A 230,686-nucleotide genomic window follows, 5' to 3' on the forward strand; every position below is an offset into this window, starting at 1 on the left:
AACCCCTCTTATTCTGCTGGAGCCGTTCGGCAGTCATGAGCTTAGCAATCTGGAATTGTGGGAGTCGCTTGGGTTCGGAATACGCTACGAGAAATGGCGGGAGATGGATTTTTCCGTAGATGTTCTTAAGGAGATGCATCAAGCGATCAAGAACAGACCCGGAGAACGGACGAATTATGTGGATCATTATTGTTCGAGAGTCGCGTTAATGAAGAGGTAAGATTTCAATGGCAGAAGGGGTTATGCGATGAGTGTTAACAAATTGAGTGTCGCCCGGGATACGACAAGCTATCCGAGATGGATCGTCTTGCAGCTGCTCGAGGAGTGCAATTTGCGATGCAAGATGTGCTATGAGTGGGGACTCGAAGGGCCCTACAAAAGCAAAAAAACATTAGCGCAGCTGGACCCCGATCTGATCAAAAAGATCATCGCCGAGTGCAGCCCCGGCAAGCCGTATTACGATTTTTTCGGCGGCGAGCCGCTGATGTACCCTTGGCTGAGTGATATTCTCGCCATGATCAATCATTATGGAAGCGTAGCGGACTTCCCCACGAACGGCACATTGCTCGAGCAGCATGCCGAGATGCTTGCCGAGAATGCGCCCAATAAAATTTGGGTGTCGCTCGACGGCCCTGAGACAATCAACGACAGGCAGAGGGGCAGAGGCGTATTCAAGAAAGTAATCAAGGGAATCGAGAAGCTCTATGAGCTCCGGCAAAGCAAAGGCAAGCAATTTCCGAAGCTGGGTGTATCCTTTATCATTACGCCCCTGAACTATATGTACGTCGAGGAATTTTTCTTCAAGCATATCGACTTGTCGATGCTGGACCATATCAGCATGGAAGTGCAGCTCTATGCCACGGAAGAGCAGTATGACCAATATGTGGAGGTTCTTAGCGGGGAATTCGGCGTGCATGAAGCTCCTTATGCCAAGGGGATGGTGTGGCGGGACATCGGTTCGTTTAGCCAGATCGATATTCCGGAATTAACGAGACAGCTCAACAAGGTTAAGGCATATTGCTTGAGAAACAGCATCCATGTGATCACCTATCCGAAGACGATAGATGAGGTGAATTTGCGCAACTATTTCTCGGGGCAATTCCATCAGATGGCGGATAAACGAAATCAGTGCTCCCTTCCATGGGTGTATGCGGAGATTACGGCAAGGGGCGATGTTTCGCCCTGCCATGCGTTCTATGATTTGACCTTCGGCAATGTGAATGAAGAGAATTTGCTGGACATCTGGCGCAGTGACAAGTACAAAGAGTATCGCACGTATATGAAAAAAAATATGCTTCCGATTTGTACGGCTTGTTCAAGGTATTATATCTACTGATTCATGTGAATAACCTATTACGTTTAAGAAGGGTGTGTTGATATGAATCCGAAATCTGAGATTAAACATTCCGCAAAGGATTTGCAAATATTGAAACGTACCATCAGGAACACGATGGAAACCAAGCGGAATATGGAGAAAATAGCGGGTTACGCGACACCGTTGCCGGAGTCGGTCGGGATTAAACTGACGAACCAATGCAACTTGCGCTGCAAGCATTGCTATCAATGGAACGATACCGGCTACCATCACTTCATGACACTGGAGCAGCAGCGGGAACAGCTCGACTACGGACTGCTGGAGAAGCTGATCCTTGAGACGGAACCCGCCAAGTCGAGACTCTATATCTGGGGCGGCGAGCCGCTTGTATACAGCCATTTCGACCGTTTGGCCGATTTGCTTGAAGCCCATCCCCGGGAGACGACGATCTGCACGAATGCGTTGCTGATTGAGCGCAAGCTGGACGCCCTGCAGAGAATCTCCGACAACCTGGAGCTGCTCATCGCGCTTGATGGATTCGAAGAAGAGAATGATGCGCTTCGCGGCAAAGGGGTATTCAGCAGGGCGATAGATGCGATCCGGATGCTGGTCGAGCTGCGCAAGGAGAACAAATTCAGAGGCAAAATTTCGATCCATACTGTCGTTAACGATGGTATGACCGGCAAGCTGTATGATCTGCTGGACTTTCTGGAGGGCGTCGGCGTAGATCTGGTCATCGTCTGCTTCCCGTGGTACATCTCGGACGAATGCTCGCAGGGGATGGACGATTACTTCGACCAGAAGTTCGACTTCCTTCCGGCGAGCGGGCACAGGGGCGAACGAAGCTGGCACGCCTTTAACTACAAGCTCGATCCGGAACGTATCCCTGCTCTTATGAATGAGTTGGACCGGGTGAATCAACGGGTCTGGAAAATGCGCTTGCGCTACCAGCCGAATCTGGATCATGACCAGATCGAGGATTTCGTGCTCGGCAAAGAGGTGGAGGGCAAAGGGACGATGAACAAGAAGTGCCTGGCGCTCTCGAACCGGATGGACATTACGCCCGATGGAACCATTATCGCGTGCAAATTCTTCAAGGAGTTCGAGATCGGCAAATTACATGAAGCTTCTGTACAGGAATTATGGCATAGCATGAACTATAGAAGAATAAGGGAAATGATGGACGAACGACTGACACCGGCATGTTCCAAGTGCAGTGTGTTGCATTTGCACGGTGTATAACGATTCTAAATTCACATAAATGAGGTGCGCAAGTGAGTATCATCCAGATGGAGGGTTTATCCAAAAGCTTCAAGTATTACGAAAAAGAGCTGGGGCTCAAAAAATCGCTCAAAAATCTAGTGAAGCGCAAATCCCTGATCAAAGAAGCGGTTAGCGATATATCGCTTGTGATCGAGCAAGGCGAGATGGTCGGATTCTTGGGCCCGAACGGCTCCGGCAAAACGACTACGCTTAAGATGCTGTCCGGCATCTTGTATCCGACAAGCGGGCAAGCGACGGTATTAGGCTATGTCCCTTGGGAACGAAAGAAAGAATTCAAGATGCAGTTCTCGATCGTGATGGGGCAGAAATCGCAGTTGTGGTGGGATCTGCCGGCGAATGAATCGTTGTACCTGAACAAATGCATCTATGAGGTCGAGGATAAGCCCTACAACCTTGTCCTGGATGAGCTTACGGAGATGCTGGACGTTAAAGACCTGCTCAACATTCAGGTGCGGAGGCTTTCGCTGGGGGAACGGATGAAGATGGAGCTTATTGCGTCGCTTATCCACCGGCCCAAGGTGATATTCCTGGATGAGCCTACAATCGGACTCGATCTGATTTCGCAGAAGCGCATTCGGGAGTTCCTGAAGTATTATAACCAGCAGACGAAGGCGACGGTCATTCTGACAAGCCACTACATGGCGGATATTGAGGATCTGTGCAAACGGACGATCATCATCAATCAAGGGAAGATCGTATACGACGGCGATCTCCGGCGTGTGAACGAGCTGTTCCATGCCAAGAAGATCATCAAGCTGCAATTTACGGACGAAGTACCGAGGCAAGCACTAAGCGACTATGGCGCTATTACGCAACATGACGGCCTGAATGCCGTCATGGAGATCGATAAGCATGATCTTCAGCGGCTCTCTAAGATGATGCTGGACCGGTTCCCGATCCTTGATTTCACAGTTGAAGATATACCTGTCGAGCGGGGCATCGAAAGCTTATATCAGAAAGATGGGGGCAGACATGAAAGCCTTGCAAAAGTATAAAAGGACGTATATCCTTGCGCTTCAGAATGCGATGGAATACCGGACCGATTTCCTGATGAGTATTATCAGCGGCGGCTTTATCATACTTGTCCAATGCTTCCTCTGGACAGCCGTGTTCCGCAGTTCGCCGCAAGAGATTATTAACGGCTATACGTATTCGCAGATCATCATATATTCCGTGTTGTCCGGCGTCGTCTCCAAGCTGGTATCTGCCGGCTTCGAAGGGGAGATCGCGAATGATATCAAGACGGGTGGGCTAAGCAAATTTATCGCTCAGCCCATTCATTATTTCAGCTATCGGATATGCAACTTCTTCGGCGGGAAAACGGTTCAGACCGGGGTCGTCCTTGTCTTATTCGTCATCCTGATGACCGTGTTTATTCAGATTTGGGAGTTTCAGCTTAGAGCGGGGCAGATCGTGATGTTCCTGGTCAGTATTCTGTTCGGACTGCTCATCAACTTTCTGCTTTTTTACTCGATTAGTGCGCTTGCGTTCATCATTACTGAGGTTTGGGGCGTTTTTATTGCGTTCAACCAAGGCGTCTATCTGCTCAGCGGAGCCATCTTTCCGCTTAATATTTTCGGAGATACGTTTGCCAGAATCTCCAGCTATTTACCGTTTCAATATGTCGTATACTTCCCGGTTAAGATCATCAATGGGAGCTTGGCGGTTCATGAGATCGTTATCGGGCTCCTCTTACAGGCGGTTTGGGTCATTGTGCTTATGATCATTGCCAAGTTGTCTTGGGATTCCGGGATGAAGAAATATGTAGCCGTTGGAGGTTAGATCTGTGAGTATCCGCTTGAGTGAGATTCGAAAGCATGTACGTATGTTTTTTATTTTTGCAAAGAACAGCCTGGTCGGTTACATGGAATACAAAGCGAATTTCTACTCCGGTTTGATCATGGAGACCGTATTTCTGTTCACCAAGCTGATCTATATCATCTTCGTTTACCAGCTGGGGATCGAAATTAATGGAATTTCTCCTGACCAGATGATGATCTTCACCGGGACCTATACGATTATGATCGCCATCTATACAGGATTGTTTATGGATAACTTTTATAGATTCGCGGGCCATATCCGCAACGGGACGCTGGACTTGTATATGACGAAGCCGCTATCGCTGCAGTTCATGATTTCATTCCGGAACGTGAACTTCGCGTTTCCGATTCCGAACCTGATCGCCGGGATTACGATGATCGTAATAGCCTGGCAGCGGCTTGGCATCGAACCAAGCTTCATCCACTTGGCCGGATATATCGGCGTGATCTTGAGCAGCACGATCGTGACCTACTCGGTGCTTCTGCTTCCGCAGATTCTCGCCTTCTGGACGGTGAAGTCCGGTGCGATCTTCGACATACTGGATAAATGCTGGGATTTGAATAATATGCCGATGTACATATACCCCAAATGGCTGCGGAGAATAGGGCTGTATGTCGTGCCTATCCTGTTTATCACCAACATGCCGTCGGTTTATTTGATCGACCGCTTGGACTTGTTCCTTGGGATATGGATTTTTGTAGCTCCAGTTCTATCGCTTCTAGTGGTCAGGCTGTTCTGGAAGCTGGCCGTCAGACACTATGAGAGCGCCAGCAGTTAGAGAAATGCCAAAAGAACAAATTGGAGAGAAGGTGAAGCGGGTGAGCAGGATGGAGCGCAAGAGCTTTTCGCCGCAGACAGACACTACCAAGAAGCAGCTGCACAACGGGATCGAAATCTATCAGAACAACGAAGGCGAGACTGAGTTCCTTTACAACGAGATTTTCCGTAAGGAAATGTATTTCAAGCATGGGATTATGCTCCCGGATCATGGCACGGTCATGGATGTCGGGGCTAATATCGGCATGTTCACCCTGTATGTCAGCAGCAAGAGCAACTGCAGGGTATATGCCTTCGAGCCGCTGCCGCCGACGTTTGAGCTCTTGAAGATGAATACGGGCTCACTGCCTCGCGTAACAACGGTTAACGCCGGGCTGTCCAATGAGATCAAGGAAGCGGAGTTTGCCTATTTCCCTACGATGTCCACGGATTCAGTCCAGATCAAATACCGGGAGAACCACGATCAGGATCTCCGGTACGGGTTAATCAACCATTACAGAGATGACTTCGCCGACCCGGGAATGCTAAACCGGTTTGTCGATCATCTGATGTCGCCGAGGCTTCTGAATGAACAAATCTATCGGTGCAAGCTAACTACAATCTCTGAAATGATCCGCCATTACGCTCTGAACCAAATTGATCTGCTCAAAATCGACGTGGAAAAAAGTGAATTTGAGGTACTGGAAGGCATCCTTCCGGAGGATTGGGGCAAAATCAGGCAAATTGTAATGGAGGTACACGGACTGGACGGAGAACAGATCAGCAGGCTTAAGAACATCTTCCGGACCAACGGCTTCAAGGTCTCGATCGATTACTACGAAGACTTGAATATCCCAAATTACTATAATGTGTACGCGTTGAATCAAATGCAGGTAATATAGCCGTAATATTTCCAATAATTTTAGTATAGGAGAAATATTTTATGGATGAAATTGTTTCCCTGGACACCTTTCACCCCTTCGACGGCATGACCAAAATGTTTCCTCATCATAATTTTCCATACTTTAGTTGCGACTACAATTTGTTATTAACGCTTGCCAATTATTTCGAAAAAGATGAGCTGCCGATTTTGAATAATGTCATTAGTATTTATAGATTTAATGAACAAAAAATACAAACAAGAGGATATTTCAAGTTAGAGGTGTTGGATCTTGAGGAGGGAGATCAGATCCTTAAGGAAATGGGCATCTCTACTCGCAGAAAATCTCCGGCATTAGATACGTTACAAGATGAAATCATAAACTCTATTTCTAATGGTCATCCGATTTCCATTTTTATTGATTTATTTTATCAACGCGGGAGAGACTTCTACTATAACAAAAAACATGGACTGCATCCTGTTTTTATCTATGGCTTCAATCTTACGAACGGGGAAATATACACGGTTGATGATATTACAGAATACAGACAATATTCTCTGCCATTTTCAGAATTTAAATTATCATGCCTGACATCGGAACACGTAAAGATGCCAGACTACTTTTGGGAATATGCACTAGTGTCCCCCGCGGATCATGAGATCTTGAACTATAAGAAGTCAGCACACACAAACATCCATAAATATGTGGAGAATATGTTCAGGTATCAACATGAAATCACGAATGGTCTGAATAATATACTGTTGTTGGCAGAACATTTCGAGCTCATTCTAACCAATGAAACGATTATAGAAACACTAAGCAGTACTATTTATAGAAAATGTTCTGAGAAATACAGGTTAAATACCCTCTATAAATACAACCTTGATCATATCAGTGCAAAGGATACGCTTGACCTGTTATTGGACCAAATTATTAATGACTGGAAGGCAGTAAGGTTCTATTCGAATAAAGCCATCGTGTCCCAAACGTTCACTGGGGAAGTCATAGATAAGTGCATGGGTTTATTTACAAAAATATATAATAATGAAGTGCATTTTCATCATCAATTTTATTTAATGTTAGAGGCTGCAAGATTGAAAAGCTGAACCAACAATGTGAGTCAGTTAACCGGGTAGAGTATCAGATAGACCGCATACCTTTGCGAGAGGGGCGGTCTTTTTGCTTTTGCCCTATATTCCATTCCCACACCATATTCTCCTTTTTTCTGGCAGCCTCAGCTGAGAAGTGTGTCTATTTTCGTAATATATTAAAATCATTCGTGCATTTCCCGTATTTAGACTTTCCCTTCCAGTTGCTAATATGAAAGCTGTTACAGCCTAATCATCCGCTTTCGTGAATGCGTTTACAAACATTGTCTGCCATTAGGTTCAGAGGGAGGTGCGGGATTGACTGTCAAGCCAGACTTGGCGTAACCAAGGGTAAGAATCTCCATAAGAAAAGGAGTCAAACTTAGATGAACAGTAGAAAATATGTAGTCAGCATCTCCCGCCTTCTCGTACTCATCATGTTGTTCTCCATCTTCACGTATACTCCCGTCCCGGCTGCTGCGGCTGGAGAGGAACCGTCCGTTGAACTGAGCGACCTCATTGCGCAAGCCGAAGCTCTAAAAACCGGCAATGCGGAGTTCCCGCTCCAAGTCAGCCAGTCTGTCTATGGTTCCGTCTACGGTTCTGATGTGAACCGGGCTTTGCCCTGGGTGCATGTAGACGAACTCCAAGCTCTTAATGATGCGCTTGAGCTTGCGCGTAATGCGAACACTCCGGCGGGCGAAGCTATTGCAACGCTGAAAGAAGCCATAATGAATTTCACTGCAAATATCAAATCAGACGGCTCTGATCCCTATTTCCGGCTTGATCCGGGTCCGGGTAAGGTTCCTGTAAAAGTTACCGCGCCTACGAATGCCTGGAAGGCAAGAACTCCGCTGGATAACCGTGTCCCGGCCGACTTTGCCGGTGGGACATTCAAGACGATCGCATATCCTTTTGCAGATGCCCAAGGGAAAGCGGAAGTGCTTCAGATTAATTACGCCCATAACGGCAAAAGCACCTTCGGCGGCATCAGTCTGGAATCCCCGTTGTCCCCTGCCGTCAATGTCACAGCGGGATCAACGATTGAATTCGATGTCTACTATCCGAAGAGTGCGCAAGGCAAATTCATGAGATGGAGAGTCAGAAATGCCAGCGATAACCTCGACAGCTACCTCAGGGAATACCAGTACAACAACTTGAATCCTGACTGGGTGGGCAGCTACAACGGCGAATCCTGGTTGAAGGCGCATCACAGTATTACCGCCTCAACGGGCAATTCCTCGAATTTCATTCTTGAGCTTCATGGGGAGAATGCCCGTCCTGAAGAAACCGGTATGCTGCTAGTCTCTAACATTGAGATTACCGCACCTGATCCGAAGGGTGTTGCGCTTCCGAGCGTAGTCAATAAGGAACACCAGAGTGTCGTAGCGCCTCTAAAGAGTCTTTACAATAAGCAGAATGGCCTGTTCATGGTCGGCGCGATCGGCACCGGACCCGTAAACGGAACCAGAGCCAATCACTATGAGATCTTCGTTGACGGCAACAATCTGAAGGCCGATGGCACGCATCCCCGTGGTCCGGAATGGCTGAAGAATGTGAACGGCGAGGCCATGAACGGCGCAACCACTGCCCCTGGACTAGCAGAATACAGCTTCCCGACTAACTCTTATCAGGCGATTAGGGATTCTGGAACTCCCGGACAGTACAAGTCGCACGGCCATGTTCTGGCATGGTACAACCAGGCTCCGGGATGGATGACACAGATTATTCCTGCGAACCTGTCCTCCGGGTATACCGGGGGGGCCGATTTCTACGGACTTGGCAATGGTGTCACAACCACGGTTAAGGTAGACAAAGAAATGGCGAGAAGAGTGCAGTTCAACCATACGATGTATGTGATGCGGCACTTCCTGACCACAGATACGAAGTACGGCTCCAGCGAATCCCGTGGCGTCATTCCCTTCAATTCCTGGGATGTACTCAACGAAGAGGTACACGAGAGCCGCCACAGCGAGCTTATCCTTGAGGATCCGAACAGCTGGAGAACGAGCCTGAAGCATACCAACTGGCTTGTTGCCATGTCAGATGATGAGATTGGCGGCGACATCACCGATCATTACGTATACCTGCTGTTCAAAAACGCGCACATCGCGGCCCCCAACGCCAAGATGGCGGAAGCTTACAAAGCCAATTACGCTAACCTTCCAGAGTACATGAAGCTGGATGGACACGATACTAAAGGCAGCATTGACAGTTACATCGTTGACAATCCTCCGAAGCTGACCTACAACGATTACGGGGTTGCCACCCGCAGTAAAGCTAGAACCGTATACAACATGGTTCTCGAATTAAATACCGCATGGCGCTCTGATCCGCTGTATGACGGAAGACCCCTGATCGAAGATATCGGGATTCAGGGACATGACGCGGTGGGTAAGACCCTTGCCAGTGACAACCAATATGCGATGGCCCTTTATGCCTCACTCGTTGACCGTGGTCTGTTGTCGGGTATTACCTACTCAGAGCTTGACCTTAAGGTGCCGACCGATGCTCCAGGAGGAGGCGCAACCGCTCCAGCAGTGCTTAATGTCAGACAGTCGGACGCCCTTGGTTATCAGTACGCACTGCTCTACAAAATGTTTAACAAGTTCGCCCCGTATATTGATCACATCATCAGCTGGGGCGTAACCGGTTCCGGATGGCAGGGAAGCTATGTCCTGTTTGACGGTCAGAGTAATGCAAATGCCGGTTACTATGGTGCTATGAAGCCGGACCGGTTCATTCTGGGACATTCGTATCTGGATGATTACTTTGCAGGCGAATATCAGACTATTCAGAATAATAAAATCGACCTTGGCGATCTTGGAGTCTATACGCCTAATAGCGTGAATGCAGACCTCAGCAGCCTGACACTAAGTGCGGGAACACTCGAGCCTGTATTCAACGCAGCAACCACAGAATACGAGGTGTCCCTGAAGGATGCCGGCAGCATTACTGTGACAGCAGCAGCGGCAGACAGCAGGTCAACCCTTAAAGTGAACGATAAGGCGGTTACCAGCGGTACAGCTTCCGAAGCTATAGCGTTGACACCTGGCATCAAAACAGATATAAAGATTGAGGTCACAGGGGCAGACGGCAGGGTCAAGACGTATACCCTGAAAGTCACCAACAGCAAGACGGAGACTCCGTCCACTCCGGAACCAGGAACACCAACGCCAACGCCAACACCTGAACCAGCAACACCTGCGCCTGCAACGTCTGCACCTGGTGGAACCTATTCAACGTCTGCACCTGTTGCATCTGCAACGCCTGCCCCTTCCGCTCCAGTGGTACAGGGTCAGACAATAACCATGCAGGCGACAGCGAACAATGGAACCGCAATGGTTAAGGTAGCAGATCTGGCACAAGCCAAGGAATTCATTGGGAAAAATGTGACGCTGGACATCCCTGCCGTGCAAGGAGTGAAATCATACTCGGTAGGCTTGCCTGCTGCAGCACTGACCGGCGGAACCAAGGATAACAAACTGACCATTTCGACCGAATTCGGTCAGGTCGTTATTTCCGCTAATATGCTGACAGGCACACCTGAAAGCAGTGGCAAGGAAGTATCACTGGAGATTGGAAAAGGCGACAAGTCGGGGCTCCCGGCGGAAGTAAAGGCGGCTCTAGGCGATAGACCGATCATTCAGCTTAGCCTTAAGACGGACGGAAAAGAAACGGCCTGGAGCAATCCTGGTGCACCTGTAACCGTATCCGTGCCTTACCAGCCAACTGCGGATGAATTGAAGAATCCTGAAATGATCGTTATCCGGTACATTGACGGCAACGGAAAGGTTATGACCGTACCGAGCGGACGTTATGATTCCAAGACCGGTAAGGTAACCTTCACAACTACTCATCTCGGCGATTTCGCAGTAGCTTATGTATCCAAGACATTCACAGATCTCGGAAAGGCAGCATGGGCGAAGAACGCGGTCGAAGTCCTTGCATCCAAGGATATTCTCAAGACTGAGGGCGGTGAATTCCATCCGTCAACCGAGATCACCAGAGCAGATTTCCTGTACTCCCTCGTCAGGGCACTTGGCTTGACTGCGAAGGTCAATGGAAACTTCAGCGATGTACAGGAGAATGCTTACTACTATAATGAGATTGGAATGGCCAAAGCGCTTGGGATTACGAATGGCCTGGACAACGGCAGCTTCGGCAGCGCTCTTAAGATCACCAGACAAGACATGATGGTGTTGACCGAGAGAGCCCTGAAGCTGGAGAAGAAGCTGAATAGCCAGGGGACGGCTGCGGATCTGGAGAAATTCTCCGACAAGTCCAAGGTGGCTTCCTATGCGGTGAACAGCGTAGCCGCCATGGTCAAGGAAGGACTTATCCAAGGCAGCGGTAACAAGATCAATCCGGCTGGCAACACCACTAGAGCAGAAGCTGCTGTATTCCTCTACAGGTTGTATAATAAGTAAGAGATTCGCTACGTGAAAAGGTGTTAAAATTTGTTAACCACTGTTAACATGCGTTAACACCTGTGGTATAGTATAAGCAGAACGGGCGTACAATGCTAAGAGAGCCGTGCTCCAACACGACTCTCTAGAGCAATAGCCGCTTTTAAGGGCGGTAGGCCTCAGGCAAATAGGATACGACAAATAGACCGCATACCTTTGCAGGGGGGCGGTCTATTTGTGTGTATTGGACAGCAGCGCTACGATAAGCAAACCAAAGGTTAGCATCAGCATGATTGCTTCAAACACTGTCACAAGGCATCCCTCCCTTCTGAGAGAGGTAGCCGACCGGCCCTTTTAAGCCTATTCTATTGCTCAATCAGTATAACATATCAAACGTTCTGTAATTACCTTATTTTGGAGATATTTTGACGTAAATACGTATTTACAATGTGTAAAGAGCAGCCCCCATTACGGGAGCTGCTCTTATTTACGCTTGTCCTTTCAGATAGCCATCAGAACGCAGGATTACAGCTTCTCGATCAGCTCAGTATAATAGCCGTTGCCATTCCGCTTATCCAGCTTCTCCGCTGTGGCGAGAGCCAGTTGCGTGAAGTACTTCGCAAGCGAAGCGACGTCTTCGGACTGGCGCTCACACGGGTGCCCGGCTGGAAGCTTGACCTGGAAGCGGATGGATTCTTCCGCCAGACGGCGGAACATTTTGGCGGAGTAGGCATTGAAGATCATCTGATCGGCCGGGTTCTCATGATCGAGTGAGGAGGCGATATATTCTTCGAAGACCTCCAGCGCTTTGATTGGATCGGTCAGGGTCAGGTAACCAATATGCTCTCCCTGATGATGCAGGAAGTCGCGGTTTCCTTTGACCAGCTTATAGCCTTTCTTCTGAAGCTTATCCGCTTCCGCTTGGCGGCCCAGCCGCAGGAGAGGGAACAGCACCTTCGTAATGGTCACATGCGGGACCTCACCGCAGGTCATCCGGCCCTTGAGAATCGGCTCGGCTGCCTTTACGGTTGCTTCGTCGTCTCCCTGCTTCGACAGGAACTCTACCAGCCCATGCTGCTCACAAGCCTCACAATCGCTCATCTCGTCCCGGTCCATGGTCTGGACAATCGCCCATTCGGCCTGTGAAGCGTCCAGCTCCCCGAAATCTTCGAGAATATTCGCCCGGTAATAGTGATAGGTACGGCTGCTGTAGCCTTCGGCTTCGTAGCGGGTCTTCATATCCTCCAGCAGGTTCTCAATCTGAGTGCGGCTAATATCTGCAAAAGCAGTAATGCGGTCCAGCACCCACTTGTACGACCACATCAGACTGTAATCATCGAACCGGCCGGGGTTCTTGTCATACTGTCCCAGCTGCCACGAGAAGGCGACCAGCGCCTTCATCGGATACCCGTGGAAGCTGCCCAGCTCTACGATTTCGCTGCGGGCCTCATAGCCCTGGTCGATATCTCCTGCGGCGTCGGCCACCCGTACCGCCTGCTCCAGCAATTCCAGCTTGGCCTTGCCTCCCGGCAGGCCATAGGCTTCTTCCATCAAATCGTCGAAATCCATCTCGGTAAGGTTCATCTATTTCTCTCCTCCTGTGGCCTGATTGGCGGTCAATCCCCAATCAATAAATTGAATAATGCCCTGGTTCAGGAGCGCCATCTCCTGGCGGTTCATCGGATAATGTCCCATTAATAGCGCATTGCAGTACAGCATCTCGACAATGGAGGGCAGCGTGGCTTGATTCCCCTGATGGAATACCTTCTCAATGACAGGGTTATTCAGGTTGAAGTAGAGTGTGGCGTATGCCGTCTCCTTAAGCGAAGCGCCCAGGCTGCCCAGCACGGAGGCCAGGGCATCGGTGCTCACTTCTTTGGTCGCTTCCATTACACGCCACTGGGCGGACTCCTCAGACAGCGTGTAGAGCACCGGAATCTCCTCAGGCTTGAAGCGGCGCAGCTGCACCTGGCAGCGGAATTTCTGCAGGACACTGTCTGCGAGTCTTACAGATTCATAGTAGTCCAGACGCTCTTGAGGGGTAATGTCTGTAAAGGATAACGATACCTCCTCCGGTAGCAGCCGTTCCGTCTGCACATCCGGGTCAATGAGCGGAAGCTGGGACAGCAGCTCGGCATCATAGATATACCCGCCGTTCACCACCAGCATGGATTGGGCCGAAGCCACGTGGGTAATCTGGCGGTATTCGTCCAGCGTGGCCGTGAAGTACAGAGGAGGCTGCTGCTTCAGCTCGCCAAGCGTCTTTCTGCCATATGTGCTCTCAAACGGCAACCACTCGTGAATGATAGAATAGAAAGATGAATCTTCCACTGCCAGAGCCTTCATAGATAAGGCATGCAGTGAAATGATCGATTGCAGGCGGTCCGGGTCATACTCGGCCATCCGCATTAATTCCTGACGAATGGCATTCCCGAGCTCTTCCCGCACCTGCTCCAGCTGGGCATTCTCGTAGAAATGCTCCCGGGAAGCAGTGGGCTGCAGCTCATCGGTCCAGATCATACATTTCACGAAGAACGCCCAGTCCGGCAGGATATTGCTGGCAGCTTCGGAGACCAGCATGTGCTTCAGGTATACCCGGTGATTGCGTTTGGCGTTCAGATTCACCGCATGCGGCAGAATGAAGGCGATGCCTCCCGTCCGGCCCGAGGCGGTGTGCAGGGGAATGAAATCGCGGAACGTCTCCCCCAGCACCTGCTTGCCGAAGGCCAGCACCTCGTCACGATGCTTCCGGGCCAGCTGCGGATCTTTGATCCACGGCGGAGTCAGCGGGTTAATCAGACGGGTGTTGCGGTCCGACACCAGTTGGATAGGATAAGGCAGCAGAGCGCCGTAATGGAACAGCCCTTCCTGCAGATTGCTTTCCTCGAAGTAAGCTTCAGAGCCTTCCTTACAACGCAAAAAAACCTTGGTGCCCGGAGCATGTTGCCCTTCGAGCTTGCGGATCGTATAAGTGCCGTCAGGCTTCCCGCGCCATTCCAGTGCAGGGCCGCCCTTGGCCGATTGGGTAACCATGACGATATCGTCACTCACCATGAAGCAGGACAACAGCCCGATGCCAAACCGGCCGATAAAAGAGGTATTGGTGGAGAGGAAGTCCCCGCCCCGCTTGGAGGATTGTCCGATCATGGCCAGGAACTCATGAATCTCAGCCTCGTCTAACCCGATTCCGTTATCTTCGACCAATAAAGTCGCCCCGGTGGAAGTCCCGCTGACCTCGATATGAATCTTGCCCTCGTATCCTTCCGGCGAATAAGCCTGCCGTGCAGTAATTGCATCTATGCCGTTCTGGAGCAGCTCCCTTAAGAATACCTTGGGGCTGCTATACAAATGGTTAGACAAAATGTTGATCATACCGCTTAAATTCACCTGAAAGCGGTACGTATCCGGGTTTTGGTTCTCCATCTTAATTCTCCTGTTCTGTAATCAATTGATATGTAGACAAACACAATTCTAGGTATTACCCAGAATCTTTATGATAAGAAACATATATTCCCAAACACTGGTATTAAAGCCGTCTCCAGCCTTCATTCGATTTCTTCGGAACATTAATTATTAGATATAAGAACCCCATATTGTTTGAAAAAGTTGATGATTGCAGAGGCGTCCATTCGCGCATCAGGCAGATCTTCCGGATAATAAATGCCTGGAGCCAGTGGTTCATCTTCGGATGCCTGCAGTAGCTTTTCTGCCTGGACAGCAGCACCCAAGGCGGTAAGATGAGTCTGACCAAGCGGATCAGAAATCGCGATTCTCCGTTCAACCCAGTGCCCCTCATGATCACGGCCCTTTAGATGAATAAGGATGTGATGTGCGCTGCCAGTGCCCGGATTGTAGAGCAGACTTCGTCTAAGCGAACGGAATCGCTCCCCGCTGGTCAGCTTCCATATTCCGCTTTTGACCAGTCCGACAAGCGCGTATGTGGATGCTTTACTATCGAAGGAGATGCGGAAGCTGGCTGAGTCAACTTGGTCAGCTTTTGGCAAGGTCACATGATCCGGGGTGTCAAGCCGATAACATTTTGCTGTATATCCGTCTGGAAATTGGACTTTGACAGGGTCGGTCATCGGGAATACAAGACGCAGCCCCTCCGGTTCCGTAATATGGAATGGTATGGTCATACGATCCATGTACGCCGCAGAATCGGGTCCTGCCTTGTCATTCAACGAGTATAACGCATGAAGATTGATGGAGACGTTCTGAAGAGAGGCCGAATGCAGCATGGCGAACAGTGAAGCAGTTCCCGCCATCCATCCCGAGGACAGCACGACAGGAGCAGACAGCTCTATGTTCTCCAATTTGCTGACCGATTGTTGGAATATCTCTGTCCAGCGAGTAAGGTCGATGAATGGGATTTTTCTTCTAACTGCAGACAGAAGCAGCCGATCCTGCAGATCGTTGACGGAGTTAATGATCAGCGATACATTGTCGTCTGTATTAAGCAGCGGATCATCCGCATTATTATCAATTACGACTGTCTGGACTCGTTCGGACTCGAAAGGTGCCGCTTTCTCAGGTGACCTTCCTCCCAGCGCAATATCCAGATCGGGGTGCCGATCAAGTAATATTTGCGCAATCTGTCTGCCTACGGCGCCGTATCCCCCTACAATAAGTACTTTTTTCCTGTTCATATTATCAGCCTCCGGTTAAATGTTTAAATGTTTAATTTATTCGACATAATGTTTTAAAAAATTGGAATGACATGTGCTAGTCAGGTTAAGGGCACTAGTACTGACATTCCTCTTCGACAAAATGGACAAGCTGTTTCATAAGTGCTATCGCTTCGTTAAATTCAAGTCTGTAGAACATCTCCGTGCCCTTCTTCTGAACCGTAAGCAGCCCTGCTTGCCGTAATATTTTGAGGTGATGAGAGACGGTAGGCCGTGACATCGGAATATGCTCTGCAATTTGTGTCACATTCATACTCTCTTTGTCGATCAGCAGCGCAACGATTTGCTGGCGAATCGGGTCTCCCAAGCCTTGAAAATAGGGGCTTAAATTCTCGAAAATATGAATTGCTTTCTGATTACCATTTAATTCGTTCATAGCTCTCTCCGTTCTAATGCTTAATCGTTTAAACGTATTGTAATGTATCTGGCAAAAGAACGCAAGAAGACGCTCGGGCATTTGCTTCCCACAGCGTCATTCTCGTGTCATGCAGGGAAATTAATACACCTGCACGCCCGCACCAAGCACGGATTTGTTCAGCACAGAATTGCCGGTCAAAAATATCTTTTGCAGATTAGGCAGCTTGCTCAAGGTTTCTATATCGGAAATCGCATTGTTCTCCAGATGAAGCGCCTCGATGGCCTGCCACTTGCTCATGAACGCAAGAGAAGCCAGGTTGTTGTCCTGCAGGGTGAAGGAACGCAGAGCAGTCAGGCCCGCGAAGTAAGGCATCACCTGGTCAACCTCATTAACGGAGTCGTTGTTCATGGAGAAGTAAGGCCGGTCCAAGGTCAGATGCTCAAGCACGCTGTTTGCCGCGCCTGCCTGTTGTCTGAAATCTAGTCTGCATTCCGAGCACACCAGCGTGTTCACCTGCTTCAGGCGGAACAAGGCGTCGCTCTCTGAATAGAGCGACGAATCGTAGATACTTAGTGTCTTCAGCCGGGGCAAGCTGTCCAGCGCACGAAGCTGGATGATGTCGTCGCTCCCCCAGAGGGACAGCTGCGCAAGCTCCGGGAATTTCTTCAGCTCAGCCATATTAAGCTCCCCGCTTCCGCCCCGGAGTGTCAGGTCCGTTACCGCAGGGGCCTTCAGCCCGGAGAGGAAGGATGTTGGGATCTCCGCCCGCTTGACGCCCGGTAAGGCCAGTGCCTCTGGCTTCTCGTAGTAACCGGACAATGTGATTTCCCGCAGAGAAGACAGGTAGTTCACGGCCGCTACTGAGCCGAGCTTGCTTAAGGAAGCCAGGCGCAGGGTGGTAATGGAGGCCTTGCCGGCCAGAGGCTTCAGGCTGGTGAAATTCAGATTCTCGATATCCAGCGTTTGCAGAGCAGGCATGTTCTGCAAGAAGTCGATGGATTTTACATTGGTTAAATATGAAAGCTTAAGCTCCTGAAGCTGGGTTAAGGCATACAGCGGCTGCAAGTCTGTCGCCTCACTATAATGAATCGCCAGAGAGGACAGCCCGGTCATAGACGATAACCACCCCAGGTCATTGACGAAGGTAAGGGACAGGGACTTCAGCGGCAGCTTATTGAGCAGATGCAAATCCGTCACGGACTCATCCACATAAGTAATGGACAAAGAGCTTAGGTTAGGGAATTCGAGCAGTGTGGCCACTTCCTGATTACTGCGCAGTTGAGTGGACAGCTCCGTGATTTTGGACTTGTCACCGAAATAACCGGAGAATCTGCTGAAGGATTCGTTGAAGGCGCCGCCATAACTTTTTAATCCGGGTATATGGGCAAGACTGGTATGCTCCGTCTGGTCAATTTCGTAGGTTCCATTCAGGTCCAGGGCCATCAGTCCCTTAAAGGCTTCGAAGTCCCGCTGATCAATTCGCTGGTCATTCAGCCGCTTGTCCTGGGTAATATAAGTGATCTTCTCGGCCCGCTCATTGCTGAAGGGATCGGTGAGACTGTAAGTGAATTTCCACTGGTTATTCTCCGAACGCTCCACGGTTAAATAGCGCAGACGGGCGATCTCCTCCTCTGTCGGCAAGGCATTTCCTTTACCCAGGATCTCCCGCAGGAAGGAGAGCAGGACCTCGCTTTCGGGCATCGTCCGTACAGACAGATTAGCCTTGGTTGCCTGCTGCGGGGAACTGAGGCCGTAATAAAGATAAGTACCGATGGCCCCTCCCAGCACCAGCAACATAATTAGCACCAGCCTGACGGGAAAGGAGACGGAGACGGGCGGTTTCGGCGCTGCCTTGGGAGGGGGTGTCCCGTGATAATGGTTAATGGTCTGATCCACATAGTAGACATTATTTTGCTTGAGCAGAAGCTCAGTCTGGCAATAAGGGCACTTGAGGATGGTGCCTTCCTTGTATTCAATTCTTCCGCTGCAATTGGGACAGTTCAACGGGATAAATGCCACGGGCTGCCGCCTCCTTCATGATGTGATGATGAAATTGCGCCGGTATCACTTGAATTAACTTATCGGAATTTACGTGAGTTTCGCTGATTTGTTCCATTATTCTCTGGAGTGAAGCTCATAACTTGATTCTATATGAACAAATGCTCAGAACACAACAGTTGTCAAAAAGGAGAATCAAGCCGTTAAGATTAGGTTGACACCTGGGACGGTTTATATATCATATGATATATATCATTAGTTATGTATTTAATGCTCTATTTCAGGAGGAAGCCCGTGGCACCCAAAAAAAAGTTCAGCAAAGAACAAATCATCAATGCGGCGTTCGAGATTGCGAGGACCGAAGGAGTGGATGCCGTGACCATCCGTAAGGTGGCCGAGAAGCTGGGAGGCTCTATCGCCCCCATCTATGTCAATTTCAAAGAGGCTGGCGAGCTGGTGGAGGAGGTATACCAGAGAACGCTTACGGTGAGCAGACAGATTCTGCTGGAGCAGAACTCCGGGCATCCGTTCCATGATATCGGGGCGGCCAGCATCCGTTTTGCCAGAGAGTATCCGGTGCTGTTCCGGGATCTGGTGATGAAGAAGAACGGTCAGGCGAAGTACAATGAGGCAGAGACGCAGGGATTCATTCAGATGATGCGAACGGACCCGGATCTGAATGGATTAACCGATGATGAACTGGGGATGATTTTGCTCAAGATGAAGATGTTCCAGGTCGGGATGAGTGTAATGGTTGCGAACGAATTGCTGCCGGACCATTATACGGAGGAGCAGATGATTCAGCTATTGAACAGCGCGGCAGAGGATGTCATCAGCACGGCGAAGCGCAGAACGGAGCAATCCTGAACCCGGAGGGGATGATCATATGACAGCAGGCAGAACAAGGCTTAGTCTTCTATTGTTCATCGTTATTGTGCTGGCGTGCGGCTGGATTGGGGTATGGGTGGATACGAAGCTGCCGGATCAGCCGGAAGGGAATTCACCGGGAATGGGCTTATGGCTGATTTTGCCGGTGATCGCCATGCTAGTACTACGGCTGGTGAACCGCGATTGGAAGGATATGGGCGTAAGGTTCAATTTGAGAGAAAATAAGAAGTGGTACGTTGCAGCCATTGCAGTCTATCCGTTAATTATGTTTATTGTGGTGGGGCTTGCTCTGCTGTTCAATAGCGCCAGCGCTTCAGAGGCCGAACTACATACGATTCTATCCCTCGTTGGGGTATCGCTCGCCGGCAGCTTCATTAAGAACATCTTCGAGGAATTCGCTTGGCGCGGCTATCTGACTCCGAAGCTGATTGAGCTGAAGCTGAATGACTGGATAATCTATCTCGTGTCCGGTCTGGTCTGGGCGCTGTGGCATACGGCTTATTATCTGGTTTTTCTGCCGGATACTTATTTCGGGACAACCACGAGGTGGGGCTATGTCCTCATCGGCTGTGTGCTTATGGTTGCCTGGTCCATCATGTACGTTGAGCTCTATCGTCTTACGCAATCGGTGTGGCCGTGTGTACTCATGCATGCTGTGGAGGATGGGGTGCCTACCTTGCTGGTATCGGTTGCCGGGATCATTACATTCACGCCGGTAGGCGAGCTGTGGTTCAGCCCGACCACCGGCGTGCTGACGACGGTTCTGTTCATCGGATTCGGATTATGGCTCAGAGCTAGACGATTGAAGCGTGTATGAGGATAGGATCTGGGCGAGAGATGGGCAGATTATTTTGTCTCATGCCCGATCATATCGCGCAGAACATCATAGGCAATAGGTAAAGTAGTAAAGCCGTCACTATCCAGAAAGTGTCCGCCGTGCTCCACCTCGTAGAAATCGGCATGAATGACTTGTGCCAATTCCTTGCTGAGCGCGACTGGAACAATGGCATCATCCCTGGAGGCAATCACTGCACGTTTGGGGGCCAGTGCTGCGGCCTCGCTGTAGTCGGTCTGATCCTGCGTGAACTCATCAAGCATTGGCAGGCCGGGCAGCGGCTTCGTGAAGCCGGATACCAGAACCAGCCCGCCGAGTGGTTCCTGCAGCTTCGCCTTAAGAAGATATTTGAGAAGCGAGACGCAGCCCAAGCTGTGAGCAACGAAATAGGTGTCCCGTTTCAGCACCTTGGCCTTACTGGACAGATGCTCCAGCCATTCCTGCAGGTTAGGCGATAAGGGTGCCGGCATTTCCAGAATATCCGCCGTGATCCCGTCTGCCGCGAGCTGCTCCTGTAACCAGCCAAACCAATGATTCGCCGGGGTGGCCCCGTAACCATGAACAATATACACATGCTTGCTGCTTGTTGGATCAGCCATATCGTAAGCTCCTTCCATTAAGTAAAAATAAATATTCCCAGATGCGTATATTATAGATTCTTCCATCTGGCAGGCACAACCCCTAAAAGACCGCCTTCCCACTTACGGGAGGACGGTCTATTTAGCTTCATGTACTTACTAGCAGGTTACTCGTCTGTACCTTTCCCCGCGAATCTGACAAATACGAATAATCCAATCAGGACCACAACGATCCCCGACCAGAAGAACCAGAACGGAACGCCGAACCGGTCGGCCACTGGACCCGCAAGTGCAAGCCCGACCGGAGAAGACAAGAGTCCGATACTTGTCACGAAGGAGAGTACGCGCCCTAACAGCTCAGGCTCATAAGACTTCTGGATCATCGCCATATATGGGCCGTTGAACAAGGGCGCTGCTGCGCCCATCAGGAAGGATAGGATGGTAAAAGCAAGGAACGCCTCGCGCCCGACTACCCCGCTCAGGACACAGGTGAGCCCGATCACAACCAGACTCAGACTCATGTAGGTGGTGTCCTTCCATCTGGACGCAAGCGCCGACAGCAGCGCACCGCCAAGGATCATTCCGATCCCGAATACGGCCTCAATCAGGCTGGCGCTGTAACCGCCGCGTCCGAAATGGGACAGCGTCATCAAGGGGAACAGCATCGCCAGCGGCATGAATACCACGCTGAAGACCGCCATGGCCACCGTTACCGTGACAATGGGCTTGTGCGACAGGAAGGCCCGCCAGCCGAGCATAAACTCCTTACGGAACGAGGGTGTCTCTACGATCTCCGGCTTCGGCTGATGAATATGAACGAACAGAAGCATAAGGTTAGCGATTAAGGCACCTGCCACATCTAAAAGTAACACTGTTCCTAGTGAAGTAGCCGAGTATACCGCTATTCCAAGCGCAGGTCCAAGGACGCTGGAAGCGGAGAAGATGAGCTGGTTCCAGCCTGCCACCCGGGTGAGCTGATCTTCCGGCGCAATCAGAGGAATCGCAGCCTGGAACGAAGGCGCATGGAAGGACGAGGCTGCCGAACGAATGAGCAGGATGGCATACACAATCCATAAGCTGGGCTCCCCCCATAGATAATAAGCACCCAGAATCAGACTGGTTAGTGCAATGGCGCTGTCCGAGATGATCATGGTGAGCTTACGGTTCCACCGGTCCAGCCAGACACCAATGAACGGACCTAAGAGCGCTTGCGGCAGGAACCCGGCCAGACCGGCAAGCATTAGCACGGCGGCTGACTCCGTCGTCGCGGTCAGATGCCAGATGATGGAGAATTGAACCATCGCAGAAGTTAGTATTGAGAAGATTTGCCCGCTGAAGATGAAAGCGAACGTCTTTTTCCATTGCGAATTCATAAGTTTCCAGCCTCCCTAATAAAGACAGACCCAAATCCGTAAGTGGACTTGGGTCTGCAACAATTACATGACGGGACAGTGCGAAACCGGGCATAGTGAAATAAGCCGTAGCGGATCGCAATCGATGTCCTTATCGTAAATAGCAGCAGCTCAAAAAAGCCCACACTTGGTGAGAAATCAGCTTTTGTTGGGCGTGCTTACCATATACGTGGAATCATCGACTGCCATCCTCCTCAAATTTTATAGCCGAAGCTTACCATTGAAGCTCTCCAGTTGTCAATAATACCGGGAGCATTCCGCATCTTCAGCCCCGTGTGCTATATTGGGAATAATGAAGCGGATACAGGGGGCTGGAGGATGTTCTTTTTCATAGTAATGCTTGTATGTTTCGGTGTGTTCACAGCGCTTGCCTATATATTCAATGCGAAGCATAAGCTCGTGATGCCGCTGATCAGCGCGGTGGCGGTCAGTATGCTGGTGCAAGTGCTGGAGCAATTCTACATGAGCAGCATTATTGTCGTGGCGTTCATTCTCTATTTCATCATAAGCAGCATCAGGACCTTCAAGCATGAACAGTTTCAGTTGATGGTGGCTATCTTGTTCAGTACGTCCATTGTAACCCTGATCATAACCTCAACCTACTTCAAGCAGCCCGTGGTTCCCTCCGAAGCGGAGATGGTCAGGGTGATGTTCATCTATTACCCGCTGCTGATTCTATTTATCTCCTGCTATACCTACATGCTGCTTAGCGTGTTCAATTTCAAGCTGCTGCAGTCCGGGAACCCGCTCGGGTATGTGATGGGTAAGATGCGCGGCTTCAGGCGTATGATCCGTCTGCTCTGGACCGCTTCACGCAAAGGGCTGAATCATCTGCTCCAGCAGGATCACGCGAAGCTGCCGCAGGTGATTGCTGCCATTCTGGATAACATGGGCGGAGTCTTCGTGAAGTTCGGGCAGGTGCTGTCGACCAAGAAGGATCTGCTGCCTGCGCAATATATTGAGGCGTTCTCCAGCCTGCATGACCAGGTTAAGCCGCTCAGCCAGAAGGAGCTGAAGGAGATCATTGACAGCCGGATCGGTGATCTGGAGGAGACGTATGAAGACTTCGGGATGGAGCCTATTGCAGCCGCTTCGATCGGTCAGGTGCATCTGGCACGGCTGAAGTCCACGGGAGAGAAGGTCGTTGTCAAAATCCTGCGGCCGGATGTGAAGCAGAAGATGAGCGTGGACCTGGATCTGTTAATTCAATTCGTGACCCGGCTATCCGAACGCTCCTCCAAAATCCGGAAACTTGGCTTAATTCAGCTCGCCGAAGGCTTCAAAACGAATCTGATCGAAGAGACGGACTTCGACATCGAAGCACTGAATACCAACCTGCTGCGCCAAGCGTTCCAGGAACACGATATTCCGATCCAAGTGCCGAAGATCTACGCCGAGTATTCAACCAAGCAGATTCTGACCATGGAATATATTGAAGGACAGCGGTTCACGCAGAAGGTGACCAGCGACGTATCGGAAATGATCATGCACGCCTTCCTGCAGCAGATTCTGATGATCGGCATCTTCCACGCCGACCCGCATCCCGGCAATCTGATGCTGACCCGGGCCGGGAAGGTCGCGCTAATTGACTTCGGTTCCGTGGGCTATCTGACGGAGGAGGAGCGGGCCGGGATGTTGAACTTCCTGATGGGCTACAGCCGGAAGGATACGAAGCAGATGGCCCAGGGCCTGGCCGGGGTCTGTGAAGAAGGAGAGCTGCTGGATGTGCGGATGATTGAGCGGCGCCTCAGCAGACTTTTGTCCGAAGCCTCGTTCTCGCCTGATCCTACCAGTGTCATGATGAGACGGCTGATGTCGATGATTACCGAGCTGGGGATGTCCTTGAAGCCGACGGTGGCCGGGGCCTTCCGGGCGATTATTACCCTGGACGGGACCTTGTCCTCTGTGGATGAGTCGTATTCCTTATCCGCAGCGAGCCAGTCGTTCGCTGTCCAGATGGATCAGGGAGAGATCGTCAAGGAACAGTTCAACAAGGTGAAAGGACGGCTGGAGGACTATATCCCCAAGCTGCTGGAGCTGCCGCTGCTGAAGGAGAACCGGATCACGCTTGCGCGTGAGGACAATCATAGTCTGACGGATTTCATCGGGACGCTGACGGTCGGGATTTTCACCGTGATCTGTATGGTGGTCATGCTGACAAGCTTCTGGGTGCAGGGGGAGATCATGCGGTTCGTCCTGGCTCCCTTATCGATGTCAGGCTTCGGCACGGGGATGATTATCCTGATGATGTCTGTGATTAAGCAGTTGAAACCCAGAGGCTAGAGGAGGGCAGAAGAGATTATGGCAGGTGTATTCTCGAACAAGAAGAAGATACGCGGCTGGAAGCGCAGAGTGAAGCAGATTGACCAGTGGAAAAAAGGGTGCATGCATCTCGACCTGGAGGAGCTGCAAGCTACCCGGCGGGATTATGTGAAGCTGTGGATCGACCCCTTCTACAGGTTGAACAGGCGCAATCCGCCGGTGTGGTATTCCCGCCTGCTGCTGGAGGCGATGATTGAGGTGTACCATGCCTGGTCCCGGCAGATGGCCGGGTTCAATGAACCCTACTATTTGAGAATCTGGTTCTATCATCCGAACTTCATCCAGTCGCAGCTTGTGGTCGCCTTCCGGGAGGGGCTGCATTTCTACGATAATACCTTCGAAGCAGGAGGCGAGAGCCAGGTGTTCCCCTGGGAGCTATACGGAACAGTGCCCGGTCTAGAGGACTTCATCTGGGAGCCTGCCGCTGAACCGGAGCCCTATTGTCTGCCCGGACAGCCGGGGTCCCAAGCCGCACAGGTATGGTTAGGCAGGATTCAATAGCGATGAAGACACCAACGGCCTCAGAGACTCCTCTGGGGCTTATTGGCTGTAGAGGGGGGAAGCTCCTGGGCTCGGCAGCTACCAATCCCCCGGAGTTATGATATAATTTAGCTTTATTATGGCCGGATAAGGGATTATCCTGGCGCACATAGAGAGGTACTTCATATGATAAATAATTTCTGGCGTGAATTACCACGCCCTTTCTTTATACTGGCTCCGATGGAGGATGTGACGGATGTGGTGTTTCGTCATGTGGTGAGTGCGGCGGGCCGGCCGGATGTGTTTTTTACGGAGTTTGCGAATTCTGAGAGCTATTGCCACCCGGAGGGGCACCATGCTGTGCGCGGGCGTCTGACGTTCACAGAGGATGAACAACCGATGGTGGCCCATATCTGGGGAGATAAACCGGAATACTTCCGCAAGATGAGCATCGGTATGGCCGAAGAAGGCTTCAAAGGCATCGATCTGAACATGGGTTGTCCTGTAGCAAATGTAGCCGAGAACGGGAAGGGCAGCGGCCTGATCTGCCGTCCCGGACTCGCAGCGGAGATCATCCAGGCGGCGAAGGCCGGAGGACTGCCCGTCAGCGTCAAGACCCGGCTCGGATTCACTAATGTGGACGAATGGGGGGACTGGCTGACCCATATTTTGCAGCAGGACATTGTGAATCTGTCCATCCATCTGCGTACGCGGGAGGAGATGAGCAAGGTCCCGGCTCACTGGGAGCTGATCCCGGAGATCAAGAAGCTGCGCGATGAGATCGCGCCGGACACCCTGCTGACGATTAACGGGGACATTGCAGACCGGGAGACTGGCCTTAAGCTGGCCGCAGAGTATGGGGTGGACGGGATTATGATCGGGCGCGGGATTTTTCATAATCCGTATGCGTTCGAGCAGGAGCCAAGGGAGCACAGCAGCCAGGAGCTCTTGGATCTGCTGCGGCTGCATCTGGATCTCTATGATCAATACTCAGGACAGGCACCACGTTCGTTCAGCCCGTTGCAGCGATTCTTCAAAATCTACGTCCGCGGCTTCCGCGGCGCCAGTGAACTCAGAAATCATCTGATGAACACCAAGTCTACCCGTGAGGTGCGTGCGCTGCTGGATGAATTCGCAAGCAAAGAGCAGGACGGGGCGGAGGAGCTTAACGAATAAGGAGGATAATATGAGACGTTTCATTATTTTTGGCGCGAGTAAAGGCTTGGGAGAGGCCTTCGTCAAGGCGCTGCCGGTGCCGGGCGATCAGGTCTGGGTGGTCTCCAGAACATACCCGGACAGCATGAAGCTGGAGGATGGGGTGCAGCGGATCTGGATTGAGGCTGACTTGGCGAAGCCGGATGCTGCGGGGCGAATTGCAGAATCATTGAACGGCGTTACCCTGGACGTATTCATCTATAATGTTGGCGTATGGGAGAGCAAGGGCTTCAGCGCTGACTATGATTTTGAACAGGATGACCCGGCTGAGATTTCCAGTATCATTAACATTAATGTGACTGCGGCGATTACGTGCATCCAGAAGCTTTTGCCGAATCTGAAGCAGTCTGCGCATGCCAACATTATCTTGATCGGTTCCACGGCAGGCCTGGATCATAATGATTACACCCAGGTCTCGTTCGCCGCTTCCAAGTTCGGTCTGCGCGGGATCGCCAATGCGGTCAGGGAGCATGTGAAGCCTTATGGGATCGGTGTGACTATCATCAATCCCGGGGAGATCGCTACCCAGATTCCGCTGGAGGCCGGGGTCGAGCCTGTCTTGTCCGCCTATAACGGCGCGCAGATCCCGCTTCAGGATATCGTGTCCCTGGTGCAATGCGTCATGAACCTGTCCAAGGCTTCCTGTGTGAAGGAAATCAATATTCCGGCGATGCTGGACTCGAATGCGTAGGGATGAATTCTTAATTTGGAGGAGAGTCTTATGAAATTAAAATTTATAATACCGCTTCTCGTCTTCATCATGGTCTCAGTAGGCTGTATTTCAGTCTCCAGTGTGAGTGCAGCGACACCAACCACGTATGGCTCTGTTATTTTAGACGGGAAGCCACTTGGCTTCGATGCTAAGCCCATCATCATAAATGGAAACACGATGGTACCGTTTCGTAAAATATTTGAAGCCTTAAATATGAATGTTAAGTGGGATTCCAAAACTGGAAATGTTACGGCCCAAACCACAGGGATAACGATTAAAATGACAGTGGATAGTCTTAAGGCCAATGTCAATGGAAAAGAATTCACTTTAACTCAAACGCCATTTAATACGCCTGAAGGAACAGTTTATGTGAATCTCCGTTTTATTAGTCAAGCTGTAGGGGCAACTATAAGCTGGGATAATGTAAAGAAAATTGCAATAATAGATACTAAATAAACTTCCTGTAATCGTACTGAAAGAATATAATCTTGTGTGATAGTAAATAGGCCGTTTCCTTTACCGGGGCGGTCTATTTAGGTTCCTGAATTCCGTTAACTTATATTACATTGTTAGATATCCCCAGTTCGTAATACTTCCGCCATGTACCTTGTGCTCCAATTAAGCGAATATAGAGGCAGAAGTTCGGGTCATCCCGATCCACAGGAGGTTAAAAGATATGGTTTATCAGAATATAGACGGCGTGCGGGTGTGGGGGAAGCCGGACGATGGCGCGCTGGTGCAGGCCCGTATGTGTGCGGAAACCGGGAATGTGGTGCAGACCCTGCTCATGGCGGATCATCATAAAGGCTACAGCCAGCCGATCGGCGGCGTAGTCGTATACGATGGGCAAATCTCCCCGTCCGGTGTGGGTTACGATATTGGCTGCGGGAATAAGGCGGTACGGACCGGCTTGAAGATAGAGGAGCTGCGGCCGAGGCTCTCAGGAATCATGGACGAGATTGCCCGCAGAATCTCCTTCGGTGTCGGCCGGGTCAATAATGAACGGGTCGATCATGAGCTGTTCGACGATCCCGACTGGGCGGTGTTCAAGGCGGTTGGTAACGGAGTGCACGATAAGCTTAAGACTCTGGCGCAGAATCAGCTGGGTACCGTCGGCAGCGGCAACCACTTCGTAGACATATTAGAAGAAGACGCAACCGGCCGGGTGTGGATTGCCAATCATTTCGGCAGCAGAGGGTTCGGGCATAAGACAGCGAGCGGATTCCTTAACCTGGCCGCAGGCAGAGACTTCCTGGCGAATGCCCCCGGGGAAAAGATGGATCAGCCGCCCGTACTGCTCGACCTGAACAGTGAGCTAGGCGATATGTACTACAGAGCGATGAAGCTGGCCGGTCGCTATGCTTATGCAGGAAGAGACTACGTTATCCAGCAGGTGCTGGCTATTCTGGGAACGGAAGCGGACCTGGAGGTGCACAATCATCATAACTATGCTTGGAAAGAGACACATAACGGCAAGGAAGTCATCGTTGTCCGCAAAGGGGCTACTCCATCCGCACCCGGCCAGATGGGCTTCATCGGCGGCAGCATGGGAGACATCTCCGTAATCGTCCGGGGGAAGGACAGTGAGGAGAACCGGGAGGCTTATTACAGCACCGTTCATGGAGCGGGCCGAATCATGAGCCGGACCCAGGCTGCGGGCCGGATGAACTATAAAACCCGTACCCGCAGCGGCGGTCAAATTACGACAGCGCAAATGCTGGAGGCGGTCCGGCAGTTCGGCGTAGCGCTGCGCGGCGCGGGCACGGACGAGAGTCCTTTTGTCTACCGGAAGCTGCAAGAAGTGCTGGACGCACACGCCGGGACCATTGAGGTTATGCACGTGCTGAAGCCGGTGGGCGTATGTATGGCGGGTGCGGATGAGTTCGATCCGTATAAGGATTGAGGGGGGACTCATCCATCACGAGTTCTCCACAGGAGGGCAACAAGGACGGGAAGTATGGTAACATGGAGATATGTGCCGGATTATGGGAGACTAGATAGAGGCCAATTCTAATCTCAGAGGTGTATGAACATGATAGAAAGAAATGACCCTTGTCCTTGCGGCAGCGGCAAAAAGTACAAGCGGTGCTGTATGCTTAAGCAGGCGGAAGAATTATCGTTGCAGGCGAAGGGGCGCCGTTTTTTTGACCGGAAATATAAGTTGACTACCGATCTGTATGACTTTGTCGCTCAGAAGCAGGCCGGAGAATGGAATTTCGAGCATCAGAAGTGTCAACGCTTCGATCCTGTGTTAGGATCATTAAGGAATGGCGCCGGTAACATGTGGGCGTACTTCTTCCAAGTCTATGAGAATGGGTTAAGCGGTATTGAGTGGTTCCTGGAGGAGAAGGGCCGGCGGTATTCCGGGGAAGAACGGAGGATGCTGGACAACTGGACAGCCATGAGACCTTCCTGCTATCAGATGGTGGACCATTATGAGCAGGGCACGGTTATTGAAGATATTTGGACCAAGGAAAGATTCAAGATGCCTTATAATGAAACGATGATAAAGATGCCACCCTGGACAGTAGCAATCGCTATGCTTGAGCCGTTCGTGGAGGATTGGTGTATACATGGAGTGACGATGTGGGGACACCCTGATATAGCGCGGGAGATCATAGCACGAGTTGGGGCGTTGCAGGAGGAACAAGCTGCGGCTTCCGGGCAGGAGAGCTCACCTGCGGACATCTTGACCAGCCACTACCCCGAACTGCTCGAATTGTGCCAACGGATCAATGAGAAGTCACGCAGCCGGTATCCGGATCACGAAGCTGCTCAGGAGACTACGCCTCAGAGCAAGCTGCCTATGCTAATGGAATGGATACGTGAGGAACAAGCGCAGGACCCCGGAGAAAGCGCCGAAACTCTTATTCGGGCGAGAGAATATCAACAATACCGGAGAAACCCGGAATCCTCAGCGTTGAATCTTCTGCGCATAGAACTCGGATTACCCGAAGCGCCGTTTGCGGATTATTAAAATATTGGGGAAGAGGCCGGCAGGCCTTTTCCCATTTTCATGGAGGTGAAGACATGTCCTGGAGCAAACTCAAGCAACAACTGGAGGGCTTCCTCAGCCCATCCTTAGAGGGACGGGTAGAGTACCGGGCGCCCGCTTACCGCTATTCGCCGGATAAATCAGGCACCTGTTATATTACGGTGGACAAGAAGAACATTCTCAGCATGACCGACAAGTCCAGCCCCATCCGCTGGTATTCGTCCGAGCTGGAGGTCAAGAATGACCCGGAGCTGCATATACCCGTCACCAATGAAGATATTGAAGCGGTCAGACAAACGGCCAAGGGGCCGATCCCCGAGGATCGCCTGATCGTCATGGCCCGAAGCCGCTTAACCACCGAACACGCCAAGGCATTAATGTTGGCCCAGGCTGGCCTGACGAAATCGAATTTCATTGTGGCGGCGAATAAGTTCCTGGTTACGCCTATTGAGGAGAGCCTGGAGAGCAGTGATATGGTACTGAATATTCTGGCTCTAATGGACCGGAGAGTCGGGCGGAAGCGGATCGAGGGGATGGCCGGGAAGATGCAGCGGAAGCATCCGGCGGTGGAGTATTTCTATGATCTGCGTCGCGGGGCATTATGACTGTTACACATACAAGAATCAGCTGTAAAAGCTCCACTGGCTCCGCTGCCGTTGGAGCTATTTGCCATGCTCAGCGCTTGCCCGCAACCAGCATATAGCCGGCCCCCCGGACGGTAATGATCCGCTCGGGATGAACGGGATCGTCCTCGATTTTTTTGCGCAGATTACTGATGTGGACAGCGACCGTCCGCGTATCCTCCAGACTCTTCATCCCCCAGATGAGGTGAAACAGCGTATCGACCGTGACCACTTGATTCACGTTCTGTGCCATGTAGGAGAGCAGGCTGAATTCTTTTTTGGACAGAAAAATCGTTCTGCTGCCCATATGGACAGACTGTGCATAGAAATCCAGCGTTAGTCCCGGCAGCTCCAGCAGCTGTTCCCTTCTGCCCGTGGACACTCTGCGAAGGTGAGCCTTGATCTTGGCCATGAGGACGCCCGGACTGAACGGCTTGGTCACATAATCATCCCCACCATACGATAAGGCGCTGATCTTCACCTCATCCTCCTCTTGACTGCTTAGGAACACAATCGGGGCATTCGTGTAATTGCGTGCGTTCTTGCACCAGTCAATGCCGTTCTCATTCGCCAGCAGCACATCCAGCACAATCAGGTCCGGGTTAAATGACGCAAGCAGCATCATAGCATCGGCTCCGCTGTGGCAAGATGAGGACTCGAAGCCTTCCCGCTGGCAGTATAGCTGAACAATCTCACAGATATGGGGATCGTCGTCGACGATCATAATTCGGTATATGTCCATTCTATTGTCACTCTCCTGCTTCCTGAATCAATGGCAATATGACCTGGAAAATCGACCCGGTCTTCCCGTCACTCTCCGCCCTCACACTCCCGCCATGCGCTTGTACAATTTCCCTGCATATCGCCAGCCCCAGCCCGCTGCCATCTACGCCCATGTCCAGCCCCGGCCGGTCCACCCGGTAATTACGGTCGAAAATCTGCTCCAGCTGCTCTGGAGGAATACCCATGCCGGAGTCCTGCACGCTGATGACCGCACAACGCTTATCGTTCATCTCATCCACAGCTAAGGCAAGACGCACCAACCCGCCGGCAGGAGTGAACTTCATCGCATTCGACACCAGATTGAACAGCGCCTGCTCTAATCGTTGTGTATCGATCCGGGCAACGGGCAGGTTAGCGCTTGAAGCTGCTGTATCCCCGATGTCCAGATCGAAATCCAGCCCCGCATCCCGCACCACCAGCTCATATTGTTCATAGAAGCCGCGCAGGAACTGAGTCACCTGAACAGGCTCCATCCGGTATTCCACCTGCCCTGTCTCCAGATGGGACAAGAAACTCAGCTCCCCGATCATCCGGTTGATCCTTATCGTGTTATCGCGGATATACTGCAAATACTGTTCATTGCGCTCCGGCTTCACCCTATCCATCACTGCCTCGACATAACCCAGCATACTGGACAGCGGCATGCGCAGATCATGCGTAATGTAGGCCAGCAGCTTCTTCCGGCCTTCCTCGGAGTGCAGTAACCGCTCATACGACAGGCGGAGATCCTCGTGGGCTGCGGATAAGGCATGGGTGCGCTCCAGCACGAGCTGCTCCAGATTGGCATTCATCCCGGTGAGCTTGAGATTGGCTTCCTGCAGCTCCCGGGCAATCCGTTCTTCATTCGTTGCTGCCCTTGTGAATCTGGAGGAGAGCAGCAGCATCTGGGCGACCGTGAAGATAAGCAGTCCGAATGGCGAGCTGTTCTCAATGGGCGACCATTCGTTGTAATACAGGAAATCGTTGGTCACCGTAGCCAGAGCCACCACCGACACCAGCAGGAAGCTCAGCGCTCCCTCCATCCGCCGCAAGGCCGCATGAGCCAGCCCCACCATCAGATACACCATATGGAGCACCACGACCACACCGATCAGCAGCAGCATCCGGGAATAGACGAGGGCAGGGGTCACCACAACCACCAGACAGAGTGCGCCGGTGACGATCCGGCTGCCATAGCGGAACCAACGCGACACGTAATCCGGGAAAATGCATTCAAAATACATCGTGATCATCCACCCGCCAAGGCATAGGATCAGATACTCGAGCTTGAACTGCAATTCCCACGGAAAATGAGGCAGCCACTGGGTTAACATAAGCTCACCGTTCAGCAGGGAGCGGATAGAGAACATCACAGTGAACAGACCGAAGTATAGCGGTGCCCGGTCTTTACGCCGCAGCATGAACAGCAGCAGATGATACACGCCGATCACCAGCAGGCTGGCCGTGATGAACATATCCGCAGCAATCCTCAGATGAGTCCGGACCGTTAACACATTACTGCCGCCCAGCTCAATATTCTTAGTGATGCCGCCCCGCTTATGATGGAAGTTCGCGACCTGCATCACCAGCTCCACCGTGTCGCCTTCAGGCTGGAAGAACACCAGCTTCGTCGCCAGATGCGGCGTCATGCCCTCCTTGTCCTGATCCACCACACCGACCTCAGCCAGCAGCTCTCCATTCACCCACAATTTATACGCATTAAAAATAGTAGGCAGCCGCAGAGCCAGCCGCTCCTTACGATCCTGCTCGCTAAGCTGGATCACTAGCCGGAAGGTGGCATAGCCTTCGCTCTTCAGCGCTTGACCGTCCAGCGGGTAGCCCAGCCAGGAGCCGGGGATGTTGATATACCGGTCCCGGTCTGATTCCCCGCCTGCCATCCGGCTTCGTATATCCTCGGGCGAGAGCAGCTTGTGCCAATAGAAGGCCCATTCTCCCTGTAACTTCAGCGGATTCATACGGATAGAGGTATGCGTTAGATCCAGAAGGCCTTCCTTGCTTCGGGGCTTGGGAGCATCCGGCGTTGTAGACAAGAGAGCATAGCTTGCGATCAGCCCGATAACCACAACCACAGCGATATGTAACCAGATTTTACGAGAACCGGACCTTAGTATACCCCTCATCATGAAGCCGACCCCAATCTACAAGATTCGTCATTCTTAAGCTCATTGCCTTAATGATAGCATCATTGCCGAAAATTGTGTGAAATTGCACGATGTAAAGTTCTCTTCTCTTTCATGAACAGGCTAAATTGCTGTGTAGAATGCCAAGCATGGAAGCGGATATGTCGAAAATTGTAAGCTACTACGGTTGATTCGAAAAATACAAAAATGCTGGAATGAATTAGAAAATCGGTAATAAAATATAGTACCCTGATAGTGGCCCCGTAAAGTAACTGAGTAAGCATCGAAGCCATAGCACTTTGTGGGGTTATTCTATGGGAAACGATCTAAGGAGGCTTGGCTATTGTATAAGAAAGTTTCAGTCAGAGCTGTATCCCTAATGGCCGTGATGGTAATGCTGTTGTCCGTGTTCTTCACCGCCTTACCGAATGCAAATGCAGCCGCGAGAGGAGCGTGGTCGCCGAACACGGCCTATGCGGTGAATGACACCGTAACCTATGGCGGAGGTACATATACCTGTCTTCAGGCGCATACGTCCCTGACCGGCTGGGAGCCGCCGAATGTTCCTGCACTATGGAAAAGCGGCAGCACCACCACACCAACGCCCACGCCCACAACGCCACCAGCTACGAACGGAGCCATCTTCTATGCAGACAGGGACTATGGCGGCAAGGCCGTCACCCTGGGAACAGGCAATTATGTGCTGTCCCAGCTGAACAATGCGGGCATTCCGAATGACTGGATGTCCTCGCTCAAGGTGCCCAGCGGCTGGACGGTGGAGGTGTATGCGGACGATAATTTTGGCGGCACGAAGTGGACCTATACATCAAGCTCCTCCTGGGTCGGCGACAGTGTGAATGACAAGATGTCTTCGGTCAAAATCTACACCGGTTCACCGCCCGCAACCGGCGTCACCCGCCCCTCCGAGGTGCCCAGCCAGATCTGGACGTATGCCATGAATGTGGACAATAAATTCGGAAAAGGCGGGGATTTCGCACTACTACTGAGCGCAGTCATCAAGAAGGAGAGTAGCTTCGGAGCAGGTCTGCCGGGCAGCCCATCCGCCGGTGACGGATTGATGCAGGTTGAACCGAATACACGTGCCGCGTATGCCTCCCAATTCAGCGCCAAATTCGGCCGCACGTATAATCACAGCAGCGAACAGGATCAGGTAGCCTTAGGCGGACTGATTCTTGATGAGAAGATCGCAAGATTCGGCAACATCTACAACGGACTCTTACACTACAACGGGGGCGACAACTGGTATCCAGGCGCCACCGATTCCTACGGCCGCCCGATCCTGGCGGATCAATATGCCAATGCTGTATACGGGACGTATAAGGGGTATGGAGGGAAGAACTAAGGGAGTACCTCTCTTTTATAAAAAAGGAAAAAGACGCTCGGGGCTCCCGCAGCGTCTTTGTTATTGTAAGGAAATTGTGATTTTTTTCTGTTGTAACACTTTTAAAGAAATCCTGCAAAAATTGCAGCAATACTGCTCAATAGAAGGGGGCTTTGCTGAAATCCTGCACGAAATGCAACAAAGTCAGCGATAACCTGCTCTCTGCACCGGAATTTATGCAAAACATGCAACAATGTACCCGCAGCTAGTGATAGCTATAGAAAAATCCTGCAAAATGTGCAACAATGCTTTTGCCCTTAGAAAGGAAATAAGACGCCCGAGGGATTCACCAGCTTATGATATACTTGGGGGTGAATGTCAGAACGATATCAAGATGAACGAGGACTTCCAATATGCCCAAAAAAGATAATCTTTTAGCCATCCTATGGATGCTGAATACCGGCGCCAAGCTGACAGCGGGGCAGATCGCCGAACGGCTGGAGCTTAATATCCGCACCGTGTACCGCTATATCGATGCCCTCTGTGCCAGCGGGGTGCCGATTATCGCAGACTCCGGCCATAATGGCGGCTACCGCCTGCTGAACCATTTCATTAAAGCCCCGCTGTTGTTCGACCTGGAGGAGAAAAAAGCGCTGCTTCATGCCGCTGAGTTCGCCAAGGAAGCCGGATACCCGGGGAGTGAGGCTTTAGACCATGCTGCCTCGAAGTTGAGGCTGTATAACAACCCGGAGCAGGAGCGCACGCTCAGCCATCAGTTAGCGGGATTTGAGGTGGCCGGGCGCAAGGCACCGCCTGCGGTTCAATCTGTGCTCGCGGAATTAGAGCAAGCCATAGCAAGGGAATACCCGGTAGAGACCGACTACCGCACCGGGCGGGAGGAACAGGCCAAGCGCAGAACAATTGACCCCTATGGCGTCGTGTACTGGAACAACAAATGGTACACCGTAGGCTTTTGCCATCTGAAGCAGGAGATCCGCAGCTTCCGGGCTGACCGGATGCTCACTATCCAGCCGGCACCGGGACACTTCAAGCGCCCCGAAGCCTTCTCGGCCCGTGACTTCTTCCTGCAGAAGATGCTGCCTGATCTGCCAGGCAAGGGGACGTTAACCACCGTAGTCATCGCGGGCCGGGCGGAGGCCCTGGACGACCTCTGTCTTCATTGGTATTTCGCCCATCATCTGCAGAAGCGAACCCCCGGCCAAGCTATTTTCATGCTCGAAGAATGGGCTATACAGCATTTTGTTCCGCACTTCCTTTTATCATATGGAAAGTCCATTCAAATCACCGGGCCGCAGAGCCTCAAAGACAGGGCTGCTGCGGTTGCAGCGGACTTGGCGGAGTATTACCGGGGGTGACGGTGTAAACAAGGAGGGTGACCTTTATGCGTAACCGGAAGGTTTTTTTAACACTGAGAATTCTATTAGCAGCCATTCCTATCTTCCTGTTGATCCAAAATTATGGTACCACCATTCGGATCTGGCTCAATCCTGTAACCACAACGTTAGGGCAGCTGGTTACTGCCTTACCTGACAAGGAGATTACTACACTGATATTCCTGCCCGGAAATGATGCGGAGAGCGAATTCAAGATTAAGGGTGATGATCATCTTAGCGGCCTGCTGAACCGGCTCTCCAGCCTGCAAGTGAAGGAAAAAATAAAAAGTGACCCAAAAGGAACTGATCCGTTCGACTCGATATGGTTAGACGTTCAGGGAAGCCTAAGAGTAATTCTGGATGTCTCCGAAGACAGGGATGAGCTGCTTTTGCTGAAAATTAGCAAGGATAACACAACGACCCGCTGGTATTCCGTCCTGAACCAAGAGGAGATGGAGCAGATCATGAGCTTAATTATGGCAAAAAGAACAGATTGAAGATTACAATTTCTTACATACGCTGATAAGGAGCGGGGAGGAGGGGGTGAACGGTGTTCGATCCCAGTCCGCATACTGGTGCTCGATACGAAATCCGTAACGGGTCAGTAACTCTGTCAGCGCAGCGTGTGTTGTAAACCGGCAGTCGATCCGCGACTCCGTCCGCTTATAGCCCCAATCGCGAAAGGTTACCCAGTGCATGATAGAACGTTCCGCATCGTAGGTCTGTGTGCCCGATACCTTGACTACGTTGCCGTCTGAATCGATGAATTGCCCCCAAGCCGTCTCCCCTTCATCAGACAGGTCAGTTCCTGCGGGATTGCGCGTCTCGAAGATCAGTCGTCCTCCGGGCTCCAGATGATGGTAGACGGTACGGAGCAAGGCAGCCTGATCCTCATCACTCACAAAAGCCTGAAACGCATTCCCCGTTAAATAAATCATGGCAAACCGCTTATCGGAGCGGAAGGTTCGCGCATCGGCTTCGATGAACTCTACGGGCAAGTTCCCGGCCTTCATCCGCGCATAAGCCAGCATAGAGGAAGCAATATCAACGCCAGTCATTGCTATTCCCGCTTGAGCCAGCGGCAGAGTCGTCAATCCGGTTCCGCAAGCCAGCTCCAAAACCTCTCCGGTAGACGCCTTGGCCCACTCCAGATAGAACTGATATTTTCGTGTCTCCCCGCTGAACTCCAGATCATAGTTGACCGGATCACGGTACTCTTCCAGATTGTTGTGCGCAGTCATTGCCATCTCCTCCTTGCCAACACAATATAAATGCATAAAGGTAAGATAGCATAGCTGTTCATAGGCGGGAATGGAACTGTTGATTATAGCTGTTTTTTATTGATAGGATGGAAAGGAAATATGTTCAGCTTACATAGCTTCACTGACAGCAGTTGTCAGTGAAGCTATTTTATTATAGAGATAGTCATAGAGAGAGGAGCTACACATGAAACATACCGTATATCTATATGTGTTCGACACCATGGCCGATTGGGAGATTGGATACTTAACGGCCGAACTGAATTCGGGAAGGTACTATAAGGAGGGGGTGGCCCCGTCTGCAATAGTTACTGTTGCCAATGAGAAGACGCTTGTCACTACAATGGGCGGACTGACAATCATGCCTGACATCACGGTGGATGAGTGCAGCATAGCAAGCGCAGATGCCTTGATTCTGCCCGGCGGAAATACATGGACCGAAGCCATCCACAAGCCTATCCTAGGGCTCGCTGAGCGATGTATACAGGAGGGTATATTAGTTGCAGCCATCTGCGGAGCCACCATGGGACTGGCCCAGGCCGGCCTGCTGAATTCACGCCCGCATACAAGCAATGACCTGGAGTATCTCCGGATGGTCTGTCCTGCGTATACCGGCGGGGACTTTTACCAGATGCAGTCTGCTGTAACGGATGGCAAGCTGATCACCGCCTCCGGCATCGCTCCGTTGGAATTCACTGTGCATGTCTTGAAAGCCATGGATGTAATGGCCCCAGACAAATTGAAGGCCTGGTATAGTCTCTACAAGACCCAGGAAGCGAAGTATTTCTATGAGTTGATGAACTAAAGGAGGCATAACTTAATGACAAGCAAAGAGCATATGGGAGTATCGGGCCAATATACGGATAAGGGGAGACCCAACGGATTCACAACCATTACCCCATTCATAGCAGTAAATCATCCTTCTGAGGCGATAGAGTTCTATACAGCTGTTTTCGGTGCGAAGGTCAACTATATTACGGAATATCCCGGTGCTAACGGGGAGGCTATTATTGCTCATGCGGAACTGGATTTCGGCAATGGCCGCTTACAGCTGGGGGCAGCGAATCCGGCATATCATCTGGTCCTGCCGCCAGAGGGTGACAATGCATGTTATTCTCTGGGAATCTACGTAATGAATGTCGATCAGGTCGTAGACAATGCGGCAGCAAGAGGAGCAACGGTTAGAGAGCCGGTGGCAAGCTTCGTTTCAGGCGATAGATTCGGAAGCATCCTGGACCCCTTCGGCGTCAGATGGTCAGTGATGACCCGGATTGAGGACTTGTCCGACGAAGAGAGCAGCCGGAGGGTAGCGGAGTGGGCGGAAGCAGGGCTTAAGGGTGGGAAGGAGTAAGGGAATAGCTTGAAACGGGAAGCGAATAGGAAGTTTGGAATGCCCTCTCTTGATGGAGAGGGTTTTTCTGTTGCCACCTGGAATAAGACTGAAGCAACGGTTGTCTGAAGGAAGGATGGATTTGATTATATTCGTTTTTTATTGATAGGATGGAAATGAAGTTTATTTGGGGGGACTATCGAATTCCTGCGATCCAGGTCTCGGTAGTGTCGTTATATGAAGGGAAGGAGCTGCCTTTCCGATGTGTACTGGAGAAGGTTAATCACCTAAGTAAGGTGCTGTTGCAATATGTGGATGTAGTGAAAGGCGAAGAAATCCATGAGATCGTGTCAGAGGCAGCAAAGGACAATAGTGTGGAGTCAGACAACAACTTATATAAGCTTATGGTGTATTCCAAGAGAATCATAGGTTGAAATGCTGAAGAGGAAGGAGTTGAACAGAATGGACACCCATAACTGTAACCTGAATATCTGGGCACATCTGCCGGATGAGATATGGACGAAGGTTGCTGATATATATGAGTCTATGCTAGGTTGGATGGGCTATACAGACGGAATTCCCTATTGGTTCGGGCAGGAAGCGGATGAGAGTTTCATAACGGCCTCCGTTGAACCTAGCGGGTTATTGTTCTATGCCCAGATGGAGCAGAGCCAGTGGGATGCATGGATTGGAAGGTTCAAGGCTTACGGTGGGGGAGCCGGAGGATGGCGATTTTAATTATTAAAAGTAAAATTATTCAAAAATGTGTTACATTTAGTCGACTAATGCGTCGTATAGTAATAGACAGCATGAGCCATTTCGACGAATAACGCTATTACTGATAACCGAAGGGAGGATGCGCATCACTGTATTGAAGGGCAAAACTTATGAAGAGAGGATGAGTTTGTTGAAAAAGAACTTCCGCTATTTTCTAGGCCTCATGCTCGTATTATTAATGATTCCAATGAGTGTCGCTGCTTCTAGTGCTGATCGAAATGCTGACTTGACCCATACTGTACCGAAAGCTATTATACAAGCGATGGAATTGCAGGAGCCGGCCCTTCGAGCCTATCAGAATCTCTGGGACAGTTTCGATAAAGATGAACTAGGTACACCGGTGTATCCCGAACATTATGCAGGGGAATATGTCAGCGGCGATAAACTGGTGATTATGTTAGTAGATCCTTCCGAAGAGCTGAAAGAAGAGTATATGAAGCGTGCACAGGATAGTGATCATGTTATATTTGAAAGCGCTTCATACTCTCTGGATTATTTGAATAGTCTAGATCAAGTCGTGAAACAGCTGGAGGAGCAGAATTATAGCATCGGAAGCTACGGTGTGGACCGGAAGGCTAATGTGTTCTTTGTCTCAGTGATTGAAGAAGACTACAATAAGCTTATGAGTGAGCAGCCCCAGACTCTCCAAAAGACAACAGAGAGCTTGCCTGTCCGTATCGAGCCAGGAACGTCTAATACGAGTACCGCCCAATTATGGGGAGGAGACCGGATTACCAATGAAGATAATGGCGCTGGATTAAGTGTCGGCATAGGCGGCAGTTATGGGGGCAGCAATGCCATTCTGACGGCTGGACACAGCAATGAGAAGGTAGGCTTCTTATCTACAAGATATCCTTATATTCAGTATTCGGGAACACGGACAGGACAGGTTAGCTATCAGCGTGCGAACCGAACAAACGGTGCAACTGGTGTAGATTCGCTGGGCGATTTTGCGATGGTGAAGTTAACCGGGAGTGATACGGCGACGAACAAAGTGTATGGAAGTGTGTCCATAACCGGGACCTATTCATCGGTTCCTGTGGGAACCACGATCTATAAATACGGTGCAACAACCGGATATTCTTGGGGGACTGTGACACAAGCGAGCATAAACGTTATCTACTCCGATGGCCTGTTTAATACCTATTATGTGAATGGCCTGTATCAGTCTCTGATGCAGAACTCATCCGGTACCGATGCCGTTGCCGGGGGAGACAGCGGAGGACCGGTATATATGAAGGATGGAAGTGCGAACAAGCTGCATGGCATTGTAACAGCCAGAAGCAATCCTACGAGCGGGCCTGCTAAGATCATGTATTCCACCCCGATTTATTATGCGGAGCATGCCGGCTTCACCGTCAAGACTAACTAGTTATACAGTACCCATAAGGAGGATAATGACATGTCTGTTCCCTCAGTCTCTAAGCCATTCCTGTGGTGGTGCACCGTGTTGACGGTCATTATCCTCTTGTGTGTTATTGTCTACCGGACAGGGGCCGCATGGTATCACAATCACCAGTTACGCAAAGACTTCTCAGCTGCGGTACCAGCCAGTCCCTATCAGCAAGGCACTCCGCTGGAGCAGATGGATCTGGGCGCGTATAGCTCTTATTTTCCCGGCATATCTGGAGAGCCTGAATATTCATTAACACACCGTATAGAAGCGCCTGTGTCTCTGAAGTATTATACTGAGATTCCAACTGACGAAACAGCTGTCGCCTTGGAAATCCCCAAAGGGACGATGATTGAGGCAATTCCGGAGGATACACAGGGGTCTTCATTCTATGAGTTAGGGTACGGGTATACCAGCTATCCTACGTATGGGAAGGGGTGGCGGTATGTCCGGCCGTTCAAGACGGCAGAGGCGGCAAGTCCTGGACTGGGCGAGGAGTATTACTATATTAAAATAGACCACTTAGAGGCTGTATTGGACGCGGCGATTCGGGCAAATAAGCCTTTTCGCGCGGCGGTACGTCAGCAGCATTGGGCCCTGAACCAGGGGACACATACCTTCGCACGGCTTATTGACGAGGCACTATATCAGAATGGAGCCTACCTGTCACCGGATCTGTTCTACAGGATCTTGGACCGCTGGAATCTCATGCTGCTGGGGGCAACGGCGATAGTTACGGTGGTGCTGCTAAGAACGGGGGCAGGGTTCCCGCGGGCTCGTAGATAGCAGTGCCTATAGGGGGATGATATGAGGAGGGGTTACCAATTTCGCTTCGCGTTCTGCATACCCGTGAACCCGATGATGATACAACATTCCTGAAGGATCTATACGATAGCCACTATCCATTAATGAGGAAGAAAGCTTATACCATCCTTAAGGATCAGGAGGTCATTGAGGATGTCATTCAAGAAGCTTTCATCCGGCTGATTCCCAAGACCGCCTTGTTACGCACCTTGAACGGCTGCAAAGTTACCACTTATGTCGTCAACACCATTAAGCATTATTGTTATGACCATATCCGAAGGCGCGCCCGCCGTTCCAGGAAGGTCTACACCGGCTTGAACAACGATGTAGCGGAGCAAATCCCTGATCCCGCAGCCGCGACAGAAGAGAACTACATCCAGGCTGAAGCAGTAGGAGCGCTAGAGAGAGCCATGCTGCAACTGTCTGAACGCGACCGCAATCTGCTCTACTTCAAATACAAGCTGGAACTGCGCGACCCGCAGATCGGGGAGCTCCTGAACCTCCCGCCCCAGCACGTGCGCCAATATATCTCCAGAGCCAGAGGGCGGGTGCTGCGGGTTCTAAGGGAGGAGGGGGTTGGCTACCAAATTCGTTAGCTGCAAGATAGCCCCTTCGGGCAGCATAGACTTGGAATCTCATGAGGTCATGGTTCCGGTTACGTCTGCTGAAGGGGCTTTTTGTTGTTATTGTGAATGACATTACTGCCAGCCGCTTATTTCAGCGCCCCTTCGGTCAAGCCGGCCACAATGTAGCGGTGGAAGAAGAGGTAGACAATAATCATCGGGAGCGTAATCATCGCCAGTGCGGAGAACAGCAGCTTATAGTCGGTCATATAGCGGCTGGAGAAGGCCAGCAGACCTACCGGAATCGTCTTCAGGGAGTCGTCCTGGATGTACAGCATGGCCAGCAGCAGCTCATTCCAGGCATTCAGCGCAGAGAAGATCCCCACGGTGGCCATATTCGGAACCAAGAGCGGAAGAATGATTCTGCCGTACATCCGCCAGTCGCCGCAGCCGTCAATCCGGGCAGCCTCCAGCAGCTCCTTCGGGATCGAGTCCAAATACGCCTTAAGCAGGAAGATGGCCAGCGGAAGTCCGGTACCGATATAAGGGAGAATTAACCCCATATAAGAATCCTTCAGATTCAGTTGCTCAAAAATATAGCTCTGCGCAATGAAAAAGGATTGCAGCGGCATGAACAGTCCGAAGACGAACAGCAGCATCAGCAGGCTGCTGCCGTGGAAGCGCAGCTTGCTGAAGGCGAAGGCTGCGAGACTGGCGAAGAGCAGAATGCCCGCAACGGTGACCGAGGTGACAATTACACTGTTGCTGGCGTAGGTGCTCATATTGCCGACTGTCCAGGCTTTGGACCAGTTCTGCAGATTAATCTGTTCCGGCAGCGCGAACGGAGAGGAGAAGATCTCCCGGTTCTCCCGGAAGGAAGAGAGAATAAGCCAGAGGATCGGGTAGGCATAGAAGCAGGAAATGACGATCATGAACAGATAATACAGGATATGCGGGAACGGTCTGCGGCGGGCGGCTTCCCCGCTGTTATAGGATTTTTTCTTGATATCCAGGGCTGTGGTCGTCAAGGGATACACCTCACTTTCTCATAATGTCAGAGTCTGCATGCTCCGGGTTCCCCGCTAATACTCCAGGACACCGTCGTCCTTCTTCTTCATTTTGCCGGCCACCAGCCCGATCACCGCGATTACAATCGTCATAATGACGGCCAGCGCGGAGCCGTAGCCGATGCTCATATGGGTGAAGACGACCTTGACCAGATAGGTGGTTACGATCTCGGTTGAATTGTACGGTCCGCCGTTAGTCATTACATAGAACAGATCGAAGGACTGGAAGCCGGTGAGCACACACAGCATGATGCCTGTCTCCACCAGATTGCGGATCATGGGGATTTTGATCTTGAAGAAGATCTGTGCTTCCCCTGCGCCGTCCAGATAGGCCGATTCGTAGACTTCTTTGGAGATGCGCTGGATTCCGGAATAGAAGATGGTCATATAAAAGCCTGCATACACCCAGCCGGAGACGATACAGATGGCATAAAGCGCGGTATCGGGGTTGCCCAGCCAGATACGGGTCCAGTTCTCCAGGCCGATTTTCTCCAGCAGGATATTAATGAGGCCGAAATCGGAATTATAGACGAACTTCCACAGGTAGGAGACGACAATCATCGGCAGCATGACGGGTACGAAGAAGGCGAGCCGGAAGAGTCCGCTGCCCTTGCGGCCCATCGTGATTAAGCCTGCGAGTCCGAGTCCGGCAATGACCTCAACCAGGACCGTAGCAACAATATAGATAAGCGTGTGTCCGTAGGAGTTAATGTAGATCTGGTCCTGAAAAGCGCGGATATAATTGTCGAAGCCGGTGAAATGCATCGTGCCGATCCCGTTCCAGTCGTAGAAGCTGAAGACGAAGGTCATCAGCACGGGGACCAGAACAACGAAGCCAAACAGCAGGAGGGCGGGAGAGATGAACAGGTAGGGAGAGAGCTTATTGCTTCGGCCGGACATGGGGCCACCTCCAATTCTTGATGTACAAGGTAGTACATAATTTCCGTTCTCGGGATGAAGCCGCCTTGCGGGCGGCTTCACCGTTATTTTTTCAGAGGGGCGATGGTGGTCTCCAGCTCAGCCAGAGCAGCTTCAGGGGACTCAGCGCCTCCGATCACCTTAGAGGTGGCCATATTAAGCGCGTTGGCGACCTCAATGGAATAGCCGGTATCGGGCGGCGACACAAGCACCGGGGCATTCTCCATCAGATCGTTCAACTCCAGCGAGAGCGGAAGCATGGTCTCCTTGTCGATCCCGTCCTTGGTAATCGGCACAGCCCCGGCGTCTGAGAGCTTCTTCGAGGATTCGGGGGAGCTGTAGAGCTTCATGAATTCAATGGCTTCGTCGATCAGCTTGGAGTTCTTATTGACCACCATTCCGTTCAACACGCCGATTACGCTCTCCTGATTGCCCTTGCCGTCCGGCATGGCCGGTGTATTGAAGTAGCCTAGCTCAAGGTCGGGCGTTTCTTCCACAGCGGTCGCAGCCAGCCAGCTGCCGATCGGATGCATGGCACCGCTGCCGTTCAGGAACAGCATATCCGCTTCACTGTCGCTTGCGGCACTAATGTTCTCATTAATATAGCCCTTATCCCAGAGCTCCTTCACGTAACCATAGGCTTTGACGAAATCAGGGGAATTGAACGGTTGCTTGAGCTGCATGGCCTCACTGTAGGCATCCTCGCCCGCAACACGTGAGAGGATATGGGCGACCCAGTTGCCTGCTGTCCACAGATCGGAGTTGCCGATGACGAGCGGGGTGATGCCTGCCTGCTTAATAGTCTCGCATACCTTCAGGAATTCCTCCCAGGTGGCTGGCGGCTGAAGGCCCAGATCGTTGAACATCTTTTTATTGTAAAAGATTACGTTCGTCACATCGCCCGCAGTAGGAATCATATACGTCTTGCCGTCGATCACCATCCCATTGAAGGTACCTTCGGCGAACATATCCTTCAGTCCTGAGCTCTCAAGCTGTCCGGTAATATCTGCGGCATAACCATCCGTGACTCGGGTCTGCAGACGCTGTCCGGCCCATTCGAAGTACAGGTCAGGAGCGTTCTTGCCGCTTAGCAGATTGGGCAATCCGATCGTCTGATACGTGTCATCGTCCTGATAGTTGAATTCCACCTTAATCCCCTGATGCTGTGCCTCGAACTCCTTGCCGATCGTCTCCCAGACCTTGATCAAGCCTTCGCCGGGCGAGCCCATAGCAATCCGGAGGGTATCCTGTTTAGCACCGGACCCGCCGTTATTGGCTGAGCTGTCATTAGAGGCTGCAGAAGAGCAGCCCGTCAAGGCGGTAACCAGCATCGTTGAGACCAGTGCAATATTCCTTTTGTTCATTCGTTCATCGCTCCTTCGATTTGTATGGGCCAATAAGCTGATGCGACTACGCGATTCCCTCTTCACCCTGCTCTCCCTTTCGTCTTCACACTCCCGTATGTAATATTACTTAACTCAATAGAGTGAGGTATTCCCGATTTGGTCTAAGATTTGTGCGGAATAAGTAATTTGTAGTAACAATATAGTTTTCATTATTAAGTATAGCCAAGGACCTGTCAATTGTTTTTTTTAGGCGAAAAGACAGAGAAAATTCATATTTAACAGAAAGTGAACAGGGTAGAACTCTTCCTGCGTAAAAATTTGTAAGCGTAAACAATGTTGATATTACAAGGAAATATACGATGTTATGGGAGGATGTGGAAAATGGAGGGCGGATGTAGAACCCGTGTAATAAATGTGTTGACAATTTGTTATGATTAAAAATAGAATGTGTGTAAATGTTACTACAACAACAACGGAAACCTTACATGGGGGTGACATTGGTTAGGGCTATTCTGGAGCTGGCTTTATCGCGTTAACGATTACACTTTGAGGAGGAATGCATATGAAGTTCAGATGGAAGCAGATGCTCGGAGTATTTACCATCGTATCGTCCGTGGCATTGACAGGTGTGTCCACGGTATCGGCAGAGACCACCGAGAAGATTCCTGCATGGGCCGCTGAGGAAATCGCCTCGTGGAAGGAGATGGGGCTGCTGAAGGGGAATCCGGATGGCCTCGTGCTGCCGAATGAGGGAATCCGCAAAACAGAATTCGCCGCCTTGATTAACCGGATTTTTAATTTCACTGAGGAGAGCGGCCAGAGCTTCAGCGATGTTCCTAAGACGGCCTGGTACGCCTCTGACATCAGCAAGGCGGTCGCAGCCGGTGCTCTTATCGGCGATGGCGGAGGGAAGATCCAGCCGCTGGAGATCCTGACCCGTGAGCAGGCGGCGCTGATGCTCAGCAGAGTATTCCATGTTGCCGCATCAGGGAATTCATATGCCCCGTTCACAGATGATGCCCTTATTGCCGGCTGGTCCAAGGAAGCGGTCTATGCGATGAAGGAGGCCGGTTATGTAGCGGGCACACCGCAAGGCGCGTTCCAGCCCAAGAAGGCATTGACGCGGGCCGAGGCGGTGAAGATGATCAACAATGCCATGGGAACCCTGATTGCAGACGGGGCAGAGCATTCCGGCATCTCCGGCAGCAATCTGATCGTTAACACAGCGGGAGGTACGTTATCCGGTCTGAAGCTCTCAGGGAATGTATATATTACACCCGGCGTTGGCGAAGGGAATCTGAGCCTCAATAACGCAGCGGTTGGAGGCGTCGTCTACATCAACGGCGGCGGTGTGAACAGCATTACGCTGACAGACAGTCAAGTGGGCAGCATTGTTATCAGCAAGCCTGCTTCTCCGGTAAGAGTGATCCTCAAGGGGAAGTCCACTGCCGGGAAGATAGATGTAACCTCGGGCGCCAGAATTGTTAATGAATCCGGCCAGCCGATAAGTACCATGAACTTGCTTACGCGGGCTTCCGATGCTGTCTCCGTGTCAGGGGATGTCAATGAATTAAATGTAGCTGCACCGGCGGGCTTCACGCTGGAGAGCGGCCAGATTGGAAGCTTCAACGTCTCCCTTAAGGCAGGCGGTTCAGCGATTAAGCTTAACAAAGGCAGTGTTGTAACGAAAATGACCTTGAACGGTGCCGCAGTGATCACCGGTGAAGGGACAATCGCCGAAGCGGTGGTCAATGGAGAAGGGGTGTCTTTCCCGGTCAAGCCGGACAAGCTGACAGTCAATGCTGCCAAGGTAACGATAGGCGGGCAAGATTACGACGCTTCAGTTCATCTCATCCATCCTGCGGCCGGCAACCCGGGAGGATCGGGTTCAAGCGGCGGCACAGGAACTCCGGCTCCAACTCCAGCGCCAACCTCATCTCCGAATCCAACCCCTAGCCCGGGTACGGGGAATCCGACGCCTACACCGACACCTACACCGACGCCGACACCTACACCGACGCCGACACCTACACCAACACCAACGCCGACGCCGACGCCGACACCTACACCAACGCCAACACCGACGCCAACACCGACACCAAAACCAACGCCGACACCAGAGCCTAAGGCTGCCGAGCTGTACACCTATGCGGAAGCATTAAGCTCGTTCAGCTCCACAGGAGCAGAAGGGCTGGCCAAGCAATACCTGACCTTCCTTCAGGACCCTTCCTACAATCCTCCGATCGCTAACAAGGATGTCGTCATGCCGGACCTTGTGAATGCCGTGACTTTTGTTAACTATGAATTTAATATCAAGCCTTCCATATTCGCTTCGATGCGGGGGATTAATACCTCTGTCTTAGACAAGACCCGGACTTATTTATGGATCGGAACAGACAGCGGAGTCACCAAAATTAATCGCGCCACGAATGAAATGACCAGTTATAACGCTCAAGGCAAGCAATTGTACGATGATAAGGTGCTGCTGCTTTTGCCGGATGAGAATACGGGGGTACTGGTGATCACACGAACCGGCGTATCGCATATCTACCAATAAGGAAAGGGGAGCTTACCATGGACAAGATGAAAAGAACTGGCATGAAGATCACGGGTGGATTGCTTGCCTTAACGTTGTTCGTATTGCCGGCGGCGCCCGTGCTTGCGGAGAAGCTGTCTGGCTCGGCGTACTCTCCGGTTCAGCTGGAGGCTGTGCAGACCAAAGAAATGACCTATTACAAAGCCGGATCGGCTTCTATCCCGGGCAACATTGAATGGGTCACCGATGCTTCAGCACTTAAATTCCTGCCGCTCTCGGTCATCGGCGATGTTACCAGTGTGGTTCTGGACGGGGGAGTCTACTGGATTGGAACGGAGACCGGCTTACAGCGGGTGGACTTCAGCGCAAGCGACACCAAGGATATTGTGCAGTATATGGCTGGACCGAGGTATCTGTATGGCGGAGACGATCATGTGACGGGACTGGCCAGTGACGGGCAGAACGGCATTTGGGTCCGTACGGCGAGCGGGGTCACGCATATTGCGATGCCGGAGAAGACGCTGCATGACAAATCTTTTATCTACGAGGATCTAGTGCAGTCGATCCTGGACCGGCGCGGCATGGTGCATGGCGCAGGCTTCACCTTCACAGAGACGGACAGCACGCTGGATGCGGTCAATTACAACTCTGCGACCGGCGTATTCACATCCACGCCTACCACCAGCGATAATGACGGTCTATGGACAGCGATGTATGCAATGGGCGAAATCTTCCGCTATAAAGCATTGCAGGAGCAGTACGGAACAAGCCCGGCTTCCGGGGAGCAGGCAGAGATTGCAGCGGCCAGAGCCGCAGCGCTTAGAGCGACCAAGGCCGTACTGCTGCTCGATTATGTCTCCGGCCGCGGCAACGGCTTCCCGGCACGCTCCTATATGCTGACCAGCGAAGCCAGTGCGGCTACAGTGGATAATTCAGTCTATGGCTACCAGTCCCAGAACGGCTTCTGGTTCCAGAACTTCGTTGGGCCGGACATGGTCAACCCGAATGGAATCATTCCAAGCATGCAGCGTGACGACGGAGTGGAGCCGATCGGCTATTCCATGGTCAGGGTAACCAAAGACGCAGAGAACAAAAAAGGCTCCACCCTGTTCCCGAGCGGAGGCACGGATGTGCTGAACTACAATGGACTTGGGCTTAGCCAAGCCGCCATTGACGAGTTGAACCTTACGCGTCCTGAAGGCCAGAAGCTGGGGATTGATATCAAGACACGGGTTGGAACGTCCGTAACCGGCGCAGTGTATCAGGTGCTGCCAGTCATTACGGCCGCCACGAACAATAATGACGCCAAGGAAGACAAAACAACAGGCCTTCATAATAAGCCGCTGTTCCAGCTGACAGCTCCCGTATATGAGCAGATCCCGTCATTCTTCAATGATCTGTTCCCGGAGAGCGCCATTGTGGACGGCCATATCGACATGAACCAGATTGTGTATAAGGCAGATACTTCGGCAGATGAGGTGGATGGCCATTATGCCATGTTTTATACCGCCTACAAATATCTGATCGGGGACAGCACCGATCCTGAGCTGCTTGAGCTGAAAGCCCTCATTGAAGAAACCACGCACCGCATGACCGAGCTGATCCTGAAGGACGACCATTATTACATTGAGGATGCTACCGGCAAATCGACACAGTGGTCGAGATGGTTCGCCAAATACTTCAACGACAGCGTTGGGACCATGGAGCAGCAGGAACAGTGGAAGTCCAAGATCGGCGTCGACGAGAATGGGGACGATGCGCTGTCCTATGGGTACGAGGACGGCCCGCTCAACGCACTCCAGGTTATGGCTGCGCTGAAATCGGCAAGCTATATTGTCGCAGCGAGCTATCCGGCTGATTCAGCCAAGTATGAGCTGGCGTATGAGCAGGCTTTTGAAGGCAGCTACAGCAAGGAAGAGCCATACATCAACGGCAAGGGCTACATGGCGATGGCGCAGGAATATATTGAGCGCAGGCTCGTCCGCCAGGCGACCAATGCTTACAGCGAGAACGATAACCAGCCGGTAACGATGGACAATGCAGGCGCTGGCACCAACACCAATGCTACGCTGCATAATGACTGGACCCAATACATCAATTATTCGGATGAGGAGCTGGGCTGGTTCCCGGTATTCATCCTGGTGACTCTTGAGCAGGACGCAGGCAGACATGCGCAGATTGTGGCGGCCTATGACCAGTGGTACTCCAATGAGGTGCGGGAGGAGAATCCGTTCTACACCTTCCTCTACCAGCTTGCGCACCCGGATAAGACCGATGTCGATCTGCAGTCGGCGGTCCGCTTCCTGTACCGCTTCCCGGAATTCCAGATTGAATTCCCGGTGCAATGGGACCGTCAGGATGTCCTCTATATTGAACCGGGTGACCGCGATGATTATAAGCAGACGAATTATGCACTGGCTCCAGATGAACGGCGGATCATTAAGCATAACTCCAATCCGTTCGAGAATGACAGCCAGACGACCGGTGCCAATCCGGGGTATAACTACCGTTCGGGCAGCATTGAGGCGGGTTCAGTATTCACACTGCCCTACTGGCTGGGGAGATATTTCGAAATTATCAAGGAGTAACAGGGCTAACTGAACTGGAGGTAACGGAGCCGGAGCGCCCCATGCAGGGGTGCTCCGTATGCTCTCTGCGTGAATGCCCGTCCGGCCCTGCTTCATCCAAACTGCCGCTCGATCGTATAGCTGGGGAAGTCCCCCCGGAATACGCCGAAGCTGTACTCCAGCGGCGAACCGTCAGCCAGATAAGTAAAAGTTCTCACCTGCAGGCAAGGGGAGCCTTCTTTGACACCCAGCAGCTTGCTGGCGGTTTTGTCCGCGAGGACCGGCTTCAGCTGCTCTACAGAGCGGTGGGCCTTCAGGTTGTACTCTGACTCCAGGAAGGAGAAGAGCGACCCGTCCTTATAATCATTGATGAGCCCGGGGGCCAGATCCCAGGCGATATAAGTAGTTTCGTACAGGAGCGGTTCATGATCGGCGTAGCGGAGCCGCAATAACTGGTTTACCGGAGCTTTTATAGGAATATTCAGGAATTCATTGAGCGGGATCTCCGCAGGCGTCACCTTGGCTTCGATGATCTTGCTGGTGGGCTCCTTGCCGCTCATCAGCACATCCTCGGTGAAGCTTCGCTTCTGGTTAAGCTGGAGCTCCTTCCGCTTGACGAAGGTACCCTTGCCCTGGTGCCGCTCCAGAATATCCTGCATCTCAAGCTCGCTAAGCGCGAGGCGGATGGTGGTCCGGCTGGCGGAGAACATCTCGCATAGTTCAGCTTCGGTGGGAAGCTTCTCTCCAACGGCATAGTGTCCGGATTGAATCTGCTTAAGCAGTTGTTCTTTAATATTGAAGTATAATGTATTATTTGTTCTCTTTGTCATTACAAGTGTCCTCCGATGGCAATTTGTTATATTATATCACGGAACAAGAGCCGGAGAAACCTTTGTGTAACAACCGGGATTTCAAGCTGATGGAAAGCTATACGTGCAATATCAGCGTAACAATGAGAGGGCATTTGTAGGAACAATGTCTGCAATTATGACTATTAAAATAACAATGGAACAATCAGGAGTGGAAGCTATGTATCAAGCAGGTGTAGACGGCGGCGGAAGCAAGACCATCGCTGTTATCGCCGATCATAACGGCAGGATTCTGGGGTCGGCAGTGACCGGCTGCGGTAACCATCAGATCATTGGAGTTCGGGCGGCTGTGCTCAACATTCGCGGAGCGCTGTTCGGTGCACTTGCGAAGGCAGGGGTAGGCATCGGCCAGCTCGATCATGTGCAGTTCGGTCTTGCGGGCGCTGACCGCAGGCCGGATATGGACAAGCTATATCCTGAAATCAGCAGTCAATTGGAGCTACGGAGCTGGGATATCGTCTGCGATACGTTCGAGGGGCTTCGTGCCGGAAGCCCGGATAACACAGGAGTGGTGCTTGTCTGCGGAAGCAATACGAACGCGGCCGGCCGCAACCGGCTCGGACAGACGGTGCAGATAGGCGGCTTCGATACCCTGTTCGGTGACCGGGCCGGCGGCTTCTATCTTGCGGCGCAGGCGTTCAGCAGAGCGGTGCGCTGCTGGGATGGAAGGGAGCCGTACAGCGAGCTGGTGGAACGGATACCGCAGAGACTGGGTTTTACAAGCTTCGAAGAGATGGTGGACCGATATCTCGATGATGAGATAACAGCGGCGCCGCTGGAGCTATCACTGGTTGTTCATGAAGCGGCCGCTGCGGGGGATTGGCTCTCCCGCCAGCTGCTTACGGATATGGGCAGAGAGCTGGGGATCGCTGCGGCGGCTGTCATCCGCAGGCTGGGCGGCTTCGGGGAAGAAGAGGTGCCGGTCGTCCTGACCGGGAGTATCCTGCAATCGGGCAGGAACTCGCTGCTGCTGGATGCATTGCTCCAGGAGGTGTGGGCAGAGCAGCCCCGCTGCACACTGGTCATTCCGGAGCTGCCGCCTGTGTTCGGTGCCGTGATGCTGGCGATGGACCGGCTGGGCATCCCTGTAACCAGTGCAATAATAGAGCGATTCAAGAGAGACGGAGGAAATCACAGATGAAGAAGAAGCACTTGAAGCTTGCAGTGATCGGAGGAGGCTCCTCCTATACGCCGGAGCTGGTGGAAGGCCTGATCCGGTATCATGATGAATTTCCCGTGGCTGAGCTATATCTCGCCGATATTGAGGCGGGGGCGGCCAAGCTGAACATCATAGGTGAGCTTGCCCAGCGGATGATTGATGCCAGCGGCAAGCCGATCCAGCTACATACGACACTGGACCGGCGCGAGGCGATCCGCGGTGCGGATTTCGTGGCCACACAGATCCGTGTCGGTATGCTGGATGCACGCTCCAGAGATGAGAAAATCCCGCTGGCCCATCATCTCATCGGCCAGGAGACCACCGGAGCGGGCGGCTTCGCCAAGGCGCTGCGCACCATTCCGGTCATCCTGGACATCTGCCGGGATATCGAGGAGCTGGCACCGGATGCGTTCATGATTAACTTCACCAATCCGGCCGGGATCATTACAGAAGCGGTCTCCAAGCATTCCCGGGTCAAGTCTGTGGGATTATGCAATCTGCCGATCAGCACCAAGATGCAGATCGCTGAGCTGTATGGAGTTCCGCAAGCGGAGATGTTCATTGAGATTATCGGCATCAATCACCTCAACTGGACAACCCGGGTGATGATGCAGGGGGAAGATGTGACGGAGGACTTCCTGAACAAGCTGGCCGGAGCTAAGGGGCCATCTATGGCCAACATCCCCGATCTGGAGTGGGATTCCGAATTCATTCAGTCCGTGGGTGCGCTGCCGTGCCCTTATCACCGTTACTATTATATGAAGGAAGAGATGTACCGGGAGATCTCCGAGTATCACCAGGAGACCGGCAAGACACGCGCCGATGACGTGAAAAAAGTCGAAGCCGAGCTGTTCGAGATCTACAAGCAGCCTGAAGTCAACAGCAAGCCGGCGCAACTAGAGAAGCGCGGCGGCGCCTACTATTCGGAAGCCGCAGTTCAATTGATGAAGTCGATCTACAACGACACCGGCGACATCCAGACCGTCAATGTGCGCAATCAGGGGATCATTCCTGAGCTGCCCGCCGATGTCTCCATCGAGATCAACTGCGTCATCAAATCCGACGGCCCGCACGCACTCGCCCCCACCAAGCCCCTCCCTCCCCAGATCCGGGGCCTGCTGCAGGTCGTGAAGGCTTATGAGGAATTAACGATCGAGGCCGCCGTCAGAGGAGATTACGCCTCTGCCCTCCAAGCCCTAACGATCCACCCCCTCGTAGGCGACGAGCACCTCGCCAAGGAAGTGCTGGCCGACATCCTGGAGCAGAATGCCGATTATCTGCCGCAGTTTCGGGTGCGGGTGCGATAAGGGATTGGATTACAGCAAAGCCCCTTTCAGTAGCGTAACAAGCTGCTGATGGGGCTTGTTTTTATATATGAGGAAGAATATAGCGTGAAGTATAGTATATTTGTAAAATAGGTGGGGTAAGGGAGGGGGACCAGCCATGAATGTAACTCAAGCGATAAGCTTCATTGATCAGGAACTATCTCAGACATTAAGTGATTATCAAAACTGGTTTGATTTGAAGTCCGACGTACTATCCTTTAAACCGCAGGTTGGCTGGAGTATTGAACAAATATTGGAGCATGTAACCTTAACCAATCACTTCCTGTTGATTCTCATTCGTAAAGGGAAGCGGAAAGCCATTGAACTCTCCAAAAAGAAAGATGTAAGGGCAGTGATTGAATCCCGCCCAATTAATCTGCAGGAGCTTGGTGCAATAGCGAAGCATAAGGCTTTTGAATGGATTAGACCAGAGCATATGGAGCCTACAGGAGACAAAGAATTAGGACAGATTAGAACATTACTGAAAGAGCAGATTAGCGAATGCAGAGAGCTTTTGAAGGAGCTGGCAAACGGAGAGGGGCTGCTCTACACAACCACAATGACGGTAAACAACCTGGGGAAGCTTGATGTTTACCAATACATATATTTCCTGTGCCAGCACGCCAAGCGGCATATTGTGCAAATGCAGAAGGTTATGGATGAGTATATAGAGGCGTAGGGACTGGGGGATTTACCATGAAAAAAATAAAGATACTACTCCTGGTAATTGTTCTGATGGCTTGCGCTTTAGGATTAGTTGGATTAAAAATATTCAGAGATAAAACAACGAACGAAGTAGAAACATACTTAATAGAAGAACGAGGGTATAACCCGAATGATATATATGAAATTTATACTCAAATTGGTAAAGCTCCTCTGGTGAGTACAACTGTTATTTTTAATGACGATAGAAGTTCCAGATATTTGTATCGTAAAGAAAACGGAAGGATCAATCAATACAGTAGGGCTCCTGTTCAAGGGGTGGACGATGGAACAAAACAATATAAGCATATTGAAGAATGATAAGGACGAGGCATTTCGCAAGGCTGATCAGATTATTCGTAACACCTACCGGACCCTAATGACCGGGGGGGAACAAAGGCGTGTTATATCTACTATGTTGAGATGAGTTGTAGTGAAAGTAATAAGGAGCAGCCCTTTGTAAAAAGGATGCTCCTTGCTTATTTTTATGAGTGAATTATTTGCTGATAATAAGGATAACTTCGTTGCTCACGATAGAGAATAACTCTTCCCAATAACACTGTAGCTTGCCATTCTCCTTCGGGGAGATTTTCTAGCACTAGGGCGAGAAGGTCTCTTACTGTCATATTTTCCACAAGAACATTAACCGTGGCTGCTAATTCTTCTTGGTATACTCTTTTCTCGAATCTAAATGTATATGGGAGATTTGCTGATAAAATTCTTAACAGTTCACCACAACTATAAGTTCCTATTGGAACAAATTTCAGTGGAATATCGATATCAATTGGATACTGTACGTCAAAACGCGCTGGTTCTTGAGTATCTCTTTGTCTTCCGGGATCATTACCACCAAAACCTGAATAGTTCCAAGGAGCCCCATAATTTTGAATTAGCATTCCTTCAAGATCTGCATTTTTGAAAACAGGTATTGCTATCGCTTTGAAAGATATAGAAAGCGGATCAAGTCCTTTTCGATGTTGGATATGTGTTGCATGACGAGATAAGCGACTTTGAAACCCAGCTCTTGAATCTGTTTTTCCTACATACATAATTCTATCGTCCTGTATAAGGAGGTACACTCCGTTTTTCTTAGCGGGTATTGTAGCAAGATTAACATGTGATAACGGTGCTGCCTGTACACTTTCAATGAATGGCGGTAAGTCTCTTTTAAAGGCAAGCTCAAGATCAAGTTCAAACTCATCGAATCCTGGAGTTGGCACCACTTACACACACCTTTTTAATAGCTTTTTTTGTAACTCAGCTTGGTTCAGAACATCATATATTTTCTGTGCGACTAGTGCTGCAAGTTCCATCGGTACTGCATTTCCGATCTGTCGCATCGCTTCGCTCCACGGTCCCTGGAAGATATAATTATCTGGAAAAGTTTGCACTCTTGCAGATTCCCGTATAGTTAAATAACGATATGTACCATCAGGGAAAGCAATCATATTTTCGCCACCCGGAACTCCATGTGCACCGGCCTTGAGTGTTTTAGATGGTTCATCCATAACACTGCCTGTGTGTCCCGGGTATGGTTTTGCACCAGGCTGATAGACATGATTCGTGATATCAGTTGTTAGAAGTGGGTCAGGTAAATCGTAAATTGCGTCACGAAGGGTTACCCAAGGAGCCAATAAGCTTTCCATGGTGACTTGTGACAACTTTGCTATTGCTTTCGATGACGGAGATATCTGTGTCGGAGCTATATTTCTTGAAGACCAATAATCGCCTGTAACCCATTTAGATACCTGCAAAGAATATTGAGAATGAGTCACTTCAGGGAAATTCCACTGAGCATCAACATCAGCTCGGAAACCTATGAAAAAAATTCGTTCTCGACGTTGTGGAATACCATAGTCAGCAGCATTCAGTACTCTAGGGGGAATTACTTTATACTCAGGGTTATTTCCTCCAGTACCGGTGTGGTGTCTTTCAAGGCGAGACAGATGATCCTGCCAGGACTCATTATTCTTTCGAGATAAGGAAGGATAGGTTAGCTGTAAAACGATATATTCAATGTAGGTTGAAAAAGATTGGCGAGCCAATCCACGAACATTCTCAAACAAAAAAGCTTTTGGTTTGATTTCACGGACTGCTCTGATAGCTTCTGGGAACATATCTCGGTCATCATTCCAGGCTTGATGTCTTCCACCCAGAGAAAATGGTTGACATGGAGGCCCGCCTGCAACCAAATCAAGATCATAACCGAAATCGGAATATGTTAAGTGTCTTACGTCTCCTTCAATAATATTCCAATTTGGTCTGTTCAGTCTTAATGTTGAGCACGCATCTGAATTCCATTCAGCAACTGCGACATGTTTAAAGCCAGCTTTTTCTGTTCCAAGAGCTAACCCACCTGCCCCAGCAAACAATTCAAGTGCTTTCATATCTTCCTCCGATACAAACAATCTTACAAGATTGCTTATTTTCTGACATTATATCATTTAGTAGTTTATATTACATTAGCTAATGATCTTCACAGTCGAAAGTTCTTCTCAGTTTTATATAATTAATGGAAAGAACATTGATATCAAAAAATTATCATAAAACTCGGGAGGATTATTGTTTTCTAAAAATAATTAGCTAAGGGACTTCTAATGAATAGGAGTCCTTTTCTGTGTAATTTTAGAAATATCATAGATTTACATTATGGATTGGGCTATCATCATTACATACAGAGAAATTGTGGAAAATAGAATTTGATCAAATAGGCGGGGGTACACATGGACGAATTAATGAAGAGAATCATTCAATTCCGTGACGACAGGGACTGGAAGCAATTCCATGATCCCAAGGATCTGGCGCTCTCGATCACGCTGGAGTCTAGCGAGCTGCTGGAGCTTTTTCAATGGAAGAACAGCCAGCAGGCCATAGAGCAGCATTACTCCGACATGCAGGACGAAATTGCGGATATTCTCATCTACACGCTAACGCTGGCCCATGATCTGCAGATCGATGTTAAGGCTGCGATCCTTCAGAAGATAGACAAGAATGCGAAGAAATACCCCATATCCAGCTCCAAGGGAAGCTCACAAAAAAGCACACAGGAGTGAATGAATAGGGGAGAGCTCTATGATTATCTACGAATCGACCAAGCAGCAATTTATGGATGATGTGACCGAGGATACGATTGCGGTAAAGATCCATAACCAGTACGTCCAAAAAATCGGCAGGGCCGCCATGGGCGAAATCAACGCATGGAACAATTCCATGAACTATCTATATAAAGTACTGAACACATCGGACATTCCAAATGACGTAGGAATCGCGATTGAATATAGAATTCCAGCGACCCCGAGAAGAGTCGACTTCATGATCACAGGCCTGAACGAGCAGGATCAATACTCCGTGGTCATTATTGAGCTTAAGCAGTGGACGGAAGTGGAGACGGTTGAGGATGCAGATGGACTGGTGCAAACCTATTTTAACCGGACAAAGACTAGAACGTCGCATCCATCTTACCAAGCGTGGTCTTATGCCAGGCTGATCAATGATTATAATGAGGCCGTGCAGAACGAAGCTGTACAGCTCTATCCGTGCGCTTATTTACATAACTACATTCAAACCGACAACGATCCCTTATTACATCCAGTCTATGATCCATACATTGAGGAAGCACCGATCTTCTCCAAGGGAGATGCACTGAAGCTAAGAGGGTTTATCACCACCTATATCAAAAAGACCGATAGAACCCAATCACTGTACCTTATCGAGCATGGCAAAATTAAACCCTCCAAATCGTTGCAGGATTCACTCCTCAGTATGCTCCAGGGTAACCAGGAATTCATCATGATTGACGATCAGAAGGTCGTCTATGAGGAAGCTTTAAGATTAGCGAAGCAGGCCCAGTCGGGAAAAAAGCAAGTCCTGATTGTCGAAGGCGGCCCGGGGACAGGCAAGTCGGTGCTTGGCATTAATCTTCTGGTAGAACTGACGGGCCGGGAACTTGTCTGCCAATATGTAACCAAGAATAGCGCTCCGCGTTCTGTATACATGAAGAAGCTTCAGCAGAACGTGAAGAAGTCGGTGATTGATAACCTGTTCAAGGGCTCTGGCGTGTATTATGAGGCATTACCCGATGAATTCGATTGCCTGATTGTGGATGAGGCGCACCGCTTAAATGAGAAGTCCGGTCTGTTCAAAAATAAAGGAATTAATCAGACGATGGAGATCATCCGTGCTTCCCGGTTCTCCGTATTCTTCATTGATGAATATCAGAAGATTGCAATGCACGATGTGGGCAGTAAGGAGCAAATTAGACACTATGCGGAGCAAATGGATGCGGAGATCACGGAGCTGACCCTGGCCTCCCAATTCCGGTGCAATGGCTCGGACGGATATTTGGCCTGGCTGGATGATGTGCTTGAGATTCGGGAGACGGCGAACGCCGACGGCTTCGACTTCGAGTATGACATCCGGCTCTACGATGACCCAAATAAGCTGCGGGACGAGATCTTCAGCAAGAATCAGATTAATAACAAGGCCCGAATGCTCGCCGGCTACTGCTGGGACTGGAAGAGCGATGGCAAGAATAATCCTGGCGTTCATGACATTCAATTAGAGCAATACCAATTCTTCATGAGCTGGAACCTGAGCAACACCACCACCTGGGCAATCGACCCTGAATCCATCGAGCAAGTAGGCTGCATCCACACCTCACAGGGCCTGGAGTTCGATTATGTCGGCGTAATCATCGGCGAAGATATGCGCTATGAGAACAACCGGATCATCACCGACCCCTTCAAGCGTGCGAAGACGGATAAGTCCCTGTCAGGCTTCAAGACCCTGTACAAAAAAGACAAGGACGAAGCCCTCCGCATAGCCGATCAGATTGTCCGCAACACCTACCGAACCTTAATGACCCGGGGAACGAAAGGGTGCTATATCTACTGTGTTGATCCTCAACTGAAGGCGTACTTGCAGAGGCGATTGGCTTTGCAGGGTTCAGTAATAGTTTCGGGATAAGCTCAATTGTGGGCAGTGGAGAGTTATATTAGTAAATTGGAAGATTGAGGACCGACTGAATGAAGCTGAGTAAGCCTTGGAGACAAGCAAGACGAACTTCGTCCATTGAAGAATTAGCTGATGAATGAACGAATGAGAATCTGCTCGTAATGCCTCTCAAAAAAGAATAGATTGGAAATCTATTGCTGGAGATGCGTGGACACAATTCAAAAAGCTTATCTACATTTTAAAGACTTATACAGTTTTAGGTTGTTCTTGATTGTGTTCTTTTGCTCCCGCTGCTTAAGACTAAATCATTTTGTGGGATTTCTGGGGGAGTTATGAGTCTGATCTTCTTCACTCAAGTAATCACTTTTTAACTAGGTAAGGGGCAAGGTGGTGATGAAAAAGGAGGATTACTATTGGTAATGCTAAGGGAGTGATTATATAAGTATCAAAGAATACCTAAAATTTATCATGGTTAGAAAAAATATTAGTCTATAAAGAATGATAAAATGCAAAAACTATTTCCAGTTTATTTTTGAAGGGGGAAAAATGAATATAACTGAAGTCGCGCGAGTTTTTGTGGAGAAATATGGACAAGAGGAACTGTATACAAAGGACATTGAGAGTAAGTTAGTATCATGGTTGAAAAACACATCTCTAGATGAAATAAAGGAGATTTTGTTGCATTTATTTTCAGAATTCATCTTCTTTACTAAGAGAGAGATTAAAGATTTGATGAATAAGCAATTAATAGACGTGTTAAAAAATATCCCTCTGGAAGATGTTTGTATTATTCCTATGATCTCTAAAGATGGTAGAGCAAATAGTTCATTTGATTTAACAATGCTACTAAAGGAAGTCATTAAAGAAAATGGTATAGAATTGTACAAAGATACAATTAAAGTTGGTTTAGATCAAATAGACGAAGATATAACTACGCTAATTTTTTTTGATGACATATCTGGTAGTGGTGGAACCATTGTTTCTTTCCTCAAGGCAAATGAGAGTAAATTAATTGGAAGATCCATTATCATAAGACTTATTGTTATTACTGAAACAGCACAGGAAGTGATTGATAATTATTTAGCCACTCAATCAAAACTTGATGTAACTGTTATTTCAGAACATAAATACGATAAAGTTTTCAAAAACCATAAATTTTTAAATGATTCACATAGGTTGCTAATTCACGATTTCGAAGAAACAATTTGGGGAAAAGGAAATAATAATGTTATGGGGTTTCGGGATAGCCAACTTTTGGTCGGTTTTTCTCATAATATACCTAATAATACCATTAGTTCATTTTGGTATCATAAAGATTTCTCTGGAAAGAGAGAAGAATGGAATTCTTTGTTTAAGAGATACACACAACTAAATAGAAGAAGTAATAAAAAGACAAGGTCAACTCAGAACCTATCAGTTAAAAGAGAGGGGGGAGGAACTAAGAGTGGATTATAAAAACTTATTGATATTAGTGTATTTTAATTCGGTTCAAGCTAGCTACTCATATAGAGAAATAAGTGATAATTTTGGACTGAGTTTTTTTCAAGTGGAAGATTTAATTAACGAACTCCAAGAAAGAGATTTATTAACATTAGAGGCATATTATAAACTTACCTCATCAGCTTTAAAGTTATTAAAAGAGTATAATATGTTACACATTGATTACTTTGAATCTCTCGAAGTCAATAGCATATTTACAAAAAAACCAATCGGTTTTGATGAAATATATATTCCTGTTGGATTTAGAAACAAAATCAAGTAAAATACTATTTAATAGTCAGTAGTCTTCTAGATTTGGTAGAGAGTCTCTATCTATAATAATGTCACTTAATTGATTTGGGCAAAATCAGAAAAACCGCTGCTTTTGCCCACTGCAATGTTTCATTGCAGTAGTAAATAATTAATGAAAATCGCATTAATAATTTACTAAATTTCCAATAAAAGGTTCGCGCAAAGATCAAGGTAGAAGCTGCTGACTAGTTAGCGAGGGTATAATGGACTTGAACATGTTGGAATCAATGTTGACGCAAAAAAGATATGGTAAGATATATAAAAAAATATTAATAAACTATGCAAAAGTTTTAAATGAACAGGGCTTACCTGTGATTTTTGATAATAAACATCTATCCCTACTAATGGGGATTGAAAGTAATATACTAGGTCATTATATTATTAATTCGAATAAATTTTATAAGGAATATCAAATAGCTAAATCGAATGGATCTTTAAGAACTATTTCAACGCCTAGCTATAATATGAAAACATTACAAAGATGGGTACTTGACAATGTTTTATCTTCTTTTCCTATTCATTCTAATGCATTTGGATTTGTAAAGGGAAGGAATATTAAAGACAATGCTTTAATGCATACTAAAAAAAAAATAGTTTTTAATTTAGATATTAAAAATTTTTTCCCTACTATAAAATTTGATCGTGTATTCTATATGTTTTACCATCGTGGATATACCAAAGAACTATCCTATACCCTAACTGCATTAACTACTTTTAATGGTTCGCTACCCCAAGGAGCCCCAACCAGCCCATATATCGCAAATATTATTTGCCGAAGAATGGATAAAAGATTGTTAGCACTTTCCAAAAATATGAATGCAGATTACTCGCGTTATGCAGATGACATCACTATATCAGGTGATGAAAATATTAGGGAATACATAGAAACAATAAAATCAATTATAATTAATGAGGGCTTTGATATTAATTATAAAAAGTTAAGATTGCAGGCTGATAATAGCATGCAAGAGGTAACTGGATTAATTGTAAATGAAGATGTCAAAGTGAAAAGAAAATATAAAAAGCGACTTGAGCAACATATTTATTATTGCAAAAAATTTGGTGTTTATAGTCACTTGAAAAAAATTGGACTTGAAAGTAAATCATATTTTAAGGAATACCTATATGGCATGGCCAATTTTATTAAAATGATAGAACCAGATGAAGGCTTAGAATTCATAAAAAAACTTGATGAGATTTATTGGGGGAATTGAAATCATCTTTTTAGTTCCTGTAATATAAATTAATACAAGTGGATTCGGTGGCACTGCTGATGTATTGAATTAATATAATGCAGTAAATTCGCAAGCAATAAATCGAAGAGTTCAATAACTAATGGCGTGAAATTCTTTCTTACCATTGTTATGATAAGGGCAGAAATAGCGAAAAATGCAATGAGAGTGGTGAACTAACCTGAACCCATGTTGCATTGCCACTCAAGCATAAGATAGACCGTTTCCTTTGGGAAGAACGGTCTATTTCTTTTTTTGAGGTAATACAGCAGGACAATAATAAAAAACATGCTAAACGTAAACATTAGTGAACACGTTTTATATATTAGAATTAACTGAAGGGGTTCACTTAGCAATTTCACGGCTTTTCTTGGATATTAACCGACCGACCTTGCAAGCTTTCCTTTGTTATTGAAATTTATTTGTTACTCCATAATTTCCGTAATAAAACCCATACTTTTCAATTTGATTACTATTTTAATAATCAATTATGATGTAAAATATGGAATGTAAAGAAAGCTGTAAATGGTCATTTTTAGTATGGGTTTGGAGAGTGGGGAATATGGATAAATCTTGGCCAATAGCAATAGACTTATTCTCGGGTTGCGGAGGTGTCACTGAAGGATTAAGGCAAGCAAGGTTTAGAGTTGTCGCGGCAGTAGACATTGACCCTATTTGTAGTGTGACATATAAGAATAACCATAAAAGTGTGAAGTTTTATAATGATGATATTAGGGTTGTAGATCCTCATAAGTTGGCTAGAGTAATTCCTAAGGGAAAAGAGCTAGACTTACTGACAGTTTGTGCTCCATGTCAGCCATTTAGCTCTCAAAATAGAGATAAAGGACATGACTTAAGAACGGGTTTAATTTTAGAAGCGCTGAAGTTTATACGTATACTAAATCCTAAGGTTATTTTTTTTGAAAATGTTCCAGGGTTGGCAGAAACTGATGTATTTATTGAATTACAAGAGGAATTACATTTATACGGATACAATACAATTGAACCACTTGTAATAGATGCAGCAGATTATGGAGTTCCTCAAAGAAGACCTAGATTTATATATTTAGCAAGTCGTACTCCTGAACCCATCACCGTGCCTACTCCAGTGACAAGATTGGAGAATAGAATAACAGTAAGAGATGCAATAGGAGATCTAAAGATACTTCATTCAGGTGAGAAGGATCAAGATGATAGTTTGCATATTGCTCGAAAACACAAAGAAATAGCCCTTAAAAGATTGAGCTTCATACCAAAGAATGGGGGGAGCAGAAGTTCTCTCCCAGATGATCTTCAACTTAATTGCCACAAAAATCATAATGGGCATAAAGACGTATACGGGCGAATGTCATGGGATACAGTTGCTCCAACTCTTACTACAGGTTGTACTAATATTACTAGAGGAAGATTCGCACATCCAAGTGAAGACAGAAGCATTACTGTCCGAGAAGCGGCTAGGCTTCAAACGTTTCCTGATAACTACAAGTTTCATGGAAAGCTTGAGCAAATAGCCACCCAAGTGGGAAATGCAGTTCCTGTAGCAATGATGAAAAACATTGCTTGTCATATTAGAAAACACGTGAGGGGTTAATTGTGATGCAATGGAATTATACTTCTAGTCAACAGAATGCGATTGAGTATCGGGGTGGTCACTTATTAATAATAGCTTGTGCTGGATCGGGGAAGACAGAGGTTATTTCTAAGCGTATCGCCCAACTTGTCTCTGAAGGTATTAGAAAGGACGAGATAGTTGCCTTTACCTTTACTGAAAAAGCAGCCAATGAATTAAAAGCGAGAATACGTAGACATTTAGAAGATTTAGTTCCTAATGACCCTGAGCTTGGGTCAATGTATGTTGGGACAATTCATAGTTTCTGCCTACAAATCCTTAAAGAATTAGAACCTAATTTTAGAAATTATGAAGTGATTGATGAAATTAGGCAAGCGGCGTTTATTTCCTCAAACTTTCGTGATATTGGGTTAGATCAATTACAAATACAAAACGGTGAAAGATATTTTAATACTATAAGTCGATTTATGAATACATTAAAGGTTATACATGTTGAAAATATTTCGGCTGATAGCATACAAGATAGTATGGTTGCACAATGTGTAACAAATTATAGAAAACTATTAACAACACGCCCTAGACTTTATTTAGACTTTAATATGATAATTGATGAATTGCTCTTGTTGTTAAATAATGATTTAGAAAAACTTGAACTTATTCAATCAAGATTCAAGCACTTGGTTGTAGATGAATACCAGGATATCGATCCGAGACAAGAAGAGTTAATTCGGAAGATAGTTGGAATTCATACTAGTCTTTGTGTTGTAGGTGATGATGATCAAGCTATTTATGGATGGAGAGGCGCCTCTGTTGAAAATATTTTAACTTTTGAGCAAAGATACCCAAATGTGAAGCGCATTGATATGACAAGTAATTTTCGTTCTACTCATGCAATAGTAGAAGTTGCAGATGCAGCAATTCGTAAGTTGCCAACAGGAAGAAGACTAAGTAAAAGTATGATCGCGCATGAATGGGTCTCCAGTGATAATTCTTTTCGTGAAAAGATTGCTGAAAAAGGAGACGTTTTTAAAAAATCCTTTAATAGTGAATATGATGAAGCTCAATATATAGCACAGCAGGCAGAGTATTTACGAGGTGTAAGTATAGATGGAGAAGGGGGTAGAGGATTAAATTGGGGTGATATGGCTGTTTTATTAAGAAGCGTAAAGTCCTGCGCAAGGCCCATTATGGAAGAATTAAGAAAGAAAGGTATCCCTTGTGTTGTTCGTGGTATTGGAGGGCTTTTTGATAGCGACGAAGTAAGATTGATCCAAGCAACGTTTTGTCAATTAAGTGATAAAGAATTCCCTATTATAAATAATAATGGTGAAAGAGAGTATTATGACAATATCTCCACTAGGAAGTTTATTAGAGACACGATTATTGCTCTAAAGAGCAGTGGGGAAATGCCTAATGCAGATGAGACAGCCTTTCTTGAATGGATAGCAGCTAAAAGGAGAACTTTAGAACTGGCTTCATTGCCTAAAGAAGAGAGACCTAACAATGTTAGTAGAAGAATTTATCCACAAGAAATTTTTCATGAAATAATGGAAAATTTAGGATCGAATCGAGGGCCTGATATGTGGCCTGACAAAGTAATGTATAACTTGGGACAATTAAGTAAGCTAATAACCCAATATGAATCTATTCACCAATGGATAACCCCAAAGGATCTTTATTGGTTTAATGTTTTTATAGAGAATTGGGCCGCGTCAAGGGTGGATGAAGGTGGTCTAGATGACCCGAGTGTTATTAATGCTGTACAAATTCTGACGATTCACTCTGCAAAAGGCCTAGAATGGCCAGTTGTTTTTTTACCTGAAATCTCAAGCAGGATATTTCCTAGTAGTCAAAGGAACAGAGGTATTGAATCATTCTTAAATCCAAATGAATGTAACCTTAATGCTTACAAAAGTGGAGATGAAGGTGAGCGGCGTCTTTGGTATGTTGCTATAACAAGAAGTAAAAAGTTTCTTTCAATTACTTCTGTAAATAGAAAGGGTAAAAAACCTACTGACTATTACAATGAGATTAAACATAATTATGTATTAGAAGGTGGAGTAGATCCTATCATTAGATATAGATCTGACCCATCGTCAATCAATGTCAAAACGGAATTGTTCTCAACAAATTATTCTGATTTAAATTACTATTGGCAGTGTTCACAAGATTATAGATTAAGAAGACTTATGGGGTTTGGACCAACTATTGGCCAAGAGTTTGGATATGGCCAACAAATTCATAATCTTTTAACCGCTATACATGAGCACGCACAGAGTGGAGAAGTTTCAAAAGAGTGGCTAGAAAACCTCATTGATAAGCGCTTTAATTTAAGGTACACAACTGGTGAGCCTTTGGAGTTAATGAAAAATGCTTCTAAAAGAACATTGATAAACTATATTGAGAGTATTAGTAATATACAGAATCTGATTTATCATCCAGAGAAGCCATTTGAGTTTGTTCTTGAAGGGGCATTAGTTAGCGGCACTATCGATTTATTAGAAGAAATAAATCATGATGAAAATGAAAATGATGTAAGTGTAATTGAATTTAAAACTGGAAATATTGATGCTGATGACTTCGATGAAAGACTGGAGAATACAGCAAGACAGTTGGGGCTTTATGTGATTGCTACTAAAAATGCTCTTAAGATGAATCCGGCCAATGCTAAAGCCCATTTTTTATCTCCCAATAGAATGGAGAAGAAAGAAATCGACATTTCAGAAAAATTTCAGAACATGGTGCGTGAAAATGTTAGAGATGCAGTTATTGGGATTAGGGGTGGGGATTTCAAAAGAAATCCAAAAGACACAAGTCGATGTGGAAGATGTGATCTGAAATTAGTTTGTCCAGGTGTTAAATTTAGCTAAATTTAACACTCCTGAATATGAATAAGCCTATGACGCCGGGAAACCCTGAGCGTCTTCTTTTATTTAAAGAATAATATTTAAGTTCATCGAAAGCATTTTTCAATAGAACAAAGTACATACATTTGCAGTTTGAAAATAGATTATATGGCTTGAATTTTGCAACTTCCTTCGATTGTTTATTCGGCTGAATTGTGAATAAAATCAATCAAAAGTTCTTCTATTACTCTCCCAGAGTTCTGCCTGATAGTCATCACCTAGTAAGCCCACGAAGTCTATTTGACATATTCCAATTCCTATACTGGTTGGTCTAAGATTATGGCTTATTTTAGTGTAAAAAAATTTTAATCCGATATTCGCATTAAAATAATACCTAACTCGTATACAATTCAATTAACAATTTATGAACTTGGATTTATTCTCAAAAATGAATTTTAAAGAAAGGAGTTATCGGGGCAAATCAATCAAAAAGGAACAGATATAATTAGAAAAATATAATTTAAACTTCTTTTTTGGAGGAGATATGGTGACCTTTCCAGCATGGTTTATAGAAACGATTCAAGGCCGATTGGTTGAGGTAAGTGCACAGATTGAACATGAATCAGAGCCTAGACAAACATTTGATGATGAGCGTAAAGCTTTTCAAGTGTTATTTGCCTCTATGGATATTGCACATAAGCCGGAATTTGAATACTGGGAGGACAAGCTTTCCTTAAAGCACTCTGTTATTTATGAACGCCTATATCTACAAGGGCTCAAGGATGGAATGCAACTTGCACATGCCTTTAATGCTCCTTCTGTTCTCTCGGAGTAGGCACAATAGACAACATAAGCATATTCATGTTTGGACTGTCCACGCGACAGTCCTTTTCTTATGCTCTTTAATGGCAGGGAATCCTTCCCATATTGTCGAATTACCATATATATTGTAAATCCAGAGGATATGGAGTTGGGTTATGTTTGAAGCACTAAAGAAACTCTTCCAAAAGTTAGACCCTAAGCCGCCAGAGGCTTTACATAAGGCAAACGCTCCAAAGGCTAAGCCCAAGGTTGCACCCACCCGGATTGGCGAGCTAGGCGAGCATAAAATTAACATTCAGCTTGACAAGCTACCTAAGGACTGCAAATTCTTAAGCGATCTTCTGCTTCCCAATCCTAAGTCTCGAACAGGCTATGCTCAGATTGACCATGTTGTTATTTCCCCATATTGCCTATTTGTTATTGAGACGAAAAACTACAATGGAGAAATTAAAGGTGGGCGGGCGGATCAACAATGGTCGGTGAGTAACCGGTATAAGATGTATAATCCGCTGAAGCAGAACTATGGGCATATCAAGGCCCTTGAGAGTCTGCTGAAAGATATAGCTGCTGTAAAATACATCTCTATGATTTCATTCACAATGAGATGTAGGTTCAGCATTGACCCGGAGCTGCGAAAGATTCAATCGGACGAACTGGTTGTCTATGATGTCGAATTAAGTGAATTTATCTCTAGGAAGCTGATCAGCTTGAAAACGGTGAACCCTGAGCCCGCTATTTCTTCGGCACAGTTCCAAACCATATATGATCATCTGGTTCAAGCCAACATCACCGATGCCGAGATACGTAAGTCTCATATCGATAAAATCAAGAAACGGAGCTGATTGGAATGCCGATCTACAACAAGCTTGTTCGTGACAAAATCCCTGAGATTATCCAAAGCTCAGGTAAGGACTCTAATTGCATAACTTTGGAGTACGAATCCTATGTCTCTGAATTGAAAAAGAAGCTTCGTGAAGAGGTAGAAGAGTATAACCAAGCCGCTGGTGATTCTGAAGCGGTGGAAGAACTGGCCGATATCCTTGAGGTGGTCCATGCTCTTGCTAAATTACATAAGATCCTGCCAGAGGATCTAGAGAAGGTTCGTGCAAAGAAAGCTGAGGAACGTGGAGGGTTTACAGATCGAACATTTCTGATTGAAGTGACGGAATAATCTAATTCGCTTGAAAACAATTGTGCCTATTGGGGGATCAACATGACATTACCAGAATCCATTAGTCAAATTTTCAGGAAAAAACAAAAATCATATAAGATGGTCCTTATCTTATCCTTAATTGAAGAGTTGAAAAATACAAATCAGGAGAGAGCGGCCTTTGATAAAGTGAAGGAACGATTTCTTGGTTATTATATACAGCAACAAGACAATGGGCATAGGGTAGATGAGACACCATCTCGCTATCCCGTCCGGTGGAGGGAACTAACAAAGGGCCAACTTAATGCTATTTTGACGACACCAGTTAAGGCTCTTTCAGAAATTATATCGGTTGATACTGAAGATAATTCAATTGGGTTCAATCCAGAGGTGAAGCATCAACTCGGAGAGGCTGGCCTAAGCCAACTTGAGAATCTGGCACAAGAAGAGCTGAGTAAGTACAATGCAGCAATGCAACAATTCTCTCTGAAAAAACACCTGGAGAATATTATGGAGCATTATGTTCAGGCCAAAAGAGAGCCTTTTAAGGATCATTCCTTAGGCACCCTATTACGCAGGACGATTCCATCTGAGCTAAGAGCGTTGCCTTTTCTGAATGAGGAATACTATAAGATTCAAGGCTCTATTGGGCAGGGAAAGTGGGCGGATGTACCTTGGTTCTCCATATTAGATAAACGAATTACTAGTACCACGCAGAGCGGTGAGTATGTCGTCTATCTTTTTGCGGAAGATATGAGTGCTGTGTATCTATCATTTGCTCAAGGAGTAACAATTACACCGAAGGAGAAGGGTAGCGACGATAAGTATACCTACCTACGCAATAAAACCCAAGAAATTCGTAAGCTCATTCCTCTCACCAATATGAATAAGGACGAGAATATTCAGCTTCTGGGCCATGGCCGAGGGAAGGATTATCAGGCATCTACGGTTGCTTATATGAAGTATGAACGTGGTAAAGTGCCTTCAGATGAGACTTTGATACAGGATCTACAGAGCGTAGTGGAGGATTATCGCATCTACGTTGAAGAGCACGTACTTAACGAAACGGCAAGCACCCTGGAGGTAGAGTCAGTGACAGAGTATATAGAATCCGTACCTGAGTCGATTGAAGACGCCGAAGTCCCCTCTATCCTCCACCACATCCAATCCCACATCCGCCGCCAGGGCTTCTTTTTCCCGGAGCATCTGATTGAGAACTTCTATCTGTCGCTGAAGGCGAAGCCGCTGGTGATTCTGGCGGGGATCTCGGGGACGGGGAAGACGAGGCTGGTGAAGCTGTTCGCGGAGGCGCTGGGGGCGACAAGGGATAATGGGCGGTTCAGGCTGATTCCGGTGCGGCCGGATTGGAGTGATCCTGCGGATCTGCTGGGGTATAAGGATCTGTCGGGCAGGTTCCAGCCGGGGCCGATGATGCAGGTGTTCGTGGAGGCGCGGCAGCCGGAGAACCGGCATCAGCCGTATTTTATCTGCTTGGATGAGATGAACTTGGCCCGGGTGGAGCATTATTTCAGTGATCTGTTAAGTGTGCTGGAGACGCAGGAGTGGCGGGAGGGGGAGATCCAGACCCAGGCGCTGATCTCTCCGGCTACGCTGGGGAACCCTGAGGATGAGCGGACCTACGGCGGCCTGGGCATCCCGGAGAATGTGTTCCTGATCGGGACGGTGAATATGGATGAGACCACGCACCCTTTTAGCAAAAAAGTCCTCGACCGCGCCAGCACCCTGGAGTTCAATTACATCAATCTGCAGCAGTATCCGCAAGAGACGGCTCAGGCTGCAGACGTTCCCGCTGAGCTGGCGGAGCTGAATCATCTGTTCGTCCGTTCGGATTATCTGAAGCTGGCAGATGCCTACGAGCCTTATCAGGAGCTTGTGGTGCGGACGACCGGGAGGCTGGTGAAGATCAACGCGCTGCTGGAGGATATTCATGCTCATGTGGGGTTCCGGGTGCGGGATGCGGTTTGCTTTTATATGATCTATAACGAGCGGTATGGCCTGATGGATGAGGAAGAGGCGTTCGACTGGCAGCTGCTGCAAAAGATTCTCCCGCGCATTCAAGGCAGTCACTCCTCGGTGCGCCGGGTTCTGCTGAGCCTGATGAAGGAGGCCATTGGCAATGGGACGAGCTTATCGTTCAATATGGAATCGCTCATGGAGGATGCGTCGCCTCTCTATCTGGCATGGACTGGCGGGAAGACTCCGCCTGGGCTGAAGCATCCGCAGAGCGCCCGCAAATTGGCGTACATGCTTAGGAGGCTGGAGGAAGATGGATTCACCTCATACTGGCTCTCGTGATCAGGCGGTAGAATTGCTGCGGGTGGAGACGGAGCTGTTCACGCTGTATCTCCAGGGGAAGCCCTATCATCCTACGGTGGAGACGTTGCAGCTTCATCGTTCCTCAGAGCAGGAGTGGGTGGAGGCTACGCTTAGCATCACTTGCTCGGAGCGGCTGGGTGAGGTGCAGATTAAGGTGTTCTCGCCGGAAGCGTATGGGCTGGTGGAGTGGGTGCCGGGGGAGACGGCTTTTCCTTGCTTTTATGAGACGCAGTCTTACGAGCTGGTGGTTCAGCATAAGCAGGTGGAGAGTCTTACGTTCTATCATGAGAATGTGCTGCTCCGGCAGGCGGTGAAGCCGCTGGGGGACTCGATTCTGGCGGGCGTGCTGAACTTCAGGAATGAGGTCGGGCTGACGGAATGGGAGCTTCGGGGAGCGGGGAAGATGCTGCTGCGGGTGGAGATGGAGATTTTTCCGTCGAAAATGGATTACAAGCTGGACTACCAGAACATTCTGCATGAGGTGAATGCGCAGATCTATAATCTGGCCTTCGACTTCCTGCGCCGGACGTATCAGCTCACCGGGCTGCGGGAGACCCCGCATCAGAGCCTGACGGAATTCTTCACGATCCTCCAGCACATCTTAAGGCAGCTGCTGGATGCGGTTGAGCGGATCAACAAGAACCCTAACTATGCGCTACTTCAAGAACGAAGGCTGATGGATGCGGGCCGGGTCAAGCAAGCTGGAAAAGAGAACCTCCGCGAGCTCGCCAAGCACCCTGAACGGTTAAGGGAGGATGCGAAGCACGGGTTCCTGACGATCGGTAACCGCAGCTACACGGCCACACATTTAATGGAGACGCGCAGGCACCTCGCCTATGATACGAATGAGAACCGCTTCGTCCGCTGGATGCTGGAACGGGTTCGCGGGAAGCTGAAGGAGCTTAAGCTCCGCTGGAGAGAGAATAGCCGAACCTCAGACCCCTTGCTGATGGCAAGGCTGGATTCGATGCTTAAGCAGATTGACCGGGTGCTGCAGATGGATTTTGTGCGTGAGGCGAGTGTGATGAAGCAGATGTCTGTTACACTGGTGCTGCAGATGGCTCCCGGGTACCGTGAGGTCTACCGCTTCTATCTCATGCTGCTTAAAGGTCTGTCGATCCAAAGCGATCTTCTCCGGCTATCCATGAAGGATGTCGCGCAGCTCTATGAATACTGGTGCTTCCTGAAGCTGAATCAGCTGCTTGGGCAGAAGTATAAGCTGGTGAAGCAGAATATCATCCGGGTGAACCGGAGCGGGATATTCGTCACGCTGGACCGTTCGCAAAGCGCCAAGATGGTCTATGAGAACCCGGTGAACGGGGAGGAATTCGTCCTCTATTATAACGCGATTCCGGGCACGGATCAGACGCCGACACTGAGCCAGCGGCCGGATAATGTGCTCACCTTGAAGAAGAAGGATGCGGGTCAGGTGAAGGAGTATAAGTATGTTTTTGACGCCAAATACCGCTTGAATCCTGCCTATCCAGGCACGCCCTATGAGAAAAGGTACAAGCAGCCCGGGCCGGAGGAGGACGACATCAATACGATGCACCGCTACCGGGATGCGATTGTGTATCAGGAGCAGAGCTCCGGGGAGTATGAGCGCAGCATGTTCGGGGCATATGTGTTATTCCCTTACCCGGACGAAGAGCGGTTCAAGAGCCACCCGTTCTACCGGAGCATTGAGCTGCTCAACATCGGCGCTTTTCCGTTCCTGCCGAATGCCACCGGTCTGGTCGAGCAATTCCTGGAGGAGATCATCCGTGACAGCCCGGAAAAGGCCTACGAACGCTCCACACGCCCGCGAGGCACGAAGGATTATTATGCCGATAAGCTGGCGGGCAAGAATGTGCTGGTCGGATCGGTGCGGGGGCCGGAGCAGGTGGGGGTAGCGTTGCGGAACGCTTTTTATCATATGCCGCTTAAGAATCTTGCCAGCCAGAAGCTGCTGACTCAGATCGAATACATCGCGATGTGCCAATCCCGCAAGAAGTTCATTGATCCGGCCAAAACAGGCATTCACTGGGTAGGCAAGATAGCCGATTGGCAGGTGCTGCGGCGTAAGGAGATTACAGAGGTTCTTTGCAGGCCGGGTACAGAAGAGGAGTTGTATGTCCGGTTCACCATTGAAGAATGGAAGAGGTTGGCCGACCCTATCGCGCTAGGCGGGCAAGGGATTTATACGGTGCTCCATACCAGCAAGTACATTCTCGACCGGGCCTTGGAGCTTGCCGAGCTTCGCCTGGATACGGAGGAAGCGATGCGGGAATGGCGGGAGAAGCGCCGCAAGGGCCGGGTGAAGGTGCAGCTGGATCATGAGGAGTATGTGGATTTGGGTCGGGTGGTGGAGGTAAGGAATATATGATAGAGACCTGGCGAAGCGTAGACATTTCGATTAATTGAAAAAAAGGAGAGATGAGTTATGAAACATCGCCATCGTCCATTCTTTCGGCTCGCTATGAAAGCTTTAGTTCTGCTGCTGTGTGCTGATATGTTGTCAGCCGTACATGCGGGGGCTCCGGCGCAGGCAGAACCGGTAGTGGGGAATCAGATCAGGCCGCTGCTCATTAATAACCAATATGTGTTGTTTCCAGGTAAGCTGGCGCCCTATATCCAGGCGGGTAAATTAATGGTACCTGTCCGTGCGTTTGCAGGAGCGCTGGGTGCACAGCTGACCTATGATGCCTCCACAAAGAGCTCCACGGTATCCCTTCTAGGTGAGAGTGTGGGACAGCTAAGGGCCGGGCAGGCCACAGCGGTAACTAAAGACGGCAGTACAATAGCGCTGGGGGCATCCCCGCAGTTGCGGGATGGTGTGCTGTTTGCACCCATGAACCCCATCCTCACCGGACTGAAGAAGGTGAAATGGGAGAACATGTCCAACCTGCTTAACCGCAATGTACTAATAGTGCAGGGCCGGGGTGACACAGTGCTGCCGCAGGCCAAGCCGTGGCAGAGCGTGACTCCGTTTGGAGTTGTGCCTGGGGAGAACCAGAATCCTTTTTACCCTACACTGTTGACGCAATCTGCTGACGGGAAGGGCTTCCGGCTAAGTCTCAGCGTGCTTAACGCTTCCGGGTCTGTCATCCCCAAGGGCGCTTCCAGCTTGGAGTTCGTCGCTGTGAACAGCCAGGGTCAGGCCGTCGTCCGGCAGCTTCCCGGTCCTTCGCAGCCGACTCCCAAGGCAGGGGCCTTGTCATTCACGATTAATGTGCCCACAGCGCCGGATTATGTGATTTTCAATTCACGGATCAAGTAAAAACACAAGGAGGCTAGGCCTGCCATGGACACCCCGGAACATATCCGCAAGATACACGATGAACATAAGAAGGAATGGTTATCGGCTAAGCCAGAGGCCCGTGTGATACGTTTCTATGAGACGGATAAGCCTTATGGCTGTTTTTCTAATTTTGCCAAGTATCCGATTCTGTTAAAAGGCAAAGAGTGGGCGACATCGGAGCATTATTTCCAGGCGCAGAAGTTTGCGGGAACAGAGCATGAAGAGGAGATCCGGCTTGCCAGTACGCCTATGATCGCGGCCAGGATGGGTCGGGAGCGGAATCGGCCGCTGCGGCCGGATTGGGAGGAGTGTAAGGTACAGGTGATGCGGGAAGCCTTGGTCGCCAAAGTCGAGCAGCATCCTGTGATCAAGTCCATCTTGCTATCTACAGGGGATTGCATGCTTGTTGAGCATACCTCGAATGATGCTTACTGGGGAGACGGCGGGAACGGTCAGGGCGGCAATATGCTGGGGAAGCTGCTGATGGAGATTCGGGACGGCCTGGAGAGCGAAGCAGTCACCGGAAGCTCTTAAGGAGTACGATGCGTATTTCAATAGATAACTTCATACATTTTCTTACTTTATGAACTGATTTGTGGTATAGTAAAGGCAGAAAAAACGTAGAATACAAAGAGAGCCGTGCGGCAAACACGACTCTCGGAGCAATAGCCGCTTTTAAGGGCGGTGGCTTCAAAAGGTAAACCAGTCAAGAAATAGACCGAATCCTTTGGACAGGGCGGTCTATTTCTTTTTGAGGTAATTTAGCAGCGCGATAATGAACATGCCAAACATGAACATCAGGGACAATGCTTGATAAACCTCCATTGGCGTCACCTCCCTTCCGGGAGATTAGCCGACCGCCCATATAAGCCTTTCTATTGCTCTTGCGATTATACCACGGATGGAAAATTTTGAATATACGAACAGCGCAGACTCAACCAATGGAGCCCGCCGGAAGAGTGGGCTCAGGCTAATGAGAAATTTTGAGAGAGCGGTGCAATAGGCAGAAGAAAGTATAATGAAGAAAGAGAGCCGTGCGCTAAAACGACTCTCGGAGCAGTATCCACTTTTAAGGGCGGTGGCTTTCGGAATAGCAGTAAAGAAATAGACCGTCTCCTTTGACCAGGGCGGTCTATTTTTTTGTAGTAATTTTGAATATACAAACCCCTAACCAAGCTCAAAAGCAGCCAACACCTGCTTTTGGGCTTTTTTCTGTGCCTCTTAAAATCCCCCCCTGGAAATTTATTCTTCCATCGTAATACTTCCGCCATGTTCGTTCCGCCTGATCTAAGCGATGATAGAGCCTGTAGATAACGCGGAGCGCGTTCATCCTACATCCGGTTCTTATCCGAACGGGCGTAACGAGGCGGGGATCTCTGGTGATCCCGCAGTGCCGGCATGTATGTTACGGTATCCTGTACGGTCCGTCTTCGGTAAGAGCAACCAAGGGGTTCGATTCCCCGATCGCCTTCACAGCGACGTTGGTTACAGTACTCGATTTCCATCGAGCGACTATTGAAGCACAATCAGAGTAAGGCAGCCAATGGACAGAGTCCCTGGCGGCTAGTCTAGCGCTACTGCGGCAGGGCTTTGCAATCCGTGGATACCGGCAGCAGGGAAGCAGGGTAGAGTGGGGCAAGGACAGAAGGGAACGAAGGCTTACTGAAGTATAGGTTAGCTTCTGACCTCAGGCAGTCCTCCCGGATCTCCCGGCAGACGGCCTGTCTCAAGCGTGATTCCGTCCGGGTCCGCAGCGGGATTCTGTCATCCATTGGTCAATCATGAAGGGGGTAATACATATGATGTTGAAGCCAATCACGATTCAAGCGGACCAGCGCGGTCTGCTCTTTCATAAGGGAAGCTATGTGAAGCGGCTGCTGCCGGGAACCTACCGTTATTTCTCATGGTCGCAGCATACGGTGGTGGTATTGGATATTGCCAAGCCTTTTAACGCCGGCGGGAAGGACCTGCAGCTGTTCTTACAGGATGATGAGCTCCTGCGGGAGCTGGATGTGGTCCGAGTACAGGATCATGAGAATGTGCTGCACTACGAGGATGGTCAATTCATGCAGCTGCTGAAGCCGGGGATGTATGCGTATTGGAATCTGCTGAGGAAGCATACCTTCGTTCACACGGACATCCGTGTGCCGGAGCTGCCTGCCGGCATTGACCGCTCGATCATCGCGCGGCTGACACCGTATGTGCAGATCTGCGAAATCGCCAGCCACGAGCAGGGCTTCCTGTTCTATGATCATACACTACAGCGGGAGCTTACGCCGGGGAAGTATTATTTCTGGAAGGGACCGGTCTCGGTGCTGACCAAGAAGGTCGATCTGAGACAGCAGCAGATGGATCTGCTTGGCCAGGAGATGATGACCGAAGATAAGGTGACGCTGCGCCTGAACTTCGTCTGCCAGTACCGGATCGTAAGTCCGCACCGCGTGCTGGAGATGAAGGATTTCGATGAGCAGATTCACATCCAGCTTCAGCTCCTGCTGCGGGAGTATGTCGGGACGCTGAGATTGGACGATCTGCTGAAGCGAAAAGAGGATGTGGCCTCCTTCATCCTGGACCGGATCCGGGAGAAGGAGGAAGAGTTCGGGGTGCGCTTCCTTGGGGCAGGGGTGAAGGATGTGATTCTGCCGGGAGACATGAAGGACATTCTGAACACCGTGCTGCTCGCTGAGAAAAAAGCCCAGGCCAACCTGCTGACCCGCCGGGAAGAGACAGCCTCGACGCGCAGCCTGCTGAATACGGCGAAGCTGATGGACGAGAATCAGACCCTGTTCCGGCTCAAGGAGCTGGAATTCCTGGAGAAAATCTGCGACCGGATCGGCTCCATCTCGGTTACGGGCGGCGGCGATCTGCTGGAGCGGTTAAGCTCGCTCATCGGCAGCAATAAGTAGACCACTTAAGATATAAGTAAAAGACGCCCGGGAATGTCTCCCCGCAGCGTCTTTATTTGTTGCCTTATTGATAAGTTCCAGTATACTTCGGCGATACCAGCTTAGTGCCGGTGGCTTCTTTGAGTTCCTGGACGCGAACATTCTTCGCGGCTTCGATATCCTTCAGGCCCAGCTTGTCAAGGGTGGCGAGGGCTTCGGTGTAGACGGATTCGAATTCGGCTTCACTTTTGGCGAAAATGATTTTGGGAACGATTTGTGCCCAGTAGACATTGATCTTCGCTTCAGCATTGGCTTCCTTGGAGCCGGGCTCATAGGCATCGAACAGGTTGCCGGAATCCATAACGTCATTGCTGAACATATATTTGGCTGTGCCGGAGAAGAGCTTGTCCATATATTCGGTCTGCTCGGTCTTTTCGGCTTCTTTGACATCCTTCAGCCATACCTCATTAACCATCCACCAGATGGAGTCGAAGCCCCATTTCTTGGAGGCGGCGTTCCAGTCCTTATTGATCGCTTCCTCAATCTCGGCGTTCAGCTTATATTTGCCGTCTGCCGTTACCGTGAAGGTCTCGCCTTCCTTACCGAAGCTGTTGACGGTCTGGCCATGCTCGCTGTACAGATACTCCAGGAACTGAATCGCACGGTCCTGCTGCTTGGATTTTTTGTTAATGAAGGTCAGGGTCCAGCCTTTGTTGAGCGATCTGCCGTATTGCGGCAGCGTGCCTTCCTTGGACTGAATCGCGTCAACGGTTACATATTTCGCTTCCTTATCCGCTTGATAGAGATTGTTGACCGGATCTTTGTAGTCGGCATAGCTGCCGATCTTCATGAAGATCGAGCCCTGCGTCATTTTCTCCGCAATCTGGTTGTGGTCGCTTGTGAAGTTCTCCAGCGATAGCAGATCTTCCGAATACAGCCGGTTGACGAACTTCAGCACGTTCTTGAATTCGCTGGTGCGGCGGACATCTGAATAAGAGCCGTCCTCGGTCTCGCTAACGGCGCCGAAGGAGCCGCTCAGCACGCCCAGAGAGTCGTTGATATATTTATCCTTATCGTCCAGATAGACCGGAATGACATCCATGCCGTTATATTTCACCCCGGCGGCCTTCACCTTCTTCAGCGCTGCAATCAGGGAATCCTCCTGCTGCAGGTCTTCCATAGTAATGCCAAGATCGTTCATGATGTCCTGGCGGACCAGAATCTGGCCATTGGAGCGTTCATTGTAGAACTTCTTCACCCCGGGATACTGATCCAGCATCTCCGGAGATACATAGTAGTTCGGAATGGAGTAGAGATTGCCGTCCGGCTGGGTGTACCAGTCCACCATGGATGGCGGCAGAATGGTCGTCAGGTACGGATCATACTCCTCCATCAGCTTGTTAAGGGGAGCCACCGTGCCGCTGCTCATCAGCGTCTGGATCAGTGAGTTGCTGTTCCAGCGGTCCAGCGTGATAATGTCGGGCAGATTGCCGGTAGCCATCATCACGTTGAATTCGGAGTTCACATCATTCCCGGCGAGTACATAATCTACGCTGACGCCGGTCTCCCCGGTAATAAGCTTGTCTACATAGTTGTTCTGTGCATCCCATTTCTTGGAGTATCCCGGTACGCCTACATACCAGGACAAGGTGGCAGGTGCCGTGTTAGATTTCCAGCCGGGTTCTGAGGATGTCGCTGCATTCGCGCTTGCGCCTTCGCTGCCGGCAGCCGCTGTAGGTGACGGGCTGGCTTCGTTAGTGGCGTTGCCCGCTTTGGAGCAGCCGGTTAATACGAGTGTCAGACTGAGACAGATGGATAATAAGGCCGTTGCTGTTTTCTTCATTTTTTTACCCCCAAGTTATCATCGTAAGCTATATGTTCATCCCACCTTAAGGCGGATTTATCCTTTGACAGAGCCAATGAGCATGCCCTTGATGAAATACTTCTGTACAAAAGGATAGATCAGCACAATCGGGAGCGATGCGGCGACCATGGCGGAAAGTTGCAGGGTCGTTGTCGTGACGGTACTGTGCGATGTGCCGACGTTGCCCGACATATTAGCCAGCAGTAAAGCGGCTTCTGTGCTTTGAACCAATTTCAGGATATAGAGCTGGACCGTCTGCAGATGATCGCCGAACGTATAGATCATGGCGTCATAATAAGCGTTCCAGTGGCCGACGGCCGTGAAGAGTGAGACCGCAGCGATCACGGGCTTGGACAAAGGTAGAATAAACTTGAAGAATATGGTGTATTCCCCCGCGCCGTCGATTTTGGCGGATTCGATCAGTGCTTCCGGCAGCTCGGCGAAATAGGAGCGGAACAGAATCACATTCCAGAAGCTGAACAAGGCCGGAATAATGAACACCAGGAAGTGATTGTACAGCCCCAGCGAGTTGATCAGAATGAAGAACGGAATCATTCCGCCGCTGAGGTACATGCTGCTGAGCCCCAGCATAGAGTAGAATTTCCGGTATTTCAGGTTCCGGCGGGAGAAAGCGTAAGCGAACATAGCTGTAAACACAATATGGGTGAACGTACCGATCACCGTCCGGGCGACGGTAACCCCGAAGGCCCGGATCAGAGCGCTGTCGCTGAACAAAGCGCTGTAGTTGTCCCATGTGAACTGCCGGGTGAACAGGTACACGCCGCCTCTGGCGTAGTCAGCGCCTTCATTGAAGGAGCCGATTACGGAATACCAGAACGGATAGAGCGTAAATACAATCAGAATGAGCATAATCAGAACATTGCAGGCATTGAACAGCTGTTCACTCCATGAGCGATCCTTAACCACAAGCGTACCCCCTAGAAGATTCCTCTTTTTGTTATTTTTTTGGCCGTGAGATTGGCGAGATAGAGCAGGATGAGCGCGATGACCGTCTTCATTAAGCCAACAGCCGTAGCGTATTCCATACGGAACTCCCTTAGCCCCACCTTGTAGACATAAGTGTCAATGACCTCACTGTTATCAATATTCAGAGGATTCTGAAGCACGAAGAACTGGTCGAAGCCGCTGTTCAGGATATTACTAATGGAGAATACGAGTAAAATGACAATCGTGCCGGTAATAGACGGCAGTGTAATGTGCCAGATGCGCTGGAAGCGCGTGGCCCCGTCCATGTAGGCCGCTTCATACATTTCTTGATCAATGCCCGCAATGGCGGCGAGATAGAGAATGGCACCCCAGCCCAGCTCCTTCACGAGATTCGTCAGCACGGCAAGCAGCCAGAAGTAGTCCTTTTCCCCAAGGAAATGGATCGGCTCGGAAATGATCCCAAGCTGCAGCAGCACATAGTTAACGACCCCGCTGCTCGGCGACAGAATGTTGATAATCAATCCGCCGAAGATGCTCCAGGAGATGAAGTGGGGCAGATAAGTGACCGTCTGCGTTAGCTTCTTGAAATGCTGGGAGGTCAGCTCGTTGAGCATTAGCGCGAACAGGATGGTCAGGGGGAAGTTGATGAGCAGCCCCAATAGATTGATGCCAAGCGTATTGCGCAGCATGTTCCAGAAGTTGATATCGTTCACGAACTCCTTGAAGTTAGCCAAGCCGACCCACTCTGCCGTAAAGATGCCTCTGATCCCTGTGACGATGTTATATTCCTTGAAGGCAATCAGTACCCCATAGAGCGGAATAAACGTAAATACGAGAATGAATATAATACCGGGAAGAATCATCGTCTGAAGCGACAGCTGATCCTTGTTCCGGAAGTTTGTGCTTGTGCCCGGGGATTTGCGCGCCGCAAGCGTAACCTCTGAATCTGTCATCTGGCAACCTCTTTTCTCTTGTGCTCATCCAATTGTAAGCGGATTAAGAAAGCGATAACAGGATTGGAGGTTATGAAAAGGTATCATTATTCATCCTGATCAGACAAAAAGCCCCTCATTTCGCGTCAGCGAAACGGGGAGCTTGCCGTCATGAGGCAGAGTGGGGCGGAAGAATCACCGCTTAGGTTGAATTCACCGGGATTGCTTCTGGAATTCCTTCGGACTGACCCCGAAATAGCTTTTGAAGACGCGGGAGAAGTTCTTGGGGTTGCTGTAGCCGAGCTGCTCGGATACTGTGTGGATTTTGACATTGAGTCCGCTGAGGGCCTGCCTGGCGTATTCCATCCGCTTCATCGTGACATAATCCTGGAAGTTGACCCCGGTGCTGTCTTTGAACATTTTACTGAAATAGTTATAGCTCATATTACAATAATTGGCGATAAAAGCCATGTTGATGCCGTTCAGCAGCTGCTCCTGCACATAGGTCTTGGCAATCTCCACTACATCACCGCTATGCACCAGACTTTCGCGGGCTTCGATCATGTGCAGGATGCAGGACTTGAGGTACAGCCGCAGGGCCTCGCTTCGTTCGAAGGTAGAGAAGTCGCGCTTCTGGCCGGGAATCCAGCCGATCGTGTGCAGAATGATATCGTAATTGTGGCGAATGCTGCTTATGCTGCTGCTCTTCAGGGCTTCTTCGTTAAAATAATGCTGGATCAGCGGGAGCACCTGCTCCCGTCGCCCCATATCGATCAGCTCCACCAGCGTTCTCAGATGCTCCGGCTTGATCCGATTGTCTTCCTTGTTCAGTGTGTCCTCGTACACAATAAGGCTCTGGCGGGGGGTGATCAGCTTATACTGAAGCGTGTCCAGCGCACTCTGATACGCATACGCCAAGCCGCTTGTGCGGCAATCGGACTCAGCCGCGCCGCCTGCCGCTCCCTGAGCCGCACCATCTGCGCAGTGGACCGCAGCACCGACGGCAACCGCGGCGGAGCCATCCGCCAAGAATGGCTGGAGCAGCTTGCGTATGCCGCCAGCATCATAGAGCTGATCATTATAGTTGAGCCAGAGGACCAGGTCATTATGGCGATTATAGAAGGGGAGCAGCGTAAGCTGGGGCTGCTCCCAATCGGCGGCCAGCAGAAGGTGTTCCCAGTTGCCGCTGGCGGAAGGCTCGTGCGGAGCCGGTTGACTCACGGAGACGATGACCGCCGCAGTGACAGGATGAGGGAAGCGGCAGCCCAGCTCATCCAGTACGGCATGGATGGCGTCATGGTCATCCGGGGCAGTGTGCAGAACCTGATTCATGCTGCGGCTGGCTTTCTCCAGCAGGGCCAGCTTGTTCTCGGAATGGCCTTCAAGGTCCTGCTGCTGCTCTTGCTGAAGCTCGCGCACCGTCTTGTTCAGCACCTCGGCAAGGTCGCCCGAATGGACGGGCTTCAGCAGATAGTCGCGCACGCCCAGCTTGAAGCTCTCCTTCACCAGATGGAAATCATCGTATCCGCTGATGACGATGATCTTGTGGCGCTGGTGCCGTCCCTTAAGCGTACGGATCATCTCCAGCCCGCCCATGCCGGGCATATTGAGATCCGTCAGCACGATCGGCGGTTCTTCCCGCGCGATGACCTCCAGTGCATCCGCGCCATCGCGCGCGGTCAGCAGCGGGCCGATATGAGGCACCTTCAGGTACTCGATAATATCCTGAAGACCTTCGCGCACGATTTGTTCATCATCTACGATCAACAGCTTGTACATCCCTGTGCCCTCTCATTCATAAGGAATTCTAATCTGAACCTTCGTATAGTCATTGCTCTTGCCCTCCATGGTAATGGGGTAGGCGTCGCCGTAATACAGGCGCAGTCTGGAGTTGATATTGTGCAGGCCGATGGAGCGGCGGGGCGGCTCGGCCGCAGGGTCCTCGTAATGGAGCGGGGCGCGGAACTGTTCATTCAGGCCGGCAATCTGCTCTTCCTCCATGCCCCACCCGTTATCGGTGATGTCGATGATAAGCTGCTGCTGTTCGGCGTAGGCCCGCACCTGGATATGCAGCAGCTCCCGCCGGGCGGTCTGTCCGTATTTAATGCTATTCTCCACGATCGGCTGGAGCAGGAACTTGATCACCGGAAATGCTTTTAACGATTCATCGATCTCAATGTCCAGCCTAATTACCTTGCTGCTGCTCAGCGATTGCAGACTGACGTACTTGCGGATTAAGCCGATCTCCTCGTTCAGCGTCGTATGCAGGGTATTGTCGCTCAGGTTGTAGCGCAGGATCTTCCCGAAATCCGCCAGCCGGTCCGCCGTGTCGAAGATCTTGGCCTTAATCAGCTGCATCCGGAAGATATCAAGTGTATTGTAGATGAAATGCGGGTTGATCTGATATTGCAGCGCCTTGATCTGAGCTTCCTTCCGCAGCCGCTCCTTCATGACTACCCGATGGATCAGCTCGTTATTGCGCTCGATGAGGTCGTTGAAATCATGCGCGAGCTGTCCCAGCTCATCCGGCCTGTTATCGGGAATGCGGAGCGAAGTGTTGCCGGTAATGACCTGGCGCATGACCGACACAATTTTGTTGAGCCGCAGAAAAATCATTTTGAACATGAAATAACAAGTGATGATCAGCAGCAGAATACTGAACACGATCAGCAGGATCTGATTCCACACATTTTTGCGGACAGAGGCATTGAGCTGCTCCAGCGATACTTTGTACACCAGGCTCTGTCCGATGGAATCGAGGTTGCGATGCAAATATAAATATTCTCCCTGGATAAAATAAGCTCTCTTATCGCCGATATGCTGCTGCAGGACGGCTGCTTCCTCTGCTTCGTCCAGCTCTGCGGTAGACAGTCCGATCTGGCCGCCGGAATAGAGGAATTGGGCGTTCGACAGATTGGCGGGCTCCTCCTCGATGCTGAACAGGCTGTCCTCGGCCAGCGTAACCACGGCAAGTCCTAGCATGTCGCGGGCCGGCGAATACAGCTTGGTAAGCAGCGTATATTTCCTGCGCTCATCGTGTAAGCTGGCGGGGCCAAGCTCACGGTCACCGGGCAGCAGCCACAGCCGGGTCTCCGACTCCTTTTGCACAAATTGCTGTAGCTTCGGGTGGGAGGAATAGTTGCTCAGATGAAAGAAATAAGGCCACGACTCCGGGATGGCGTCATTCCCCATAAAGATACGAATGGAGTAATCGTCGCTCTCCGAGAAAGCGGTCGCATATTTGATAATAGGGGTGACAGTGTCCAGATATTCCTTCAAAAATTCCGATTGATCCCCCAGATAGGGGTCATTGATGAATTCGAGCATTTTGTTGTTTCGGCTGACCATGGAGGTCAAATCCGCAGCCACCTGTATGCGGCCTTCCATATCCTGATAGGATTGGTCAAAGGCATGGGACATATTAGTGATGAAGCTGTCCTGAATGTTGCGCGTGGTATGGGTGCTGTTCCACACGAGCAGGACGGAGAGCAGAATAAACGGAATGGTATAGAATACAATCATTTTGACCATAATGCTGTTTCTTGGTTTGGATATCATAGCGTTGTCACCTTCTGCGGCAGGTCTTTACGGGTCCGGGAAGCCGGTATTCGTATGGGTATTTACGATCTACTATGAACGCTGCTGTCCAAAAGAACAATCGAAAATGCATTAATGTTCATTTTGTGCTGTTTTATCCCTCCCTTTGTACTAACGTCTTTCGTTCCGCTTTTCTACAATAGAAGTATTACAACGATAGAGAGGTATTGACCTATATGAGAGAACGGTTAAGCATGGACAAGGATTGGTTGTTTCATCACGGGGATGTAGCCATCCCGGTGGAGAACAGCCACAAAGCGGTATACGGCAACGCCAAAGCAGGCGGCATCATGGGAGCAGCCAGCATTGAATGGAACGATAATGAGTGGGAGACGGTGGGGCTGCCGCATGACTGGTCTTACCGCCAGCCGTTCGACCGCGAAGGCGGGGTGCCGGACTTCGGCTACAAGCCGCGCGGCATTGGCTGGTACCGCAAGAAGTTCAAGCTGGAGGCCTCCGACAACGGCAGACAGCTGCTTCTGGAGTTCGACGGAATCGCCACCTATGCGACAATTTATTTGAACGGCAGCGTACTGGGGCGGAACTTCTGCGGCTATACCAGCTTTGTGGTGGATATCACGGACCATGTCTTTTATGGCGACCGCCCTAATCTGCTGGTTGTGAAGGTGGACGCCTCGGTATCCGAGGGCTGGTGGTATGAAGGTGCGGGCATCTACCGCCATGTGTGGCTTACGAAGAAAGACCCGCTGTCCATCACCGATCGCGGCATCTGGGTCAATCCGGTGAAGCAGGACGGGGACAAGTGGCTGACGAACGTGGAGACGAGAATTACGAATGAGCGGGAGACGGCAGCGGAGTACGAACTCCTGTCCCGTGTGGTGCGTGCCGATGGGACGTTAGTGGCGGAAGAACGGACCGCAGGCCGCGCGGAAGCTGGGGAAGCCGCTGTTCTGAAGCAGGAGCTGCCTGTTAGCTCGCCGCTGCTGTGGGATGTGGAGGCTCCGCACCTGTACAAGCTGTGCTCTACCCTGCTGGTGGACGGAGAAGAGCGGGACACGGTCACGACTTCTTATGGTTACCGCAGCATTCGGATCTGCCCGGATACCGGATTCTATCTCAATGAACGCCCGCTCAAGATCAAAGGCACCTGCAACCATCAGGACCACGCCGGGGTTGGGGTTGCGTTGCCGGACTCGCTGCATGAATACCGGATACAGCGGCTGAAGGAAATGGGGAGTAACGCTTACCGCTGCGCCCATCACAATCCTGCGCCGGAGCTGCTGGAGGCCTGCGACCGGCTCGGCATGCTGGTGATGGACGAGAACCGTAACTTTGACAGCTCGCCGGAAGGGCTGCGCCAGGTCGAAAATATGGTGACGCGCGACCGCAATCACCCGTCTGTTGTATTCTACAGCTTGTTCAATGAAGAACCGCTGCAGGGCACACCAGTCGGGCGCAAAATGTTCAAGCGGATGAAGCAGGCAATCCTGCGTCTGGACGATACCCGTCCGGTTCTGGGGGCCATGAACGGCGGCGTTATGGAAGACGGTGGAACGGTCGATGTGATGGATATCGCCGGATTCAACTATATGCATGGCGGCTATGACCGCTTCCATGAGAAGCATCCCGGCCAGCCGATGATCGGGTCGGAGACCGTCAGTGCTTTTGCCACAAGAGGGACTTATGTCAGTGATACCGTGCTACAGTTTTTTGACAGCTTCGACCGGGAACGGGCGAATTGGGGCAACACCGCAAGGGAGTCGTGGCAAGCCATTAATACCCGTGACTACATGATGGGCACCTTTGTCTGGACGGGCTTCGATTACCGCGGCGAGCCGACCCCTTATGAGTGGCCCAGCGTCAGCACCCACTTCGGTATCCTGGACACCTGCGGATTCCCGAAGGATTCCTATTACCTGTACCAGGCGTTCTGGCTGGACGAGCCGGTGGCGCATATCGCAGGCGGCTGGAACTGGCCGGGGAAGGAAGGGCAGCCCGTGACCGTCATGACGCATACCAACTGCGATGAAGTGGAGCTGTATGTCAACGGGGAGCTGCGGTACAGACAGGCTGTCGAACTCTATGAGCAATGCCAATGGGAAATTCCTTACGAGCCTGGAACGCTAAGGCTGGAGGGGTATCGTCAGGGCAAGCGGGTTGCCGTGGATGAGAAAATAACGCCCGGGGCAGCTTGCGCGCTGCGCGTGGAGACGAGCAAGCCAGCCCTGCTTGGCGATGGGCGGGACGCGGTAGTTGTCAATGTCTACGCCATCGACGCCGAAGGGCGGTTTGTGGAGACAGCGGGGCAGCAGGTCTCCTTCGCTCTGGCCGGAAGCGGCATTATTCTGGGAGCGGGCAACGGCAATCCCAACTCCCACGAGCTGGATCATCTCATGGAGAGCTGCCTGTTCAATGGCTGTCTCCAGCTGATTGTCGGCAGCGATGCGGGGCATACCGCTATTGAACTGACGCTTCAGGGGGAGGGCTTGCAGCCTCTGGTGCATATCATCCCGGTAGAAGTGGTTGACGAGCCTCCTTATGTATTGTCCGTTCATGAGCGTTATATCAACAACTGGCTGCTGACACAGGAGATATCCCGGGAACGTCCGGACCCCAATGTGGAGATTCATCCTACGGACATGAATTCCTGGGAGAAGGTTGACGTCAGCTTCGGGCCGCAGCAGCTGCTCCAGGGAGCGGACGGCTATGTGATTTACCGCAGCTCCATCGCCCTGACGGAACGGGAGAAGAGCAGCAGCCCGTATCTGTATTTCCACGCGCTTAGCGGGGATACCGAAATCTATGTCAATGGCAGACTACTGGCTAAGCAGTCCTCGCCATGGCCTTCTACCCTGGAGGTTGCGCTTGACGATGTGGAGCTTGGCGACGAGACGGTATTGTCCGTGCTGGTCGGCATTCAGCCGGATGTGTACAAGCCGGGTATCAACGGTGCTGTTTCGATGGGATTGAGGGGGTAGAGGGCCGTGCGGCTAACGCTACTCTCGGCGGCGCAATAGCCGCTTTTGCTTGGTTAACTACACGCTGCATCAGTGGAAATGTTGTAATTATTGCAACATGAATACGAAGATACCATGTGTTCGTGAGGCTTGTTGCACAAATTACAACAATTGTCCCGCTAATCCGCGTGGAGAAGAGGAAATGTTTCCTTTTGTGCAGCATTTTTGAATTTGAGCCGAAATAAACAGAGGAATGTTGTATTATAGGCAGGATTTTTAAGTCGGCAGATTCACGTGGCAATGTCGGCTGCCCGGGAAGCCTCCTTATTCACTTGGGGCAGGCTGGATGATGGGATCTTAAGAAACAAAATCGCCCTCCACACAGCTCAGCTTATGAGCTAGTGGGGGGCGATTCTTGGTTGAGAAGCTTCTTCCTCTGTACCATTCCGCTTAATCTACTCCACCAGCCCGAGCAAATACCCGTAATGCTCCGCTTCCATCTGGTCCAGAGGGATGAAGCGGATGGAGGCGCTGTTGATGCAGTAGCGCTTGCCGCCACGGTCAGCGGGACCGTCGTCGAAGACATGGCCTAGATGAATGTCACCGGATTGGCTGCGGACCTCGGTGCGTTCCATGCCGAAGCTGGTATCCGTGTCGTAGGTTACCACCTCCGGGGTAATGGGCTTCGTGAAGCTGGGCCATCCGCAACCGGAGTCGTATTTATCCTTGCTGGAGAACAGTGGCTGGCCGGTGGCGATATCGACATACAGTCCGGCCTCGTAGTTATCCCAGTATTCGTTGCTGAAGGCACGCTCGGTGTCATTATTGACGGCTACGGCATATTGGTCGGAGGTTAACCGCTCCTTCAGTTCTGCGTCGGAAGGGCGCGGGTACTGGGCCGGATCGATAACCGGCTCTTGCTCATCCAGGATGCTTAAGTCGATGTGGCAGTATCCGTTCGGATTCTTCTCCAGATAATCCTGATGGTATTCCTCCGCCAGATAGTAGTTCTCCAGAGGAAGGACTTCCGTTACGATCTTCTGGTCATACTTGGTCTGCTCCTGCGCTACGGCCTGCTGAATGATAGCTGCATCCTCCGGGGAGGAATAGTAGATTCCCGTCCGGTATTGAACACCCCGGTCATTGCCTTGCTTGTTCAGGCTGGTCGGGTCAACGACCTTGAAGTAAGCCTCCAGGAGCTGCTTCAGGGTGACCTGCTTCGGATCATACTTCACATGCACCGTCTCCGCGAACCCCCGATCCCCGCGAATGACATCCTCGTAAGAAGGATTCTCGCCTTTCCCGTTGGCATAGCCTGAGGTGACGTCCTGAACTCCCTGAATGCGGGACATGTACGCCTCAACGCCCCAGAAGCAGCCGCCCGCCAGATACAAGTCACGCAGATCCTTGTCAGCTATAGTTGCGGTCTTGACCGCTGGAACCGGAGCGGCCGCTGAGGCGGAGCTCATTCCCGCGAAGGTGTCCTTAATCTGCTCGTTGGAGGCATGACCCGGGAGGGACTTCACCAGCAACCCTTCTTCATCGATATAAAAAGAGCTGGGATATGCCCGTACCTGAAAATCCTTGGCCCATGTCCCATCTTCATCGAGCAGCACGGTCAGATTGTCATACGGCTGCTTGTTGAACCATTCCGTGAACTCCTTGGCGGATTTCTCGCCTTTGTAGCCGGGAGTTACAATCGATACCACCTGGAAATCCTTCTCCTGTCCGGCCAGCGTATTCAGTTCCTCCAGACCGGCAAGACAGATGGAGCACCAGGAGGCCCAGTATTTCACATACACGTTCTTGCCTTTCAGATCCTCCAGCTTCATAGGGTCGCCCTTCAGATCATTTAATGCGAATACGGGTGCTGGCTTCCCCTTGTTCATGGCTGCCGGGGAGTCCGTCGTACCGGATGCTGTATCGGGCTTCGCACCGCATGCAGCCAGGATTGACAGCAGGCCGCCAATCACCAGCATATATCCCATCCACTTCCATATCTTTTTCATACCAGATTCCTCCACAGTTATTGAATCCAGCTCACAATCGTATTCAGCTGGTCTGTCATTAGCAGCAGCCCCATGGCGATCAGCATACAGCCGGAGGCGATCTTGATCCCTCCCATGAACCGGTACAAGCGGCGAATCCGCTGCACCAGAACCTCCGAGAAGACGGATAGTACGAGAAAAGGAATCGCCAGACCCAGCGTATACAGCAGCATCAGGAATCCTCCGTAAGCAGGGGAGCCTTCCCCGGCAGCGATACTGAGAATACCCGCGAGTACCGGGCCGATGCACGGCGTCCACCCGAAGCTGAACGTCAGGCCGAGCAGGAAGGCCCCGATATAGCCGCCGCGTGCAGCGCGGGGACTGGACAGCTTTTTTTCCCGTTCCAGCCAGGAGATCTTGATCAGTCCGGTCTGGTAGATTCCGAATAAGATGACAATCGCTCCGCAGACGGCAATGAATCTGGAGCTTGAAATGACATTGCCAAGAATGCCGGAGCCGAAGCCCAAGGTGATGAAGACCACAGACAGTCCAAGCACGAAGATTAGGGTCCGCAGCATGAATACCGAACGGAACCGCAAGGAGCCTGTGTCCACTCCGCCCTGATTTACATTGCCCGCCAGGCTTCCGGACAGATACGAGACATAGACCGGAAGCAGCGGCAGAATACAGGGTGCAAAAAACGATAATACCCCTGCGCCGAAGACGCCGAACAGGAATACAAAATCACCAGCCATCTCTGTCACCACCTATTATGAATACTGCTTCTCTAACGCTAAGGCTTACCGGCTAGTGTAGATTGGAACTGTGAACCAGAAGCAGCTTCCTGAACCCTTAGTGCTCTCTACACCAATCTTGCCGCCATGCAGCTCCACAATGGATTGGGCGATGGCAAGGCCCAGTCCGGCGCCTCCGCTATTCTTACTTCGCGATTTATCTATCCGGTAGAACCGTTCGAAGATCCGTGCGGTCTCCTCTGCTTCAATTCCCTGACCCTCATCGTTCACAGCGATCCGCAGGAAGTGGCCTTCCTCGGCGGCAGACAGCACGATATGGCCTTCTTCAGGAGAATGTTGAATGGCATTCTGCACAAGATTGGACAGTACCCGCTTGATCTGCGTGGGCATCATCAGGGCCGCGGGCAGCTTATCCGGCAGCTCAATCTCGACCTTCAGCCGCTTCTCCGCCAGATGGAAGGAGAAGCTCTCCAGCGTGCTGATCAACAGCTCATCTGCATGGCAGGGCTGCGGGTCGAAGGTTCCGCCGCTGGCCTCCAGACTGGATAGCTCAAAGAGGTCCTGGATCAGCCCGGCCAGCCGCTTCGTCTCCAGCCGGATCGTATTCAGATACCGCTGGAAGGTCTCTTCGTCCTTGATCACATCATCCTCCAGCGCTTCCACGAATGATTGAATGGAGGCAAGAGGGGTCCGCAGATCGTGGGAGACATTCGCGATCAGCTCCCGCCGGGCGGACTCGGACTGGTGGAGATGGTCGAAGCTCTCTTTTAACTTACTGCTCATCTCATTGAATTGCCGGGCCAGAAGCTTGAACTCGTGCGGGCCGATCGTGGGGACTTCGGTGTGGAAATCCCCCTCGGCAATCCGTACCGTCTGCTCCGTAATCCGGGCAATGGACTTCTCCACCGGCCGCGTCAGCAGATGCTGAACGATGAAGGAGAACACGCCGATCCCGGCGGTGATGCCGGACAGATAATATAGCTGATCGATGGTCAGCAGCATCCGGGAATAACTGACGAATAGACAGACTAGCAATACGCCGATCCCCGTGAGACTGGACAATAGCAGATAGGTACGCAGCTTCATCAGATGCCATCACCTGCAAACTTATAGCCGATTCCCCAGACCGTCTTGATGTATTTCGGGTCGGAGGGCGTCTGTTCGATCTTCTCGCGTAATCTTCGGATATGCACGGTAACGGTAGTCGTATCTCCTTCATAGCTGAAGTCCCAGATCTTGCTCAGCATCTGCGTCCGGGAGAATACCTGCCCCGGATGGCTCGCCAGCAGATAGAGCATTTCGAATTCGGTCACCGTCAATTCAATCGCCTGCCCGCTGATCTCCACGGTACGCTTCCCGACATCGATGGTCAGTCCTTCGTATTTGATCGTGTGCTCAGCGGCGGTAACCGGCGATACCTGGACATATCTCATTCTGCGCAGAATCGCCTGCACCCGCAGGACGAGCTCCCTTGGACTGAAGGGCTTGGTCAGATAATCATCCGCTCCCATCGTCAGCCCCATCAGCCGGTCCTGCTCCTCGCCGCGCGCCGTCAGCATGATGATCGGGAGATCTTCGGTCTGCCGGATCTCACTGCACACCTCCCAGCCATTCTTATGCGGCATCATGAGGTCGAGCACAATCAGGCTTGGAGACTGGCTGCGCCATAGCTCTAGTGCTTCCAAGCCGTCCTTGGCGGTGGTGACCAGATACCCCTCCCGTTCCAGATACCTGCGGCAGACATCGGTAATATTCGGATCATCATCCGCGACCAGCACTCGTTCATTCATCCTAACCCACCCCATATCCGGAAAAATCCATTTGATTCCATCATATCACAGGGTGAGGGCATCGCTCATCCCGTCTTATTTCATGGCCTTGGCAGGCTTCATGTACATGGTCACTACCGTATCCGCCACATAAGTGCTGCCGTCATACAGGGCCGGAGCCATGCTCAGATTGACCGTTTTACCGTCGACCATCATTTTTTTCGACCCGATCATAACCTTGATCATCTTGCCCATCGGTTTCATGATGTCATCCATCATCTTGTCGTCATCCATCATCTTGCTGTCGTCCATCATCTTGCCATCGTCCATCATCTTGTTATCGTCCATCATCTTGTCCATGTACATCAGCGATACGGAGCGGTCCTTGCTGTTCCATTCAATGCTGTAGCCGTACATCATGGCGGCCTGTCGTAGGTTCATCAGCTCCATGCCGTCTTTCTTCATCGTCTTGATGCCTGCTGCCGCGCCGGCGATGCCGGACACCGCCAGAGAGAGTACCAATACTGCCCCCATCATGAACGGTTTGCCTGCTTTGCTGTTACCCATGCTTATCACGCTCCATCTCTTTTTTTGGATTACATGGAACAGCATAAGCGGCAGAGCTTACGATTCTCTAAGCGAAACCTTACGATTGTATTACGGCAGCGGAGATTGCAGATCAGATCTGCCGCACTATAACCTTTCACTATAGCCAGGTATCAGTTATAAGTGTTACTCCTAAGGCCGCACTCCATGCTAGAATTTATACACAAAGACAGAACAGTGGAACTAGAGGAGGGCTAATCATGTGTGATAGATTTCAGATCGTAGGCAGCCTGCTGCGTCCGGCGGAGCTATTAGAATATAAGCAGCAAATCGAACACCGGGACGATATTCAGTATCCTTTTTACGAGGATTTCCAGGGCTATGAGCAGTGTGAGGCGAAGGCGATTCAGTCGGTAGTCGAGCAGGCAAGCGAGAATGGGCTGAGTATTCTGACGGACGGGGAGTATTCCAAGTCGATGTGGCATCTGGACTTCGCGTGGGGTCTCCAGGGGATTCAGCGCTATATCGCGCCTCACGGGTATTTCTTCAGAGATATTGACGGTACTTCCAAATATGAGACGCGAAAAGACATCGGTCTGCGCATCACAGGCGAACTCGGCGGCAAGAACCACCACTTCCTTCAGGCCTACCGCCAGCTTCAGGCTCATGCCGGAGACCGGGAGACGAAGCTGTGCGTGCCTTCGCCATCCCATATTTTCGGAGAGCTGTCCTGGTCGGATAACCTTGGCGGCGAGGGTGCAGTGTACCAGAACCGTGATGAGCTGAAGGCCGGTCTGGTGACGGCGTATAAGGATTTCGTAGGGGAATTCGCAGCCGCTGGTGGTAAGATTCTGCAATTCGACGATTGCCTCTGGGAGCTGTTCGCGGACGATAATCCGAATTCACCATTTACAGGTGAGGCAATCAACCACGAGGAAGTACAGAGTCTCGCTACCGAATTCATCGATATCAACAACACCATTATTGATTACGGACATAGCTTGGGGCTGCTTATGTGGACCCATAACTGCCGTGGTAATTATGATTCCCGGAATATGGGCGGCGGCTCTTATGTGAAGATTGCCAACCTGTTCCTGAAGCAGCTGAAGTACGACCGCTTCTTCCTGGAGTGGGACGACGAACGCGCTGGCTCGCTGGAGGCACTTGCTGTGTTCAAGGATAGACCGGAGACGGAAATTGTACTTGGCTTGCTGTCTTCCAAAACCAGTACGCTTGACGATGAGACCCGTGTCCTCCGCATGCTGGATGAAGCGTCCACGATCATTCCCAAGGAGAGATTACTGCTCTCCCACCAATGCGGGTTCGCCTCCTGCGACGGGGGGAATGAGCTGACGGAAGCGGAGCAATGGGCGAAGATCAGACAGGGGCAAGAGATTGCCCGGCAATACTGGGCTTAACTTCATTAATAGGTAGCAACTGTTCATAAAAGCAAGCCCGCATCTGGCAACAGGATGCGGGCTTGCTGCTGTTTATGAAACTAAGTAGTCTTTGAAACATCTGAATGAGGAGCAGATGGAATGTATATGAAAAACCGAACACAATATGCTACCACGAAGGTAAGTTGCCCAATGTATACGGAAATCCGAATACATTGGGTGCTGCTGCGATGAAGCGTCGCGCTATGCTCCACAGCCAGTAACATTTATAGAGAAATCCTGCAGGAAGTGCAACAATACTGCCCCATAGATGCGGTCTATGCTGAAATCCTGCAAGAAATGCAACAAATTCAGCGCTAATCTGCTCTAAACACCGAAATTTGTGCAAATAATGCAACATTGTACTTCAGCCAGTAATAGGTAAGGAGGAATCCTGCAAGAAGTGCAGCAATTCTCTATACAAGCGGCTGGTGAAAGAAGGCATCAGCATCCTTCACCCGGTAGGTTGATTTCCTAATGTTTCCTTCTATATCACCTGCTATATAGATTAAACTTGAAAATTTAAGTTAAGGGAAAAGTGGCGGAGGGGAATTTTGGAACTGTAGGAGCGGTAGCGTCCGCCTTTGTGTTTGAATTTCCACCGTGCGTAGCAGTTTTAATCAAGAAATTCAAACACAACAGCGGCCGGAAGTCCAAAACTTCTCTGGAGTTACGACCATCCCAAAACAAAAAAATCATTAGTTCAATTTATATAGCTAAACACCATGTCGCATTTATCCGGCTGCAATGTCGCAAAAGTACATGGAAACAGAGGTGGCAGATCGGCTATACTCGCTGTAACAATTATGATAATGAAAATCATTATCACATAATACATAACAGGGGGAGTCAGCGTGAACAGAGCAACACAGAAACAAGGGGCCGGCAGGAAGAAATTCGCCGCCCGGCAATCAGGATTATTCATGGTATGGATGCTGGCGCTGGTACTGGTACTTACAGCTTGTGGTTCTGGGGGAGGCACGAATGCAGGTACAGCCGCACAGCCTTCTGCTTCAGCTGAGCCGTCTCCATCGCCTGAAGCACAGACGCAGGCAACACCGGAGGCACAGGCTACAGCAGCCTACCCGGTTACCTTCAAACATATCAAGGGCGAATATACGCTTACGGAGAAGCCGAAGGTGATTGCTGTGCTTGATGTGAAATTCGCCGATCAGCTGATCGCGCTTGGAGAGAAGCCGGCAGGCAGCGTAGTTGCCGGAACCAAGGACGAGTTCCCGGAATATTTGAGTGCTCAAATGGACGGGGTGAAGGTCCTGGGTACACGCGATGAGCCCAATCTGGAAGCCATTGTGGCGCTGAACCCGGATCTGATCTTGATGACTGATTTTCAGGAAGAAGCTTATGAGAGTGTCAGTAAAATCGCGCCTACAATCGTCCTGGACTTCTATGAGGATTGGCGGGATACGCTGGCTACCATCGGTACAATAACAGGGAAGCAGGCAGAGGCTGAAGTAGTGAAGAAAGCCTATGAGGATAAAATCACCGGACTGCGTGAGCAGCTGTCGGCGAAGCTGGGCGACGAGACGGTGGCGCTGATTCGTCCAAGACCGGAAGGGATTCGGGTACATGGTCCCGAGCACCGGACCGGAAGCATTCTGTATGAGGATCTGGGATTAAAGGCTCCAGCGTTCGTTCAGGCGATCAAGGATGATACCTCGGTTGAAATATCGATGGAGACTGTCTCTGATATCGGAGCAGACCGCTATTTCCTGCTCTCGGATGATCTGTTCGCCAAAGAGGCAGAGGCTCTGGCCAGCAGCCCGATCTGGAAATCCCTTGATGCAGTGAAGAATAACCGTGCCTATGATGTGAATTCAACGCTCTGGATCGCTTACTATGGTCCCCTTGCGATCAATATTATTGTAGATCAGGCCTCGGAAGCGCTGCTTGGAGCTCACTGAGATGGACCGCTATCTGTCGTCGGCCCCCTGGAGGGTACTGGCGGAGGATTACCGGATGAGGCTGGGGGAGCCGCCTGCGGGCAGTGTCCGTACCATCGCTCTGAGTGAGCTGCAGGATGAAGCGGTATGCCGCGAATATGTTAGCTGGCTTAAGGAGTATATCGGTGCGCCGGACCTGCAGGTTGCGGCTTCCATGCTGGCCAAGCGGATCGGCTATCTGTGGATCGCGCCAATACTGACCGCCATGACCGTTCATAATCGTGAAGTCTTCTTCCCGCTGGACAGAAGCTTCCTCTATCATCCGGCTTCTGCAGAAGAGACGACATTCCCATTCCTGGCGCTGGACGGGCTGCAGTCAGCCTCCCCGCCGGATGATCGGGGAGTGTGGCGCGAAGCTGTTGTTAAGGAGAATTTTGCGGCACGGCTTGCGCCGATGCTGCAGACGCTTGCCGCAGTTGGACCTGTCTCCATGGCTGTGCTGTGGGAGAATATTATGGTGCGTATTGCCCCGCTGTATGCGCCCGGAGCAGATCTGTCCGGCGAAGAAAGGCTGCGGATGCAAGAGGATTTTACGTATCTAACCCGGATGGCCGCCGGTCCATTGTTCAGCGCAAGACGCAACCCGTTCACCCGGTTCACCGAGGGGAGTGACGAGGCTCCGGTTGCGAAGAGCAAGCGTATCACCTGTTGCTTTTACTACCGGATGTCCGGGGAATATTGCAGAAAGTGTCCGAAAATTGACAATGAGAATGAATCTCAATTAAAATGACAGCAGGTCTATCCGTTAAGCAAAGGATACTGTTGTCAGGAGATGAGAGAAATGCCGCAACAAGAACAGGCAAGTCTATGGAGTGATACGGCGGTCAAGATGCTTGATGTGCGTAGCGGTACTGTGCCGCCCGGCGGTGTGCTTAGCGAAACGGGCCTGGCGTCTAATCAGCTGCTGCTGGCCATCGGCGGGCAGGGAGGGCTTGTGATGAATGGTGAAGGCTGCCATGTCCAGGCCTCTTTTGCTTGTCATGCTGCCAAAGGATCAGCCTATACTCTGAGTGCGGGAACAGACAACATTCATTATACAGCGATTAGCTACAAGGCCATTCCTGTTGCGGGAGCCGCCCATGTGCTCTTCCCGCAGCGCAATCACCCGCTGCGGACTTCGTTCATTCACCATTCCGGGTCCCCGGCGGAGCTGCATATGGCGGCGGAGAGAATTGCCGCAAAATGGAGCCGGGGAGAAGGGCTGGAACGCTTCCATGCCAATGCGCTGCTGCAAGGCATGCTCTACGAGCTTATGATGGAGCATGAACGCGGTCAGGGCGGGGGTGAGCCCGATATGGTGGAGGTTGTTGCCGCCTATATCGCGGGGCATTATCGTCAGGAGCTGGGGCTGAAAGAGCTGGCCGCGCTGGCCGGATGCGGCGTGCGGCAGCTCCAGCGGCGGTTCAAACAGGAGAAGCGGCTCGGGCCAATGGAATACGTAATCCGGCTGCGGATGGAGAGCGCAGAGCGGATGCTGCGTTATACGGATGCTTCCATCGGCGAGATCGCTGAGCGGACAGGCTACCGCGACATGTATTATTTCAGCAGGGCGTTCAAGAAGCATTATGGAGTTCCTCCGCTGCTCTACAGGCGTGCTGCTGCTTCAGAACAGGGGACGGTTACCGTTCCTTCGGGATTGCCGGAACGCTCGGCCTTCCCGCACGGCTCAGCACAGGGTCCGTTGATCCACCATCTGCGCGGCGAATATCGTGTTACCGCTGCTCCGCAGCGGATCGCCGTGCTGGACGTCCAATATGCTGACCATCTACATGCGCTGGGGATGTCCCCCGCAGGAAGTGTAGGCTTCGGAAGCGGGGCGCTGAATTTCCCCGCTTATTTCCAGGAGAGGCTTGTGGCAACGGAAATGCTCGGCACCTATGAGTACCCGGACCTGCAGGCTGTTGAACGGCTGCGCCCGGATCTGATTATCTGCACCGAGGTGCATGCTCCACACTACGAACGCTTAAGGCAGGTGGCGCCAACGATCATGTTCAAGCGCAATGAGAGCTGGCAGACGATTCTGAGGCTGTTCGGCGAGCTGACAGGCAAGCAGGCGGAGGCGGAACGTATGATTGCCGATTACCTGCGCCGTACGGCATTGCTGTCCGCAGAGTTGGCTCCGGTACTCGCGGGTAAGAGTGTGGCTCTGATCCGTCCGCGGGAGTCCATCGTCCGGGTACATACGGCTTCTCACCGCACAGGCGCTGTGCTGTACCGGGACCTTGGTCTGCCTGCTCCGTTATTTGTGGCGGACACCGCCTCTGACACGGCCTATCATATTTCCGTTGATAGACTTCCGGCTGTGCATGCTAACTACTACTTTTTGCTCAGCAACGAGAGGATGCAGGGAGGAATATCAATGACAGAACAAAGCGTGAGAGGCATGCTGGGTACAGACCAGCAGCGTATATACCCGGTAGATGCGGCTACCTGGATCGGCTGCTATGGACCGACAGGCATTAATTGTATCGTGGATCAGGTCGCCCAGGCCTTGCTGGCTTGAGCGGATCACGACAGTCAGAACGGTCGCCGCTCACATCTCCCGATCATACTTGAACCGGTAATAGATGCCGTATCCAATCGTGAACAGGTAGGCGAATACCAGTAACAGCACAACGGTGAGTTCAGTTTCCATTAAGGCGAGAGCCAGCATTAAAGCCCCGAATATAAACACCATCATATCATAGGCCTTCGCCTTCGCCCGGGTTGCAATGGCAACATTACGTTCATCGTTCTTGTTGATCTCCATCTGCTTGGCGATGGCGGGGCTATTCTTCAATGCGCGCTGTCCGATGAGTTCCCCCATCCCGCTGCCGAACAGGCCGGAGCCCAGTCCGATACAGATAAAGGGCAGTGTCCGCAGCACCCCCTCCGGCTCTTGAACTGTTCTAATGAAGTACAGACTGCCTGCCAGCAGGACGACACCTGCAATAACCAGAAGATAAACCGAGACGGGTTTCTTCATCAATTCTCTTCCTCCTCATAAATAAAAATCTCCTCAATGCTGAGTCCGAAATAACGGGCAATCTTGAACGCGAGCAGGATGGACGGGTTATAGCGGCCGTTCTCCAGTGAACCTATCGTCTGCCTGGACACCTCAAGCGCCGCTGCTAATTCCTCCTGCCTGATTCCGCGCTGCTTGCGTAATTCTTCCAAACGGTTGTTCATGGAATCACTCTCTTCATGGAAAGTTAACTTTACATGGAGAGTGTATCGCATGACGTTCCAAATGTAAAGCTTGCTTTCCGTTTTCAGGTGAATGGAGAGGTTGGCACTCCCTATATGCGAACGTCCGTGCTACAATATTCCTTGTGAATATATGGAAGGCGGTGGGGCTTTGACTCCGAGACAATGGATCATCAAGTTCATACGGATGCATAAATGGGTGTTTGTATGCGGTTTCTTTGTGACTACTATAATGACTCTGGTGAACCTGTTGTATCCGTTCCTGGGCGGGAGGCTGATCAATATCGCTTTTTATGACCAGGATCTGAATGCCTTCCTGAAGCTGTGCCTGATCTATGCCGGAATCCTTCTGTTCAATCAGTTCATTGTGGCGACGCTCAATAATCTGATCTCTTCTCAAATAATGACGGGATTCGTGTTCGATATCCGGCGGGCGCTGCTGCGCAAGATTCTGCATCAGAAGGGGAAGGACCTCTCCGGGATGTACAGCGGCGATCTGATCAGCCGGATGAACCGCGATGCCAAGGACATTATGAATCTCGTCTTCTGGAGCGGACTGTGGGGGTATTCGAATCTGCTGCATATCGTGTTCGCGGTGGGGTTCATGTTCTATTATCATGTCCTGCTGGGCGTGTTCACGGTGGTGCTGGTTCCTGTCGTGTTCATGGTCTCCAGGGTTTTCAAGCAGAGAGCGCTCAGGGTCAACCGGGATCTGGCGGCAGAGCAGGGAAGGCTGTCCTCGTACTTATTTGAAATTGTGGCCAATATGCGGGAGATCAAGCTGCTGAATGCGGGGAGGCTCGTAACCCGTACATATCTGAGGCGTACAGTCTCTATCCATCACAAGAATGTGGACAATGGAAGAATCGAGGTAACCACCGAGCGGGTGAACGCATTTATCATGCTTGCCGCACAGCTGCTGCTGTTCATTATCTGCGCCCGGCTGATTGTGAAGGGGCAGATGCAGCTTGGTGTTTTTGTGGCTGCCGCCAGCTATTTCAATATGGCTGTGACTTACTTCAGCTCGATGGGCAGCAAGATTACCGATACTTGGGGGCAGACGGTGTCCTTGCAGCGTGTTGCGGAGCTCCTGAATGAGCAGGAGGAGGACTACAGAGAAGCCCAGGTGCCCACACTGATTAAGGAGGGGACGATTGAATTTCGTAATGTCAGCTTCGGATATACGGAGGAGAGGCGGGTACTGGACGGGTTCAATCTCCGTGTCGAGGGAGGAAGCACTGTGGGCATTGCCGGAAGGAGCGGAGCCGGGAAAACAACGCTCGGAAGCCTGATTTGCAACCTGTATCCTGTTGACGGCGGCGAGCTTCTAATCGATGGCCGCAATGTGAACGAATATAACCTGCACAGCTTGCGGAGTCAGGTGGGCGTGGTTCATCAGGAGACGGTTCTGTACGATAACACGCTGCGGTATAATCTCTCTTTTACTAATAACCGTGATCGGGACAGTATGTTAATTGAAGCACTTAAGAGAGCTGCGCTGCATGAGCTGGTCCTGAATCTCCCGGACGGGCTGGACACAGTGCTGGGAACTTCCGGGCAGGAATTATCAGGCGGCCAAAAGCAGCGTCTGGCTATTGCGCGAATCCTGGTCAAGAATCCGAGAATTCTGGTCTTCGATGAAGCGACTTCATCCCTCGACAGCAAGAATGAGGCGCTGATCCGGCAGATGACCGGTGAGCTTGGGCAAGACCGGACGCTGATCATCATCGCCCATCGGTTGTCCACGCTTAGAGGCTGTGACCGGATCGCAGTGCTGGAGGACGGCCGGGTCACAGGCTACGATACTCACGATGTGCTGATCAGAAGCAACAAAACGTATATAGATCTATTCAGCGAACAGTGTGCAGGAGGCGAAGCGGTATGACTATGACAAGATGGGCCGCCTATAAAGCGCTGACTCAGGGAATTGAAGGTGTCCGTAAGCCGCTGCTGACGCTCGCGCTGTTCAAGCTGTGGAATCTGGTCTGCGGGCTGCTTCCGTTATTCCTGTACTCCCTGCTCGTCAACCGCGTGCTGGTAGAGAAGCAACTGAGTGGCCTATGGCCGGTTATGGCGGGGTATCTGGCGGTATTCCTGCTTACGACGGCCGGGATTGCGGTCAGCCAGCGCTACTCCAACCAGTTGCTCCTGAAGTATGACCTGAGGCTTAAGCGCAAGCTGCTGAATACAGTGAGCAGCCTGGATTATGAGGAGTATAGCGGGTACAGCATTGGTGATCTAAAAAGCCGGATCGAGCAGGATTCAGCCGCAGCCGGACGGTTCTTCACGGTGCATCTGTTAGATTTCAGCTACGCTGTCCTGTATGCTGCTGCGCTGGCTGTGATTCTTGTAAGCTATGACTGGCGGATCGCCCTCCTTAGCTTCGTCTTCGTTCCGGTCTCCCTGCTGACGGTGAATGTCCTGGGCGAGAAGACGAGAAAGGCGGGGGAGGAGCTGTGGACGCTGCAGAACAGGTACGAATCTTTTTTACATGCGAATCTGCAGAACTGGAAGGATATTAAGACCAATAATCTGGAGGAGGCCCAGCTGGAGGAGTTGAACGGGCATTATGCAGCTATCCGTCCGGTGTGGTTCCGCAGCCAGCTCTACCAGCATCTGGGCGTTACTTATTCATTCTTCACCAAGAACTTCATTACCCAGCTGTTCATCTATTTCATTGGCGGACTCTTCGTGATTAAGGGTTATTCGGAGGTCGGTGTGCTGCTGGTGTTCATCAGCTTCTACGGGCAGTTCTTCGGGTTCATCGAGACGATCAGCAACGGCCTGATGAATTACAAGAATGATTCGGTGAATATCAGTAAAGTAATCGGACTGTTGCAGGCAGAGACGGACCAGCGGCCTTACAAACGCATTAGCGGACAAAAGATTGAGGTTCAGAATTTGCAGTTCCGCTATGAGGGGGAGGCTGCCTTCGCACTGGACGGGATTTCGTTCTCGGTGGGGAAGGGAGAGCATCTAGCCATCGTAGGGCAGAGCGGCAGCGGCAAGTCTACCCTTGCCAGGCTGCTGACCGGACAGATGAAGCCTCAGGGAGGGAGCGTCCGCATCGGCGGCACGGATCTGCATGCAGTGAACAGCGGGAGTGTGGCGGCCAGGGTAAGCATCGTGGTGCAGGAGCCTGTTCTGTTCAATATGACGATCCGGGAGAACCTGCTACTGGCGAGGGACGGGGCAACGGAAGCGGAGTTGATAGCCTGCTGCCGCAGCGCCAATATTTATGACTTCATTGTATCACTCGAGCAAGGGCTGGATACGGTTATCGGGGAGAAGGGGATGAAGCTCTCCGGGGGCCAGAAGCAGCGGCTGTCGATTGCCCGGGCGCTGGTGCAGGGGCGGGACATTATTATTTTCGATGAAAGTACAAGCGCCCTGGACCCTGAGAATGAGAGCGACATTAGGAATGAGCTGAAGCGTCTGTCTGCCGGCACAACCATGATCTCAATCGCGCACCGCCTCTCTACGATTCAAGACTGTGATAAGGTGCTGGTTCTGCAAGCCGGGAAGGTGGCAGCCTGCGATACCCATGCTAACCTGCGTAACCGGAATGAAGCGTATGATCTGCTGTTCCGCAGCCAATACGACGCCTTAAGCCATACCACAGAACTTGTTCATTGACGGCGTCTCCGCCCGGTAATATATTAAAATTAAGATTAACTATGTCCGTGACAGACTGTAGAGGAGAAGAGAAATGAGCCCGACCCATGTATGGATACCTGTCGTATTTTATTGGCTGCCGATGCTCTTCTTTTTCTACATGGGAATGGATGTGCTGCTGCGCAACCCGCGGAAGATTGAACATCGTCTGGTAAGCGCTACAATTCTGTGCTATTTCCTGATGTTCCTGGAGGAGTACTTCCGGTATATGCTGCCAATGGAATATAGTCCGCTGCTGGCTGCGGTCTGGTTCGCCAATGCGGGTATCCTTATTCCAGGGCTGGGCTTCCATCTGATTGCCCGGTTAATCGGCTTACATAAGCGGATGCCCCGGCCATGGTACCCCTATCTGTTCCACATATTAACGCTGGCCATTCCGGCGGGACTTATTGGTCAACGCTCCTATACCTCCGTCCAACTGTTCACGGTATCCGGGGTGTGGAAGTGGCCGGTGGCCAATACAGCCTATTACGGGACCTTGACGGCAAGCCTGCTGCTTAGCCTAGTCCCCATCGTCATGCTGCGAAGTAGGCGCAAGTGGAGTGCCGCAGATCCTGCCTATCAGGAGCATGACGGTATCTTCAGGCTGCTGGAGTATGGCTCCTGGGTGACGTTCCTCTGGGTAGCGGTGTTCGGCTATTTCCGCTTCAATGAAGTGCTTCCGCCTTATACGTATATCTACGGAGGGCTGATCTGGTGCTTCGTGCTGCGGCTGTCCATGCAACGGTATGAGTTCCTTAATCATTCAGGACAGCGCTACAAGAAGATGTTCCAGATCAATTCGCAGGCTGCGCTGCTCGTCTCGTTGTCCGGCAGCATTAAGGAAGCGAATCCGAGTGCCGGTAAGATGTTCGACCGTCTGACTCTGGGGAAGGCTAACCTTGCTGATCTGGGCGGTGCGGGGATCGTAGCGAAGCTTAAGGCACAGGACGATATCGGTGAGCTGGAAATGGTGCTGCATAACGGGGACAGTCTGATCGAGGTAATGATTAACGGAGACTATGTGACCGTGGACCATGAGCTTCATGCCGTCCTGCTCATCCGCGATATCCGGCTGCGTAATCAGCATGTGCGGCAAATTGCCTTCATGGCCTATCATGATCCGCTAACCGGGCTGCCGAACCGCAGGCAGTTCTACGATAAGCTGGAGGAGGCACTTGCGGAAGCCGGGCAGACCGGCGGGGAGCTGGCGATCCTGCTGCTGGATCTCGACCGGTTCAAGCAGGTGAACGACCGCTGGGGGCATGAGGCCGGAGATCAGATGTTATGCAAGGTAGCGGCTATGCTCCATCAGCTGGTCCAGCCGGACGGGCTTGCGGCCCGCTTCGGCGGCGACGAATTCGTGCTGTTCTGCCCCGTGGCCCGGGGCGGGCTGACCGCCGCCGAGCTTGAGCACCGGCTGCTGGCAGCGGCTGCACAGGCCACGCTGGATTATGAAGGCGAAGAGCTGAAGATCGATATGAGCATCGGCATCAGCTTGTATCCGCAGGACGGAACGGCTCCGGATGTTCTTTTGCGCCAAGCCGACAAGCGGATGTATGCGATCAAGCGGGGAGAGGCGGAGGGAAATCATGAGATTTGAGATTGGCGGGGGGATGGAGTGCATTGAGCAGACTGTGCGGCAATTCCTGTCTGATAAGGCAAAGGTCCTTGATATCGACAGCACTCCGCTACACTCTGGCTATCAGGCGGTGGATTTATTCCGGCACAGGATTCTCGTGGAGATTGAAGGCAGACAAGAGTATAGCTCTGTGATTACCAAAATGGCGAATGGAATTGAACGGCGGGTAATGCACCGGTTATTGGATCAGGGGGCTAACGTCCCTTTTAGCAGAGCGGGTAATCTGGATTCGGACCATAGGGTGCTTCTGTGTATTCAGGACGTAGATTATAAGACGGATTATCAGAATCTGGATATCGGGATGCTTCAGCGCAAGGAAATGCAGGCTCTGGCTTATATACATACCCGTAATCGTGGATTGCAGGAGGAGTTATCCTGGCTCCCCCGGGTTAGCCGTGCATACATAGAGACTATAATTGATGGACTATGGAGACCCGTATGGGAAGAGGCCAAGCACAATGAACGGTTCGTGGAGACCTTCGGGACGTATATATCTGAGATCGATGCCTTATCGGGGAAAATAGTGGACGAGCTTGAAGCCGTCTGGAAGGATGAAACCACACACACGCTTATACATAATGATCTGAATCCCGGAAATGTATTGGTACACAATAATGATGACGTTATGTTCATTGACTGGGAAGAAGCGCGGTACGGCTCCCTGTTCCTGGACATCCCGATGCGAATTGACCGGACTCAAGCTGGAGAATACCGTGAGGTGCTGACTTCGCTGGGATGGGAGCATCCTGCGGATACGTTCGGGCAGAGCTATAGAGCTGCTTCGCGGTATCTCGGCCTGCGTTATATGACTTGGAGCCTGGGGGAGTGGCTAAGGGACCCTGGTACTGAGGCGGGGCTGCGGCGGTATTTGGATATGGTTATTGTGTAGTAGAATACTGAACTAGCGAAGGATTATGCTATCGTTTATACTGATACAACCAATTCATTTCATAGGAGCTGTGTCACAACCCATGATCAAGAAAGAAGCCGCACATATACGCAAGCAGTTCAAGATGGACCATGATCAGCTGAATCTGTACGATATTCTGAATGTCTATATTATGAAAGAAACGAATGAAATCTACCACTTCGAACGCCAGCCGTTCGCCATGCTGGAACGTGAGAAGCAGGAGCTGTATATGAGCAACTTCCGGAAGCTGCTGACGGGCGAGCTGGACCAGAAGCTGTTCGAGCTGAAGTTCCTGGAGGAAGCGGAGGAGCCGTCGCAGGTGATGCTGCACCAGGGGCTGATAACCGGTGACCCGGAGGAGTGGCAGGACCTGATGCTCATGCTGGTGGACAAAATGCTGGTGGATGCCAAGTATGAGAAGGATGCGGTCATCACATTCGTAAGGGGGCAATACTTCCGGCCGACCAAGGCGCGTAATGACGAAGCCGAGGAGACCGGCAAGGACGAGGTATTCGCGCATCCGTTCATTCTGTGCAGCGTGAATTCCACGGAGCAGCAGCGCAAGACGCTTTTGTTCGATTATGTGGAGCGGGAGTTCAAATATAATATCATGGTTGATCCCATCATTAAGCTGAGCACGCCGGAGCAGGGCTTCTTCTACCCGAGTGTGACCGACAACTATTCGGATATCAACCGTGTGCTCTATTGCACAGGGAGTTCGAATAACCCGAATGCGCAATTTATCGAGCAGGTTCTCAATGCGGAGCGGTCGGTGACGGCACTGGAGGAACGGTCCATTTTTGAAGATATTGTGAAGGAAGTGGCGGGCGAACAGATCGATGTGGCGACCATTGCCCAGGTGTACGAGGAGATTCATCAGGTGATTGAAGACAACGCGGAGGAGGAAGAGCCGCCGAGACTCGATTACCGCGATGTGGAGCGTGTGCTGAAGGCCAGCGGCGTGGAGGATGTGACGGCGGAGAAGGTGGAGCGCGCGTTCGAGACCATTGTGGACAATAAGCACTATGAGCTGAAGGCCAGCAGCGTCATCCCGAAGTTCACCTCCAAGTCGATCAAGATCGATACGAAGGTCGCTTCCATCACGATCAGCCCGCAGGACCTGAGATATGTACGGCAGGTGAATTACCAGGGCAAGCGCTGCATCATGATTGAGATTGATGAGGATGCGGTGATCGAAGGCTTCACGCTGCTGACGGAGAACTTATCCTAACCTGAACAGATGTATATTGAAAAAGGGCTATCCCGATGTCTCCTTACGAGAGCGGGAAGCCCTTTTATTTGTGGAGGGTGGGTGCGAGTACGCACGGCCCAACCTATGCCACAACAAACCTGCCTTTCAAGGCACAACGCCAGCATGAAAATGAGTAGCGGGAGTTTATCGCAGGTTGTACCAAACGTATTTTCACAGAAAACCAACCACAATTGGACCGGGTGCGCCGGGTAGGCGAAATGTAGTCGGAAAAGCGATCACAATTGGACCGTGTGCGCTGGGTAGGCGAAATGTAATCGGAAAACCGATCACAATTGGACCGTGTGCGCTGGGTAGGCGAAATGTAGTCGGAAAACCGATCACAATTGGACCGTGTGCGCCGGGCAGGCGAAATGTAGTCGGAAAACCGACTATAATGCGCTGCGCTAGGAAGGGCTTCCGTATTTCTCCCAGACCGCTGCATACTTCTTCTCCAAGATCCCCCAGCGCTTCTCCGCGCCGTATTTCGCTTGGAGCTGCTTCAGGTATTGCTCCGCAGTCTCTGTATCCCCAGTATCCAGCAGGAACCCGAAGGTCTCCTCACTTAAATGCAGTGCTGTCCGCTGCATATAGTATTCAATAATGGCCCTGGCATCGGTTAAGGTGTACAAGAATTGAAGACCCTGATCCAAGTGGAGCAGCAGGTCTGCCGTGAACTTGTCCACATCTACCTCCGGCGTCAGGAAGTAGCGTTCCGGGGCGGCGGGGACGATGTTCCCGATCCGGGTATAGAAGTGAGCCAAGCCCAGAGACACAGCAGGCCTATATTGCGCAAGCTCTTCGGAGTGAATACTGTAATTCACATAGAAGCTGAGTTGCTTGTGTGTATTGTACTTATATTTCTGAATATTGATTTTATAGCTGAGCTGGCCCTCTGTTCTGTAGAAATTCAGATCCTTTGTACGATAATCCTGTGCGGCGAAAAAAGGTTTGACGTCTTGCTTGATGATCTGCTTGAACAATTCCTTCATATCTAACAATTCATTCATAGTAAATAAATCCTCCTTCACCTGGGTTGATAATAGGCTGCATATTATAACATGTGGCCGACAGCTATAATTGTACTATAAACAGGATCGCCTCAAATGACTTCATTCTGGGTAAATATAGGATAGGAGGCGGGAAAGGAGAATGGATTAAGTGATGAAGAATGTTAAGATTCTATTGTTTTTCTTTGGGTTTGCGGCTGTGATGGTGCTGCTGTTTGGATGGGGGCTGCCGGTAGTTTTTCAATTTTTTCTACATAACGATTACATAAGAAGTCTGACGTTGCTGGTTGTGTTCAGTATTGTGGTGTTAGTCAAAAGGTTGAATTGGTCCGCTTATTTGGTCTTTGCCGTCGCCCTCTTCTCGTTCTTGGGCATGATGATCGACACAGCCGGGAACCCCTTAACCAACAAGCCGCTGGAATGGATCGTCTCACCTATAGGTCAATTGCAGCTGAACCAGGATGTTAATAATTATGCGCCAGGCCAATACGTCATTTCGGATAATCTCGCCATTCTGAAGCCAGGTGGGAAGGTAGTCACGCTAAGTACCATATGGTTATACCTGTACCGTTTGGCCCAGTATATGGTGCTCTATTCGCTTGTAGGTACTTTGCTCGCAGCAGTCCGGGGGAATAAGCCGGAGCGCTGGCCGGTGCCTGCCGCGGCTGTAGACGAGACGTTGACACCGGATATGGAGCAGCGAGTAGCCGCAGAGCTGAAGCGCCGGGAGGCAGCAAGCACTTCGTTGAAGACCGTTCCCGAAGAAGTTCAGAAGCATGTCCGTCAGCTAAAAAAGGAGGGACAGCTCATTTCCGCCATCAAGCTGGTCCGCCAGCATACGGATATGCCCCTTGGTGAAGCCAAGCGGTATGTGGAAGAAATGTAGAAGATATTCATCAGCCCGTTCTGTTCAATCGGCAGAGCGGGCTTTTTTGCGCGTATTTGCGTCTTTTTATTTCGCGCAAGGACTTAATACACATTTATTGTCGGAATATTTAAAAATAATTTGTCGGAATTGTTAACTTAATCGCGAAAAATGTCGATAAACCAGTATGAAAAACTAATGCTTGCTAATGCCGGGCATGTGCAGAGCATGTTCAGAATTTTGCGGAAGCGTTATCAATATTATGGAAATGGTCATTCGACAAGGAGGAAAGCGATGTTTAAGAAATTGGGGAAAATCGGGCTGGCTGTGGTATTGGTGATCGGACTGCTGCCCATGATGTCACTCCGTGTCTATGCGGCGGTGTCGTCGTTCAATGAAGCGGCTGATTTTGTAATTGAGCCTCCGGTTACGTATGCGGCGGGCAAGAATCTGGCAGATGCGCAGGGTCTACAGGATGGAAGTACGGCGGTCCTGCTGAATTCATTCGTCTATCAGGGGAATTCTTACACGGCATCTAACTTTTTGAGAGTCTTTAACAGCGCAGGAACGCTTATGACGGACGTTAACCTGGGCAGCCTGATGGACACCTATTACAAAATGACGTATGTGAGTATGCTTGCACTCAATAACGGCAATTTGCTGATTATGTACAGTAAAAGCGACTCCAGCGAGTACAACACGCAGCTAGGCACAGTTATCGAGAGTACACCAAATGCCTATTTCATAGTGCTGGATAAGAACGGCCAGAAGGTGACCGGCCAGACCCGGCTGAATACCTTCAGTGCGGCCAGTCTGCCGCAGCTAACGCGCTTTATCTCTGCGGCTGAGCTGTCTAACGGCGATATCGCTTTTTCCTGGCAACGAAATGACAATAAAAGCACGGTTACCCGTGTCTTCACTGCTGCCGGCGTACCGGTATCAAGCGAAACCCTGTTGGTAGATGCTAATGCGAGCATGTCCTACGTAGCCGCTGGTGATGGCGTGTATATGGCTGCGTACAATTCGGGACCCTCAAACGATAATATCTATCTGCAGTTATTCAATAACAACGGAACCTCCATAACCACCATTAATGTTGGCGCGAGAACGAATGAGAAGCAGCTATATCTGTCTACGCTGAGCAACGGGAATTTCATGTTCAGTCAATACAGCTGGCAAACCGGAATTACCAGTGTCTCCTTATATGACAATGCGGGGGTAAGCCAAGGCGGATTTAACGTAAATGGTTCGCTGGGCGAGGCATCTGCCGCTGTCTATAAGGCAGGCGCACTGCCGGGATTCGTAACGGTAAGCACGGACGCCGCGTCGAATAAGGCCATTGACGATGCCTATAACTACGGCGCAGAGTGGTCAGGAACCCAGTACGCTTACCTGAATTACTATGACAATGATGGAACCCTGCTGTATACAACGGATCAGGCTGTGGCTTCCGCTCCGGCTGTATTTCAGGGATACAATGAAGACACCTGGATGTTCAATGTGGAGTACTATGCGAAGTTCGCTGTATATCCGGCCTTTGGCGACAAGATTGTTTTCATCACAACAGATAACACAGATGCCACTCATTTCCGAATCACCGGCAAGCTGTTCAACAGGGTGGCCTTAACTCCGGTAGTGCTGCAATCGGCAGTAGCAGACGGCGTACCCGGAACAACCACTTCAACGAAGATTGACCTGACCTTTGATACTGCGATTACCGGACTGACGGCAGATGATATCACCATTACAGATGGTACAGGCTCTGCGGTAAAAGGGTTCTTGAGCGGGTCGGGGACGGCCTGGAGCCTTGCGCTTACTTCAGTGACCGGCGAGGGCGATGTATCCGTAGCTGTGAATTCGCCAAGCGGATACACGGTCAGCGGTTCGCCGCTGACAGCAACCGTATCGCTGTTCAAGCCGGCGCTGGAGCCGACACCGGCAGCGGTGATCGACTATGAGGCCGAGCAGCTGAGCGGTCTGACGGCGAATGGTACGTATACCGTGAACGGTACAGCGGTAACGGCGACTGCGGCTGGCACGCTGGCGCTGGAGCAGAACTGGCTGGGAGAGTCCCTGAGTATTGTGAAGCAAGGAAATGCTACGACAACCGTAGATAGTGCGGCGCAGGTGCTGGTCATTCCTTCCCGTCCTGGGGCACCAACAGGTGTGACGGCAACGGATGAACTGGGAATAGAAGCGAACAACGGTACACTTGCGAATGTGAATGCTGCGATGGAGTACAAGCTAAGTACCGGGGGAGTATGGACAGATGTGACCGGTACAGCAGTGACGGAACTGGCTCCGGGTACGTACGAGGTCCGTGTGAAACGGACGGCGTCGTCTTTTGTATCGGAAGCGTATAGTGTAACGGTGAAAGCGTATGTGCCAACGGTAGAGACAACCCCGGCAGCGGTGATCGACTATGAGGCCGAGCAGCTGAGCGGTCTGACGGCGAATGGCACGTATACCGTGAACGGTACAGCGGTAACGGCGACTGCTGCTGGCACGCTGGCGCTGGAGCAGAGCTGGCTGGGAGAGTCCCTGAGTATTGTGAAGCAGGGGGATTCTACGACAACTGTAGACAGTGCGGCACAGATGCTAAACATTCCATCCCGTCCGGCGACACCAACAGGTGTGACGGCAACGGATGAACTGGGAATAGAGGCGAACAACGGTACACTTGCGAATGTGAATGCTGCGATGGAGTACAAGCTAAGTACCGGGGGAGTATGGACAGATGTGACCGGTACAGCAGTGGCGGGCCTGGCTCCGGGTACGTACGAGGTCCGTGTGAAACGGACGGCGTCGTCTTTTGCCTCGGAAGCGTATAGTGTAACGGTGAATGCGTATGTGCCACTGGTAGAGACCACCCCGGCAGCGGTGATTGACTATGGGGCCGAGCAGCTGAGCGGTCTGCTGGCGAATGGTCTCTATACGGTGAATGGCACGTTATCGATACAGGCGGATGCGGCGGGCAAGCTGGCGCTGGATAGCTCGTGGCTGGGAACCACCCTGAGCCTTGTGAAGCAGGGGAATACGTCCACGACTATTGACAGTGCGGTGCAAACCGTGAGCATTCCTGCCCGTCCGGCAGCACCTGTCGGAGTTACGGCAACGGATGAGACGGCGATTAACGCGAAGAACGGTACGCTTACGAATGTGACTCCGGCCATGGAGTACAAGCAAGGTGTCGCAGGCGCATGGACGGATGTGACGGGCACACAAGTGTCGGGGCTTGCTCCGGGAACGTACTACGTCCAGATCAAGGCGACTTTGACGGCTTTTGCCTCGGAAGCACAGAGCGTGAATGTGGTAGCGTATGTAGCGATACCGGAAGCGACCCCGGCAGCGCTCATTGACTACGAAGCTGAGCAGTTGAACGGTTTGACGGCGAATGGCCTGTATACACTGAACGGTACGTTGACCGTAACAGCGGATGCAGATGGCAAGCTGGCACTGGATAGCTCTTGGCTGGGCAGCTCCCTGAGCCTGGTGAAGCAGGGGAATGCGTCCACAACCATTGACAGTGCGGCGCAGAGCTTGACTGTTCCTGCCCGTCCGGCAGCACCTGTGGATGTAGCTTCAACAGACGAAACGGCGATTCAAGCGAAGAATGGCACGCTCACGAATGTGACAACAGCCATGGAATATAGAAAAGGTACAGCAGGCGCATGGACAGATGTTCCAGGCACCACCGTCACAGGCCTTGCACCAGGCGTCTATGATGTCCGCACGAAGGCGACAGCAACGGCGTTCAGCTCCGCTGCGGTGGAAGTGACAGTGAATTCCTTTGCCTCTGAGGCGGAAGTGACGCCTGCGGCGGTGATTGATTACACCGCTGAGCGATTGACAGGTCTGATTCCAGAAGGGGTATACACCGTAAATGGTGCGGCTGTTACGGCCACTATAGACGGAACGCTGCCGCTAGACAGCAGCTGGCTGGGAACCACCCTGATTATCGTGAAGACGGGCGACGGGGTGACCACCACCGATAGTGATGCGCAAGTGCTGGGTGTTCCTGCGCGTCAGGCCGCTCCAGTCGGAGTGAGTGTAACGGATGTGACCTATAACGGAGCCAATGACGGAACACTGCAGAATCTGACCGTCCAGATGGAATACCGGATTGGGGACACTGAGGCTTGGACAGAAGTAACAGACACTACAATTACCGGTCTTGCACCAGACACGTACTATGTGAGGGTGAAGGCTACGTCAACGGACTTTGCTTCTGCTATTGCTCAGGTGACTGTGCATGACTCGGATGCCGTGATCCCGGGGGCTCCAGAAGTAGTGGCGGATGATCTGAACAATACGATTGCGGGCCTGAACACCAGCATGGAATTCTCCGTGGATGAAGGACCCTTCGTTCGTTATGACGGAACCAACCTGCCGGACCTCAGCGGGGAGCATACTGTGAAGGTACGGGTGGCGGCCAGCGGATCGGTTCCGGCGGGACCGGCAACTACGTTGACTTTTACAACGAATGTCTTGATCCCTGCCGGGGACTTGGCTGTGAGTGCCAGTGATCCGAGTGGTGCAGAGAATAACGGCTATACACAAATTAAGGTTACGCCTGCACCGGCTGATGGACATAAGCTGCTGTATAAGAATTTTGGTGCTGGCAGCATCATCGTGCCGAATGTGGGAGAGCTCCTGAACGGATACACGCTTGTAGGCAGTCAGGGACTGATTCCGGCAGCCGACGGAGATACGATTGGCATTGCTGAGGCAGATGGAGACGGCAAGGTGTTAAAATACGGCAGCGTCATTGCAGTAGTTACGATGACTACTCCGGTAACGCCGACTCCCGATCCGGTTAGCCCGGGAAGCGGAAGTAACCCGAACAGCGGGACCCCTTCCGGGAATCCGGCCAGTACGGTTACCGATGTGATTGTCCTTGTGAACGGCAAGGAGGAGAATGCAGGCAAAGCAACCACAACGACCATCGGCAATCTCAGAACAACGACCATTGCTGTAGATCCGGCCAAACTTCAGGCGAAGCTGGATGCCGAGGGGAACGGAGCTGTAGTAACTATCCCGATGATGCTGGATTCGAATGTGATTGTCGGCGAATTGAGCGGCCAGATGATCAAGAATATGGAGAATGTGGCGGCCACCCTGGTGCTTCAGACCAGCAAGGGCAGCTATACGTTGCCTGCATCCGAGATTAACATCGGCGCATTGGCCGCAAGATTAGGCAACGGGGACGGAGTTAAGCTTGAGGATATTACGCTGAGAATTACCATTGGTGATGCTTCGGCTGCCATGAATCAGGTGGTTACCGCTGCGGCAGACAGAGGCGGCCTGACCCTTGCAGCGCCTATCCTGGATTTCACAGTTACTGCTTCTTCCGGAACCTCAACAGTAGAGCTGAGCCGGTTCAATGCATATGTATCGCGGACAGTGACGCTTCCGCAGGGGGTTAACCCGAACCGGCTTACCACGGGTATCGTTGTCGATCCGGATGGAACGGTGCGCCATGTACCGACCAGATTCATTCAGAAGGATGGTAAATATTACGCAGAGATCCACAGTCTGACGAACAGCACCTATTCGGTGGTCTGGCATCCGCTGACGTTCGCGGATGTGGAGAAGCATTGGGCGAAAAATGCAGTGAATGACATGGGCTCCCGTCTGGTCATTAACGGGGTGAACGAATCCACGTTCAACCCGAACGCTGACATCACCCGTGCAGAATTCGCAGCGATCATCGTACGCGGTCTGGGTCTGAAGCTTGGAGAGGGAGCTGCGAAGTTCGCAGATGTTCCGGCGAATAGCTGGTATGCAGCAGCAGTTGGGACAGCGTCCGGGGCGGGGCTGATTACCGGCTTCGAGGACGGAACCTTCCGTCCCGGAGACCGGATCACACGCGAGCAGGCCATGAACATCCTCGCCAAGGCGATGAAGCTGACCGGTCTCGCGGAACAGACGGGCACAGTGGACACCGCAGGCGTGCTTGCAGGCTTCACGGATGCAAGCCGCACGGGAGCCTGGGCGAAGGACAGTCTGGCGCTCGCAGCCTCCGCCGGCTTAATCACTGGCCGCAGCGGCAATAAGCTGGAGGCCAAAGCCAACGTGACCCGCGCAGAAGTGGCGGTGCTGATCCAGCGTCTGCTCCAGAAGTCAGAGCTGATTGATTAATGGTATAAACTAAACTGTACAAACCCCAAAAAGCGGATTCAGGCATAAGCTGAATTCGCTTTTTGGGCGTTATATACACTTGCTGATTACCCGGGCGATTGGAAGCCTTGTATTTGCTATATGAGGTCTGGTATTTGCTATAATTGGCTATAACAGAATCTTCAGGAGAGGGGCATGGCGGCATGTTCATTGTTAATGTAGAAGCAGCAATCTGTAAGGGAGATAAGTGGCTTGTGATTACACGGAGTACCAAAGAAGAGCATGCAGGAGGGACTCTGGCTCTTGTAGGGGGAAAGGTGGATATGGAGGGCAACACGCTCGAAATCCTCGAACGGACGGTGAAGCGCGAATGCGAGGAGGAGGTGGGCATCATGATCAAGGATGCGGTTACTTTTGTGTATAGCTCCTCCTTCGTAACTGAGGATGGTCGCCATGTCATCAATATGGTGTTCCTATGTGAATATGAGAGTGGTACAGCAACTAACCGGAGTCCTGATGAAGTGGAAGCCGTCCATTGGCTGACCTGTGATGAGATCCTGAAGCATCCCCTGGCTCCTCCCTGGACCCAAGAGAGTATTCGAAGAGTAGCGCTGGCAAGAAAATAACCTGAACTCACACCCACCCCGTGAACTCCAAAATACTCGCCTTCGCCGATTGTGCCTCAGACTGCGCACCCTTGCGCCATTCCTTGGGGGAGACGCCCATCAGCTTGGAGAAGCAGCGGTTGAAGCTGGAGATCGAGTGGAAGCCGACCTTTTCCGAGATCTCCAGAATCGAATCCTCGGTGCTCTTCAGTTGCTTGCAGGCTTCCTCAATCCGGGTGCTGCTCAGGAAATCGAGGGGGGATGTGCCCATAATGTCATGGAATTTGCGGCGGAAGTGGGTGGTGCTTAAGTGGCATAGCCCGGCCAGATCATTAATGGTCATCGGCGTCATATAGTTCCTGGTGATATACTCCAGCGCAGGGGAGATCACGAAATCGCCCTTCAGGCTATGCCCGGCCTCCTGCCCGCTCAAGGCTTCGTTCGTAGAATGAATGCGGAGCAGCTCAATGTACAGGGACAGCAATAAGCCGTACGCACTCTCCTGATAGTAAGGCTTCTGCTGCTGCAATTCGAGGACGATGGAGGTGGCCAGCGTATAGACGAGGGGGTGCTTGTCCCTGCTTAGGATACAATTGCTGCCCTGCACTGCCCAGAGATTCGGCTCGAAGCCGGCGTAGGCGCTCTTGAAGGAATGCTGAAACAGATCCTCCGGCGAGAAAAACAAATAGGACCACAGACTGGCCTCTCCCGGAGAGCTGTACGTCGTGTGGGGCAGATACCGCGGCAGGAAGGTCACATCTCCGGCGGCAAAAGGCACGTTCTCGCCCTTAATCTCCATGATCCCGCTATCTGAATAGCAGATCCCGATCTCCAGATGGTTGTGGAAATGCAGATGCTCGCTCTTGATATCGGAGATCTTCCAGCGTTCGCCGCTGAGCAGCAGGACAGGGAAATGGATCGGCAGGCTATAGTGGCGGTACTCAATGACGGGTTTCTTTTTTCTGGGCATCTTCAGCAGCTCCTGTCCTTCTTGCGTTAGAATAGGAATGAAGAATAAAGGGTCGAAACTGCGCAGTTTTGATGTGAATGTGCTTAGATGTAGAACATTTTACTGCTTACAATAGATTCTGTAAAGCGCTTGCAAGCGGATGGACGAATGATAGCTGCCTTCAAAAGACGCAAGGAACAGGAGAGGGGAATACACATGCTTCAAGTTCAATATAACCGGGAAGAAATCTTAAGCGTAATCGATAAGGTTGCCAGGAAGACACTGGCGATGGATTTAACGTGGGAGTGGCCTTGCGGTGTTGCCTATTACGGGGTGTCCAGAGCCTACCAGACGACGGGGAACCAGGAGTACCTGGACCAGCTGGTGAAGTGGGTAGATGAATATATTGAGCTGGGCCTGCCCGACTGGACGGTCAACACCTGTGCGATGGGCCATATGCTGATCACGTTGTATGAGGAGACGGGGGACCAGAAGTACTGGGATATTGTGTTGAGTAAAATCGGTTATATCCGGGGGACAGCGCTTCGGTTCGGGGATCAGGTGCTGCAGCATACGGTCTCGGTATCCAATGACTTCCCGGAGCAGGCCTGGGCGGATACGCTGTTCATGGCGGCGTTCTTCCTGCTGCGTGTGGGCAGCAAGCTGGAGGATCAGGAGCTGATTCAGGACGCGCTTAACCAGTATTACTGGCATATCAAATACTTGCAGGACCCAAGCACCGGCCTCTGGTTCCACGGTTATAACCATGTGAAGCAGGACCATATGTCCGGGCTGTACTGGGGCCGGGCGAACGCCTGGGGAGCCTATACCATGTCGCAGGTGAAGCCGCTGCTTAAGGAGTGGTATCTGTACCCGCAGTGTATGGATGTGGAGTGCTCGCTGCGGGATCAGCTGGCGGCGCTGAAGCTGGTGCAGACGGAGAACGGCCTGTGGCGCACGCTGCTGGACGATGAGGAGTCCTATGAAGAGGTGTCGGCGTCCTGCGGGATCGCGGCGGCCATGGTGAATAACGGCAATCCGCTGCATACCCGGTATGTGCAAAAGGCCCTGAAGGGCATTCTGGAGAACATCACGGAAGACGGACGTGTATTGAACGTATCGGGTGGCACCGCCGTCATGAAGGACCGTGAAGGGTACCGCCATATTCCCAAGGACTGGACTCAGGGCTGGGGCCAAGGCCTCGCGCTTGCGTTCCTGTCGGATCTGCTTAAATAGGAGGGATTGGCGATGGCGAATAAATCCACAGGCTCCACAGGAGCTTTTACTCTGCCGGGGGAAGCCGGTTATGAAGCACTGACCTTGAAGCTTGCCGAACGCTGGGGGGCCGATGTCATTCGTGACAGTGACGGCACGCAGTTGTCGGAAGAGATTATCAGTGCCGGTTACGGCATCTATTCGACCCTGTGCATCATCCGCGACCATAACGGCTGGGCGTCGAAGAACCCGGACAAGCTGCAGCAGACCTTCCTGATTACAAGGCCGAAGGTGGCTGTGCAGGATTACATATCCATTTATCTGCTGGAGGATTTCTTCGCGGAGCAATTCAGGGTGAATGATTCCCGTGAGGCGTTCAAGTACTGGCAGGTGTACGACCGGACAACCGGGAAGGAGGTGCCGGGGGAGCAGTGGAATTACGACCGGGAGTCCGGCAATGTGGTGCTAACCGGCATTACGCCTTGGCATAAATATACCGTCAGCTTCATGGCCTACCGGATCTGGGAAGAGATCTCCATGTACAACCACACGACGAATCACTGGGATAAAGAGCATCTGATGCAGATCGATCCGATGTATCCCGGGACCCGGCAGTACCTGTTGGACTGGATGGAGGACTGGTGCGGGGAGCATCAGGCGACGACCGTGGTCCGGTTCACCTCCCTGTTCTACAATTTCGCCTGGATCTGGGGCAGCAGCGGGCGGAACCGCCATCTGTTCTCAGACTGGGGGTCCTACGACTTCACGGTGAGCGTCCGGGGACTGGATCTGTTCGCAGAGCAATACGGCTATTCGCTGACCGCAGAGGATTTCGTGAACGGCGGCAAATACCGAGTCAGTCATATTGCGGCGGAGCAGCGTAAGCTCGACTATATGGCTTTTATCAACGATTTCGTCATCGGGTTCGGCAAGCAGTTAATTGACATTGTTCATAAGCACGGCAAGCTGGCCTATGTCTTCTATGATGACAGCTGGGTGGGCGCTGAGCCCTACAATGACCGCTTCGGGGAGTTCGGCTTCGACGGGATGATCAAATGCGTGTTCTCGGGCTATGAAGCCAGACTCTGCTCAGGGGTGAAGGTGGAGACACATGAGATCCGGCTGCATCCGTATCTGTTCCCCGTTGGCCTGGGCGGTGCACCTACCTTCATGGAAGGGGGCAATCCCACACTCGATGCGAAGCAATACTGGATTAACATCCGGCGCGCCCTTCTGCGTGAGCCAATCGACCGGATTGGCCTGGGCGGCTATCTGCATCTGGTCGAGCCTTACCCGGATTTCTGCGCGTATATTGAGAAGATTGCGGATGAATTCAGGGAGATCAAGGAGCTGCACCGGCAGGGGAAGCCGTATCACATCAAGACTAAGGTAGCTGTTCTGCACTCGTGGGGCAAGCTGCGGTCGTGGACCCTCTCCGGCCACTTCCATGAGACGTATATGCATGACCTGATTCATATCAATGAGGCCTTGTCCGGCTTGCCGGTGGAGGTGCAGTTCATCGACTTCGAGGATGTCCGCCAGGGTATCTTACAGGATGTGGCTGTGGTGATTAATGCAGGCAGCGCCGGTTCGGCGTGGAGCGGCGGGGACCACTGGAAGGACAGCCAGGCGGTGGACGCCTTGACGGAGTGGGTGTATAAGGGCGGTACGCTCATCGGGGTGAATCAGCCTTCCGCCGTGGATGGCTACGATCATTATTTCCGGATGGCGCATGTTCTCGGGGTGGATGAGGACACTGGTGCACGGGTAGCGCACGGCAAATGGGCTTATGAGGTTCAGCCGGTGCCGGATCTGGTGCCGGATGGCGTCAGCCTCACACCGAAGAACGGGGTCTATCTGACCGACGGGGCTGCTGCGGTGGTCCATGAGGCAGAGGGCAAGCTGGCCCTGACTGTGAATAGCTTCGGGAGAGGAAAGGGCATCTACCTGCCGTCCTTTGCCTTCAGCTGGGAGAATGCCCGCCTGCTGCTGAATCTGATCCGCTATGCCGGCAACGAGCTGGAGGAGACCCGCTACCTCCCGGATAACCTCTATACCGAGTGTGCGTATTATCCGGAGAGCAAGCGCCTGGTTGTGATCAACAATAGCGGCCAGCCGCAGCTTACCACCATCGGGACGGACTACGGTCCGCAGGTTGTGGAGCTGGAAGCTTTTGATACGGTGATTCGGGTGATGGGGGAATAAGGGGAGGGCGAACTGCGCCTCTGTCTTCGTACCGCTTGCTGCTGAATAACTTGGCCGGGGGCCGGCGAGGGAATAATATGATAGTATAGAGGTACATTTATTTTCCCGTAGGGGTAGAAAAGAGCGTATCATGAGAATCATCATTTCACCTGCCAAAAAGATGAAGACGGACACGGATTTCCTGGAATCCCGCCAGGCTCCGCAGTTCTTACACGAGTCACAGACGCTCCTGTCCCTGCTTCGTAAGCTGAGTTACGCAGAAGCCAAGGCGCTGTGGAAATGCAATGACGCTATTGCCGCGCTGAATATGCAGCGGATTGAAGAGATGGATCTAACCCGGAATCTGACCCCGGCGATCTTCGCCTATGAGGGCATCCAGTACCAGTACATGGCGCCGGGGATTTTTCAGACGGAGGAGCTGGACTATCTGCAGCAGCATTTGCGGATCCTGTCCGGGTTCTATGGCATCGTCCGGCCGTTCGACGGGGTGGTCCCTTACAGGCTGGAGATGCAGGCCAAGCTGGGCGGGCCGGGCTTCAGTACCCTCTATGAGTTCTGGAACAGAAGATTGGCGGACCAGCTGTTCGCAGAGAGTGACACTATTGTGAATCTGGCCTCCAAGGAATATAGCAAGTGCATCTCTCCGTACTTGGGCAGCCATGTCCGGATGGTTAGCGTTGTATTCGGGCAGGAGATCGGCGGCAAGGTGGTGGAGCGGGCGACGCTGGTCAAGATGGCCAGAGGCGAGATGGTCCGGTTCATGGCGGAGCAGCAGATTACCAGCGTCGAGGAGATTCAGGGCTTCAGCGGGTTTGATTTCCGGTATGAAGCGGCCTTGTCGGACGAGAACACGTATGTGTTCGTTCAGGCTAAGCAAGACAAAGAGTAGACTGATAGAGCAAGCAGTATAGAGGGTAATCCTGAAGATGGTGGAAGCACCGGATTCGGGGTTACCCTTTGGTTTGTTGCGGGCGGACTCCGGCTTTTTGTAAGATGAAAGAAATCAGAACCGATTCAAGAGGAGGACTTACCATGGTCAGACAGGACCTGCTTACCAAAGAGCGCTTACTTAAGGAACTGGATCAATTAGGGTATTCCGATAGAATCAAAAGAATAACAGCCTTAGGACGGCAGCACCTGGGATCTCCAGAATACTCCCTGCTGCTGACTGCTTTGCTGGCGGGCGGGGCGTATGAGGCGCGCTTGGCCCTGATGGGAGCGATCGCCACGCTGGATGCTTCTGTGATTCTGGCGGGGCTGAAGCACCCCATGGCAAGCATCCGGAATGTGGCTGCGGGCCTGCTGCCCAAAGTCGCCTCAGGCGAAGAGATTGAACGCGAGCTTCCGGAGCTATCACAGGACTGCCGCCGCAAGCTGCTGCGCACGGTTGCCCTGATGAACCGCCAGGAGCTGGCGGAACGGCTATTGCCTGTGGTCCAGGCCCGGTGGGGCCCGGAGGAGGCAGCGATTGTGCTGCAGGCCTGCTCTGCGGCAACCGTCCGTGCGCGGCTTGCGGAGCTGGGGTACGCGATCAAGGACTGGAAGAAGCTGGCCAGCCGCCACCTGGAGGTGGTCGCGGAGTATTTCACCAGAGAGCTGGAAGCAGCTCCGCTTAGGGCCAAGGGGACGGTCTGGTCACGGTTCTCCTCCGCGATGGAGCAGCTGAGTAGTCGCAAGCCTGACCTGGTGCTGGCCTATGCCGTGAACCATGGGCCGGCAGACCTGCTGCCGCCTGTGCTTAAGGCGAATCTCGGCACACTGATGCGCCAGAGGCCGGGCGCGGTGTATGAGCTGTTGATCCGGACGCAGACGCGTGGTGAGCTTATGGCTTACGGTGTGCCTGAAGCTGTGCTCAAGCGGGTGAAGCTCCTCTCCATGGACGAGTGGTCACAGCTTGCCAAGCTGCTGGCAGACCAGCCCCAGCATGTGGCGCGGCTGCTGGAGCATCTTGCGCCATCTAAGCGCCAGGAGATTTTTGATGCTGCGTATGAGGAGGAGAAGCGCCGGGAGTGGATTTTCCCGGAGAGGCTGCTGTATGTATTGCCGCATGCGCTGCGTGACCGGGAGGCCGCCCGGATGCTGGGCCTGCGTGAGATCAAGGAAAACCGGGAGCGTACCCTGCGCATTACTGCTGCCCGCTCCATTCTTCAGGTTCGTGAGCAGCTTGAGCAGGCCACCCGGGTATCGAATGCCGACGAACGCGCCACGGCGCTGATGCAGCTAATCCGCAGCACGGTTCTGGCAAGACAGGGCATGGATGCCACACTGCTGACCTTAAGCCGTATTCGCAATGATCAGGACCCTGTGCGGGGGGCGGTGTTCAAGGAGCTGTCAGAGAGTCCGGCGTCTGTGTACGAGGCTGCTCATGTCCCTGCGCTTACTGTGCTGGTGGACAGTGTGATTGACGCCAGAGACACCTCCTACGGTACGAGATACTCTGTGCAGCAATTGGCCTTCTCGATTCTGCGCCATCAGGCGGCAGAGCCGGGCGGGGAGCTGTTCAAGTTCGCGCTGAACACGCTCCAGAAGCTGGCGAAGCAGGACGGGCAGCTCTCCCTGCCGCCCCTTGCGAAGAATATGCCGCGGGGCGTGGAAGAGATCATCTTTGACAGTATCTATTCCTACGCCGCACAGGCGGGGAAGCGGGAGAATTACAACCTGGTGCTGAGCCTGGCAACTTCATTTGGTAAAAGAGGCTATGGCATCGTCAAGCTACAGCAGCTCTTACGGGAAGCCACCCGGGCCAAAACCGAGGGAACCGCGATCCGGGCAACCCGGCTCTGGCTGGAGCCGCTGCAGACGCGCGATGAACGGGTGAAGGAGCTGCTGGATGCAGATCCATCGTACATCACGATCCACGAGGTGTTTCAGCATCTGCATCTGAAGCGTCAGGAATGGCTGGACCCTTACCTGTCGGGGGCTGTCATCAAGGGTAAGTTCCTCTCAGGCAAAACGGTATATCCTGTTCCGGCTGCGGACGGGTTTCACCGCTGGCTGCCGCGTCAGCAGGAGGCATATGGCTCCCTTTTAAGCACAATCGCCTTCGGTCCCAAGTACAGCCTGTTTGAGCGTGCCAGAGCGATTAGAATCATGGCAAGCATGCCGGATGTGAACCCGGAGCGGCTGTATGAGCTGGTACAGGACAAAGAGGTGGCGGTAGCGGAGGCAGCGCTTCATGCCCTGTCCCTGCTGGAGGAGCCGGAGAAATCCTTGCCTGTGCTGCTGGAGCATCTGGATAGCGACCGGGCCCGTGTAGCGATGTACTCCATCCCGAGGTGCATCCGCCGGGTCAGTCCGCAGCAGCTGTCTCAGGCACTGAAGGCGCTGCTGAGCCGGGAGAAGCTGAAGATCACCGTCCGCAAGGAAGCCATCCGCCTGCTTGGTGCATATAGAAGTGAGGACAGTCTTCCGCTGCTCCTGCGTGAGTTCGCGAAGCCTGCTGTGCATAAGGATGTGGTGATTGCTATAGGGCATGCTGCCAGGGGGCTGCTGGACGATGAACGGAGCTGGGAGGTGCTGCGTGCCATCGCGGCTTCTCCAGAGCGTGATATCGCAGTGAGCTTGTTGTCCCAGCAGCCTGCTGCGCTTCCGCTTGCTTACAGACCGCGTTATCTGGACTTAATCATAGAGATTGCCGATCATCCGGATGTATCCGTCAGCAGCCAGGCTTATAGCTCCATGAGGTGGTGGACAAGCGGTTATGAAGGCACTGTTGCGGCAACTGCGGCCCAGGCGGTTGCGGGTCTGAAGGACAGCTCCAGCTGGGAGTTCGCGATGATGACACTGATTGAAGCCGCCCGGGACGGCAAGGTGAACGCGGTTGTAGCCGATATCTGCCGGGAGCTAGCGGCAACACCCGTGACGCAGGAATGGAATGCAGCAGCGGATAGAGACCTGCCGCACCGGCAGCGCCTGCAGGTGCTCATCAAGCAGTTAACCGGTCTGCCTAAGAGTACAAGCATACAGCTTACCCCGTTGTACCTGGAGCTGGCCGACACGCTGGCCGCCGATGAGACTTTACAAGAGCTTGTCTTGACCTTATATATCGCAGTGATCGATTGGAGTCACGCAGAGGAGGCATCCGTGTATGTGAAGCGGATCGCACGGGAGGTGACCCGTCAACCGCAGCTCTTGAGTGAGTTGTACCGCGGGTTTGCCGTCAGCCTGGAGAACAGCGCCGGATACTGGACAGCAGAGACATTGCTTGAGATTGTGGATGTGCTGCGGGCAGAACCCTCTTATGAAGCTCCGTATCTCGGACTGTCCTTGCTGGAAGCAGCGGGAACGGCGCTCCGCTGGAGCCCGGAACCATCAGAGCGTCTGCGGGAGTACAGGAATCATGCGAATCCCGCAGTCCGTACACAGGCGCTGAATATTTGGACGGCGAGAGAGTCACGGCTGTTCATGCTATAACCGCATATGCAGGATGGGCCATGGCTTGCCTTGCTCATCCTGTTCGGAGCGGCTGTAGACCCGGAAGCCTAAATGTTCGTAGAATCCGGCAGCCTGGGGATTGTCTTCATTCACATCCACGGAGTGTACGTTCAGAGCGTGTATGGCGTACATGACCAGTTCCTTGCCAATCCCCTGTCCCCGGGCTGCGGGATCAACGAACAGCATTTCAATCTTCTGATCCTGAATGCCGATGAAGCCGAGGGGATGCCCCTCCGGATGGGTATACGTAATCAGATGCCGGATCTCTGCAATCCCTTGCAGAACTAAGGGACGCAAGTCTTCAATATCCTGCGGGGTGAGGAATAGGTGCGTAGCCCGCAAAGCGTTCTCCCAGATGACTAGCAGTTCTTGGGAGAGTGTCTGGTTCCGGTCTGTAATCTCTTGAATAGGGTTCATAGGCTTCTCCTTGGCTGATTTTTTTGATTATAACATACTAAAATAAAGTGTGAATCGGGATGAAGCGATAGGTTGACCCGTCAACGTCCCAAAAGATTAATGACTTAACTTCCAATTCTTGATACAATAAAATCAATTAAGTGAAAATATTCACAATTAAAGCAGCCAATAATTGCTATAACGAGTGTGATTGCATATTATATGTATAAAATTATAAAGTACATTTGTAAAAGTGGGGGGGATTCGAATGGCGACACATCGCTTGAACAGTATGGAAGTTAAAAAGATGAACCGAAACGCCATTTACCGGTACCTGTACCACCGTGAGTCCACTTCCATTCAGGAGATTGCGCAGGCGCTAGGTCTAAGTCTTCCCACCGTGACACAGAATCTCAAGGAGCTGCAGGAACGCGGGCTGATTGAGGAGACAGGGCTGTATGAATCCACCGGAGGCCGTAAGGCCAAGTCGTTGGCCTGCAACAGTGTGGCGGGTTATGCTGTCGGACTGGATGTTACCCTGAATCATGTGGGAATTGTCGTCATTGATTTGAGCGGCAGGATCATTAAGAATGTCAGGAATCATTATCCATTTGCGAATGAGGAGAATTACTTCCGGGGAGTAGGCAAGCTGGTAGAGGATTTCATAGAGGCTTGTCAGCTGGAACGCAGCCAGATTCTCGGTGTAGGCATTGCGCTGCCCGCGATTCTATCCGGGGACCGGCAGACAGTGAGCTATGCTACAGTCATAGATTTCAAGGGAGGCAGTGTCCGGCGGTTCGCCGAATACATCCCTTATCCCTGCGTCCTGAGCAATGATGCGAATGCGGCGGGGCTCACTGAACTGTGGGGGGAGCAGGACATACACAATGTGGTCTATCTGTCCCTTAACAATAGCGTGGGCGGTGCCATTATAGTAGGTAATCAGATCTATGCAGGCCAGAACCACCGCAGCGGGGAGTTCGGGCATATGACGATTCTGCCAGGAGGCCGGACCTGCTACTGCGGGCAGAAGGGCTGTGTCGATGCCTACTGCTCCGCGAAAATCCTCTCGGACAGCACCGGGGGCAGTATTGTGGAATTCTTCCGGCTCTTGGGAGAGGGCAAGAAGGAGCAGCAGGCTATCTGGCAGGAGTATGTGGGCTATCTGATCATTACAGTGAATAACCTGCGGATGCTGTACGATTGCGATGTGATTCTCGGCGGCTATGCCGGAGCTTACATGGAGGAATACATCGATGAGCTTCAGGCGTTAGCAGCGGGCAAGAACACCTTCGAACAGGATGGTTCCTACCTGCGGGTCTGCAAATACAAGCTGGAGGCTACCGCTGTGGGCGCTGCCCTGGAGCTGGTGACGGAGTTTATCGACAGCATCTAGAACCGGGTTGATTTACCTAATACAATATCTGCTTTCCCCGCTCCTCCACAAGAGGGACGTTGCTGCAAGCGCGGCACTGTCCTGCTCTGGGGGAGTTTTTGTTGACTTCACTTTAAATCTGACTATAATCTTATTTAAATAGTTTTATAAAAGTATATTATTATATAACTGAAGAAGGCAGAAGTCTTGAAGTAACAGTAGTTTTTATAAGAGCAAGCTAATGTCCCTGAGGAGGAGAAACAGATGAAGAACAGAGCTTGTTATATGACAGATCTGAAGCAAATGGCAATGAAGGAAATCGGCATGCCTGTAGCCCAAACGGGCGAGGTCATTGTGAAGCTGGAGGTTGTCGGCATCTGCGGCTCGGATGTGCATTACCTGGAGCATGGCCGGATCGGCGATTTCGTGGTGGACGGAGATTTCATTCTAGGGCATGAATGCGCCGGAGAAGTGGTGGAGCTTGGCCCTGGCGTGAAGCATCTGAAGGTGGGGGACCGGGTAGCCCTGGAGCCTGGTGTGACCTGCGGACAATGTGAGTTCTGCAAGAGCGGCAAGTATAATCTGTGTCCGGATGTACAGTTCCTGGCTACGCCGCCGTACCATGGCTGTCTGATGGATTATATGGCTTTTCCGGAGAACATGGCCTTCAAGCTGCCGGATAATGTGTCTTCGGAGGAGGGGGCGCTGGTGGAGCCGCTGGCGGTGGGACTCCATGCTGCGGCGCAGGGCGGCGTTAAGCTGGGGGACCGTGTGGTGATTCTGGGAGCGGGCTGCATCGGGCTGGTCACCCTGTTGGCCTGCAAGGCGTACGGGGCTACGGAGATTGTGGTGGTGGACATCATTGAGAAGCGGCTGGAGGCAGCGATGAAGCTAGGGGCTACGCGGGTGATTAACGCCAGACGGGAGGATGTACTGGAGGTTATTGCGGCTTGGACCGGTGGCGCGGGCGTGGATAAGGTCATCGAGACGGCAGGCAGCGAGCATACGGTGAAGCAGACCCCTTATCTGGTCAAAAGAGGCGGGACCATTGTCCTCGTAGGCCTAGCTGCCAAGGATATCATCGACTTTGACTTCATGCAGATTATGTTCAAGGAGGCCGACATCAAGTCGGTCTTCCGGTACCGCAACCTGTATCCGGCAGCCATCGGAGCCATCGCGGACGGCAAGATTGACGTCAAGGGCATCGTCACCCACGAATTCAACTTCGCGGAGACGCAGCAAGCGTTCGATTACGTGATCGACAATAAGGAGGATGTGGTCAAGGCTGTCATCCGGATGGGCTAAGCGGCTGCAGGTGAACGGTGAGTATGTAGCGATGGATGAATAGTGACAGTAGTGACAAGTGAGCTATAGCTGAGTGTTGAGCTGTCTCGTTCCGGGGCGGCTTTTTGGCGTTGGACGGATATGAAGGCGGGACGAGGTGGAAGAAAGGGACCGATCCCTTTGGTGGGCTGAAGGTGGGCCGGAGGATGAACTGAAAGGCCCACTCTCAGGTTACGAAGAGCATTAGTGCACCTGATTCCAGCAAAAGTAGGCCGGATGAGCCAATGAAGAGCATTAGTGCACCTGATTCCAGCAAAAGTAGGCCGGATGAGCCAATGAAGAGCATTAGTACACCTGATTTCATCAAAAGTAGGCCGGATGAGCCAATGAAGAGCATTAGTACACCTGATTTCGGCAAAAGTAGGCCGGATGAGCCAATGAAGAGCATTAGTGCACCTGATTACGGCAAAAGTGGGCTGAATGAGCAAATGTTAGTCCGCCGCTGACGAAATTTCCCGAATTTCCGCCACTTGCTTCCCGCGAGAGCAAAGATCCCGTCGATTAGACCCAATAATTTCATAATATCAATAAAAATTGGGGGTTAATCTTTAGTTTGCAGAGAGAAATGTAAACGCTTACTAGATATAATCATCTCGAAAGGAGGACGAGTAAATATATGGGATAACCATCAGGATAAGTTATATTCTGCTGGGAGCAGTAAGCTGTAAGCAAACACATTATAATCGGGAGGTATTAATTTACAATGAAAAAGAAACTTCTTACGGTATTAATGACAGCGGCACTGAGCTTCAGCGCGTTCGCAGCTACTGCAGGCGCAACAGATTATTGGCAGAACTGGACCGATGGCGGCGGAACCGTGAATGCGGTGAACGGAAGTGGCGGGAATTACAGTGTGAACTGGTATAACACCGGGAACTTCGTAGTCGGTAAAGGCTGGACCTACGGCACGGCGAACCGGGTCGTCAATTATAACGCGGGTGTCTTTTCACCTTCCGGTAACGGATATTTGACCTTCTACGGATGGACCCGGAATGCCCTTATTGAATATTACGTGGTCGATAGCTGGGGGACTTACAGACCTACCGGCCAGTTCAAAGGTACTGTGAACAGTGATGGAGGTACCTATGATATTTACACCACAATGCGTTACGACGCTCCTTCAATTGACGGAAATGCCACATTCCCTCAGTACTGGAGTGTAAGACAATCCAAAAGACCGATCGGCAGCAATGTTCAGATCACGTTCAACAACCACGTGAATGCCTGGAAGAGCAAAGGCATGAATCTGGGAAGCAACTGGTCTTACCAGGTACTGGCTACCGAAGGATACCAGAGCAGCGGCTCCTCCAACGTAACCGTGTGGTAAAGGATAAGCTGACCGGCACTTGCCGTTCGGGCAGTACCGTAAGTTCAGCTAATCGTTGACAGGCTAAGGCCGGCCGGGTGGACAAGCTGCCGGCCTTATCATTTTCGCGCACCGAACTTCGCTTAGGTCCTGTACCTTGCCCATCTGCTCAAAGGAGAGCTGTTCATGAGAAAACGATTAATGATTCTGATTCTGTGCATGGCAATCGCGGTTATAGCCAGTGCCTGCTCGCAGGAGAAGCCTGCCGCTGATGAGCGTTTAGTGCGGGTGGAAGGCGGTACTTTTAAGGATACGAAATCCAATTATTACGGGACAGAGATGACCCTCCCGGACTTCTACATCGGTAAATATGAGATCACCCAGCAAGAATGGCTGGAAGTGATGAAGAATAACCCCTCGCAGTTCCAAGGAGATAAGCTGCCGGTAGAGAGTGTAACCTGGTATGATGCCGTGGAGTACTGCAATGAGCGGAGTGTGAAGGAAGGCCTGGCCCCCTATTATAATATAGACAAGAATACGGTCGATCCGAATAATACAAGTGACCGGGATTTCATGAAATGGACTGTAACGGCGAATGAAGGGGCGGACGGTTACCGTCTGCCGACAGAAGCCGAGTGGGAATATGCAGCAGGCGGAGGCCAGATGAGCACAAGCAACCCGTATAGCGGAAGCGACAATCCGGAGGAAGTAGCCTGGTACTGGAGGAACTCCGGCGATCAATTCCTGACCGGGGACTGGAACTGGCCTGCGATTGAGAACAACCATAGCCAGCCGAGGAATACCGGCCTCAAGCAGCCCAATGAGCTGGGACTGTATGATATGTCAGGGAACGTAAGGGAATGGTGCTGGAACTGGTATGGAGAAGGGGATTCGAATAGCAAGACCGGCTCGGTCCGGCTGGTGAAGGGCGGCGGCTGGATCGGCGGAGTGAACAACACAGAGGTATCCTTCCGCGGCAAATTCGAGCCGAGCAGCCGGGGGAATGACCAGGGCTTTCGTGTGGTTCGTGCTGTTGCTGGCAAGTGATTACCCGTACGTATTCAACAGGAGGAGAATAGGTTAAGCAGCAAGCCTTCGGGAAGCTTTTCCGGCATGAGCGCATCTATGAATGCGGCGGCTGGAGAGGACCCGGAGGTTTTTGGCGTGTCTGAAGCATCCTTTCAACTAACATTCAGGTTCACTATGTATACTCCGTATATGGATTAAGGCACGTGCGAACGACTCGCCGGGCGCTGCCGGTCAGGAGGGTATCATGGTAAAAAGAATCCAGCAAATCGTAACACTCATCCTCGCCTTGTTCATGGGACTGTTCATCGCTTCATCCTTCTTGTTCCGGGCGAAATATAATTATTCCGTGTATGGTGACCGGGCAGTGCTGGAAGGGCAGCAGCCACTTGTGTTCCTGCTATGGATTGTAGTTGTTCTGGGCCTGGGCTTTGTGCTGTACAGACTCTCACGGAAGCTTGAAGGGTACAGCCGGGTCAAGGTTATTCCTGCCGTGCTGCTGTTGTCGGGTATCCTGCAACTCGTGATTATTTTCCTGTTCACCCGCATGCCTACAGATGATTCACAGACGGTGCTGTCCCTGGCCTGGGCTATGCTCTATGACAAGGATTATTCCTCCTTTCAGTCAGGCGGATACCTGTACATGTTCCCTTTTAATTTCTCCTTCGTGCTGTATCTGAAGACGCTGCTGCTTCTGTTCCCGGACAATTATCTGGTGATCAAAAGCTTCAACATCCTGTTCACGCTCGTCACCACGCTGGTCATCTATCTGCTCGGCCAAGAACTGAGACCCCAATCCCGCAGCAAAAACTATGGCCTTCTGATTGTGGCTGCGACCTATATACCGGCTATGTTCATGAGCAACTTCATCTATAATGATGGAATTGCCACGGCTCTGCTTACCAGCGCGCTCTATTTCGCAGTCAGGTTCATCCGCAGAAGATCCATGAAGGATATGCTGTTCGCGGCGGTTCTGCTGACACTCGGCAACTACTTCCGCAGTATAGGTATGATCTTCCTAATAGCCATTGTCCTCAGTCTGCTCTTGAACCTGCGGGCGATTGGCGTGAAAAAGGTCATTGCTGCCTTTGGCATAACCCTGCTGCTGTGGGTTCTTCCTGCCTGGATTCAGAATACGGCGCTTCAAGCAACAGGCATTGTGGACGAATCGCCGTCCGGCAATTCTGCTCCAGTGTACATGTGGCTGAATATGGGGATTAATCTGGAGACACTCGGGTTCTGGGATGACCGGGAGAGCTATAATATCTACCAGCAGGAGGCCGGCTACAATAAGGCGGAGAGTGTAGAACTGTTCAAGGCGTCTATCCGCAGCAAGCTCTCCGGTGCGACCTTAACCGGGCTTGCAGGAATGTATTATAAAAAGCTGGTCTGGACCTGGACGGAAGGGACGTACCAGATGGAGCGCTACGGGATTGGAAATGAAGCCGCCTCCTCCACAGGCGGGAGAGGCGGCATGGTGATGGGCCATTACAGCTATTCCACAGCTGCAAGCAGACTGTTTGAAGGTGCTTCTATGTACCGGAGCGGCTTGCTGTGGGTCTTATATATCCAGAATTTCCTGATGTACGTCTTCATTCTGATCCGGTTAATCCGGGGACTGCGGGCTAAGCGCTTCGCGGAGACCCCGCTCCTTCTGGTGATTCTTGGCTTCATCGGGTTCTACCTGCTCTGGGAGATCAAGTCCCGGTACCTGTATCCCGTATATCCGCTGCTGCTCGTCTTATCCTGCTTGGGTGTCCAAGACGTATATGTATTACTGACCGGGACAAGGAGGTCTAATCATGCGGACTAAGAAATATTACATCACCTTAATTATTAGCATGCTTAGTTGTTCGCTGCTGCTCACTTCCTGCGAAGCGGTCACTGCTCAGAATATTACTAGTGCAGACTTCAATTCCCGGCCCGGCGGGTTCCCCGGCCTGAACGGCGGCGGCACCAACTTCAAGGACGGGAGCAGGGGAATGAACCGGGAAGGCCCTGGCAGGAGGGGGATGCAAGCGCCAGACGGGAGGGCAGACAGCACGCAATGATTGGGAAGCATTGGATGCTATGCTGCTATGCGACTTTGTCAGACTTCCATTATTTTACTCTGCCAGTCCTTCAGGACAATGCTTTTTCCACTTCCGGATCTTCCCCCGGAAGGTCTTGAACGGAGCGGCGGAGTTAATGTGAATCCAGCGGGCCATCGGCCAGTTCTCCTTGGTTCCGGTCCACTTCCGGGCGCCTTGAATGAATAGTTCCTCCTCTGTTAAGGTGGCGATCCAATCCAGCCACTGCTCTTCGGATTGCCGGAAGAGCTCACGCAGCCCGGATAGGGAATACTCCGCATATTTACTATAGAAGGACTGATACAACCCGCCCAGCTGATTCCACTTGTAATCCGCAGCGGGCATCTGGACTGTTCGTTCCGCCAGCTCATCCTTCTCCCAGCCCCTCACCAGCCCCAGCCAGCCCAGCTGATAAGCAATGATCTCGGCAGGGGTCTTGTCCACCTCGGGAACTCGCGTATCCTTATATGTATCATTTATACCATCGAATTCGGCATCCAGCAGCAGGTATAGAGCGTGGATCGTGTCCATCAGCTCCTGCCGGGACGAGTATTCATAGCTTGCCATAACAATCACTCCTTTACCTGGTTATATCACAGGGTTGTGACAGCAGTCTGTCAAGTTCAATAGGATGGATGAAGCGTGATAGCTGTATTTTATACAATTAAAAAGCGTGAATAGGGGGGCGTTCCTCTTCTAACTGTAATCCGTACAACTAAATTTGCCCCAATGGTGAGAACCCCGGTACAGATGGAAGTTTAATTGTACGACATGCAGCTAAACGGATATTTGGCTGTAAATCAGACGATTTAGTTGTACAGAGTGCATTTATGTATGCTGCTTCGTTTGCACCTTGATCAGGGCAGATTGTAAACCCATAGATTCCGATGGTTAAAGGGATTTTCAGGGGCTTAAAATCTCTACTAGCGCCAAATACGCTGTACACCCTCAAGCTTGTCCTCATGGAAGCTTAGCTTATAGATATCGGGCATTTCTAACTGCTTCCAGAAGCTATAATCATAACGCTTGTCCAGAGTATTCATGATCAGGACCATCAGATTACCGTGCGTTCCGATGGCGATTGATTTGCCTTTGTATTGCTGCAATACTCTGGAGAGTGCTTGTACTCCCCTTCTCTGTGCTGCTAGATTAGATTCTCCTCCAGGCCAGGCGAAGGAAAAGTCCTCCCACACCTTGGATATTGCCTGCCCGAAGTCGGGTACAGGATCTGAAGACAACACTCTTTCTCTAAAATCATCCTCGATTATAATCTTAGCATTAAGCGGTTCCTCCAGCCCCTCAATGGTCTGTATAGCCCGTTTATAGGGACTTGAGATCAGAATATTAATATTCTCATGGAGGAGTAGTCGGGTAACCCTCCGGGCGTCTGCCCGTCCCTTCTCAGATAAAGGTCTATTCAATTCATCGGTAGAATAAGTAGAGTGGGCATGTCGTACGAAGTAGAGAGTGGTGACCATAGACTATCGCCTCATCCATTTATATTTGTACAGTATTGTAACACGAAGGGGACGGAGGATTCAGCGATGCAGGAGCAGTATGGGGAGAGGATCAAGCAGGTTATTGCCTACATAGAAAATCACAGCAGCCAGCCGCTGCGGCTGGATCAGCTGGCGGAGGTCTCCCATTTCTCCAAGTATCATTTCACCAGAATATTTACAGCCTTCACGGGCATGACGCCCATGGCCTTCGTAACCAGGAAGCGCATTGAGCGGGCATGGGTGCTGCTGACTGAGACGAACCTGACCATTCTGGAGATCGCGGGGAATTGCGGTTTCGAGTCGGTATCTGCGCTGGGCGTTCATTTCAAGCGTCATTACGGCTGTTCGCCGGGCACCATCAGAAGCAGGAAACGTAAACATAGCAATTTCCCGTCATTCCTCAGCAATAAGCAGGCAGAGCCGGGCGCCCTGGCAGATTACAATAAAGCAGCAGGTAATCCGCTGTTAAGGAGGGCGTGGGACAGTATGGTAGAACTCAGAGAAATTACAGAGGTTGAGGTCGCTTATGTCAGGCATATTGGAAGTTACCTGGATACGCATCACGCATGGGACAAGCTAACCGGCTGGGCTGCTGAGCAGGGGCTGCATCCGGCGAATCAGCAGTTCATCGGAATCTCACTGGATGACGGGGAGCTTACGGAAGAGTCGGCCTGCCGCTATGATGCTTGTGTAACACTGCCTGCCGACTTCGGGCCGGAGGCGCACCGGGAGGCAGTCGGGTTCAAGACATTGGCCGGCGGCCTGTATGCAGTGTATTCTTACTATGATACGGTAGATAGATTTGTCCTTGCGTACGATAGCATGTTCAGCGTATGGTTACCTCGCAGCGGCTATGAAGCCGATGACCGGCCGTGCCTGGAATTCTGTCTGAATGATCCTACGCAGGACCCGCAGGGCAAGTGCATGGTTGATCTGTACGTCCCCATCCGGCGAGGCATGCAGGAAGCAGAGAATGGAGTGTAAGGGAATGAACATGGAGGTTGTGTTTGACCAGTTCCCTGTCCTAAGATCAGGGGAGCTTGTACTGCGCAAGATTGAGGAGCAGCATCTGGACGGGTTGTTCGAGATTTACAGCAATGACCATGTGTTCGAATATTGCGGGATTATCCCCAAGCACAATAAGACTACAGTCAGGAGCATGATCGGTCATTATGAACGGGATTATGGCAAAAGATCGCGGATCAAGTGGGGTATCTTCGCCCCAGCAGATGATACGCACCTGCTCGGGATCATTGAAGCCTGCGACTTTAACCAGAGGGTCAATATGGTGACTATCGGCTACTTTCTCGCGGAAGCCCACTGGGGGCGGGGCCTTGCCTCCAGAGCGGTGGCTCTGCTGACGGAATTCCTGTTCGCACAGGTGCAGGTGAACCGGATTCAGGCTGAGGTCATGCTGAATAATGAGCCTTCCAAGAAGGTGCTGCTGAAGAATGGATATGTCAAGGAAGGGATGCTGCGGCAAGCGGCCCTCTGGTCCGGCAAGGGAGTGGTCGATCTGGAGATCTACAGCATGCTTAGGGAAGAGTATATGAAGGTGATACAACAACCGGACCATGAGGCCCTTATTTTGTGAAAAAGACAGCTTTATCGCTTGCCTGCGGACTGAGGGGCCGTTATAGGACCAGTTGGTGATGAAAATGAGGCAGGCGGGGCTGGTTAAGTGCATGTGAGTCCGCTTAGCCCGCAAAATGGTGCAATGTACAGGAATAGCGGCTCTCCAGTCCGCATGGATCGCAGCAGGAGTGCTGCTTAATTGCACAAATTGATGAAGCCAGCAACCAGCAGACTTAGGTGGTAACGGACCGTGCATGGAGACAGATTCTTCACTGAATAGGTGCTGTATGGTCCACCCAAGCGCGCGAAAAACCGCAGACAGGGGCGAACCCTTGCTGCGGTTTTTGGCATACGCCTATTGGTATCTAAGCCTTATCCTGCGCCGCACATCAGGCTTCCATCTTCTGCGCCGTATACAGCCTGTGGTACAGGCCGCGGCGGGCGATCAGCTCGTCATGGGAGCCGCTCTCGGCAATGCCCTTGTTCGAGACATACATGATCCGGTCGCAGTTCTTCACCGTAGACAGGCGGTGCGCGATGATGAACGAGGTGCGCCCCTTCAATAGCTCGTTCAGCCCCTTCTGGAGCAGGCGCTCGGTCTGCGCATCGATGGAGGAGGTGGCCTCATCCAGAATGAGAATCCGCGGGTTCGCCAGCAGCGTTCTGGCGAACGAGATGAGCTGCCGCTGTCCTTGGGAGAGCTTGGAGCCGCGTTCGTTCACCTCGGTCTGGTAGCCCTGATCGAATTCGCGGATGAAGTCGTCAGCGCAGACAGCCTTCGCGGCGGCGATAACCTCTTCCTCGGTCGCATCCGGTCTGCCGTAACGGATATTATCCAGGATGGTTCCCGAGAAGATGAAGCTGTCCTGCAGCATAATCCCCATCTGCCCGCGTAGCGATTTCAAGGTAATCTGCGAGATATCCTGCCCGTCGATCAGAATGCGCCCGCCGGTCAGGTTATAGAAGCGCGAGATCAGGTTGACGACCGTGGTCTTGCCCGCACCGGTCGGACCAACCAGAGCAACGCTCTCTCCGGCTGCAACATCGAAGGAGATGTTCTCCAGGATATTCAGGCCCGGATCGTAGGCGAAGGTGACATCATCGAACGTCACCCGGCCCTGAACCGGTGGCAGCGCCTTCGCACCGGGAACATCGCTGACCGTTACCGGCTCATCCAGCGTCTCGAAGATCCGCTCCAGGTAAGCCACCGCATTAATGAAGTTGTTGTACAGGTTCGACAGATTCAGGATCGGCTGCCAGAAGCGGGCCGCATAGCTGCTCATGGCCAGAATGACGCCCAGCGTCATGTTCTGCGGGTCCAGGGTCAGCAGTCCGACCAGGAAGATCATAGCCGTAACAATGGTAGACAGGTTATCGACACTGAACGGAATCAGAATGTTGTAACGCAGCGCCTTCATCCAGGCGGTGCGGAAGTTGCCGGCCAGCCGGGTGAAGATACCCTCATTGCGTGTCTCCCGGGAGAACATCTGGGTGACGCCGATGCCGCTGATACTCTCCTGCAGATAAGCATTCAGGTTGGAGCTCTTGTTCGACACGGCCTGCCAGGCCCGGCGCTGCCGGGTCTTGATCAGCAGCATGATGCCGAGGAAGACAGGCAGTCCGGCCAGAATGATGAAGGAGAGCCGCACATCCACGGCGAACATGAACACGGCGATGAAGATCAGGTTCACGATTTCTAAGATAAAATTGATAATACCGTTGGACAATACATCGGATACCGCATTGACGTAGTTCACGACCCGGATCAGAATCTTGCCCTGCGGACGGTCATCGTAATATTTGAACGGCAGATCCTGCAGATGCTTGAACAGGTCGGTGCGGATATCGAAGATAATATCCTGTCCGACACTTGTCATAATCCGCGAGCGGATCGTAGCCAGGATTACGCTGACCACGATGGTCGCCAGCATTAGCAGAGACCAGCCTGCCAGTGCGCCCATGTCTTTGGCCGGAATGGTCACATCCACGACATGCTGCATGATCAGCGGAGCCGACAGGGCGATCGCCGCCGACAATGCGCTGAGCGCGAATGCGATAAGCATCGGCTTCTTCTTGCGTCTGATATAGACCATGGCCCGCCGGAAATGCTTGATATTAAACGGCGATTCCAGATTCTCATCAACATCGAATTTATTCCTGGCCACTCGCGGTCACCTGCCTTCCAATGCCCTCGTTCTGAAGCATGAATACATCATAGTAATAACCCCGCTTCGCCAGCAGCTCGGCATGGGTCCCTTCCTCAATCAGCCGGCCGCCCTCCAGGATCAGAATGCGGTCAGCTTGGGCGGTAGTGGATACCCGCTGCGCAATGATGATCTTCGTGCAGGGGTACTCCAGCTCCCGCAGGCTGCGCTGAATATGCTCCTCCGTCTCCAGATCGACCGCAGAGGTCGTATCATCCAGGATCAGAATCGGACGTTGGACCGCCAGCGCACGGGCCAGCGCTATCCGCTGCTTCTGTCCCCCGGACAACCCGACACCGCGTTCCCCGACTACGGTATCGTAGCCTTCAGGCATTTTGACAATGAAATCATGGGCAGCGGCCAGAGCCGCGTAAGCCTTCGCATCCTCTTCAGGCAGATCAGGATCGCCATATGCGATATTGCCGTCGATGGTATCGGAGAACAGCAGCACATCCTGCGTAGCCATCCCGATGTTCCCCCGCAGCTCATCCAGCTCCAGCTCCCGGACATCTCTCCCGTCTACCAGTACTCGCCCGCCAGCCACATCATAGAAGCGGGGAATGAGGTTGATGAGCGAGGTTTTGCCGGAGCCGGTAGCGCCCATGATCGCAATGGTCTCGCCGGGGGCTATCGTGAAGCTCACATCATCCAGCACGGTAGCGTTATCATATTTGAACCGGACATGGTCGAATTCAATCCGTCCCTCATAGCGGCGGCGCTCCACCGGGTTATGGTCATTGGCAATCGCCGGGCGGGCGTAATAGATATCGACGATTTTGGATAAGCTGGCGAAGAAGCGCTGAATATCATTAATAATAATGCCGATATTGCGCATGGGATTGGAGACCGCCCAGATCAGCGAGGAGAACGCCGTGAACTCACCGAAGGTAATCCGCCCCTCCATCACGTAGTAACCGCCGGCCAGCATCAGGACCACGTTGAAGCCTTGTGCGAACGACTCCAGATAAGGGAAGTAGTCGAGCCAGACGAGGGCCGCTTTTTTATTCGCCACCGCGTAGTTGACATTCTTCTCTGTGAACTTGGCAATCTCGAACTCCTCACGGGCAAAAGCCTTCACCACACGGTTCCCGGAGATATTCTCCTGGGTCGTTGTATTGAGCTGGGACAGCCGCTCGCGCAGGTCGATGTACATCGGGCGCACTCTTTTGGCGAAGATAAAGGCCACCACAAAAATCGGCGGTGACAGGATCAGCATCCACAGCGTCAGCTTCACATCAATCGTGAGGAAATAAATGACGGCTGCCAGGAAAATCGTAAGCGATTCAATAATCGTCTTGAAAATCCACGCCATCGAGTGGCGGACCATATCCAGATCCCCCGTCATTTTGGTCATAAGGTCCCCGGTGCGGTTGCGGTCATAATATTCCCGGTCCTGGCCCTGAATCTTGTTGTACAGATAAATCCGGATATTGTACATCATATTCTGTGAAGAAATTTCGTACTGCATGGTCGTGAAGTATGCCAGCCCTGTACGGAGCAGGGAGAAGCCGATCATGCCCAGGCAGAGCGCAATCAGCAGCCCGCGTCCTGTAGCAAGATTCTCTCCTGCGTGGTCACCGGCAATGAACGTATCGACGATGCGCTGGCTGATGTAGGGGTTCACAATCGTAAGACTTGATCCCACTACCGAGAGGCAGAGCGCCACGATATACCGCGCCCGGTTGCCCTCCAGGTTCTGCCACAGCCATTTGATTTCAAACATTTGATCACCTGTTTCCTGTTGTTCTTGTGAATAAACAAAGTGATTATAACACTATGGTTCAGAATGTATAGGTTTTCGGGCAATTTTATTGTTACAAATGGTGAAACTTTCTGATGGAGTAATTCTGCATTGCGTTAATGTATATCACAGCATACAATGATGCTTACATATTAAGATAGATTGCGTTGAGTACATGTGAGGTGTACAGGTGTACATATGAGGGGGAGCATTTCATTGGAATCCAAACAGTTAACCAGAGGACTTAAGCCGCGGCATATCGAGCTGATCGCACTGGGCGGCACGATTGGCGTGGGCTTATTCATGGGCTCGGCAAGTACAATTAAGTGGGCAGGGCCTTCCGTGCTGCTTGCGTATCTGTTGGCAGGCATCATTATGTTTTTTGTGATGCGGATTATGGGTGAGATGCTGGTGGTGGAGCCGGTGACCGGTTCGTTCGCCACTTTTGCGCACAAATATATCAGCCCGCTGGCCGGCTTCCTGACCGCCTGGAGCTATTGGTTCCTGTGGGTGACAGTCGGGATGGCAGAAGTTACGGCCATCGGCATCTATGTCGGGTACTGGTTCCCGGATATTCCGCAGTGGATTCCGGCGCTGATCGGTGTGGGCATCATTGCAGCAGCCAATCTGGCGGCGGTGAAGCTCTACGGGGAGTTTGAATTCTGGTTCGCGATGATCAAGGTGGTTGCCATTGTCGTGATGCTGGTGATTGGCACCGGGGTGATTTTCTTCGGTCTCGGGAATGGCGGGCAGCCGCTTGGACTGTCCAATCTGTATAGCCATGGCGGTTTTTTTGCCGGAGGACTGAAGGGGTTTCTGTTCGCGCTCTGCATTGTCACGGCGGCCTATCAGGGGATTGAGCTGGTGGGGATTACGGCAGGGGAAGCGGAGAATCCGAAGCAAACGCTTCGCAAAGCGATCAAGAATATCATTTGGCGCATTCTGATCTTCTACGTGGGGGCCATCTTCATCATAGTGACCATTTATCCGTGGAATGAAATCGGCGAGATCGGCAGTCCGTTCGTGTTGACCTTCGCCAAGGTGGGGATTGTCGCTGCGGCAGGCATTATCAACTTCGTGGTGCTTACAGCGGCGATGTCGGGCTGCAACAGCGGAATCTACAGCGCGGGCAGAATGCTCTACACGCTGGCCCAGAACGGACAGGCTCCGAAGTTCTTCGGCAGAGTCTCTGCCAGCGGAGTACCCCGCAACAGCATTATCACAACGATCTCCCTGCTGCTGGTCGGCGTATTGTTAAACTATCTGATGCCGGACTCCAAGCTGTTTCTCTATATTTACAGTGCCAGCGTGCTTCCGGGAATGATTCCGTGGTTCGCCCTGGCCTTCAGCCAGTTCAGATTCAGGGAGCGGTGGGCAGGCGAGATGGCAGCCCATCCGTTCAAGTCCCGCTTTTTCCCGGTCAGTAACTACATTATTATCATCTTCCTGTCGCTGGTCATCATCGGGATGTGGTTCAACCCGGATACGCATCTGTCGCTGATTGTGGGCGCGTCCTTCCTGGCTATTGTTGTGGCGGGATACTATGCGTTTGGGATTGGCAGACGCCGGATGCCCGGGGATGGGGAGGAAGGGTAGTTCCTCTAATTTGGATTGGAAACGAAGTGTCGGTTTTTAATGAGCGGCATGGCTTCAAGATGTGGTATGTCCAAATGTATCGTTAATAAAAAGGCTTCCGAAGCAAACTACGCTCCGGAAGCCTTTTGCATGTCAACCCTTAAGATGAAGCTGCCGCCGCAGCAGCAGAGGCCGCAGCTACAGCAATCGCTGTCTGCTGGGCAATGATGATGTTGGTCAGGCTGGTAGACAGCGTGGATTCAATGATGCCGTTTCTGACATCATCGATATATTGATAGGAGACGAGCGCGGCAGACAGCAGGAGCAGCTCCTGCTTGTTAATCGACCAGCCGCCGAAGCCCTTCTGCGGGCGCAGGAACTCATAGGTGTCCGAGACATCGCTTACCAGCTGCTGCTGCTCATAGGGAATCAGGGACAGGATGCCAAGCGACGAGAGTGTATACTCCTTATCCAGCCGGATATCCCGTGCCCGGAACGCCTCACGCAGGCTAAGCACCCGGCTTGTGAGATCTCCGCCGCCTAGCACCAGCACCTGTGTTAGCGCCTGAACACTATTCCCGGAGAAGAACTCGGGCTTGAGCGTAACATAGAGCTGTTCCAGCTGCTCCACCCCTTGCTCCACAGGGATATCGGAGAGGCCTAGCATAGCAGCGAAGATATAATCGTCCCGTCCGGTCAGGAAACGGTGCTTCGACCGCATCCCCTCATAAAAGGCCTGGGTGCGGTCTATGGCTGCGTTATATTGATCATAGGGGGTATGGGCAGCGATCTGATAGGCGGCAATGACCAGATAGTCGGAGGCCCGGAATTTACGTTCCTTGAGCAGGTCATATACAGCCAGAGTAGCTGCAAGCTGCTGCTGCGGCTGGGGGGACAGGGAGAGCAGTGCAGCAATACAGATGGCTGAGGTTCCCCGGAAAGAGGAAAAGCCCCGGGTGTTATCCTTAACCATCTCATGGTACATACGGATCGCTTCTACATTGGCGATCTTGTCCTCCACAGCGTAGAGCAAGGCTGCCAGCCGGTTCACGGAGGCATTTTGCCAGGGGAATTCCTGTTTAATCTGCTGGGCGTTAGTTACGAATAATTCAAGTCTGGCTATGTACGATTGCTTCATAATGATGCACCTCTCATCTAGTGGTGGTTATTTGGGTTTATTCTACTATAAAAACCAAATCGATGAAATTGAAACGGCTCCGGCAGACTTGCCGCCAAACCTATGAGAGCGTATTCTTAAACAAGATAGAATAGAGAGCAGAATGATAATCCGGAAAGAGAGGCACGAGAATGATAAGAGCATCTGAAGATAACGAATATTATGAGCTGTCCAGTCCCACCATTCTCCCCAAGGCTTCGGGGTTCCTGTGGAATGAGCAGATGATGATTCATATGAACTGCCGGGGCTATGCGGTAGCCCAGTTCATGCAGCCCGAGCCTGCCAAGTACTCCTATGCGCCGAATCTGGAAGCCAAGACGTTCATGCAGCCGGAGCAGCCTTATTACGCCCACCACCCGGGACGCTTCGTCTATGTCAAAGATGAGGAGAACGGGGAGCTGTTCTCTGCCCCTTATGAGCCTGTCCGCACCCCTCCGGATCATTATACTTTTGCGGTAGGTAAGCATAATATTGTCTGGACCATTGAGAAGAACGGGATCGCCATTGAAATGACGCTAACCCTGCCTAAGGATGACCCTATGGAGCTGTGGCGGGTGAAGGTGACCAATCTGTCCGCCGCTCCCCGCAAGATCAGCATCTACCCCTACTTCACTATCGGCTACATGTCATGGATGAATCAGTCCGGCGAGTATAAGGAAGCCTTGCAGGCAATTGTGGCTACAGCGGTCACACCTTATCAGAAATATCAGGATTATGCCGCAATCAAGCATCTGAAGGACAAAACCTTCCTGCTGGCCGACCATGCCCCGGCCTCCTGGGAAGTGAATCAGGAAGCCTTCGAGGGCGAAGGCGGAATCGGCTCGCCGTCAGCGCTTAAGGGCCAGCGGCTGGCGCAAGGCGAAGCCCGTTATGAGACCCCGGTTGCCGCCTTGCAATACAGTCTGGACCTGGCTGCAGGGGAAGAGCGTGAATACCGCTTCATCTTCGGCCCGGCCCGGAGTGAGCAGGAGATTGTGGAGATCCGCCGGAAGCTGTTCCTGGATACTGATGCGGCAGGCGAGGACGGATTCGTGCGCGCCGAGCGGGAATATGCGCAGTACATTGCGGAAGGCAGAGGGGGCATTGAGATTTCCACGCCGGATGCGGATCTCGACAATCTGGTCAACCACTGGCTGCCCCGGCAGATGTACTATCACGGGCAGACCAACCGCCTGACCACCGACCCGCAGACCCGGAATTATCTGCAGGATAATATGGGGATGAGCTATCTTAAGCCGCAGACGGCAAGAGAGGCGTTCCTGACGGCCTTAAGCCAGCAGGAGGCCAGCGGAGCGATGCCGGACGGGATTATTTTGCATGAAGCGGCTGAACTGAAATATATCAATCAGGTTCCGCATACAGACCATTGTGTCTGGCTGCCGGTTTGCCTCAGTACCTATCTGGATGAGACCGATGATTACAGCATTCTGGATGAGGAAGTATCGTATGCGGGCGGCCTGGAGACAGGACCTGTGCATGAGCATATCGACCGGGCGGTGCAGTGGCTGCTCCATGAGCGGGATGAGCGCGGCCTGAATTATATCAATCAGGGTGACTGGTGTGACCCGATGAATATGGTAGGGTACCGGGGGCAAGGCGTGTCCGGCTGGCTGACCATCGCTACCGCGTATGCATGTGTGGTCTGGGCGGATATTTGTGAGCGGAGCGGCCGTACGGATGTCGCCAAGACCTTCCGCCTTGCAGCGGAGGAGATGAATGCGCTCGTCAATCAGTACTTCTGGGATGGCGAGTGGTATGCGCGGGGAATTACCGATGACAATGTGGTGTTCGGTATCAGCAGTGACAAGGAAGGCAGGATCTTCATTAATCCCCAGGGCTGGGCGCTGCTCAGCGGTGCGGCGGATGAGGAGAAGCGGGCGAAGCTGATGAAGTCGGTCCACGAACAGCTGGAGACCCCTTATGGAGTGGAAAAGCTGGCACCGTCCTATACCGCCATGCGCGAGGATGTCGGCCGGGTCACCCAGAAGCATCCGGGGACAGCCGAGAACGGCGCAGTCTATAACCATGCCGCAGCGTTCTATATCTATGGCTTGTATGCAGTAGGTGAGCAGGACCACGCGTACCGTCTGCTGCGCAAAATGCTCCCCGGGCCCGATATCGAGGATATCATCCGGCGGGGCCAACTGCCGGTGTTCATCCCTAACTATTACCGGGGGGCTTATAAGCAGTTCCCGCAGACTGCCGGACGCTCCAGCCATCTGTTCAACACCGGAACCGTTCCGTGGGTGTACCGCTGCCTGATTGATGGACTGTTCGGCCTGCAAGGCTGCCGGGAAGGACTGCAGGTGAAGCCGCAGCTTCCTTCCGGCTGGAAGGAAGCAACCGTGAAGCGCAGCTTCAGAGGCGCTGAGCTGCAGATTGAGATGAAGCGTGAGTCTGGCGTAGCGGCAATCGAAGTGTATCTGGACGGCAGCTTAGTGGAAGACGGTGTTCTGAAGGAACTGAAACAGGGTAAGCAGTATCAGGTGCTGGTTAAGATACCGGCTGGGGCTGCTACTATCTAAATACAGGAGGCTGAATGAACATGACGAATCATATTCCGGAAGTACTGCTGAACGATGGAATGAAGGTGCCTGCGATTGGCTACGGAACGGCCTGGATCAAAGGCACGAAGGGCGTGCAGAGTCTGAAGACTGCTCTGGATATGGGGTATCGTCTGATTGATTCCGCATTCAACTATGAGAATGAGGGTGTTGTCGGGGAGGCGGTGCGGCAGAGCGGCGTGGCCAGAGACCAGCTGTTCATTACCTCGAAGCTGCCTGGACGCCATCACAAGTATGATGAAGCGCTCGAGACTGTTGAGGAATCGCTGTACCGGGCAGGGCTGGATTATTATGACCTGTATCTGATCCACTGGCCGAATCCCAAGGTGAACCTGTATGTGGAAGCATGGCAAGCACTGATTGATGCAAGGGCAAAAGGGCTGATCCGTTCTATCGGAGTCAGCAACTTCCTGCCGGAGCATCTGGACCGTCTGATCAAGGAGACGGGAGTGGTACCGGCTATGAACCAGATCGAGCTGCATCCCTTCTATCAACAGGCAGAGCAGCGTGCGCATCATGAGAAGCACGGAATCATCACAGAATCCTGGAGTCCGCTGGGACGCGGCACGGAGCTGCTGAAGAATGAACAGCTAAGTGCGATCGCCGCAGTCCATGACAAATCGGTCTCACAGATCGTTCTGCGCTGGCATGTGCAGCTGGGAGCGGTTCCGATTCCAAGATCGCAGTCGGAGGAGCATCAGCGGGAGAATCTGGATATTTTTGGCTTCGAGCTGTCAGAGGCTGAGATGAAGGTGCTTTCTGAGCTCCCGTCCACCGGACCGCTGTGGGACCAGGACCCGGCCGTGTACGAGGAGTTCTGATCCATTGATGTTATACAGATATGGCCCCTTGCTTTTTGGCAGGGGGCTATTTTGTTACGGCGCTCATACATAATTCGTTTAGGAAAAAGGGAAGCTGGTTACATAGAAAGAGTCAGAAGCCTACACAATCAGAAGCGAACAGAGGAGGAATATTATCATGAGTAATCAATATAAGATTCAAGATCCTGTGCAGCAATATGAAAAGGCGACACCTGAATTCGAGCAGCAGCAGCCCAGTCCGGGCTTAGAAACGAAAATGCACCCGCGTCCCGATGACGGAGCGGGCACCTACAAAGGCAGCGGGAAGCTCACCGGACGGAAGGCTGTTATTACGGGAGCGGACAGTGGAATCGGGCGGGCGGTAGCGATTGCTTTTGCCCGTGAAGGCGCCGATGTGGTGCTGGCCTATCTGCCGGAGGAAGAAGCTGACGCGAAGGAAGTGGTTAAGCTCATCGAGGAAGCCGGACGCAAGGCGGTGGCCCTGCCGGGTGATCTGAAGGACGAGAAGTACTGTGAGCAGCTGATTGCCAAGGCCGTAGAGGAGCTGGGCGGAATTGATATCCTGGCTAATATCGCCGGTAAGCAGCAATTCGTGAAAGACATCGCCGATTTGACCACTGAACAGTTCGATGCTACCTTCAAAACGAATGTCTACTCGCTCTTCTGGCTCTGCAAGGCAGCAGTGAAGCACATGAAGCCCGGCAGTACGATTATTAACACTTCATCCATTCAGGCTTATGAGCCTTCAGAGATTCTGCTGGATTATGCGACTACCAAAAGCGCGATCAATACCTTCAGCAAAGCGTTCGCCCAGCAGGTGGCGCCTAAGGGAATCCGGGTGAACGTGGTTGCCCCCGGACCGGTGTGGACTCCGCTTCAGGTAAGCGGCGGACAGCCGGAGGAAGTCCTGAAGGACTTCGGAGCTAAGACCCCGCTGGGACGCCCCGGCCAACCTGCCGAGATGGCTCCGGCCTATGTGTTCCTGGCCAGCCAGGAATCAAGCTATGTCAGCGGTGAGACCCTGAATGCCAACGGCGGAATGCCGACCCCATAAATAAGAATGAGTAACAACACCCGTGAGCAGGAACCTCCGTCAGGAGGTTTTTTGCTGTGGGGGGAATACTCGCTGGCAGTCTGCGTCAATTGGATTCAGCGGAGGCGGGGCGGCCTCTCCCCACTTTTGCAATCATAGGGGGTTCATGTGCTACACTTGAGTCATTGAATCGTATCTGCCAGTTCTGGTGCATTAGCGGTTTGTGGAGAAGACAGGAGGAGACGGCATGGCATTCGTAACGGTGAAGGGCGAGTATAAGCGCTATAAGATGGGGGAGACCCTGATTGTCGCCAATGACGGCATTGAGTTCGAGATTGAAAAGGGTGAATTTGCTGTAATTGTAGGGCCCAGCGGGGCGGGGAAGTCAACGGTGCTTAACATACTGGGCGGGATGGATTCCGCCGACGAAGGCCAGGTCATTGTGGACGGTACTGACATCGCACGTTTCAGCGCCAAGGAATTGACCGGCTACCGCCGTAATGACGTGGGTTTCGTATTTCAGTTCTATAATCTGGTCCCTAATCTGACCACTCTGGAGAATGTCGAGCTGGCCTCGCAGATCTCGCCCCGGGCACTGGATGCCCGGAAGGTACTGGAGGATGTGGGCCTTGGCGCGCGGCTGAATAACTTCCCGGCCCAGCTCTCAGGCGGGGAACAGCAGCGCGTGGCTATCGCCAGAGCGCTGGCGAAGCAGCCGAAGCTGCTGCTCTGTGATGAGCCGACCGGTGCGCTCGATTACAATACCGGCAAGCAGGTGCTTAAGCTGCTGCAGGATACCTGCCGCGACACCGGCACAACGGTGATTGTGATCACGCATAACCTGGCGATTGCTCCGATGGCCGACCGGGTCATTGAGATCAACAACGCCAAGGTACGGAAAATGGTGAAGAACGAAGCACCGGTATCCGTGGAAGATATCGAATGGTAAGGAGCCGGGAATGATGAAGAAACGGGCATTATGGAAGGATGTTTTTCGGGAGATCCGCCGCACCAAGGCGAGGTTCCTCTCGATCTTTGCGATTATTATGCTGGGGGTCAGCTTCTTCTCCGGGATCAAGTCAGCCGGGCCGGATATGCTGGATACCGCCGCGACTTATTATAAGGATCTGCGGCTGATGGATCTGCGGGTCCAGTCCACTTACGGGCTGTCGGAGCAAGGGATTAAGCAGCTCCGGGGGATTCCCGGATTGCAGACGGTTCAGCCTGTATACAGCTCTGACGTATTTCTTGGCGACAGCGGGCTGATTGCCAAGGTCTATTCGTATGCGGACAATAATGAACTGAACGGCTACAAGCTTACCGCCGGGCATCTCCCGGCAGCCCCGGGAGAGATTGTGCTGGATGAACATCTGCGCGAACAGGAAAAATTCAAGCTCGGTGATTCCATTACCTTCGGCGGGGAGGCGGGGGAGAAGCCCGAACAGAGCTTCCGCACCAAGACCTATACCGTAGTAGGGTTCGCGCAGAGCCCGCAATATATTGAGACCGCGAACCGCGGAACCAGCCGGATCGGCAAAGGCACTGCCGATGCGTTCGCCGTCATCCCGGAAGGGGATTTCACACTTCCGGTGTATACGGAGGCCTATCTCAGCTTCAAGGATACGGCTGCGGAGACGGCCTATACTCCGGTCTACGATACGTTGGTTGAGCGCCACCTCACAGAGACAGAGGAAGCGCTGAAGGATTACCCGGCGCAGCGCCTGGAGGAGCTGAAGGCGGAGGCGGTAGCAGCGGCCAAGCAGGCGGCGGTTCAGCAGGGGGCGCAACAGCAGCCGCAACAACAACAGGCAGCATCCGCCGCACAGAGCCAGCCGGAGCTGCCCAAGGTATACGTGGCTGACCGCACGATTAACCCGGGATACGCCGAATACAAGGATAATGCGGACCGTCTGTCCGCGATTGCGTCGGCTTTTCCGGTATTCTTTTTCCTGATTGCCGCGCTTGTCAGCTTAACCACGATGACCCGCATGGTGGAGGAGCAGCGGCTCCAGATCGGGACGTTGAAGGCACTCGGATACGGCGCTATGGACATAATGACCAAGTTTCTGGTGTATGGAACACTGGCCAGCCTTACGGCATCCATTGCAGGCCTGGCAGTCGGCTTCACGTTCTTCCCGGATCTGATCTATAATGCCTATAGCTCGCTCTACAACCTGCCTGATGTGATCAAGAGCTTCTACCCTTCTTACGCCGTTATTTCCATAGTCGTGGCGCTGATCTGTACAACGATGACGGCGATGATCGCTTCACGGGTGGAGCTGCGGAGCAACGCGTCTGTGCTGATGCGGCCCAAGGCACCGAAGAGCGGGCAGCGGATTATGCTGGAGCGCTTCAAGTTCCTGTGGACCCGGCTCAGCTTCGTGCAAAAAGTGACAGCCCGCAACCTCTTCCGCTACAAGCAGCGGATGTTCATGACCGTTATCGGGGTGGCAGGCTGTACCGCGCTGATCCTCACCGGCTTTGGGCTGAAGGATTCCATCGGCAGCATCGCCGAGCGGCAGTTCGGCGGCATTATGAAATACAGCGCCCTGGTCGCCCTGCACGACAATGCAACGGCCGCAGATCAAGCTTCCTATAAGGAGCTGATTGAACAGGAGACTGCAGTTACAGGCACGCTGAATGTGCTGCAGGAGGCTACGACGGCCCGGGCCAAAGGCGTGAACGACCAGGAAGTGCGGATCTTTGTTCCCTCGGATACAGCTGAGCTGGCGTCTTTCGTTAATCTTAAGGACCGCAGCACCGGTAAGCCGCGTGTACTCAGTGACGAGGGCGCGGTCATTACAGAGAAGCTGGCCAAGCTGTATGATGTGGCACCCGGGGGGACGTTGACGCTTCTGGACAGCAACAATGAGCCATTCCAGATCAAGGTAGCGGCGGTCACCGAGAACTATGTGCTGCATTATGTGTACATGACTCCGGCTTACTACACAAAGGTGTTCGGCAAGGAGCCGGTCTATAATACTCAATTATTGAATTACAGCGGCAAGGATAAGGAGTGGGAGAGTGCCTTCGGGGAGAAGCTGACTGCGAATGGACAGGTGGCCTTGGTCAGCTTTTCCAGCGGAGTGGGAGAGGCTTTCGAGGGAACTATGGACAGTATGGATATCGTCATTGTGGTGCTGATTGTCTCTGCTGCCGCGCTGGCCTTCGTAGTTCTGTACAACCTGACCAATATTAACGTGTCCGAGCGGGTCCGCGAATTGTCTACGATTAAGGTGCTCGGCTTCTATGATAAGGAAGTCACTCTGTATATTTACCGGGAAAATATCCTGTTGACCCTGCTCGGCATCCTGTCCGGCAGTGCCCTGGGGGTGATCCTGCACCGGTTCGTCCTGTCAACTGCCGAGCTGGATGCCACCATGTTCGCTCCGCTCATCAAGTGGCAGAGCTACATCTATGCAGCCTTGCTGACCATACTATTCTCAGGCATCGTAATGGCATTCATGCACATCAAGCTCAAGCGGATTCATATGATTGAAGCGCTGAAGTCGGTAGAGTAGTTCAGTCACGATTTTGTCAAAAAAGATAAAAAAAGCATCAGCATATAAGGAAGGATAATGAGCCGGGGGCAGAGGGAGCCTGGAGCCGTTATCCTTCTTTTTTTGTGCCTGAAAAGCGGGCGATGACAAGGAAATAAGTGCTGAAACATGCGGAATTATAATGCACAATGTCGAAAAAAAGCGAAAATGATAGAAAAGTGTCATTAAAACTAACCTTATTAAACTCATTGTAATTATGAGAAAAAGAGTTTTTTACAGTTTTTCCAAGATACATTGGAAGTAAATGTTTCAAGAGCAAAAAAGTAAGATTTCGCAGCGATAAATAAATATATTGACGTAAGATATATTCACATGTAATATAAACCATAATTTATCAGGGAAGTTGTGAGGCTTCCCGCCGGGAATGTTGTCCCTGACCTTAATTGACCCTCGGTCTATTCATCGCATTTCTACAATATATATTAGGTGTGATGTTATATCACATATAATGCGAAGGCGGTCATTAGGGGCTAGGCGCATAACGATCCGGAGCATCCCAGTCTCCCGAGAAGCTTTGAAGAGCAGGTACAAGCACCTAACTAAGGAGGAGTAAAGGAATGGCGAAAAAGAGAAAATGGTGGTCAGGTTTACTAGTATTATCGTTGGTAGGGGTTCTATTTACAGGTTGCAGTACAAATAACACTGCGGGTTCTTCAACAAGTGCGCCTGCAGCCACTACAGCTCCGGCAGAGAGTACGGCGCCTGATGCTACGGAAGCACCTTCGGCTGACGTGCCTGTTGACGGCGGAACACTGGTTACAAGCTCATTCTCCGATATTGTTAATATTAATCCCCTCTTAGTTAATGACACCGCGTCTGGTGATGTGGCCCAGTTCGTCTTCGCCAAGCTGTACAATCTCGACCGTGAAGGCAATGTACAGGCAGAGGATTGGTCACTGGCTGCCGCACTGCCGGAGATTTCTGAAGATGGCTTGACCTATACTGTGAAGCTGAAGGATACCGCCAAATGGAGTGACGGCCAGCCCGTCGTCGCAGATGATGTAATCTACACCGTTGAAATGGCCAAGAATAAGGAGACAGGCTCTCCGCTGATCAGTGCCTTTGACAAGGTGAAGAGCGTTGAGAAGGTGGATGACCACACCGTCAAGATCACAATGTCCCAAGTCTATGCGCCGTTCCTGTATGCGCTGGTCCAGGAGATTGTTCCAGCCCATGTCCTGAAGGATGTGAAGCCGACCGAAATGCAGAAGAACCCCTATGGTACTGATCCGGCCAAGACCGTTACAAGCGGACCGTGGAAGTGGACAGCCTGGAAGCAAGGCGAGAGCCATACCCTGGATGCTGATCCGAACTACTGGGGAACCGTGAAGCCTCATATCGCTCAGGTGATCTACAAGATCTATGCTGACCAGAACACTGAGGTTCAGGCGATTATGAAGGGCGACACGGATCATATCAGCGCGATTCCGGTAACCCAGGTTGAAGCAGTTAAGGCTGACGGGAAAATCGATATCATCCAGAAGCCGGGCGCGCAGTACGAATATGTTAACTTCAACTTTGACGGCAAGAACTTCCCGGATGGCTACGGCCTGTTCCAGGGACAGAAGACCAGACAGGCGATTGCCCATGCCTTGAACCGACAAGGAATGGTGGATAATATCCTGAAGGGCGTAGGCGCGCTGATGAATGCGCCGTTCCTGCCGGATACCTGGGCTGACCCGGGTGATGCTGCTGTGAACTATGATTACAATGCCGAAACGGCCAAGAAGCTCCTGGCTGAAGACGGCTGGGTTGCGGATGCCAAGGACGGCATTCTGGTCAAAGACGGCCACCGCTTCTCCTTTGAGCTGCAGTATAATGCCGGCAACAGCCGCCGTGAACAGGTAGCCGCTGTTATCCAGCAGAACCTGAAGGATGTCGGCATTGAAGTGAAGCCTAAGGCGATCGACTTCGCTGCATGGATTGACCAGAACGTAACGCCGGGTAAATATCAGGCCCTGCTGCTGGCATGGTCCCTGAATACACCGGACCCGGATGCAGAGAGCATTTTCTCCTCCAAGTACTTCCCGCCTGCGGGACAGAACAGCGGCTGGTATAAGAACGAGAAGCTGGATAAGCTGTGGGTAGACGGATATTCCACGGTAGATCAGGCTAAGCGCAAAGAAATCTACAAAGAAGTAGGTAAGGAAATCTCAACCGACCTTCCTTATGTCTTCCTGTATCAGTATGGTCAGGCGATCGGAACAGGGCCTAGAGTGCACTGGGCAGAGGAGGACGCTCCAGAGCCGTCACTGGGCTACGGACAGTTCTTCCACGCTATCAAATGGTGGGTAACCGAGTAACGTACCGACTAACTGAATAGACTTGCGGGAGGTGAAAGAGAATTCTCTTTCACCTCCCCCTTTTGTATAAATAGGGGGCCTTCCGTAATCTATCGCCTTACCATCTCTAGGAGGCTAGCCAATGACAGAATATCTGATACGTCGAGTGCTTCAATCGGTACTGGTCATCTTTCTGATTACCATACTGACCTTTCTTCTCATCCATGCAGCTCCGGGCGGCCCTACGCAAGTGATGCTCGCGCCGGGCCTGACACCGGAAATCTTCGAGCAGCAGGCCAAGAACCTGGGTCTGGATCAGCCGATTCATATCCAGTATTTCCACTGGATCGGCGACCTGCTGCAAGGAGATCTGGGGTATACCTTCAAGAACCATATTGCCATCTCGGACCTGCTGTGGCCGCGTATCGGCAATACCGTAATCCTGATGGGCGCGGCTTGGCTGGTATCCCTGCTGATCGCTATCCCCTGGGGAATCTATAATAGTACCAAAGTCTATGGTTTATCGGATCAGACGGCTTCCTTCATTTCCTATCTGGGCTTCGCCATGCCGACCTTCTGGTTCGGGATTCTGCTGCAGCAGTGGCTGTCGCTCAAGCTGGACTGGTTCCCATTGTCGGATATGCATACAAGAGGCAAGGAAGGCAGTATAGCTGATTTATTCATGCATCTGGTGCTGCCGGTAACGGTGCTGGCGCTTGGGTTCCTGGCCTCTTATATGAAGTATGCGCGGGCCAGTATGCTGGAGGTGCTGGATCAGGATTATATCCGTACAGCACGGGCCAAAGGCGTCAAGGAACGGAAGGTCGTCTTCCGCCATGCCCTGCGCAATGCGCTTATTCCAATTATTACGATACTCGGCCTTGATCTTCCGATCCTGGTAGGCGGGGCTGCACTAACAGAGAATGTATTCAACTGGCCGGGAATGGGCCGTTGGTTCGTAGAGATGGCCACTGCACGCGAATATTCGGCACTGATGGCTGTGACTATCGTAACGGCTGTGATGGTCGTCATTGGCAATCTGCTGGCAGATATACTGTATGTCGTAGTTGATCCCCGGGTGAAGCTCGGCAAGCAAGGGGGGAAGGCAGCATGAGTACAGACAATACAGAGCTTAGCAAAGGGAAGGTATCCAAGCCGCTGGGAACGCCGGATATGAGTCCTATGCCGGGCGGAACTGACCCCGAAATTCCGGTGGTGGATTTGGACAGACCTCCCGGCCCGTGGAGAGTGCTGTGGAAGAAGTTTTCGCGCAATCCTTTTGCTATGGGCGGGTTGATCGTCCTGCTTATCTTTGTGCTGCTGGCGATCTGCGCACCGTTCCTGACCTCCTATGGGCCGGAGAAGATTGATCTGATGTTCGCCAACCTGAAGCCTGGAGCGGAGGGGCATCCCCTTGGCACTGACGAGCTGGGCCGCGATATTCTCAGCAGACTGCTGTACAGCGCACGGATCTCGCTGCTTATCGGTTTCTCGGTTGCTTTTGTATCCGTGCTGGTCGGATCGGTGGTCGGAGCCATTTCGGGTTACTTCGGGGGATTCGTGGATACGGTATTCATGCGGATTGTTGACGTCATGAACTCCGTCCCATCCCTGTTCCTGAATATCCTGGTGATGGCGCTGTTCGGAACACAGATTAAATTCATGATCCTGATTCTGGCGTTCACGAGCTGGATGAGTATTGCCCGGCTGGTCCGGGGAACCTTCCTGCAGCTGCGGGAGATGCAGTATGTGGAGGCGGCCAGAGCAATCGGCGTATCCAGCTGGGGGATCATCTTCCGGCATCTGCTCCGCAATGCGAGCTTCCCGATCATTGTCAATGCGACCTTAATGGTCGGCGGCGCGATTCTCAGTGAATCCGCGTTGTCCTATCTGGGTCTTGGTATTCAGGCTCCGGCTACGAGCTGGGGGCTGATGCTCAGCAACGCGCAGGAGTTCATGCTGATTGATCCGATGCAGGCGGTGTATCCGGGCTTTTGCATCCTGATGGTGGTGCTGGCGGTTAACTTTATCGGCGACGGCATCCGGGATGCCCTTGATCCCAGACAGCAAGTGACCAAATCCCGGAGGAGGCTGGAACAATGGCGCAAAAACTACTCGAAATCCGGAAATTGACCGCCGGCTTTGCAACAGAGAAGGGATTGCTCAAAGCAACCGACGGCATCTCTCTTACTGTGGACAAAGGCCAGACGGTCTGTATTGTAGGCGAATCGGGCAGCGGCAAAAGTGTCACCTCGCTGGCGATTATGCGCCTGATTGATTATGCGGGCGGTATGATCCTGGATGGAACCATTGACTTCCATGGACAGGATCTGGGGGCGAAGAGCCAGGAGGAGATGCGGGAAATCCGCGGTAACCGGATTGCGATGATCTTCCAGGACCCGATGTCTTCGCTGAATCCGGTCTTTACCATAGGGGAGCAGATTGCGGAGAGTCTGCGGCTCCATCAGAACAAGAGTGACTCGGAAGCGTTGAGGCTGGCGGTTGATCTGATCCGGCTGGTCGGCATACCGGCCCCGGAGATCCGTGCGAAGCAGTACCCGCATGAGCTGTCCGGCGGGATGTGCCAGCGCGTAGTCATTGCGATTGCGCTGGCCTGTAACCCCGAGCTGCTGATTGCCGATGAGCCGACCACCGCACTTGATGTTACGGTCCAAGCGCAGATTCTGGATCTGCTGCGCAAGCTTCAGTCGGAGCTTGGCATGTCCATCCTGCTGATCACCCACGACATGGGGGTTGCCGCCGAGATGGCTGACCGTATTGCTGTGATGTATGCGGGAGCTATAGTGGAAGAGGGGGGTGTGGAAGAGATTTTCGACCATCCCAGCCATCCGTATACGGTAGGTCTGCTCCAGTCGATTCCGGGGTTTGAAGGCGGACGCGGAGGCGAGCTCTATACGATCAGCGGAACGATTCCGCCGATAGGGCAGCTGCCAGCGGGCTGCCGCTTCCACCCGCGCTGTCCGCATGCTATGGATATCTGCAGAAGCGAGGAGCCGCCGGATTTCATGATTACAGGCGATCACCGGACCGCCTGCTGGCTGTTCAAGGATAAGCCGGTGTCAGCGGATACCAGCAGGGAGGCGAAGCGCGCATGATGAACAAGACAGCAACTATACCGGACCGTAAGCTATCGTCCTCCTCAGAAGTGCTGGTGGAGGTTAAGGATATTAAGAAGTATTTTCCGATCACCAAGGGCCTGCTTAACCGGACCGTCGGGCAGGTGAAGGCGGTAGATGGAGTCAATCTGGCGATCCGCCAAGGTGAGACGTTCGGGCTGGTCGGGGAATCCGGCTGCGGCAAATCCACCTTCGGACGGGTACTTCTCCGGCTGCAAAGTGCGACCGGGGGGCAGGTGTTATTCAAGGGCCAGGATATCCATTCGCTGGGTTCGCGTGACATGCGGAAGCTGCGGGAAGAGATGCAGATTATTTTCCAGGACCCGTTCGGGTCGCTGAATCCGCGCTTCCTCGTCAAGGATATTATCGGCGAGCCGCTGCGTATTCACTGGAACATGTCCGGCAAGGAGATCGATGCCCGGGTGGTTGAACTGATGGAACTGGTGGGTCTGGATGCCAGCCGCCGGAACCGCTATCCGCATGAATTCTCCGGCGGACAACGCCAGCGCATTGGCATCGCCCGGGCGATTGCGCTGAATCCGCAGTTTATTGTGGCCGATGAGGCCGTGTCCGCGCTTGACGTATCCGTGCAATCCCAGGTCATTAACCTGCTGATGAAGCTGCAGAAGGAGCTGGGCTTAACCTTCCTGTTCATCGCGCATGGTCTTAACGTTGTCCGGCATATCTCTGACCGTGTGGGGGTCATGTACCTGGGCAAGCTGGTGGAGGTGGGGGAGACGGAGGCGCTGTTCGCGGCCCCGCTGCATCCGTATACTGCCGCCCTGCTATCGGCCATTCCGAAGCCGACGCCAAGGCGCAAGCAGGAGCGTATTATGCTGGAGGGAGATGTGCCCTCCCCGGCCAATCCGCCCTCGGGCTGCAGGTTCCATACCCGCTGCCCGTTCGTCCAGGACAAATGCCGTTCGGTGGAGCCGCTGCTGGAAGAGGTCCTGCCGGGCCGTCCGGTAGCCTGTCATTTCCCGTTGCTTCCGAAATCCTGATCAAGGATTACCCTGTGCTGTACCGAAGAGGGACACTGCTGAATCTTACGCGGTGTTCCTTTTTTTGATTTTGGGGCGCCCCGCAAAGTACCTGAGTCATCAACTACGCTAAAGCTCCACTTTGTGGGGTTATTTTGTATGGTCGCCTCAAACTAATCATTGTGCTACAGGCATTTCTATAAGAAAATGAGGAAAAGACAACGCAAACGTTGCGGAACCGGAGGCTATGGTGAAAAAGGTCAATACAGCAATTTCAGCACTCTTTATCCTTGTTATGATAATAGCTGGCTGGGTATGGGCAGTGTCAGTACATACCTGGACCCTGGCGGGGACCATGGCTTCCCTGCTCTGTCTGGCCCTGTTTATCTGGACGGGCCTGCGGGCCATCCCTGCTATAACCGGGTACATCCTGAGCCCCGGCGCACTGCGGACGGTGAATACGGACGACTCGCCGGAGGAACGGCAGCGGATCTGGTGGAAGATTGTGCTGTGGGTGATATTCAGCCGGGTGCTGCTAATCCTTGCGGCTTATGTATTCTGGGTGCTTCGGGAGGGAGGCTCCGGCAGCCTGTTCTCCCACTTCATTGAGATGTGGCATATCCGCGGAATTGATGCCATGTCTTATCTGGGCATTGCCGAGCGGTGGTATGTGACGGAGGGAGATCCAAGATTTCATATTGTGTTTCTGCCGTTCTTCCCCGTGATGATCAAGCTGGCGCAGTTCTTCACAGGCAATTATATGGCTGCCGGATTTGCCGTCGCCAATCTCTGCACGCTTGCGGCGGCGTTGTTCGCTTATGAGCTGGCTCGGCTGGATATGGGACGCAGGAATGCCCTGCGGGTGGTGAAGTACGTCTTCATCTTTCCGTCAGCCTTCTTTTTCTTCCTTCCCATGACAGAGGCGCTGTTCCTGCTGCTCTCCCTGATGGCGCTCTTGTTTGTCCGCAAAAAGCGCTGGCTGCTGGGCTGCCTCTGTGCGGCGCTGGCCGGATTCACCCGTTCCCCGGGGATTCTGCTGGCCGTGCCGATTGCCGTGGAATTTGCCCGGGAGCTGGCTGCTGGTTACAGGTCAATGGACCGGAGGGCTTTTACGAATAAGCTGATCTTGGCCGTTGTCTCCCTGGTGAGCGTCTCCTTCGGTCTGCTGGCTTATCTCTACATCAATTACAATGTGACGGGCAACGCGTTCCAGTTCAGTATTTATCAGCGGGAGCACTGGTCGCAGCGGTTCTACTTCTTTTTCGATACCGTGAGATATCAGATGGAATATGCGGTCAATACCTTCAAGGATGCCGATTACCGGTCGTTCCTGGGACTATGGCTGCCGAATTTGTGCGCAATCTTCCTGGTGCTGTTCATAATGCTCCGCAGTACGAAGAAGCTTAATCCCGCCTACATGGCGTACCTGATCGCCTATTTCGTCTATGTGGTGGCCCCGACTTGGCTGCTGTCCGCTCCGCGTTATTTCGCTGTTGCTTTTCCGCTGGCGTTCGCGGCTGTGCTGTTGACGGAGGATAAGAAGTGGAAGGATATCCTGCTCACTACGCTATTTATTGCGGGGGGTCTCCTGTATCTGGCGGTGTTTGTATCCGGTTATCCGGTGTATTAGTGTGTATTAGAAATTACAGAAACGATGGTGGCTATGCAGATTCAACTAGAAGATCAGATGGTTACGTTACATGTCCAGTATGCCAAGCGCAAGAAGCTTTCCGTAACGGTGGACGGCTCGGACCTCATTACCGTTAAGGCGCCCAAGGGAACGAGTGAAGAGACGATCCTCGGTGCGGTAGCAAGTCTAGGCCCGAAGATTCTGGAGAAGCTGCGCAGCAATGCGGCGGCACGGCAGGTGCCGAGGGTTAAGGCTTATGAGGGCGACGAAGAAGCCTTCTTGTACTTGGGGAAGGAGTATGCGCTGCATGAGCTGATTGGGGACCGGCAGGCGGATGCAGAGGAGCTGAAGCTTGCGCTGAAGAAGTTCTATACGGCCAGTCTGAAAAAAATCATCGCAGAGCGCATCAAGCCCTACCAGACGCAGCTCAGAGTGAAGCCGAAGAGTATGGAGATTGTGGAGTCGCGGACCAAGTGGGGGAGCTGCAGCTTTGACGGCAAGCTGACGTTCAACTACCGCCTGGCCATGGCGCCGCCCGAAGTGATCGACTATGTCATCATTCATGAGCTGTGTCATCTGCTGCATATGAATCATGACCGTTCCTTCTGGCGGCGCTTGGGCAGTATTATGCCGGACTATAAGGAGAAGGAGGCCTACCTGGCCCGGCAGGGGCAGTTCATGACGCTATGAACATTTTACAAGGGTAAAAGTGTTGCGTACGCCTAGGCGATGGAAGTAGCCGGATGCTTAACGTTCGCAGGATATTGCTGCCCGCCCTGAGTGCGGACGAATAGGCCCTCTGAATGGCTGCTGCCTGACAGCTCCAGGCCATCATCATCAGGAGTGAAGTGAAAGACAATCGTCTCCGTGTCGCTGTCTGCAAGCTTCAGGGCAATTTCGCGGCAGGAGACGGGCTGTGCGCTGATTAGATCGAAGAGCTCAAGCTGCCCATTCTCCTGCTGGCAGATGGCAATGAGATTCTCGTCCTCCAGGTAATAGAGCTGGTCGCTGAATACGTTCAGGCAGTAGAACATCAATAGTCCATGGGCGCCGGCGATGCCAAAACGCTCAGATACCGGTACCCGCTGCGCTCCAAGGGTAGAGACCAGACTCAGATCACGCGGGTCGGCAAGATCCAGCTTGCGGATTGCCGCAGATCCGGCAGTGCCCCCGGGGCAGGCCATGGAGAAGATCTGTTCTTCCACCGGGTGGAAGCCGAATTTAGGATAGAACTCCAAGACTGACTCATTGGCAAAAAGATACATGAATTCACACGCTTGTCCATACTCCTCCAGCACCTTGTCCATCAACCGGGCAGACAGGCCGCGTCCTCTATAGTCAGGATGAGTCATCACCGTTCCGATCTGCACAGCAGGGGACTTCACTCCATTAATGGTTAGCTCCAGCAGATTTACCGAGACATTCGCCACGATCCGGTTTCCCTCCGCGTAAGAATATGGAACATACTTATCCGTCCAGAAGCCCTCCTCATACCAGCGCTCCAGCTCCAGCTCGAACGTGTCTTTTGCCAGCCCCAAAAAGCTATTCCGCAGCGGCTCTATATCTTTGTAATCCCTAACAAACTTCAATTCTTGCATGGTCTATCACTCCATATAGTATATTTGTTACCCCTACAGTATAAGCCATTATATACCATAGGTCATATTTCAGGGTTCCAATACCACAGATTTTAACTATAGTCAATACGCTAAAGGATACCTTAAAGTACTCTCTGGTACTATTCACATTTAATGGCAAGAACGTTATCTTAGGTAATAAGAAGTGTTCACTATTAAGAACCTGTTGTAATGAACCTATTACTGAAACGGTAGCGAAATTATAGACAGCTGGAGGTAACCCATGAGTGCAATCGCCGGGATCTATTCTATGCAGCATGGGCCGCTGGACCCGGAGCTTGGCCCGCGCCTGATGCAGGAGCTGCAGCGTTATCCGGCGGATGATGCCCGGGGCTGGAGTGCGGATGGGCTGTTTCTCGGGTGCCACGCACAGTGGATTACCCCGCAGTCCCGGGGCGAGGTGCTTCCTTATTATGATCCGCAGCGGAAGCTGGCGATCGTAGCTGATGCCATTATTGATAACCGCAGCGAGCTCTTCGGACAACTTCAGGTTGTCCGGGAGGATCGGGAGTCGATGCCGGACAGCCTGCTGATTCTTCTGGCCTATGAGAAATGGGGAGATCAGGCTCCGGTGCATCTGGTCGGAGATTTTGCCTTCATGATCTGGGATGCCGGCAGGCAGACGCTGTTTGGAGCGAGGGATTTCTCGGGGAGCCGGACGCTGTACTTCCACCGCTCAGGCAGACAGTTCTCCTTCTGTACCGTGATTCATCCGCTATTCACGCTAATGGATGGAGGGCACGAGCTGCATGAAGGCTGGATCTCGGAATATCTGGCGGGCCAGGGCCGGATGGATGTCGCGGATATGTTCTCCACGGTCTATCAGGGTGTGGAGCAGCTGCCCCCGGCGCATTCGATGACGGTCAGTCCGCAGGGGATTACCTTCTCCAGGTATTACACCTTCCAGACTCCGCCGCCACTCCGGCTGCGCAGCAATGGGGAGTATGAGGAAGCGTTCCGTGAGGTGTTCGGACGGGCTGTCCGGGACCGGCTGCGTACCCACCTTGAAGCTGGTGCGAACTTAAGCGGCGGGCTGGATTCAGGGGCGGTGGTGAGCTTTGCGGCGGAGGAGCTTCGCCGTACCGGCAAGCTGCTCCACACGTTCAGCTCGTATCCTCTGGATCACTTTACAGGGTTCAAGCTGGGCCAGCGGGTGACTGATGAGCGTCCATATATTCAGGAGACCATCGACTATGTCGGGAACATTGAGCCTAGCTTCTGCAATTTTCCTGACCGCAGCTCATATGGTGAAATCGACGAATGGCTCGATATTATGGAGATGCCCTACAAATTCATAGAGAATTCCTATTGGCTCAAAGGCATATATGAACAAGCCGGACTGAAGAATGCCGGTGTACTGCTCAGCGGACAGCGGGGCAACTGGAGTATCTCCTGGGGACCGGCGCTGGATTATCAGGCGAAGCTGCTGCGTGAATTCCGCTGGTTCAGCTTTTACCGGGAGAACAAACTGTACAGCCATTCGATGGGAGTAAGCCGCAAAAGAATGCTGAAAATAGCCGGGCGCAAGGTATTCCCCGCCTTGGGCCAGCTGATGGCCGGGAAGCAGGAGGCTGCGCCGGAGCTGATCCATCCTGAATTTGCCCGGCGGACAGGGGTGCAGGAGCGGCTGAAGGAGCTGGACCAGTCGCCTGCCTCCCAGACTGTGTACGATATCCGCAGAGAGCATTTCCGCCAGCCGCATGTCTGGAATGTGAATGGAACGGCGGCTACCAAGCTGTCGCTGAAGTACAGGGTATGGGACCGGGATGCGACGAATGACCTGCGTGTCATCAACTTCTGTATGTCGGTGCCTGAGGAGCAATACGTCCAGAACGGAATGGACCGCTCGCTCATCCGCCGGGCGATGGAAGGGCGGCTGCCGGATAAGGTCAGGCTTAACCAGACCCGGCGCGGCATCCAGGGGGCGGACGGCATTACGCGTATGCTGCCCGAGTGGCAGCGGTTTCAGCAGGAGCTGAGGGAGATGCTGCAAGACCCCCGTACTTCGTCTTATCTGAATCGTCCCGGGCTCGCCGGATGCTTGGACCGGCTGGGTAGTGAGCCCGAACCATTATTAATCTTTAACACGGATTTCCGCCTTCTTACACGAGGACTGGTGTTTTACCGCTTTTTGAAGCGGCTCTCCTGAAGGACGTTTCTTGAAAGGGGGTGACAAGATGAAAAAGGAATACAGCAAGCCTGCATTGGAAGTGTTGGATGTGAAAATGACTATGGCTGGCCCGGGGGTATCCATTGCCGATGCGTTCCAAGCCGATCCAGATGAAATCGTTAGTCACTCCTAGTCTTCCTGCATTACCGCTCAGCCCTAATCCCTCTTAGCTTGCTGGAGGGGGATCAGGGCTATCCCTTTATCCGAAGTAATGTTCCGAAACGGTACGTTCTTTCAAAGGACGGCAATGCCGTTTCCACTTGTCATCCGCAAGACAACGGGTGAAATTGACTGAGATGGAGTGAGCAGTATGGCTGGCACAGTGCAATGCCCCGGTTATAAGGCTTTTGGCCTGCAAATCCTCAGTGAGTTCGCGCTACCAGAACTTCCCCGTACGGATCAGCCCGGAAGAATAGGCAGCCTGTCGGTAATTGAAGGCCGTCTGCTTGAGCGATGGGAAGCAATACCGAAGATTACGCCGAATCTGGGCATCGCGGAGCATGAAGTGATGTTCATGGTGAAGGGAACCGCTATTTTTTCCATACAGAACGGCAGTACGATTACAGTCTCTCCAGCAGCAGGCGCAGATCCGGATAGCATCCGCTTGTTCATTCTGGGCAGCTGTATGGGTGTAGTATTGATGCAAAAAGGCATACTGGCCCTGCACGGCAGCTCGCTTGTGCTGGATAATAAGGCTTATGCGCTGGTGGGGCGTTCAGGTGCGGGTAAATCCACGCTTGCCTCCTATCTGATGGATCAGGGACATCTCCTGGTCAGTGACGACGTTATTCCCGTGTTGGTGCATAATGGACATCCATTAGCTGTTCCAGGTTATCCCCAGCAGAAGCTGTGGCAGCAGAGCCTGGACTATTTGGGAATGAATTCGTCTGCGTACCGTCCGCTGTTTCAGCGGGAGACCAAGTTCGCCGTACCGGTACATGACCGGTTCCAGAGTGAGCCGCTGCCGCTGGCCGGCATATTTGAACTGTCTGTGGTGCAGGACGGGCCGGTGGCCGTAGAGGCGATAAGCGGCTTGGACCGGCTTCATACCTTATACAATCATACCTATCAAAAAGCGCTGGTCGACCCGATGGGTGTCAGAGAATGGCACTTCGGGCTGCTGGCCTCGTTCGTGAACCGGCTGCCGATGTACCGGCTGACCCGCCCTGAGCAGGGCTTCAGTGCACCGCAGCAGACGGAAATGATTATGGAGACGATTATGCCCAAGGTGAAGGAGATGAATCTATGAATATGAATACTACAAAAGTGCTGTCGCCGGATTCGGTACTGGTTCAACGGGAAGGTAATATCGCAAGTGATATGGACGGCGAGAAGGTCATGCTGAATGTGAAGAACGGCAAATACTACAACCTCGGCGAAGTCGGCGGTGAGATCTGGGAAGCATTGGCTTCACCGGTATCGATTCGGCAGATTGCCGGGAAGATTCAGGAGATCTTTGAGGTACCGGCAGAGCTGGCGCAGCAGGATGTCATTGATTTTGTACAGAATCTGCTGAATGAGGATCTGGTCTCCATCGTTAGCGGACCATGATGACCCTCCGGCGGCTCCGTCTCCTGCTGGTGCATGACAAGGCGTTGCTTACGCTGCTTCCCGAGACATTATGGCGGCTGATGCTGGTCCGAATCCAGCTGTTGTTCCCCTTTGCCCGGACAGCTCCGCAGCTTGGGGTGAAATCCCTGGAGACTCCCGCAGTATCCAAGCCTTCCGATATTCGCCGCATCCAGCAGATTACCAAGGCAATCCGGGTGATGAGCCGCTATACTCCCTGGAAAAGCACCTGTATGGTCCGGGCGGTAGCCGCCCTGAAGATGCTGGAGAAGCGGGGCATTGAGAGCACCCTCTATATGGGGGTCGCCCGCGATAAGCAGGGACAAATGATTGCCCACGCCTGGCTGCGCAGCGGAGCCCATTATGTCTCCGGGGATGATGCGATGCAAGGCTTCGTGGTGGTGGAGAAGTTCGCGAAGGTGTTACAAGCCGAGTAATCGAGGTGGGTCCATGCAAGCTATAATCTACTACGTCCGGCAGCTTCAACGGTTGTCGGGCGTGAAGCTGTATCTTAATCTGTTAGGCATGGTGATCAGCGGTCTGCTGGAGAGCTCCGCCATTCTGCTGCTGGTTCCCATGCTTGGCATGGCTGGCATTCAGCTGGGCGGCGCGGCGGCGGGCTATCATCTGCCTATGCTCGGATTCATCAGTGAACTGCCGCAGTCCACAGCGCTGCTGCTGGTGCTGGGCAGTTATGTTCTGATTGTGCTCTGCCAGAATCTGATCGCAAGGTTCGTGGCGATCCGCAATGTCGAAATTCAGCAGACCTATGGCAGGCAGCTGCGGGTTGAGGTCTATAGCGCATTGCTGCGGGCGCAGTGGTCTTTTTTTCTGAAGAAGCGCACCTCCGATCTGATCAACATGATGACCACCGAGCTGGCCAGAGTCCTGGCGGGTATCAGCGGCTTCCTGCAGTTCCTGACTTCGCTGTTGTTCACCCTGGTGCAGATTGCCTTTGCCTTCTGGCTGTCCCCCAAGATGACACTGGGAGTTCTCGTCTGCGCGGCGCTGCTGTCCATCTTCTCCCGGCGCTTCATCCGTAAGGCGAAGAGACTGGGCAGCCGCAGCACGGAGCTGGGCAAGACATATCTAGGCGGTATTACCGATCAGCTGAATGGAATCAAGGATATCAAAAGCAATAATCTGGAGCAGTCCCGCCTCGAATGGCTGCATGCCTTCACTGGCGAGGTTAAGCAGGAGCAGCTCGACTACACACGCCTGCGTTCCAACTCCCAGCTCCTGTATAAGCTGTCTTCCACGCTGCTGATTGCTGTGTTTATCTTCGTGTCCTTCCGGTTCATGCAAGTGGAGGGGCCGAATCTGCTGCTGGTCATTCTCGTATTCACCCGGCTGTGGCCGACCTTCTCGACGCTGCAGTCGCTGCTGGAGCAGCTGGCCTCAGTAGTGCCATCCTTCAAACAATTGCAATCGCTGCAGGAAGAATGTCTGGCCGCTGTCGAGCATGAAGCGGATCATGGCGGAGAACGGGTGCTGCCTATGACGCTGGAGCACGGTCTGGAAGCCCGGAATGTCGATTTCCGTTATCATGCGGACGAGCCGCAATATTCGCTCCAGAACGTCAATGTGCGGATTCCCGCCCGGCAGATGACGGCGATTGTCGGACGTTCAGGCGCCGGCAAAAGCACGCTCGTTGATCTGCTCATGGGACTGATGCAGCCGGAGAACGGGGAGATCCTGGCGGACGGCGAGCCGATCACCGGGGAGCGGCTGCTGTCCTACCGGAGATCCATCGGGTATGTGGCACAGGACCCGTTCCTGTATAACGCAACCATCCGCGATAATCTGATGATGATCAAGCCGGACGCGGAGGAGGCGGAGCTGTGGGAGGCACTGGAGTTTGCCTCCTCGGCGGACTTTGTCCGCAAGCTGCCGGACGGACTGGATACGCTGCTCGGCGACCGGGGCGTCCGCCTGTCGGGCGGGGAACGTCAACGCCTGGTGCTGGCACGCGCCATTATCCGCAAGCCGTCGATCCTGGTGCTCGATGAAGCGACTAGTGCACTCGACACCGAGAACGAGCAGCGGATTCAAGAGGCGCTGGAGCGCATTAAGGCTTCTGTGACCGTCATCGTCATTGCCCACCGCCTGTCCACGATCCGGGGAGCCGATCAGATTCTGGTCATCGACCAGGGCCGAGTCATCCAGCAGGGAGTCTACAGCGGCCTGGCTTCCGAGAAGGGCGGCATGTTTAGCCGGCTATTGAAGGGACAGGAAGAGGCTGGATAAGGGTTATACCTAAAACGCGAATGTAGGCGAAAAACCGAACACAATTCGGTGCTGCATGGGTGTGTGGTCCCAATGTAATCGAAAAACCGATTACATTGTGCGAGCGCAGAGGTTGTGGCGCGAATGTAATCGAAAAACCGATTACATTGTGCGAGCGCAGGGGTTGTGGCGCGAATGTAATCGAAAAACCGATTACATTGTGCGAGCGCAGAGGTTGTGGCGCGAATGTAATCGAAAAACCGATTACATTGTGCGAGCGCAGGGGTTGTGGCGCGAATGTAATCGAAAAACCGATTACATTGTGCGAGCGCAGAGGTTGTGGCGCGAATGTAATCGAAAAACCGATTACATTGTGCGAGCGCAGGGGTTGTGGCGCGAATGTAATCGAAAAACCGATTACATTGTGCGAGCGCAGGGGTTGTGGCGCGAATGTAATCGAAAAACCGATTACATTGGGCAAGCGCAGGGGTTGTGGCGCGAATGTAATCGAAAAACCGATCACATTGGGCGAGCGCAGAGGTTGTGGCGCGAATGTAATCGAAAAACCGATTACATTGGCTGACCGCCACCCGGCTCCGAAACCGTAAAAAGGCAAGTGCTGCTAATCTAACGCAGCACTTGCCTTTTTGGTATGGCTGTCCCTGCCTACATCTCCTTCTCCGCCCCCGTCACCTTCCGCCAGCTCCACAGCAAAGGCCGCAGCGGGAAATACAAGAAATGCAGCGGCTTCGGCAGCGGCAGGGTCTTGGCATCCGCTGCATAGGGATAGAGGAAGCTGGCAGAGCGGAGCATCCGGTTCCGCGGGGACAGGATGCTTGGGAGATAACGGTTGAAATGCTGCTCCACCTCCGGCTCCAGCGGAGGGGTATTTAAATTCACGATGCGCGGGAGATAGAACAGAATGTCCTGCGCCAGTCTGCGGGCCTTGGGGTTGTCCAGCAGCGGGGATAGCGCCGGGTCAACCGGCGTCTCCAGCAGCTCTCTGGCCAGAATCAGCGTCTGTCCTCCTATAGCGTTGTGATTATACCGCTGTAGTAATTGAATCAGCTTGGCGGAGTCGGGCGGCTGCTGTCCCATTAGCAGCATCTTGATGTCCTGCAGCCATCTCAGCCGGGACCAGGCATGTCTGGCACCGTGTACAGCCAGGAACATGAACAGATCCTCCGGCCCCAGATAGCGGACATTCTGGCCGAAGGTGCTGCTGGTCCGCGAATGACGCCAGAGCTCGTCGAACGCAGGCTCTTTGGCAGGACCCGGTCCTAACCGCCAGTGCAGCTCCAGGTTGACATTGCTGACAGGATGCACGAACGTCGAATGATGCTCCCGCCATTTCCAGTCGCCAAGCAGGCTCTCGAACTTGTCTTCCTTCTCATAGCCCAGCCGGATCAGCAAGGTTTCGGCATCCTCCAGCTGTTCAATCGGCACCAGGAAGTCGAGATCCCGGGAGGTGCGCTGCGACAGGTCTCCGTACAGCTCCTGCCCAAGCACCGGCCCTTTGAGGAACAGACAGCGGATATTCAGCTCGGCCAGCTGACCCGCAATATTGCTCATTTCACCGCTAAGCTGGAGCATCTGCACCGTATTCCTGCGGTATTGCCATTTCAGCTGCTCCAGAACTTCGGAAGGGACCGCCTTCTCCTCCATCTTGCTCAGCCTGGAATAGAGGTAGGGATACACCCTGTGCTGCCGGTTCAGTTCCACGAATAAGTCCCAGTTCACCTCTGTGAACAACTGCGGATGCTTCCGCGCCGTCTCATCTGGATTTCCGGAATTCAGTAGTGCAAGAATAAGGTATACTTCCTTGGTTAAGCTTGCCTGATTAAGGATCTTCCGGTCAGTCATAGAGACGCTCCTTACCTGATTTGTGAACGGATTACTAGAATATTAGTGAGCGTACCACCGTTTACAGAAGGTTGTCAATTTAATGGCCCGTTCGCCTGCCCGACTTCAATAAGTCCCGGCGCTCAGCTTCAGAATCGTGCCGGTGGAGGCCGGAATCACATCCGCATCACTGCCCAGTCCGAAGTAGAAGTCACCATTGTATTCCTCGAAGGAACGGGCGAAGGTATCCCGGCTGAAGCGGAAGACTTCACTCCAGTCTCCTCCGCCGGTGGCGAGGCTGGCGGTGCTTTTGCGGTAGACATAATTCGTATATTGGCCTGAGGCCTCCTTGGCATATCCAAGCACGTATACCGTATCTTTGCGGTCCAGAATATCGATAGGCGCTACGGCAGCATTCGGCAGCAGCTCCTTGCGCGTGTTCTGGAAGCCCGCTCCGGCCGAGAACAGGCCCTGCGGAATGGATTGATGGTCATTATAGATTTGGCCTGCAATATACAGCAGCCGCCCATTCACCTCAGTGGTGCGGAGCAGCTTCAGCCAAGGCTGGCCGCTGACGCCGGGAACGTTGACTTCACCGGGCTTCGTCACGAAGCTGAGTCCGGGGAAGAGCTGGCTGCTGGTGAAGGTCAGCTTCGTCTGGACCAGTCCGCTGCCGGTCTGCCGGATGGAGGTCATGTAGCCTTTCTCATTGGCCATTCCCTGCGTCTTGCCCGCCGTGGCGGAGGAAGCATAGAGCGTGTCACCTAAGCCGAACAGAGTATAAGCCCGCATAATGCCGTATTGGGAGACTGTGCCGAACCGGGTCCAGCTATTCCCCCTGTCAGCGGATACATAGATCAGCGGGCCACCGCTGGCGCCGAGCGAAGCATACAGCTTGCCTTGATAGTAGGCCATATCATAGACATGGATACCCCCGGGAATATTCATATATTGGTCCCAATGATCCCCGTTCAGGCGGTAGAAGTTCCCGTAGGCCCAGCCTGGGACTCTGGAGTCATGCCCGGGAATGTACAGCTCTCCGTTCAACACCTTGAAGGTATCAATCTGCTCGTCCATGACATAGACATTGGTGGTCACCTTGCCCGTGGCCGGGTTGGTATAGGTAACATCCTGAACAGAGAATTTATTCTGGGCAAGGTCCCAGTAATAGATAGGAACCGGTCCTGCATTGGGCACAGGCGCATTATTGCTGCTGTTGCCGTGGCCGAGATAAATTTTGCCGCCGAAGAGCTGCATATCCCAGACGTTGCGGGCATAAGCCGCTTTCTTGAACGGGCTGCCCAGCACCGTTATGGAGGAGCTGACATCGGGAGCCCCGGCGCTCACCTGCTCTTCCTGGACCGGCAAGGCTGCTGCATGCAGCCCCTCCCCGTAAGATATTACACCTATCAGCATGAGACTTAAGCATAACCGGCCGGCACGTTGTTTTAACCCCTGCATGATGAACCTCCTATAATTTGGAATGAGGCTAATGATAATCGAATTCTCCGCAAAAAAGAAGGCAAACCGCCAGTTTTGGTTCTTCCGGTACAATCCCCGCGGTAAACATGCAGTGCATCCGCTGGGAGGTAAGGCCCAGGGCCGGATGGAAGCATAGTACCCCCAGTTCAATTCCAAAATCCGTACCCCTACGCCACAATAGCGTTCATTCTGCAAGCCATCTCCCTTTGCTAGACTTACATTATGAACATATTGCGAAGGAGGGATCGCTTGAAGAAGCTAAGAAGAACCGGCATTCATGACCATCATCCGGCCGGTTATTGGTTTATCGCCCCCAGCATGATAGGGATTACGCTGTTCTATCTGGTGCCTGCCCTGATGTCGCTGGTCATGATGTTTACAGATTACTCCTTCATGAACAAGGGGGACATCCAGTTCGTCGGGCTCGACAATTTCAGACGGCTGGCCGGAGATGCCTCATTCCACAACTCCGTCCTGAAGACATTCATCTTTCTGCTGACGGTTCCGGTATCGCTGATTGTGGCTTTTCCCATCGCCTACATTCTGAACAGAAGCGTCTACTGGGCCAAGCTGCTGCGCACGCTGTACTTCCTGCCCTATATTATGAACGGTGTCGCCATCGCCTTCGTCTGGATGCTGCTTTTCCATCCCAGCCTCGGCCCCATTAACGGAGCACTCCGGCTGGTTGGCATCGCTGATCCTCCGGGCTGGCTGTCCGAGAGCGGTACGGCAATCTATGCGTTATGCATCATTCAGATCTGGATTATGGTCGGCTACAACATGATTATTTATCTCTCCAGTCTTCAGGAGGTGCCGAAGGAGCTGCTGGAGGCGGCGACCATCGACGGGGCCCGGCTGTGGCATTCCATCCGTTATATCACCGTGCCGCTCGTATCGCCGACCACCTTCCTGCTGCTGATTACAGGGTTCATCTCGGCCATTAAGACGTTCGGCATCATTCAGGCCACCACCGCCGGAGGACCGGGAGAAGGCAGCAATGTACTGTCGCTCTACATTTACAAGACAGCCTTCCGCTACTATGAGATGGGTTACGCTTCTGCTGTATCCTGGATGCTCTTCGCCATTGTCATGCTGATCATGCTTGTCAATTGGGCAGGCCAGCGCCGCTGGGTGCATTACTAAAAGAAAGCAAGGAGAGCCGCTAATGGAAACGACAATAACACCTGCTGTCCGGGCGGGGCGGCAGACGGCAAGGCGTGCCTCGCGAATGTGGAAGTGGCTGCTTACGCTGGTCATGACTGCTATGGGCCTGCTGCTGCTGCTGCCCTTCTTCTGGATGATCTCCACTTCATTCAAAACACCACTTGAGGTGTTCGAGTTCCCGATTCAGTGGATACCGCTGCACCCGGTCCTGAAGCACCATGTGAATGTGTGGACCGGAACGGGGGACTTCGCGCTGCTCTATATGAATTCCCTGAAAATCTCTATCCTTTCGACCCTGGGCGCGGTAACGTTTGCCGCTCTGGCCGCCTACGGATTCTCGCGGATTCAATTCCGTGGGCGGGAGCCGCTGTTCCTGATCTATTTATCCATGATGATGATCCCGCCGCAGATTCTGTTCGTGCCGAGGTTCGTGCTGTTCAACTGGATGGGCATTTACAACACCCACTGGGCGCTGATTTTGCCGGGGGCATTCACCATCTTTGGCGTGTTCCTGCTGCGCCAGTTCTTTATTACGGTGCCCCAGGAGATCAGTGAAGCCGCTTTTATCGACGGTGCCGGGCATTTCCGCATCTTCACACGGGTCATACTGCCGCTGGCGAAGGCCCCGCTCGCAACACTGACGATCCTTGATTTCTCCTGGCACTGGAATGATTACGAGAACGCTCTGATCTTTCTGGTAGACAAGAATCTGTATACGGTGCCCCTGGGCCTGCAGAATTTCGTGCTGGAGAATTCGGTTGATTACAACGGCATGATGGCTGCAGCTACAGCCGCCATGATTCCGATGATTGTGGTCTTCCTGGCCGGACAGAAGTTCATTATTCAAGGCATCGCCAGCGGGGCGGTCAAGGGTTAATACATGACAATATAATAAAGACAATGAAGCCTCAGGAGGTACTATCATGAACGTTCAGATTACAGAGAATTATGACATCGTAGTGGTGGGTGGCGGCCTCGCCGGGTTCTCTGCCGCTGTCGCTGCCGCACGCCAGGGAGCGCAGGTGTGCCTTGTGCAGGACCGTCCGGTGTTTGGAGGCAATTCGTCCTCCGAGATTAGAGTGTCGCCGCATGGAGCGGCCTGCTTCCATGCCTACGGACGGGAGACTGGTATTATCTCCGAGCTGCTGATTGAGGAACGGGCCGTCAATCATGAATGGATTACTGAGAACGGCTGGACCAACAGTGTATGGGATATGACGATGTATGACATGGCGGTTAGAACCCCCGGTCTCACCTTCCACTTGAATACGGCGCTGCTTGACATCGCGATGGAGCATGAGCGCAAGATTCATTCGGTGCGGTGCCTGACCGCAGGCGCGGAGACTGATCTGCTGATTGAAGCGAAGCAGTTCATCGACTGCACCGGGGACGGCATACTCGCTGACCTGGCCGGCTGTGAATGGCGGATGGGCAGCGAGGGCAAGGATGAATTCGGCGAGCCGCACGCCCCGGAGCAGGCCAATCAGGAAGTGATGGGCAATTCGATTCATTTCAAGGCAAAGGATATGGGGCGGCCCGTTCCGTTTGTGCTGCCGGACTGGGCCATCCGCTATGAGGATGCCAGCTTCTTCTACGATCAGGGCCGCAAGCCCTACGATATCCGCAGCGGATACTGGTGGCTGGAGATCGGCGTGCCCTGGCACACCATCCATGATGCGGAACGCATCCGCCATGAGCTGACCCGCCATACGCTGGGAGTATGGGACTGGATCAAGAACCGTGATCCCAAGACCCGGGAGTTGGCTGCGAACTATGCGCTGGACTGGATCGGCCAGGTGCCCGGCAAGCGGGAGAGCCGGCGCATCATGGGCAAATATCTGATGACCGAGCATGATCCGGCAGGGCGCACCATCTTCGAAGACGAGATTGCCTTCGGTGGCTGGTTCCTCGACCTGCATACGCCCGGCGGTCTGCTGGCACCGACCAGTGAGCCCAGCAGCGCAGAGCATTACGACCAGACCACCGATTATGCGGTCAAAAGCTATTGCGGTCCTTACGGTATCCCGCTGCGTATTTGTATGTCCAAGGATGTAGACAACCTGATGATGGCAGGCCGCAACGTAAGCGTAACCCATGCTGCTCTCGGCACGGTGCGTGTCATGGGCACAACCGCGCTGATGGGGCAGGCGGCAGGGGTCGCGGCGGCGATTGCGGCAGCGGAGCAGCTTAGCGCCGATGAGCTGCTGGCGACCCGTGTTCCTCATATTCAGCAACAGCTCCTCCGGGACGGCTGCTTCCTGCCGAATGTGGTCAATGAAGATCCGCTGGATCTGGCCCGGCGGGCTGCAGTTAGCGCAAGCAGTGAAGCGCTGCTCTACGGCGTAGGCCCGTCCTCCTCGGGAACGGCGGAGCATCTGGTGGATTGGACCGAGACGAAGCCGCAAGCGCAGGTGGCGCCAGAGCAGCCATATGACCGGGACCGGCTGAACCGGCGGACCGGGCAGTGGATCGCGGTGGGCGACCGTCCGGTCCGGCAGCTGGAGGTCTGTCTCAGCAACCTGTCCGGTGCCGCGCAGCAGGTTCAAGGAGTTCTGTATGCGGTGGAGAGCATCTGGGATTACCGTACAGAACCGGGAGAGCCGGCGGCAAGGCTGGAGTTCATGGTGCCTGAGGGCGAAGAGCTATGGGTTACTGCGCCGCTTGAATTGGAGCCGGGCCGCGACTTCCCGGCGTTCTCCTACCTGCGGCTCGATCTGCTGGCGCACAGCGGAGTGGCCTGGATCAAGGCCGGAACGGTCATTCCCGGCCATGCTTCGGCCTATGAGATCGGCGGCGGCAAGATGCGCAGCCTTAAGGAGAACCGCAGCTTCCGGCTGGACCCGCCGCAGAATTGCTATGCCGCGCACCAGGTGACCAGCGGTGTTACCCGCCCTTACCGCGCAGCCAATCTGTGGCGCTCCAATCCGCAGGAGCCGCAGGAGCAGTGGCTGGAGCTGAGCTGGCAGCAGCCGCAGGAAGTGCATACGGTGGAGCTCAGCTTCCCGGGGCATCTGTTCCATGAATACCATAACTACCCGCCGCTGTACCGTGATCCGCAGTGCGTGAGAGACTACAGCATCCTTCTCCGGCAGGACGGCCGCTGGACCGGGGCTGCCAGGGTCAAGGACAACTACCAGCGCCGGAATACCGTCACGTTAACACCGGCATCCGGCAGCTTCAGGGCGGACCGGCTGCGGGTGGTGATTCACGGGACGAACGGCGATGCATCAGCAGCCATATACGAAATCCGTTGTTACTAACAGAATTAGACAGACCGCATTGCGGTCTGTCTTTCGGCTGTCTGCGGAGAGAAATACTTTCTATCTATCCAAATTATTGAATAATGAATCCTCTGCTATACTGGGCAGGAACATGCCGCAAGGCCGAAGGGGGAAGAAGGATAATGAAGAGATTAAGGTGGCCCGGTGGCCTGAAATACCGCATTTTTACGGCATACTTGCTGCTGGTTATTATCCCGTTCTCCCTGCTGTGCCTGATCGGCTTCCAGCAGATTGAGCAGATTCTGAAGCAGCAGCAGGTTGAACAGAACAAGCGCGAGATGGGCAGCTTCCGGGAGGATCTGCTGGATCTGGCCGGACTGATGACCCGGTCACTCATTCTGATTAATCAGAATCCTTCCCTGGAGCAGTATCTGAGCTCGGACTCGCCTCATTCTCCCTTCACCGCCATGCGCGAAATCAACCGCAATCTGGACTCGCTGGCGAACTCGTTCTTCCTGTCCACGCCGTCCGTCTTCCTGACCGTCACTGACCGTGCCGGACATGCTTATTACAATTACACTTCGCGTAAGCCCATAGACGGGGGACAGGTATACAACGAGATAGCCGCCGGACTTCAAGAGCAGATGGCCCCGGCCTCCTACTATTGGAAGGTAACAGACAGCTATGTCTCCAAGGAGACTGCCTCCGGCAGCAAACTGCTGACGATTGATTCCCTGCTGCTGGATGCCGGCTCTGAGCCGTACGGCGCAGTAAGAATCAGCATGGACCACAGGCAATGGCTGAAGCAGTGGACGGGCGCGGCTGATCCTCAGGCGGCCTATCTCGTTCTCGGCAACGGGGGAGAGATGATCTACCGCAGCAAGGACGATGCCCAGATCCCGGATGAGCTGGCCCGCCGTTTCCAGGAGGAATTCCGCCTCCACCCGGATAAGCTGGCCGATCTGACAAGTGAACGCGAGCGAGCCCTGTACCTGGCCAGCTATATGCCTTCCCTGGAGTGGACCCTGATTAAGAAAATCTCGCTGGAGCAGGTCTTTGCCGGCACCAATACCATCAAACGCACGGCGCTCGTCTCCCTCGTAGTGCTCACGCTGGTGTTCATTGCCGCTACGCTGCTGATCTCCTCCAATGTAACCAAGCCGCTGCATAAGCTGCGCGATCAGATGAGCCGGGCCGCTGACCAGGAGCTGAGGGTGACGATCCCCACCAGCGGCTACCGGGGGGAGATTCTTCAATTGCTGACCAGCTTCAACCGGATGATAGCCGATATCGGGACACTGATCTACCGGCTCAAAGTAGAGGAACGCCAGAAGGAATCCGTCCGGTTCCAGATCCTCGTCTCCCAGATGGACCCGCATTTTCTGCTGAATACCCTGAACATGATCAAGAGCCAGGCGCTCAAAAATAAAGACAGCACCACCTTCGACATCTGTGTCTCGCTCGGTCTGCTGCTGGAGACCAGTCTCAATACCGAGCTGGATCTCATCCCGCTGGGGCAGGAGCTGGGCTTCATGGAGGCTTATATGCACATTCAGAATATCCGCTTCGGCAACCGCTATCACCTGGATGTGGAGTACGATCCTTCGCTGTACTATGCCCTGGTTCCCAAGTTTACGTTGCAGCCGCTGGTCGAGAATGCCATTATTCATGGCTTCGCTGACACCGCGTCCGGCGGGCAGATCACCGTGGACATTCATGCCAGCGGGCAGGAGCTCATTATGCTCGTGATGGATAACGGCGCAGGTCCTGAAGCCGCCCGGCAGGCTGCTGCCATGGCTGCGGTCCGGCGGAGTCGCAAAGGAATCGGGCTGAGCAATATCCGGGAGCGGCTGGAGCTGCTGTACCGGGGGCAAGCCTCCTTAACGCTCACCCGCAGCGGGGAAGAAGGCCGGACGATAGTCGAGATCCGCACCCCGCTGCTTGTATCCGAACCTTACGCCAAAGGAGAATCAGACGATGTATAGTGTCTACCTGGTAGAAGATGAAGTGTTTGCCCGGGATATGGTGAAGCATCTCATTGCCTGGGAGAAATACGGCTTTGTCATAGAAGGCGAGTATGCGAACGGGGCTGAGGCTATGGAAGCTATGGAGCAGCGCCCTCCCGACATCGTGATTACCGATATTGTCATGCCTGTTCTGGACGGGATTGAGCTGCTGCGCCGCAGCCGGGAAGCCGGCTGGGAATGCCCGTTCATCATGCTGACCTGCATGTCCGAGTTCGATTATGCCCAGCAGGCGCTGGAGCTTGGCGCTATAGGCTATGTGCTGAAGCTCTCTCTGCGGCCGGAGCGGCTGATTGCCCTGCTGGAGCGGGCGCGGGCGGGTCTGGAGCAGCGGGACAAATGGCGGAAGCTCAGTACCCTTGGGGACACCGCGCTGCTTGCAGCGGCCGGAACAGCCGGGGGGAAGACGGGGCATCCGCAGGTTGACCGCATTATAGACTATATCTCCGAGCATTATGCACAGGAGCACACGCTTGGCGAGCTGGCGCGTCTGGTCAATATGGAGCAGACCTACGTCAGCAACCTGTTCAAGAAGAAGACCGGGCTCACCCTCACCAATTTCACGCAAAAGGTCAGAATCGAAGCGGCCGTGCATCAGCTGCTCCACACCAGCCTGCCGGTCTCGGCGATCTCCTGTGCGTGCGGCTTCTCGAACGATAACTATTTCAACAAGGTGTTCAAGCGGTGGACGGGCAAAACTCCGAGCGACTTCCGCCGCTCCTGAAGCGGAGCCTCTAGCCGGGCGTACGCTATATCCCAAATCTGTATCATTAGATCACAATAGCGTTCATGGGGCAGCGGGGCGCGGGCTGATATCATTATAGGCAAGCGGAGGATGCTGCACAGCAGCGGACTTGCGGACAATAGCCAAGGGGGTTGACGATAGATGAAGAAACCAAGATACGGATGGCTTGCAGGACTTACAGCCCTGCTGATCATTGCAAGCGGTTGCAGCAGCAAGGAAGGGGCTGGCACATCGGCTGAGGGCACGAATTCCGGGGGGCAGAACAACAAGACCATTACGCTGAAATTCTGGGGCGGGGTTCCTGAGGAAGCAGGGCCGCTGGACATGGTGAAAGCCTGGAATGAGGCGAATCCCGGAGTGCAGGTGGAATATGTCCGTTACGTCAATGATGACAGCGGCAATCTGAAGCTGGATACGGCGCTTGTGGCCGGAGAGAATATTGATCTGTATACCAATTATGCCAAGTTCCAGCTGGAGAAAAGAGTGCAGTCCGGCGGCGCGCAGAACCTCAGCGAGCTGGGCGGGTATGATATTGAAGCTGCTATGGGCGGGCAGGCCAAAGCGTGGCAGTTCGACGGCAGCTACTACGGCCTTCCGACCGTCTCCTCGAAGTCTTTTATCTGGCTGAACAAGAACAAGCTGGATGCTGCCGGGCTGAAGCTGCCGGATAACAACTGGACCCAGTCGGACCTGGCGGAATATGCCAAAGTGCTCAGCAAGGATTCAACTTACGGCTACGTTCAGGGAACCAACATGTTCCCCTTCGGCATGGACGGGGAGCTGCAGAATGAATTCGTCAAGGACGGCAAGTCTAACCTGGACAGCCCGGTGACGCGCGGCTCGGTGGAGAGCTGGTACAAGATGATGCACGATGATAAAAGTATGCCCGCCTACGGCGAGCAAATTGCCACCAAGCTTCAGGTCGATGCCTCGTTCCTCAAAGGGGAAGCGGCCATGCTGGGCTCCGGTAACTTTATTTTCCGCAATGCGAACAATCTGACCGATTACCCGCGTGAGTTCAAAATTGCCTTTGCCACCATTCCACGCCCGGATGGAGCGAGGGAAGACTTCCGCCTGGAAGGCGGGCTGAGCGATGTCATTGCCATCAACCCTGGCTCGGCTTACAAAGAGGAGGCGTGGAAGTTCCTGCAGTGGTATGCGGATGAAGGCGTAACCTATCTGACCAAGGGAGGCCGCATTCCCGCCTCGGCGAAGATTGATAACTCCCAGACGCAGGCCAAACTCGTTGCAGGCTTCGAACAACTGTACGATCTGGAGTCTATGGAGCGGGTGTTGTTCGGCGGCGAGGATACCTACATCAACACGGTGCCGATTCAACTGAACGACCTGCGTATGGAGGAGCTGGAGCATTATTTCCTGAAGGATAAGACACTGGATGAGACCTTCCAGAGCATCGGCAAGCGCCACAACGAATTAATCGCCAGAGGGAAATAACCTACAGAGTTATTATCAAAATACCCGTACCGTCAGGAGATCCGAAACTCCTGGCTGTACGGGTATTTCGCTTGCTATAATCCCGGTTCCCGTTGCCCGATCGTGATGGCAATAATGCCTGGACCCTTCCCGCTCGCCTGAAGCTCACAGGCGCTCTGCAGCCCTTCCTCGCTAAGCGGGAAGACCGGTCCGGCCGGTGCCTTCAGCCTCCGTGCGGCAATCAGCCGGGCCAGCTCGGATAGCTGGAAGGCATCAGCAGAGGGAGTAATATACCCTGCCTGAACTCCCTGCTGTGCAGCCCGGGCGGGATCGGGCGGTCCGGCCGTGGAGAACAGCCTTCCGCCGGAAGCCAGCACCGCGAAGCTGCTGTCCAGCACGCGGCCTCCTGCCGTATCGATGACCACATCGATACTCTGCCCCAGGATGGCTGCGAAATCCTGTCCGCTGCTGTTAATGGCCTGGTCTGCTCCCAGGCCCCAGACGGCGTCCAGATCTGCATCGCTGCTGATCGTCGTAATCACGGTTGCCTCCCGCAGCTTGGCGAGTTGCACCGCGAAGCTGCCGATGGCTCCCGCGCCGTTATGCACCAGCACGCGGTCCCGGCTGGAGACCCGGGCTGCGGCCAGTGCCTGCCATGCCGGCAGCCCGGCGGCTGCGGTTACCGCCGCCGCTTCATAGGATAGCTCCCGGGGCTTAAGCGCCAGCTCAGTCTCACGTGCCAGCGCATATTCTGCGTAGCTTCCGTCCGCTCCGGCGTTTATCAGGCCGTACACTTCGTCACCGGTCTGCAAGCGGGTTGCTGCCGGGCCGGTATCCGTTATTGTTCCGGCTATGGCTGTAAGTAACGGGCCATTATGAAGCTTCTGGAACGCCGGATGAACAGAGGCAGCGCGCAGTTCGATGAGAACTTCATACTCACCGGGAACAGGAAGCGGGGCGTTAATTTCTTTGAAGCTCCAGGTGTCGCTGAATGAATCTGGGAATAGGACTCTCATCTTGCTGTAAGACCTCCTTGTCCTGCTGGCCGCTCTTTTGGTTCATACTATACTTATGCAGCCAGGTGAAGTCAAAAATCCTGATGCCCGGTCTCGACCCTCATCCAAGCGATATCTTCGCTCCCGGTTCAGCCGAATGTTTGGACAAAAGATTGAATCAGCGAGTACAGTACTGTAGAATTGAACTATATCAGATTTAACCAAGAAGGGGATTGTAACGCTTGAATAATGAAGAAGTAATCCAAGAGCTGCCTGAGAACTATGACGAACTGAAGAAAGCCGCCGGCCGTTCCGCAGACTGGAGAGCGCGTCTTGAAGCGGTAGAAGAGCTGGGCCGCTACAACCACAAACAAATTATCGATATCCTTAATCGCCTGATGATCAGCGATCCTGTATATACCGTGCAAGAAGCCGCATATAACAAGCTGGTGGCTTTTGGCGAAGAGGTCAAGGTTCCATCGAAGAACAAAGCTGAACTGTTCAAAGGGGTATCCAAGATTATTCTGCGGATTAAGAAAAGTCTGCCTAAGGACCATTCTTACGAAGAGTTCAAAGAAAAGCTGAAGAAGATGCGGGTTGATGTCTACGATGCCTATGAAGGCGAGAAGGGCGCGGATTTCGATCAGTGGCTGGAGAAGATGTGGGCTTCGGCTGCCAAGTAACCCATCTCAAATAACATAGCACATTAGCATGGCAGCACCAAGCGGAGAGATAAGGGCGTTCCTTATCGCTCCGCTATATTTTTGTGAGAAAGGATGATTACATGCTTACCGGTACATTTCAGGAATTCCTTAAGCTGTCCACGCAGCTGCGTCCCGGGTACACCGCCAGTCTGGGAAAGGCTCCGGCAGGGGGCAGTGATGCGATATTAGAGTTTACACCCGAAATACCTGCGCTTCTGCGTGCGGTCTATGATACAGTTCTTGGAACAGGCGGCGCCGAGGAAGATCCCAGTCTGCTGGAGTTCATTCCGGGCTACCGGCTGATTCATATCGGGGAATACGGCCATGAAGTGAAGATACTGTCAGGGATTCTGCAGGAGAAGGGATATACCGGCGGTGGAACCGTGTTGCCGCTGCTGACGAACTATGGAAGTGATTATATCTGCTACTACCGCTCTGAAGAAGGCGTGGAACGGATCTGCGATCTGCTGCACGACTACGGGGATTTGGTGGTAATGTACGATTCGCCGGAGAAGTTCCTGGAGACGTTGTGCGAATTCTATAAGCAGGAGGTCTATTTTCTGGATGAGGAAGGCTACCTGGACTGCGATCTGGTAAAAGAAGGCGAAGTGGGCGCGGCGCTCAACCCGGAGGCGGAGTATTGGTCCGAGTAAGGTAAGCACTGCACGCTTGGGTGTCCAAAAACACAAAAATCCCCGTCCTGCATCACTGTAGGAACGGGGATTTTATAGTTTCAGCTGGCAATATAGCTGCCTGATTTGCAGCGTTCCCTGAACAGATTAGCTCTTGCTACAGGTTAGCGCGCTTCTCCTGCTCACGCAGCTCGATTCTGCGGATCTTTCCGGAGGTAGTCTTCGGCAGATCCGTAATGTATTCGATTTTGCGCGGATACTTGTAGGGAGCGGTCTGCTCCTTGACATGGGCTTGCAGCTCTTTGGTCAGCTCCGGTGTTCCGGCATGGCCGTCCTTGAGTACGATAAAAGCTTTGACGACTGACCCGCGGATCTCATCCGGGCTTGCGACTACGGCACATTCCTTAACGAGGGTATGCTTCATCAGCGCCTCTTCGACCTCGAACGGCCCGATCGTGTAGCCCGAGCTGATGATGATGTCATCGCCGCGCCCCTCGAACCAGAAATAGCCGTCCTCATCCTTGCGCGCCCGGTCGCCGGTTACGAAATACTCCCCCTGCGAGCAGTTCGCTTTCCGCTCAGGATCTTTGTAGTAGTTCTGGAACAATGCAGGCATGCTCAGATGTACGGCGATATCACCGACCACTCCAGCCGGCAGCGGATGTCCGTTCTCGTCGATCACCTCGACAATGCCCGGAGCAATCGATTTGCCCATGGAGCCGACCCGGATCGGTTCATCCTTCAGTGCTGCGATGATGAGTGTGCTCTCTGTTTGTCCGTAGCCGTCACGGATTGTAATATTGAAGTGTTGCTGGAATGTATGAATGACTTCCTGATTCAGCGGTTCACCGGCGGATACGGCGCAGCGCAGATTGGACAGGTCGTATTCTGCCAGACCTTCAGTCTTCGCCATCAGGCGGTATTCCGTCGGTGTGCAGCATAATACCTGGATCTTCTCGTCTTGCAGCAGCTGCAGGTAGCGCTCCGGATGGAAGGCTCCGTTATAGACGAAGCCAGTTGCCCCGTTGCCGAGTACCGTCAGGAATGGACTCCAGATCCACTTCTGCCAGCCCGGTGCGGCTGTAGCCCAGACCGTATCTGATTCACGGATATCGAACCAGAGGGAGGAAGTGATCCGCAGATGGGCATACCCCCAGCCGTGCGTGTGAACTACTGCTTTGGGATTGCCGGTGGTTCCGGAGGTATAGGCCAGAATGGCGATATCATCGCGGCGGCTGGCAACCGCAGGGTAAGAATCAGCTTGTCCTTCCATTAGACCCTCCAGGTCGATCCAGCCTTCTTCAGGCTCAGCCGCACCGCTGGAGACGGACAGGCGGTAGTCCAGTGCGGGAAGATCATCGGAGATTTTGTTGACTTCTCCGGTAGCCTCAGACCAGACAATCACGGCCCGCGCTTCGGAATGGCGCAGCCGGTACGAGAGATCCTTCGCCCGCAGCATTTCGGACGAAGGAATAACAGCCAGTCCCAGCTTCAGGCAGGCCAGATATATCGCATAGGCGATGATGCGGCGGGGGACCATGACCAGGACCCGGTCGCCTTGCGTAAGTCCGAGACCGGCCAGTCCGCCGGCGAGACGGTTAGCCTGAGCCATGAGCGCACCATAGGTGATTTGCTCCAGTCTCCCATTTTCATGTAACCATTTAATTGCAATCTTATCTTCAGGATGCCGCTCCATTTCCGAAGTGAGATTGTAGAATTCAGGTGCGATCCAACGTTGATTATCCAAATGAACCTCTCCTATATAATCGTGATGATGTATCTGTTGACTACAGTATAGCACGTTCTCCTAGTACCAGATGCTAATCGGCTCACTGGACACCGGAGAATGTTCTGTGACAGTCTTTATTTTGAAGCATCTTGGTGAGTACAGAATCCCTTAAGGTATTTTTAACCGGATAAGGGAACCATACATTAGAGCCCTTCATGCAGCGAAGCGGCAGAAAGCAGGCCATTGCAATGGACGAGAATACAGTGATCAATGAGACATCTATTAATGAAGAAAGCATTAGTGAATCAGAATTCAATGAAATATTCGCTATTATGGAAGCTTCGTTTCCGGTAAGTGAGCTTAGAACCCGCAGCGGGCAGCAGGCTTTGCTGGATCAGCCGAATTATCATCTGTATACCAGCAAGGATACGGAGGGGCAGATACTGGCTTTTTTGGCGGCATGGGAGTTACCCGAGCTGCGGTTCATCGAGCATATTGCCGTGAATCCCCAGCGCCGGAGCGGAGGGATCGGCCGCAAGCTGATGAGCAGCTACCTTATGCATTCGGACAAGCCGGTGCTGCTTGAGGTAGAGCCGCCGGACGGGGAGCTGGAGCAGAGGAGAATCGGATTCTACGAGCGGCTGGGCTTTTACCTGAATCCCTATGACTATATGCAGCCGCCGCTGCGTGAAGGGCAAGCCGATCTTCCGCTGCGCATTATGACCTACCCGGAGCCGGTGACGATGAAGGAGTTCCTCCATTTCAGAGATGTTTTGTACACAGAGGTGTATGGGGTGTGCATTTGAATTACTTCTTTACAATCCGGATACAAGTTAGAAACAAGTTAATGGTTTAATAAGTCTATAGCAAGGAACACACACACTAACATCACAACTAAGGGAGACGATATTCAATGAAAAGCAAAAAAATGATCATAGCAACGATGGTATTCGGAATGGCCGTTACAGGTTCAGCAGGGGTCTACGCAGGAACGAACATGCAGAAAATCAGCGCCTATCTTAACCACGGAATCGGGTTCAAAGTGAACGGAGCCGCCTATACCCCAGTCGATAACAACGGCAAAACGATGGCGCCAATCACTTATAAGGATACAACGTATCTTCCGGTCCGGGCCATGGCAGATGCACTGAAGGTGCCGGTTACCTTCAATGCTTCCACGAATGAGGTTATCCTTGGGACTGGAACAGGGAGCACAACGCCGGATAATGGTTCAGCTGTGAAGCTGACGGCGGTACAATACACTGCAGCACAGAAGGAACAGATTGCTAAGGCGTTTGCGAACTTTGAGGGTTTTGAGACAGCCTATGCCCCGACTCAGATGGTCAGCGGAGATGCCTTCCAGAAGGTTGCGGGCGGCGATGACGGCGTAAGCTTCCTGTTCAATAAAATGCGGGTGAATGTATCTCCACGTGATTATTCCTACGACTATGACGGAACTACCGTAAAGCTCTCTAACGGAACTGAAGCGAAATGGTACACCCCTTCGGATACACCAATGCTGACCTTCAAGCTGGCAGACCGTTTTGTAACCATCAGCTCCGCTGACAAAGCTCTTAGCAAAGCACAAATCGAGAAAGTGGCTGTAGGCGTAACGAAACTAAGCAAATAATAAGCGTGTTGATTTCCCAAAAAAAGGGACAAGAAAGGCCGCCATTTCGGGTAATGGTAAGTACGACCAAACCAAACCGAAATGAGGCGACCTCATGAATAATAATACCCCATTCCTGGCCGTGTTCAAACAAGTATTAACCCCGGAAGAAGTCGAAATGGTGACTGGGCAAACCGAGAACTACGAGGATACCGGAACCAAAATGACTGTCGGTGTGTTGTTCGACTACTTTATCCAAGCCTGCTACCACAAATGGGATGGCTTTCGTCAAAGTGCTCGGGTGGGCTCGAACTACGATTTGCCCAAGGTTCATTACTCCACTCTTTCGGGCAAAGCCGGTGAAGTGCCTTACGATATCTTCAAGCGTTTGTTTCAAATGCTCGTTCAGAAATGTAACCGGCAAACCCGGCGGCACCTGAATCTGCCTAAAGATCTTCTGCTTATTGACTCTACGACGGTTACGGCGGCAAACTCCCGTATGTCTTGGGCTCCGTATAAAAAATTCAGAGGAGGTATCAAGCTGCATGTGGCCTTCTCGCATGGACAGCATTCACCCGTGAAGGTGGTCGAATCGATTGCCCGGCGCAATGACGCTCCATTTGGAGAAGTCTTGGCCGATAAGGACTACCTTCTAGTCCAGGATCGGGCATATGGAAAAATCGGTCGATTGGATCAATATGTGCAGCAAGGTCAGTCCTTTGTGATTCGTTTGAAAGACAATCTCCACTTGGTGTTACCGCGAAAGCTTCAGCGACCGGCGGAAGGAGATACCAAAATTGTACGCGATATCACCTGTTATATTGGTCAAGGGAAACACCAATCCGCCCAGCGCCACCGCGTCGTTGAATTTGAAAATGACCGGGGCGAAGTCGTACGGGTCGTCACTGATTTGAGAAAAGAGTCCGCTCACGTGATTGCTGAAATTTACAAAGCACGCTGGGAGATTGAAGTCTTTTTCCGCTGGGTGAAACAGCATTTGAATGTCCCTTGTCTGTTTGGAAACACCGAAAATGCAGTGTATAGCCAATTGTTTGTGGCCCTTACCGCATATGTGCTTCTAAAATACATTTTTGATGAAATTCATCCGAAGGTACCGGTCTTTGCTAAGCTGACTCTTTGGGAATTTATGCAGTACTGGCGTATATTTAATCTTCCGCTGGAGTGGCAGGTTCAGCTTAATCAGCTCAGGCGTAAAGAACATTTAGGTGTTTTTGTCATCCCATAATATGGGTAATCAACACGCCTGAGCAAATAATTACTCCTGCTTCTATAGAACAGAAATGCAAAAGGGATGTCCGCAGAGCCGTAACTGGCCGCGCAGACATCCCTGCTTTGTTTTGTCACCGTTATTTGTTAGAGCTATGCTGTTTATTGGCCAGTCTTGCTCCGGGAGTTCCTTTACCGCGTTTTCTGTTCTTTAGCGCTTTACGCTGATTCTCCTGGAACTTCTCCACGAATTCATGAGTGTCCATAACAATCCCCCTAGAAGGTTAGATAACGTAGGCTGGAGGCTTCCAAGCAAACGTTTAGATATTCGGTTATTCTGTCCATTGGCGGCTGATATCATTCTAAGATGATGGTTATAAAATAATGCTTGTAATGAATCTCTATCCGTGATATATTCTATTTCTGGCCGCGAAACATCAACGCCGAGCTCGAACAAGAAGTTAAAAAAAGAGCTTGCATTGATCGGCTGGATGTGATATATTATAAGAGTTGCTGGTGACGATAACATCGCCGCTGACAACGAGCTTGATCTTTGAAAACTGAACAACGAGTGAGTATCGGAAATCACTTCGGTGAGATCCAAAATGAGAGAATGTAAATTCTCGTCAGATGTTTCAAAATGAGCAATCGCTCTTTCTAAATACCAATTTGGAGAGTTTGATCCTGGCTCAGGACGAACGCTGGCGGCGTGCCTAATACATGCAAGTCGAGCGGAGTGTGAGAGGAAGCTTGCTTCCTTTCAAACTTAGCGGCGGACGGGTGAGTAACACGTAGGCAACCTGCCCTCAAGCCTGGGATAACTACCGGAAACGGTAGCTAATACCGGATAATTTCTTTCTTCTCCTGAGGAGAGAATGAAAGGCGGAGCAATCTGCTGCTTGGGGATGGGCCTGCGGCGCATTAGCTAGTTGGTGGGGTAACGGCCCACCAAGGCGACGATGCGTAGCCGACCTGAGAGGGTGAACGGCCACACTGGGACTGAGACACGGCCCAGACTCCTACGGGAGGCAGCAGTAGGGAATCTTCCGCAATGGGCGCAAGCCTGACGGAGCAACGCCGCGTGAGTGATGAAGGTTTTCGGATCGTAAAGCTCTGTTGCCAGGGAAGAACGTCCGGTAGAGTAACTGCTACCGGAGTGACGGTACCTGAGAAGAAAGCCCCGGCTAACTACGTGCCAGCAGCCGCGGTAATACGTAGGGGGCAAGCGTTGTCCGGAATTATTGGGCGTAAAGCGCGCGCAGGCGGTTATTTAAGTCTGGTGTTTAAACCTTGGGCTCAACCTGAGGTCGCACTGGAAACTGGGTGACTTGAGTACAGAAGAGGAAAGTGGAATTCCACGTGTAGCGGTGAAATGCGTAGATATGTGGAGGAACACCAGTGGCGAAGGCGACTTTCTGGGCTGTAACTGACGCTGAGGCGCGAAAGCGTGGGGAGCAAACAGGATTAGATACCCTGGTAGTCCACGCCGTAAACGATGAGTGCTAGGTGTTAGGGGTTTCGATACCCTTGGTGCCGAAGTTAACACAGTAAGCACTCCGCCTGGGGAGTACGGTCGCAAGACTGAAACTCAAAGGAATTGACGGGGACCCGCACAAGCAGTGGAGTATGTGGTTTAATTCGAAGCAACGCGAAGAACCTTACCAGGTCTTGACATCCAACTAACGAAGCAGAGATGCATCAGGTGCCCTTCGGGGAAAGTTGAGACAGGTGGTGCATGGTTGTCGTCAGCTCGTGTCGTGAGATGTTGGGTTAAGTCCCGCAACGAGCGCAACCCTTGACTTTAGTTGCCAGCAGGTTGAGCTGGGCACTCTAGAGTGACTGCCGGTGACAAACCGGAGGAAGGTGGGGATGACGTCAAATCATCATGCCCCTTATGACCTGGGCTACACACGTACTACAATGGCCGGTACAACGGGAAGCGAAGCCGCGAGGTGGAGCCAATCCCAGCAAAGCCGGTCTCAGTTCGGATTGCAGGCTGCAACTCGCCTGCATGAAGTCGGAATTGCTAGTAATCGCGGATCAGCATGCCGCGGTGAATACGTTCCCGGGTCTTGTACACACCGCCCGTCACACCACGAGAGTTTACAACACCCGAAGTCGGTGGGGTAACCCGCAAGGGAGCCAGCCGCCGAAGGTGGGGTAGATGATTGGGGTGAAGTCGTAACAAGGTAGCCGTATCGGAAGGTGCGGCTGGATCACCTCCTTTCTATGGAGAATCGTCTTCTGCAACGAAGACATTCAAATCTTAAATCTAGCCGGTCGGCTAGTTACTCACTCGTTGGTCAGTTTTGAGAGTTTAAGCTCTCAACCGTCTGTAACTTCGATCGACACAGTTGTGTTCGACCCGAACTTACAGCAACTTGATCCTTGAAAACTGGATACCGAAACGAATTTGCGTTTTAGAACATCTTTTAGCTGAAACTTGTGTAAGCAAGTGGAAATAGTTATTAGTTGCTACCGTGATTTTCCTTAGGGAAAACACATTGGTTAAGCTACTAAGAGCACACGGAGGATGCCTAGGCGCCAGGAGCCGACGAAGGACGTGGCGAACAACGAAACTGCCTCGGGGAGCTGTAAGCAAGCTTTGATCCGGGGGTGTCCGAATGGGGAAACCCAGCTGTGGTAATTCGCAGTTACTCGTATCTGAATACATAGGATACGCAGAGGCAGACCAGGGGAACTGAAACATCTAAGTACCCTGAGGAAGAGAAAACAATAGTGATTCCGTCAGTAGCGGCGAGCGAACGCGGAACAGCCTAAACCAAGAGGCTTGCCTCTTGGGGTTGTGGGACGTCTCACATGGAGTTACAAAGGAATAGAGTAGGCGAAGAGGTCTGGAAAGGCCCGCGATAGAGGTAAAAGCCCTGTAGCCCAAACTGTGTTCTCTCCGAGACGGATCCCGAGTAGTGCGGGGCACGTGAAACCCCGTATGAATCCAGCAGGACCATCTGCTAAGGCTAAATACTACCTGGCGACCGATAGTGAAACAGTACCGTGAGGGAAAGGTGAAAAGCACCCCGGAAGGGGAGTGAAATAGAACCTGAAACCGTGTGCTTACAAAAAGTCAGAGCCCTTTCTATGGGTGATGGCGTGCCTTTTGTAGAATGAACCGGCGAGTTACGTTTAACATGCAAGGTTAAGGTGAGAAGCCGGAGCCGCAGCGAAAGCGAGTCTGAATAGGGCGATTAAGTATGTGGACGTAGACCCGAAACCGTGTGATCTACCCCTGTCCAGGGTGAAGGTGCGGTAACACGCACTGGAGGCCCGAACCCACGCATGTTGAAAAATGCGGGGATGAGGTGGGGGTAGCGGAGAAATTCCAATCGAACTCGGAGATAGCTGGTTCTCCCCGAAATAGCTTTAGGGCTAGCCTCGGTGAATGGAGTGGTGGAGGTAGAGCACTGATTGGGTGCGGGGCCCGCAAGGGTTACCAAGCTCAGTCAAACTCCGAATGCCATTTACTTCTTGCCGGGAGTCAGACAGTGAGTGCTAAGATCCATTGTCAAAAGGGAAACAGCCCAGACCATCAGCTAAGGTCCCCAAGTGTGTGTTAAGTGGGAAAGGATGTGGAGTTGCACAGACAACCAGGATGTTGGCTTAGAAGCAGCCACCATTGAAAGAGTGCGTAATAGCTCACTGGTCGAGTGACTCTGCGCCGAAAATGTAACGGGGCTAAACACACCACCGAAGCTATGGCTAGATGCGTTGCATCTGGGGTAGGGGAGCGTTGTATATACGTTGAAGGTGTACCGTAAGGAGCGCTGGAGAGTATACAAGTGAGAATGCCGGTATGAGTAACGAAAAGATCAGTGAGAATCTGATCCGCCGAAAGCCCAAGGTTTCCTGAGGAAGGCTCGTCCGCTCAGGGTAAGTCGGGACCTAAGGCGAGGCCGACAGGCGTAGTCGAAGGACAACAGTTTGAAATTACTGTACCACCGTAATCCGCTATGAGCGATGGGGTGACGCAGGAGGGTAGTGACGCGGACTGATGGATGTCCGTCTAAGCAGTGAGGCTGGTGTGTAGGCAAATCCGCACATCGTAAGGCTGGGCTGTGATGGGGAGCGAAAATTATAGTAGCGAAGGTCATGATCTCACACTGCCAAGAAAAGCCTCTAGTCAGGAGAAGGTGCCCGTACCGCAAACCGACACAGGTAGGCGAGAAGAGAATTCTAAGGCGCGCGGAAGAACTCTCGTTAAGGAACTCGGCAAAATGACCCCGTAACTTCGGGAGAAGGGGTGCCTCGGTAGGGTGAATAGCCCGAGGGGGCCGCAGTGAAAAGGCCCAAGCGACTGTTTAGCAAAAACACAGGTCTGTGCGAAGCCGCAAGGCGAAGTATACGGGCTGACGCCTGCCCGGTGCTGGAAGGTTAAGGGGAGCGGTTAGGGGTTAAACCCGAAGCTGTGAACCGAAGCCCCAGTAAACGGCGGCCGTAACTATAACGGTCCTAAGGTAGCGAAATTCCTTGTCAGGTAAATTCTGACCCGCACGAATGGCGTAACGACTTGGGCGCTGTCTCAACGAGAGATCCGGTGAAATTTTAATACCTGTGAAGATGCAGGTTACCCGCGACAAGACGGAAAGACCCCATGGAGCTTTACTGCAGCTTGATATTGAATTTGGGTACGATCTGTACAGGATAGGTGGGAGCCGTGGAGGCAGGAGCGCAAGCTTCTGCGGAGGCGCCGTTGGGATACCACCCTGATCGTATCTAGGTTCTAACCTGGTGCCCTTAGCGGGTACGGGGACCGTGTCAGGCGGGCAGTTTGACTGGGGCGGTCGCCTCCTAAAGAGTAACGGAGGCGTTCAAAGGTTCCCTCAGAATGGTTGGAAATCATTCGCAGAGTGCAAAGGCATAAGGGAGCTTGACTGCGAGACCTACAAGTCGAGCAGGGACGAAAGTCGGACTTAGTGATCCGGTGGTACCGCATGGAAGGGCCATCGCTCAACGGATAAAAGCTACCCTGGGGATAACAGGCTTATCTCCCCCAAGAGTCCACATCGACGGGGAGGTTTGGCACCTCGATGTCGGCTCATCGCATCCTGGGGCTGAAGTAGGTCCCAAGGGTTGGGCTGTTCGCCCATTAAAGCGGTACGCGAGCTGGGTTCAGAACGTCGTGAGACAGTTCGGTCCCTATCTGTCGTGGGCGCAGGAAATTTGAGAGGAGCTGTCCTTAGTACGAGAGGACCGGGATGGACGTACCGCTGGTGCATCAGTTGTTCCGCCAGGAGCATGGCTGAGTAGCTACGTACGGACGGGATAAGCGCTGAAAGCATCTAAGCGTGAAGCCCCCCTCAAGATGAGATTTCCCAATTAGTAAGACCCCTTGAAGACGACGAGGTAGATAGGTTGGAGGTGGAAGTGCAGTAATGCATGGAGCTGACCAATACTAATCGGTCGAGGGCTTATCCAAAAAACACTAACACACAAATTCGTTTCGGATTCAGTTTTCAGGAATCAAATTCCTGAAGCATTTACGCTGTAAATGCCCGTTTGGTGGCGATAGCGGAGGGGTTCCACACGTACCCATCCCGAACACGACCGTTAAGCCCTCCAGCGCCGATGGTACTTGGACCGAAGGGTCCTGGGAGAGTAGGACGCCGCCAAGCGGACCATCCACACACATTGTGGTATTTTTTTTGTCCTAATTGCTTACATATTCCCTGATAGCTCAGTTGGTAGAGCACTCGACTGTTAATCGAGTTGTCACAGGTTCGAGTCCTGTTCGGGGAGCCATATGGAGAGGTGTCCGAGTTTGGCCGAAGGAGCACGATTGGAAATCGTGTAGGCGCCACAAGCGTCTCGAGGGTTCGAATCCCTCTCTCTCCGTAGTGTTACCTCCCTGATTAGGGATGAGAATCCTCAATGGTTCGTTGGAGCATAAGCTTCGATAGCACTACATCGCAATCTCGTAACGAAGTGAAGAGTATCCCTCTCTCTCCGTAGTGTTACCTCCCTGAAAAGGGGATGGAAATAACTGTATAGCATGGCTCGTTGGTCAAGGGGTTAAGACACCTCCCTTTCACGGAGGTAACATGGGTTCGAATCCCATACGAGTCACCAATTTCTTCTTTGAATGATGGGAAGAGAGAGTCATATATGGAGGCTTAGCTCAGCTGGGAGAGCATCTGCCTTACAAGCAGAGGGTCGGGGGTTCGAACCCCTCAGCCTCCACCATCTATCTTAACCGAATAGATTTTGTACAATGACGCGGGGTGGAGCAGCCCGGTAGCTCGTCGGGCTCATAACCCGAAGGCCGCAGGTTCAAATCCTGCCCCCGCAATTGTTCCCCACAAAGTGAAGAGATGCTCTGTAGCATATTCCGAATACTTTCCGGGGGGGCCATAATGTTAAACTTGGAACCGTGGTGTAGTTGGCCTAACATGCCTGCCTGTCACGCAGGAGATCGCGGGTTCGAATCCCGTCGGTTCCGCCATTTTAATGGCGTAAGGGATGAGAAATCCCTGGGTTCGCTTACGCATAGGCATCGTAAGGAATACTTCGCAATCTCGTAACGGAGTGAAGAGTATCCCGTCGGTTCCGCCATTTTAATTGGTATTAAGACATGAGGGATTGAGCATCCTATATCTCGAAGTATAGAGTATCCATCCGATTCCGTAGCATTTTGCTAATTATAATATTGGGGATTAGCCAAGCGGTAAGGCAACGGACTTTGACTCCGTCATTCATAGGTTCGATTCCTATATCCCCAGCCATCTATTTTCGATTGTTTCTCTTATGAGAGCCATTAGCTCAGTTGGTAGAGCACCTGACTTTTAATCAGGGTGTCGAAGGTTCGAGTCCTTCATGGCTCACCATTTTCTTGTAACGTGTGCGCGTGTGGCGGAATGGCAGACGCACCAGACTTAGGATCTGGCGTTTCACGACGTGGGGGTTCAAGTCCCTTCACGCGCACCATGTTTTTGCGGACGTGGCTCAGCGGTAGAGCATCGCCTTGCCAAGGCGAGGGTCGCGGGTTCGATTCCCGTCGTCCGCTCCATATAGATTTTGCGCCCTTAGCTCAGCTGGATAGAGCGTTTGACTACGAATCAAAAGGCCGGGAGTTCGAATCTCTCAGGGCGCGCCATTACAACTTCATTGAATGATCAAAGTGTCCCCAGATTCGAACGAGTTCGTTGGAGCATCCGCTTCGATAGCACAACTTCGCAATCGGATGCGTAGCATCCGTATCTCTCAGGGCGCGCCATTTATACTTCATTGCTTCAACTTTTGTATTAACGGGATGTAGCTCAGCTTGGTAGAGCACCTGGTTTGGGACCAGGGGGTCGCATGTTCAAATCGTGTCATCCCGATATTTCATTTCACCTATGCGGGTGTAGTTCAATGGTAGAACTTCAGCCTTCCAAGCTGATAGCGTGGGTTCGATTCCCATCACCCGCTTATATTTGTATCACGTGAGTCCGTCAGCCCTATGGGGAAGACGGACTTTTTTTGCTATTTAGCAAATGTAAGCGAAAAACGAACACAATGTGATGCAGGGAAGGCGAATGGCCGAATGTAATCGAAAAAATCGAACACAATTGGACTGGGCGCGCTGCGTAGGCCGTGTGTTTATCGCAGTGCCAGACGTATTTTCACAGGAAAACCGAATACAATGGGTGCCACTGCGAGGAGGGAAGGGCCCCATGCATCACCGGCAGTAACATTTTAAGAGAAATCCTGCCAAAAGTGCAACAATACTGCCCCAAAGAAGCGGTCAATGCTGAAATCCTGCATGAAATGCAACAAATTCAGCGCTAACTTGCTTTAAACATCAAAATTTGTGCAAATCATGCAACATTGTACTTCAACCCGTAAAAGGTATAGAGAAATCCTGCCAAAAGTGCAACATTACCATTACTGCTCCTTAAAAGCGGCCAGTGAGAGAGGCATTAGCATCGTTCACCCGCAGGGTGATTTTGTTGCTATTTAGGGAATGTATGCGAAAACTGAACACAATGTGATGCAGGGAAGGCGAATGGCCGAATGTAATCGAAAAACCGAACACAATTGGACCAGGCGCGCCACGTAGGCCGTGCGTTTATCGCAGTGCCAGATGTATTTTCACAGAAAAACCGAACACATAGAACTCAGAGTATCTGTGAGCCAGAGCGCTAAGGGCTGCAGCTGTCAAATGGCCGTCAGAAGGCAGGTAGATGGAGAAAAGTGAGCTTCGTGTAAGAGTGGTATATAGGCACCAGTATTATTCATCCGCTAGGGTGATTTCGTTGTAAGGGCCGGGATGTTGCAATAGTATGGGAGGGCGTTATGTTTCTATAGAACTGATATAGTATAACTATTGGACTATTGGATCATAGGCAACACTTACTTGGAAGCTGAGGAGCATTTGTTATGACAGACAAAGTAATACGGATTTTCAGAATCATTAACGCCATTCAGTCGAACCCGGGGATTACCGCAGCAGACTTGGCCTTTAGGTGTGAGGTGAATATTAGAACGATCTATAGGGATCTTGAGGTGATCAGCCACTTTGCACCGGTTACGAATGAGGGAAGAGGCACGGGCTACCGGTTCATGGGCAAATTCTTTTTATATCCGCTGGATTTCTCGGAGCAGGAGTCGCTGGCGTTCTCTTTGCTGCCTTCGGTGCTGAATCCGGATAGAATTCCGCCGGGTTTTCATTCTGCGTATGACAAGGTGATGGGGACCCATCTTAAGGAGAAATCACGGCAGAACGGCCTCCTGGAGAATATCGCGGATATTATCCAGATGGGCACACCGGCCTACCGCAAGGAGAGCCGGAACTTCCTGCAGCCGCTCATTGGAGCGATTCTGGAGCAGCGCAGCATCCGGACGGTATACCACTCGCAGTCACGCAACGCCACTACAGCACGGAAGATTGATCCTTATTATCTGATCCCGCGGGATCAGCGCTTTTATCTGATTGGCTATTGCCATCTGAAGGGGGCGATTCGTACGTTCCGGATCAGCCGGTTTGAGCAGGTCGAGATGACGGCTTCCGCTTTTGATAAGGGAAATTTCAATATTAAGCAGTATCTGAAAAATACCTGGTCGATCAACCGGGGCACCCGGAATGTCACGTTCAAGGTACGGTTCGATCCGGAGGTGGCGCGTTACATTAAGGAAGAGGAGCTGTTCGTACAGCCGCGGATGAGCGAAGAAGGCGACGGAACGCTGCTGTTCGAAGTCACGGTTAATAATGAGAAGGAGTTCATCAAGTGGATTCTGCAGTATGGCCCGAATGCTGAGATTCTGGAGCCGGAGTCGGCCAGGGAGCGCTTGAAGGAGCAGCTGGAGCAGTGGCTGGATGTGTATCAGCAGCAGACGTAGACTATGATTTTACATAATATGGAATAAAAATGTCGAAAAGGTTAGATTGATTAGCTCAACTGGAGAATAAAGGCTTTTTTAGAGATATATTAGAGATATATATGTTGGGAATGAATTGACCGGAGCGGTGAAGCAGGTTATTATTGGAATATAATGGAATGATAGGAGGCAAGATAGAAATTGCTGGAACTGGATGGGATGAATGAAGACTCTTTGACAGATATGCTTAAAGTCTCGTTCTCATGGGAGAACTGGACGGCAATTCTCGAGATTTCAGACAAGCTCTTTGAACTTGCAGTTCTAACCTACGGCTCCCATCAACAGGGTGCAAAGAAGTATTATTTGAAAAAAAATATAGCGTATTATCTCGGCTACAGTGCGTGCATGAAGGGCATTGCCTACCAAAAGCTCGGTAATCTCGCTGAATCAAGAAAGTGTATAGGCTTGTACTCGGATTTGAGCTGGATCACGGATGCGGATCAGGAAGCTGCCGCAGAAGTGGAATACTACAGGAACATTGCGATAGCCAACACCTTCGTCATTGATCTGCTGGAAGGAAAGGTAGAAGTTCTCCCTGATTATGTTGAATTCATTCGTACAGGGGACCAGGAGGAGCTGCTTGCCTGCTTGATTACTGTGCTGGAATCTGCCATTAAGTACAACTTTTCTATCGACTGGGTACTGGATGAATTCAATGAGCCGCTACAGGAACTAAGCTGCAGAGAGAAGCAGGAAGATATCAGATACTACATAGACTACATGCATCTTAGTGCAATTTATTTGTATAAAAGGGAGAAAATTCATGATGCAATTAATCTGACTCTCTATATTTTGGTAATAAGTAGTAAACTTTATGACGGGACAGGCTTTAGGAAAATCGTGTCGTTTTATGAACATATCCGAAGCCATGCGACCGCAGAACAACAAGAATCTTATCAAAATGTAATGAAAAATATCTTAGAGAGGGAGTTTTTAAAAGATGAAAAAGGCGATCTCGTTATTAACAGCCGTATTGTTGATTAGCGCAAGCGTAGTAGTAACAACGGCAAGCGCAGGCGGTCACTTATCCGCATCCTCCGGCAATATCTCTATTAACAATCACGGAGCAGGCCACTAGTCTAAAATCTCTCTGTCTCATGAATCTGGAAATATAAGCTGCATATCATGCAAAGAAGGGGTAAGCGATGCTTACCCCTTCTTTGCTGTGGATAGAGGTTACTCTGTTACAGTCAATCCCAGTCCTTCTGCGATTCGCCGGCCAAACTCCGGATCGGCTTGGTAGAAGTGGCCAATCTGGCGGAGCTTGATCTCCTCGGACTCCACTGGAGTCATCGCGCCGACAATATTGCTCACGAGCCGGGCACGCTCCTCTTCACTGAGCAGACGGTACAGGTCACCCGGCTGAGTGTAGTGATCGTCATGGTCATAAGACACGCTGTCTGCCTGGCCGGAGACTTCAAAAGCAGCCGCTTTATGCGGCGCTGACTCGGTTGCCCCGCCGGAGCTGTTGGGCTCGTAGTAGACGGAGCCTCCCCCGTTATTCGTAGCATTCATCGCGCCGTCGCGCTGATTATTGTTGACCTCTGCGACAGGCCGGTTAATCGGCAGGTGGTTATGGTTCGCTCCTACCCGGTAGCGGTGGGCATCTCCGTATGCGAAGAGGCGGCCCTGAAGCATTTTATCTGGAGAAGCTTCTATGCCTGGAACGAACGACCCGGGGGAAAAGGTAGCCTGCTCCACTTCGGCGAAGTAATTCTCAGGATTGCGGTCCAGCACCATGCGGCCTACCTCAATCAACGGATAATCCTTCTGCGACCACACCTTGGTGACATCAAACGGATCGAAGCGGTAGGTGTCGGCATCTTCCACAGGCATAATCTGCACATGCAGCCTCCAGGCTGGGAAGTCTCCACTATCAATGGCGTTGAACAAATCCGCTGTATGATAATCCGGGTTCTCCCCGGCTAACTGTGCGGCCAGCTTAACATCGAGGTTCTTGACGCCCTGCTCTGTCTTGAAGTGGTATTTCACCCAGACGGCTGCGCCTTCGGCATTTACCCACTTGAACGTATGGCTGCCGAAGCCATGCATATGGCGGAGAGTAGCCGGGATGCCGCGGTCGGACATCAGAATCGTCACCTGGTGCAGAGACTCGGGGGAGAGGGACCAGAAGTCCCAGACGGCATTCGGGTTCTTCAGATGGGTCTGCGGATGGCGCTTCTGGGTATGGATAAAGTCCGGGAACTTGATGGCATCACGGATGAAAAAGACAGGCGTGTTATTGCCGACCAGGTCGTAGTTGCCTTCCTCAGTGTAGAATTTCACAGCAAAGCCGCGCGGATCGCGCACAGTATCGGATGAACCCAGCTCCCCGGCAACGGTAGAGAAACGGATGAACATCGGGGTGCGTTTGCCGACCTCCGACAAGAAGGCAGCCTTCGTATATTGGGAGAGATCATTGGTGACTTCAAAATAACCATGGGCACCGGCGCCTTTGGCATGAACGACACGCTCAGGAACACGCTCACGGTTGAAGTGGGCCAGCTTCTCCAGCAGGTGGACATCCTGCACCAGCACGGGGCCACGGGCACCGGCGGTCATTGAATTCTGGTTGTCACCTACGGGGGCGCCCCAGCTTGTCGTTAGCTTGTTGTTATGGTTTGTGGTCATGAACATAATCACCTCGTATAGGATTTGATTTTAGATTAAGTATAAATACTATAATAACAAGAATTTAAATAAAATCAATCCTTTTTTATAATTATTATAATTAACCTTATGCGGAAGAAAGCAGGTTCATGCCAGAGCTGGAGGTTACAGACAAGGAAATTTGGCTTAGATGAAGCGAAAGCGGAGAGTGAAGAGTGGGCAAAAAAACTCCCGCCCGCAGCAGCGGACAGGAGGGGGGATTCGTGAACAGTAACGGAGCAGCAACAACTGGATGCGGGTGACGGGAGCAAAAACTACTGTAAGTTAGCTTGGGATATACATACGGTTATAGTATTCATCCAGCATGCGCTTGGTGGCGAATTCGGTGCGGGTGGTCTCGATGCTGCGGTGCATCATCTGCACCCACTTGGCCTGATCCTCATAGAAGACCGGGAGGACGCGGTTCAGTAGGGTATCATACAATGCATCGCTGTCATGCTGGTCAAGCACTGCAAAGTCGGTAGTCTCGAAGCCGCCGCCGATCTGCCAGCCGTTCTCGCCGTCGATGCAGGCCTCCGGCCACCAGCCGTCCAGGATGGAGCAGTTCAGGACGCCGTTCATGGCGGCCTTCATCCCGGAGGTTCCGCTGGCTTCGAGCGGTCTGCGCGGATTGTTCAGCCAGATGTCAGAGCCGCGGGTCAGCCGGGCTCCGATGGTCATATCGTAGTTCTCCAGGAAGACTACACTCTTCGGATATTTGCGCATCATGGCTACAAGGTTGCTGACGATCCGCTTGCCGTTGTCGTCCAGCGGGTGTGCCTTGCCGGAGAAGACAATCTGAATCTTGCCGCTCTCCAGGTACGGCTCTATAATATCCGGCTGGGAGAAGATCAGGTCACTGCGCTTGTAAGGAGCCGCCCGGCGGGAGAAGCCAATGAGCAAATTGTCTGCATTCAGGGCAATCCCGGACCGTTCTTCAATGAAGCCGATCAGCTCCTGCTTGATCTCCTTGTGCACAGCCCACAGGTCGCCGCCTCCCTCAAAAGCACGGGTCATCCGCTCATCTACCCAGGTAGGGGTATGAATCGCATTGGTGATGCCGATGATCTCGGATCTGCCGGCGACTTCCTTCCACATTTTGTTAGCGGTGTCGGCATGAAGCTGAGCCACTGCATTCGAGATTCTCGACAGCCGCAGACCGGCAACTGTCATGTTGAACGGCTCTCCGCCGATCCGCTCCATCTGGGCGCGGGTTAGGCTGTTGAAGGCTCCCATGTATTCCAGACGATCCAGCGGATGTGTCTCGTTGCCTTCCTTGATCGGTGTATGTGTAGTGAACACAACCTCTTCCCGTGTAGCCTTCCAGGCTTCTTCAAAGGTACTGCCGCCGGACATCTTCTCCCGGATCAGCTCGATTGCAGCGAGCGCCGCATGTCCCTCGTTGAAGTGATAGACATCGATCTTAATTCCTAGAGCGCGCATGGCTTTGACGCCGCCGATGCCCAGAACGATCTCCTGGGCAATCCGCTCCTCCCCGAACCAGCCGTAGAGCTGTCCGGTAATCCAGGCATCGCTGTTCTCCGGGATATCGGTGTCGAGCAAATAGAGCGGACGGTTGCCGAACCGGTCGGTTCTCCACACTTTGCAGACCACATCGGTCTTTCTGACTTTTACCGTGACCTTGACGCCCGTATCTTCCAGGAAGTCGTACACATAGTTGTGGTAAGAGTCGTAGGGATTGCCGTCCGCATCAATCCTCTGGTCCGTGTAGCCCTGTTTCCATTTGAGTCCGATGGGGATGATGGGTGCCCCGATATCCTGCGCGCCCTTGATGTAATCTCCGGCCAGAATGCCCAGGCCTCCGGCGTACATTTTGAAATCGGAATGCAGCCCATACTCCATGCTGAAATAAGCTACTGACGGTAAGTGGTTCTCGCTCACGTGATAAGCCTCCTAAATGCGATTTAGATAATAACAAGTTGCTGCAGGCTGTATCTAAGATGCAAACGTTTGCTCCATGAGGCAGGACGGGCTCTGGAAGCGATTGCACCATCATTCTAGCATATTTATCCTTAAAAAGCACAGCGGAGTTTCGGTGACGAATGACCGCCTGCTGAGCCGATAAATAAAATTTGATAAACCTGCCGGAAGGCCATAAGATAAGGGGAGAATAAATGTACAAGCTTCATCTAAATTATAAGCTAAACCATAAAGCAAACAATAAACCAAGTGGTGGTGTAAAGGATTGAGTATAGTCGTAATTGGAAGTCTGAATATGGATATGGTCGTACGGGCAGAGCGCGCGCCGGAGGCGGGTGAGACCCTGTTCGGTCAGGGATTTGCTCTGTCTCCGGGCGGAAAAGGGGCGAATCAGGCCGTCGCAGCGGCCAGACTGGGTGCGGATGTGACGATGATCGGCAGAGTGGGGAAGGATGCTTTTGGCAGCGGGCTGCTGGAGATTATGGAGCAGGAGCGGGTTCATACTGCTTATATCTCACAGAGTGAATCCCAGGTTACAGGGGTTGCTTCCATTGTGGTGGACGGTGCCGGTGAGAACCGGATCATTGTGGTACCTGGCGCGAATGTGGAGATGAAGCCGAAGGATATTGAAGCACTTGAGACCGTGATCAGCGGTGCCGGGATCGTGGTGATGCAGCTGGAGACGGATCTGGCGATGTGCGAGGCTGCGGCAGTCCTGGCTTACCGGCATGGGCTACCGGTGATTCTTAATCCGGCTCCGGCCCAGCCGCTGAGCGATGAGCTGCTGCACCATGTCACCTACCTGACTCCGAATGAGACAGAGGCGGGGATTCTGGCCGGCATCTCTGTGGAGAGTGTGGAGGATGCAGAGCGTGCGGCCCGGATGATGCTGGCAAAAGGGGTCCGGTACGTCATTGTAACGCTGGGCTCCAAAGGGGCGCTAATCGTGGACGCTGCCGGAAGCCGGCATGTCCAGGGGTTCCCGGTGCAGGCGGTAGATACGGTGGCAGCCGGAGATTCCTTCAACGGGGCGCTGGCCTGGCAGCTGACCTGCGGCAGGACGCTGGAGGAGGCGGTCCGCTTCGCCAATGCGGTCGGTGCGCTGGCGGTTGGCAAGACCGGTGCGATTGCTTCTCTGCCCAGACTGGAAGAGGTAGAGCAGTTCCTGCGGACAGCTGCTAATGCGGAGTCACAAGACCTGTAGATCCCAGTAGATTCCGTATGTGAGATAGAGGAAGCAGATGCTATATAAGACGCACTAAAGAAATTAACGAAAAGCAAAAAGAAGCGGAGGGGAAATTTGGAACTGTAGGAGCGGTAGCGTCCGCCTTTGTCAACGGATTTCAACCGCGAGTAGCGGATTAAATTAAGAAATCTGTTGACGGGCAGCGGCCGGAAGTCCAAATGTTCACTGCAGCGACGACCAAGCTTCGAGTTCAAACCTTAAGTGCGTTTTATATAATAGACAAATTAAGCGGGGAGCGTCAGAGGAAGCGCTGAGACTCGGGGTCCGCTAAGGAGCTGACACGTTTGAGCGGTACAGTAACCGTCAAGAATATAACCCTCGGAGAAGGGATGCCCAAAATCTGTGTTCCGCTGGTCGGAACGACGCGGACGGAGTTGCGTGCAGAAGCTGAGGCTTTGCTCGCACTGGCGCCGGATGTGGTGGAGTGGCGCAGTGATTTCTTCAGGGAGGTGGAAGATATTAATGCCGTAACCCAGGTGCTGGAAGACATTCAGCGTCTGCTGCCGGAGATTCCGCTGATCTTCACCTTCCGCAGCGCCAGGGAGGGCGGGGAGAAGGAAATCTCCACCGCCTATTACTTCGAGTTGAACCTGGCTGCGGTAGAGAGCGGACTGGTGGATATTGTGGATGTGGAGCTGTTCCATGAGGAAGCGGAAGTCCGCAAGCTGATTGCCGCAGCGCATGGGCAGGCGGTGTTCGTGATTGTCTCGAATCATGATTTCCACGGGACGCCGTCCGAGGAGGAGATTGTCTCCCGGCTGCGCCGGGCGCAGGAGCTGGGCGGCGATCTGCCCAAGATTGCCGTAATGCCGCAAGGTCCAGCCGATGTGCTGACCCTGCTGGCGGCGACGAACCGGATGCAGGAGCAGTATGCGGACCGTCCGATCATTACCATGTCGATGGCCGGGGAGGGCGTGATCAGCCGGCTGGCCGGAGAGATCTTCGGCTCGGCGCTGACCTTCGGTGCGGCGCATAAGCCTTCGGCACCGGGGCAGGTGGCAGTTGCCGAGCTGCGCGGTGTGCTTACGCTGCTGCACCGCAGCTTGTAGCGGCTGCCGGTACAGACGCAGCAGGAATGGGGATAGACAGGGTGTTTCCGGCCGGGATTACGGTGGAAGCACCCTTTTGCATATAGAGAGATAGCAAATAGCGGGCGGAGTTTGAAAGTGTAGCTGCCCATGCCCTACAATGGAGGCAATCAAGTAGAAGGGGCGGAGCGCCGATGACAGAATTGATTCTGGTTGTGGAGGATGAGGTGAGAATTGCCCGTCTGCTGCAGATTGAGCTGGAATGCGAGGGATACCGTGTGTCCATTGCCGGGAGCGGCCATCAGGGGCTGGAGATGTACCAGGAGCAGCAGCCGGATCTGTTATTGCTGGATGTGATGATGCCTGGATTCAGCGGCATAGAGCTGCTGCGGCGAATCCGGGCGGGTGATCCCGATACGCCGGTGCTGCTGCTTACAGCCAAAAGCTCGGTAGAGGATAAAGTATCAGGCCTGGACCTTGGGGCCAATGATTATATTACGAAGCCGTTTCAAATTGAGGAGCTGCTGGCGCGTGTCCGTGCTGCGCTGCGGCTGGCCTCGGGGCGGAGGAGAGAGGAAGCCGTCAACCTGCTGATGGCAGATGATCTGGAGCTGAACGAAGCTACGCGGGAGGTGAAGCGGGCAGGCCGGAGTATCGAGCTGACTCCCCGGGAGTTCGACCTGCTGGTCTACCTGCTGAAGAATAAGCGCCAGGTGCTGAACAGGGAACAGATCATGGCTGCCGTCTGGGGGTACGATTATTACGGCGATACGAATATTGTGGATGTCTATATCCGCTATGTCCGCAAGAAAATCACGCTGGACCACCAGCCTGAATTGATTCATACCGTGCGGGGCGTTGGTTATGTGCTGAAGGATGCCCCATGAAGCTGCGGAGCACCATTCATCTGTATTCCAGCGTGCTGTTTGCCGTGCTTCTTGTCCTGATGAATCTGTTCATCTACGCCGTGTTCAGCCGGATGTCACTAGACAGCCAGCTCGGGCAGGCTTCTGCCGAGACGGTTAGAATCGCTGCCGCGATTAGAAAAGCCGGAGACGGGGTAACGGCACCGGAGCTGCTCCGGGCTTATGTGCCGGTGGAGGGAATGCTGCGGCTGCTCTCTGCGGACGGTAGCGGACCGGCGCCAGTCACCTCAGCCTCCGGGCATGAGATCAGCCGGGTGAAGCCGGTCTACCATTCCGGGAAGCAGGCGGAGCGGGTCCGGGTGGACGGACGCTTGTACGCGTTCGTAAGCATTCCCGTCATCTGGACGGACGGGAACGTCCTGAATCTCCAGATGACCAAAAGTCTGGAGAGCACGATGGATACGCTGCGGGTGCTGCGGCTGGTCCTGGCCGGGGCTGCGCTTGCGGCGCTGCTTCCGCTGCTGCTCTCCAGCCGCCTGTTGTCGGGCCTGATTATGCGGCCCATCGTCCAAATGACGGCGACTATGCGGGAGATTCAGCGCAGCGGGAAATTCCGCAGGCTTCCGCTGGAAGCACACTCGAAGGATGAGCTGGTGGAGATGGGGCATACCTTCAACGAAATGATAGGCCTCCTGGAGAGCAATTATGTGAAGCAGGAGAAATTTGTGTCGGATGCCTCCCATGAGCTGCGCACACCGCTGACGGTTATTGAGAGCTATGCCAGTCTGCTGAAGCGCAGAGGGCTGGATCACCCGGAGCTGTTCGAGGAATCGGTTGAGGCCATACACTCCGAAGCTGTGCGGATGAAGGAAATGACGGAGCAGCTGTTATTGCTGGCGAAGCACCCGGAGCAGTGGGATCTGGAGCTGAAGGTGATAGATCTGGAGGAGCTGGCCCGTTCTTCGGCGAAGGCTTTTCAGAATGCGTACGGGAGGGAGGTCACGGTTCAGGTCAAGGGGCCGGCTGAGGGCTACAGCGATGAAGCGAAGCTCCGGCAGCTGCTGTTCATCTTCCTGGACAATGCCCGCAAATACAGCGATGAGCAGATAACCGTGCGTATTGAGACTTCCGGGCAGGAACGGATGATTGTGATTACCGACCGCGGCATTGGAATTCCGCCGGAGGAGCTGCCGAAGATATTCGACCGTTTCTACAGAGTGGATGAGGCGAGAACCCGTGAGAACGGAGGGGCAGGCCTGGGGCTGTCGCTTGCCGCAGAGATCGCGGGGGTGATCGGAGCGGAGCTGTCCATGGATAGTACGGTAGGCCTGGGAACCTCGGTGACGATCCGTATGGCTGCGGACCGCAGGGGAGGTGGACAATGAACCAGCATCCAAGGAACAAGAGCAAAATGTACAAGGCAATCATAGGTATGGTTGTCTTCCTGCTGCTGGCTTGGGTTGCCTTCTGGATATTCGGGAAGGATTCGGAGCCGCTGTTATCCAGAGATCAGGCGGAGCAGGCCGTGCTGAACGAATATGCCGGTAAGGTAGAGAGTCTGAAGCTGCAAGCTGGAGCTTATGTAGCAGAGCTTCAGACGGAGCAGGGACGGTATGAGCTGAAGCTGGACGGGGTTAGCGGCGAGATTCTCTCCATCGTGCTGTTGAAGCGCGCGGACGAACCGGCGGTGCAGCCTACGTCTGCCGCTACTCCAGCGCCATCTGGAGGAGCTGAGGCTACCCCGTCACCAGCACCTACCCCGGCGGCGCAGAGCGTAGTCTCCGAAGCGGAGGCTGTCAGGCTCGCTCTGCTTGAGGTACCGGGGAAGCTGGACGATGTGGATACGGGAATCGATGCGGCGGGCGCTTTTTACCTGGTGGAGATTCATACTTCAGACGGGCGGGAAGCCGTAGTTCAGGTCAACGCAATCTCGGGTCATATTATGTCTGTGACCTGGGAAGAGCCGGATGGGGACGATTCCTAGGGTATCTGTTTTTTTCTCAGCGAATTCTAATGTTACTCCCGCTGTTCTCTCAGATTGTAGCGTTATAGTTACTACATGAAGCAGCGAAGAATGAACTTAGGAGGCGTTAACATTGAAGACAAAGATATGGAGCAGTATCACGGCGGCAGCACTTATTCTCGGAGGCGCTTATGGTATAGGCGAGCTGAAGGGCAGTACGGCAGATGCAGCCGCAGCAGTGAAGCGTCAGAGCACAACGTTGATTAGTGTAAGCCAAGCCGAGCAGATTGCCTTGAAGGCAGCTCCGGGACAGGTGGAGAGCATCGATCTGGAGAAGAAGGCCAGCGGCACGTATTACGATATCGAAATTCAGCAGACCAAGCAGGAAATAGATGTCCGGGTAGATGCCTATTCGGGAAAAGTGATCAGCCTGCGCAAGGATGCAGACAATGATGACTCTCATAAGGCAGCTCCGGCCTCAGGCGGGAAGATGATTACCGCAGGCAAGGCGGCTGAGGCAGCCCAAGCTGCTGTGAAGGGGACGGTCACCGAGATTGATCTGGACCGGGAGCACGGGGGCGCTGTCTACGAGGTTGAAATCAGGAACGGGCAGGTCAAGACAGAAGTAGGTGTCGATGCGTATACTGCCAAGGTTGTGTACACCGATACGGATTCCGACGAGGATGATGATTGATAGGTAAAAGAGAGGCAGCCGGATTGAACGGCTGCCTTTTTGCTATGCCAAACGATTACGTCTACTGCTTCGCTCCGGTATACACATGCACTGCATCCCGCAGGAACGCGGCCATGCCCGGGCGGTGCTGGTCGTAATAAGCGGTGAAGCGCTCATCCTGGACATACATCTGGGCAACACCGGCATGGGCTTCCTTAGTGTACGTATCCCAGTAGAAGCTTAGCCACTGGCGGTGCAGGTCAGCGGCCTTTTGCGCCAGCTCGCTTGCCGAATCGCCTTCCTCCATCGCCTGCTCCAGTGACGCGAACATATCTGCCTCCAGCTGCTGAAGGGCAGCGTACTGCTCCTCCGTCATATGGCTCAGCTTGCGGTTCGACTGCTCCACAGCTTCCGCGCCGTATTGCTCCCGGATCTCCTGGCCGTACTTCTGCTCGTTATCGTCAATCAGCTTCTGCTTGAAGCCTGTGAATTTCTCCTGATTGCTCATTATACTTCTCCCTTCTGTGTGTGCAATGGTCTGCTCGACGTTCGCGATGAGCCGGTCCAGCTGCTGTCTCCGCTGAAGCAGCTGGTCATGGTGCTCCCGCAGGGCGCGGGCGCTGTCGAAGGAGGGCGAATGGACAATATCCCTGATCGCCTCCAGGCTGAGGCCCAGTTCCCGGTAGAACAGAATCTGCTGTAACAGGTCTACCTCGGCCTGGCCGTAGATCCGGTATCCCGATGAATTGATTCTGGCCGGCTTCAGAATGCCGAATTCATCGTAATACCGCAGGGTCCGTGCACTGATCCCCGCGAGTGTCCCCAGCTTATGCACCGTATATTCCATGGTCCTGTCTGCCTCCAATCTGTCTCCTGCGTCTCTGGCAGAGGATGGTCTTCAAGGTCTCCCCGCCGGGTAAGCGGCCGCTTACAGATCTAACTGTACACTTTGACGTAACGGCAAGGTCAACTCTTTATTTGGTAGAATAACCGGACAGAGGGGCGGGTAACCGTGGGTGCTGGAAAAGCAAACAGCGGCAACCGCCCGGGCTATGCCTCGGGAGATTGCCGCTGCTGTGCGCGGGTAGGGGTCTATTTCTTGCCAAGCTGGGCGGTGAAATACGCCTTAAGCTCTGCCAGCTTCCGGGGGTCCGCCAGGGCATCCTCCGCAGGGAAATAATGCTCGGCGACCAGTTCCCAGGTAGGGACGATTTTCTGGGCGGTCATCGCTTTGATAGCGATCTTAACCGTCTTGCGCTCCCTGGCGTTCGAGAAGGTATCGACATAATGCTGCGACCGCGCAAAGTCCAGCTCGCTGAAGACTGCACGGAAGATCTCCGCCGTCATCTTGGCATCGTCCAGCGCGCGGTGAGCGGAGCCGGAAGGCTCCAGGCCGAAGAGGGCCATCGCCCCTTCGACGCTGATGTCGTTACTGAGGCCGCGGGCGCGCAGGACGCCCTTGAGCAGATCGAAGTAGGTGGCCTCCATCCAGTAGGCATCATCCATCTTGTGCATCCGCACATCCTGGATAATCCGCTTCATATCCTCGCCGCCCCAGGTTAAGAGCAGCACTCCGTCAGCACTCTGGTCAAGCCACGCTCTAAAGGCGGTAATGACCTTCGGGAACCGGCTGGCGACGTCGATATCCTCCTGGGGGATGCCGGTTTTTTTCTTGATGAATGAATTCAGGGTGGAGAAGTATATGGGTCTGATTAAGGCTGAGAATTCATCCTTAACCTGCAATGAAGCGTCTAACCGGACCGCTCCGATCTCAATGACCTCCATGGGATGCTCGCTGGCAAATTTGCGGCCGTTGAATTCGATGTCCAGAATAATATAATCCACAGGTAATGCCTCCGTTTCAGTGACTGGCGCCAAGATTGCCCGGAAATGCGCCGACCCTTCTATTTTAGCAAAAAAAGCGCTGTACAGATACCGGATGCCCTGTATCAGCACAAATTTGAATTTTCGGCCGGGGGAACGTGTTGATATCTGCAAAATTGGGTAATGAACAAGATAATCTGTCGAATAGAGCTATTGAGGCAAGGAGGGAAGGCCATGAAGCTGTATGTAACCGTCAAAAGCCTGGGGAAACGCAAGGCGGTGCTGGAGCGGAAGGAGCTGCTGCTTGCGTCCCATCCGCAGACGCTTCGCGCGCTAATCTCGGAGATTGTAGCCGGGCAGGTGCAGGCGATGCGGGAGCGCCAGGAGCAGGGGGAGCTGATCCCCTACCTGACCGCAAGTGAAATTGCGGAGCAGGGCGATAACGGCAAGGTCGGGTTCGGCACAGTGTACAGTGAGACGAAGCCTGAGGTAGAGCAGGCTACGGCAGCGGCACTGCTTGCTTTTGAAGACGGATTGTATAAGGTGTTCGTGCAGGAAGAGGAATGCTCCGCGCTGGATGAGCCGCTGAGGCTCGAAGAGGGCGATGAGCTGACGCTGATCCGGTTCACGATGCTGGCAGGAAGATTATGGTGAGGGAGATGACAGGATGAAGTTCGGAAATGCAGAGTGGGAGACTCAGTGGTACGAAGAGATCGAGAGTAAAGCGAAGGGGCTCAAAGGGGAAGGCGCAGAGCTTGCACCTCTGCTGGCCGAGTTCAGCAAGACCCGCTACCTCCATGAAGGGGAGGATTCGCTGGACCGCTTCATGGCTATACTGGAAGCGCGTGCAGACGCTGCCCGGAGTGATTTTGCCGGTTACTGGGAGCCTCTGTTCCAAGTCATGCAGCAGCTGTACAGCACACATACTGTTGAGCTTGCCCGTTACATAGTTAATCATGCAGTGGAGTACCCTTATGCCATAGGGTATCTGCGCCGGCCGTTCCGTACCCGGGAGGTTCAGCCGCACCGGCTGCAGATTCTCCGTAAAATCAATGCTCTGATCTATATGGAGATGGTTGAATTCTCGCTGCCGGAATATTTCAAGGGCAATCTGGATAAAGACTACAGTACCTCCTACCGTGTGGATGTGGCTGTTCCGGATGTAGTCGCCTATGAGCTGGACCGCGGCGGCAGCGGCATGGAGGATCTGCTCAAGGAAGCCGTATATGGAGATAACCAGGCGGCGCAGCTTAGTCACAGTATGCTGAAGGGCGTGTTCCTCAGCCACAATCAGTCGGCTATGCATATGGTAGGCGAGCTGCTGGTTGCTGCCCGTCTGCAGGAGGGGCTGCGGCAGTCGATTGTCGAACGGATGGATGAGGGGACGATTGAGAATAACCTCTATATGCTGAAGGTGATTCTCGACAATGATCTCGTGCGCTACAGCTCGGTGGTTCGTGCCCTGGGCGTATGGACAGGCATGGGCCTGGAAGCGCAGAACCAGCGGGTGGCGAAGCAACTGGTAGAAGGTGCCTATCAGGTGCTGACGGATGAAGCGCTGCGCGAGGAATGGCTGACCAGTGAGAATGCCAACCATGTCTACCTGGGCTTGTGGGGGACGGCAGTCTATGAGGAGAATGACCTGATCGGCAAGGTTGACGTTCTCATGGAGCAGGGACAGTTGTACCAGAAGATTGTAGCCCAGTATGTGCTCTCGAACAGCCAGAACCAGGAGGTCCGCCTGCGCAGCGCCCGGCAGCATCTGAACGGGCAGGAGCCGGAGCTGCTGTACTGGATTCTGATGAACTACAACTACGATTATGACCGGATGTGGAGAGGGCCGAAGGATAACGGTCCACGAATCGAGGTCAGAACCAGCCCCCAGCTTGCGGATAAAAGCGAGCGGCAGCGCGACTTCAGCCTGCTGAAGGACATCTTCCTGAATCCGGACAGCCGGGAGCAGAGCGGTCCGTCCAAGGTGCTGGACTTCGTGCAGATTAACTATACCCGTGATCTGCCGGTACAGAAGATGCTCTATCTGATCTCTTATGACATGGACCCGGCCTGGGTGAACGAACTGCTTGCCCATAAGGACAAGCTGAGCCCGGATATGCGCGGGGAGCTGCTGAACTACTTCGTGCAGGATGCAGAGGATGCTGTGCAGCGCGAATTCATCTTCGCCAGCCTCTCCGACAAAAGCATGAAGAACCGCGAGCTTGCGCTGAAGCTGGCGCAGGAGCTGACGCTGGCGGAGGATGAGCTGCTGATGGCGGAAGGGCTGTTGAAGCTCAAGACCGGCACGCTGCGCCAGAGCGTCACCCTCATGCTGCTGAATCAGCCGGAGGAAACGCTGGAGGCTTCCATCCGCAGGCTCGTGCAAGGCAAGAATGCCTTGCAGCGGCAGGCGGGGCTTGAGATTATGACGGTGCTGTTCGAGGATGAAGAGCGGCAGGCGCTGTTCGAAGCCGTGCGGCCGCTGGCGGAGGAGCTGGTGAAGCCTTCTGACCAGGAGCGTGAGCTGATCGGAAGGCTGAGCCGGAAGAACGAGTATACCAAGGCGAACGGCTTCGGCTTGTTCGATCCGAAGCAGACGGAGGAATGGCTGGCTCAGCGGCCGGCAGCGGACGGATTCGAGTGGGATCAGGTGTTCAAGCTCTCGCTGGAGCAGATCAAGAAGTTTCTTAAGGATCTGGACAACACCGTTCACAAGCACCGCGATGTGGAGTATGAGGTGGAATACTACAGCGGATATAAGGATACGCTGCTGATCGGGACCAATCTCAGACCGCTGCAGGGGTACTTATTGAACCATGAGGAGAGTGGCAAATCCGCTCTCGGGCAGTACCCGTTGCATGAGGTATGGGCTGAATATTGGGACAAGAGCGGCTGGAGCGCCCGGGATCTGATGGAGCTGAACTTCTATATGAGCCTGGAAGAGCTGGATGAGACCCTGGATAACTATGACGGTTATGATACGATGGGCATCGATGACGATGAACTCAGCAAGCAGAAGCTGCTGTCCGGCTGGCGTAAGGCGTTCGCGGCTAAGATCTACCCGCTGGAGCAGCTCGAGGCTGTGATGAAGCTGGTGGACAAGCTGAAGTACAGATGGCAGGTGGAATCGCTGCTGGATGCGTTCCGTGCCGACCACAAGAGCCCGGAGAGCTTCCGGTTGGTAAATGGTGCGGTGAATGCCCTGGTGGCTGCCTTCCCCGAAGAGAAGCTGGCGGCGGACTGGCCCTTCCTCTCGGTTCTGGCTGATCCTTGGATCGATATGGTCCAGAAGCTGTGGAAGGGACCGGAGGAGTTCAAGGAGATGTTCCGTACCTGCTACAGGTTCGAGAGGATCAGCGGCGGCGAAGAGCGGGACAGCATCATCGGGCTGAAGCACTATGTCGAGGCCTTCACTGGTGGCATCATCCGCGAGGAGACGCTGCTTAAGGAGCTGCTGCTGAGTACGGATGCACGCAACCATATGAGTTGGATCAGTTCACGCAGATACGATTGGATTGAGAACAGTCCAGAGATGGTTGCACTGCGTACACGGATCATCGACCGTCTGCTGGCGGTTGAGCTGGGGCGCGGCGACCTGCCGACCGAAGTGACCGGCATGACGATGGGGCTGCAGCGGATAGAGGGCCTGGAGTATTGTATTCGTATCCTGTCAGGGCTGAACAAGGATACCTTCGTGCGCGGGTACGTGTATGGCTATGGCAACAATATTACGAAGAAGGAATCCTTCAGCCATCTGCTGAAGGTATGTTATCCGCGCGAGGGCGATAATGCGGAGCTGCTGAAGACCTTGCTGCAGGAGTACAAGCTGTCCGATCAAAAGCTGCTGGAAGCCGCCATGTACGCCCCGCAGTGGATCGAGATCATTGCCGGATACCTGGGCTGGGAAGGGCTGCGCAGCGGGGCCTGGTACTTCCATGCCCACATCAACGAGAGCTTCTCGGCCGAGAAGGAGACAGTGGTGGCGCATTACTCGCCGATCACCCCGCAGGAGTTCAATGACGGCGCCTTCGATGTGAATTGGTTCCAATCAGCTTATGAGGCGCTTGGCCAGGAACGGTTCGAGCTGCTCTATGATTGTGCCAAATATATCTCCGCCGGTGCGAACCACCGCCGCTCCCAGCTGTTCGCCGATGCTACGCTCGGCAAGCTGAGCCTGAAGGAGATGAAGGAATCGGTGGAGCAGAAGCGGAATAAAGAGCATCTGCTCAGCTACAGCCTGATTCCGCTGGAGGCAGACCGAGAGAAGGATATCCGCGGGCGGTATGAATTCATCCAGCGCTTCCTGGCGGAGAGCAAGCAGTTCGGCGCACAGCGCCGCGCCAGCGAAGGCGCTGTGGCGCAGATTGCGCTCGGCAACCTGGCGCGCAATGCCGGATATGCCGATGTCACCCGCCTGATCTGGGATATGGAGGCGCGCAAGCTGGACGACTATGCCGCGTACTTCGAGCCTTATGCTCTGGATGACGAGACTTATGTCTCGCTCAGCATCGACGAGGAAGGGCAAAGCGATGTTGTGGTGACCAGCAAGGGCAAGGCGCTGAAGTCGGTGCCCGCGCGCTTCAAGAAGCATGAGCGGATCGAAGCGCTGAAGGAGGCCAAGAGCGACCTGACCGGCCAGTTCCGCCGCGCCCGCGCTGAGCTGGAGCGGTCGATGGCGTCCGGCGGCACCTTCACGCCGGAGGAGATTGCCGGGCTGAGCCGGAATCCGGTGCTGGCTCCGCTGATCAGCAAGCTGGTGCTGAAGAGCGGCGATGCGCTGGGGTATTATGATGCGGACCAGGGCGCGTTGGTAAGCCCGGCGGGTGAGCGGCAGGCCGTGGACACCGGGGCGGTGCTGCAGATTGCCCATCCGCTGGACTTCTACCGCAGCGGACAATGGAGCCTGTACCAGAAGGACCTGTTCGACCGCCAGGAGCGGCAGCCGTTCAAGCAGGTCTTCCGCGAGCTGTATCTGCCGAATGAGGATGAGCTGGCCCAGGGCGTGCTGTCCCGCCGTTATGCCGGCCATCAGGTGCAGCCGAGCAAGACAGTCGCCCTCCTGAAGGGGCGGCAGTGGACGGTCAGCTATGAGGAAGGGCTGCAGAAGGTGTTCTATGCCGAGAACCTGATCGTCCGGCTCTATGCCATGGCGGATTGGTTCTCGCCAGCGGATACGGAAGCGCCGACACTGGAGACAGTGCAGTTCTTCGACCGGAAGACCTACAAGGGCGTGCCGCTGGATCAGGTGCCGCCCGTGCTGTTCTCGGAGGTTATGCGGGATGTGGATCTCGTCGTCAGCGTAGCCCATGTCGGCGGCGTCGATCCGGAAGCCAGCCTGACGACTGTCGAGATGCGCCGCGTGATCGTTAACGAGTCGCTGCGGCTGCTGAAGATTGAGAACGTCCGGCTGGACGGCAATTATGCGCGGATTGACGGTACGCTCGGCGAGTATGCCGTGCATCTGGGCAGCGGCCAGGCGTACAAGCAGGCCGCGGGCGCCCTGTCCATTATTCCGGTGCATTCGCAGCACCGGGGGCGGTTGTTCCTGCCGTTCCTGGACGAGGACCCGCGCACAGCGGAGGTCCTCTCCAAGGTCGTTCTGCTGGCCGATGACACGAAGATCAAAGACCCGCAGATTCTGTCGCAGTTGAGCAGCTGAACTGCTGGGCAGTAAGTGGTAAGAGCTGAGGGCTAAGCGTCTGCTTAGCCAGGGGATATATGGCACCGGCGCTGGAAATATAGCGCCGGTGTTTTTTGGTGCGGGGGAGAGAAGGTGCCTCTTCTGGCTGGGGGAGGGTTCGTGTGCCGAATGTAATCGAAAAACCGACCACATTTTGCTGGCGAGGGGTACCTGGACGGAATGTAATCGGAAAACTGATCACATTTTGCTAGTGAGGGGCGCGTGGGCGGAATGTAATCGAAAAACCGATCACATTTTGCTGGCGAGGGTGCGTTTGCCAAATGATATCTGTCAATCGGCCGGATGATATTTTTTCGCAATTGCGCATTTTTGTATTTGGATTCTTGGACTATAATGCTACTTTTGTAGAATGAAAGGGAGAAAAAGCAGGGAATCAGTGAGGCTATGGCGAATTTTGGAGGGGAAAGTGAGGAATAAGCAATGAAGAACAAGCTCCGCCGAAATCTGCAGTCTTTGCAAGACGCATACGCATCATTATGCGGATTGACAATTATTATTACCGATCAAGCGGACAAACGAATAACAGAACCCTCCGGCTTAACCGAGATGGCATCTCTGTTGTTCGGTTCTCCTTGTGCAACCGCTGAACATGCAATTGCGAACCTGCTGGAAAAAGTCAGGAATGTATCGAAAACTATTGTCTATGAGACCCGCTCCGGGCTGAAAATGCTGGTTACCTCCATCGGGCTCAGTAAGCAAAGGCCCTATTATATTCTGACAGGCGTCTGGGTGGACGGTTGTACGAAAGAGCTGATTACCGGAAGGATTCATGAAACCGTTCCCTCCGGGGAATGGGAGGACTGGATTCAAGCTCTGGATAAGGTGCCGGTATTGGATCAGGAGGGCGTCGCCCGGATTATCAGCCAATTGGATATACTGGCTGATACCGTGCAGGCCCTGCTTGAACGGGAGCAGGGCGGAGAATATTCTGCGTATGACCTGCAGCTTATGAATCTGATTTATCTGCTGGACCCGGCAAGCCCGGAGTGGCTGCAAGGAATACTGGGCATTGTGGTGCGTATTCTTGGAGTAGAATTTGCGGGCTATGCCATGAATGCAGCAGACGGGGACCAATTCACAGTGGTGGAGACAACCGGTATGCCTAAGGATAACTCCCTGCAGGGGGCTTCTTTTTTTTACGGTGAGGGATTTCTGGGACAGGTGGGACTCTCCAAGCAAATGGGGTACTGGAGGAATGCTGACCGCGATCTCCGGATTTCTTTTTTTGCTGCCCATGGGGTTAGGCCTAAGGTGTTAATCTGCTATCCCATCAAATACAAGGACAAGCTGTATGGATTATTGTATGCCGGAGACCCGGTCCGCCCGGAGCTGACGGAGGAGCAGGCGGATATGGGCATGCTGGTGGCCCATCAGCTCGCTGCTTCTATGTATCATATGGAGAGCGAAGCGCTATATGAACGTCAAAAGAAGAGGCATGATACTTATAAAGAAATTGTCCAAGGGATTCTGGTTACTCAGGATAAGGAGGATTACCTGCAGCTGTTCATTGAGTTTTTTCAGCAGCAGCTAGGCAGTCCGTTCATGTGCTTGTTATTACATACGCCTGACGAAGCCGGACTGAGGATCTATTCTTCCTCTTCTGCTCCGAATGAGCGGTACACCGTCTACGCAGAAGATGCTGAACAGATCTATTTCGCTGACGGGATACCGGGGTTCAATCTGCTGAACAAGCCGATCCGGCGTGAATGGAAGAGCTGGCAGCTGGTAGAGCATCCTATGGTATTTGAACAAAGGCTGCTGGGGTTATTCACGGTCCAGTTCAGAGATGAGGGGCAGCGGCGGGAATATGAAACGATTTTTCATATGACCAATGTGCTGCTAGTGACCAAGCTGCTTGTGCAGCAGCCTGGCGCTGTGCCCTCCAGGGCGGACATTATGCGGCTGTTGCGGGATACGCTGCTGACGCAGGAGCCGATAGCGCATAGCAGAGCTGCGGAGATTCAAAGACTTGCACAGGACTTGCTGGAGCCACTAAATCACTCTGCTGAGGAGATTGAATGGATCGGCCATGCCGCATTCCTCGCTCCATATCCTATAGGGCTGCTCCGTGAATATTTGGGTGACATCCCCGCGGTATGCATTCTGCGTCATATGCATTATTACCTGTTGGCTTACAATGGAGAAGAGGATGCAGGAGAAAGTTCCCATCTGTACTTGGCGAAGGTCTTGCTTATGCTCACGAAGTATACGGAGCAAGGCGGCAGGCAATGGAAGGAAACACTTCCTATACCCATAGCCGAACCGCTGATGCGGTCCTTTGAACAACTGATAGCTCCTTCGCCGGTCGCAGCGCAGGAAGTGGGAGGCGTACGGTTTACTACCCGGGAAAGGGATATCCTGGATGGTCTGCTGACGGGCCTCAATAACAAGCAAATTGCGGAGAGGCTGTTTATCAGTACGCATACTGTCAAGAATCACATCACCAAAATATATGAAAAGCTCGGTGTACATAGCAGATCACAGGCCATCTCTCACATGTATCAAGCCACAGGCAAAACAGATTTTCTAAGAAAGCAATGATTACGCAGCATGTAAGCGTACATTGCTTTTTTTGTGCAAATATAAGAATTTATAGGTTTCACGCTATAAATTATCCTTCTATTTCTCGCTGAAACGAATGCCGTCCTTTAAAAGGACGGCAAAGCCGTTTCCACTTGATAAAGGAAAGAAGGCCTGTAGAATACAGGAAGATTATGTCGAAACTTAGGAACCAGTGGCGATAGGCGCAGAGGTCATACGTTATTCATAATAGGGGAAGCTTTGTAGGCTCGACAAAATACATATTGAGGAGTGCTTCATTTGAAACTAAACATCCGCACCAAATTGTTGGGAGGCTTTCTGGTTATTGTAGCGTTACTTATATTTATCAGCGGGCTATCGATTATGAAAATGGCGGGCATGAACAGTAACTCTGTACAGATGCAGAGCTACAACTTTCCCGCGCTCGTCAATGTTGCCGAGATTCGGACGGAGCTGTATAAGCTGCGCGGTGATTTGTTCAAGCTTATCCTCGAAACCGATGATTCGGTGAAGGCGGAGATTCAGGCAGTTATTAAAGCGGATCAGGACAAGATTGCTGACCGGATGAAGGTCTATGGAGAGCTCGCACTGAATGCGGATCAACGGGCTGCGTTAGAGATCATTAAGCAGAGCGTGGATAACTATAACCAATCTGTACCCAAAGTCAATGAACTGCTGGATAAAGATCAGAATACGCAGGCCTACGGCGTCTTAATCGATGCACTGCCTGATTTGCAGAAGGCTCAGGATACCGCCGATCTGGCCGTCAGTAATGTCATCCAAGGCGCAGATGACCGGATTGACTCCACGGTTGCCAGCTATAACTCCGGAAGATTGATGATCCTGGTCATCTCCAGCATTGCGGCAATTGCAGCCATTGTGCTTGGTGTCGTGATCTCGCAGGGCATCGTCGGTCCGGTATCCAAGCTGCTCGCTGCGATGGTCCGCATGGCAGGCGGTGACCTGAGGGAGGAGGTTGCGATCAAGAACCGGGATGAGTTTGGAAGGCTGGCCGCAGCAGCCAATGAGATGATTACCAGCCTGCGCAAGCTGATTGGCGGGACTGTCGAAGCGGCGCAAAGTGTCGCAGCCTCCTCTGAGGAAATATCGGCAACGACAGAAGAAATCGCCAGCGGCAGCCAATCCCAGGCTCAGGCGGCGCAAAATATCAATCAGCTGGTTCAGGATCTGACCCGGGGCATCGATGAGGTTGCGAAGAATGCCGAGCAGGCATCGGAGCTGTCCCTGCTGACGCGTCAGGGCGCTGAGGAGGGAAGCACTGCGGTCAGAGAATCCGGCCTCGGCATGAGCAATTTGTCGGAGAAGATGGAGCTGCTTGAGCAGGATTCCCAGAAGATCGGCGAGATTATCGAAGTGATTGATGAGATTGCCGAGCAGACCAATCTGCTGGCGCTCAATGCAGCGATTGAGGCCGCGCGTGCCGGCGAGCAGGGACGGGGCTTCGCCGTTGTCGCCGATGAGGTCCGCAAGCTGGCTGAACGGAGCAGTGAAGCTACCAAACAGATTGCCCTGATCATCCGGGTGATGCAGAAGAATACGGTTCTGAGTGTGCAGGCTGTTAGTGACGTATCGGTCCTGTCCGAGCGCACAGAGCGGCTGATCGACGATATCGTTAGCCGGATCAATGATACTGCCCAACAGATTACAGGCATCGCTGCGGCTTGTGAGGAACAGGCGGCGCAGACGAACGGGGTGCTGCTCTCGATTGAATCCATTGCGGCTGGAAGCCAGGAGTCTGCTGCCGCCGCCGAGGAGACGGCCTCCTCTTCGCAAATGCTCGCCTCCTTGGCGGATGAACTGAATAGCTCGGTGTCGGTGTTCAGATTGTAGAGGGGGAGTAAGCCATGCTGGCTGCACGAACGGAGCAGTACATCATCTTCCGGCTGGTACAGGAGAAGCTGGCCATCGCTATCCGGGAGATTGATGAGATTATCAAGATGGAGCCTATCACAGCCGTGCCTAACAGCAAGTCTTTTATTAAGGGCGTGATTAATTTACGCGGCAAAATTATACCGGTGATCAGTCTGTGCAGGCGGTTTGGCCTGGCAGAATCTCCACCGGATGCCCGGTCAAGGATCGTAGTGGTGCATTATCGGCAGGAGGCCATAGGGATTATGGTGGATTCCGTAGAGAAGGTGGCTTCCTTTCATGAGGTGGAACCTCCTCTGGAGTCCCATGAAGTGCAGGGAATGCAGTACATGGACGGGATCGGCATATGTGCTGAGGAGCTGATCAGCATTCTGAACATCGGGCGTCTGCTAAGTGACGGGTGAAGGCTAACGCATGAAGGCGGGGAGGAGAACAGAAATGAACGAGTTTCATAATAGGGTATATTTGGGCGTTTTTCTGGATGAAATGGACGAGCAGCTGCGGTATTTGGATGAGGCCCTGCTCATGCTGGAGAGCAAAGGGTATCAGAATGACCTTATTCAGAGGATCTTCCGGGTCGCACATACGCTCAAGGGTTCATCCGCGGTCATGGGATTTAAGCAGCTTAACCGGCTGACGCATCAGATGGAAAGTGTGTTAGAGCTGCTCAGGGGCAGACAGCTGGATGTAACCTCCGAGTTATTGAACATTCTCTTTGACTGCGTAGATTTCATTAAGGAGCTTCGTCAATCCATTCTGAGCGGTGCACTGGAGGAGGGGGACATCTCAGAGCTATTGCGCCGGTTAAAAGAGTTGCGGAAGACAGCAGCCGATTCGCCCGCTCCTGCTGGAGAGAGGCCTGCGCAGGGAGAAGCGGGGGCTGCGCCGGATATTATCTTCGATGATATCCGTAAAGAGCAGATCCAGGCAGCTATAGATCAAGGCTCTGCGGCAATGGCGGTTCATATTCAGCTTGCTGCTGAGGAGCCGATGAAATATGTCCGCGCGAAGCTCGTAGAAGCCAAGCTGCGGGAAACGGGCGAGGTGGTTGCCACCTTCCCCGAGCTGGAATCCCTCGAGAGGGATACGCAGTTCTCCGGTACTATTGCATATATTCTGCTTACGCAGCAGTCCCGGCAGGATATGATGGCCTGTCTGCAGGAAATCTCACAGATTGAAATTATACATACAGATCCTATTACAAAAGCAAACCTCGACACCTTCACCGAAGGAAAAGAGGCTCAGAAAAATAACGGCTATGCGGCCCAGACTGTGCGTGTGGATGTGGAGCGGCTGGAGGGACTGCTGAATCTGGTAGGCGAGCTGATTATAGATAATACCAGGCTGCACAGTGTCCGTTCCAGATTAAGCGAGCAGTTCAAGAACAACAGTGATGTTCATCTGCTTAATGATATTGCAGGACATTTGAATATGGTCATCAGCGATCTTCAGGAGGGGATGATGAAGACCCGGATGCTGCCGATGGAGCATCTGTTCGGCCGCTTCCCCCGGATGATCCGGGATTTGGCGCAGAAGTCGGACAAGGAGATCGAGTTCATCATTGAGGGCAATGAGACCGAGCTGGACCGCAGCCTCATTGAGGAGATCAGCGATCCTCTGATCCATATTCTGCGCAACGCCGTGGACCATGGGCTGGAGTCGCCGGAAGAACGTGCAGCTTCGGGCAAGCCGCGGAAAGGGACCATTACGCTGCGGGCAAGTCATCAAGGGAACATGATTGTGATTACGGTATCCGATGACGGCAGGGGCATTGATACCGGCAAGGTTAAAGAAGCCGCTGTGCGTAAAGGCTTCGTCACTACTGATGAAGTGAAGCGTATGACGGACAAAGAGCTGGTGATGCTGATTTTCCGCTCTGGCATCTCAACAGCCCGTACGGTCACAGATTTATCCGGCCGCGGAGTGGGCATGGATATTGTCAAAGCACATATAGAGAAATTAAATGGCGTTATAGATATTGAGACGGTTCCTAATCAGGGGAGTGTATTCACGATCAAGGTCCCGTTGACCCTTGCCATAATCCGCTCCCTGCTGGTGAAGCTGGGGAGCAGCACCTTTGCCATTCCGCTAATTAATGTCATTGAAATATTTAGAATGAAGGCGGAGGATATTGTTACCATCCAGGGACGGGAGGTCTGCCAGTTCCGCGATCAGGTGCTTCCGCTTGTCCGTCTGCACCGTATGCTGCAAGTGGAGGAAGAGGAGCATACGGCAGACGGCCGGCTGTTCGTAGTCATTGTTGGATTCGCGGATAAACGGGTCTGTCTGGTAGTAGATCAGACGATCGGCAATCAGGAGATTGTCATCAAGTCACTGGGAAGTTACATAGGCAACGTTTCTTATATCGCAGGCTCAACCATACTTGGCGACGGCCGTGTGGCCCATATCCTGGATATAGGCTCGATTGCAAGGGAAACAGGCTCGGCCCACGATACACTGCTCCAAGAGAACACAGTTACGGCAGGGAATCAGGATAGTCAGAGCGGGAAATATATCACCTTCAAGCTGGAGAAGCTGGATTTCGGAATTCCGATCCGTCAAATGAAGGAGATTGTCCCCGTACCGGAGATTCATTCGCTGGTGTCCGCGCCGGCTCATATCCTGGGAATGATTAATCTGCGCGGACTGCTGTTCCCGGTCTATGACATACGGCCCAAGCTCGAAATGGGCTGGGGTGAACAGACGGCCGGCTCCCGGATTCTGATTTGCGAGGTGTCGGGACAGGAAGTAGGGATATGGGTGGATCAGGTGTCAGCGGTGCAACTGCTCGCAAGGGAGCACATGGATGAGGCGCCGGATCACATTCTCCAGAATCCAGAGGTGCTGGATGCCGTCTATAAAGACAACCGCCAGTTTATTCACTTGCTGAATTTGGAGAATATACTCGACCTGGACGCCTGCTGCACTACCGGTCCCGGATCACATGACCGATCCCTGGAGTGATCTCGCTGAAGCCGGCCATGTGGCGGGACTGATAGGGGATCGGCCGGGCACTGGCGGTCATGAGGATATTGCGCAGATCGGCGTTTCCTTCTGCCGGGAGGGCGAAAGTTCTGGTATATGGATACACTTCGCAGAGTGTGGTATGGATGGCACTGATGAAACGGTCATTGCCGCTGCGGCCCATCAGATTCATGATGAGCTGGCCGTGTCCGTTCAGCTTGGCACGGGTTAAGCGGAAGAACTCCAGCGTGGTGAAATGGGGCGGCGTCCCGGCAGCGGTGAAGGCATCAAGCAGGATGTAGTCATGGCCGCGTTCCGGCGCGGCTTCCAGCAGGCTGCGGCCGTCACCGATCAGGATGTTATCCTGCGTATAGCCAAAGCGGGTTCTGCTGTATTCCACCACCTTCGCATTCACCTCAGCCACCGTAAACTGCTTCTCTGCGAAATAACTGGCAATCGTACCAATCCCGTGTCCGATCAGGAAGACACGCTCGAAATGCGGATTGCCCGCCTCCATCAGATGGATCATGGCCCGGGGATACTCGAAGATCACCCGGCGCGGGTGGTCCAGATCCAGTGCGCCCTGAACAGCTTCCCCCGAGAATTGCAGCACCCGGAACCGTCCGGTCTCGCCATAAAGCTCGGTTGTATCGTAGACCTCGATGTCCTGAGAGTCGTGGTTAGTATGGGAGGGTGCGTGCAAGCGGATCAGACTCCTTCTGCAGATGGGATTCGTTACAACCTTCATAGTAACATAAAGCAGCCGCAGGAAGGACTTCCTGCGGCTGCTTGTATTACTCGGCGGCGGCTTAGGCTTACTTAATGCACCAGACTCTCCAGTTCAGGCTGCAGCTTGTGCCGCAGGGCGTACAGCATGGCGGCACCGACCAGGAAGGCAGCGGCATCGGCAATGACCAGCGACCATACCACGCCATGGAAGCCGTTCATCCGGTTGGCGAAGTAGAGTACAGGAATCAGTGTGACCCCTTGAATAATCGACATTACGAACGCGGCCGTTCCCTGCGCGGTGGCCTGGAAGATCCCCATGAACAAGGTGGTCAGCCCTGAAATGAATAAGGACAAGAAGGTGACATGCAGAATATAGCTGCCCATTTCAATCATTTGCGGGTCCCGTGTGAACAGACCGATCAGATGGTCGGAGATCAGATAGACGACGATACCGAATACGGCAGCCATGGCGGCCATCGCTTTTACTGTGAATCCGATCGTATGCTTCATGCGCAGCTTATCCGCTGTAAATGAGAAGGCAATGAGCGGCACCACTCCCTCGCATAATCCCATCAGAATAAACTCGGGGAACTGCAGTAATCTTGAGGATATCCCGTAAGCGGCCACAGCCGAATCCCCATATTCGATCAGGAAGAGATTGAAGATCAGCGACATGGCTCCCAGAAAGACACTCATGATGAAGACCGGAACGCCGATTTTGAATACATTGCTTAAGATATCCTTGGTGGCCTTGAACCATTTGAAGGAGACCGTCAGGAATTGGCTTTTGTAGCCCATGTGGAAGGCATAGTAGGCACTCGCAACCATGTTGGCAACAACCGTTGCCGACGCTACGCCAATTACACCCCAGTGGAGCACGAAGATGACAAATGCATCGAGCAGGATATTAACCACCACGCTGAGCATCATACCGATCATGGAGACGATGGCTGCACCCTCGGAGCGGACCATATTCTCCAGTGTAAAGAACAAGACGACAAACGGTGCGCCAATCAGCATGATTGTGACATAATCCTTCGTGAATTCATAGGAATCCGGCGTTGCTCCCAGACTGTGAAGGATAGGGCCGATTAGCGGCAGACCTACCGCCATCACAAGGAGGCCAAGCAAGAGACTACTGTAAAAGGCGAAGGAAGACACTTGCTTGACTTCATCATATTTGTGCTCACCAAGCAGCCGCGAGATGTAGGTGCCACTGCCGATGCCCACCAGATTGCCCAGCGCCATAATGATGGCGAACAGCGGCAGGGTCAGGGCGAGTGCGGTCAGCATGGCCGTATTGTGGAGAGTGCCCAGGAAATAGGCATTCAGAATCGAATAGATGACGTTCATGGAGGTGCCTAACATCATGGGCACGGCGAAATGGGCGACGGCTTTGGTGATGGGTGCTTTTTCAAAATAATAAAGGTTTTCGGTATCCATTAGGGATCACTTCTTTCACTGATTTTTGTTAATCTAACGGCGTTAGATTGAACCTTACAGTGTTAGATGATATCATGAACCTAAGAGACTGTAAAGCATAAACTTACACTGTTAGATAAAAGGGCGGATAGCGATGAAAAAAGCACAACCTCAAATCTCGGAAGACCGGATTCTGGAAGCTTCGTGGGAGCTTCTCAGGGAGGGGGGGATCGAGAAATTCAGTATGCGGCGTCTGGCGGACCGGCTGGGGATTCAGGCTCCCTCGCTGTATTGGTATTTCAAGAGCAAACAGAATCTCTACCAGCGGCTGGCCAACCACATCTCCAGAGTCATCCTGGAGGAGCACCGCCCGGAGGGCGACTGGAAGGAGCAGCTGACAGACTTTGCGGTAACGGTACGGAGTGTGCTCAGCCGGTATTCCTGCTCTACGCAGCTTATGATGATGACGCTGCCCCACGAGCCGGACATTATCCGGTTCAACAACCGGATGCTGCACTGTGTGGAATCCACGCCGCTTGAGGAGGCGCAGAAGGTGCAGGTGGTCACTACACTTGTGAACTTCGTGTTCTTCTTCGTGCTGGATGATTATGAGCATGAGCGTAATGTCGCCATGATGGCTAAGGAACAGCAGGAGCCTCCGGGCGAGGAACTGCTCCGCCTGATGGACTCCATGAGCGAGAAGGAGGTTGGGTTGTTCCAGAGGATGTTCAAGAACGGACTGTTCGAGCTGCTTGGGACCGATGGGGCCTTTGAATTCGGCCTGAGGCTGATTCTGCTCGGGACGGAGCAGGTGATTAAGGAGCATGAAGAGCAGCAGAAGCAGAAGTAAGTTGGGTCGGGTCTGATAATAATTAAGATAACAAAAATAACAAATGGCTCTTCGGCAATTCGAGTTAATTTCGCTGGTAGGGGCTTTATCAAGATTAGATATGCATTTGGCAGGTTCGAGGAGTTGTTCATTTTGTTTTTATTATAGCTGCTTTGAATATTGTTATTGCTAACGTTATTATAACAAAATATAATGGGGTTAGCTAAGCGCCGGAATGCGCAAAAACAGTATAGGAGGAACTATGAAACAACTACAAATCGACCTGTCGAACTGGGAATTCAGAGCCTGCGGAGATGAAGAATGGCTTACGGCTGCTGTACCGGGAACGGTGCATACGGATCTGCTGCGCAATGGCGTTATCGATCAGCCCTTCTATGGAACGAATGAACATGAGCTGCAATGGATTGATAAAAAGGACTGGGAATACAGAACAGGATTTGTATTAGAAGAGATATGGCAGACGCTGGCGGTAACTGAGCTGGTGTTCGCCGGGCTGGATACGTATGCCGATGTGTATGTGAACGGCGTGCACGCCTTGTCCGCAGACAATATGTTCCTGTCCTGGACCGTGAATGTGAAGGGTCTGCTGCGGGCGGGTGAGAATGAGATCCGCATCGTTTTCCGCTCGGTGGTGACGGAGGATCTGCCGAAGCTGGCGGCGCTGGGCTACGATCTGCCTGCGCCGAATGACCAGTCTGAGTTAGGTGGCCTTCAGGAGCAGCGGATCAGCGTATTTGCCCGCAAAGCACCGTATCACTACGGCTGGGATTGGGGCCCGCGATTCCTGACCAGCGGGATCTGGCGGGAAGCTGTGCTGACAGGCCGGGATGTTGCGGCGATTGAGGATCTGTACATTCGCCAGCATGAGGTGAATGAGCAGGAGGCCCGGCTAACGGCCGTGATTGAAGCAGACGCCCCGGAAGCATGGAGCGGCCTGTTGCGGGTGAGTGCCGGAGGGCAGGAATGGATGAAGGCGGTTACGCTCACTCCGGGCAAGCAGACGCTAGAGCTTGAGCTGGTGATTGACCGCCCGCGTCTGTGGTGGTGCAACGGCTTGGGCAAGCCGGAGCTGTACCTTTTCCGTGCAGAGCTGCTGCAAGGAGCGGATGCAGTAGCGGTATCGGAGGTAACGACGGGGCTTCGGGAAATTAAGCTGGTGCGTAAGCCGGATGCGCAGGGGGCGTCGTTCCATTTTGAGCTGAACGGGGTGCCGGTCTTCGCCAAGGGTGCCAATCATATCCCGAACGACAGCTTCATCACGGAGGTTACGGAGGAACGTTACCGCCATGAGATTGCCACGGCCGTGGAATCCAATATGAATATGCTGCGGGTGTGGGGCGGCGGCTTCTATGAAGAAGAAGTGTTCTACCGGCTGTGTGATGAGTACGGGCTGCTGGTCTGGCAGGACTTCATGTTCGCCTGCAGCATGTACCCGGGCGATGAGGCATTCCTGAATAATGTCCGCGCAGAAGCGGTATATAATGTCCGCAGATTGCGTAACCACCCTTGTATCGCGCTCTGGTGCGGGAACAATGAGATTGACTCGGCCTGGTCCCAGTATGAGGAGAATATGGGCTGGGGCTGGAAGGAGAAGCTGAATGCTGAGATTCGCCAGAGCTTATGGACTGCCTATGAGGAAATCTTCCACCGGATTCTGCCGGAAGCCGTGGCTGCGAACCATCTCGGTATGGATTACTGGCCGTCCTCGCCGCTGCGCGAACTCACAGGTGGTCAGGATCAGCATGCGACGCGGATTATGGGTGACGGGGATATCCACTACTGGGGCGTCTGGCACGCCAAGGAGCCGTTCGAGAACTATAATCTCAAGGTGGGCCGCTTCATGAGCGAATACGGCTTCCAGTCCTTCCCGGAGCTGAAGTCGGTGCTGAGCTATGCAGAGGAAGAGGAGCTGGCGCTGGAATCGAAGGTAATGCTGGCCCATCAGAAGAACGGATCGGGCAATCAGCTGATTAAGGAATATATGGATATGTACCTGCCGCAGCCGAAGGATTTCCGGGGCTTCCTGTACATGAGCCAGGTGCTTCAGGCCGAGGCGATCCGCATGGCTATGGAGAGTCACCGCCGCAACAAGCCTTATTGCATGGGCACGCTGTACTGGCAGATGAATGACTGCTGGCCGGTAGCCTCCTGGGCGGGCATGGATTATTACGGGCGCTGGAAGGCGCTGCAATATACGGTGCGCCGCAGCTTCCAGGAGGTGCTGCTGTCTGTAGACAGCACAGACGGGGAGAGCGTCAAGGTCTATGGGGTGTCTGACCGGCGGGAGGCGTTGGACGCAGAGCTGGTTCTGCGGCTGCATGATATCAGCGGCGTGCTGTTGCGCGAATGGTCGCAGCCGGTAACCCTTGCTGCAGATTCGTCGGCTGTGGTCTTCACACTGCCGCTGGCCGAAGTGTTGGAGGGCCGTGAACCGGCTCAGGTGCTGCTGATAGCTTCCCTGCTGGAGAGCGGGCAGGTGGTGCAGGCGGAGCTTGTGCCAGGGCAGGAGCAGGAGCCGGGGACGGAGACAAGGCAAGTGCTGGAGCAAGGACCGGAGACAGGGCAGGTGCTGGAGCAAGGACCGAAGACAGGGCAAGTGCTGGAGCGTAAGGAGCATTACTTCGCGGCCGCCAAGGATATTCCGCTGAGCCAGCCGGTCATTACGGTGACCGAGGTGCCGGGAAGCGGCGGGCAGAGCTTCACGCTGAGCAGCGATGTGCTGGCGCGGGGCGTGCATCTCACTTTAGAAGAAGAAGGCATCTTCTCCGATAATTACTTCGATCTGCTGCCTGGCGAGCCGAAGACGGTGGAGTTCTCGATTCGGGGCGGGAGCAGCGGCGGAGGGGCAGACTTCACCCCTGCCGCGCCGATAGGACTCGTAGTCCGCTCGATGGCGGATTATATCTAGGGGTGGTAACGGCTTGCGGACTGACATGACCTTATTTGCTGCTAAACTAACCTGATTTCTGTTCTTACGGACTCAGAAGACCTTATTGTCTTCCCGGCTGGCTGTTTCAAGGCGAAATCATACGAATAAGGGCCTCTGAGTCCGATTACAGGGCAAAAGTGGCTATATACGCGAAATAGCGGATTCTCTGTCCGCATGGGAATCATAATTCGGTATAATGAACATTATGCTTCGGTAAAATCAAACAAACAGCGGTCCTCCAATGACGGGGGACCGCTGTTTGTTGGCTACGGCCGCCTTCAGGCCGGTTCGATAAACATCTCACCCAGGATCTGCCGGGTGCGGTAAGCATGCTCGGGAAGTGCAGCGGCGGTGAAGGCCTCCACCTCATCCTGCCCGATATCGTACATGGCTTCAATTTCTCTGGAGAAGAGAAGATGTCCTTCGGCCAGCAGCTCCGGCATAGCCGGGAGAGCAGCAGGAGCAAGCGGCTCAGGAATAAGCTGCTGCAAGGCATCTACGTAGTTTTGCAAGGTACGGGACCCGACCAGCTTGATGCCTTGGTTCTCTTCATTGACCATGACAAGGGTCGGGAAGCCGCGTACGCCGAGCTGGGCCACCTTCTGAAAATCCTCCTCCAGCAGCTCTTGCGCCGCTTCCAGTCCTGCGGCCTGGACGATCTCTGCGCCGGGTAATCCCAGACTATTCACAATATCCGCGAGGACCTCGTCTTCTCCGATATTCCGGTTGAAGACGAAGACGGCTTCTCTGGCACTCCGCAAGTAGGCCAGTTCCTTCCCCGGATGTCTCTGCTGGATAACCTTGAATACTCTGGAGGGCGGATAAGAGGACATGACCGGATTGTTCAGCCATAGGGTGCCGTCAATGGGCATGCGGTAATGCGCCCCGACTTCCTTCCAGTGCCCCGCTACATCGGCTGGCTGCTGTATTCCATTTGCCTTGTCAGCAAAGCCATTCCAACCGGCTAATAACCCGCCCATTAGGGGCTGTAGATCAAAGTACTTGTTATATTGCTGAATAAACCGGTTCAGGGTAGGCTCGATGGCCCAGCAGTGTGAACAGATCGGATCAGTAGCATAATAGAGAGTAACTTTGGGCTGCTGCGGATTGAAATCTATAATTTGTGTATGCTCCTCGTCGCTTACCCCGCATACCCCTGTCTTCAGATCACAGATCATAGGATTTGAATTCATAGCTGTTTACCTCACATTCTTTTTTATAATATCCGTTACCAGTTGTAGTATGATTATAATATCTGGAATCAGATTAACAAGTACTATTGTTTTTAATACCTGGTATATAAAATATACTAATGGAGGAATCACCTATGAAATATGAGGTTGACTTAACGCAAATGTGCCCAGCCACCTTTGCTTTTCATGTCATCGGCGGGAAGTGGAATCTGCCTATCCTCGCTTTGCTGAGCGAAGAGGGGCCGATCCGGTATAACGAACTAAAAAGAAGGCTGCACGGCATCACCGGAACCACGTTAACGAACAGTCTCAAGGACCTTATCGACTACGGCATTATCCATCGCGAGCAATATCCTGAGGTGCCTCCGCGCGTCGAGTATTCCCTGACCCCCTCCGGGCTGGAATTGGTTCCGCTAATTGAAGAGATTGTGGCCTGGGGAGCGAGTAACATTCATGCCTTAGGCGGACAGAAGGTATAGGATTTTTTTCCCGGTGAATCCGTTCCCTCCGGTTGACTTGCGTATGGCCCGCCCCTATGATGATAAATAATATGTAACATTAACGCTCGCACAAAGCTCGCACACAGAGGAGAGAAACAGCATGGCTATGGAGATTGAACGCAAATTCCTGCTGCCGGAATACCCGGAGCGGCTGATTGAAGAAGGACAGCTGAAGGTGCTGACCCGTCACAGTATTGACCAGACGTATCTTGCGATTGAGGACGGGCAGGAGCTGCGGGTGCGGAAGATCACGGATCTGGACACGGGTGAGGTAACTTACACGCATACGTTCAAGGATGGCAAGGGCATCAGCCGCCAGGAGATAGAATATTTCATTTCCGCAGGCTTGTATAACCAGATGATTGAGGCTGTGAAGGCGGTTCCGCTGGTCAAAACCCGCATTACAGGCGTATGGAACGGTACAACGGTGGAGATTGATCTCTACACCCAGCTGGAGCTTACGGTGCTTGAGGTTGAGTTCGATTCGCTGGAGGAGGCGGAAGGCTTCACAGCCCCTGAATGGTTTGGCCTGGATGTCAGCACAGAGAAGAAGTACAGCAACAAAACTGTCTGGAAAGAGCTTCAGGGCAAATAGCCCCGGTGAGCCTTAATCTTATAGAATCAGCGGACTTTAACGCGTAAACGTGGTACTATGTACAGTAAATAAAGAGGGGTTCAGGAGGATGAGACGGGTATGGAGTATATAAGCACAAGAGGCAAGGTAGCGGCCAGAGGCTTTATTGATACGGTTCTGATGGGGCTGGCGGATGACGGCGGGCTCATGGTGCCGGCTGAGATTCCGGTGATTTCCCCGGAGAAGCTGGAGGAATGGAGAAGCCTGAGCTTTCAGGAGCTGTTCCTTGAGATTTTCTCCTACTATACCAATGACGAAATTCCTTATGAGGATCTGCGCTCGATGGTCTACACCAGCTATGGCAGTTTCCGCGCTCCGGAAGTTACGCCGTTGCACCGGGTGAACGATTCTCTATACGTGCTGGAGCTGTTCCACGGGCCGACGTTTGCCTTCAAGGATGTGGCGCTGCAGTTCATGGGCGAGTTGTATTCCTACATTGCCAAGGTGCGCGGTGAAATCATCCATATTCTCGGGGCCACTTCCGGCGATACTGGTGCTGCGGCCATTCAGGGCGTTCGCGGCAAGGAAGGCATTAAGATCTGTATCCTTCATCCGCACGGCAAAGTCAGCAAGGTGCAGGAGCTGCAAATGACCACCGTAGATGACAGCAATGTGCTGAACCTGTCCGTAGAGGGCAACTTCGACGATTGCCAGAAGATTATCAAGGAGCTGTTCGCCGATCTCGACTTCAAGGGACGGTATCACCTGCGGGCGATTAACTCCATTAACTTCGTGCGCATTCTGGCGCAGACGGTCTATTATTTCCATGCGTATCTGCAGCTTCCGGGGAGCGATCAGAAGAAGGTCAATATCAGCGTGCCTTCGGGCAACTTCGGTAATATTTTCTCAGGCTTCCTGGCGCGGAAAATGGGTCTGCCGATCCACAAGCTGATCATCGCCACCAATGAGAACAACATCCTCGAACGGTTCGTGGTCACCGGCGAATACAAACCAGGCAGCTTCACAGGCACCTACAGCCCGTCGATGGATATCCAGGTGGCGAGCAACTTCGAACGCTATCTGTATTATCTGCTGGGCGAGGATGCGGATAAGCTGTCCGGGTACATGGCAGCCTTGCAGAGCAAGGGTGCGATTACGGTGGACGGCGAGCTGCTGGCCCGGGTACAGGCGGATTTCTCCGCGCTGGGCGTGAAGAATGCACATTGTCTGGAGATCATCAGCAAGTACCAGCAGGAATCCGGCTATCTGCTCGACCCGCATACGGCATGTGGCGTAGCCGCATATGAGAAATTCAGCGCTCCTGATGAGATAAGCATTGCTTACGCTACAGCGCATCCGGCCAAGTTCGACGAGGCGATTGCCTTGACCGGCATCAAGCAGGAGTTCCCGGCTCAGATCTCGGCCCTGTTCGAGCAGCCGCAGCATCAGGTCGTGGTCGATCATGATAAGGCGGAGATCGTGCGCCAGCTTGTAGCTTTTTACGGGTAAAATAGGTGCGTGTCCAGTGGGGCCCGCGCAGGATGAAGACAGCCCCCGCCGGGATGAGCGGGGGCTGTTTGCTGTCGCTCGTATTGTGGAACACTGGATAGTACGTGCGCTGTCCGCTGTAGTTAGTATTGTGGAACACTGGATAGTACGTGCGCTGTTCGCTGTCGCTCGTATTGTGGGACACTGGATAGTAGGCGCGCTGTCCGCTGTAGTTCGTACTGTGGAACACTGGATAGTACGTGCGCTGTCCGCTGGAAGCCAATCAGATGTGAATTTGTGAGAAGGACGTTAACTAATCGCTTACTGATGGGTTTGCTGTGCCCTGGTGAAGGTGCGAGTGGGATGCTGAGTTGTAATCTGTACAACTAAATCGCCTGTTGTGCCGCCGAATATCCGTTTAGCTGTATTTGGTACAACTAAAATATCTCTATACCTTGGTTCTCACTCCTTCGGGCAGATTTTAGTTGTACAGACTACAGTTAGAAGAGGAAATCCTTCGTGTTTCCTGTTTTTAATCGCACAGACTACAACTATCTCCAACTGTTCGCTCGGTGCACAGCCGACTGTCCATCGTCATTGCGCTCTGCTCATCGCTCACCGCCCCGCTGCCCCATACCCACCGCCCACTGCGCCTGCCTTCGCCAGTCAGTCGGGTGATTGCATTATGTGCAATAGAAAGTCCCAAAAACACCTCTAAATTTGAGTCTGTTGTATTTCATACAGTAGATTTATGGGGTGAGGGCTGTTACAGGCCCAAACTCCAGATTCTACTGTACAAAATACAGCAGAATGGCAAAACAGGAGGTTTACACCGGATTCTAGTGTACAAAATACAATTGCTGGCTCCAGCGGGATGGGCGATGACCTGCCTGGAGGTGAGGCATGGTTCCAGCGGGAGGGGCGATGACCTGCCTGGAGGTGAGGCATGGCTCTGCTGAAGGTGATGGATCGGCGAATCGTTCCAGGTTGGTAGGGTTTCATCTCCGATTGGCCGGACCATGCACCATTGCCACCATGTACGAATGGACCAAGGGACATTGGACGCAGGGAGCCTATTCTCAGGTGCTTTTTTTCACAATCGAAATCTAGCGGAATTTGTCGGAAATTACGGTATATAAGTGGACATACCTATCATGGAATGAGAAAATAGCAGTTATAGCTTATATTTCAAGTGGACACGGCTTTGCTGTCCTTTTTTAAGAACGGTACCGTTTCGGCGAGAAATAGAAGGATAATTTATAGCGTGAGAAACATATAAATTATATTTTGAAAAAGGACGGGATCATTCATGACTATTCGTTTCGGGGTTGTAGGGACTAACTGGATTACAGACCGCTTTGTGCAGGCGGGACTTGAGAATGAGGAGTTTCTGCTTACGGCCGTGTATTCCCGTACAGAGGAGAAGGGACAGGCTTTTGCCGCCAAGTATGCCGGGGCTTCGATCTATACGGATCTGGAGGCGATGGTATCAAGCGCAGAGGTGGACGCGGTCTATATCGCCAGCCCCAACTCGATGCATGCGGAGCATTCATTGATCTGTCTGAACCATGGCAAGCATGTGATCTGTGAGAAGCCGGCGGCCTCCAACAGCCGGGAGCTGAAGGCGATGATTGAAGCAGCGCGCAGCAATGATGTGCTGTTCATGGAAGCGATGAAATCCACGTTCATGCCGAATTTTGGCGTGATCCGGGATAACTTATATAAGCTGGGTCAAGTCCGGCGCTACTTCGCAGGTTATTGTCAATACTCTTCGAGGTATGATGCTTACCGGCAGGGGACGGTGCTGAATGCGTTCAATCCTGAATATTCCAACGGCTCTCTGATGGATCTGGGGATCTATTGCTTATATCCGATGGTGGCTTTGTTCGGCAAGCCGGATTCGGTCAAGGCCGTTGGGCTGATGCTCGCCTCTGGTGTGGACGGGGAAGGCAGTATGGTCATGCGTTACCCGGACATGGATGCGGTGGTCATGCATTCCAAGATTGCCGATTCCTATCTGCCTGCTGAGATTCAGGGCGAGAACGGAACGATGGTGATCGACAAGATTAACCAGCCCTATCAGGTCAAAATCCACTACCGCGACGGAAC

The 230,686-nt window shown here is 52.5% G+C and carries 177 protein-coding genes, 13 tRNA genes and 3 rRNA genes (2 of these 193 cut by a window edge); 141 read left to right on the top strand and 52 right to left on the bottom strand.

Annotated elements, in window-relative coordinates:
- From MKX51_RS02030 to MKX51_RS02070, 9 genes are all read left to right on the top strand, one after another.
- Positions 1 to 220 carry the final stretch of a UDP-glucuronosyltransferase gene (locus MKX51_RS02030; RefSeq protein ID WP_340991009.1) on the top strand. 947 nt of this gene lie to the left of the window's left edge, so only the last 220 of its 1,167 coding nucleotides appear in the window; the start codon falls outside the window, past its left edge; the stop codon is at positions 218 to 220.
- 27 nt (positions 221 to 247) lie between these two features.
- A complete protein-coding gene (locus tag MKX51_RS02035) occupies positions 248 to 1,336 on the top strand; it encodes a radical SAM protein (protein ID WP_340991010.1) in 1,089 nt (362 codons plus the stop codon).
- A gap of 90 nt (positions 1,337 to 1,426) precedes the next feature.
- Positions 1,427 to 2,557, top strand: a complete 1,131-nt coding sequence (locus MKX51_RS02040) for a radical SAM/SPASM domain-containing protein (RefSeq protein WP_340991011.1) — start codon at positions 1,427 to 1,429, stop codon at positions 2,555 to 2,557.
- Between the two features lie 32 nt (positions 2,558 to 2,589).
- Positions 2,590 to 3,594: an ABC transporter ATP-binding protein gene (locus MKX51_RS02045; protein WP_340991012.1), complete on the top strand. Its 1,005-nt coding sequence runs from the start codon at positions 2,590 to 2,592 to the stop codon at positions 3,592 to 3,594.
- On the top strand, positions 3,572 to 4,381 hold the full coding sequence (locus MKX51_RS02050; protein ID WP_340991013.1) for an ABC transporter permease: 810 nt from the start codon (positions 3,572 to 3,574) through the stop codon (positions 4,379 to 4,381). The genes MKX51_RS02045 and MKX51_RS02050 overlap by 23 nt, the downstream gene beginning before the upstream one ends.
- Positions 4,382 to 4,385: 4 nt before the next feature.
- The gene (locus MKX51_RS02055; protein WP_340991014.1) at positions 4,386 to 5,198 is read left to right on the top strand and encodes an ABC transporter permease; all 813 of its coding nucleotides are present in this window, start codon (positions 4,386 to 4,388) and stop codon (positions 5,196 to 5,198) included.
- Positions 5,199 to 5,202: 4 nt separating this feature from the next.
- Positions 5,203 to 6,078 carry an FkbM family methyltransferase gene (locus MKX51_RS02060; RefSeq protein ID WP_340991015.1) on the top strand — a complete coding sequence of 292 codons (876 nt, stop codon included), beginning with the start codon at positions 5,203 to 5,205 and terminating at the stop codon, positions 6,076 to 6,078.
- 41 nt (positions 6,079 to 6,119) lie between these two features.
- Positions 6,120 to 7,163, top strand: a complete 1,044-nt coding sequence (locus MKX51_RS02065; protein ID WP_340991016.1) for a hypothetical protein — start codon at positions 6,120 to 6,122, stop codon at positions 7,161 to 7,163.
- 368 nt (positions 7,164 to 7,531) lie between these two features.
- Complete coding sequence (locus MKX51_RS02070; RefSeq protein WP_340991017.1) at positions 7,532 to 11,575, top strand: S-layer homology domain-containing protein; 4,044 nt, start codon at positions 7,532 to 7,534, stop codon at positions 11,573 to 11,575.
- Positions 11,576 to 11,785: 210 nt separating this feature from the next.
- On the opposite strand, the gene MKX51_RS33115 is transcribed toward MKX51_RS02070, so the two are convergent.
- The 6 genes from MKX51_RS33115 to MKX51_RS02095 form a co-directional block, all read right to left on the bottom strand.
- Positions 11,786 to 11,866 (bottom strand): putative holin-like toxin, encoded by an 81-nt coding sequence (locus MKX51_RS33115; RefSeq protein ID WP_445322051.1) that lies wholly within the window; start codon positions 11,864 to 11,866, stop codon positions 11,786 to 11,788.
- A 213-nt stretch (positions 11,867 to 12,079) separates the two neighbouring features.
- Complete coding sequence (locus tag MKX51_RS02075; protein WP_340991018.1) at positions 12,080 to 13,138, bottom strand: hypothetical protein; 1,059 nt, start codon at positions 13,136 to 13,138, stop codon at positions 12,080 to 12,082.
- Positions 13,139 to 14,977 carry an HSP90 family protein gene (locus tag MKX51_RS02080; protein ID WP_340991019.1) on the bottom strand — a complete coding sequence of 613 codons (1,839 nt, stop codon included), beginning with the start codon at positions 14,975 to 14,977 and terminating at the stop codon, positions 13,139 to 13,141. It abuts the gene before it with no gap.
- Positions 14,978 to 15,120: 143 nt separating this feature from the next.
- On the bottom strand, positions 15,121 to 16,203 hold the full coding sequence (locus tag MKX51_RS02085) for a saccharopine dehydrogenase (RefSeq protein ID WP_340991020.1): 1,083 nt from the start codon (positions 16,201 to 16,203) through the stop codon (positions 15,121 to 15,123).
- A 94-nt stretch (positions 16,204 to 16,297) separates the two neighbouring features.
- Complete coding sequence (locus tag MKX51_RS02090; protein WP_340944289.1) at positions 16,298 to 16,618, bottom strand: ArsR/SmtB family transcription factor; 321 nt, start codon at positions 16,616 to 16,618, stop codon at positions 16,298 to 16,300.
- Between the two features lie 120 nt (positions 16,619 to 16,738).
- Complete coding sequence (locus MKX51_RS02095; protein WP_340991021.1) at positions 16,739 to 18,619, bottom strand: leucine-rich repeat domain-containing protein; 1,881 nt, start codon at positions 18,617 to 18,619, stop codon at positions 16,739 to 16,741.
- Between the two features lie 273 nt (positions 18,620 to 18,892).
- On the opposite strand from MKX51_RS02095, the gene MKX51_RS02100 reads away from it, so the two are divergent.
- Together MKX51_RS02100 and MKX51_RS02105 are read left to right on the top strand one after the other, a co-directional pair.
- The gene (locus MKX51_RS02100; RefSeq protein WP_340991022.1) at positions 18,893 to 19,465 is read left to right on the top strand and encodes a TetR/AcrR family transcriptional regulator; all 573 of its coding nucleotides are present in this window, start codon (positions 18,893 to 18,895) and stop codon (positions 19,463 to 19,465) included.
- 19 nt (positions 19,466 to 19,484) lie between these two features.
- The gene (locus MKX51_RS02105) at positions 19,485 to 20,303 is read left to right on the top strand and encodes a CPBP family intramembrane glutamic endopeptidase (RefSeq protein ID WP_340944278.1); all 819 of its coding nucleotides are present in this window, start codon (positions 19,485 to 19,487) and stop codon (positions 20,301 to 20,303) included.
- A gap of 29 nt (positions 20,304 to 20,332) precedes the next feature.
- On the opposite strand, the gene MKX51_RS02110 is transcribed toward MKX51_RS02105, so the two are convergent.
- The gene (locus MKX51_RS02110; RefSeq protein WP_340991023.1) at positions 20,333 to 20,920 is read right to left on the bottom strand and encodes an RBBP9/YdeN family alpha/beta hydrolase; all 588 of its coding nucleotides are present in this window, start codon (positions 20,918 to 20,920) and stop codon (positions 20,333 to 20,335) included.
- Positions 20,921 to 21,066: 146 nt separating this feature from the next.
- The gene (locus MKX51_RS02115; protein WP_340991024.1) at positions 21,067 to 22,272 is read right to left on the bottom strand and encodes an MFS transporter; all 1,206 of its coding nucleotides are present in this window, start codon (positions 22,270 to 22,272) and stop codon (positions 21,067 to 21,069) included.
- A gap of 357 nt (positions 22,273 to 22,629) precedes the next feature.
- Here MKX51_RS02115 and MKX51_RS02120 point away from each other — a divergent pair, with 357 nt between their 5' ends.
- The 8 genes from MKX51_RS02120 to MKX51_RS02155 all read left to right on the top strand — a co-directional run bounded on the left by MKX51_RS02120 (position 22,630) and on the right by MKX51_RS02155 (position 30,640).
- Entirely contained in the window at positions 22,630 to 24,594 is a 1,965-nt protein-coding gene (locus MKX51_RS02120; RefSeq protein WP_340991025.1) for an ABC1 kinase family protein, read from the top strand.
- Positions 24,595 to 24,612: 18 nt separating this feature from the next.
- Entirely contained in the window at positions 24,613 to 25,134 is a 522-nt protein-coding gene (locus MKX51_RS02125) for a hypothetical protein (protein WP_340991026.1), read from the top strand.
- A gap of 165 nt (positions 25,135 to 25,299) precedes the next feature.
- Positions 25,300 to 26,289, top strand: coding sequence for a tRNA dihydrouridine synthase (locus MKX51_RS02130; protein WP_340991027.1), 990 nt, complete (start codon positions 25,300 to 25,302; stop codon positions 26,287 to 26,289).
- 10 nt (positions 26,290 to 26,299) lie between these two features.
- Positions 26,300 to 27,019 (top strand): SDR family NAD(P)-dependent oxidoreductase, encoded by a 720-nt coding sequence (locus MKX51_RS02135; RefSeq protein WP_340991028.1) that lies wholly within the window; start codon positions 26,300 to 26,302, stop codon positions 27,017 to 27,019.
- 30 nt (positions 27,020 to 27,049) lie between these two features.
- Positions 27,050 to 27,496 carry a copper amine oxidase N-terminal domain-containing protein gene (locus MKX51_RS02140; RefSeq protein WP_340991029.1) on the top strand — a complete coding sequence of 149 codons (447 nt, stop codon included), beginning with the start codon at positions 27,050 to 27,052 and terminating at the stop codon, positions 27,494 to 27,496.
- A 220-nt stretch (positions 27,497 to 27,716) separates the two neighbouring features.
- Entirely contained in the window at positions 27,717 to 28,943 is a 1,227-nt protein-coding gene (locus MKX51_RS02145) for an RtcB family protein (protein ID WP_340991030.1), read from the top strand.
- A 129-nt stretch (positions 28,944 to 29,072) separates the two neighbouring features.
- Positions 29,073 to 30,017 carry an SEC-C domain-containing protein gene (locus MKX51_RS02150; RefSeq protein ID WP_340991031.1) on the top strand — a complete coding sequence of 315 codons (945 nt, stop codon included), beginning with the start codon at positions 29,073 to 29,075 and terminating at the stop codon, positions 30,015 to 30,017.
- Between the two features lie 53 nt (positions 30,018 to 30,070).
- Complete coding sequence (locus MKX51_RS02155; RefSeq protein ID WP_340944259.1) at positions 30,071 to 30,640, top strand: SF0329 family protein; 570 nt, start codon at positions 30,071 to 30,073, stop codon at positions 30,638 to 30,640.
- Between the two features lie 70 nt (positions 30,641 to 30,710).
- Here MKX51_RS02155 and MKX51_RS02160 read toward each other — a convergent pair whose 3' ends face one another.
- Positions 30,711 to 31,400 (bottom strand): response regulator transcription factor, encoded by a 690-nt coding sequence (locus MKX51_RS02160; protein WP_340944257.1) that lies wholly within the window; start codon positions 31,398 to 31,400, stop codon positions 30,711 to 30,713.
- Between the two features lie 7 nt (positions 31,401 to 31,407).
- On the bottom strand, positions 31,408 to 33,564 hold the full coding sequence (locus MKX51_RS02165) for a sensor histidine kinase (protein WP_340991032.1): 2,157 nt from the start codon (positions 33,562 to 33,564) through the stop codon (positions 31,408 to 31,410).
- A gap of 340 nt (positions 33,565 to 33,904) precedes the next feature.
- Here MKX51_RS02165 and MKX51_RS02170 point away from each other — a divergent pair, with 340 nt between their 5' ends.
- The 3 genes from MKX51_RS02170 (at position 33,905) to MKX51_RS02180 (ending at position 36,794) form a co-directional block, all read left to right on the top strand.
- Positions 33,905 to 34,924, top strand: a complete 1,020-nt coding sequence (locus MKX51_RS02170) for a carbohydrate-binding protein (protein WP_340944253.1) — start codon at positions 33,905 to 33,907, stop codon at positions 34,922 to 34,924.
- Positions 34,925 to 35,316: 392 nt separating this feature from the next.
- Complete coding sequence (locus MKX51_RS02175) at positions 35,317 to 36,279, top strand: helix-turn-helix transcriptional regulator (RefSeq protein WP_340991033.1); 963 nt, start codon at positions 35,317 to 35,319, stop codon at positions 36,277 to 36,279.
- 26 nt (positions 36,280 to 36,305) lie between these two features.
- A complete protein-coding gene (locus tag MKX51_RS02180; protein WP_340991034.1) occupies positions 36,306 to 36,794 on the top strand; it encodes a hypothetical protein in 489 nt (162 codons plus the stop codon).
- Positions 36,795 to 36,797: 3 nt separating this feature from the next.
- On the opposite strand, the gene MKX51_RS02185 is transcribed toward MKX51_RS02180, so the two are convergent.
- A complete protein-coding gene (locus MKX51_RS02185; protein WP_340991035.1) occupies positions 36,798 to 37,538 on the bottom strand; it encodes a class I SAM-dependent methyltransferase in 741 nt (246 codons plus the stop codon).
- A gap of 205 nt (positions 37,539 to 37,743) precedes the next feature.
- On the opposite strand from MKX51_RS02185, the gene MKX51_RS02190 reads away from it, so the two are divergent.
- The 6 genes from MKX51_RS02190 to MKX51_RS02215 all read left to right on the top strand — a co-directional run bounded on the left by MKX51_RS02190 (position 37,744) and on the right by MKX51_RS02215 (position 42,456).
- Entirely contained in the window at positions 37,744 to 38,361 is a 618-nt protein-coding gene (locus tag MKX51_RS02190) for a type 1 glutamine amidotransferase family protein (protein WP_340991036.1), read from the top strand.
- A gap of 15 nt (positions 38,362 to 38,376) precedes the next feature.
- Positions 38,377 to 38,907 (top strand): VOC family protein, encoded by a 531-nt coding sequence (locus MKX51_RS02195; protein WP_340944246.1) that lies wholly within the window; start codon positions 38,377 to 38,379, stop codon positions 38,905 to 38,907.
- 441 nt (positions 38,908 to 39,348) lie between these two features.
- The gene (locus tag MKX51_RS02200; RefSeq protein WP_340991037.1) at positions 39,349 to 39,624 is read left to right on the top strand and encodes a hypothetical protein; all 276 of its coding nucleotides are present in this window, start codon (positions 39,349 to 39,351) and stop codon (positions 39,622 to 39,624) included.
- A 169-nt stretch (positions 39,625 to 39,793) separates the two neighbouring features.
- Positions 39,794 to 41,035, top strand: a complete 1,242-nt coding sequence (locus MKX51_RS02205; protein ID WP_340991038.1) for a trypsin-like serine protease — start codon at positions 39,794 to 39,796, stop codon at positions 41,033 to 41,035.
- Positions 41,036 to 41,065: 30 nt separating this feature from the next.
- On the top strand, positions 41,066 to 41,842 hold the full coding sequence (locus tag MKX51_RS02210; protein ID WP_340991039.1) for a hypothetical protein: 777 nt from the start codon (positions 41,066 to 41,068) through the stop codon (positions 41,840 to 41,842).
- A gap of 89 nt (positions 41,843 to 41,931) precedes the next feature.
- Positions 41,932 to 42,456, top strand: coding sequence for an RNA polymerase sigma factor (locus MKX51_RS02215; RefSeq protein WP_340995470.1), 525 nt, complete (start codon positions 41,932 to 41,934; stop codon positions 42,454 to 42,456).
- 116 nt (positions 42,457 to 42,572) lie between these two features.
- Here MKX51_RS02215 and MKX51_RS02220 read toward each other — a convergent pair whose 3' ends face one another.
- The 3 genes from MKX51_RS02220 to MKX51_RS02230 all read right to left on the bottom strand — a co-directional run bounded on the left by MKX51_RS02220 (position 42,573) and on the right by MKX51_RS02230 (position 45,772).
- Positions 42,573 to 43,451, bottom strand: coding sequence for a carbohydrate ABC transporter permease (locus tag MKX51_RS02220; protein ID WP_340991040.1), 879 nt, complete (start codon positions 43,449 to 43,451; stop codon positions 42,573 to 42,575).
- Between the two features lie 54 nt (positions 43,452 to 43,505).
- Positions 43,506 to 44,390 carry a carbohydrate ABC transporter permease gene (locus MKX51_RS02225; protein ID WP_340991041.1) on the bottom strand — a complete coding sequence of 295 codons (885 nt, stop codon included), beginning with the start codon at positions 44,388 to 44,390 and terminating at the stop codon, positions 43,506 to 43,508.
- Between the two features lie 83 nt (positions 44,391 to 44,473).
- Positions 44,474 to 45,772 carry an ABC transporter substrate-binding protein gene (locus tag MKX51_RS02230; RefSeq protein ID WP_340991042.1) on the bottom strand — a complete coding sequence of 433 codons (1,299 nt, stop codon included), beginning with the start codon at positions 45,770 to 45,772 and terminating at the stop codon, positions 44,474 to 44,476.
- A gap of 544 nt (positions 45,773 to 46,316) precedes the next feature.
- Here MKX51_RS02230 and MKX51_RS02235 point away from each other — a divergent pair.
- Together MKX51_RS02235 and MKX51_RS02240 are read left to right on the top strand one after the other, a co-directional pair.
- Entirely contained in the window at positions 46,317 to 48,311 is a 1,995-nt protein-coding gene (locus tag MKX51_RS02235) for an S-layer homology domain-containing protein (protein WP_340991043.1), read from the top strand.
- Positions 48,312 to 48,328: 17 nt separating this feature from the next.
- Positions 48,329 to 50,878, top strand: coding sequence for a hypothetical protein (locus tag MKX51_RS02240; protein WP_340991044.1), 2,550 nt, complete (start codon positions 48,329 to 48,331; stop codon positions 50,876 to 50,878).
- Between the two features lie 92 nt (positions 50,879 to 50,970).
- On the opposite strand, the gene MKX51_RS02245 is transcribed toward MKX51_RS02240, so the two are convergent.
- Positions 50,971 to 51,687: a GntR family transcriptional regulator gene (locus MKX51_RS02245; protein ID WP_340756997.1), complete on the bottom strand. Its 717-nt coding sequence runs from the start codon at positions 51,685 to 51,687 to the stop codon at positions 50,971 to 50,973.
- Between the two features lie 199 nt (positions 51,688 to 51,886).
- Here MKX51_RS02245 and MKX51_RS02250 point away from each other — a divergent pair, with 199 nt between their 5' ends.
- From MKX51_RS02250 to MKX51_RS02265, 4 genes are all read left to right on the top strand, one after another.
- The gene (locus MKX51_RS02250) at positions 51,887 to 52,867 is read left to right on the top strand and encodes an N-acetylglucosamine kinase (protein WP_340991045.1); all 981 of its coding nucleotides are present in this window, start codon (positions 51,887 to 51,889) and stop codon (positions 52,865 to 52,867) included.
- A complete protein-coding gene (locus MKX51_RS02255; RefSeq protein ID WP_340991046.1) occupies positions 52,864 to 54,192 on the top strand; it encodes a 6-phospho-beta-glucosidase in 1,329 nt (442 codons plus the stop codon). Before MKX51_RS02250 ends, MKX51_RS02255 begins: the two co-directional genes overlap by 4 nt.
- A 136-nt stretch (positions 54,193 to 54,328) precedes the next feature.
- Entirely contained in the window at positions 54,329 to 54,889 is a 561-nt protein-coding gene (locus MKX51_RS02260) for a DinB family protein (protein ID WP_340991047.1), read from the top strand.
- Between the two features lie 17 nt (positions 54,890 to 54,906).
- Entirely contained in the window at positions 54,907 to 55,233 is a 327-nt protein-coding gene (locus tag MKX51_RS02265) for a DUF3139 domain-containing protein (RefSeq protein ID WP_340991048.1), read from the top strand.
- Positions 55,234 to 55,397: 164 nt separating this feature from the next.
- Here the strand turns inward: MKX51_RS02265 and MKX51_RS02270 are convergent, their stop codons facing one another.
- Together MKX51_RS02270 and MKX51_RS02275 are read right to left on the bottom strand one after the other, a co-directional pair.
- A complete protein-coding gene (locus MKX51_RS02270) occupies positions 55,398 to 56,132 on the bottom strand; it encodes a hypothetical protein (protein ID WP_340991049.1) in 735 nt (244 codons plus the stop codon).
- A 3-nt stretch (positions 56,133 to 56,135) separates the two neighbouring features.
- On the bottom strand, positions 56,136 to 57,299 hold the full coding sequence (locus MKX51_RS02275; protein ID WP_340991050.1) for a DNA cytosine methyltransferase: 1,164 nt from the start codon (positions 57,297 to 57,299) through the stop codon (positions 56,136 to 56,138).
- 336 nt (positions 57,300 to 57,635) lie between these two features.
- On the opposite strand from MKX51_RS02275, the gene MKX51_RS02280 reads away from it, so the two are divergent.
- From MKX51_RS02280 to MKX51_RS02345, 14 genes are all read left to right on the top strand, one after another.
- Positions 57,636 to 57,965: a nucleotide pyrophosphohydrolase gene (locus tag MKX51_RS02280; RefSeq protein WP_340991051.1), complete on the top strand. Its 330-nt coding sequence runs from the start codon at positions 57,636 to 57,638 to the stop codon at positions 57,963 to 57,965.
- Between the two features lie 19 nt (positions 57,966 to 57,984).
- Positions 57,985 to 59,877 carry a DUF2075 domain-containing protein gene (locus tag MKX51_RS02285; protein WP_340991052.1) on the top strand — a complete coding sequence of 631 codons (1,893 nt, stop codon included), beginning with the start codon at positions 57,985 to 57,987 and terminating at the stop codon, positions 59,875 to 59,877.
- Positions 59,878 to 60,411: 534 nt separating this feature from the next.
- A complete protein-coding gene (locus MKX51_RS02290; RefSeq protein ID WP_340991053.1) occupies positions 60,412 to 61,320 on the top strand; it encodes a phosphoribosyltransferase-like protein in 909 nt (302 codons plus the stop codon).
- On the top strand, positions 61,310 to 61,627 hold the full coding sequence (locus MKX51_RS02295; RefSeq protein ID WP_340991054.1) for a hypothetical protein: 318 nt from the start codon (positions 61,310 to 61,312) through the stop codon (positions 61,625 to 61,627). The genes MKX51_RS02290 and MKX51_RS02295 overlap by 11 nt, the downstream gene beginning before the upstream one ends.
- Positions 61,628 to 61,871: 244 nt before the next feature.
- Positions 61,872 to 62,870: a retron St85 family RNA-directed DNA polymerase gene (locus tag MKX51_RS02300; RefSeq protein WP_340995472.1), complete on the top strand. Its 999-nt coding sequence runs from the start codon at positions 61,872 to 61,874 to the stop codon at positions 62,868 to 62,870.
- A gap of 580 nt (positions 62,871 to 63,450) precedes the next feature.
- Positions 63,451 to 64,479, top strand: a complete 1,029-nt coding sequence (locus tag MKX51_RS02305; protein WP_340991055.1) for a DNA cytosine methyltransferase — start codon at positions 63,451 to 63,453, stop codon at positions 64,477 to 64,479.
- A gap of 5 nt (positions 64,480 to 64,484) precedes the next feature.
- A complete protein-coding gene (locus tag MKX51_RS02310; protein ID WP_340991056.1) occupies positions 64,485 to 67,328 on the top strand; it encodes an ATP-dependent helicase in 2,844 nt (947 codons plus the stop codon).
- Positions 67,329 to 67,851: 523 nt separating this feature from the next.
- Entirely contained in the window at positions 67,852 to 68,139 is a 288-nt protein-coding gene (locus MKX51_RS02315; protein ID WP_340991057.1) for a hypothetical protein, read from the top strand.
- Between the two features lie 142 nt (positions 68,140 to 68,281).
- Positions 68,282 to 68,968, top strand: a complete 687-nt coding sequence (locus MKX51_RS02320; RefSeq protein ID WP_340991058.1) for a nuclease-related domain-containing protein — start codon at positions 68,282 to 68,284, stop codon at positions 68,966 to 68,968.
- A 5-nt stretch (positions 68,969 to 68,973) separates the two neighbouring features.
- Positions 68,974 to 69,297, top strand: coding sequence for a nucleoside triphosphate pyrophosphohydrolase (locus MKX51_RS02325; protein WP_340991059.1), 324 nt, complete (start codon positions 68,974 to 68,976; stop codon positions 69,295 to 69,297).
- Positions 69,298 to 69,786: 489 nt separating this feature from the next.
- Positions 69,787 to 71,592: an McrB family protein gene (locus MKX51_RS02330; protein ID WP_340991060.1), complete on the top strand. Its 1,806-nt coding sequence runs from the start codon at positions 69,787 to 69,789 to the stop codon at positions 71,590 to 71,592.
- Positions 71,564 to 73,978 carry a DUF2357 domain-containing protein gene (locus MKX51_RS02335; RefSeq protein WP_340991061.1) on the top strand — a complete coding sequence of 805 codons (2,415 nt, stop codon included), beginning with the start codon at positions 71,564 to 71,566 and terminating at the stop codon, positions 73,976 to 73,978. The genes MKX51_RS02330 and MKX51_RS02335 overlap by 29 nt, the downstream gene beginning before the upstream one ends.
- Positions 73,979 to 74,035: 57 nt before the next feature.
- Positions 74,036 to 74,872 carry a copper amine oxidase N-terminal domain-containing protein gene (locus MKX51_RS02340; RefSeq protein ID WP_340991062.1) on the top strand — a complete coding sequence of 279 codons (837 nt, stop codon included), beginning with the start codon at positions 74,036 to 74,038 and terminating at the stop codon, positions 74,870 to 74,872.
- Positions 74,873 to 74,896: 24 nt separating this feature from the next.
- The gene (locus tag MKX51_RS02345; RefSeq protein ID WP_340991063.1) at positions 74,897 to 75,427 is read left to right on the top strand and encodes an NADAR family protein; all 531 of its coding nucleotides are present in this window, start codon (positions 74,897 to 74,899) and stop codon (positions 75,425 to 75,427) included.
- 207 nt (positions 75,428 to 75,634) lie between these two features.
- On the opposite strand, the gene MKX51_RS02350 is transcribed toward MKX51_RS02345, so the two are convergent.
- Both MKX51_RS02350 and MKX51_RS02355 read right to left on the bottom strand, forming a co-directional pair.
- The gene (locus MKX51_RS02350; RefSeq protein ID WP_219214875.1) at positions 75,635 to 75,718 is read right to left on the bottom strand and encodes a putative holin-like toxin; all 84 of its coding nucleotides are present in this window, start codon (positions 75,716 to 75,718) and stop codon (positions 75,635 to 75,637) included.
- 749 nt (positions 75,719 to 76,467) lie between these two features.
- Entirely contained in the window at positions 76,468 to 76,665 is a 198-nt protein-coding gene (locus MKX51_RS02355; RefSeq protein WP_340991064.1) for a hypothetical protein, read from the bottom strand.
- A 30-nt stretch (positions 76,666 to 76,695) separates the two neighbouring features.
- Between MKX51_RS02355 and MKX51_RS02360 the strand changes: the two genes are divergently transcribed.
- Positions 76,696 to 77,799, top strand: a complete 1,104-nt coding sequence (locus MKX51_RS02360; RefSeq protein ID WP_340995474.1) for a slipin family protein — start codon at positions 76,696 to 76,698, stop codon at positions 77,797 to 77,799.
- 64 nt (positions 77,800 to 77,863) lie between these two features.
- Here the strand turns inward: MKX51_RS02360 and MKX51_RS02365 are convergent, their stop codons facing one another.
- The 5 genes from MKX51_RS02365 to MKX51_RS02385 all read right to left on the bottom strand — a co-directional run bounded on the left by MKX51_RS02365 (position 77,864) and on the right by MKX51_RS02385 (position 85,080).
- Entirely contained in the window at positions 77,864 to 79,621 is a 1,758-nt protein-coding gene (locus MKX51_RS02365) for a hypothetical protein (RefSeq protein WP_340991066.1), read from the bottom strand.
- A 57-nt stretch (positions 79,622 to 79,678) separates the two neighbouring features.
- Positions 79,679 to 80,569 carry a carbohydrate ABC transporter permease gene (locus tag MKX51_RS02370; RefSeq protein WP_340944191.1) on the bottom strand — a complete coding sequence of 297 codons (891 nt, stop codon included), beginning with the start codon at positions 80,567 to 80,569 and terminating at the stop codon, positions 79,679 to 79,681.
- An 11-nt stretch (positions 80,570 to 80,580) separates the two neighbouring features.
- Positions 80,581 to 81,543 (bottom strand): ABC transporter permease, encoded by a 963-nt coding sequence (locus tag MKX51_RS02375; protein ID WP_340991067.1) that lies wholly within the window; start codon positions 81,541 to 81,543, stop codon positions 80,581 to 80,583.
- A 192-nt stretch (positions 81,544 to 81,735) separates the two neighbouring features.
- Positions 81,736 to 83,301, bottom strand: a complete 1,566-nt coding sequence (locus MKX51_RS02380) for a response regulator (protein ID WP_340991068.1) — start codon at positions 83,299 to 83,301, stop codon at positions 81,736 to 81,738.
- A 12-nt stretch (positions 83,302 to 83,313) separates the two neighbouring features.
- Positions 83,314 to 85,080, bottom strand: a complete 1,767-nt coding sequence (locus MKX51_RS02385) for a sensor histidine kinase (protein ID WP_340991069.1) — start codon at positions 85,078 to 85,080, stop codon at positions 83,314 to 83,316.
- A gap of 215 nt (positions 85,081 to 85,295) precedes the next feature.
- Here MKX51_RS02385 and galA point away from each other — a divergent pair, with 215 nt between their 5' ends.
- Positions 85,296 to 88,058 carry a beta-galactosidase GalA gene (galA, locus tag MKX51_RS02390; protein WP_340991070.1) on the top strand — a complete coding sequence of 921 codons (2,763 nt, stop codon included), beginning with the start codon at positions 85,296 to 85,298 and terminating at the stop codon, positions 88,056 to 88,058.
- Between the two features lie 434 nt (positions 88,059 to 88,492).
- Here the strand turns inward: galA and msrAB are convergent, their stop codons facing one another.
- The 5 genes from msrAB to MKX51_RS02415 form a co-directional block, all read right to left on the bottom strand.
- Positions 88,493 to 90,046 (bottom strand): bifunctional peptide-methionine (S)-S-oxide reductase MsrA/peptide-methionine (R)-S-oxide reductase MsrB, encoded by a 1,554-nt coding sequence (gene msrAB, locus MKX51_RS02395; RefSeq protein WP_340991071.1) that lies wholly within the window; start codon positions 90,044 to 90,046, stop codon positions 88,493 to 88,495.
- A 17-nt stretch (positions 90,047 to 90,063) separates the two neighbouring features.
- Positions 90,064 to 90,780, bottom strand: a complete 717-nt coding sequence (locus MKX51_RS02400) for a cytochrome c biogenesis CcdA family protein (protein WP_076085432.1) — start codon at positions 90,778 to 90,780, stop codon at positions 90,064 to 90,066.
- 45 nt (positions 90,781 to 90,825) lie between these two features.
- Positions 90,826 to 91,866 carry a sensor histidine kinase gene (locus MKX51_RS02405; RefSeq protein ID WP_340991072.1) on the bottom strand — a complete coding sequence of 347 codons (1,041 nt, stop codon included), beginning with the start codon at positions 91,864 to 91,866 and terminating at the stop codon, positions 90,826 to 90,828.
- Positions 91,866 to 92,570, bottom strand: a complete 705-nt coding sequence (locus MKX51_RS02410) for a response regulator transcription factor (RefSeq protein ID WP_340991073.1) — start codon at positions 92,568 to 92,570, stop codon at positions 91,866 to 91,868. Before MKX51_RS02410 ends, MKX51_RS02405 begins: the two co-directional genes overlap by 1 nt.
- A 75-nt stretch (positions 92,571 to 92,645) precedes the next feature.
- Positions 92,646 to 93,116, bottom strand: coding sequence for a stalk domain-containing protein (locus MKX51_RS02415; protein WP_340991074.1), 471 nt, complete (start codon positions 93,114 to 93,116; stop codon positions 92,646 to 92,648).
- Between the two features lie 239 nt (positions 93,117 to 93,355).
- On the opposite strand from MKX51_RS02415, the gene MKX51_RS02420 reads away from it, so the two are divergent.
- From MKX51_RS02420 to MKX51_RS02435, 4 genes are all read left to right on the top strand, one after another.
- Entirely contained in the window at positions 93,356 to 94,513 is a 1,158-nt protein-coding gene (locus MKX51_RS02420) for a 5-methyltetrahydropteroyltriglutamate--homocysteine methyltransferase (RefSeq protein ID WP_340991075.1), read from the top strand.
- An 872-nt stretch (positions 94,514 to 95,385) separates the two neighbouring features.
- Complete coding sequence (locus tag MKX51_RS02425; RefSeq protein WP_340991076.1) at positions 95,386 to 96,453, top strand: ABC transporter substrate-binding protein; 1,068 nt, start codon at positions 95,386 to 95,388, stop codon at positions 96,451 to 96,453.
- 1 nt (position 96,454) lies between these two features.
- Positions 96,455 to 97,222: a (2Fe-2S)-binding protein gene (locus MKX51_RS02430; protein ID WP_340991077.1), complete on the top strand. Its 768-nt coding sequence runs from the start codon at positions 96,455 to 96,457 to the stop codon at positions 97,220 to 97,222.
- A gap of 51 nt (positions 97,223 to 97,273) precedes the next feature.
- Positions 97,274 to 98,995: a helix-turn-helix domain-containing protein gene (locus MKX51_RS02435; RefSeq protein ID WP_340991078.1), complete on the top strand. Its 1,722-nt coding sequence runs from the start codon at positions 97,274 to 97,276 to the stop codon at positions 98,993 to 98,995.
- A 30-nt stretch (positions 98,996 to 99,025) separates the two neighbouring features.
- Here MKX51_RS02435 and MKX51_RS02440 read toward each other — a convergent pair whose 3' ends face one another.
- The gene (locus MKX51_RS02440) at positions 99,026 to 99,457 is read right to left on the bottom strand and encodes a hypothetical protein (RefSeq protein ID WP_340991079.1); all 432 of its coding nucleotides are present in this window, start codon (positions 99,455 to 99,457) and stop codon (positions 99,026 to 99,028) included.
- Entirely contained in the window at positions 99,457 to 99,660 is a 204-nt protein-coding gene (locus MKX51_RS02445; RefSeq protein WP_036730779.1) for a helix-turn-helix transcriptional regulator, read from the bottom strand. Before MKX51_RS02445 ends, MKX51_RS02440 begins: the two co-directional genes overlap by 1 nt.
- Positions 99,661 to 99,865: 205 nt before the next feature.
- On the opposite strand from MKX51_RS02445, the gene MKX51_RS02450 reads away from it, so the two are divergent.
- The 5 genes from MKX51_RS02450 to MKX51_RS02470 all read left to right on the top strand — a co-directional run bounded on the left by MKX51_RS02450 (position 99,866) and on the right by MKX51_RS02470 (position 107,115).
- Positions 99,866 to 101,563 carry an ABC transporter ATP-binding protein gene (locus MKX51_RS02450; RefSeq protein ID WP_340995475.1) on the top strand — a complete coding sequence of 566 codons (1,698 nt, stop codon included), beginning with the start codon at positions 99,866 to 99,868 and terminating at the stop codon, positions 101,561 to 101,563.
- Positions 101,560 to 103,314: an ABC transporter ATP-binding protein gene (locus MKX51_RS02455; protein ID WP_340991080.1), complete on the top strand. Its 1,755-nt coding sequence runs from the start codon at positions 101,560 to 101,562 to the stop codon at positions 103,312 to 103,314. The genes MKX51_RS02450 and MKX51_RS02455 overlap by 4 nt, the downstream gene beginning before the upstream one ends.
- Before the next feature lie 73 nt (positions 103,315 to 103,387).
- Entirely contained in the window at positions 103,388 to 104,935 is a 1,548-nt protein-coding gene (locus tag MKX51_RS02460) for a GGDEF domain-containing protein (RefSeq protein ID WP_340991081.1), read from the top strand.
- On the top strand, positions 104,925 to 105,863 hold the full coding sequence (locus tag MKX51_RS02465; RefSeq protein ID WP_340991082.1) for a phosphotransferase family protein: 939 nt from the start codon (positions 104,925 to 104,927) through the stop codon (positions 105,861 to 105,863). The genes MKX51_RS02460 and MKX51_RS02465 overlap by 11 nt, the downstream gene beginning before the upstream one ends.
- Before the next feature lie 82 nt (positions 105,864 to 105,945).
- Positions 105,946 to 107,115 (top strand): DUF4317 domain-containing protein, encoded by a 1,170-nt coding sequence (locus tag MKX51_RS02470; RefSeq protein ID WP_340944161.1) that lies wholly within the window; start codon positions 105,946 to 105,948, stop codon positions 107,113 to 107,115.
- Positions 107,116 to 107,540: 425 nt separating this feature from the next.
- Here MKX51_RS02470 and MKX51_RS02475 read toward each other — a convergent pair whose 3' ends face one another.
- Entirely contained in the window at positions 107,541 to 108,143 is a 603-nt protein-coding gene (locus MKX51_RS02475; RefSeq protein ID WP_340991083.1) for a DUF4304 domain-containing protein, read from the bottom strand.
- A gap of 151 nt (positions 108,144 to 108,294) precedes the next feature.
- On the opposite strand from MKX51_RS02475, the gene MKX51_RS02480 reads away from it, so the two are divergent.
- The 3 genes from MKX51_RS02480 (at position 108,295) to MKX51_RS02490 (ending at position 115,754) form a co-directional block, all read left to right on the top strand.
- The gene (locus MKX51_RS02480; RefSeq protein ID WP_340991084.1) at positions 108,295 to 109,029 is read left to right on the top strand and encodes a hypothetical protein; all 735 of its coding nucleotides are present in this window, start codon (positions 108,295 to 108,297) and stop codon (positions 109,027 to 109,029) included.
- A 273-nt stretch (positions 109,030 to 109,302) separates the two neighbouring features.
- Entirely contained in the window at positions 109,303 to 115,149 is a 5,847-nt protein-coding gene (locus tag MKX51_RS02485) for an S-layer homology domain-containing protein (RefSeq protein WP_340991085.1), read from the top strand.
- A 182-nt stretch (positions 115,150 to 115,331) separates the two neighbouring features.
- The gene (locus MKX51_RS02490; RefSeq protein ID WP_340991086.1) at positions 115,332 to 115,754 is read left to right on the top strand and encodes an NUDIX domain-containing protein; all 423 of its coding nucleotides are present in this window, start codon (positions 115,332 to 115,334) and stop codon (positions 115,752 to 115,754) included.
- Positions 115,755 to 115,761: 7 nt separating this feature from the next.
- On the opposite strand, the gene MKX51_RS02495 is transcribed toward MKX51_RS02490, so the two are convergent.
- Positions 115,762 to 116,703, bottom strand: coding sequence for an AraC family transcriptional regulator (locus tag MKX51_RS02495; RefSeq protein WP_340991087.1), 942 nt, complete (start codon positions 116,701 to 116,703; stop codon positions 115,762 to 115,764).
- A 195-nt stretch (positions 116,704 to 116,898) separates the two neighbouring features.
- Here MKX51_RS02495 and MKX51_RS02500 point away from each other — a divergent pair, with 195 nt between their 5' ends.
- The 4 genes from MKX51_RS02500 to MKX51_RS02515 all read left to right on the top strand — a co-directional run bounded on the left by MKX51_RS02500 (position 116,899) and on the right by MKX51_RS02515 (position 124,515).
- Entirely contained in the window at positions 116,899 to 117,918 is a 1,020-nt protein-coding gene (locus tag MKX51_RS02500) for a glycoside hydrolase family 88/105 protein (protein WP_340991088.1), read from the top strand.
- Between the two features lie 12 nt (positions 117,919 to 117,930).
- Positions 117,931 to 120,102 (top strand): 1,3-beta-galactosyl-N-acetylhexosamine phosphorylase, encoded by a 2,172-nt coding sequence (gnpA, locus tag MKX51_RS02505; RefSeq protein ID WP_340991089.1) that lies wholly within the window; start codon positions 117,931 to 117,933, stop codon positions 120,100 to 120,102.
- 130 nt (positions 120,103 to 120,232) lie between these two features.
- Positions 120,233 to 120,991, top strand: a complete 759-nt coding sequence (yaaA, locus tag MKX51_RS02510; protein WP_340991090.1) for a peroxide stress protein YaaA — start codon at positions 120,233 to 120,235, stop codon at positions 120,989 to 120,991.
- Positions 120,992 to 121,134: 143 nt separating this feature from the next.
- The gene (locus MKX51_RS02515; RefSeq protein WP_340991091.1) at positions 121,135 to 124,515 is read left to right on the top strand and encodes a HEAT repeat domain-containing protein; all 3,381 of its coding nucleotides are present in this window, start codon (positions 121,135 to 121,137) and stop codon (positions 124,513 to 124,515) included.
- Here MKX51_RS02515 and MKX51_RS02520 read toward each other — a convergent pair.
- A complete protein-coding gene (locus MKX51_RS02520) occupies positions 124,510 to 124,953 on the bottom strand; it encodes a GNAT family N-acetyltransferase (protein ID WP_340991092.1) in 444 nt (147 codons plus the stop codon). The two genes, MKX51_RS02515 and MKX51_RS02520, sit on opposite strands and share 6 nt — an antisense overlap.
- Positions 124,954 to 125,200: 247 nt before the next feature.
- Between MKX51_RS02520 and MKX51_RS02525 the strand changes: the two genes are divergently transcribed.
- From MKX51_RS02525 to MKX51_RS02550, 6 genes are all read left to right on the top strand, one after another.
- Entirely contained in the window at positions 125,201 to 126,328 is a 1,128-nt protein-coding gene (locus MKX51_RS02525; RefSeq protein ID WP_340991093.1) for an ROK family transcriptional regulator, read from the top strand.
- A 243-nt stretch (positions 126,329 to 126,571) separates the two neighbouring features.
- Complete coding sequence (locus MKX51_RS02530; protein ID WP_340991094.1) at positions 126,572 to 127,612, top strand: NAD(P)-dependent alcohol dehydrogenase; 1,041 nt, start codon at positions 126,572 to 126,574, stop codon at positions 127,610 to 127,612.
- Between the two features lie 742 nt (positions 127,613 to 128,354).
- The gene (locus MKX51_RS02535; RefSeq protein ID WP_339222314.1) at positions 128,355 to 128,978 is read left to right on the top strand and encodes a glycoside hydrolase family 11 protein; all 624 of its coding nucleotides are present in this window, start codon (positions 128,355 to 128,357) and stop codon (positions 128,976 to 128,978) included.
- Between the two features lie 165 nt (positions 128,979 to 129,143).
- The gene (locus MKX51_RS02540; protein WP_340944137.1) at positions 129,144 to 130,004 is read left to right on the top strand and encodes a formylglycine-generating enzyme family protein; all 861 of its coding nucleotides are present in this window, start codon (positions 129,144 to 129,146) and stop codon (positions 130,002 to 130,004) included.
- A gap of 226 nt (positions 130,005 to 130,230) precedes the next feature.
- Complete coding sequence (locus MKX51_RS02545; protein WP_340991095.1) at positions 130,231 to 131,796, top strand: glycosyltransferase family 39 protein; 1,566 nt, start codon at positions 130,231 to 130,233, stop codon at positions 131,794 to 131,796.
- A complete protein-coding gene (locus MKX51_RS02550) occupies positions 131,786 to 132,034 on the top strand; it encodes a hypothetical protein (protein WP_340991096.1) in 249 nt (82 codons plus the stop codon). Before MKX51_RS02545 ends, MKX51_RS02550 begins: the two co-directional genes overlap by 11 nt.
- Before the next feature lie 54 nt (positions 132,035 to 132,088).
- On the opposite strand, the gene MKX51_RS02555 is transcribed toward MKX51_RS02550, so the two are convergent.
- Entirely contained in the window at positions 132,089 to 132,619 is a 531-nt protein-coding gene (locus tag MKX51_RS02555; protein ID WP_340944131.1) for a ClbS/DfsB family four-helix bundle protein, read from the bottom strand.
- Between the two features lie 356 nt (positions 132,620 to 132,975).
- Entirely contained in the window at positions 132,976 to 133,530 is a 555-nt protein-coding gene (locus MKX51_RS02560; RefSeq protein WP_340991097.1) for a histidine phosphatase family protein, read from the bottom strand.
- A gap of 66 nt (positions 133,531 to 133,596) precedes the next feature.
- On the opposite strand from MKX51_RS02560, the gene MKX51_RS02565 reads away from it, so the two are divergent.
- Positions 133,597 to 134,535, top strand: a complete 939-nt coding sequence (locus MKX51_RS02565) for an AraC family transcriptional regulator (RefSeq protein ID WP_340991098.1) — start codon at positions 133,597 to 133,599, stop codon at positions 134,533 to 134,535.
- Between the two features lie 4 nt (positions 134,536 to 134,539).
- Positions 134,540 to 135,145, top strand: a complete 606-nt coding sequence (locus tag MKX51_RS02570; protein ID WP_340991099.1) for a GNAT family N-acetyltransferase — start codon at positions 134,540 to 134,542, stop codon at positions 135,143 to 135,145.
- Between the two features lie 370 nt (positions 135,146 to 135,515).
- Here the strand turns inward: MKX51_RS02570 and MKX51_RS02575 are convergent, their stop codons facing one another.
- Entirely contained in the window at positions 135,516 to 137,291 is a 1,776-nt protein-coding gene (locus MKX51_RS02575) for an ABC transporter ATP-binding protein (protein ID WP_340991100.1), read from the bottom strand.
- Positions 137,278 to 139,053, bottom strand: coding sequence for an ABC transporter ATP-binding protein (locus MKX51_RS02580; RefSeq protein WP_340944125.1), 1,776 nt, complete (start codon positions 139,051 to 139,053; stop codon positions 137,278 to 137,280). Before MKX51_RS02580 ends, MKX51_RS02575 begins: the two co-directional genes overlap by 14 nt.
- Before the next feature lie 234 nt (positions 139,054 to 139,287).
- Between MKX51_RS02580 and MKX51_RS02585 the strand changes: the two genes are divergently transcribed.
- A complete protein-coding gene (locus MKX51_RS02585; protein ID WP_340991101.1) occupies positions 139,288 to 140,667 on the top strand; it encodes an amino acid permease in 1,380 nt (459 codons plus the stop codon).
- A gap of 139 nt (positions 140,668 to 140,806) precedes the next feature.
- Here MKX51_RS02585 and MKX51_RS02590 read toward each other — a convergent pair whose 3' ends face one another.
- A complete protein-coding gene (locus MKX51_RS02590) occupies positions 140,807 to 141,784 on the bottom strand; it encodes a DUF4003 family protein (RefSeq protein ID WP_340991102.1) in 978 nt (325 codons plus the stop codon).
- Between the two features lie 170 nt (positions 141,785 to 141,954).
- Here MKX51_RS02590 and MKX51_RS02595 point away from each other — a divergent pair, with 170 nt between their 5' ends.
- The 12 genes from MKX51_RS02595 (at position 141,955) to MKX51_RS02650 (ending at position 158,520) form a co-directional block, all read left to right on the top strand.
- Complete coding sequence (locus tag MKX51_RS02595) at positions 141,955 to 144,348, top strand: GH36-type glycosyl hydrolase domain-containing protein (RefSeq protein WP_340991103.1); 2,394 nt, start codon at positions 141,955 to 141,957, stop codon at positions 144,346 to 144,348.
- A 20-nt stretch (positions 144,349 to 144,368) separates the two neighbouring features.
- On the top strand, positions 144,369 to 145,208 hold the full coding sequence (locus MKX51_RS02600; protein WP_340991104.1) for an aldo/keto reductase: 840 nt from the start codon (positions 144,369 to 144,371) through the stop codon (positions 145,206 to 145,208).
- Between the two features lie 157 nt (positions 145,209 to 145,365).
- Complete coding sequence (locus MKX51_RS02605) at positions 145,366 to 146,262, top strand: SDR family oxidoreductase (protein WP_340991105.1); 897 nt, start codon at positions 145,366 to 145,368, stop codon at positions 146,260 to 146,262.
- A gap of 226 nt (positions 146,263 to 146,488) precedes the next feature.
- The gene (locus MKX51_RS02610; RefSeq protein WP_340944116.1) at positions 146,489 to 147,190 is read left to right on the top strand and encodes an ABC transporter ATP-binding protein; all 702 of its coding nucleotides are present in this window, start codon (positions 146,489 to 146,491) and stop codon (positions 147,188 to 147,190) included.
- Positions 147,191 to 147,200: 10 nt separating this feature from the next.
- Positions 147,201 to 149,762: an FtsX-like permease family protein gene (locus tag MKX51_RS02615; RefSeq protein WP_445321978.1), complete on the top strand. Its 2,562-nt coding sequence runs from the start codon at positions 147,201 to 147,203 to the stop codon at positions 149,760 to 149,762.
- A 596-nt stretch (positions 149,763 to 150,358) separates the two neighbouring features.
- Positions 150,359 to 152,104, top strand: a complete 1,746-nt coding sequence (locus tag MKX51_RS02620) for a peptide-binding protein (protein ID WP_340991106.1) — start codon at positions 150,359 to 150,361, stop codon at positions 152,102 to 152,104.
- Positions 152,105 to 152,225: 121 nt separating this feature from the next.
- Positions 152,226 to 153,197 carry an ABC transporter permease gene (locus MKX51_RS02625; RefSeq protein WP_340944113.1) on the top strand — a complete coding sequence of 324 codons (972 nt, stop codon included), beginning with the start codon at positions 152,226 to 152,228 and terminating at the stop codon, positions 153,195 to 153,197.
- Positions 153,198 to 153,256: 59 nt separating this feature from the next.
- A complete protein-coding gene (locus tag MKX51_RS02630) occupies positions 153,257 to 154,216 on the top strand; it encodes an ABC transporter permease (RefSeq protein WP_340944767.1) in 960 nt (319 codons plus the stop codon).
- A complete protein-coding gene (locus MKX51_RS02635) occupies positions 154,183 to 155,199 on the top strand; it encodes an ABC transporter ATP-binding protein (protein WP_340991107.1) in 1,017 nt (338 codons plus the stop codon). The genes MKX51_RS02630 and MKX51_RS02635 overlap by 34 nt, the downstream gene beginning before the upstream one ends.
- Positions 155,196 to 156,221 carry an ABC transporter ATP-binding protein gene (locus tag MKX51_RS02640; RefSeq protein WP_340991108.1) on the top strand — a complete coding sequence of 342 codons (1,026 nt, stop codon included), beginning with the start codon at positions 155,196 to 155,198 and terminating at the stop codon, positions 156,219 to 156,221. The genes MKX51_RS02635 and MKX51_RS02640 overlap by 4 nt, the downstream gene beginning before the upstream one ends.
- A gap of 301 nt (positions 156,222 to 156,522) precedes the next feature.
- Complete coding sequence (locus MKX51_RS02645) at positions 156,523 to 157,830, top strand: hypothetical protein (RefSeq protein WP_340991109.1); 1,308 nt, start codon at positions 156,523 to 156,525, stop codon at positions 157,828 to 157,830.
- Positions 157,831 to 157,863: 33 nt separating this feature from the next.
- The gene (locus MKX51_RS02650; protein WP_340944107.1) at positions 157,864 to 158,520 is read left to right on the top strand and encodes a M48 family metallopeptidase; all 657 of its coding nucleotides are present in this window, start codon (positions 157,864 to 157,866) and stop codon (positions 158,518 to 158,520) included.
- Between the two features lie 32 nt (positions 158,521 to 158,552).
- On the opposite strand, the gene MKX51_RS02655 is transcribed toward MKX51_RS02650, so the two are convergent.
- On the bottom strand, positions 158,553 to 159,428 hold the full coding sequence (locus tag MKX51_RS02655) for a GNAT family N-acetyltransferase (RefSeq protein WP_340944106.1): 876 nt from the start codon (positions 159,426 to 159,428) through the stop codon (positions 158,553 to 158,555).
- A gap of 262 nt (positions 159,429 to 159,690) precedes the next feature.
- Here MKX51_RS02655 and MKX51_RS02660 point away from each other — a divergent pair, with 262 nt between their 5' ends.
- The 6 genes from MKX51_RS02660 to MKX51_RS02685 all read left to right on the top strand — a co-directional run bounded on the left by MKX51_RS02660 (position 159,691) and on the right by MKX51_RS02685 (position 165,453).
- Complete coding sequence (locus MKX51_RS02660) at positions 159,691 to 161,616, top strand: asparagine synthase-related protein (RefSeq protein WP_340991110.1); 1,926 nt, start codon at positions 159,691 to 159,693, stop codon at positions 161,614 to 161,616.
- A 28-nt stretch (positions 161,617 to 161,644) separates the two neighbouring features.
- Positions 161,645 to 161,770, top strand: a complete 126-nt coding sequence (locus MKX51_RS02665; RefSeq protein ID WP_036694602.1) for a paeninodin family lasso peptide — start codon at positions 161,645 to 161,647, stop codon at positions 161,768 to 161,770.
- Between the two features lie 177 nt (positions 161,771 to 161,947).
- Positions 161,948 to 162,886, top strand: coding sequence for an aldolase (locus MKX51_RS02670; RefSeq protein WP_339312801.1), 939 nt, complete (start codon positions 161,948 to 161,950; stop codon positions 162,884 to 162,886).
- A 2-nt stretch (positions 162,887 to 162,888) separates the two neighbouring features.
- Positions 162,889 to 163,188, top strand: a complete 300-nt coding sequence (locus MKX51_RS02675; protein ID WP_445322052.1) for a lasso peptide biosynthesis PqqD family chaperone — start codon at positions 162,889 to 162,891, stop codon at positions 163,186 to 163,188.
- Complete coding sequence (locus MKX51_RS02680) at positions 163,185 to 163,643, top strand: lasso peptide biosynthesis B2 protein (protein WP_340991112.1); 459 nt, start codon at positions 163,185 to 163,187, stop codon at positions 163,641 to 163,643. Before MKX51_RS02675 ends, MKX51_RS02680 begins: the two co-directional genes overlap by 4 nt.
- Before the next feature lie 13 nt (positions 163,644 to 163,656).
- The gene (locus tag MKX51_RS02685; RefSeq protein ID WP_340991113.1) at positions 163,657 to 165,453 is read left to right on the top strand and encodes an ABC transporter ATP-binding protein; all 1,797 of its coding nucleotides are present in this window, start codon (positions 163,657 to 163,659) and stop codon (positions 165,451 to 165,453) included.
- Positions 165,454 to 166,098: 645 nt separating this feature from the next.
- Here MKX51_RS02685 and MKX51_RS02690 read toward each other — a convergent pair.
- Positions 166,099 to 167,295, bottom strand: coding sequence for a nucleotidyltransferase domain-containing protein (locus MKX51_RS02690; protein ID WP_340991114.1), 1,197 nt, complete (start codon positions 167,293 to 167,295; stop codon positions 166,099 to 166,101).
- 105 nt (positions 167,296 to 167,400) lie between these two features.
- On the bottom strand, positions 167,401 to 168,735 hold the full coding sequence (locus MKX51_RS02695; RefSeq protein ID WP_340991115.1) for a hypothetical protein: 1,335 nt from the start codon (positions 168,733 to 168,735) through the stop codon (positions 167,401 to 167,403).
- 270 nt (positions 168,736 to 169,005) lie between these two features.
- Between MKX51_RS02695 and MKX51_RS02700 the strand changes: the two genes are divergently transcribed.
- From MKX51_RS02700 to MKX51_RS02725, 6 genes are all read left to right on the top strand, one after another.
- Positions 169,006 to 169,899: a carbohydrate ABC transporter permease gene (locus tag MKX51_RS02700; RefSeq protein ID WP_340991116.1), complete on the top strand. Its 894-nt coding sequence runs from the start codon at positions 169,006 to 169,008 to the stop codon at positions 169,897 to 169,899.
- Between the two features lie 85 nt (positions 169,900 to 169,984).
- A complete protein-coding gene (locus MKX51_RS02705; protein ID WP_340995478.1) occupies positions 169,985 to 170,797 on the top strand; it encodes a carbohydrate ABC transporter permease in 813 nt (270 codons plus the stop codon).
- Between the two features lie 46 nt (positions 170,798 to 170,843).
- Complete coding sequence (locus MKX51_RS02710) at positions 170,844 to 173,180, top strand: FAD-dependent oxidoreductase (RefSeq protein ID WP_340991117.1); 2,337 nt, start codon at positions 170,844 to 170,846, stop codon at positions 173,178 to 173,180.
- A 143-nt stretch (positions 173,181 to 173,323) separates the two neighbouring features.
- Positions 173,324 to 175,126, top strand: a complete 1,803-nt coding sequence (locus MKX51_RS02715; RefSeq protein ID WP_340991118.1) for a sensor histidine kinase — start codon at positions 173,324 to 173,326, stop codon at positions 175,124 to 175,126.
- Positions 175,119 to 175,889, top strand: coding sequence for a response regulator transcription factor (locus MKX51_RS02720; RefSeq protein WP_340944090.1), 771 nt, complete (start codon positions 175,119 to 175,121; stop codon positions 175,887 to 175,889). The genes MKX51_RS02715 and MKX51_RS02720 overlap by 8 nt, the downstream gene beginning before the upstream one ends.
- 162 nt (positions 175,890 to 176,051) lie before the next feature.
- Entirely contained in the window at positions 176,052 to 177,365 is a 1,314-nt protein-coding gene (locus MKX51_RS02725; protein WP_340991119.1) for an ABC transporter substrate-binding protein, read from the top strand.
- A 74-nt stretch (positions 177,366 to 177,439) separates the two neighbouring features.
- On the opposite strand, the gene MKX51_RS02730 is transcribed toward MKX51_RS02725, so the two are convergent.
- On the bottom strand, positions 177,440 to 178,360 hold the full coding sequence (locus MKX51_RS02730; protein ID WP_340991120.1) for an NADP-dependent oxidoreductase: 921 nt from the start codon (positions 178,358 to 178,360) through the stop codon (positions 177,440 to 177,442).
- Between the two features lie 221 nt (positions 178,361 to 178,581).
- On the opposite strand from MKX51_RS02730, the gene MKX51_RS02735 reads away from it, so the two are divergent.
- A complete protein-coding gene (locus MKX51_RS02735) occupies positions 178,582 to 179,022 on the top strand; it encodes a HEAT repeat domain-containing protein (RefSeq protein ID WP_076081929.1) in 441 nt (146 codons plus the stop codon).
- Between the two features lie 101 nt (positions 179,023 to 179,123).
- The gene (locus MKX51_RS02740; protein WP_340991121.1) at positions 179,124 to 179,696 is read left to right on the top strand and encodes a hypothetical protein; all 573 of its coding nucleotides are present in this window, start codon (positions 179,124 to 179,126) and stop codon (positions 179,694 to 179,696) included.
- Between the two features lie 136 nt (positions 179,697 to 179,832).
- Here the strand turns inward: MKX51_RS02740 and MKX51_RS02745 are convergent, their stop codons facing one another.
- The gene (locus tag MKX51_RS02745; RefSeq protein WP_340995479.1) at positions 179,833 to 181,371 is read right to left on the bottom strand and encodes an acyl-CoA synthetase; all 1,539 of its coding nucleotides are present in this window, start codon (positions 181,369 to 181,371) and stop codon (positions 179,833 to 179,835) included.
- Between the two features lie 281 nt (positions 181,372 to 181,652).
- Here MKX51_RS02745 and MKX51_RS02750 point away from each other — a divergent pair, with 281 nt between their 5' ends.
- From MKX51_RS02750 to MKX51_RS02760, 3 genes are all read left to right on the top strand, one after another.
- A complete protein-coding gene (locus tag MKX51_RS02750; RefSeq protein WP_340991122.1) occupies positions 181,653 to 182,210 on the top strand; it encodes a GNAT family N-acetyltransferase in 558 nt (185 codons plus the stop codon).
- A 107-nt stretch (positions 182,211 to 182,317) separates the two neighbouring features.
- Positions 182,318 to 183,034 carry a hypothetical protein gene (locus MKX51_RS02755; RefSeq protein ID WP_340944084.1) on the top strand — a complete coding sequence of 239 codons (717 nt, stop codon included), beginning with the start codon at positions 182,318 to 182,320 and terminating at the stop codon, positions 183,032 to 183,034.
- Between the two features lie 94 nt (positions 183,035 to 183,128).
- The gene (locus MKX51_RS02760) at positions 183,129 to 184,259 is read left to right on the top strand and encodes an IS4 family transposase (RefSeq protein WP_340991123.1); all 1,131 of its coding nucleotides are present in this window, start codon (positions 183,129 to 183,131) and stop codon (positions 184,257 to 184,259) included.
- 121 nt (positions 184,260 to 184,380) lie between these two features.
- Here MKX51_RS02760 and MKX51_RS02765 read toward each other — a convergent pair whose 3' ends face one another.
- Entirely contained in the window at positions 184,381 to 184,506 is a 126-nt protein-coding gene (locus tag MKX51_RS02765; RefSeq protein WP_076081926.1) for a DUF4023 family protein, read from the bottom strand.
- 400 nt (positions 184,507 to 184,906) lie between these two features.
- Here MKX51_RS02765 and MKX51_RS02770 point away from each other — a divergent pair.
- The 18 genes from MKX51_RS02770 (at position 184,907) to MKX51_RS02855 (ending at position 194,596) form a co-directional block, all read left to right on the top strand.
- Positions 184,907 to 186,467: ribosomal RNA gene (locus MKX51_RS02770) — 16S ribosomal RNA — on the top strand.
- A 279-nt stretch (positions 186,468 to 186,746) separates the two neighbouring features.
- Positions 186,747 to 189,674: ribosomal RNA gene (locus MKX51_RS02775) — 23S ribosomal RNA — on the top strand.
- Between the two features lie 79 nt (positions 189,675 to 189,753).
- Positions 189,754 to 189,870, top strand: a 5S ribosomal RNA gene (gene rrf, locus MKX51_RS02780).
- The 16S, 23S and 5S rRNA genes sit together here with 13 tRNA genes alongside, the layout of an rRNA operon.
- A gap of 51 nt (positions 189,871 to 189,921) precedes the next feature.
- Positions 189,922 to 189,997 (top strand) — tRNA-Asn (locus MKX51_RS02785).
- Between the two features lie 3 nt (positions 189,998 to 190,000).
- Positions 190,001 to 190,090: transfer RNA gene (locus tag MKX51_RS02790), tRNA-Ser, on the top strand.
- A gap of 159 nt (positions 190,091 to 190,249) precedes the next feature.
- A tRNA-Glu gene (locus MKX51_RS02795) sits at positions 190,250 to 190,324 on the top strand.
- Positions 190,325 to 190,362: 38 nt separating this feature from the next.
- Positions 190,363 to 190,438: transfer RNA gene (locus MKX51_RS02800), tRNA-Val, on the top strand.
- Positions 190,439 to 190,470: 32 nt separating this feature from the next.
- A tRNA-Met gene (locus tag MKX51_RS02805) sits at positions 190,471 to 190,544 on the top strand.
- A 75-nt stretch (positions 190,545 to 190,619) separates the two neighbouring features.
- Positions 190,620 to 190,697, top strand: a tRNA-Asp gene (locus tag MKX51_RS02810).
- A gap of 205 nt (positions 190,698 to 190,902) precedes the next feature.
- Positions 190,903 to 190,977, top strand: a tRNA-Gln gene (locus MKX51_RS02815).
- 26 nt (positions 190,978 to 191,003) lie between these two features.
- Positions 191,004 to 191,079: transfer RNA gene (locus MKX51_RS02820), tRNA-Lys, on the top strand.
- A gap of 16 nt (positions 191,080 to 191,095) precedes the next feature.
- Positions 191,096 to 191,179, top strand: a tRNA-Leu gene (locus MKX51_RS02825).
- Positions 191,180 to 191,186: 7 nt separating this feature from the next.
- Positions 191,187 to 191,261: transfer RNA gene (locus MKX51_RS02830), tRNA-Gly, on the top strand.
- A 10-nt stretch (positions 191,262 to 191,271) separates the two neighbouring features.
- Positions 191,272 to 191,348, top strand: a tRNA-Arg gene (locus MKX51_RS02835).
- A gap of 152 nt (positions 191,349 to 191,500) precedes the next feature.
- Positions 191,501 to 191,574: transfer RNA gene (locus MKX51_RS02840), tRNA-Pro, on the top strand.
- Between the two features lie 17 nt (positions 191,575 to 191,591).
- A tRNA-Gly gene (locus MKX51_RS02845) sits at positions 191,592 to 191,662 on the top strand.
- A 951-nt stretch (positions 191,663 to 192,613) separates the two neighbouring features.
- A complete protein-coding gene (locus MKX51_RS02850; protein ID WP_340991124.1) occupies positions 192,614 to 193,573 on the top strand; it encodes a helix-turn-helix transcriptional regulator in 960 nt (319 codons plus the stop codon).
- Positions 193,574 to 193,753: 180 nt separating this feature from the next.
- Complete coding sequence (locus tag MKX51_RS02855) at positions 193,754 to 194,596, top strand: DNA-binding protein (protein WP_340944081.1); 843 nt, start codon at positions 193,754 to 193,756, stop codon at positions 194,594 to 194,596.
- Between the two features lie 192 nt (positions 194,597 to 194,788).
- Here MKX51_RS02855 and katA read toward each other — a convergent pair whose 3' ends face one another.
- Positions 194,789 to 196,243, bottom strand: coding sequence for a catalase KatA (gene katA / locus MKX51_RS02860; RefSeq protein WP_340991125.1), 1,455 nt, complete (start codon positions 196,241 to 196,243; stop codon positions 194,789 to 194,791).
- Between the two features lie 303 nt (positions 196,244 to 196,546).
- Complete coding sequence (gene glgP, locus MKX51_RS02865) at positions 196,547 to 198,163, bottom strand: alpha-glucan family phosphorylase (protein ID WP_340991126.1); 1,617 nt, start codon at positions 198,161 to 198,163, stop codon at positions 196,547 to 196,549.
- Between the two features lie 304 nt (positions 198,164 to 198,467).
- Here glgP and rbsK point away from each other — a divergent pair, with 304 nt between their 5' ends.
- From rbsK to MKX51_RS02895, 6 genes are all read left to right on the top strand, one after another.
- The gene (gene rbsK, locus MKX51_RS02870) at positions 198,468 to 199,406 is read left to right on the top strand and encodes a ribokinase (protein ID WP_340991127.1); all 939 of its coding nucleotides are present in this window, start codon (positions 198,468 to 198,470) and stop codon (positions 199,404 to 199,406) included.
- Between the two features lie 326 nt (positions 199,407 to 199,732).
- Positions 199,733 to 200,497: a type I 3-dehydroquinate dehydratase gene (gene aroD, locus MKX51_RS02875; RefSeq protein ID WP_340991128.1), complete on the top strand. Its 765-nt coding sequence runs from the start codon at positions 199,733 to 199,735 to the stop codon at positions 200,495 to 200,497.
- Positions 200,498 to 200,670: 173 nt separating this feature from the next.
- Positions 200,671 to 201,363, top strand: a complete 693-nt coding sequence (locus MKX51_RS02880; RefSeq protein ID WP_340991129.1) for a response regulator transcription factor — start codon at positions 200,671 to 200,673, stop codon at positions 201,361 to 201,363.
- Positions 201,360 to 202,727, top strand: coding sequence for a sensor histidine kinase (locus tag MKX51_RS02885; protein ID WP_340991130.1), 1,368 nt, complete (start codon positions 201,360 to 201,362; stop codon positions 202,725 to 202,727). Before MKX51_RS02880 ends, MKX51_RS02885 begins: the two co-directional genes overlap by 4 nt.
- Complete coding sequence (locus tag MKX51_RS02890; protein WP_340991131.1) at positions 202,724 to 203,326, top strand: PepSY domain-containing protein; 603 nt, start codon at positions 202,724 to 202,726, stop codon at positions 203,324 to 203,326. The genes MKX51_RS02885 and MKX51_RS02890 overlap by 4 nt, the downstream gene beginning before the upstream one ends.
- 112 nt (positions 203,327 to 203,438) lie before the next feature.
- Complete coding sequence (locus MKX51_RS02895) at positions 203,439 to 203,999, top strand: PepSY domain-containing protein (protein WP_340991132.1); 561 nt, start codon at positions 203,439 to 203,441, stop codon at positions 203,997 to 203,999.
- Between the two features lie 61 nt (positions 204,000 to 204,060).
- Here the strand turns inward: MKX51_RS02895 and MKX51_RS02900 are convergent, their stop codons facing one another.
- Complete coding sequence (locus tag MKX51_RS02900; RefSeq protein WP_340991133.1) at positions 204,061 to 204,825, bottom strand: MerR family transcriptional regulator; 765 nt, start codon at positions 204,823 to 204,825, stop codon at positions 204,061 to 204,063.
- A 245-nt stretch (positions 204,826 to 205,070) separates the two neighbouring features.
- Complete coding sequence (locus MKX51_RS02905) at positions 205,071 to 205,823, bottom strand: 3'-5' exonuclease (protein WP_340944064.1); 753 nt, start codon at positions 205,821 to 205,823, stop codon at positions 205,071 to 205,073.
- Positions 205,824 to 206,036: 213 nt separating this feature from the next.
- On the opposite strand from MKX51_RS02905, the gene MKX51_RS02910 reads away from it, so the two are divergent.
- From MKX51_RS02910 to MKX51_RS02935, 6 genes are all read left to right on the top strand, one after another.
- On the top strand, positions 206,037 to 206,456 hold the full coding sequence (locus MKX51_RS02910; RefSeq protein WP_340991134.1) for a hypothetical protein: 420 nt from the start codon (positions 206,037 to 206,039) through the stop codon (positions 206,454 to 206,456).
- A gap of 13 nt (positions 206,457 to 206,469) precedes the next feature.
- Positions 206,470 to 211,455 carry a DUF4132 domain-containing protein gene (locus MKX51_RS02915; RefSeq protein WP_340991135.1) on the top strand — a complete coding sequence of 1,662 codons (4,986 nt, stop codon included), beginning with the start codon at positions 206,470 to 206,472 and terminating at the stop codon, positions 211,453 to 211,455.
- A gap of 462 nt (positions 211,456 to 211,917) precedes the next feature.
- Complete coding sequence (locus tag MKX51_RS02920; RefSeq protein ID WP_340991136.1) at positions 211,918 to 214,038, top strand: LuxR C-terminal-related transcriptional regulator; 2,121 nt, start codon at positions 211,918 to 211,920, stop codon at positions 214,036 to 214,038.
- A gap of 279 nt (positions 214,039 to 214,317) precedes the next feature.
- A complete protein-coding gene (locus MKX51_RS02925) occupies positions 214,318 to 215,889 on the top strand; it encodes a methyl-accepting chemotaxis protein (RefSeq protein WP_340991137.1) in 1,572 nt (523 codons plus the stop codon).
- Between the two features lie 14 nt (positions 215,890 to 215,903).
- Positions 215,904 to 216,332: a chemotaxis protein CheW gene (locus MKX51_RS02930; RefSeq protein WP_340991138.1), complete on the top strand. Its 429-nt coding sequence runs from the start codon at positions 215,904 to 215,906 to the stop codon at positions 216,330 to 216,332.
- Between the two features lie 34 nt (positions 216,333 to 216,366).
- On the top strand, positions 216,367 to 218,892 hold the full coding sequence (locus MKX51_RS02935; RefSeq protein WP_340991139.1) for a chemotaxis protein CheA: 2,526 nt from the start codon (positions 216,367 to 216,369) through the stop codon (positions 218,890 to 218,892).
- Here MKX51_RS02935 and MKX51_RS02940 read toward each other — a convergent pair.
- Positions 218,855 to 219,640 carry a spermidine synthase gene (locus MKX51_RS02940; RefSeq protein WP_445321979.1) on the bottom strand — a complete coding sequence of 262 codons (786 nt, stop codon included), beginning with the start codon at positions 219,638 to 219,640 and terminating at the stop codon, positions 218,855 to 218,857. The two genes, MKX51_RS02935 and MKX51_RS02940, sit on opposite strands and share 38 nt — an antisense overlap.
- A 71-nt stretch (positions 219,641 to 219,711) precedes the next feature.
- Positions 219,712 to 221,064 (bottom strand): MATE family efflux transporter, encoded by a 1,353-nt coding sequence (locus MKX51_RS02945; protein ID WP_340991141.1) that lies wholly within the window; start codon positions 221,062 to 221,064, stop codon positions 219,712 to 219,714.
- 133 nt (positions 221,065 to 221,197) lie between these two features.
- Here MKX51_RS02945 and MKX51_RS02950 point away from each other — a divergent pair, with 133 nt between their 5' ends.
- Together MKX51_RS02950 and MKX51_RS02955 are read left to right on the top strand one after the other, a co-directional pair.
- On the top strand, positions 221,198 to 221,893 hold the full coding sequence (locus MKX51_RS02950) for a TetR/AcrR family transcriptional regulator (protein WP_340991142.1): 696 nt from the start codon (positions 221,198 to 221,200) through the stop codon (positions 221,891 to 221,893).
- Positions 221,894 to 222,134: 241 nt separating this feature from the next.
- Positions 222,135 to 224,801, top strand: a complete 2,667-nt coding sequence (locus MKX51_RS02955) for a beta-mannosidase (RefSeq protein WP_340991143.1) — start codon at positions 222,135 to 222,137, stop codon at positions 224,799 to 224,801.
- Positions 224,802 to 225,100: 299 nt separating this feature from the next.
- Here the strand turns inward: MKX51_RS02955 and MKX51_RS02960 are convergent, their stop codons facing one another.
- Positions 225,101 to 226,015 carry a DsbA family protein gene (locus MKX51_RS02960; RefSeq protein ID WP_340991144.1) on the bottom strand — a complete coding sequence of 305 codons (915 nt, stop codon included), beginning with the start codon at positions 226,013 to 226,015 and terminating at the stop codon, positions 225,101 to 225,103.
- A gap of 134 nt (positions 226,016 to 226,149) precedes the next feature.
- Here MKX51_RS02960 and MKX51_RS02965 point away from each other — a divergent pair, with 134 nt between their 5' ends.
- From MKX51_RS02965 to MKX51_RS02985, 5 genes are all read left to right on the top strand, one after another.
- Positions 226,150 to 226,494 (top strand): winged helix-turn-helix transcriptional regulator, encoded by a 345-nt coding sequence (locus tag MKX51_RS02965; RefSeq protein ID WP_340991145.1) that lies wholly within the window; start codon positions 226,150 to 226,152, stop codon positions 226,492 to 226,494.
- 121 nt (positions 226,495 to 226,615) lie between these two features.
- Positions 226,616 to 227,110 carry a CYTH domain-containing protein gene (locus MKX51_RS02970; protein ID WP_340991146.1) on the top strand — a complete coding sequence of 165 codons (495 nt, stop codon included), beginning with the start codon at positions 226,616 to 226,618 and terminating at the stop codon, positions 227,108 to 227,110.
- A 99-nt stretch (positions 227,111 to 227,209) separates the two neighbouring features.
- Positions 227,210 to 228,598, top strand: a complete 1,389-nt coding sequence (gene thrC / locus MKX51_RS02975) for a threonine synthase (protein WP_340991147.1) — start codon at positions 227,210 to 227,212, stop codon at positions 228,596 to 228,598.
- A 16-nt stretch (positions 228,599 to 228,614) separates the two neighbouring features.
- On the top strand, positions 228,615 to 228,878 hold the full coding sequence (locus MKX51_RS02980) for a hypothetical protein (protein WP_340991148.1): 264 nt from the start codon (positions 228,615 to 228,617) through the stop codon (positions 228,876 to 228,878).
- A 1,008-nt stretch (positions 228,879 to 229,886) separates the two neighbouring features.
- A protein-coding gene (locus MKX51_RS02985) for a Gfo/Idh/MocA family protein (RefSeq protein ID WP_036731252.1) crosses the window boundary here: on the top strand, positions 229,887 to 230,686 show its 5' portion. 187 nt of this gene lie beyond the right edge of the window; 800 of the gene's 987 nt are visible here — the first part of the coding sequence; it begins with the start codon at positions 229,887 to 229,889; the stop codon falls past the right edge of the window.

The organism is Paenibacillus sp. FSL M7-0420, assembly GCF_038002345.1.
GTDB lineage: Bacteria > Bacillota > Bacilli > Paenibacillales > Paenibacillaceae > Paenibacillus_AQ.

What these genes read in the sequence shown, in the direction of transcription:
- MKX51_RS02035 (WP_340991010.1), top strand. Translation starts at nt 248, where the DNA reads ATGAGTGTTAACAAATTGAGTGTCGCCCGGGATACGACAAGCTATCCG.
- MKX51_RS02050 (WP_340991013.1), top strand. Translation starts at nt 3,572, where the DNA reads ATGAAAGCCTTGCAAAAGTATAAAAGGACGTATATCCTTGCGCTTCAG.
- MKX51_RS02060 (WP_340991015.1), top strand. Translation starts at nt 5,203, where the DNA reads ATGCCAAAAGAACAAATTGGAGAGAAGGTGAAGCGGGTGAGCAGGATG.
- MKX51_RS02065 (WP_340991016.1), top strand. Translation starts at nt 6,120, where the DNA reads ATGGATGAAATTGTTTCCCTGGACACCTTTCACCCCTTCGACGGCATG.
- MKX51_RS02070 (WP_340991017.1), top strand. Translation starts at nt 7,532, where the DNA reads ATGAACAGTAGAAAATATGTAGTCAGCATCTCCCGCCTTCTCGTACTC.
- MKX51_RS02075 (WP_340991018.1), bottom strand. Translation starts at nt 13,138, where the DNA reads ATGAACCTTACCGAGATGGATTTCGACGATTTGATGGAAGAAGCCTAT.
- MKX51_RS02080 (WP_340991019.1), bottom strand. Translation starts at nt 14,977, where the DNA reads ATGGAGAACCAAAACCCGGATACGTACCGCTTTCAGGTGAATTTAAGC.
- MKX51_RS02085 (WP_340991020.1), bottom strand. Translation starts at nt 16,203, where the DNA reads ATGAACAGGAAAAAAGTACTTATTGTAGGGGGATACGGCGCCGTAGGC.
- MKX51_RS02090 (WP_340944289.1), bottom strand. Translation starts at nt 16,618, where the DNA reads ATGAACGAATTAAATGGTAATCAGAAAGCAATTCATATTTTCGAGAAT.
- MKX51_RS02105 (WP_340944278.1), top strand. Translation starts at nt 19,485, where the DNA reads ATGACAGCAGGCAGAACAAGGCTTAGTCTTCTATTGTTCATCGTTATT.
- MKX51_RS02110 (WP_340991023.1), bottom strand. Translation starts at nt 20,920, where the DNA reads ATGGCTGATCCAACAAGCAGCAAGCATGTGTATATTGTTCATGGTTAC.
- MKX51_RS02115 (WP_340991024.1), bottom strand. Translation starts at nt 22,272, where the DNA reads ATGAATTCGCAATGGAAAAAGACGTTCGCTTTCATCTTCAGCGGGCAA.
- MKX51_RS02120 (WP_340991025.1), top strand. Translation starts at nt 22,630, where the DNA reads ATGTTCTTTTTCATAGTAATGCTTGTATGTTTCGGTGTGTTCACAGCG.
- MKX51_RS02125 (WP_340991026.1), top strand. Translation starts at nt 24,613, where the DNA reads ATGGCAGGTGTATTCTCGAACAAGAAGAAGATACGCGGCTGGAAGCGC.
- MKX51_RS02130 (WP_340991027.1), top strand. Translation starts at nt 25,300, where the DNA reads ATGATAAATAATTTCTGGCGTGAATTACCACGCCCTTTCTTTATACTG.
- MKX51_RS02135 (WP_340991028.1), top strand. Translation starts at nt 26,300, where the DNA reads ATGAGACGTTTCATTATTTTTGGCGCGAGTAAAGGCTTGGGAGAGGCC.
- MKX51_RS02140 (WP_340991029.1), top strand. Translation starts at nt 27,050, where the DNA reads ATGAAATTAAAATTTATAATACCGCTTCTCGTCTTCATCATGGTCTCA.
- MKX51_RS02145 (WP_340991030.1), top strand. Translation starts at nt 27,717, where the DNA reads ATGGTTTATCAGAATATAGACGGCGTGCGGGTGTGGGGGAAGCCGGAC.
- MKX51_RS02150 (WP_340991031.1), top strand. Translation starts at nt 29,073, where the DNA reads ATGATAGAAAGAAATGACCCTTGTCCTTGCGGCAGCGGCAAAAAGTAC.
- MKX51_RS02155 (WP_340944259.1), top strand. Translation starts at nt 30,071, where the DNA reads ATGTCCTGGAGCAAACTCAAGCAACAACTGGAGGGCTTCCTCAGCCCA.
- MKX51_RS02160 (WP_340944257.1), bottom strand. Translation starts at nt 31,400, where the DNA reads ATGGACATATACCGAATTATGATCGTCGACGACGATCCCCATATCTGT.
- MKX51_RS02165 (WP_340991032.1), bottom strand. Translation starts at nt 33,564, where the DNA reads ATGATGAGGGGTATACTAAGGTCCGGTTCTCGTAAAATCTGGTTACAT.
- MKX51_RS02175 (WP_340991033.1), top strand. Translation starts at nt 35,317, where the DNA reads ATGCCCAAAAAAGATAATCTTTTAGCCATCCTATGGATGCTGAATACC.
- MKX51_RS02180 (WP_340991034.1), top strand. Translation starts at nt 36,306, where the DNA reads ATGCGTAACCGGAAGGTTTTTTTAACACTGAGAATTCTATTAGCAGCC.
- MKX51_RS02185 (WP_340991035.1), bottom strand. Translation starts at nt 37,538, where the DNA reads ATGACTGCGCACAACAATCTGGAAGAGTACCGTGATCCGGTCAACTAT.
- MKX51_RS02190 (WP_340991036.1), top strand. Translation starts at nt 37,744, where the DNA reads ATGAAACATACCGTATATCTATATGTGTTCGACACCATGGCCGATTGG.
- MKX51_RS02195 (WP_340944246.1), top strand. Translation starts at nt 38,377, where the DNA reads ATGACAAGCAAAGAGCATATGGGAGTATCGGGCCAATATACGGATAAG.
- MKX51_RS02200 (WP_340991037.1), top strand. Translation starts at nt 39,349, where the DNA reads ATGGACACCCATAACTGTAACCTGAATATCTGGGCACATCTGCCGGAT.
- MKX51_RS02210 (WP_340991039.1), top strand. Translation starts at nt 41,066, where the DNA reads ATGTCTGTTCCCTCAGTCTCTAAGCCATTCCTGTGGTGGTGCACCGTG.
- MKX51_RS02225 (WP_340991041.1), bottom strand. Translation starts at nt 44,390, where the DNA reads ATGTCCGGCCGAAGCAATAAGCTCTCTCCCTACCTGTTCATCTCTCCC.
- MKX51_RS02230 (WP_340991042.1), bottom strand. Translation starts at nt 45,772, where the DNA reads ATGAACAAAAGGAATATTGCACTGGTCTCAACGATGCTGGTTACCGCC.
- MKX51_RS02235 (WP_340991043.1), top strand. Translation starts at nt 46,317, where the DNA reads ATGAAGTTCAGATGGAAGCAGATGCTCGGAGTATTTACCATCGTATCG.
- MKX51_RS02240 (WP_340991044.1), top strand. Translation starts at nt 48,329, where the DNA reads ATGGACAAGATGAAAAGAACTGGCATGAAGATCACGGGTGGATTGCTT.
- MKX51_RS02245 (WP_340756997.1), bottom strand. Translation starts at nt 51,687, where the DNA reads ATGACAAAGAGAACAAATAATACATTATACTTCAATATTAAAGAACAA.
- MKX51_RS02250 (WP_340991045.1), top strand. Translation starts at nt 51,887, where the DNA reads ATGTATCAAGCAGGTGTAGACGGCGGCGGAAGCAAGACCATCGCTGTT.
- MKX51_RS02255 (WP_340991046.1), top strand. Translation starts at nt 52,864, where the DNA reads ATGAAGAAGAAGCACTTGAAGCTTGCAGTGATCGGAGGAGGCTCCTCC.
- MKX51_RS02260 (WP_340991047.1), top strand. Translation starts at nt 54,329, where the DNA reads ATGAATGTAACTCAAGCGATAAGCTTCATTGATCAGGAACTATCTCAG.
- MKX51_RS02265 (WP_340991048.1), top strand. Translation starts at nt 54,907, where the DNA reads ATGAAAAAAATAAAGATACTACTCCTGGTAATTGTTCTGATGGCTTGC.
- MKX51_RS02275 (WP_340991050.1), bottom strand. Translation starts at nt 57,299, where the DNA reads ATGAAAGCACTTGAATTGTTTGCTGGGGCAGGTGGGTTAGCTCTTGGA.
- MKX51_RS02280 (WP_340991051.1), top strand. Translation starts at nt 57,636, where the DNA reads ATGGACGAATTAATGAAGAGAATCATTCAATTCCGTGACGACAGGGAC.
- MKX51_RS02285 (WP_340991052.1), top strand. Translation starts at nt 57,985, where the DNA reads ATGATTATCTACGAATCGACCAAGCAGCAATTTATGGATGATGTGACC.
- MKX51_RS02290 (WP_340991053.1), top strand. Translation starts at nt 60,412, where the DNA reads ATGAATATAACTGAAGTCGCGCGAGTTTTTGTGGAGAAATATGGACAA.
- MKX51_RS02300 (WP_340995472.1), top strand. Translation starts at nt 61,872, where the DNA reads ATGTTGGAATCAATGTTGACGCAAAAAAGATATGGTAAGATATATAAA.
- MKX51_RS02305 (WP_340991055.1), top strand. Translation starts at nt 63,451, where the DNA reads ATGGATAAATCTTGGCCAATAGCAATAGACTTATTCTCGGGTTGCGGA.
- MKX51_RS02310 (WP_340991056.1), top strand. Translation starts at nt 64,485, where the DNA reads ATGCAATGGAATTATACTTCTAGTCAACAGAATGCGATTGAGTATCGG.
- MKX51_RS02320 (WP_340991058.1), top strand. Translation starts at nt 68,282, where the DNA reads ATGTTTGAAGCACTAAAGAAACTCTTCCAAAAGTTAGACCCTAAGCCG.
- MKX51_RS02325 (WP_340991059.1), top strand. Translation starts at nt 68,974, where the DNA reads ATGCCGATCTACAACAAGCTTGTTCGTGACAAAATCCCTGAGATTATC.
- MKX51_RS02330 (WP_340991060.1), top strand. Translation starts at nt 69,787, where the DNA reads ATGGAGCATTATGTTCAGGCCAAAAGAGAGCCTTTTAAGGATCATTCC.
- MKX51_RS02335 (WP_340991061.1), top strand. Translation starts at nt 71,564, where the DNA reads ATGGATTCACCTCATACTGGCTCTCGTGATCAGGCGGTAGAATTGCTG.
- MKX51_RS02340 (WP_340991062.1), top strand. Translation starts at nt 74,036, where the DNA reads ATGAAACATCGCCATCGTCCATTCTTTCGGCTCGCTATGAAAGCTTTA.
- MKX51_RS02345 (WP_340991063.1), top strand. Translation starts at nt 74,897, where the DNA reads ATGGACACCCCGGAACATATCCGCAAGATACACGATGAACATAAGAAG.
- MKX51_RS02350 (WP_219214875.1), bottom strand. Translation starts at nt 75,718, where the DNA reads ATGGAGGTTTATCAAGCATTGTCCCTGATGTTCATGTTTGGCATGTTC.
- MKX51_RS02355 (WP_340991064.1), bottom strand. Translation starts at nt 76,665, where the DNA reads ATGGATGACAGAATCCCGCTGCGGACCCGGACGGAATCACGCTTGAGA.
- MKX51_RS02360 (WP_340995474.1), top strand. Translation starts at nt 76,696, where the DNA reads ATGTTGAAGCCAATCACGATTCAAGCGGACCAGCGCGGTCTGCTCTTT.
- MKX51_RS02365 (WP_340991066.1), bottom strand. Translation starts at nt 79,621, where the DNA reads ATGAAGAAAACAGCAACGGCCTTATTATCCATCTGTCTCAGTCTGACA.
- MKX51_RS02375 (WP_340991067.1), bottom strand. Translation starts at nt 81,543, where the DNA reads ATGACAGATTCAGAGGTTACGCTTGCGGCGCGCAAATCCCCGGGCACA.
- MKX51_RS02380 (WP_340991068.1), bottom strand. Translation starts at nt 83,301, where the DNA reads ATGTACAAGCTGTTGATCGTAGATGATGAACAAATCGTGCGCGAAGGT.
- MKX51_RS02385 (WP_340991069.1), bottom strand. Translation starts at nt 85,080, where the DNA reads ATGATATCCAAACCAAGAAACAGCATTATGGTCAAAATGATTGTATTC.
- galA (WP_340991070.1), top strand. Translation starts at nt 85,296, where the DNA reads ATGAGAGAACGGTTAAGCATGGACAAGGATTGGTTGTTTCATCACGGG.
- msrAB (WP_340991071.1), bottom strand. Translation starts at nt 90,046, where the DNA reads ATGAAAAAGATATGGAAGTGGATGGGATATATGCTGGTGATTGGCGGC.
- MKX51_RS02400 (WP_076085432.1), bottom strand. Translation starts at nt 90,780, where the DNA reads ATGGCTGGTGATTTTGTATTCCTGTTCGGCGTCTTCGGCGCAGGGGTA.
- MKX51_RS02405 (WP_340991072.1), bottom strand. Translation starts at nt 91,866, where the DNA reads ATGAAGCTGCGTACCTATCTGCTATTGTCCAGTCTCACGGGGATCGGC.
- MKX51_RS02410 (WP_340991073.1), bottom strand. Translation starts at nt 92,570, where the DNA reads ATGAATGAACGAGTGCTGGTCGCGGATGATGATCCGAATATTACCGAT.
- MKX51_RS02415 (WP_340991074.1), bottom strand. Translation starts at nt 93,116, where the DNA reads ATGGGTAACAGCAAAGCAGGCAAACCGTTCATGATGGGGGCAGTATTG.
- MKX51_RS02420 (WP_340991075.1), top strand. Translation starts at nt 93,356, where the DNA reads ATGTGTGATAGATTTCAGATCGTAGGCAGCCTGCTGCGTCCGGCGGAG.
- MKX51_RS02430 (WP_340991077.1), top strand. Translation starts at nt 96,455, where the DNA reads ATGGACCGCTATCTGTCGTCGGCCCCCTGGAGGGTACTGGCGGAGGAT.
- MKX51_RS02435 (WP_340991078.1), top strand. Translation starts at nt 97,274, where the DNA reads ATGCCGCAACAAGAACAGGCAAGTCTATGGAGTGATACGGCGGTCAAG.
- MKX51_RS02440 (WP_340991079.1), bottom strand. Translation starts at nt 99,457, where the DNA reads ATGAAGAAACCCGTCTCGGTTTATCTTCTGGTTATTGCAGGTGTCGTC.
- MKX51_RS02445 (WP_036730779.1), bottom strand. Translation starts at nt 99,660, where the DNA reads ATGAACAACCGTTTGGAAGAATTACGCAAGCAGCGCGGAATCAGGCAG.
- MKX51_RS02450 (WP_340995475.1), top strand. Translation starts at nt 99,866, where the DNA reads ATGCATAAATGGGTGTTTGTATGCGGTTTCTTTGTGACTACTATAATG.
- MKX51_RS02455 (WP_340991080.1), top strand. Translation starts at nt 101,560, where the DNA reads ATGACTATGACAAGATGGGCCGCCTATAAAGCGCTGACTCAGGGAATT.
- MKX51_RS02460 (WP_340991081.1), top strand. Translation starts at nt 103,388, where the DNA reads ATGAGCCCGACCCATGTATGGATACCTGTCGTATTTTATTGGCTGCCG.
- MKX51_RS02465 (WP_340991082.1), top strand. Translation starts at nt 104,925, where the DNA reads ATGAGATTTGAGATTGGCGGGGGGATGGAGTGCATTGAGCAGACTGTG.
- MKX51_RS02470 (WP_340944161.1), top strand. Translation starts at nt 105,946, where the DNA reads ATGATCAAGAAAGAAGCCGCACATATACGCAAGCAGTTCAAGATGGAC.
- MKX51_RS02475 (WP_340991083.1), bottom strand. Translation starts at nt 108,143, where the DNA reads ATGAATGAATTGTTAGATATGAAGGAATTGTTCAAGCAGATCATCAAG.
- MKX51_RS02485 (WP_340991085.1), top strand. Translation starts at nt 109,303, where the DNA reads ATGTTTAAGAAATTGGGGAAAATCGGGCTGGCTGTGGTATTGGTGATC.
- MKX51_RS02490 (WP_340991086.1), top strand. Translation starts at nt 115,332, where the DNA reads ATGTTCATTGTTAATGTAGAAGCAGCAATCTGTAAGGGAGATAAGTGG.
- MKX51_RS02495 (WP_340991087.1), bottom strand. Translation starts at nt 116,703, where the DNA reads ATGCCCAGAAAAAAGAAACCCGTCATTGAGTACCGCCACTATAGCCTG.
- MKX51_RS02500 (WP_340991088.1), top strand. Translation starts at nt 116,899, where the DNA reads ATGCTTCAAGTTCAATATAACCGGGAAGAAATCTTAAGCGTAATCGAT.
- gnpA (WP_340991089.1), top strand. Translation starts at nt 117,931, where the DNA reads ATGGCGAATAAATCCACAGGCTCCACAGGAGCTTTTACTCTGCCGGGG.
- yaaA (WP_340991090.1), top strand. Translation starts at nt 120,233, where the DNA reads ATGAGAATCATCATTTCACCTGCCAAAAAGATGAAGACGGACACGGAT.
- MKX51_RS02515 (WP_340991091.1), top strand. Translation starts at nt 121,135, where the DNA reads ATGGTCAGACAGGACCTGCTTACCAAAGAGCGCTTACTTAAGGAACTG.
- MKX51_RS02520 (WP_340991092.1), bottom strand. Translation starts at nt 124,953, where the DNA reads ATGAACCCTATTCAAGAGATTACAGACCGGAACCAGACACTCTCCCAA.
- MKX51_RS02525 (WP_340991093.1), top strand. Translation starts at nt 125,201, where the DNA reads ATGGCGACACATCGCTTGAACAGTATGGAAGTTAAAAAGATGAACCGA.
- MKX51_RS02530 (WP_340991094.1), top strand. Translation starts at nt 126,572, where the DNA reads ATGAAGAACAGAGCTTGTTATATGACAGATCTGAAGCAAATGGCAATG.
- MKX51_RS02535 (WP_339222314.1), top strand. Translation starts at nt 128,355, where the DNA reads ATGAAAAAGAAACTTCTTACGGTATTAATGACAGCGGCACTGAGCTTC.
- MKX51_RS02540 (WP_340944137.1), top strand. Translation starts at nt 129,144, where the DNA reads ATGAGAAAACGATTAATGATTCTGATTCTGTGCATGGCAATCGCGGTT.
- MKX51_RS02545 (WP_340991095.1), top strand. Translation starts at nt 130,231, where the DNA reads ATGGTAAAAAGAATCCAGCAAATCGTAACACTCATCCTCGCCTTGTTC.
- MKX51_RS02550 (WP_340991096.1), top strand. Translation starts at nt 131,786, where the DNA reads ATGCGGACTAAGAAATATTACATCACCTTAATTATTAGCATGCTTAGT.
- MKX51_RS02555 (WP_340944131.1), bottom strand. Translation starts at nt 132,619, where the DNA reads ATGGCAAGCTATGAATACTCGTCCCGGCAGGAGCTGATGGACACGATC.
- MKX51_RS02560 (WP_340991097.1), bottom strand. Translation starts at nt 133,530, where the DNA reads ATGGTCACCACTCTCTACTTCGTACGACATGCCCACTCTACTTATTCT.
- MKX51_RS02565 (WP_340991098.1), top strand. Translation starts at nt 133,597, where the DNA reads ATGCAGGAGCAGTATGGGGAGAGGATCAAGCAGGTTATTGCCTACATA.
- MKX51_RS02570 (WP_340991099.1), top strand. Translation starts at nt 134,540, where the DNA reads ATGAACATGGAGGTTGTGTTTGACCAGTTCCCTGTCCTAAGATCAGGG.
- MKX51_RS02580 (WP_340944125.1), bottom strand. Translation starts at nt 139,053, where the DNA reads ATGTTTGAAATCAAATGGCTGTGGCAGAACCTGGAGGGCAACCGGGCG.
- MKX51_RS02590 (WP_340991102.1), bottom strand. Translation starts at nt 141,784, where the DNA reads ATGAAGCAATCGTACATAGCCAGACTTGAATTATTCGTAACTAACGCC.
- MKX51_RS02595 (WP_340991103.1), top strand. Translation starts at nt 141,955, where the DNA reads ATGATAAGAGCATCTGAAGATAACGAATATTATGAGCTGTCCAGTCCC.
- MKX51_RS02600 (WP_340991104.1), top strand. Translation starts at nt 144,369, where the DNA reads ATGACGAATCATATTCCGGAAGTACTGCTGAACGATGGAATGAAGGTG.
- MKX51_RS02605 (WP_340991105.1), top strand. Translation starts at nt 145,366, where the DNA reads ATGAGTAATCAATATAAGATTCAAGATCCTGTGCAGCAATATGAAAAG.
- MKX51_RS02610 (WP_340944116.1), top strand. Translation starts at nt 146,489, where the DNA reads ATGGCATTCGTAACGGTGAAGGGCGAGTATAAGCGCTATAAGATGGGG.
- MKX51_RS02615 (WP_445321978.1), top strand. Translation starts at nt 147,201, where the DNA reads ATGATGAAGAAACGGGCATTATGGAAGGATGTTTTTCGGGAGATCCGC.
- MKX51_RS02620 (WP_340991106.1), top strand. Translation starts at nt 150,359, where the DNA reads ATGGCGAAAAAGAGAAAATGGTGGTCAGGTTTACTAGTATTATCGTTG.
- MKX51_RS02625 (WP_340944113.1), top strand. Translation starts at nt 152,226, where the DNA reads ATGACAGAATATCTGATACGTCGAGTGCTTCAATCGGTACTGGTCATC.
- MKX51_RS02630 (WP_340944767.1), top strand. Translation starts at nt 153,257, where the DNA reads ATGAGTCCTATGCCGGGCGGAACTGACCCCGAAATTCCGGTGGTGGAT.
- MKX51_RS02635 (WP_340991107.1), top strand. Translation starts at nt 154,183, where the DNA reads ATGGCGCAAAAACTACTCGAAATCCGGAAATTGACCGCCGGCTTTGCA.
- MKX51_RS02640 (WP_340991108.1), top strand. Translation starts at nt 155,196, where the DNA reads ATGATGAACAAGACAGCAACTATACCGGACCGTAAGCTATCGTCCTCC.
- MKX51_RS02650 (WP_340944107.1), top strand. Translation starts at nt 157,864, where the DNA reads ATGCAGATTCAACTAGAAGATCAGATGGTTACGTTACATGTCCAGTAT.
- MKX51_RS02655 (WP_340944106.1), bottom strand. Translation starts at nt 159,428, where the DNA reads ATGCAAGAATTGAAGTTTGTTAGGGATTACAAAGATATAGAGCCGCTG.
- MKX51_RS02660 (WP_340991110.1), top strand. Translation starts at nt 159,691, where the DNA reads ATGAGTGCAATCGCCGGGATCTATTCTATGCAGCATGGGCCGCTGGAC.
- MKX51_RS02665 (WP_036694602.1), top strand. Translation starts at nt 161,645, where the DNA reads ATGAAAAAGGAATACAGCAAGCCTGCATTGGAAGTGTTGGATGTGAAA.
- MKX51_RS02670 (WP_339312801.1), top strand. Translation starts at nt 161,948, where the DNA reads ATGGCTGGCACAGTGCAATGCCCCGGTTATAAGGCTTTTGGCCTGCAA.
- MKX51_RS02675 (WP_445322052.1), top strand. Translation starts at nt 162,889, where the DNA reads ATGAATACTACAAAAGTGCTGTCGCCGGATTCGGTACTGGTTCAACGG.
- MKX51_RS02680 (WP_340991112.1), top strand. Translation starts at nt 163,185, where the DNA reads ATGATGACCCTCCGGCGGCTCCGTCTCCTGCTGGTGCATGACAAGGCG.
- MKX51_RS02685 (WP_340991113.1), top strand. Translation starts at nt 163,657, where the DNA reads ATGCAAGCTATAATCTACTACGTCCGGCAGCTTCAACGGTTGTCGGGC.
- MKX51_RS02690 (WP_340991114.1), bottom strand. Translation starts at nt 167,295, where the DNA reads ATGACTGACCGGAAGATCCTTAATCAGGCAAGCTTAACCAAGGAAGTA.
- MKX51_RS02695 (WP_340991115.1), bottom strand. Translation starts at nt 168,735, where the DNA reads ATGCAGGGGTTAAAACAACGTGCCGGCCGGTTATGCTTAAGTCTCATG.
- MKX51_RS02705 (WP_340995478.1), top strand. Translation starts at nt 169,985, where the DNA reads ATGTGGAAGTGGCTGCTTACGCTGGTCATGACTGCTATGGGCCTGCTG.
- MKX51_RS02710 (WP_340991117.1), top strand. Translation starts at nt 170,844, where the DNA reads ATGAACGTTCAGATTACAGAGAATTATGACATCGTAGTGGTGGGTGGC.
- MKX51_RS02715 (WP_340991118.1), top strand. Translation starts at nt 173,324, where the DNA reads ATGAAGAGATTAAGGTGGCCCGGTGGCCTGAAATACCGCATTTTTACG.
- MKX51_RS02720 (WP_340944090.1), top strand. Translation starts at nt 175,119, where the DNA reads ATGTATAGTGTCTACCTGGTAGAAGATGAAGTGTTTGCCCGGGATATG.
- MKX51_RS02725 (WP_340991119.1), top strand. Translation starts at nt 176,052, where the DNA reads ATGAAGAAACCAAGATACGGATGGCTTGCAGGACTTACAGCCCTGCTG.
- MKX51_RS02730 (WP_340991120.1), bottom strand. Translation starts at nt 178,360, where the DNA reads ATGAGAGTCCTATTCCCAGATTCATTCAGCGACACCTGGAGCTTCAAA.
- MKX51_RS02740 (WP_340991121.1), top strand. Translation starts at nt 179,124, where the DNA reads ATGCTTACCGGTACATTTCAGGAATTCCTTAAGCTGTCCACGCAGCTG.
- MKX51_RS02745 (WP_340995479.1), bottom strand. Translation starts at nt 181,371, where the DNA reads ATGGAGCGGCATCCTGAAGATAAGATTGCAATTAAATGGTTACATGAA.
- MKX51_RS02750 (WP_340991122.1), top strand. Translation starts at nt 181,653, where the DNA reads ATGGACGAGAATACAGTGATCAATGAGACATCTATTAATGAAGAAAGC.
- MKX51_RS02755 (WP_340944084.1), top strand. Translation starts at nt 182,318, where the DNA reads ATGAAAAGCAAAAAAATGATCATAGCAACGATGGTATTCGGAATGGCC.
- MKX51_RS02760 (WP_340991123.1), top strand. Translation starts at nt 183,129, where the DNA reads ATGAATAATAATACCCCATTCCTGGCCGTGTTCAAACAAGTATTAACC.
- MKX51_RS02765 (WP_076081926.1), bottom strand. Translation starts at nt 184,506, where the DNA reads ATGGACACTCATGAATTCGTGGAGAAGTTCCAGGAGAATCAGCGTAAA.
- MKX51_RS02850 (WP_340991124.1), top strand. Translation starts at nt 192,614, where the DNA reads ATGACAGACAAAGTAATACGGATTTTCAGAATCATTAACGCCATTCAG.
- katA (WP_340991125.1), bottom strand. Translation starts at nt 196,243, where the DNA reads ATGACCACAAACCATAACAACAAGCTAACGACAAGCTGGGGCGCCCCC.
- MKX51_RS02880 (WP_340991129.1), top strand. Translation starts at nt 200,671, where the DNA reads ATGACAGAATTGATTCTGGTTGTGGAGGATGAGGTGAGAATTGCCCGT.
- MKX51_RS02885 (WP_340991130.1), top strand. Translation starts at nt 201,360, where the DNA reads ATGAAGCTGCGGAGCACCATTCATCTGTATTCCAGCGTGCTGTTTGCC.
- MKX51_RS02890 (WP_340991131.1), top strand. Translation starts at nt 202,724, where the DNA reads ATGAACCAGCATCCAAGGAACAAGAGCAAAATGTACAAGGCAATCATA.
- MKX51_RS02900 (WP_340991133.1), bottom strand. Translation starts at nt 204,825, where the DNA reads ATGGAATATACGGTGCATAAGCTGGGGACACTCGCGGGGATCAGTGCA.
- MKX51_RS02910 (WP_340991134.1), top strand. Translation starts at nt 206,037, where the DNA reads ATGAAGCTGTATGTAACCGTCAAAAGCCTGGGGAAACGCAAGGCGGTG.
- MKX51_RS02915 (WP_340991135.1), top strand. Translation starts at nt 206,470, where the DNA reads ATGAAGTTCGGAAATGCAGAGTGGGAGACTCAGTGGTACGAAGAGATC.
- MKX51_RS02920 (WP_340991136.1), top strand. Translation starts at nt 211,918, where the DNA reads ATGAAGAACAAGCTCCGCCGAAATCTGCAGTCTTTGCAAGACGCATAC.
- MKX51_RS02930 (WP_340991138.1), top strand. Translation starts at nt 215,904, where the DNA reads ATGCTGGCTGCACGAACGGAGCAGTACATCATCTTCCGGCTGGTACAG.
- MKX51_RS02935 (WP_340991139.1), top strand. Translation starts at nt 216,367, where the DNA reads ATGAACGAGTTTCATAATAGGGTATATTTGGGCGTTTTTCTGGATGAA.
- MKX51_RS02940 (WP_445321979.1), bottom strand. Translation starts at nt 219,640, where the DNA reads ATGAAGGTTGTAACGAATCCCATCTGCAGAAGGAGTCTGATCCGCTTG.
- MKX51_RS02945 (WP_340991141.1), bottom strand. Translation starts at nt 221,064, where the DNA reads ATGGATACCGAAAACCTTTATTATTTTGAAAAAGCACCCATCACCAAA.
- MKX51_RS02950 (WP_340991142.1), top strand. Translation starts at nt 221,198, where the DNA reads ATGAAAAAAGCACAACCTCAAATCTCGGAAGACCGGATTCTGGAAGCT.
- MKX51_RS02955 (WP_340991143.1), top strand. Translation starts at nt 222,135, where the DNA reads ATGAAACAACTACAAATCGACCTGTCGAACTGGGAATTCAGAGCCTGC.
- MKX51_RS02960 (WP_340991144.1), bottom strand. Translation starts at nt 226,015, where the DNA reads ATGAATTCAAATCCTATGATCTGTGATCTGAAGACAGGGGTATGCGGG.
- MKX51_RS02965 (WP_340991145.1), top strand. Translation starts at nt 226,150, where the DNA reads ATGAAATATGAGGTTGACTTAACGCAAATGTGCCCAGCCACCTTTGCT.
- MKX51_RS02970 (WP_340991146.1), top strand. Translation starts at nt 226,616, where the DNA reads ATGGCTATGGAGATTGAACGCAAATTCCTGCTGCCGGAATACCCGGAG.
- thrC (WP_340991147.1), top strand. Translation starts at nt 227,210, where the DNA reads ATGGAGTATATAAGCACAAGAGGCAAGGTAGCGGCCAGAGGCTTTATT.